Here is a 230,686-nt window from a genome sequence, read left to right as displayed (position 1 = left end):
TGTTTATACAACAGCTCCGGTTGGAACGGTTGTAAGCATGAATTTTGAAAACAGCGCAGCTTCGCTTCCTGCAAATTATCCAACAGGAAGAAATAGTAATTATGTAGCTATTACAACGAAACAGAATCAATGGGAAACCTTGACTTTTTATTACAATTCTAGTCCGGATGCAGGAACTTCAAATTTAGCAGTTAACCAAATGGTTTTATTGTTTAATTCAGGTTCTTATACAAACGATACATATTATTTTGATAATATCAGAATTGCATCAACAAAACTGCCGGATACTTTTACGCCGGGCGTTGTTTACGAAGATTACCAAAACACACACAACATTACTTTTAGAGATGCTATTGGAACATACACTGCAAATGTGGCTAATCCAAGTGCAGGCGGTATTAACACGTCATCAAACGTTGGAAGATATGTTCGTAAGTCAACAGAATTGTATGATAATTTCTCATTCAATACGACTTTAAACAACATTGGTGATTTCAAAGCCGGAACTAAAAAGTTTGCTATGGATGTCTATACATCAGCTCCGGTTGGATCAATTATTTCATGGCAGGCAGAAAGCAGTGCTTCAATCCCGTCTAATTATCCAGTAGGGAGACATAGTATTTATCAGGGAGTTGTAAAACAAACTAATACTTGGCACACGATTACGTTTACGTATGTAAGCACGCCGGATGCTTCGACAGCAGATAATGATGTAAACCGTTTTGTTTTCTTGTTTGAGCCGGGAACCAATTCTGGAAACACTTATTATTTTGATAATTTAAGAGCTTTAAATTTAGTTTCTACAGAAACTCCGGCAGGATTGCCTTCTCCTTGGATCAGTACAGATTTAGGAGCGGTAACACCAGCCGGAGAAGCGACGCATTCTAATGGAACTTTTACAATTAAAGGTTCAGGAACAGATATTTGGGAAACCAGCGATCAGTTTCAATATGTAAATCAGCCAATTACTGGTGATGCTGAAATTATTGCCAAAGTAAATTCGCTTACCAATACAAATACGTATGCAAAAGCGGGAGTAATGTTTCGTGAAACACTTACACCAACTTCTAAGCACGTAATGACCGATGCAAGCGCAGCTGCAGGAATTGAGTTTTTATCTCGTAACACAACTTCGGGAGTAACTACAGCTGAGGTAGTAACCGGAGCAGCTCCAAAATGGGTTCGTTTGGTAAGATCTGGCAATACATTTACATCTTATTCATCTGATAACGGAACTACCTGGACACAGGTTGGCACGCCAAAAACAATTACAATGGCAAATACCATTTATGCAGGAATGGCGGTTACGTCTCATGCAAATGGAACTTTAGCAACTGGAGTTTTCAGTGATGTAATTGTTCGAAATATTACTTCAAACCCAAATGTTAATTTAGCTTTAGGAAAAACAGCAACGGCTTCTACAGAAGAAAATCCAACATTGTCTGCCGGTAAAGCTACAGACGGTGACGGAACAGTATCAAGATGGGCAAGCTCATTTGCCAATGCTACAGAATGGATTTATGTAGATTTAGGAAGTAATTACAACCTTAATCGTGTAGTATTAAAATGGGAAGCGGCTTATGCAGCGCAATATAAAGTACAGCTTTCTACAGATAATGTTTTCACAGAAAATGAAACTATAAACACGCAGACAGCCAGCGATGGAGGAACAGATGATTTAACAGTAAGCGGAACAGGAAGATACCTTCGTATTTTATGTACAACAAAAGCTCTGGCTCCTTACGGTTATTCATTATATGAAATCGAAGCATACGGATCGGCTTCAACGGCTAAAAAAGCAAATATTGTCGAAGAAACTCAGGCAGAAAATACCGCTTTTGCTGTGTATCCAAATCCTGCGGGTAATTATATTCAGGTTTCACTTCCTGAAAATTTAAACAATAAAATTATAACAATTTACGACAATTCAGGAACGCTGATGCTTCAAAATAAACCTGAAGCCAATGCCAGTGAAAGTGTAATTGATTTAAGCAGACTGACAAAAGGAATTTACATTTTGAATTTCAAATCAGATCAAAAAAGCTGGACCAAAAAACTGATCAAGCAATAATTTAAAAATCCGCTGGGTGTAATTCATTTTAAAGTAACCCCCAATTCAAAAAGCTGGAATAAAATTTAAAAGGATAGCACCACGAATTGCACCTGACGGATTGTTTAAAGTCATTTTTTAAAAGATGACTTAGGTTTAGAATCTATTTATGTAACCCCAAAATTATTTAGATATGAAGAAAAATAAACTTCAAGGATTATCCATTTTGACAGCACTGTTTCTGGTGTTTTCAAGTTTAATGTATGGTCAGGGACCAGTTCCCTTTACTATTGCCAATAATTCAACTTTTGCCGACAGCGATTTATATGTAGCCATTGTCGGGATCGATTATACAACCGGAAATCATGTTTGGGTAAATGCCAAAACAAGTCAGGTTTTGCCAATGAATGCTTCTTATAATACGGTAACCGGACCAACTTACGGCGGTAATACAGGACCGGGACAAAATTCAAAATACGCAGCTTGTTTTACCAAGTTGAGTGAAATTCCAAATAAAACCTTCACTTTACCTTTAATCGCAGGATGCCGTGTTTTTATTTCTAAAGGTTCACAATTGTATTTCTACTTTTTTGGCGCAAGCGGAGCACCTTCCGGCTATGCATCGCCAAATCCACAGAATGCTACAGATCCAAATCAGGGAATTTTATATGAAATGATTGAATTAACAAACAATCAGCATGGATTCTTCGGAAACCCAACACGAGTTGATTCGTATAAATATCCAATGGGATTGGAATTATTTGGAGCAAATGGTTACCAAAAGAAAGTGGGAGATTTAAAAAAGCATGCTGAAATTGTTGCGGCTTTTAAAGCTAATGTTTCTGCAGAATTTCAAGGCTGCGTTAACGATGCAACAGGAGAAATTACAGCACCGTCTAAAACTCCTGCTTATGCTGAAGGATCAGGACAATATGCAAATTATTTAAAATCGTATATCGACGCAATCTGGAATAAATACAAAAATGAAGATTTAATTTTTTATGCCGGAGATGCCGGAGTTTTTAAAGGAAGAGTTATTGGCGAACAGCTGGAAATGGTTGGGCAGTCAGGTGCTTTTGTTGGAAGAACCGGACGTGTGCAAAACAGGCCGACTACTCAGGAAGCTCTTGAAGGAAAAGGTGTTCTGGACAGAAGACTGGTTGACGGAGATTTAGATCTTGTAATTCAATCACAGTTAACAGCTGCAATTAACCGTCACGTTGTAAACACTACAACAGCAAATCCGGGACAGCAAAACTGGTACGATGCATCGAAATATTATCAGGTAAACCCAACAAACCATTATTCTAAATTCTGGCATTTACCGGGAATCAATATTGACAATCTTGCTTATGGATTTGCTTATGATGATGTTGCAGATCAGTCACCATCGCTTCATTCGCCACAGCCAACAAAGGTTATTGCTACTTTTGGAGGTTATGCAGGATTAACACCTTCAGTTCCGGCTTCTACAGACGTTATTACGGTTTATAAAGACTGTAACTACACTGGATTCTCAGGCGGATTAACAATAGGAGATTACAATCTGGCTCGTTTAAATTCTTTAGGAGTTTTAAACGATGATATTTCTTCGCTTAAAATCACTCAGGGTTATCAGGCGATTTTGTATATGGATGATAATTTTACAGGAACTTCAACTGTAATCAATTCTGATAATTCTTGTTTAAACACAACGTGGAATGATAAAGTAAGTTCGATAAGAGTTATTGCAAACGGAACTACAACTTTAGGAAACCAGACTTTCTTCCTTCAAAACAGAAACAGCGGTTTATACATGGACGTTTGGAATTCAAGCATGTCAAACGGTGCAGGAATCAACCAGGGCGCTTTGAATTCAGGAAACAATCAGAAATTTACTTTCACGCATTTAGGCGACGGAATGTATAAAATCATTGCCAACCACAGCGGTATGTCAATGGATATTAACAATTTCAACAAAGCCAATGGTGCAAGAGTAGAGCAGTATCCATACAATGCGACAACAAACCAACAGTTTATTTTGGTTTCTACAGGCGATGGGTATTACAAAATTGTAGCCCGTCATAGCGGCAGAATCGTTGAGGTAGCAGGAGCAAGCACAGCTTCTGGAGCTATTGTACAGCAATGGGATAACAATAATCAAACTTGCGGACAATGGAAATTAGTTCCGGCAGCAAGTTCACAGACATCGGTTTTAATTCAGGCAGAAGACTATTCAGCGATGAGTGGTATTCAGGTTGAACCAACTACAGATACTGGCGGAGGATCAAATGTAGGTTACACAGAAACAGGCGACTGGTTAGCGTATAACAACATCAATTTCCCAACAACAGGATCCTATTTAATAGAATACCGAGTGGCAAGTGCTGTTACAGGCGGCAGATTATCATCTGATTTAAACGGAGGAACAATTGTTTTAGGAAATGTTGATATCCCTAATACTGGAGGATGGCAAAACTGGCAGACTGTTTCACAAACCGTGAACGTTAATGCAGGAACGTACAATTTCGGAATTTATATTCAAAATACCGGAATGAACATCAACTGGATTAAAATTACAAAAGTAGGTGCAGGATTGGCTGCTAAAACGGCTTCGGTTCAAACAGAAGAAGCGCCGGAAGAAACCGTTTTAAATGTTTATCCAAGTCCGGTTGAAAACACATTGTTTACCACAACAGACCTTTCAGGAGGAGATGTAAAAATCGTTAATGCACAATCAGGAAATACTGTTTTATCGAAAAAAAGCAATGGCAACAGTATCGATGTTTCGCATTTAGCAAAAGGAATCTATTTGATTGTTTTTGAGAAAGACGGCAAACAGACGATCAAACGTTTTATCAAAAAATAGTTTTAAAAAGTGATCTCAGGCTTTAGATCTTAGGTAATAATTTAGGTAGTGTTAGTTCTGCAAAATTAGACTGCACAGCAGTCAAATCTAAAATCTAAAGTCTGAAATCTTAAATAAAAATATACAACTCAATAACCGTCCCCTTATTTACGAGTTTATTAATCTATTAAAACAATTATTATGAAAAACAATTACAGAAGAATGCTGCAGAAATGCATGATTATTTTAGTGTTGGGTCTTTTTAATTTAGCGTCAGCCCAAAAAAAAGTAATAGCTTATATCCCGAACTGGATAGATTTAAATGCTTTTTCAAGTACAATTCAGTACAGTAAATTAACGCACATTAATATTGCGTTCGAAAATCCCGATGCAAATGGTTATTTGAGTTTTAATTCAGGAAGCAATGCGATTATTAATGCGGCTCATGCCCAGAATATTAAAGTTTTTGTATCGCTTGGAGGAGGTTCTGTTTCTGAAGGCGGTGCAATTCGCGACAATTATTTTAATTTGATTACGCCGGCAAACAGAACCGCTTTTATTCAAAAAATCTACGATTACGTAGTAGCGCATAATTTTGACGGTGTCGATGTAGACTTAGAAGGTCCGGCAATTAATGGCGACTACGGAGGATTTGTAATTGCACTTGCTAATAAACTGCATGCTAATGGTAAATTAATCTCAGCAGCGCTTTCAGAAGGATATGGTGGTGCAAATGTACCTTCATCTACTTTTGCAGCTTATGACTGGATCAATATCATGGCGTATGATGCAACAGGACCTTGGGCACCTGGAAATCCGGGACAGCATTCTCCATACAGCATGGCCGTAAACCAATTCAATTATTGGACTGGCAGAGGATTACCGGCAAGTAAAGCCATTATTGGACTTCCTTTTTACGGATATGGTTTTGGAGCTTCGGCCAATCAGGGAATTTCTTATGCCAATATCGTGGCGCAGTATCCGGGAGCTGAAAATCTGGATCAGGTTGGAAATACAATTTATTATAACGGAATCCCAACAATTAAACAAAAAACAACTTTTGCTGTTCAAAACGCAGGCGGTGTTATGATCTGGGAATTATCTCAGGATGCAACGGGTGCAAAATCATTACTTACAGCTGTTGATCAAGTTGTAAAAGGAAGCAACCCTCCAACAGGAACAGGAACTTTAATTCAGGCTGAAAATTACAACACCATGAGCGGTGTTCAAACAGAAGCAACAACTGATACGGGAGGCGGATTAAACGTTGGATATTGTGATACTGGCGACTGGATGGCATATTACAACATTAATTTTCCAACTTCAGGAAATTACATAATTGAATACCGAGTGGCAAGCGCCGTTACCGGCGGCAGATTATCATCTGATTTAAATGCAGGGACGATTCAGCTTGGTGCTGTAAATGTACCCAATACTGGAGGATGGCAAAACTGGCAGACGATTACTCAGACTGTAAATGTAAATGCCGGAACGTATAACTTCGGAATATATGTTCAAAATACAGGTTTTAATATCAACTGGTTTAGAATCACAAAAGCAGCTTCAGGTTTAGCGGCTAAATCGGCTTCGGCAGATAAAATTGAAAGTTTAACAGTATATCCAAATCCATCAGAAGATACACTTTTCTTCTCGGCAGAAGTTTCGGGAGCAAATGTAAGCATTATCAATTCTGAGGGCGGAGCAACAGTTTCTACACAAAAAGCAAACGACAACAGTATTAATGTTTCAGGTTTAAAAAGCGGTATCTATTTGATTTTAGTTGAAAAAGACGGAATCAAAACGGTGAGACGTTTTATTAAAAAGTAACTTTTTAACCGCAAAGTCCGCAAAGAAATAAAACGCAAGGCACGCAAAGGATTAAAAAATTTTGCTCCCGATAGCTATCGGGATTGCGTAAACTTGGCGCTCTTTGCGGTTACTATTTATCTAATTGTATTGTAACCCTTTTTACCCCAAATAAATATGAAAAACAATTACAGACTCAGTTTGACATTTCTTGTCTTTCTGGCTTTCAGCGGTTTTGTTGCTGCGCAGACTTCACTAGGTTCGAGTAAGTCTTTTATGAATACTTTAAAGAAAGAATTAACCAATTCTGCAGCTTCAAAAAGTACTGACAAAACAATTTTGCTTCAGGCAGAAAAAACAAGTTTCAACGGAAAAATAAACTTTAAAGAGTCGAACGCTTCGAGTGAATTTTTAATTGGAGAAATTAAAAACATTGCCGAATCATCTTTTTACATCAAAGTAAAAGACAAATCATTAGAAGGACACATTCTTCTAAAAAAAACAAAAGAAGCCTACAAGTATTTTTCTGATGCACAAGGAAATGCGTTTGTAGAAAAAGTCGATATCAATACTTTGGTTTGTATTGATTATAAAAACCTGCCAACAAAAGAGAATACAACAAGTAAAACAGCAGCTGCAGCAGAAATTGCTCCGGCTCTGCTGGATTTACAAAGTTTACCGGGTGCAGCAGGTTGTGTCATGCTGGATTTTGACGGTTATTATATGCCGGCAGGAAATCTTTGGAACAACGGAAATGCCATTAATGCAGCACCTTCTGGAATGAACGATGCAGCAGTACAGCAGCATTGGGAAGTAGTTTCAGAAGATTACCGTCCGTTTAATGTAAACGTTACTACAAACGAAGCCGTTTTTAATTCTTATCCTAAAAACAGAAGAATGCGCGTTGTTGTTACGCCAACTAATACTGCAGCTCCGGGCGCAGGAGGAGTAGCGTATATTGGATCTTTCAATTGGGATAATGATGTGCCTTGCTGGGTATTTATCACGTCTGGAAAATCAGGTGGAGATGCTTCTTCTCATGAAGTAGGACATACTTTTGATCTGGGTCATGACGGACGCACAAGTCCGGCAGAAGATTATTTCGTAGGTTTAGACGGAACTTCATGGGCGCCTATTATGGGTGCAGGTTATTACAGACCTGTTGTACAATGGAGTAAAGGCGAATACAATAACGCGAACAACAAACAAGATGATGTGGCGATTATTGCCAGCGCTAAATTTGGAGTAGGATACCGCGGAGATGATTACGGAAACAATATCGCTTCTGCAGCTACTTTAGATTACAATTCAAGCGGACAGATCAATCAGAAAAACGGAATTATTTCAAGTGAAGCCGATTATGATTTCTTCTCTTTTACAACAGGAGGAGGAAATGTTTCTATAAATGCAAATACCGTTTCAAGAGACGGAAATCTGCATCTTTTAATCCGATTATTTAATTCGGCAGGAACAGAAATGGGAACGTATTGGAATTCAGATCCATTTGCTTTAAATGCTTCTATGAATGTTAATCTTCCGGCTGGTAAATACTACATTGGAGTTGATGGAACAGGAGCAGGAAATGCCGGAAGCGGCGGTTATTCGGCTTATGGTTCTATAGGAAGTTATTCTATTACCGGAACTATTCCGCCGGGAGGAAATATAAGTCCGTCAACTGATGTGATTACGGTTTATAAAGACTGTAATTATACAGGTTTCTCAGGCGGATTGACAATTGGCGATTATAATCTGGCACGTTTAAATTCTTTAGGAGTTTTAAATGATGATATTTCTTCACTTAGGATTACTCAGGGTTATCAGGCGATTTTATATCAGGATGATAATTTTGGCGGCGCTTCAACAGTAATTAATTCTGATAATTCTTGTTTAAATACAACTTGGAATGATAAAGTAAGTTCGATTAGAGTTATTGCAAACGGAACAACAACTTTAGGAAATCAGACTTTCTTTTTACAAAACAGAAACAGCGGTTTATACATGGACGTTTGGAATTCAAGCATGTCAAACGGATCTGGAATAAATCAAGGCGGACTTAATTCTGGAAATAATCAAAAGTTTACGTTTACTCATTTAGGAGACGGAATGTATAAAATTATTGCCAATCACAGCGGTCAGTCAATGGATGTCAATAATTTCAATAAAGCCAATGGTGCGCGTGTAGAACAATATCCGTATAACGGAACTACAAATCAGCAGTTTATTTTAGTTTCAACAGGAGACGGTTTTTATAAAATTGTAGCACGTCACAGCGGCAGAATTGTTGAGGTTGCCGGAGCGAGTACAGCTTCTGGAGCTATTGTACAGCAGTGGGATAACAACAACCAGACTTGCGGACAATGGAAATTAATAGCTACAACAACTTCTCAAACTTCTACTTTAATTCAGGCTGAAGATTATTCTGCCATGAGCGGTATTCAAGTTGAGCCAACTACAGATACAGGAGGAGGTTCAAACGTTGGTTATACTGAAACAGGAGACTGGATGGCATACAACAATATTAATTTCCCAACTACAGGTTCGTATTTAATTGAATATCGTGTTGCAAGCGGTGTTATCGGCGGCAGATTATCATCTGATTTAAATGGAGGAACTATTATTTTAGGAAATGTTGATATTCCAAACACAGGCGGATGGCAGAACTGGCAGACAGTTACGCAGACTGTAAACGTAAATGCAGGAACATATAATTTTGGTATCTACATTCAAAATACCGGAATGAACATTAACTGGATTAGAATTACTAAAATTGGAAATGCTGCCGCAACAGCAGCGGTTGCAGCAATTTCTGCCGAAGAAAAAACAGGAGAAAATATCCTAAATATATATCCAAATCCGGTTTCAGATGTATTATCGTTTACAACAGATGTAACAGGAGGAAAAATCAATATTATAGATTCTCAGGGAGCAGTTATCGGTTCTCAAAATGCTGCAGAAAATAGTTTGAACGTTTCGAATTTAAAACAAGGAATTTATTTTATTGTTTTAGAAAAAGACGGGCAGAAAACAATTAAACGTTTTATTAAAAAATAATCTTAACCCATTTGCCATAATGGTTTAGATACATTAAATTTTTGGTTTTAATTTAATGGAAGGCTGTCAGAAATGACAGCCTTTTTTATTTTTTAAAAGGTGTAGTCCTTACAGGACAATGATTTTGCTCACAATTTATTTTTTTTTCTACAAATATTTAACCTCTAACGAGGTAATTCCGTTAGGAATTAAATATCGGTAGAAAAAAGATGTAAATTATTCACGATTACCAATATTTAACCTCTAACGAGGTAATTCCGTTAGGAATTAAATATCGATATAAAAAAGATGCAAATTATTCACGATTACCAATATTTAACCTCTAACGAGGTAATTCCGTTAGGAATTAAATATCGGTAGAAAAAAAATATAATTATTCACCACCGGAAATTGTCCCTTAGGGACAACAGATTTTCAACGCATTAAAATCCCGTAAACATTATCATTCGATAACAATAACATAAACTCATTTCATCTTTAAATCTATAAAATTGCCTGATGAATTCCCCATTTTGAAAAAGTTTAAAACCTATGAATTTAAAGCTTACTTCGCGATTAATTTTACTCTTTATAATTTTCTCCAATTATACAATTTCAGCCCAAAACCAAAAGAATTTAGAAGGAGTTCAGGTTGCTTTTTTATCAGATGTACACCTTCAGGATTTGTTTGGTACGTTTTCTGATAATGATTTTAAAGGTGTTTTAAATACCAAAACCGGAAAATATGCGTTAATAAGAACGATGGCCTCGCAGTTACATTCGACGAGAATTTTCAATGAAAATTATTTTGCCTTCATCGCCGCTCTTGAAGATATTGCAAAACGAAAGATAAAATACGTTGCACTTCCGGGCGATTATACAGATGACGGACAGCCGATACACGTGCGCGGATTGAAGAAAATTTTAGATCAGTACCAAAAAAAATATGGTATTGAATTTTTTATAACCACCGGAAATCATGATCCGGTTGGACCATTTGCTCAGGAATCGGGTAAAGAAGATTTTTTAGGTAAGGAAGGTAAAAGCCAACCCATTTTTAGCAAAGACGGCATGTATAAGCCAAACATGAATATCGAACAGCCAGTTGTCATAACAGCCGATATTGCTAAAATGGGTTATTTTGGCATAACAGCCGATCTGCAGAATTTTGGTTTTTATCCAAATAAAAAATCCAAATTCTGGTCGACTCCCTTTGCCGGTTACAATTCCCAAAACTACAATTACAAAAAAGCTGTTGAAGCTTCACAACTAAATAAAAGGGTTTATAATGTTGCACCCGGATTTGAAGTTCCGGATGTGAGTTACGTTGTAGAACCAATTGACGGATTGTGGCTTATGGCAATTGACGGAAACGTTTATATTCCAAAGAAAACAGACAGCGACCCAAAAGATTCTAAAAGTTATTCAGAAGCCAGTACGGGTTACAACAATGTACTTTCAAACAAAAAACATCTTATAAAATGGGTTCAGGATATTTCGGCGGAAGCCAGACTTCGCGGTAAAACGCTGGTTGCTTTCAGCCATTTTCCAATGATTGATTTTAATGATGACGCTTCTGCGGAAATAAAAGAATTGTTAGGTCCGAATAAATGGCAGTTAAACCGGGTTCCAGTTGAAGAAGTAGCACAGGTTTTTGCCGATGCAGGTTTGAAGATTCACTTTGGCGGCCACATGCACATTAATGATACAGGAACACGCACGACAGAAAAAGGAAATACGTTGGTTAATATTCAAACACCTTCGCTGGCCGCTTATATTCCGGCTTATAAATTGTTAACGATTAAAAAAGATAATCTGGTAGATATTCAAACTATTACAATTGATGAGGTTAAAGGATTTGACGAACTTTTTGATTTGTATAAAATGGAATATCAGTTTTTACAAAGTCAGAACACAAAAGACATTTGGAATATCGATATTCTGAAAACCAAAAATTACCACGATTTCACCGATTTTCATTTAAAGGAATTAGTCCGATTAAGGTTTTTATCAGATGACTGGCCTTCAGCTTTCAAAGATTTTATTCTGAATGTTTCGGCAAATGATTTATTGGTTTTAGCTAATATTCAATCAGATAAAGATTTTGATTTTATTCTGAAAAATAAATCGCAGTTTCAAAAAGAATGGAACGAAGCCGAAATAAAATCGGAACAAATTTTAGTTCAAAACAATCTCAAAAAAGAAAATTTTAACTGGACAGGAAACGATCTTTTAATCGATTTTTACCGTTTTAGAAGTGCCGATGAACTGGCTCTTGCTGATGTTGGAGAAAAGCGTGTTGCAGCTTATAAAGTTGTATCGAAGTTGTATTTAGAGAATTCTAAAGAGGAAGTTTCTAAACCTTTACAAAAGCAGATGAAGTTATTTCTTATCATCTTTAACAAATTCATGCAAGAAGTTCCCGCAGATCATTTTACTGTTGATTTGAAGAGTGGAGAGATTAAAAGTTTGAAGTAATTTTAACCGCAAAGAACGCTAAGGTTTACGCAAAGCACGCAAAGTTTTCTTTTAATCTCGCAAAGACGCTGAGTCGCAAAGTTTTTATAATCTTTGCGACTCAGCGTCTTTGCGAGCAAATTTAAGCAGCAAAATCCGCAAAGCTTTATACATTTAGCATTGCGAACTTTGCGTTTATTAGCACAAACTAAGATAAAAAACCTTTGCGTGCTTTGCGGTTAAATTAATTATTCACAGGATTAGCCCTCACATAAGTCCCATCATCATATTTAATTTGATAAGGAGAATTAAAGAAAGTACTTGGCAGATAATAATCAGTAGTGATGATTTGTGCGCCAGAAGCTTTTGCGGCATTAAAATGCGTGTAATCATTAGCTCTTGCTTCTTTAGTATCAGCATCGGCTCTGGTTCTTATGATATAGCCTTTTTTAACTAAATCAGCTATTGTTGAATCTTCCGGATTATTTCTGAAAATAGTCGCTGCTTCCGGTTTTCCAGGTTCTGCGTTGATGAAAACCGCGCGTCCTTTTAATGACGGATGATTTAAAGCATATAAATCTCTTTTTGCTCCGTTATTATCCAAAATAAACAAAAATTTGCCTTTTGCTTTTTTCAGTGTTGGCCAGTTATTGTTTAAAACGGCTTCTTCCAGTGTTTTGTATTTACCGCGAACCATATCAGGAGTAATCAGTTTATTTCCTAACCCTTTGCGAAGTTCTTTGTCTAAAGCATCAAAAAGCTCAGGTGTAAATTTCTCGGCTTTTGTTCCTAAATAGCTGTTATCGTCTTTTGGTTCTAAAGTGATAAAAACCGGAACGTGATCAGGATTTGCATCAGACCATTTTTTTAGTTCTGCAAGACAGCCCTGCAGCGTGTAGCAGGAAGTTCTAAAATCGATATCAATCATATGGAAAACTTTAAAACCCGGTTTTTTCATTTCACCGTTTGGATCATAAGCTTCTTGTGGTTTTACAAGGTCAAGACCTTTTGGGTGTGCAAATTTTCCGCCTTGAGTATCGCCCTGAACATCAATTTCCAACTGACGCAGTCCTTTGTTTAACTGATCTGTAATGCTAATATGAGTGTATTGCAGGCCTTTTAGAGAACGTGCAGTATCTTTTGCCTGAATTAGATTGTACAAATCAGGTTCAATATTATGGCGGTAACTATTGTGTGAACCAATAACTTGTATTTGGTTGATTTTTAAATTATCATTTTGTGCGTGGCCTAATTGTATCCCTGCAAAAAATAATGCAAACAGAATTTGTTTCATGATTTTAATGAAATTAGAATGTGTGAATTAAGAAGACGCAGCAAAAGAAAATTGCTTTTTTAGAGTGTTACTAAAGTAAAGTTGTGGTTTATCTTTTGTGTTAGCTTAATAAAAAGAAATCGAAAAACTATCATCATCTCCAGACAAAAATAGTAGTATTTATACATCAAAAACATTTATTATTTAATTTAAAGATAACTTTCAGGCAAAAAATATTGGTGTTGTATTTTATTATTTTACAATACTTAATGTTACCCAAATTACCAATGAAGAATCCTGAAATTTTTGAACAAACGTATACAGACTACTGGCAGAAACTCAATGCCTTTTCTTATACGATGACTCAGGATAAAGATTTGGCACAGAACATTGTTCAGGATGTATTTATTGATTTATGGGAACGAAAAGACGATTTAAACATCAATGCAATCGAACCATATTTATTCAGGGCTGTAAAAAATCAGATTTTTAAACATTACCAGAATAATCGTTTTGATAAGACGATTATGGAAGACAAATTTGAAGATTACATTATCGACAATTTTTCGACTATTGATCCAGAGGTAACAGATTTGCTTTATTCCTTATTAGACAAACTTCCCGAAAAAAGAAAAGAGGTTTTATTAATGTACAAATTCCAGGATATGTCAATTGACCAGATTGCAGATGAACTTGGAATTTCAAAACAAACGGTGAAAAACCAAATTTCATCGGCACTAAAACAATTGCGTGAAGGCTTGAAAGATCTGGTCTGGCTGGCTCCAATTGTATTTTTTAAACAAAATTTTTAAGATAACTTTCTGTTGATGTTTTCATAATATTTGGCGATAGTACGATTTCAAGATTCTGGTACTTACTTGTAATAACAAACCTTTTTAATTGAATTGGTTTTTTTAAACACATAGAGACATAGTTTTTCTATGTGTTGAAAAAATTACACAAAGTAGTATGATAAAAAGAATCAAACATAGTTTAGAATATTTAATTGATAAAAGTTCAAGAAATAAAACTTCACAAGCAGAAGAAAACCTGCTTACCAATTTTGCTTTAAGCGAATACCAAAATGTAAAATGGAATGAAGCTTTAATGGGAAATTCTGATGAAGTTTCTAAAAATATATACGATGGAATTCAGCTTCGAATTACAAAGAAGAAAACCATCAGTCCTTATATAAAATATATGGCAGCTGCCAGTATTCTTTTTCTAGCAGGTTTAGGATTTTTCTACAAACCCACAATTGCAGCCGAAAAGCAATTAGCATTTAAAACGTCAGATACCCCCAAATCTATCAAATTAAGTGACGGCTCGAAAATTTATCTGGCAGCAAACTCATCATTCCTGTATCCTGAAAATTTTAAAGGAGACGAAAGAAAAGTTACTCTTTTAAAAGGAAATGCCTTTTTTGAAGTAACTAAAGACAAAAAACACCCTTTTATCATTACTTCCGGTGAAATAAAAACGAGAGTTGTAGGAACTTCATTTCACATTCAAATGTCAAAATCAAAATGCGAAGTAATTGTCGTTACCGGAAAAGTAAATGTTAGTTCAAAAGGTCACAGCGTTGATTTAGTGCCAAATGAAGAAGCTTTATTCGAAGCTCAAAAACTAACCAAACAACTGGCAGATAAATCATTTTTGGTCAATTGGTACAATACCGATGTAACACTGAACCAGACTACGCTAAAACAAGTTATTACCATTTTACAATATAAATACGGAGTTTCATTTCAATATAGTAATGAGCAGGTATTAGCAACGCCGTTAACGGTATTCATTAAAAAAGACGCAGCATTAGAGAATGTTTTAGAACAAATAAATTATATCACCAACCTAAAATTCAAAGTTTATGGCGAAACAGTAAAAGTGGATTAAAAACAAAAAAAGCAGCTGCTGAGAACAACTGCCATTAATAATTAAGTATCGTAAAAAACCAATAACTTAAATCATGTATTTTAAACCTTCTTATTTAAATCTAAAGAGTTTTATCTTTTTAGTATTAGCGTTACTAACCATTGAGAGTGGTTTTAGTAAAACTATTTCTTTAAAAAAATCAAAAATAGAAAATAAAATAGAAAAAGCAACTCTTGTTTCTATTTTTTCAAAACTAAGCCAGCAGACAGATTATAAATTCAGCTACGGACAAGCTGTAATTGCTGATAATACAACATATACTGTAAATTTTACAGGAGAATCGGTTACCTCAATTTTGAGTGATCTTTCTAAAAAAGCTAATTTCAATTACAACATTAACGGGAAATTAGTTTTAATTCAAAAAACGGCTGCTCAAAAAACGGTAAATACCAAAGCAGCAGACAAAATTAGAGTAAAAGGAAAAATTGTTGACGAAAATAAAGTGCCAATTCCTGGAGCAACGGTAATTGAAACTGGTACTTCAAACTCAACAGTTACTGATTTTGACGGAGTTTTTGAACTTTCTGTAGGAGATGGAAAAACTATTGAAGTTTCGTATGTAGGATATAAAACAAAATCACTTCCTGCACAGGCATCTTTTATGACTATTCAGTTAGAGCCAAGCACTGCAGAATTAAATGAAGTTTTAGTTGTAGGTTACGGAAAACAATCTAAAAAAGATGTTACCGGAGCAGTTACACAATTAGAAGCAGCAAATTTTAAACAAGGTGTAAACGTTTCTGTAGATAATTTAATACAAGGAAAAGTTGCCGGCGTGCGTGTAGTAAATACAAGCGGTGAGCCGGGAGCAGGAGTAAACGTAACTATTAGAGGTGTTGGATCGATTAGAAGCGGAAGTACGCCTTTATTTGTTGTAGACGGAATGCCTCTGACTAATGATGATGTGAGCCCGTCAGGAACAAATGTAGGATTTGGAAGTTCAACTGCAAAAAATCCATTAAACTTTTTAAATACAAGCGATATCGAATCGATTACAGTTCTTAAAGATGCTTCTGCAACAGCTATTTATGGTGCGAGAGGATCTAATGGAGTTGTTTTGGTTACCACTAAAAAAGGATCTAAAGGAGAAGGAACGCTTACTGTTGACTCTTATATGGGAGTTTCTACTGTAGCCCACAAATTAGATGTTTTAAACGCTGGTGAATATAGAAATGCAATTAAAGATCCTGCTTTTGACCACGGAGGCAACACAGACTGGCAGGATGTAATTTTTAGATCGGCAATTACAACAAATAATTCATTGTCATTTGCTAAACAAACTGAAAGCGGAAACTATTATGCTTCTATGGCACAAATGGATCAGGAAGGAATTATCCGTAATAGTAATTTCAAACGTATTTCAGGTAGAATTAACGCAGCTGAATCATTTTTGGATAACAAACGTTTGAAACTAAAAATGAATCTTACTGCCAGCCAGACTACAGACGACGGAGTTCCTACAAGTGATGACGGAGGTTCTAACGGACAATTAATCGTTCATACTTTAATGGCAAATCCAACTCGTTCTGTATTTGATGCCAATGGAAACTACACGAACTTTAACATGAACGCGCATTACAATCCTGCTTATTTATTAAGCATTTATGAAGATCAAACGCGTACTTTAAGAGTTCTTGGAAACTTAGAGACTTCTTTTAGAATTGTCGACGGATTAGAATATAAATTAAATCTTGGTATTGACCGCTCTACATCAGAAAGAAATACTACAATTTATCCAAACCTTACCGATTTAAATCCAAAAGGTAAATATGTTCAAAACAATCTTGATTCAAAAAATTCATTGATTGAACATTATCTAACTTATAGTAAAGCATTAGACAAGCATAAATTTGAAGTTCTTGGCGGATTCTCTTATCAAAAATTTGAAAGATCAGGAACAAGTTTCAGTATCGACGGAATTTCTACGCAGGGAGTTGGTGTAAAACCATCTATTAACCCAGGTTTTGCAGGAACTCAGTCTGGTACAACAGGTTATGCTCAGGAAAACGAATTGCAATCTTATTTTGGAAGATTAAATTACAGTTTTGACAATAAATACTTATTGACAGCTTCTATGAGAGCTGATGGTTCTACACGTTTTGGAGATAATAACAAATACGGTTATTTCCCTTCATTTGCTTTGGGATGGAATATTTCTAATGAAAATTTCCTAAAAGATTCTCAAACAATCAATAACCTAAAACTTAGAGCAAGCTGGGGACAAACAGGAAATCAAGAAGTACCAAATAAACAAACTAAGGCAAGTTACTCTTTGGCTGGCCCGGACGGATATTATTTGTATAATGATTTAAATCTTGTAAATGGTGTTTCTGTTTCGAGAACAGCAAATCCAGATTTAAAATGGGAAGTTGTTACACAATACAATTTAGGTCTTGATTTTAATTTATGGAATGATAAATTTTATGGAACTGTAGACTATTTTAATAAAACAACTACAGATGCTATTTTGTATATACCTTCGACTCCTTTGAGCCAGACAAAATTTATCTGGACAAATATTGACGGTAAAATCGTTAATAAAGGTATTGAGATTATGCTGGGTTCTAAAATCATCGATAAAAAAGATTTCAGCTGGAATGTTGATGTGAATGGATCAACATTAAACAATAAAATCGAAAACTTACCGCTTTCAGAAATCTTAACAGGTGCTATTTCTGGTCCTGGACAATCAGGTGTTAATGCTAACATTTATAAAAGCGGTTACGCAGCAGGTTCATTCTATTTGTTAGAGCACACTGGTTTTGATCAAAATGGTGCAAACGTATTTAAAGACCAAAATGGAGACGGTAAAATTGATAACAGCGACAGGATTATTATTGAAGGAGCTTTACCAACTTTTTATTACGGTTTCAACAGTGATATGAGATACAAAAACTTTACGTTCTCATTTTCTATAATTGGACAAACAGGCGGTTATTTGTTGAACAACACAGGATTGAATGCTTTAAATATTAACAACTTAGCATCAGATCGTAACGTGGCAACAGGATATTATGAGTCAGGGGCAAATCCGGCAAACTCACCAATTTTGTCTACGCTTTTCTTAGAAAAGTCTGATTTTATAAGATTAAATGCGGCACGTATAGGTTACAATTTTGATTTAAAAGGATTGAACTGGATAAATGGCTTAACACTTTATGTAACAGGAAATAACCTAATTACAATTACAAATTATACAGGATTTGATCCGTTAGTAAATACTCCTAAAGCAACCGATGGTAACCAATCTATTGGAATTGATTACGCAGCTTATCCAACTTCGAGAACGTTCAGTTTTGGAGCAACTTTAAAATTATAAATTATGAAGACAAAGACATTTTTAAGCATAAAAGTTTTAACATTATTCTCTTTTATTTTTCTTCTAAACAGCTGTACTGATCTGGATGAAGTCTTTTTAGATGAAATTCCTGGAAATACAGTTTCAGATCCTGCAGGTTCACTTGCTGCCGCTTATGACAGATTAGGTGACGGAACTTTCGTTGATCACGGAGCCATTTTTGCCATGCAGGAATATACTACAGATGAAGCTATTTTACCAACTCGCGGAAGTGACTGGGGAGACGGAGGAAAATGGAGAGACATGCACGAATTTACATGGAGTTCTAGTAATGCAATTATTGTAGGGAACTGGGATTTATTAACAAATGGTATTACACGTTGTATAACAGCTATAGAATCGGCTGAAAAAAGTTCAATTACTGAAAAGAAATTATTTTCTGCAGAAGCAAAAGCACTTTTGGCTTTTTACACATATACCACTTTGGATTTATACGGACAAGCTCCATACAAAGATCCAATGGATCCTAAAGCTGATTTGCAAATTTTAAAAGCAGATACTCAAATCGATAAATTAATTACCGATGTTGAGGCTTTAATTCCAGATTTAGCTGATATTGGAACGCAGAGAACTTACCACGGAAGATTTACAAAACAGGCAGCTTATGGTTTCTTAGCTACAATGTACTTAAACCGTGCGGTGTTTAAAGACCGTTACAATGCATCATCAAATTTTAATTTTAATGAACCGGCATTATCAGGCGGAGGAACAGATATGGATCGTGTTATTTACTACACATCATTGTTGATCGATTCAGGAAAATTTAGTTTAGAAAGTGACTATTTTAAAAACTTTGCCAGAGATAATGACAATGGTAAAGAACTTATTTTTGCGATTTCTCAAAAGATAGATTACATCCGTAATGGTTCTAACAGCTTTGCTTATGTATGTATGGAACGTAACCAAAGAACATCTGCAGCAAACAGAGGAACAAATGCAGCTTGTACAACTCCTGAGTTTTATGCAACATGGGATGGCAATCATGACGATCCAAGATTTGAACAGCATTATCAATATGCTGATGGTACATGGTTTATGAATGATGGTACAGATGTAAGTGTTCCGGCAACAGACATTGTTCCAAAAAGTGCTAATTTACCTTGGTTCCACTTCAACAGAGGAATCCAGGCTGGACTTCAATACGGACCGATATTATTAGCTTCTGGTTCTCTTGAAATGGTAGGAAACCGTATTAAAGTTTCTCCATTGTATATGGAAAAAAGCACAGGTACAAGAATGAATTTTACACCATCATTAACGTTCTCAGATCCAACTAAATCTGTTTTTGCTCAAAATGAAATTAATCAGGGAGCTCGTGTTTTTAAATATGAATTTGACCCTGAAGGAGGAAACGGAAACAGTAATGTTGATATTCCATTATTCCGTTTAGGAGGAATTTACGCAATGAGAGCCGAAGCTTATTTCAGAAAAGGAAATACAGGTTCTGCAATGGATGATTTAAACAAACTGCGTACAAGCAGAAAAAGAGAATCTTTATTTGGTAACGCTGCAGGAAAAGCCCTTACATCTTTAGATTCACAGCAATTATACAAAGAATTAGGTTTCGAATTATACTGGGAATTGCAAAGAAGACCACAGAGCATTCGTTTTGGAAAATACGATTTAGCAGGAACTGCAAAAGCTGCTTCACAGCCATTTAGAAGAATATTTCCAATCCCCCAAACTGTTATCGACCAAAAAGTGTTTCAACAGAACCAAGGGTACAATTAAGATTTTGTGTTAGTTTATTTTTTATTTTTTTGTAAAAAGCTTGTTTTCGGAAGAAACAGGCTTTTTCTTTTAGTTTCGGTTTGAGTTAATAAATTTATAAAATGCCTTAATGACAACATATCGCACTTTTTATTTTAGTAAATTTACTAGTATAATTTATAAATAAATTCTCATGAAAGCAGTACGATTTTTTGGAACAAACGACGTTAGAATTGTAAATGATCTTGAAAAACCATCGCCAAAAGGAGATGAGGTACTTTTAAAAATAGGAGGAGCAGGAGTATGCCATTCAGACCTTCATATTATTGATGAAGGAATAGTCTCGGGAGTAACATTTACTTTAGGACACGAAAATGCAGGATGGATTGAAGAAATAGGAGATGATGTAAAAGGTTTTAAAAAAGGCGACGCCGTTTTAGTATACGGTCCCTGGGGATGCGGACATTGTAAACCGTGTCAGCATTCTAATGAAAATTATTGTGACCACCAATCAGAAATGGCTTACGGAGGCGGATTAGGTTTAAACGGAGGTATGGCAGAGTATATGCTTGTGCCGTCTTCACGATTATTAGTACCAATTCATGATTTAGATCCCGTAGTTGCAGCACCTTTAACAGATGCCGCTTTAACACCATATTCTGCCATAAAACGTTCACTTCCAAAATTAATGCCTGATGAATATGTTGTAGTAATAGGAGTAGGTGGTTTAGGACATGTTGCACTTCAAATTTTATCAGAAATGTGCTCTTCTGCAATTATTGCCTGCGACATTACTCAGGAAAGATTAGATTTTGCCAAAAAATTAGGAGCTGCTCATGTCGTTAACTCTATGGATAAAGATGCAGCAGAACAAATACGAAACATTACCGGAATCAAAAAAGCAAAAGTGGTAATAGATTTTGTTGGAGCTTCATCAACAATAGATTTAGGAACTAAAATTGTTGGTTTAGACGGAGATTTAACCATTGTAGGTCTTGGAGGAGGAAAATACGAATACAACATGAATGTACTGCCTTTTGGAGTAAGCATGACCAATCCGTATTGGGGTTCCAGAACCGAATTAATGGAAGTGATAGGACTTGCACTTCAGAAAAAAATAAAAATTGAAATTCAAAAATTCAAATTAGACGAAGCTGTTGAAGTGTATGATAAATTAAGAAAAGGGCAAATAAAAGGAAGAGCAGTATTAGTTCCATAACTAAAAAATAGGGTTTAAAATTGTTTTTGTTTCTTCTGCTAAAAATTAAAAAAAACATAGTTATTGTGTAATAAACAGATAATAAAAATGTAAGATATATCTGTTGATCTATATTTAAATTTGATCTGTCAGACAGACTAATTATTGTTGGCGATGTCTCGGCAGAAATTGTATAAAAATAACTCAAAATGAATAAAAATCATGATACATCAAATTGACACTACCGATAATATTGTTGCTTTTAGAGCATTGGCAGAAGTAACAAAAGACGATTTTTTAACAGCAGTTGTACCAGCAGTAGAACATTTGGTAAAACAAACCAATGAAATTAACTTTTTATTAGTTTTAGATACCGATATTAAAAATTTTACAGCAGGAGCATGGCTACAGGACGCTCTTTTAGGATTAAAACATTTAGGAAAATGGAACAGAGCTGCAATTGTAACAGATTCTGAAGATATTATCTCTTTTACTAACGGATTTAGTTATGTAGTTCCAGGAGAGTTTCACGGCTTTAAAAAAGAAGCATTTAACAAAGCTTTAAACTGGGTAGAAGGAAATATTAATCTTCCTGCAAATTAAAATCAGATATTATTTTTGGTTTCAAATCATTTCTGGTTTTTAAATAACCAGAGTGCGTAAAAATTACCCAGCAAGATATAAACATGACATTAATAGAAAATGCCCGTTAGGTTTTAAACCTTAACGGGCATTTTCGCAATCAGCAAACGTTTTTCCCTTTTATTTATTTGCTATTTTTTTATAAACTGCTGCAGACAATAATGGCAGAGCAAGACTTCCAACAATGGCAGCAGCTTTATTATGTCCTGTCTTCTTTAAAGCGGCTCCTACTAAAAGAGAACCAATACCCGCGCAGGCAAGCTGTTTAACAGAAAGGTTTTTTGTATTGTTTTCAATAGGTTTGATTCCGTGCAATAATGGGTCGATAAACTGTAAATTTTCCATGATTTTTCTTTATTTAATTAAACGTATTTTTATTTTGTGTGACATTTTTTTCATTATCGGTTTCAGTTTCAATTTTTTCAATTTCAACTTTTTCTTTTTTTATGGCCTGACGCAGCAATGCAAAAAAACTCATATAAACATTTGCTATAAACACCAGCGAAAATCCCGCCAAAATATATCCTTTCCAGTCGTTTAACAAAAGTTTATAATTGCAGAGAATTAAAAATGCAATTGTAACATAATGGCTGAAGCAGTATTCGCAAGTAAGCAGATAGAAAAACTTTCTTGACAAAATATATCGGTCATTTTTAGAACGTTTGACACACCATTCATGAGGTTCTCTAAAAATTTCTTCATGTGTTACCGTCCAGCTTATACAGGCTATAGGAACAGCCAGAACAAATAACCAGACAATTTGAGCTGCTAAAGTCATAAAACCATATTTTTAAACTAATTTTTATTCTACTCTCTAGGATGATTTTCCGGATAATGCTCAGCATCAAAATCATCAAGTTCCTCATCATCGTCAAGATCACTGTCTTTTTCCAGATCATTATCATAATCTGGTTCCGAATCATCATCAAAATCATCACGATTACCGTCGTTAGTAATCAGATCATCTTCATTTACAATTCGTTCCTGATTCGGGATATTTTCTGCTCTTATATTGGTATTCTTTTCAAAATCCTGTTCAGGATGATTCAGATCTTCAATAAATTCCTCCTGATATTGATATTGGTCCTCATCTCTTGCATAATTATCATTATCAACAAGAGTGTTTTGTTCAATTATATCTGGATCGCTTTCTCCAAATTCCTGTGGACTTTCCTTTGTTAACTCCTTACTATATTGATCATCATTATAGTAAGTACCATCAATTAGTGTATTTTGATCGATATAGTCAGGATCTGTCTGACCATATTCAAAGTTGTTTTGCTTTTCCATAACATGATTATTTTAGTTATTATTTTCTGCCTTTTGCCGAAAAGTTCAGCAACTAATACTGTGTTTTTTACAAAATTAACAAGAGAACCAGCTGAACATCTTACAGGAAAATACATTATAGCTGCATAATTAACAGTTACTTATAATATAATAACTGTAAGAAATTATGTAAGTTTCATTTCTGCAATCCATTTTAAATTTGATTAGTAAAATTGTTTAACTAAAACAAAATAGAAAATGGCTTCTGATAAAGTAACCGCCTGCTGCCAAGCTCTGATTAAAAAAAATCTTACCATAACATTTGTAGAAAGCGCATCGGCAGGAAAAATGAGTTATGAATTCTCGACAGTTTTTAATTCCGGACGAATATTAATAGGAGGAATGGTGTGTTATCATTCTTCAATGAAAGAAGATCTGCTTCATATTCCGTGGGGAACAATCGAAAAATACAGTGCAGAATCTGAAGAAGTGACCAAACTTATGGCACAGAATTTTTATCGTTACATGAATTCAGATATCTGCGTTGCCTTAACCGGACTTACAACTCCAGGCGGAAGTGAAAACGAAGAAAAGCCCGTTGGAACCATTTTTGTTCATATCATTTTTTCGGATAAAGAAACAGCGCGTCGTTTTGAATTTACTGGAAATCCCGAAAGTATAATTAATCAGGCAATTGATGCAGCAGCTGAATTGATTTTGGAAGGAATTTAAAAGTATATTTTTAATGTAGGATTATTATTTCAAAAATAATACTTTTGTAAAAGTTTTAAAATTAAAAAATATGGGAATGATAGCTGAATATTTGATGGTTGATGAAGAAACATTAGATTATTTAATAGATTTAGATGATGAAGATTTGACAGATAGAATATTTGAAATTGAAGAAAGTAAAAAGTTTCTTTCTATAGATATAGATAAAATTTGGGATGCCTTACATTGCTTTTTAACTAATGTTTCGGCAACAGAACCTATTGAAGACAATAAACTTAGTGAAGCTATTGTAGGGATTAATACTTTTAGTGAAGATGAAGATGCTGATTTTATTAGTTTTACAGAGAATGATGAAATAAAAGGAATAATAGACGAAATGGAAAAAATTGATTTTGATATTTTAGTAGCCAATTTTGATCCGTTAATATTAAAAAAAAATAAAGTTTATCCAAAAGGAATTTGGGATGAAAATAAAGAACAATTAATTAAAGAGTTTAAAGCTGCTTTTGATGAGCTTCTTAAATTTTACAAGAAAGCCTTAGAAACACAGCATCATGTTATTGTGAGTATACTTTAAAGTAGTAATATGACCAACCTTTACATTATTGGTGAACCAAAACCATTATCGAAACCAGAAATTGAAGAAATTGATAATCAAATATCTTTTTCTCTACCTCCAGATTATAAAGCGTTTTTGATACTTTACGGTTTAGGTTCTATAAATGAATTAGTAATGATGCAGCAGCCAGACAAAGATTTCATTAAATCGAATTTTAGCGATTATATGGATTTTTGGACTTTAACCGAAAAAGAAGAACAGCTTATACTCAATTCACTTACCATTGCAGCAACTATAGACGGAGATATAATTACAGTAATTAACAATAATGAAAATCCTATTGTTTTGCTTCCCCGGCATTCTGACGAAGTAATTTATTTTGAAAACTTAGAAAATGTAATAAACTATTATGCCGAAAAGTATAAGCTGGGAAATGATTTGTATTTTGACCCATCTTATAATTTTGCACAGGAATATATTAGTTTTATAAAAAACGGTTCCTTAAATAAAACACTATTCGATACTGTTCATCAAATCTTTCTGGATCAAATCCCAGTTGATAAATCATATAATTTACAAACACAACCCAAATATATCATCCAGAAAATTGGTGGCTGGGTCTATTTTGACAACATTGGTAAAAGCGCTGTAAGAGTAAAATATCAAAAACAATTTAAAACAGAAACAGATAAAATTGTCAAATTGATTAATGATCAAATCAAATAAAAACAAAAGCCGTAAAGATCTTTTTACGGCTTTTGTTTTTAAAACTATTTTATACTGTACAGCGAACCATTTTTAATGGTTTTTTTATCCAGTTTTCCTTTTCGTAACAATTCTTCGAGAATGATTTCGGCATCTTTAAGAGATATATCTTGAATAACTGCATATTCTTTTGGAGCCAGTGTTGGGTAAACTTCAAAAAGAGACAAAGTATTTTTATTTTCAAACTTTTTCTTTTTGGCATCAGGAACCAGGACAAGCAGGGCATTTTCGTAAGAAGCATAAGGTTTAGAGCCATAAACTGTTAATTGATTGTTATTTCCGTCAGAAAAATAAAAAGTCGGAAAACCTCTTACATTCAGATTTTTTGCCATGTTTAGATCATTTCTAAAAAGCTTTACAGCATCAATTTCAAAATCCTTTTTCAGCTTTTCGGTATCCAGATCTGCCAGTTTAGCAGCTTCGGCAATATTTTCCCATTTCGCAATATTTTTCTTTTCGAGATACAATTTCTCACGCAGAATCCGCATAAAATGTATAGCCTTTTGTTTATCCTGCATCTGCGCCGCTTTCATGGCAATACAAGACGGATAAGAAGAATCCAGCGGATCTTCAAGCCAGACATCGCCATCAATAGGCATTTCATAATGCAAACTGGCTTCGTCCCAATGATGTGCTACGTCAGATGGTTTACTGATTCCGCCACTATTGTAACTCCAATCCGGCAGTAAACCGCCCATTCTGTAATCAATTTCAAAATAATCACCATATTCCAGTTTTAATTTTCGAAGCTGAGGCTCAATTCCCCAGCATGAAGAACAAATAGGATCTGTATAATAAATTATTTTTACAGGTTTATTTTCTGTTTTAATAACCGTTTTTTCATTTGATATTTCACCCGCCGGCATTTCGCACATACCATTTACAGGATCACACAATAACGGATTTGTTTTGTTTTCGTTCATTTTCGAATTAGTTTGCGACTGGCAGCTGGTACTGCAAATCAAGATTAACAACAGCGGTAGTATTTTCATAACAACTGTTTTATTTACACTTAGTTTTTTACTTTTACGCAAAGTTCGTCCGTATTTAATCACCAGTCAATTAGTCTAAAAAAGATGACTACAGAAAACAGCTCCCCAAAAAAGAACGAATGTCCGGCTCAGGGACTTCTAAAATTATTATCAGGTAAATGGAAACCACAGATTTTTCTTTTGGCTGAAGCCGGCCCATTACGTTTTAACGGACTTTTGAGAGACATTAAAGGCGCAAACAAACAATCTATTTCTACCGCACTGCGCGAGCTGGAAGAATTTGGACTTTTAGATAAAAACATTATCAAATTAAAACCGCTCCACATCGAATATACATTATCTGAAAAAGGAAAATCGCTTATTCCGGTATTTAAACAGCTTGAATTTTTTTCTGAGAATAATTAAGATTGTATTATCAATCATAAAGTAATTGCAATCTTACAAGGAATTATGTATTTTCACAGTTCGTAAAATATATAAGCCTGCACCATGATTGAGATACATAAAAAAGACGATATTCTGATTCCGTTTAACAAAATTGGAGATCCGGACTGGAAAATAAATACAAAAAAAATTATCGAAGCCATTGCTGATAATTTTGGAGATGATTTAAAGAAACCTGTTTCAAAAGAAGAAATTCTGGCACTCGAAACAAAATTAGGAACTGCATTACCAGAAAATTTAAAATTATTTTACGAAACATTCGGAATCGCTGATATTGGCGAACAGCTTCAGGACTTTGAAGAAGTAGACTGGATAAAAGATATTTGGTCAGATGCACCGCAATATGGTCCTGATTTTACAGAAGAAGATAAATTACTTTTACCATATTTAATTTCTTTCAGCGATTATTTAGGCAACGGAAATATGTTTTGCTTTCACAGCGAAACAAAAGAAATCTATTACTACGACCACGACGACAAACCTTACCTGACTAAATTTTTTGATACCGTTGATGACTATTTAAAAGGTTGTTTAATTTTTGCCCAAAATGATTTTTCTGATGATAAAGAAATTGATAATTGGACAGAAGAAATTGTTATAGACCTGCTGGACGAAAAAACGGTTAAAAAATGGAGATATTAATCTCTAAAAAAAGAAGACTTTACAATGAACTACATACAAAAAATAAAACGCCTTTACGGACTTTCTGAAAAGGAAAACTACGGATTTTCTGAAGATGAAATCCTCGCAGTCGAAAAAGATTTAGAAATTACATTTCCGAAAAAACTCAAAGAATATTATCTGGAATTAGGAAAAGAAGAAAACCTTAATTACGCACATAACCGACTAATGAAACCCAATGGAGAAATTGAATTCTCTGAAGATGATGTTCTGGTTATTTATGAAGAAAATCAGGTTGTGGCGATGTGGGGAATTAAAAAAGACGATTTAAAACTGGATAATCCCCCGGTTTACGGAAGTTACGATACCATCGAACAATCAGATTGGGAAATTGAAACCCAGACTACAGATAATTTCTTTCTGTTTATGGGCGTATATAACGGAACATTAGGAGGGTTGAAATACAATGGAAATTATTTAGGTCCAGTAGATTCAGAAATTGTAAAATTTGTGGAAGAAAACTGGAAATCTGCACCCGAAATAAGCAGAGACAATCAAAAAGTATATACAAACAATTTTTATGATGTAATTAGTTTGTCATTCGATCAAAATAAAAATTGTACTGCTGCTTTTATCGGAACCAGCGATCAAAATCGTTTTGACGAAATTCTGGATTGTATAGACATCGATTGGTCTTACCTTTCGTATGATGACGACGAAGCTTATGACGACGATGATGAAGATGAAGAAAATGAATAGTTATGTGGTTCAGTAAATTTAGCTTTTTCGATAAACAGTCCGGTTTAACAGAATTGGTTTCAGACGATTTCTTTACAAAACCATTTTCAAAAGAAGAATTTGAAAACTTTCCAGATATCGAAAGTTTGTATCCAAACGGCAGAGATTCAAAATATTTTCCTATTCCGCATCAGCTTAAACTTCCCAAAGAATATATTGAGCTTTTACAATATTCAAACGGCGGAGGCATTATAAACGGCGAACGTGAATTTGGTTTTTTCTCCTTAGAAGAAATTCGGCAGATGTATATAAATTACGGATTCCCTATTTGGGCGCCGGCATTTCTGCCAATAGCATTTAACGGCGGCGGAAAGTTTTATGCTTATGATCTTAGAGAAAATAATGGTTTTCCGATAATTTTGGTTCCGGCTGGAAATCTGGGATATGATGACGACTGCTGGGTATTTTTAGGAAATACACTCGAAGAAGTTTTGAGCAAAACAACCAATGTCGAAGATGAACTCGATATACTTTATCCTGAAAAAGAGCTTTCAGAAAAAGAACTTCAATACAAACAACTGCGTATTGAATTGAAAGAACTGGAAGAAAATAAAACGAAAAATCAAGTTGATTTAAAAACGTATCTGCTTTCAAAAAAACGAATAGAAGCAGATTTAAAGAAATTACAAGAAAACGAATAAAACTATAATGAGAGAATTAAATTATTTAGTAAAAATTGAAGGAAACGAATCGCTTTTGGAGAGATTCATTGAAGCTATAGAAAACGGAACGGTTAAAGTAGATAAAGCTTATCCAAATCCCTATCTTCTGGACACGGGAGAAAAATTCCTTCTTGGTAAAATTATTGAATATTTTTTCACAACCAGAGCTTTCTCAAAAGACCAGTATATTGCTTTTTTTGAAAAATTAAGAAAGTTAAATGGATTTGATAGTTACTATTATTCGCTTGGAAAACAAACAGAAGAACTGGTTTTTAATACTTTTGAAAGAGTTAAAAAAGGCAAATACAAGATTTTTATTCCTAAAACAGAAGAAAATCATTCTCAGCCAGACTTGTCAGAAGATCAAAAAGAACTCTTAAGCTTTTTATGTTATTTAGCGGTTTCTCATATTAAATACGGACCAAGTTATGCCTCGGTTACAGCAAATGAATATTTTGATATCGTAACTGAATTAGGTTCTGATGAAGTAGAAAAACTTAAGAAATTTGGAACAGGAAAACTCCCAAAAGAACTGACAAATTATAAAGACAGTGATTTTACAGCTAAAGCTAATGATGTTTTTGCTACAATAAATATCAAACTCAATGATGAAACAGAAGAAAGTTATGGTAAAGCATTGAATTTTGTGAATGCTCTTCTAGAATCAGATTTTCCAAAAAGTTATGAAATAGCATTTTCATCAAAAAACAAAGAACTGCTTCCTGTAAAAGGACTTCCAAAATGCGGACAGAACTATCTGTTTGCCGGAGCGGTTAAATATCCAAACCTTCATAAAAGCATTTTAGAATACATTAATCTTTCGAAAAAAGAATACGAATGGTACAATAACCTCGAAGATGAAAATTGTGCCATGCCTTCGACCTTTGCCGTTTTTGCTTTAGGATTGCAAGACGAAAAATATTTTGAAACACTCATCGATTATTATAAAACTGTAGATGAAGAACACCAATCGATTCAGGCAAAATTTACTTCGGTTTTTTTAGAAAAATTCGGCGTAACCAAAAAGTCAATCCGTGTATATATTAATGCACTGTTGTCAATGCAGGAGCATCCGCATAATAAAGCCTTTATTGCGTATTTTTCTGCTGAAAACAGTTTGAAATTATTATTAGACAGCAAAGAAAATTTTGCAGCTTATTATTTTACAGATCAAGATATAAAAGAGTATTCAGACAGTGGAAACGATACGCAGGAAATGGCAGATTACTGCTGGGGAAGTATTATGTATACCACTTTTGGACAAAGTAAAGGTTTTACCAAAATTGTAAAAGAATTAAATGAAGAGCAAAGATTGATATTTGAAAAATTGCAGATTGCAGATAAATAAAATAAAATGTGGAGCGATATATACAATTACTATAATATTCAAAGTGACTTATCATTTTCTCAAAAAGAAAGCACAAAAACAGTTGTTGATATTATATTACAGACTAAATATTTTAAGCAGAATGGAAATCAGAACTTTTCTAATGCTGATGGTTTTCCTTCGGTAGATTTAGTTTTAGTGGAAACTAAAGATGGAAATTTCGCTGTAAAAGAAAAAGAAATTCCATTTATTAATTTGATAGCAATTGTTTGTTCTAAAAGAGAAGGAGTTGACCAAACGCTTTACATTAAAACTTTTTTGGAAATTGCAAAAGCCTTAAATTGGAAGTTGTATTTGGAAGAAGATGATGAAGGAAATGAAAATGTTGAAATATTTTGATTTTAGAGTATTTAAATAAAATTAATGATTTAATGAACAAAAATAGATAATGAGTGGAATGTATCATCCAATAGCACAAGGAGAAATCGATGGTCATAAAGAAGGATTAAATTGTGGTTTGTCTTTAATTGAATTTGTTGGGAATTTTGAATTCAAAACAACTAATAAAGAATATTTTATTGGCTTTGGTGCAGGATTTAAAAAGGGGCAAATGTTGAGAGCTCATTTAGAAAAACTAGAAATTACATTACCATTTGAAGAAAGAATTGCTTGTTGTCAATATATGTTTTGGGAGAAAAATCGTTGTGACATCAATAGGGATGATTATTTAGATCACATTCAAAATTGGGATAATTTCAGTCTCGATTTAAATATTTGCAATAAGGTTTTAGATTTTCTAGAAGAGAATAAAATACAAAAATGCTTTGATGAAATATTAACATTTTACAAACAAAATTTTAGATTGCAAGCCTTCAAAGAGTTTGATTTGATTTATAATTATTTAAAAAAAATGCGTCAGAAAAAAAAAATTACAAAAGACTATGATACCAGAGAGGATAGAGCAAAAATAGATTTGAAATTAAAAAACTGGATAAAGAATAATCAGGAATAAAAAGAATATCATATAGCAATTCATCAAACGTTTCTACTGATGTTACCAACGAAATGTCCCCCAGAACGTTTACAATATCGAAAAAAAATGTTCCGTTAGTAACATCATATATAGAAAAAGCGTATCGGAAAAATGTTCCGCTAGGAACATCTCGTCGGTAGAAAAAAAAATAATTCGCAATAATTTTACGTTCCGTAGGAACGTTTGATTAGTATCAATAGAATGTTTATTATGGCAAATACATATACACAGCTGCATGTTCAATTTGTTTTTGCAGTGAAATATAGAAAAGCATTAATCACAAAAGATTGGAAGGAAAGATTACATCAATATATAACTGGAATAATTCAGAGCAATCAACACAAAATGTTGTGTATAAACAGTATGCCCGATCATATCCATATATTTATAGGCATGAGGCCCACACAATCTATTTCGTCTCTTATTCAGAATATCAAAACAGAAACAAGCAAATGGATTAAAGAGCAAAAATTAGCATCATATTTTGCGTGGCAGGAAGGTTATGGTGCTTTTTCTTATTCCAGAAGTCATGTTCCCAGTGTGATTCGATACATACAAAATCAAGAAGAACACCATAAAAAAGAAACGTTTTTAGAAGAATATCAAAAGTTTTTAAAGGTATTTGAAGTAGAATATGATGAGCAGTATATTTTTAAAGAACCTATAGATTAGTGATTTCAAACGTTCCTACGGAACGATATGAACCTAAGCAGTTATTGGTGTTACCAACGATATGTTCCTAACGGAACATAAGGTTATATATCTGTTTTAAAAAATGTTCCGTTAAGAACATCATATATAGAAAAAGCATATCGAAAAAATGTTCCTCTAGGAACATCATATAGGAAAAAAAGCATATCGAAAAAATGTTCCGCTAGGAACATATCGTCGGTAGTACATCATATATAGAAAAAGCATATCGAAAAAATGTTCCGTTAGGAACGATCTCGTAGGTAGATTAAATGTTCCTCTAGGAACATCATATAGGAAAAAAAGCATATCGAAAAAATGTTCCGTTAGGAACGATCTCGTAGGTAGATTAAATGTTCCGTTAAGAACATCATATATAGAAAAAGCATATCGAAAAAATGTTCCGTTAGGAACATCTCGTTGGTAGTAAAATCATTAAATAGAAAAAATGTCAAACGCAGAAAGCATTATAAACGTAATAGACACGTTTTTAGATAAATTTTCATTAAAAACAAACAAACTGACCAAACAAGATTTGATTAGTTTTATTGAAGAAAAATGGGCAGAAGCCGATGATGAAAAATACAATATTTATCAGGCCTATATCATTACCGGCAGAATGACCAATGAATATATCTGGGCAAAAGATTTCCCGAATATGAAACGCTGGCTTGATATGAATGACCGTCATTCAGCTTCGGGCAGAAACGAACCTTACATTCGAAATTATTACAAAGGACAATGCTGTTTAGAATGTGGTAACGAAGAAAAAGCGTTAGAATATTTCAATTTGTGTTATAACGAAAATCCCGATTATATATTTACAAGAGCACCTTTTTGTTATGAATTTTTCAATAAACATTTAGAAAATCCACGTGAACTTCCAAAACAGGAAGAAGGTCAGGATGATTATTTCGAATGGGTTGAATTAGAAGAATGGCAGTCATTTTTTAATGAAGAAGAATCGGAAATACAATGTGAAATATTATTTGATGATGACGAGGAAGAAGAATTCAGGGAAGAACACGAAAATGGAATCGAATATCTTGAAAACAATCAAACTGAAATACTGGAAAGTATTCTAACAGAATTACTAAAAGTATATCCCGACTGGCAGAAAGACTATGGTTACAGTGAAGAAGACAAACCCGATTTTATGCCGGATGTAACAACCATAAAAGATTTTGCAAATTTGATATCGCCAACATCGATTTATGTCACATCTGTTTTTAAAGACGATCTGCCGTACATTGGTTTTCTTTTCTCCTGTTCATGGGACAGCGAACACGGCTTGGGCGTGATGACACATAAAAACAGAATTGTTGAAATAGGAGGTGCCGATACCGCATTTTTAACTTGGATTGCCGAAAAGGATAATAATAAAAGCAAATAAATTGACCATAAAACTAAACCAAATGAAAAAAGAAACATTTGATATAATAGAATTACGTCCGGCTACCAAACATTATTATGGAGACAGTTTAAAAATGCCTGAAATCCTGTTAGAAGATGGATTGCTGGTAAAAGCAAGCACGTTAGATATTCCGCTTGGGCATTCCCGCTATGGCGGTCCAATTGCCGATCTTCCAAAAGATTTCGAATACCCAGATGAGCTGCGCTTTGCCGGTCAGTTAGATTTAAAACAAATTGCACCGCACGATACATCAGGACTTTTGCCTAAAACCGGACATTTATTCTTTTTTGCTGATATCATGGAAGATAAAGGTTTGGCAGTATATGCAGATGTTGACAACAGTGAATTGGTTAGAGTGGTTAAAGATCATGAAGACAACTTTTTTGAAGGCGTATTGATAAAAGAGGTTTTTGCCAATACTGAAAATCTTTCAAATCGTTACCGTGAACCAGAATACGAAGATGAAGAAGAATATACAAACGAAGATGGTTTGTTATGGGATTATTTTGAAGGAAGTGAAACCTCTAAAATCTTCGGAATTTTTACACACTGCCAGTATCAGGAAAAGCAGATATTAGAAATAGTAAATTCAGATAAAATAGTGCTTTTGCAGATTGGGGAAAACGGATTTAATGACGAAGGTGTTTTTAGTGTTTTAATTGATAAAAATGATCTTAAAGCCCTTAAATTTGATAACTGTGAATTCCACTGGGGACAATCATGAAATGGCTGTAAGTTCCATTATCTGTATACGTCCAAAAAAGCTCTAATCAATTCGAAATAATTAGATAAAAAATAAAAATAAAGCGATCATGATTAAAGATCTAGGACATGGTTATAAAATTATAGACAACAAATTTATTCTTTGTTATGAAAGCGAAGTGTTTAAAAAGTTTTACAAAACGATTGATTTTGAAACTTTTAAAATAACAGTCACAAACGCAGAATATGACAATGATGGTTTTGCATCAACGATTTATTTTACAGATAAAAACCATGTTTATATTCAAAGCGCTTTTACCGCTTTTGCGATTCTTGAAGATGCAAAATCTAATGATTTTAAAGTAATAGATATTAAAAAAGGATATACATTTTCAAATGGAAATTATTTTCGGCATGATGATAAGATGCCTTTCGATCTGAGTAAAGCCAAACACCTCAATAATTATCACATTCAGGTTGGCGATAAATTATATTTTGGAGACGTAAAACTGATTGAAAATGTCGATTTAGAGTCATTTACAATTCCGCATCCGGATTTAATTGGAAATCTGGCTTTAGATAAAAACCATGTTTTCTTTAAAGGAAATATAGTTCCAGAAGCCAATCCAAATACATTTAAAGTTCTGGAAGGTTGTTTAGACGGAACTTATTATTTAGAATGCGATAATGTTTTTTATGCTAAAGATGATAAATATGCTTATTACATCAGAACAATCAATGATGAAGTAAAAGTGATAAAAACCAAAAGCCTGACCGATTTTCATTTTAAAGTTATGGATGAAAGAGGATATGCTTTTGATAAGGAATACAGTTATTATATGGGAAAAAGAACTAAAATCTAAAAACAATGGCGGTATATAAATTCGACGAAGTACTAAATGACCTAATGGATTATTTTATTCTGGGCGATCCAGATTATCTGCTTCAATACAAAATAGAAAATGACCTGCCGGATGATCTGCTGACGGAATTCACAACAGAAGAAACCGGAGATCAGGTTGTAGAACAAGGCGTAATTGTGCCAATGATAGGAATAGAAAATTATCCTTATACCATTTATTTCAATTTATCAGACGAAACGCCAGAGTTGTTAAAAGCAGAAAATGAAGTACAGCACCAGCGTGACGGATATTGTTTAAAAGTTGTAAATGGCAGAATATACCTGTATACGATTCCGTATTTGAGAGATTTTACAGAAACCAAAGTCGGATTATTAAAGAAATACAAACACGCATCAATAGAACTGCCAAACGGCTGGTATACAGTTACTATTCTGGCCGGATTAACCAAACAGCTTTTGGAAGCAGAAATGGTTTCGGGAAAAATAGAAGAATTTGAAAGCATGGAACCTACTTTTGAATTTGTGCTAAAACCTTCTGCTGAAAAACCAGAGTATGCAGCTGATTTTACATATCCATTTAAAGTTGAAATAGATGAATAGACAGATACCAATTGAAGAACTGAATCAGAATACTTTTTTCTGGAATTTTTATTTCTGCTGGTCAAGAGGCTATGATGAAAAACAAGAAATAAATATTGATGAAGTTTTGGAAGTTGTAGAAACAGATGAAACCAAAGCTTATGAGTGGGAACACGTATTTTTTAATCAGGATGATATAGAAGAAAGCCCAAGATACATTGCAGAAAAACTGACAGACGATTTAAATTATGCTGTTGAATTTCAGGAATATGAAATCAACTTTTTTATAAATGATATTTACATCGGCAATTTAGGCGGACATTTTGAAGCCTGGTTTTTTACATTAGATGAATTATTAGCCTTTGAAAATTATCCTTCATTACTTTTGCTTTTTCTTCCTATGACAGGAATACAAGAAAATCAGAAACCTATTTTGAAACCCATAGTCACAAAACATTTGAGAGAAATTCCAAAATTTGAAACACATTCGGATTATATTGCAGATTGTATTTTAAATGGTTTAATTATGGAATCTCCATTTCAACAAACAGAAGGAATTGGGTTAACCAATAATCAAAATCATAGCGTGAGAAACATAACTGCATATCCGCGTTATAAAGAAAATGTAATAGAGTTGAATAAAAAATTGGTTTCTTTTAAAAGATAAAAAATTAAAATGTGCCGAGCCTACGGCTCTCTTTTTCTTTGCGGTTTTATGACGCTGGATTAAAATCCAGCGCTGCAATATAGTTCGAACCGTTGGTTCTTTTGTTTTAAATTTTTAAAATTCCGAAGCAACGATTTATAAATCTTAGTTACTTAGAATCTTAGCTCCTTAGAACCTCAAAAAAACTCCATTAAACTTTTATTAACAAAAAGTAAGATTCCATTAGTTTATATTTGTAAGGCACAAATTAATCCTAAAGCGTTGTACCTCATGAAAATCAAGTCTTTTTTGTATCTATTTCTGTTTGGTGTTTTTTCGATTTCAGCTTACAGTCAGAATGTGAAGCTGTTAAACATCGATCAGCTGAACGAACGAATTAAAAATGGAAAAGACAGCACGTATGTTGTGAATTTTTGGGCAACCTGGTGCGCGCCATGCATTAAAGAACTGCCGCATTTTGAAAAACTAAGCGCCGAACACAAATCAGAAAAACTGGCTGTTTTATTAGTAAGTCTGGATTTCAAATCAAAGCTGGCATCGAATGTTGTTCCGTTTGTAAAAAGAAAAAACCTGAAAAACGAAGTATTTCTTTTAAACGAAAGCAGTCCGCAGGAATTTATAGATAGAATTGACCCAAACTGGTCTGGAAGTATTCCGGCAACACTTTTTATCAAAAACGATAAACGAAAATTTGTAGAAAGCGAATTTACCTACGAACAATTATTAACTGAATATAAAAAACTGTAAACCATGAAAAAAATAATCTTATTACTAACATTGGCATTTTCTGCCTTTTTAGCTCAGGCTCAAACAGGAACAACACTTAAAGCCGGAGATACTGCACCAGATTTTAAACTGAAAAATGTTGACAACAAAGAAGTTTCTTTTGGGACTTTTAAAGATGCAAAAGGTTATATCGTAGTTTTTACCTGCAATACCTGTCCTTATGCAGTAGGTTACGAGCAAAGAATTATCGATTTAGATAAAAAAATCAAACCACAGGGATATCCTGTAATTGCAATTAATCCAAATGATCCGGAAGCTTCTACAGCAGATACTTTCAGCAAAATGCAGGATTTGGCAAAAGAAAAAAAATACCCTTTCCCATATTTATTTGATCCGGGACAAAAAATTACTGACGAATACGGAGCAAAACGCACACAGCACGTTTTCATTGTTTCTAAAACGGCAAAAGGAAACGTAGTAGAATATGTAGGCGCTATCGACAACGATCCGGAAGGAACAAAAGCCGATAAAGTAAAATATGCAGAAGATGTAATTGCATCTTTAAAAACCGGTCAAAAACCGGCTGTAACACAAACCAAAGAAATTGGCTGTACAGTAAAAAGAAAAGCGAAAGCTTAATTACCAGAATTTAATTTGTTAAAACGCCTCAGGATATGAGGCGTTTTTTTATATAATCGTTTCGTTGATTCTCTGCTCTTTAAGTTCCAGTTCGGCAATAATCTGCCTTTTCATTGTAGTGTGAATATAATCTTTTGCCTCTGCATAAGAAATATCATATTTTCGCAGAATGTCCTGCAGATGTTCTGGAAAATCAGCCAGCAGTTTGTCATAATAAACATTCAATTGGTGCTGGTCTGGCATTTCAAATTTCAGCTTAATTTGAAATCTTCGCAGTAATGCCGTATCAATACTATTGTAAAAATTCGTCGCACAAATCAATAAACTGTCTGTTGGAAAATAATCTATAAGCTGAATAATAGTATTTACCAAACGTCTCATTTCGGCAACATCTTTGTCATCGCTTTCACGGCTTTTTCCAATCTGGTCAAATTCATCCAGAAATAAAACTGCTTTTTCACGAATTGCTTTATCGAAAATCGTTTTTACGTTTTTAGAAGTTTCCCCAATTTTAGCATTAATTAAAGTGCTGAGGTTGATAATAACAATGTTTTTATTTAAAGCCGTTGCAATTGCCTTTGCCGTTGTTGTTTTACCGCAGCCCGAATGCCCGTGAAGCAGTATTTTATTATCAACTTTTAAATTGTACTTTTTTAATTCCTCAAGATATTTATGCTCCTTTATGGTTTGAAGAAGGGCTGTTTTATTTTCTTGGCTGAAAAACAGATCATCGAGTGCAACTTTTTCAGTATCGTTTACAACAAGTTCGTACAGATTCATTTGATATTTTATTTGGTGCAAAATTAGGTTTTATTCTGCAATATTTTCGTTCCAGATTTCTTTGCCTAAAAAGCGGTTTCCAAAAATAGAAGTTCCCACTCTTACCAGATTAGAACCTTCGGCAATAGCCAATTCTAAATCCTGAGACATTCCCATTGAAAGTTTTAAATTGCTTAAACCTTCAATTTCAGCCTCATAAATTTGATCTCTTATTTCTTTAAGCAGATGAAGCGACGGACGCATTTTTTCTTTCTCGACATCTAATAAACCAATTGTCATTAATCCTTTGATTTTTAGAGTATCATATTTCCTGATTTCTTTAATAAACGGAATTACTTCTGTTGGAGAAAGACCGAATTTACTTTCTTCAAAAGAGGTATTAACTTGAACAAAAACAGCAATAGCCCGGTTTTCTTTCTGGAGCTGTTTGTGTAATTCTTCTGCCAGACTTAATCGGTCAAGAGATTGAATACAGCTTACATATTTCAAAACATCTTTTACTTTATTTGTCTGCAGATGACCAATGAAATGACGTTCGATATTCAAATCTTTTAATTCTGAATCCTTATCCCGAAATTCCTGCATTTTATTTTCGCCAATTAAATTTTCTCCGGCTTCAATGGCAATTCGTATTCTTTCGGCAGGAACTGTTTTGGTTGCCAGCAATAACTGAACATCTGCTGTATCTCTTCCCGAAGCTTTACAGGCTTTTTCGATACGATCGTGAACCTGCTTTAAATTATAAATAATATTCTCTTTCATAATGAGCAAAGTTAGAGGTAAAGTGGATTATAAAAAAGATCCAGTTTTTTCTATATAAAGTAGTCCAGATAAATAAAGAACCAGACCAGAAAACGCCCGAAAATGAAAAAACTGGATTATTTAATGGTTAGGTATCCTGCCTAATTTTGTCTCGGCAATGAAGTCAAATTAAAATCAAATCAAATGAGCAAATCAATTTTTTATCACGCAGGTTGTCCAGTTTGCGTAAGCGCAGAACACGACATTTTAAATTTAGTTAAAGATGTTGAAGTAGTAAACATTGGTGAAGACAGATCCCGAATTGCTGAAGCTCAAAAAGCGGGTATAAAATCAGTTCCGGCTTTGGTAACGCCAAACGGAAATGTACTGCATATTAATTTTGGTGCTTCGATAGAAGAAGTAATTGGGTAAATATAAACGCCTCTTTGGAGTTTCTTCAAAGAGGTTTTTATAAGCATTGAATTGAAACAAAGGTTTTTTTTAAACACATAGAGACATAGTTTTTGAAAACGCAGTAAAGGCATTTCACTTGTTTAAAAAAACATAGTTGTTTCTGTTTAGTATTCAAACTTTGACAAAGTTCTCAGAAACGTCTATGTGTGAGAAACGAGTTTCTTTTTGAATCTAAAAAAGAAAAAAACTATGTCTCTATGTGTTTAAAAAAACACAACAACAAACAACAAACAACAAATAAAAATGAAAGTAGCAGTATGGGATACTTATGTAACCCGAAAAGACGGTAAAATAATGCATTTTGATATTTTGGTAGATGAAAATACAGACGATGCAAATCAGGTTTTTGAATACGGAAAAGAATACCTAAAAACAGTTTTACAGGAAGGTCAGCCTTTGACCTCAAAAGAATGCCGATTTTGTCATATCGATAAAGCTCCTGCAGATATTGAAAATCAAATTCTTAAAAACGGATTTTCGATTATTGAAATGGAAAACTGTTATTAATTTTTCGTTTAGAATTATTAATTCGATAGGCTGAAAGTGTGGGGACTTTCAGTCTATTTTATTTATTGCAATTATGAAAAACATCTTCAATTTAGAAACACAAAACAATAATCTGGACGGAAAAATTACAGCCGGATTTGAACGATTGTCACAGGTTTTTAGAGTTTTGCTTTGGGAAAAAGCCAAAAAATACGATTTAAGCCCAATACAAATTCAGCTTTTAATATTTATAAAACACCATGCTCAAAACAGAGCAACGGTAAGTTATATAGCAAAAGAATTTAATTTGACAAAAGCCACCATCAGCGATACGATTAAAATTTTGGAACAAAAAAAGTATATTACCAAAACGGTAAATACCAGCGATTCCAGAAGTTCTACAATCGAGCTTACAACAAACGGTTTAGAAATGGTGCTTTTAACCGAAGATTTTACAGATCCGTTATTTGATTTAGTTTCGGCAGGTTCTCAAAAAGAGAAACTGGTTTTATGGAAAACTATAAGTTCTTTGATTCAGCAATTGCAAGATTTACAACTTATAAATGTACAAAGCACTTGTTATAACTGCGGTTACTTTGTAGAGAAAAACGAAAATAACTATTGTAAATTATTGGATGCAAAACTAGAAACAAGCGATATAAGACTGGATTGTTTCGATCATAAACCGGTTCGGTTATAAATATTTTGAAAGTGACAAAATGCCTTCTTCCATTTGTTCTTCGGTTAATGAAGCATATCCCAGACGCAAACCGGAAGCCGGATTTCCAAAACTGAATTTTTCAGGACTCATTATTTTTATTCCTTTTTTTAATAATTCATTGCAGACTTTTTGAAGATCGATTTCTGACTTTGGAACAATCCAAAAGGCCATACCGCCTTCGGGTTTAGTAAAAGTAATTTTGTCTTTTAAATGAAGTTTACAGAGTTTTTCAAAATGATCTCTTTTGGCTTTGTAAATTAAATTCGTTTTTTTGAGATGCCTTTTAATTTTTCCTTCGTTTATAAGATTTAAAACAGCTTCTTCCATAATATTATCGCCCTGAACGTCTATTATTTTTCTATGCTGGGCAATTTTTTGTATGTTTTCAATAGAAGCGGCCAAATACCCAATACGCAGAGCAGGAGCTACAATTTTGCTTAAAGTGCCAATATAAATAAAGTTTTTAGCATTGCTGTAACTCGAAATTGGCAGAATTGGTCTCTGCCCAAAATGAAATTCATTATCATAATCATCTTCAATAATCGTAAATCCGTATTGATTAGAGAGTTCGATAAGTTTTAATCTCTTTTTGAGACTCATTGTAACGGTAGTTGGAAATTGATGATGAGGCGTAACGTAAATCGCTTTTATGGCTTTATTGTTTTTGAGATGATTTTCAACTTCTTCTAAATCTAAACCATCTTTTAAAATATTCACAGGAAGCAGAGTCGCGCCGGCATTTTCAAAAGCTTCCCACGCAGGTTTGTATCCCGGATTTTCAATAATAACAGAATCTCCTTTTGAAAGTAAACAATGCGCTGCGAGATACATCGCCATTTGACTTCCTCGAGTTATGCAGATTTCATCAAGAGAAACATTCATTCCTCTTTTAAAATTCAGCATTTGCACAATCGCTTTTCTAAATTCAACATTTCCCAATTCATTGCTGTAACCCATAATCTGCCAGCGTGATTTTCTGTTGAATATTTCGCGGTATGCACGTGCGAGATCGTTCATAGGAGCGAGACGGCTGTCCGGAAGTCCATCATCAAAAACAAGATGGGGTTTCGGGTTTTCGATTGTACTGCTGGCTTTGGTTTCTGTTTTCTTATTGAAATTGGTTTCAGGAAGAATATCAGCAATAAAAGTACCTTTTCGATCTACAGTAATCAGCCAGCCTTCGGCAATTAAAACATCTAAGGCTTCGATTACCGTGTTTCGGTTTACATTTAATAATCCTGCCAGCTGACGGCTTCCGGGTAAAGCATTTCCGCTGGTTAATTTACCGGATTTTACCGCATTGATTATAGCATCGGCAATTTGCAGATAAAGTGCTTTGTCTGATTTTTTATCTAAATGAATTTCAAATTGCCAAGGTCGTAACATCTGGTCTGTCTTTTTGTGTTGAAATTGAATTAATGAGACAGACCAAATTTACAAAAGCTTTTATAGAATTGAGGTTATTTCTTTTTTAATTTGGCTTTAAAAAAGTCAATAGTTCTGGTCCAGGATAATGTGGCGGCCGCTTCATCATATCTTGGTGTAGTATTGTTATGAAAACCATGATTTACGTTTGGATAAAAGTAAGCGGTGTTTTCTACCTTATTTTTGTTTAAAACTTCCTGATAGGCAGTCCAGCCTTCGTTTACGCGTGTATCTAAACCTGCATAATGCAAAAGAAGCGGTGTTTTAACTTTTTCAGCTTCCTCTTTAGCCGGCTGTCCGCCGTAATACGGAACTGCAGCTTTTAAATCCAGAATTTTTACAGCCATCATATTCGAAATCCATCCTCCAAAGCAAAAACCTACAACGCCCACATAGCCGTTACAATCTTTGTGTGATTTAAGATATTCGTAAGCGGCGATAAAATCTTCGAGCATTTCTTCTCTTGTTCGCTTTTTTTGCAGTTCTCGTCCTTCATCATCATTGCCTGGATAACCGCCCAGCGGAGACAAAGCATCGGGAGCGAGTGTTATAAAACCTTCGAGAGCAGCTCTTCGGCCTACATCTTCAATATACGGATTAAGTCCGCGGTTTTCATGGACTACAATTATTCCGGGAAGTTTCTTTTTGCTTTCAGCAGGCTGTGATAAAAGACCTTTTATAGATCCGCCTCCTTTTGGAGAATCATAATTAATATAACCTGTTTTAAGTCTTGGATCTGTTGACTGAACCAAAATAGTGTCGGCATAATTTGGCGTCATAAAACTTAAAAGCGAAGGGAGTGTAAGCGATCCTACGGCAAATATGGAGAGTTTTTCAACGAATTGTCTTCGGTTAATTTTATTGTGCGCATAGTCATCATACAAATCAAATACTTCCTGACTAATGTCTTCTTTGGTTATTTTGTTATCCATGAGGTTATTTTTTGGAATAACTAATTTAGGGAATAAAAGTGAATTGTGATTAGTTGTTGGTTGTTGGTTGTTAGTTGTTGGTTGTTAGTTGTTGGTTGTTAGTTGTTGGTTGTTAGTTGTTGGTTGTTAGTTGTTAGTTGTTAGTTGTTAGTTGTTAGTTGTTAGTTGTTAGTTTTTAGTGATTAGTCATTAGTTAATAGTTTCATTACAAAGACTGAAAACTGCGACTGAGACTGCGACTAAAAATTACGACTGCGGCTAAAAACTAAACTTTATTAGCTAGAAGTTCTGTCAGCAGGATATTTAGGTTAACTGATGCACAGGCAATACCTTCATCGGCGGCGCCGTAATAAATATAAAGTTCTTCATCGTCGAGAATAGTTCCTGTTGGAAAGCAGACATAATTGACATAACCTTTGAGCTCCCAAGGCTGATCTGGAACAAACAGCGGATAGGGCAGACGTGCAATTTCTTTTGTTGGGTCGTCAATATCCAAAAGTGCGGCACAGGCCACATACATATATCCGTTGATAGTATCATGAACGCCATGATAAATTAAAAGCCAGCCGTGTTCTGTTTCTATTGGCGGCGCGCCATTTCCTAAATAACTTAGTTCGTGTGTGAATTTTGGGTCAAGTACAATGTGGTTTTTAAAATCCAGCATGTAATTTTTCCAATAGTCCTGATTTAATTCGTCAAGATTGTTGACCGAAGCAATTTGAATTCCGGGACGAATTCGATGCAGAAAATGAAGTTTTCCGTTTATTTTTCTTGGAAAGAAAACTACATTTTTATCCCATACATAACTGCTTCCTGTACTTGGCTGAAAATATTTGATATTTAAATCCTGCTGGTGTTTTATAAGCGAACGCAATTCATCGCCTGATAATTGAGGAACGACAATGCCGTGTTTGGTAAAGTTTTTTAAATCTGAAGAAGTTGCTACACATCCAAATGCATTTTCGCCGTCGTAACCACAATAAGAAAGGTAATAAAGATCATCGATTTTGACAATTCGGGGATCTTCTACACCGTATTTTTCATTGGGAGTTTCGGGAACGATGACCGGATGCTGGTATCGTTCTTCGATAGTTAAAGGATCAGAAAGACGACAGTATCCAATTGTGGAATGATTTCCTAAAGCAACAGCTCTGTAAAAAATATGTATTTTTCCATCTGCAGCAATTACCGCTGGGTTTAAAACGCCTTCGATTTCAAAATCTAATTCGGTTTTAGTGATAATTAATCCATGTTTATGTATCATAAAGCTGTTTTTTTTAGATCATTCGAATAAAATTAATGAAATAGACAATAACTTGATTTACATAACATTCTGAAATTCTTTCATAATTCCGAATAAAAAAAGCCTGTAGTAAACTACAAGCTTTTTAATTTTTTCATGAATACTGGAAAAACTTCGTTTAATTCATCAAATAATGGATTGTTTCGGTGTTTCAGTTTTATTTCGCTGAACAATTTTAACCCAAGAGCAAATTGTGTTGCTTCATACGGATTTTCGAATATGTTTTTGTCTTTTATTCTTTGGATGATTCCAAAAATTTCATCGTGATTATCAAATTCAATTCCGAGTTCTTTTGCGGGCTCGGTATCACCATTTGCATATTCCTTTAGGCTTAATGTCAAATAATATTTGTTTGATCTTTTTTGCATGATACTAAAATTTTCAATTTTACTTTAACCATTTATCTACAATGGTTTTAAACGTTTCTTTGTATTGTTCTCCTACTGTAATTTCTGTTTTATCTATAAAAATAGAATTCTTGCTGATGGCGTTTATTTTATCAAGTGAAACAATGAATGATCGATGAACACGCATAAATTTCGCTGACGGTAATTTTTCTTCTAAAGCTTTTAAGGAAATCAAAGAAAGTATTGCTTTTTGATTGTCATCCAGATGAACTTTTACATAATCTTTTAAACTTTCGATATATAAAATTTCTTTTAGAGAGATTCTAACCCATTGATATTCTACTTTTAAGAAAATAAATTCATCATCGGCTGTAATGGGCTGGAAGTTGTTTGATGCTTCTTCGGTTATTTGAAGCACTTTATTTGCAGCACGTAAAAACTCTTCGTAACTGAAGGGTTTTAAAAGATAATCGACTGCATTTACCTTATAACCTTCAATTGCATAATGATTGTAAGCGGTAGTAAAAACGATTTTTGGCACTTGTCCCGGCTGTTCCTGCAAAAGTCTTGCGAGTTCCATTCCCGTTAAATTGGGCATATTGATGTCCAGAAAAACCAAATCCGGCTGTTTTTCTCTGATTAAACTCATGGCTTCAACCGCATTATCGCAGCTGGCGCTCAATTGCAAAAAAGGAGTCTGGTCAATAAAAGTTTCGACCAGTTTTAATGCCAGAGGTTCATCATCTACTGCTATACATTTTAATGTTGTCATTATTCTAAATTTATTTGCAGCTGTACATTATACATACCGTTTTTAGCGATACCTGCTATCAGAGTATGTTTATGCGGATAAATTAAATGCAGTCTGCGTTTTGTATTTGTTAACCCAATGCCGCCTTCATCTGTAGTAGACGTTTTTTCGAAATAGGTATTTTCTACTTCAAATTCCAGATTGCTTCCGTTTTGTCTCAGTTTAATATGAATTTCACTTTTATCGGTAGCATGAATGCCGTGTTTAAAAGCATTTTCTACTAAAGGTAATAATAACATTGGAACAATTGGGTAATCGTGTATTTTTTCTGGAATGTCGGTTGTAATCGTCAGCTTTTTATTGGCACGAAGTTTCATAAGGGCGATAAAATCTCTCATAAACTCGGCTTCTTTTAATAATGTTGTTCTTTCTTCGGTACTGTACAATAAATAACGCATCATTCGGCTTAAAGTATGAAGCGCATTTCTGGAATCTTCAATATCTGTATAAGTAAGGGAATAAATACTATTTAAGGAATTAAAGAAAAAGTGCGGATTAATTTGTGCTTTCAGCATAGCCAGTTCGGCAACTGTTTTGTCCTGCTCCAGTTTTTGTTTGTGCTGTGCGGCTTTCTGCCAGTATTGTAACATTGCCCAGCTCGTGCTGATTCCTAAAACCAATAAAGTGAGCATTAAAACATAATTGTCGAAATAGGGATTTCTATATTTTTTGAATCCTAAAACCAAGCTTATTTTATTATGAAGATCAGTCTGCGAGGTATAAAAATAAGCGATAAGCTGCATTACAAAAACAATGATAAATGCCCAGATTAAAAACGGAGAAGTATTGTCTTTTATAATGGTTTTGGGAACTATGATTTTAGCATTAGTGTAAAAAATAATGATTAACAAAATCAATATAATAATCTGCCAAAGCCAGAAAATACCAGGAAGAATTACATTCCAGGTTAAAGGCATGTAAAACAACATGATAAATCCCAGTAATAACCAGCTTAGAATATGCAGTCCGGTAAAAAAATAAGGTCTGTAAACGTTTGATGCCATTACAAGTTTAGTGTTTTATTGACAATATTACATTTTATTTAAATGCAATTTTGAAGCAATCGGCAAATAGAGAATTACAGTCTGTAAAAACCATTTTAGAGCCGACGAGTTCAAAATTAAACGCTTGTTTAATTTTTAAATAGAAACCATCGTGTGTAAAATCATCTTTATCGATTGTCTTTTGCTTTTCGTCTATTTGAAATTTTTTGTATGTTATATTTTATTTCTTTTGTTGTCATATAATCGATAATTACATATTATTTCTAATGAATAAGCAATCATTTTTAAGCATTCTCGCAGCATCAGTTATTATCGCATCATGCGGTAAAAATGATAAATCGGCTCAGGCCGGAGGAGCACCGCAGGTTAAAGAGTATAAAACGCTGACTTTACAGCCGGAATCTGCTACATTAAACAGCGATTATCCAGCCAGTATTCAAGGACAGCAGAATATAGAAATCCGACCAAGAGTGGAAGGTTACATCGATAAAATTTTTGTAGATGAAGGTGCTGTTGTAAAAGCAGGACAGCCGTTATTCAAAATCAGCGCGCCAGAATATGAGCAGCAAGTTCGTACAGCAACAGCAAGTATTAAAAGTGCTCAGGCTGACTTGAGTTCTGCAAAACTGGCTGTAAACAAAGTAAAACCTTTGGTTGAAAAAGGAATTATAAGTAAATACGATTTAGAATCGGCACAATATACTTATGAGTCTGCTTTAGCCTCTTTAGCTCAGGCAAACGCAGCTTTGGTAAATGCTAAAACTAATTTAGGATATACTACGGTTACAAGTCCGGTTAATGGAGTTGTAGGTTCAATTCCGTTTCGTTTAGGAAGTTTAGTAAGCTCAAATACAGCAGAACCTTTAACAACGGTTTCAAGTATTGGAAACGTATATGCTTATTTTGCTTTAAATGAAAAAGCGCTTTTAAATTTTACTAAAGATTCTGGAGCTTCATTAAACCAAAAATTAAAAAGCATGCCGGCAGTTTCTTTATTGCTTTCAGATGGTTCTGCTTATGATCAAAAAGGAAACATAGAAACCGTAAACGGATTAATCAATACTGAAACAGGTACTGTAAACGTAAGAGCTCGTTTCCCAAATCCAAAAGGAATTATCAGAAGCGGAAGCAGTACTACAGTAAGAATTCCAAAAGAAGTAAAAGACGGAATCATTGTTCCTCAAAGTGCAACATTTGAACTTCAGGATAAAATGTTTGCAGTAGTTTTAGGAAAAGACGGAAAAACAAGAAATGCTAATATCACAGTACTTGAAAATACAGCAGGAAACTATTACGTAGTAACAAGCGGTTTAAAACCTGGAGACGAAATAGTTTTAGAAGGAGTAGCTTCTCTAAAAGAGGGATCTGAAATTAAAGCTAAAAAACAAAGCCCGGAAACAGTTTACGCCGATTTAAAATAAAAGAAATGTTTAAAAGATTTATACAAAGACCCGTACTCTCGACGGTAATATCTGTTATTATCGTTATTTTAGGTGTTTTAGGCCTAATAGAGTTACCGATTTCACAATATCCGGATATTGCACCGCCAACGGTAAACGTGGCAGCAAGTTATACAGGAGCCAATGCTGATGTGGTACTGAAAAGTATTGTAATTCCGCTTGAAGAGCAGATTAATGGTGTAGAAAACATGACTTACATGACTTCTACAGCAACAAATGATGGAAATGCTTCGATCAAAGTTTTCTTTAAAGTAGGAACCAATCCTGATTTAGCAGCGGTAAACGTTCAGAACAGGGTTTCAAGAGCAACAAGTTTACTGCCTGTAGAGGTAACTCAGGCCGGGGTTACAGTAACCAAAAGCCAGAGTAGTAACTTATTGATTTTCTCTTTATACAGTGATGATAAAGCATACGATCAGACGTTTCTTCAAAATTATGCCAAAATCAATCTTGTGCCGCAAATCCAGCGTGTAGTTGGGGTAGGAGATGTAACGGTTTTTGGTGCAAAAGATTACTCTATGAGAATCTGGCTGAAACCAGATGTAATGCAGCAATATAAGCTGATTCCAAGTGATATTTCGGCTGCTTTGGCAGAACAGAATATTGAAGCAGCACCAGGTAAATTTGGTGAAAACGGAAATCAGGCGTTTCAATATGTAATTAAATACAAAGGACGTTTAACATCGGCTAAGGAATTTGAGGAAATTGTAATCAAATCAGTTGGAAACGGGCAGATGCTTCGACTTAAAGATGTTGCTAAGGTAGAATTAGGATCCTTAAGTTATGCTTCAACGATTAAAACAAACGGTGTAGAATCGGCAGCGATGGCTATCAGTCAGACTCCGGGATCGAATGCACGTGATGTAATTATCAATTCTAAAAAACTGATTGAAGAAGCGGCAAAGAGTTTTCCAAAAGGGATGAAATACACCATTATGGTTGACGTTAACGAAAACCTTGATGCATCTATTGAAAAAGTAATTCATACTTTGATTGAAGCCTTTATACTGGTTTTTATTGTAGTATTTATTTTCCTTCAGGATTTTAGATCAACCTTAATTCCGGCAATTGCGGTTCCGGTTGCGATTGTAGGAACGTTCTTCTTCCTTAATTTATTTGGATTTACGATTAACTTATTGACCCTTTTTGCGATGGTACTCGCAATTGGTATTGTGGTCGATGATGCGATTGTGGTCGTCGAGGCGGTGCACGCCAAACTGGATCACGGTTATAAATCGGCCAAAAAAGCTACAATACATGCGATGAACGAAATATCGGGGGCGATTATATCAATCACGCTTGTAATGGCTGCGGTTTTTATTCCGGTAACTTTCATTACCGGATCAACCGGAGTTTTCTATAAACAGTTTGGTATTACACTGGCTGTTGCGATTATTCTTTCGGCAGTAAACGCCTTGACTTTAAGTCCGGCTTTATGTGCCTTGCTTTTAAAACCGCACGGCGACGATCACGAACATAAGACTACTTATTTACAAAGATTTTATACGGCTTTTAACGTTGCGTTTGATAATGTAACAGGAAAGTACAAAAGATCGGTTCAGTTTCTTTCGGTTAAAAAATGGATTGCTTTAGCATCTATTGTAATTGCAGGTGTTGCATTGGTTTATATGATGAAAACGACACCGTCTGCATTCGTTCCTTCAGAAGATCAGGGAACTGTTTTTGCCAATATCAGCTTACCGCCGTCTGCTTCTATGGAACGTTCAGATATCATGGCAAAAAAGGTAGACAGTATTGCGAAAACTATTCCGGGAGTTAAAAATACACTTCGTATCGTAGGGCAGAACTTTACCGCCGGAGCGGGTAGTGCTTACAGTATGGTAATTGTAAAATTATATCCGTGGGACAAACGTGATTTAAGTGTTGATGATGTAATCGGACAGCTTTTTGCAAAAACAAGCGGTATTCGTGAGGCTAATATATTCTTTATTTCGCCGCCAACTATTCAAGGTTTTGGACAAAGCGGCGGGTTTGAATTCCAGCTGCAGGATAAAGGAGGACATACAACTGCTGAATTCTATAAAGTAAACAATGAATTCCTTGCTAAATTAGCAGAACGTCCGGAAATACAATATGCAACAACACCATTTAACCCTGGTTTCCCGCAATATATGATGGATGTTAATTTGGCGAAAGCTAAAGATGCAGGAGTTTCGGTAAATACTATTTTATCGACTATGCAGGGGTATTATGGTGGATTGTATGCTTCGAATTTCAATAAATTCGGTAAACAATACCGTGTAATGGTTCAGGCAGCTCCAGAATTTAGAGCTAATACAGAAGGATTAAATAAGATTTTCGTTCGTAACAGTGCCGGAAACATGGCTCCAATTACTGAGTTTGTAAAAATGACAAGGGTTTTTGGTCCTGAATCGATTTCAAGATTTAACTTGTTTACGTCTATTTCGATTACCGGAGCGCCAAAACCTGGTTACAGTTCTGGAGATGCAATTAAAGCAATTCAGGAAGTAGCTGCAGAAAACCTTCCTGCAGGTTATGGATATGAATTTTCAGGTTTAACACGTGAGGAATTAGCTTCTGGAGGAGAAACGATTTTCATCTTTATTTTATGTTTGGTTTTCGTTTATTTCTTATTAAGTGCGCAGTACGAAAGTTATATTTTACCATTTGCGGTATTATTCTCGATTCCGTTTGGATTAGCAGGAGCATATTTATTCTCGATTATTTTCAAACTAAACAGTAATATTTACCTTCAGATTTCCTTAATCATGCTTATCGGGCTTCTTGCCAAGAACGGTATTTTGATTGTCGAATTTGCTTTAGACAGAAGGCGTAAAGGTCTGCCAATTGTACAAGCGGCAATTGAAGGAGCCGTAGCGCGTTTAAGACCAATTTTGATGACTTCGTTTGCCTTTATTCTTGGACTTGTGCCTTTAATGTTTGCTACTGGAGCAGGTGCCGTGGGTAACAAATCGATTGGTACTGGAGCAGTTGGAGGTATGTTAATTGGAACCATTTTAGGAGTATTTGTTATTCCGGTTTTATTTATCATTTTCCAGACTTTACAAGAAAAAGTAAGCGGTCCGGCAAAAGATGGTTATGATGATGACGACGATGATGAGGATGAAATTCAGTTAATAGAAGCTCACAAAGAGTAAAATTTAATTAAAAAGAGATGACGAATAGTTCAAATAAATATATTCTTATGGTAATTGCAGCCGCGCTTTTAAGTGCGTGCTCAATTACCAAAAAGTACGAACGTCCAGCTGCACTCTCGACAGACAAGCTGTATCGTGATGAGGCTTCTGCCGATACGACTACAATTGCTGATATGCCGTGGCAGAGTGTTTTTAATGACGAAAAGCTGAATGCTTTAATCCAGAAAGGATTAGATCAAAACCTGAACCTGAAAAATGCTATTGAAAATATAGTACAGGCAAGAGCTTCATTGCGCCAGAGTAAACTGGCTTATTACCCAACATTACAGCTGGATGCAAGTGCAACGCACACGAAACAGTCAGAAGCGGGGCTTAACTTTCCTGCCGGAATTAATATCAATACCCTGACTACAACTTATAAATTAGGTGTAAGTACGTCTTGGGAAGCTGATATCTGGGGAAAACTAAGCAGTTCTAAAAGAGCGGCCTTAGCTAGTTATTTAGCCACAGATGCTGCCAAACAAGCCATTCAGACACAATTAATTTCTGATATTGCCAATAATTATTTTATGCTTTTGGCTTACGATAAATCGTTAAAAATCACTCAGGAAACATTAGAAAGCCGTATTAAAAATGTTGAAACAATTAAAGCTTTAAAAGAAGGAGCAATTGTAACAGGAGCGGCAGTTGTACAGAGTGAAGCCAATCAGCATGCAGCAGAAGTTTTAATTCCGGATTTAAAACAAAGTATACGCGAAACCGAAAACGCTTTGAATATCTTATTAGGGCAAGCTCCGGGACCAATTGACAGAGGAGAATTAGAAACTCAGGTTATTCCGGAAAACATTGCAATTGGAGTTTCTTCTCAGTTATTAGAAAACCGTCCTGATGTTCGTCAGGCTGAATTTAATTTCAGAGTAGCTTTTGAATCTACAAATCTGGCTAAAACCTATTTTTATCCAAGTTTAACGCTTACGGCAAGCGGCGGTTTTTCGAATTTAGAATTAAAAGATTTCTTTACTAATTCTATTTTTTATTCTATTATTGGAGGATTAACACAGCCAATTTTTAATCAGGGTAAAAACAAGCTCAGATTAACAACAGCACAGTCACAACAATTACAGGCTTATAATAATTTCCAGCAAAGTCTTTTAACAGCGGGTCAGGAAGTTTCTAATGCTTTGTATTCATACCAAATGGCAGTCGAAAAAGAAGATTCAAGAAAAAAACAAATTGAAGCTTTAGAAAAAGCAGTCGATTTTACACAGCAGCTTCTTGAATACAGTTCAGCAACAAATTATACAGACGTATTAACTTCTGAACAAAATTTACTGGCAGCACAGTTAAGCGGTATTAATGATAATTTACAAAAATTACAAGCCGTTGTAAACTTATACAGAGCTTTAGGCGGAGGATGGAAATAAATATTTTCCTATAAATAATTAACGTTGGTCGTTAAAAATATAACCTTGGTCTAAATAATAATTTAATACTAAAAATTGTATTTAACTTTGAATTGTTAAGATTACGATTATCCGCCATTCAGTTAAGTTTAAACATGACTAAAAACGCCTCAGCAATGAGGCGTTTTTAATTTTAAATCTATATCGGTTAAAAAACACTGTTCGTCGATTGGTTTGGCGGTTCTGTATAATGCATTCTGTAAACGCGAATATTGGCACTACTTTAGATTAGTTTCTAAATGAAATTAATCCCTAAATTCTAAAAACATGAAAAAGTTAGTATTCGCCTCAGTATTATTTATGAGTGTATTTTTTGCTCATGCACAAGTATCAATTAATGTAAATATTGGAACACCTCCAAGCTGGGGACCACAAGGTTATGACGACGACAGATATTATTATTTACCAGACATCGATGTGTATTATGATGTAAACCAAAGTGTGTTTATTTACGATAACGGAGGAAAATGGATGCGTGAAAAAAGACTTCCTTCAAGATACAGACAATATGATTTGTATTCAGGTTATAAGGTGGTGTTAACAGATTATAGAGGAGATGCTCCTTATACTTATCACAGTAAACACAGAGCTAATTATCCAAAAGGTTACAAAGGACAGCCTCAGAAAAACAGAGGAGAAAAACCGGTAAAAAACAAATCTCAAGGAAAGCAAAAATCTGATAACAAAGAAAAAGGAAACAGCAGCGGAAAAAACAACAGCCACAAATCAGATAAAGACCACGATCATTCACAAGGGAATCGCCGCTAATTAATAAAAAAATAAAACGCCTCAATACGAGGCGTTTTTTATTTTTTTAAATTGTCAATTCACAATTCACAATTCAATTATTTTTTACTTTATGACCATATAAACCAAACGATAAAATAATCACAAAACACAAAAGCGGAATAATGTATCCAGCCTGAATATCGTCGTGTTTCATATCAATTAAAGTTCCCATTCCGTATGGAAGGATTGCTCCGCCCACAATTGACATTACCAGCCATGATGAACCCGTTTCAGTATTTGATTTTAAACCAACCAATCCTAAAGAGAAAATAGTTGGAAACATAATCGACATAAAAAATCCGATACCGCCTAAAGCATAAATAACTACAATTCCGGTTCCGTAAATCGCTAACAAACAAAGTATGATACTTGCAGCACAATAAATAGAAAGCAATGTGTAATCTTTTACAAACTTCAAGAAGAAAGTACCAATAAAACGTCCTGCCATAAACAAGAAGCCATAAATACCAAGATAATATCCAGCTGTTTTTTCGTCTAAATGAGCACCCTGCTGTGCAATTCTAATAAAAAAACTCGTAATGCAAACCTGTGCACCTACATAAAAGAACTGTGCTACAACTGCCCAGCTTAAATGGCGAAACTTTAAAACAGAGAAAAATCCCGGTTTTACTTCGGCTTCAGTATGTTGTGGTTTCATCGAAGGTAAATGCATAAAGTAGAATATAATCGCCACTATAACCAATACACTTCCTAAAATGATATAAGGCATTTTTACAGCAGCAGCTTCGCCTAATAAATACGATGCTTTTTCAGCTTCCGGCATTGCTGCCATTTGCTCCGGAGTATGATTTTTTCCGGAAAGTATAAATAGAGAACCCACAATTGGAGCTACCATAGCTGCTAATCCGTTGAAAGAAGCCGCTAAATTCAGTCTTTTAGAAGAAGATTCAGCAGGGCCTAAAATTGCTGCATACGGATTGGCACTTGTTTCTAAAATTGTTAAGCCGCATCCAATTACAAATAAAGCGAATAAAAACAATTCATAGGTTCTGGTATTGGCTGCTGGAACGAATAAAAATGCTCCCGCTGCAAAAACTAATAATCCGGTAATAATACTGTTTTTATAACCAAATCGTTTAATGAGCATTCCCGCAGGAATCGCCATTATAAAATAAGCAAAAAACACCGAAGTATCAATCAATGTCGACTGACGGTTGTTTAATTCACACGCCTTTTTTAAATGCGGAATTAAAATAGAATCCAGATTATGCGCCATTCCCCAAAGGAAAAATAAACTGGTAATTAAAATAAATGGCAGAAGATAGTTGGTTTTTCCGCCTTCGTTTGGCACTTCGTGAAGATCGCCTGTTTGGTTTGTTACTTGCATTTGTTAGATAGTTTTTTTTAAAGGTTCTAAGGTTCTGAGGTACAAAGGTTCAAAGGTTTTTTCTGTAGAGACGTACTGTAGTGCGTCTTTTCTAAAGGTATTGAGAGGAAAACCTCTGTCCCTTTGCAACTTTGAACCTTTGTACCTCAAAAAGAATTATTTCTTTTTGACCAAAAGAAGATGATCACATACCAAAACCACTTCACCTCTTTGGTTAATGATTTCGACATGTTCTGTTACGGTTCCCATTTCTGGATTTTTGGCTTCGCCTTTTTCAGAAATTGTAATTTCAGAATGGATTGTATCGCCAATATGAACCGGTTTTACAAAACGCATTTTGTCGTATCCTCTTGAAAAAGCTTCAGGATTTATTTCTGATGCTGTCAAGCCGATACCAATGGCAAAAACCATAGTTCCGTGCGCAATACGCTGTCCGAATGGCTGTGTTTTACACCATTCTTCATCCATGTGATGCGGGAAAAAATCTCCCGTATGTCCGGCATGAACCACAAAATCTGTTTCTGTAATGGTTCTGCCTAATGTAACTCTTTTATCTTCAAGTTGATAATCTTCAAAAAATGTTGATTTGAAATACATATATTTTTTAGTTTGAAAGTTGTAAAGTCGAAAGTCGAAAGTCGAAAGTCCAAAGTCGAAAGTCGAAAGTTGTAAAGTTTAATAAACGAAACTTTAAGACTTTCGACTTTTGACTTTAAGACTTAAATTAAAATTCCTCCGTTTGTGTTACTGATATAGCAGGCTTCAACGACCTTCATGGTATCTAAAACGTCCTGAACGCTTGCCAATAATTTAGAATCCGAGCCTTCTTTAAAGCGCATTAAATTAGACATCGTTCCTATAAAGGCTTCTGGAAACCATGAACCCTCAAGGTTTACTTTTTTCCATTCGTACTGGCCTTTTTCATCCTCAATCGCATATTCAAAAATGTCAGGAAGTCCGTCAGGATAATTCATTAATAGTCCCATTTTGGCTTTAATAGCGCCTTTTGTGCCTTCCCATTTTATATAGCTTTCTTCATGATTTGGTCCAAAATGATGATCGTGATTTGTATTGATCACCACATGTTTGTCTTCGCCATAATCTAAAATAATCGTAGAACGGCTCGATGACAATTTTTTAAGCGGATGTTTGGCTGTTTTTGCCATCACACTTTTAGGATTTCCCATAAACGAACGTATGCAATCGATATAGTGAACACTATGAAAAAGAATTTCCAATCTAGGATGTTCCTTAATCAGCGGAAACAATTCCCACGGCGTATTTACCGTTACTTTAAATTCAAAATCGTATAAATCGCCAATCAATCCTTCGTTAATTAAATATCTCGCAGCGCTGACAAAAGGCGAAAAACGAAGCTGAAAATTGATCGCTGCAACAAGGTTTTTTCTTTCGCATACTTCTACAATTTCTCTGGCCTGAGCCAAATCATTTCCCATTGGTTTCTGGATCAAAACCGCAGCACCATCTGGCAATTGCTCCAATATTTCGATATATTGATCCGGTAAAACAGTAATGTCGTAAACCGCATTTGAAGGCGCATTTTTTACGGCTTCTGCTACATTTTCAAAAACATATTCAATTTCAAAATCTTTGGCTAAATCATGTGCTTTTGCAATCGTTCTGTTTGTAATGCCAAAAACTGTAAAACCAGCCATTTTGTAAGCAGGCAGGTGCGCATCTTTTACAATACCGCTTGCGCCGATAATGATAATGGGCTGTTTGGTTTCGGGCAGTAAAGGTTTATATGGAATATTCATTTTTGTGCTATTTTAAGTTTATTGATCAGTTCTAATCAATTCGTTAGTTTTTCAATATTTTCCTGTGTTTGTTCTAAAAGTTTTTCCGACGGAATATCTGTTTCAATCGCTTTTAAAACCATTTGATCTATCAATTCTGCCACTTTTGGCCAAATTGGCGTTTGCGGCAAAGTCAAAGCGTTTTCATGCAGCATTTCCAGTTTATGATAATAGGGAATCGTTTTATTGATTTCGGCATCATTCCAGGTTGATTTTCTGCATCCAATCCCGCCTTCGGTTGTCAATAATTTATCGCTTTCGGCAGTTGTAGCAAATCGCAAAAAGTCAAACGCGAGTGCTTTATTTTTACTTCCAATGCCAATAGTATAAAGCCAATACACATTTAATGAAGCCGTTTTGTGGTTTTCATCGTGCGGTAATTCAGTAATGTCAACTTTGCCTTTTACTTTCGATTCCTCAATTACTTCACACATAGAAGCAAATCCAAACCAGTTAATTGCCATTGCAGCCTGTCCTTCGGCGAAAGCCATTCCAGCTTCAACAGAACCAAAATTCTTTGAACCCGGATGAACTGCATTTGTATTGTTAACGATTTTTCTATAATAATCTAAAGCTTTAACTGCTTGATTATGATTGATGTTTATTTTGTTTTGATGATCTAAAAGAGAACCGCCGCGAGTCCATAACTGCAGGCAGAAATCAAAAACCATATTATGACCGTCAGGATAATTGGCGAAAACACAGCCGGATAAATTACTTTCGGGCCTATTAAAAAACGAAGCAATTTGGGTGAATTGCTCCCAGTTTTTTGGAGGGAACAATTCGTAACCAAATTGTTTCTTGAAGTTTTCTTTTTCAGTTACATCTTCAAATAAATCTTTTCTGTAAATAAGGCATTCCGGGCCGTCGTGAAACGGAAGTCCGTAAATACTGCCATTAATATGCTGCAGGTTTAACAGCGATTGATGCCAGCCTTCGGGATAATCCTGAGGCGGGTTTTGGTTAATAAAAGAAGTTAAATCCAGAACCGCTTTTTCATTTGCAGCATCAAAAATCCAATCGGTATTTAGGTGTGCGATATCCCATTTTCCGGTTTTTAAACCTTTATTGGTAATGGTTTCTTCATAAAGATCGTGCAATTCAAGCGGAATCATTTCAACCTCAATCTGAATATTATTTTTCAGACAGAAGTTATCCCACAGCTTTTGCAGCGTACTTTCAAAAGGAGAAAATTTTCTAACAGCGATTCTAAATTTTTCCATATCTATGCTATAAATTCTTTTATAATTCGCTCGTTATCCTGTCCTAATTTTGGAGAACCTTTAGTCGATGTAAAGTATTCGCCGTCGATTTTTATAGGACATCTTGTTGTTTTATACGAATAGCCGTCGAGCATTTCGACTTGCTGCGTAAATTCTAAAACTTTAAAACCGTCTTCTTTGAAAAGCTGTTCATAGTTTAAAACTCCCGCACACCAAATGTCAGCAGGTTCTAAAATATCCAGCCAAAACTGGGTTTCCTGTGTCAATAGGTGAGAAGCCAGAATATTTTTAATTTCGTCTCTAAGCGTAAATTTATTTTCCGGGAATTGTAACAATTCATCACATTTAAGCAATGAAGCCAAAACGGGAATTGATCCCATTGCCAGAGCCAGATAACCGTTTTTAGTTTCGTAAATTCCGTAAGGAGCGCCCAAATAAGCATGTGCATTATTGGTTTTGGTACGAACAGGAAGTTCACCGCCGTCATTAAAGAAAGTGGTAATCGTTTCAAACTGAAAATCAAAAGCAGATTCGAGCATACTTACCTGAACCGTTCCGCCAATATTTTGTGATGCTTTTCGATATAAAGCGGCTAAAATTCCTTGTGCTAAATGCGCGCCCGCAAGCATATCAACAATTGACAATCCCATTGGCACAGGACCGTCTTCCTGATTGCCGCTCAGCCAGGTTAAAGCCGTTAAAGATTGTAATAACAAATCTTGTCCCGGTAAATCTTTAAGTTCAGGATGATTCCCGAAACCAGAAATCGAAGCGTAAACCACCGTAGGATTTATCGCTTTTACATCATCATAACTTAAACCAATGCGTTCCATAACGCCTGGTCTGAAATTGTGCATGACAACATCGGCTTTTGCCAATAATTTTTTTAATTTTTGAAGTTCTTCCGGCTGTTTAAAATCTATGGCAAACGATTCTTTATTTCTGTTTATGGTATGAAAAACAGACGATTCGCCGTTCATGATTAAGTCAGAAGTATATAAGGTTCTGCAGATATCGCCAGTTCCCGGTTTTTCAATTTTTATAACGCGTGCGCCTAAATCGGCCAAGCGGAGACTCGCCGAAGGACCCGAAAGAAACTGACTAAAATCTACTATTAAATAATCTTCTAAGGGTTTCATTTTTTTGTTTAACCGTTTTTGTTGTTTATTCGTTTAATCGTTGTATTTGTTTAATCGTTGTATTTGTTTAATCGTTAATTCGTTAATTCGTCGTTTTGTTCAACACGATTAAACGAATCAACTATTCAAAGATTCAACAGTTTACTGAATAAACTCTTTGTGTATTACTGCATTATCTTCGCCCACTTTTGGAGCTGCTTTTGTGCTGCTTAAAATTTTACCGTCAAGCTGAATTGGACTTCGGGTTGTAATCAAAGTTTCGCCGTCAGAATTTTTTACGGTTTGTTTTAAGTGTAATTCATTAACAAATTGCTGTTGGTCTAAAGTTTCATAATTGAGAACTTTTCCTGCCCAAATACCTTGTTTTTGAAGCAATTCTAACCAATAATCTGCTTTTTGTTCTGCTAATTTATCGGCTAAAAGAATTCTGATTTCATCTCTTTTTTCAAACCAGAGATGTTTAGCTGCATATTGATTTAAATCGACTCCAAGTGTATTTCCTATAAAAAGTAAATCGCCCATTGCCAGCGAAATATAATCGTCTTGTGTTTTATAAACTCCGTAAGGCGCGCTTAAAAAAGCGTGTGCGCTTCCTTTAATATCGCCTCGTTCCGGTTGTTGCCCGCCATCATTTAAGAAAGAAGTAATTGCTTCAAACTGAACATCCAAAATAGATTCCAGTAAACTCACTTCAACCAAAACGCCTTTTCCGGTTTTGGCTCTTTTTAATAATGCGGCTAAAATTCCCTGTACGAAATGATTCCCGCACATTAAATCGGCGACAGCCAAACCAAATGGAACTGGGCCCTGACTTTTTCGTCCGCTCAGCCAGCTTAAGCCAGAGAGTGACTGTAAAAGCAAATCTTGTCCCGGTTTTTTTGCCCAAGGACCTTTATCGCCGTAACCTGTTATGGTTCCGTATATTATTTTTGGATTAATCGCAAGTGATGCAGTAAAATCTAAACCGATTTTTTCCATTACACCTGGCCTGAAATTATGCGTCATAATATCAGCTTTTTCGATTAGTTTTTTAATTAAAACTAAATCATCAGGATTTTTTAAATCGGCTGCAAAAGATTCTTTGTTTCTGTTAATTGTGTGAAACAAAAGACTGCTGTCATCCACAAAAAGATCTTTGATGCTTAATTGTCGGCAGGCTTCGCCTTTTACGGGACGTTCAATTTTAATAATTCTCGCGCCTAAATCGGCTAACTTTAATCCGGCAGAAGGACCCGCCAAAAACTGGCAGAACTCTAATACAATTAATCCTTCTAATGGTTTCATGAATTTTGCAGTTTTAAAGATTTAGCATAAAGCGCATTTAATGCATCTAAAACAAGTTCTTCGTCACCGCCGTTCATTAAATAATCACGAACTACATCGCCCGCATGATCCTGAAAATACATGTGTCCGGAATATCTTGGTCTTAAAAAAGCCCTTTCTAAAGCCGGTAAAGTATTTTTAAAATAATTGTTAGTTATAGAATTGATTCGGTCGTTTTTCCAGGCTTGTAAATGTCCCGGCTGACCTCCGTTATCGGCAAAAATATTCTGCTGTACTTGTGACGATCCTGTAAATTCAGCATAACGAATCGCTTCAGGAATATGTTTACTGAAAGATGAAACAGCCAATCCTGTTCCGCCCAGAGAACTTATCATAGGTGCATTATTCAGCTTAACCAAATCATAAAAATGAAGCAGGTTTTTGCTGTATCCGGCTCTTGAATAATTAGAATATCCGTAAGCAAAAGGGCAGTAGGCAATTTCATCTGTATTAACCATTGCTTCGTAAACCTGAATTGGGTTTCGGTTAAAATTCTTCGGATCGATTAATTGAGCCAGTTCGCGAAACATCTGCAAAGCTTTTTTTCCTGTTTCTACAGAAATAACTTTTTCTTCAGACTGAAACGGAGCTTCGCTTAAACTACAGCAAAACATATAAAAACTCATCAAAACATCAACAGGAATTCCTGCAAAGGCAACCAGTCCTTTTTTGGCTAAAGCCAATAAATCATCATATGTTTGAGGAACTTCAAGCCCCTTTTTTTCTAAAATATCCAAACGTGCCGCAGCAACCGGAGTAGCAGCATCGATTGGCAGAGCCCATAATTTATTACTGAAAACATAACTTCCGTATGATTTGCCTACAGTATTTATTTCCTGATCTTTAATATAGTCAGCCGGAAGATAATCAGATAAAGGAAGAATCGCTTTTGTGTGTGCGCCAAAACCTGTCCACGGGTGATCGATTACCAATAAATCGAATCTTTTTGCTAAGTCTTCGATAGAAGCATCTGCAAATTCTTGTAAACTTCTTTTCTCCCAGGTAATTTCGATATCAGGATTTAATTCGGTAAAGCGTTGTGCCGTTGCAACCATTGGTAATAAACCTCTTGTATGATTCCACGTTATGCCTTTTAATACTGCCATTGGTATTGATTTATGTGTATGGAAAATAATAAATGTAAAAATTACAATTACAAAATTAGAAATAAGATTGAATTAGGCAAGAAAATGTAACTTTTTACATTGATTTTTTTGATAAAACTTTTAAACTAGGCTAGTTTTTTTACAAAGCGAATAAAAAATGTTATAATTTATTAAAGAATGATCATTTTATTATATTAGTATAAAAATAAAATGCAAATATTGTTTTAATCGATTACATTTGTAATTGTGCTTTTTACATTTATTATTCATGAGAAGATGTTCGAAGCCTTAATTTGAATTCTATAATACTAAATACCATTTAAAATGTTTTCATTACAAAATAAAAAAGCAGTTATAACAGGAGGCGGAAGCGGGATTGGAAGAGCAATTGCGGCCTTGTTTGCCAAACAGGGAGCAGAAGTTCATATTATTGATTTATCTATTGAAAGTGCACAGGATGCTGTTGAAGAAATTAAAAATGCAGGAGGAAACGTTTTTTCGTATGCCTGTAATGTTTCCAGCCAAGCTGATGTTAAGGCAACTTTCGAAAAGATCGGAAATATAAATATCTTAATCAATAACGCCGGAATCGCAAATGTTGGTAAAGTTGACACGACTTCTGAAGCTGATTTTGACCGTGTAATGGATGTAAATGTAAAAGGAGTTTACAACTGTTTGTTTGCAGCGATCCCACAATTCCGACTTTCAAATGGCGGTGTAATCTTAAACATGGCGTCAATTGCGGCGTGGGTTGGAATCTCAGATCGTTTTGCGTATTCAACTGCAAAAGGCGCTGTTATGGCGATGACTTTGTCAGTAGCGAGAGATTATTTAAGTGAAAATATAAGATGTAATTCTATTTCTCCGGCAAGAGTTCACACGCCTTTTGTGGACGGATTTATTTCTAAAAATTACGCTGGAAAAGAAGAAGAAATGTTCGATAAACTTTCTAAATCACAGCCAATAGGACGTATGGGAAAACCAGACGAAATTGCCGCTCTTGCTTTATACTTATGCAGTGAAGAAGCTGGATTTATCACCGGATGCGATTACCCAATCGACGGAGGATTTATTAAGTTAAATAATTAAAGGTGCTAAGGTTCTAAGATACTAAGGTGCTAAGAAAAAGCTCAGCGACTTAGAATCTTAGCCGCTTAGTACCTCTAAAAAAAAACTTAGAACCTTAGCCTCTCAGCACCTTAGAACCTAAAAAATAATAATTAAAATATATAAGAAAATGAAATTAATACGTTTTGGAGAAATCGGAAAAGAAAAACCAGGAGTTTTAATTAATGAAAAAAGATATGATGTTTCTTCTATCGTTTCAGACTTTAACGAAAGCTTTTTTGAAGATAATGGTTTAGAAAAATTACAAAAAGCATTAGAAAGCAATCCTTCTTTGCCAGAAGTTGATGCGAGTATACGTTTGGGATCTCCGGTTGCGAGACCTTCAAAAATAATCTGTATCGGATTAAATTATGTGGATCACTGTAAAGAAACCAATGCTCCAATCCCTACAGAACCAATTATTTTCTTTAAATCAACAACTTCTTTATGCGGACCGGATGATGATGTAATTATCCCTAAAAACAGTGTAAAAACCGACTGGGAAGTGGAGCTGGCATTTGTAGTAGGCAAAAAAGCAAGTTATGTTGAAGAAGCAGAAGCTTTAGACTATGTTGCAGGTTATGCATTATTGAATGATTACAGCGAAAGAGAATTTCAAATCGAGCGCGGCGGACAATGGGCAAAAGGAAAAGGATGCGATACATTTGCACCTCTTGGGCCATTTTTGGCTACGAAAGATGAAGTAAAAGATGTTGATAATTTATCGATGTGGTTAAGCGTAAACGGTAAAAAATACCAAGACAGTAATACTTTAAACCTTGTATTCAAAATTCCTTATTTAGTACACTACTTAAGTCAGTTTATGACTTTGCTTCCTGGCGATATCATTAGTACAGGAACGCCTCCGGGAGTTGGTTTGGGTATTAAACCAGATCCAATTTATTTGAAAGCAGGCGATGTTGTAGAACTTGGAATTGAAGGTTTGGGAACAAGCAAACAGACTGCAGTTGCATATAAAAAGTAATTATTAAGTCGTTGGGCATAATTTTTTAAACACATAGGAACATAGATTTTGTTTATCTAAAAAGACGTTTCACTTGCATTAACAAACATAGCTATGTGTAAATGATGTATCATTTATTTTAGTTTTCTTGTTTAAAAAGGAAAAAATCTATGTTTCTATGTGTTTAAAAAAAAAACGAATTGTACCCTACGAGTTAGTTTTAAAAAAATCAAAGATGAAATTTATTGTATGCGAAAAACCGCAGGAATTTAAATTAAAAGAAAAAGAAATTCCCGAACCAAAAGAAGGTGAGGTTCTTTTAAAAATAAAAAGAATTGGTATCTGTGGAACTGATATTCATGCTTTTGGCGGAACCCAGCCGTATTTTGAATATCCTCGAATTCTGGGTCACGAATTGGCAGCAGAATATGTAAAAGGAAATGCTGCAGGTTTTAAACCGGGCGATAAAGTAACTTTTATTCCATATTTCAACTGCGGAACTTGTGTTGCCTGCCGAAACGGATTAACAAACTGCTGTGTAAATATCAAAGTTTTTGGAGTTCATATTGATGGCGGAATGGCCGAATATGTTTCGATTCCGGAACAATATTTACTTCACGGTCAGGGATTAGATTATGATGAACTGGCTTTGGTTGAACCATTGGCAATTGCTGCGCACGGAGTACGAAGAGCGGCTGTTAAGTCAACTGATACGGTTTTGGTAATGGGAGCAGGGCCAATTGGAATTGGACTGATTCAGTTTGCTAAAATTGCCGGAGCAAAAGTGATCGTAATGGATATCAACGATTACAGATTAAATTTCTGTAAAACCGAATTGAATGCCGATGAAACCATCAATCCGTTAAACGATGATGTAGCCGCAAAATTGGCTGAATTGACAAACGGTGATATGGCAAATGTGGTAATTGATGCTACAGGAAACCAAAAAGTAATGAACAGTGCTTTCAATTATATTTCGCATGGCGGAAGATTTGTTTTAGTGGGGCTTCAAAAAGGTGAATTGAGTTTCAGTCATCCTGATTTTCATAAAAGAGAATCTACTTTAATGAGCAGCCGAAATGCCACTATTGAAGATTTTGAATATGTAATGAAATGCTTGAAAGAAGGTAAAATAGATCCTAAAAAATACATTACGCACAGAACAAGTTTCTCAGAAATGATTACTGATTTTGGACAATTAATTGATCCTAAAAACAATGTAATCAAAGCGTTAATTGAGATAGATTAAGAGTATATTGTAAAGTACTGTTTGTCATTTCGACGAAGGAGAAATCTTCGCAAGAAACTCTACAAAGATTGTCGAATTTCTAGATGGAGCTTCTCGCGGAGATCCTTCCTTCGTCAGGATGGCAAAAATGCTGTAAAAATTTTAAACACATAGAAACATAGATTTTTATTGTTTTTAAAAGAGAATAAAAAGAAACTAGTTTCTTAACACATAGCTATGTGTATTTATGCAAGTGAAACGCCTTTGAGCGGTTTTAAAATCTATGTTTCTATGTGTTTAAAAAATCTAACTATTATTAAACTTTAATAACCACGAAAATGGATTTAAATTTAAAAAATAAAATTGTCGTTGTTTCCGGTTCAGCTGGAAAGGAAGGCAGTATTGGAGAAACAATTATTAACCGAATTGCAGACGAAGGTGCGATTCCGGTTTTGGTTGATAGAAATGCAAGAGGTTTCGCTTACGCGGAAGCTTTCCAAAAAAGAGGAATTGATTCTTTATTTGTGCAGACAGATGTAACTGATCCTGTAGAAATCGAAAATGCGGTTAAAACAATTGTGGCAAAATACGGAAGAATCGACGCTGTCATCAACAATGTTGGTGTAAACGACGGCGCAGGTTTGGATGCTTCTTACGAGGAATTTATGGATTCTTTAAAACTGAATGTAGTAAGTTACTTTTTACTGGTTAAATACGCGCTCCCGTACTTAAAAGAATCAAAAGGAAATATCTTAAATATTGGTTCAAAAGTAGCTTTAACAGGGCAGGGCGGAACTTCTGGTTATGCTGCAGCAAAAGGCGGCGTTTTAGGACTTACAAGAGAATGGGCGGTAGATTTAATCCAATTCGGAATTCGTTCTAATGCTATTATTATTGCTGAAAGTTATACTCCTGCATACGAAGACTGGATTAAAACTTTGGCAGATGGAGAAACCGTTCTAAAGAAAATCAACAAAAGTATTCCGTTTGAAGGCAGAATGACCAAAACAGAAGAAATTGCAGATACGGCTCTTTTTATTATTTCTGATCGTTCATCTCATACTACAGGACAATTTGTTTTTGTAGATGGCGGTTACGTGCATTTAGATCGTGCTTTAATCAACGATGTAAACTAATTCAGGATGAATAACCGAATTGATTCTCATCAGCATTTTTGGAAATTTGATCCCGTTAGAGACAGCTGGATTGATGAAAGTATGTCGAAAATTCAAAGAGATTTCCTTCCGGAAGATTTATTGCCTCTGCTTAAAGAAAACAAGTTTTCGGGTTGTGTAGCAGTTCAGGCAAGTCAGTCTGAACATGAAACCCATTTTCTTGCAGATCTGGCTTCAAAAAATGATTTTATAAAAGGAATCGTAGGCTGGGTTGATCTTCGTGCAGATAATATTTCAGATCGGTTGCGTCATTTTTCTTCGAATAAAACCATTAAAGGATTCCGACATGTTGTACAAGGTGAAGCCGATGATTTTATGTTTAGAGAAGATTTCCGCAACGGAATTTCGGCTTTAAAAGAGTTTGATTTTACGTATGATATTTTGATTTTTCATCGTCAGTTACCAGCAGCGATAAGTTTGGTAAAAGATTTTCCAAACCAAAAGTTTGTAATAGATCATATTGCAAAACCAGATATTAAATCAGGCATTATAGATTCATGGAAAAGCGGTATAGAAGAAATTGCAAAATACAATAATGTATGGTGTAAAGTTTCTGGAATGGTCACAGAAGCCGACTGGAAAAACTGGAAACCAGAAGATTTAAAACCGTACTTGGATGTAATTTTTGAAAATTTCCCAACAGATAAAATACTATACGGTTCAGATTGGCCGGTTCTAAATGTAGCTTCTGATTATAATGAGGTTGTGAAAACTTTAGAAGATTATATTTCGAAATTTTCTATCGAAGACCAGAATAAAATTTGGTTTGAAAATGCAGTTTCGTTTTATAATTTGAATCAATAATTTTTTAGCCGCAGATTAAAGGATTTTCACAGATTTTTTTAATCATTTTAAGCCTTTAATCTGTGGCTAAATATATTTTACACGCAAACTTGTTAAACATAGCCCATAGTTTCAACCACGGGGACGTAATATTATCACGCTTCGTATTGTGTTCCCGTGGTTGAAACCACGGGCTATATTTGAATATAGGATAGAATTAAATTAGATGTCGTATGTCATTGCGAGGAACGAAGCAATCACATTTGCTATATCAAGCTTTGTCGAATATTTAGTGAGATTGCTTCGTTCCTTTCCTCGCAATGACAAAGCTAGTTCTTCAAAACATCATTTCCAGAATCCCATTTCTTCTGCCAGGCCGGATATTTTTTCAATGCTTTTTCCGGTTTATCCGTATACCATGCATAACCGCTTCTGCGCTCTCGGCTTACTTCTGCAAGCGAATACAAAAGTTCACTGTTTCTATCTGAGAATAAAGGTTTATGAGTTCCTAATTCGTAATATCTCGTCCAGATTGGCGGTGCAGCAGTATCAGTTACTACACGAACATCATTAGTGATTTTTTTGTATTTAGATTCCATTTCCGGAGCCTGAAAACTTTCAACCCTTGTATTGTAAATTTTAGAATCCTGAAACCATTTTACAGCACCTTGCACCGAAGCAATTATTTTTTCATTCGGATTATCGATTGCCATTAAAAACAGTACAATATCAACACTTTCTGCATTACAGATACTTGGCGGTTCAAATTTTCGTGCCCACGCTGGTAAAAGCGTAATTTCATCATGCTGCTGACACCAGGCGGTTAATTTTTCATCTTCTTTAATCTGCATTTTTAAAATACAATCAATGCCTTTTTCGTAAGACGCCGTTACTTTTTTTCGGGTTTTAATATCAATAAATTCAAAATCAGGATCATTGTTTACAATCTTTTTCAAAAGATTCATGATGCCCATATAAGCGCCGTCATTAAATGTAATATGTCGGCTGTACCCTTTTTCCAGTGGATAATATTGAGGCCAGCCTCCGTTGCCGTATTGAGCTTCCATGATAAAATCAATTCCTTTTAACGCGCCGTCTTTATATTTAGCGTCTTTGGTCAAAGTATAAACCTGAGCCAGATAATTGACATGTGTGTAAGTTGTTTCATTGTCAAAAGTTGTATGCAGAATTGGTTTTGTTTTAATAACCGTATCGATTTGCTTTGGAGTCAGAATTGCTTTCATATCGTAATTCTTTGGCCATCCGCCATTATTACGCTGAAAAAGCAAAATATTATCAGCGATTTTCGCATAATCCGTTTCAGCATATTGAGGCTGATTTGGAATCGGATTTACGATATTCGTTTTATCTTTAATGTGGTACCAATGGTTGGTGCCGTCAGTAAAAACTTTGGTGCTGATTAGTGATTTTTCCTCTTTGTTAGTCTGCGCATTTGAATGTAGAAACGAAAAAGCACAAAGACTTACAACAACTGCTTTTGAACTATTGATAAATTTCATATTGAAATTGTGATTAAAATTTTACAGCTCCTTTTGGAACATCATTTCCAAGAGTAGTCGTTTTTGAAAAATCTAATTTTTTAGAAGAAACCAGTTCTATATTTGCGTTTCCTTCACCATTTATATTTACAGCTTTAGCAGATGTAGAATTAAACTCAACATCTTTTAAAGACATATTTTTTACATTGTAAACTTCAAATACATTGCTGTTTTCGATATCCAGTTTCGCATTGGTAATTTTAATTCCTTTTGCGTCAATAATAGAAAATCCTTTTTCAGCCGTAACTGTCAAGTTTGAAATTTCGATATTTTCAAGATTCATTTCAGGAAGACCTTGTAAAAATACTGCCTGCTGTGCACCTTTGATCGTAATGTTTTTGATTGAAATGTTTTTAAACTGAGGCGTTTCAATCGTTACAGGCATTGCTTTGTTAACGATTTTGTCTCCGCCTTCTTCTAAAGTTTCAGCAATAGATTTTCCTCCATAATACAAGTTAAAAGAAATAGCCTGCGATGGAATATCAGTCATAAAAACATCTGAAATAAAGATATTTTCTACAACACCGCCTCTGCCGCGTGCACTTTTAAAACGCAGACCAACATCAGTTCCCATAAAAGTACAATTTGAAACATGCAGGTTTTTTACACCTCCTGACATTTCACTTCCAACCGTTACGCCGCCGTGTCCGTGATATACGATATTGTTTCTCACAATAATATTTTCGCACGGAATACCTCTTTCAAGTCCATCCTTATCTTTTCCGGATTTAATACAGATGGCATCGTCACCCACATCAAAACTTGAATTTTCAACCAAAACATTTTTACAGCATTCTACATCAAGACCGTCACCATTTTGAGAATACCACGGATTACGAACCGTTACATTTCTCACAATTAAATCTTCTACCATAAAAGGGTGAATATTCCAAGCTGGTGAATTTTGAAAAACTGGACCGTCAAATAAAACTCTTTTGCTGTTTTGAATACTTACCATTACCGGACGCAGAAAATCGTGAATAGTTTCAAATTCTTCTTTCGTTTTTAAATCCGGACGTACGTTTTGATCAGCACCTTTAGAAGCGTTCATAAAAGTTTCAGATGGATACCAGCTTGTTTTGTCTTTATTTAAAACCCCGCCTGAACTGACAAATTTTTTCCACTGGCTTTCTGTCAACTTACTTTTTTTAACCTGTCTCCAAACTTCTCCAGAACCATCCCAAACACCATTTCCGGTAAAAGCAATGTTCTCAAGATTTTTACCATAAATAGGAGAGATGCATCGCCAGGTATTTAGTCCTTCAAAATTAGTTCCGATAATAGGATATAATGATTTGTCTGTAGAAAATTTTATTAAAGCGCCTCTTTCAGCGTGTAATTCGATATTGCTTTTTAGAATAATTGGACCTGTAAGCCAGATTCCCGGAGGAATAATAACTTTTCCGCCGCCCTTTTTAGAAACAGCATCAATAGCATCAGCAAAAGCCTTCGTGTTTAAGACATAACCACCGTTAACCGCACCAAAATCTTTTATGTTTACACTGTTTTTAGGAATAACCGGCTCTTTGATTTTGGCCATTTTAAATTCAATGTCTTTGTAAGTATCAGACGCTTTTTGTGCCAAAACCGGTACAGAAAAGCTTACTGCCAGAATGGTCAGTGCTGTGCAGAAAAGGTTAGTTAGGTTAGTTTTCATTCGTATTGTATTATGGTTAAAATTTACTTTTTGAGTATTTTTTGATGCTGAGTCGATTTTTTATTAGTTAATTTTTTGATTCATGAATAAAAATATTCTCATAAAAAGGATAATCTAATAATGTAATCGATTACACAAATCTATTAAAAAAATATTACGAAACGACATTTTTGATTTAATTATAACACATTTTTTGTGAATTTGATTTTTTTAATGAGGAATGGTTTAACATCATTATCTCATTTTTTAACTCAAAAAATAATGCAATGCTTACTGTTACAGGAGGGTACAGGATGCTTGTCATTTTATATTCTTTTAAATTGTCCCAGTTATTTGGTAAAAGTGTTAAAAATACATTTATTTGTAAAAATTATAGCGCTTTTAATTAATGCCTCGTAATTTTATCTCAAGAAAAAAATCAATACTATAAATAATGCGTTTAATTCCTTTCAACAAATTACTGATTGTTTTTTTAATGGTATTCACACTTTCGGCAAGTGGCGCTGAAATTTGGGTTTCGCCATCAGGAAAAGATTCAAACCTCGGAACAAAATCAAATCCGCTGGCAACAGTTCACATGGCAATGCGAAAAGCCAGAGAGCTTCGTCGCTTAAAAGATCCGTCGATAAAAGGTGGTATCAGAATCATAGTAATGAACGGAACATATTATTTAAACGAACCATTATTTGTAAGACCTGAAGATTCTGGAACTGCCGATAGTCCGACAACAATCGAAGCCGATGTAAATGCAAGACCCATTATAAGCGGTGGAATTGAAATTAAAAACTGGACAAAATCGACAACGGTTATCAACGGACTTAAAAAAGGTGCTGTTTGGGTGGCTGATGCTCCTAAAAAAGCTGGAAGTTTGATTGATTACAGACAATTGTGGGTAAATGGCAAAAAAGCTGTAAGAGCTAAAAATACCGCCGGAACTACAATGGAACGTATTTTATCGTGGAATCATGAAGAACAAACCTGCTGGATTCCGTTTAAAGATAAATCGGTTAAGTTTGAGCCGGGAATGGAAATGTTTATTGTGCAATGGTGGTCGAATGCTAATCTTCGAATCAAAAATATCGAAGTTCAAAAAGACAGTGCCAAACTTTCGTTTGAAGAACCAGAAAGCCGTATTCAAAGCGAACACCCATGGCCTGCACCTTGGATTTCTAAAAATAATGGGAATTCGGCTTATTTCTTAAACAATGCTTTTTCGCTTTTAAACGAGCCTGGAGAATGGTATTTGGACAAGAAAAATGCTAAAATTTATTATGTTCCGAGAGCTGGAGAAGAGATTAATTCGGCAGTTGTAACCGCGCCCGTTTTAGAAAATCTAGTTGAAATAAAAGGGACAATTGATTCGCCTGTACATCATTTTCAATTTAAAGGAATTTCGTTTCAATATAGCAACTGGCTTCGACCTTCACAGCAAGGTCATGTGCCGTTGCAGTCCGGATTGTATTTGTTAGATGCTTATAAATTGAAAGTTCCAGGAACGCCAAATCAGGCGAGTTTAGAAAATCAGGCTTGGGTGGGAAGACCTCGCGCAGCAGTTGAAGTAAATTATGCTAATAATATTCAGTTTGAATCTTGTCGTTTTGAGCATTTGGCTTCGACTGGTTTAGATTTAAATAAAGGAACAAATCACAATACTGTAAAAGGAAATTTATTTAAAGATATTGGCGGAAGTGCCATCAACGTTGGAATTTTCTCTGAAGAAGCTTTTGAAGCGCATTTGCCTTTAATCATAAAAGATGAAAGAGAAATGTGTTCAGATGAAGTGATTTCAGATAATTTGATCACCAACGTAACCAATGAAGATTGGGGAACTCTAGGAATCAGCGCTGGTTTTGTTAGAGGCATCACAATTGAACACAACGAAATTTCAGATGTTTCATATTCCGGAATGGCAATGGGCTGGGGTTGGACGCATACGCCAAACGTGATGCAGAACAATAAAATTCTAGGAAATAAAATTCATCATTATGCGAAACATTTACATGATGTTGCTGGAATTTACACGCTTTCGGCTCAGCCAGGAAGCCGAATCGAAGAAAATTATATTGACAAAGTTTACAATAGTCCATACGCGCACGATCCGTTTTTATGGCTGTATTTGTATACTGATGAAGGAAGTGAAGGTTTTACGATTAAAAACAATTGGATTGCGGAAAAGAAAATCCTTAAAAACCATAACGGTCCAAAAGGAAATATCTGGGAACACAATGATCCTTATGTAAGCACTAAAATAAAAGATGCAGCCGGAATCAGAGCGCCATATAAAGATTTAGAAAAAGAAGTTGTAATCGATGAAAAATGGGGATTGCAGGAAATGCCAAAACCGTATGCAATCGAATTGATAGGTTCTGATTTTGATATCGAAAAAATCAAATCGACATTGACAGGATTTAGAATCGTTGGTCAGGAATTGTACCAATGGAAAAATCATTTAGTTATTTACGGAAAGATGAATCAGCCCGAAAGAACAAAGCGAAAACTGGCAGGTGCTTTTCCTTCTTTAGAAATTAAAATCTATGATGATTTGGTTTACGATTTCCAAAATTTCGAAAGATGTAAAGATTCAAAACCTGCATCGGATTGGGAAAATGTGGTTTTAACTGCCAACCTTCCTGCTGATGAAAAACTACAAAAGGAATACGTAGAGTATCATAAAACACAATTCGAAAAATGGCCGGAAGTTGCAAAAGGCTTCTGTAACGCCGATTTTCAGCAATTGCAGGTTTTCAAAAAAGACAGACAATTGATCTTGGTAATCAGTATTCCGAAAGGAGAAAATCTGGATAAATTAAATCCGAAAACAACACAAAATAATCCTCGTGTAGACGATTGGAACGCCTTAATGAAAAAATACCAATCTGGAATTGAAGGCGCAAAACCAGACGAAACTTGGATTTTCTTGAATAAAGTATAGATTTAAGAATTAAGATTAACGATTGTTGATTTTAGATTTTTCTACATCAACAATCAAAAAAATATAGATTTTTAAGTACAATAAATTAACGAGTGTTATTCAAATCAGCAATCAAAAATCGTTAATCAACAATCAAAAATAATAAAATGCCATGTTAAAAATAGCCATTCTGGGACTTGGAGAAGGACGAAGCACAATGTCGGCTGCAATAGAAAGTTCAAAACTAGAACTCGTCAAAATATGCGACCGAAACGAAGAATTGTGCAAACAAAGAGCAAAAGAATTCGATTTTCATTTGTACACCACCAATTACGACGATTTATTGAATGATGAATCAATTGATATTATTGCGATTTATACGCCAGATCATCTTCATGCACAACATGTGAAACAAGCTTTGTTACACGGAAAACATGTTGTTTGTACAAAACCTTTTATTGATGATCTTTCGGATGCAGCAGCACTATTAGAATTAAGCAAATCAACTGGTAAAAAAGTTTTTATTGGGCAAAGTTCTCGTTTCTTTGAACCAGCCAAAAGACAAAGAGCCGATTATGAAGCAGGTTTAATAGGAGATTTAATTACTATTGAAGCACAATATCACGCTGATCACAGATGGTTTTTAAAGAAAGAATGGTCGCTTTTGCAATCGTTTAAATGGTTGTACGGAGGTTTGAGTCATCCTGTAGATTTCATCAGATGGTATTTGCCAAATATTCAGGAAGTGATGGGTTACGGAATGATCAGCAGTAACGGACAAAATGCAGGATTGAAGAATGAAGATACAATGCATTTTATCTTCAAAGCTACCGATGGAAGAATTGCCCGTGTAAGCGGTGTCTATACTTCGCCGACTCAGCCTGCACAACGCGACAGCGGAATGAGCACGATTTTAAGAGCAACAGAAGGAGCAAGCCAAGCCGATTATCATGAATTGCGTTATGCCGTTACTGATAAAACGGGCGAAGAAAAAGTAGTGACATGGGGCGATAGCACTTTAAAATATTACTTCCGTTTTGAAGGACAAAGTCATCATGGCGGAGAATATCAGAATTACTTAGAATATTTTACAGATAGTATCGAGCAAGGTTTTGAAGCCTATCCAAATATGGAAGAAGGAATTGGAACCGTGGCTTTGTTACAAGCAATGGATAAATCTTTGCAAACTGGAATGCCGGTTAAAATTGCCGATATTCTTAACGAATACGGGCTATGAACAGCATCTACGATAAATTAACCACGCTCGATTTTGTAATTGTAGCGGGTTATTTGGTGGCTTTATTGGTCATTGGATATGTGGTAAGTATGAAGCAGAGAAATAAAAACGAAACGCTTTTTCTGGCCGGAAATTCATTAAACTGGTACAGCATCGGGTTTAATATGTGGGGAACCAACGTTGGGCCTTCGTCATTATTGGCTTTTGCGAGTATTGGTTACGCTACGGGAATTGTAGCGGGAAATTTCGAATGGTACGCATTTGTGTTTTTACTGCTTTTGGCAATGGTTTTTGCACCAAGATATATTGCGAGTAAAGTCAGCACAATGCCTGAATATATGGGAAAACGCTACGGCGATAGTACGCAGAATATTTTGGCTTGGTATGCTTTGGTAAAAATATTAGTAAGCTGGTTGTCTTTAGGATTATTCAGCGGAGGCGTTTTAGTACGTCAGATTTTGGGAATTCCAATGTGGCAGAGCGTTACGGTTTTAGTAATTTTCTCTGGAATATTTACGTTTGCTGGAGGATTAAAAGCGATTGCAAAAGTGAATGTTTTTCAAATGATTCTGCTGATTGTCGTTTCGCTTACACTTTCCTTTCTAGGCTTGCAGAAACTAGGCGGAATCGATGTTTTAATCGCCAAAACACCTTCTAATTTTTGGAATTTAGTCCGTCCTTCAGATGATGCGCATTATCCGTGGCCTGCTATTTTGTTGGGATATCCTGTTGCTGCAGTTGCTTTTTTCTGTACCGATCAATCGATGGTGCAGAGTGTTTTAGGTGCGAAAAACCTAGAGCAGGGACAATTAGGAGTAAACTTTATAGGATGGTTAAAAGTGATGGCGTTGCCGTTGTTTATTCTTCCCGGAATTTTGTGTTATGCCTTATATCCAGAATTAGGAAGCAATTCTGATTTGGCTTATATGACAATGGTTACGAATCTTTTCCCAAGCGGAATGAACGGTTTGGTAATCTGTGTTATGATTGCGGTTTTGGTGGGAACAATTGGTTCTTCGTTAAACGCTTTGAGCACCGTTTTTACGAATGATATTTATGTAAAGAAAATAAACCCGACGGCGACGATTCAGGATCAGATTAAAATTGGACGCTTAACAATTGCTGCTGGATGCGTTTTTGCGATTTTAATCGCCGTTGCGATAGACAATATCAAAGGGCAGAATTTATTCAACATTTTTCAGGCAGTTTTAGGTTTCCTGGCGCCTTCGTTATCTGTTGTTTTCCTTTTGAGTGTTTTCTGGAAACGCACCACTAAAAAAGCCGTAAATGCAACGCTTTCTTGGGGTTCTGCATTTAGTTTGTTTGTTGGAGTTTTATATTTATGGATTTTCCCTGCCGATAAATATCCAGTTTGGCCTCACTTTTTATTGATTTCGTTTTACATTTTTGCGGTGCTTTTAATTACAGCCGTTATTATTTCTTTAACCGATAAAAACCCTGAAGTTAATGTTTCAGATGAAACGGATATTCCTAAAACTAGCAAAAAGGTGAAGCTTTTGTTTGGTTTGCTGGGATTGACAATTTTGGTTTTGTATTTGGTTTTTAATGGAAATTAAATTTTCTTCAAACTCTTATAATTTTAGAAACGCTTCTTTGATAAAAGGAAGCGTTTTTTTTTTGCTTTTTAAAAATTTTTCACACATTATAATAATTTAAAAGAAAGTAAATACGTGTTAAAAATTGAAATAAAATTGTAAGTTTGCTTTAAGAGATAACTTTTTTTGAATTTAATGAAATAGAAATCTTGCAGTAAAATTTAAATGGATTTAAAATGAACTATTAATTAAAAGTTCGGTTTATATAAGAACTTTTAATTATCTTTGCTAAGTTGATATTATGAGGATTATTGGGAAAAAGACGATTTTAAAAATTAAAAAGAAAAATATAGGTAATAAAAAACTATGCGATGAAATTGATAAGTTAATTGCTGATTTAGAAAGGTTTAATTCTAATGAAAATAGTATTGACGAAATTAGAAATGATGCAGATTGTGTGCACAACGACGGTTTTTATTTCTTCAATATTAATATCCATAGAACACTTATATTGATTGAGCTTGATGAGGATGGTGAGGCTACAATTGTATGGGCAGGAACGCATCAGGAATATGAATCAACATTTAAAAATAACAAAGCAACTATTGAAAAATGGTTACGAAAAAATAACTATATAGAATAATGAAAACACATTTTGATATAGAAAAAATAGTAGAAAGAGGCGTAATCACAAACGAACTAGATTATGAAAGAGCTCTTATTGCTGACCGAAAATTAAGGCTTTTGGCGAAAGATAATATACATTTTAAAAACTTAAGATCTAATTTACGTGACATAATTCAGAAGTATGAAAATTCAGAATGGAATGATGTTGATAAAATTGATGATCAAAAAATTTTAGAAAGTGATAAATCTGAACGCATAGCAGAACTGGAGAGATTGTTTCTTGAAAATAGGAAACAAATAATAAGAAAGAAACTCAAAGAACTTGAATTAACTCAGGAAAATCTGGCTTTAATTTTAGGTCATAAAAGCAAAACGTATATGTCTGAACTTATGAATGGTATTAAACCATTTACTTTGAGAGATTTAATAGTGATAAATCGACTATTAAAAATAGAAATAGCGGTTTTGATTCCAGTATTCCTTTCAAAAGAAGATCAAACTAAAGTACAAGAAGCTGTAATAAAATTGGGCAAACCAAAGGTAAAGCTAACCAGCGCTGATTTAGTTTTGTCATAAAGTTTTAGAATTTTCAACTTACAAAAAAACGCTTTCCTTACAAGAAAGCGTTTTTTTATGATTTGTTCCCAGTCGAAAGCAACAACTCCCGAATATCAACCTTCAAATATTTAGCAACCTCATAAAGCGTTTCAATAGAAGGCTGAGCTTCATTTGTACACCAACGCGAAACAGTTGATACGGTTTTGCCTAAATGATTGGCTAATTCCTTACTAGTTCGATTGTTTTCAACTAAAACAACTTTTATTCTATTTAATTTAAGTTTCGACACAATGTTGATTTATTGACATTTCATGCAAATATCTTATAATTTAAATATAATAAAAAGAATACTTTAAATACTCAAAATTGCCCTAAAACAATAATTTAGTGTCTAAAAAATATTATTTGTAGTATAATTTTTACTATTTTTGTTTCAATGAAATAAAAATAAAATGAAACAATCAGTGAAAAGACGATTAAAAATACAGCCAAAAACAATTTCAAGACGTGATCATCGATACGTTATATTTCCAGAAATACGTCTTTACGGAAAATGGCTTCAGAAAATCGGTTTTAATTACGGGAATTTCGTAACGATTGCACAGCAGCAAAATAAAATCATTATTACAACCAATAATGAAATTGAAATAAAATAAAAAAACACCTAGCTTTTCAATTTAGAAAACAGAGTGTTTTTTTTATGAAAGTAAAATGCCTTTTAAAGCACTTTTGCAATTTGTGTGTTTACACGAATGTTATTAGGAGCGTCTAAGCCTGGTGTTTCATAAGTAGTGAAATCTAAATTTACACCCGGTCTAAAAAGCAAACAATGTGTTGAGCCTCCAAAATGAAACATACCCAGTTCGTCGCCTTTTTTTACAACGTCGCCGGCTTTTACTGTTATTTGACAGCTCGAAACCTCTGCCATACCCACAGGTATTACACACATAAGTCCAATGGCTGGATTATCTGCTTCAATAAATATAACAGCTCTGGTGGCAACTGCTGTTAAAAAGGGCTGTGAATTGTTAGGTGCACTCGAATCGGCTCCTGCTGGATTGTAGAAACCCTGATATAAATTTTCTAAATAATAAGAACCATTTATTACAGCCGTTTTTACAATTTTACCGTTTACAGGACTGTGCCAGCGATGGTAACTCAAGGCACTCAAAAAAGCCTGATAAACTGTTCCTCCATCAAATTGAGGTGCAAGTTCATCAAAATTCATCATGTTTTCTAAAGAATATGGCTGTCCTTTTAACCAAAATTGATCTGACAATGCCACATTTTTAGCCACTTGCAATGGCGCCGACTCGCAGGCATTTACAATAATTGAATCATCATTGGGTGCAGTAACTGGACGTACATTTGGACAAAATAATCTCGTAAAAAAATCATCCCAGCTTTTAAAACCGTAATATGGATCTGAAGGATCTGAAATAAAAACATCAGAAAATGTAGCATTAGGCGGAATAGGATTCGATTCTAAACCTAATGCTCCTTGGGCAACCTGCATCATTTCTGATTGTGCCACTTCGCTCAACCAAGCAATTACATTCTCAGAAGGATCATTTTCTATTAAAACATAGCGAGAATCTTCTGTAACCAAAAATTTAGACCAGTAGTTTAATATTTTTTTTAGCTGTTGATTGACTAAAGCATTTGAAAAAACATCATAACCGAAATTGGTAGCCATTGGCCAAGCCAAAAGAGCATTAATAGGAAAACCAATCATACCTGCAGGCGTTTGATTTCCAGGAGCGCCAGTTTGGTAGGCTTCGGGAGCGGTTTGCATGATTCCGTTTAGTAAAACAAGAAAATCCTCAAAAGTCATTGGTTCTGGTTCCCAAAGTAGAGGGGTTCTTTGTTTTAAGAAATAAGCTTCGGCAAACATTCCCTGCACATTCGCATACAAAACAGGATCTGAATACACTAGATTTTGAAATTCGGCAATTTCAGGAATAAGTGGTGTTGGATTTTTTTTAGTCAGTTTTTTGATTTTTACAATCCAATCTTCTACAATTTGTGGGTTTTGTGGCAACCAGCCTCCCAATAATTGTTTTGCTGTTATAAATTGTGTTGTTTCCATGGTCTTTTGGGTTAAATTTATAACGAAGGTATTTTGGAAAATAATTCAAAAACATTAATTAGTTATAGAAGGACTTTTTTGTGTTATGAAGCTCTCATATCATTGACAGGAAACTAAAGATTTCATAAAAAAAACACATAGCTTTCAATCGAGAAAACTATGTGTTTTATTATGAAATGAAATGCCTTTTAAAGACAATTCAAATACTATGTTTTTATGTGTTTAAAATTATTCCTGAGCTTTCTTTTTCTTCTCCAAATTAGGTAAGAATCCAGTAATAACCCCAATTAAAGGCAGAAATGCACAAATCTTAAATACATATTCAATACTTGTAGCATCGGCAATTTTTCCTAAAATAGCAGAACCTAAACCGCCCATTCCGAAAGCAAAACCGAAGAAAAGACCCGCTACAAGTCCGACTTTTCCGGGCATTAATTCAGTTGCATAAACTAGAATTGCTGAGAATGCAGATGAAAGAATCAATCCGATAATTACAGATAAAGCTCCAACCCAGAATAAAGAAACGTAAGGTAACATTAAAGTAAACGGTGCAACACCTAAAATAGAAACCCAGATTACATATTTTCTGCCATATCGATCTCCAATTGGTCCGCCAATTAAAGTTCCAGCTGCAACAGCGCCAGAAAACAAGAATAAATACACTTGTGACTGCTGAATCGTAATGTGGAATTTATCTATCAAGAAGAAAGTATAATAACTCGTAATACTGCTCATATAGAAATATTTAGAAAAAATCAGAACCAATAAAATAATCAACGAAGCAATTACTCGGTTTTTAGACAAATGATGTGTTTCAATTTGATGAGAAGCTTTATTGGCATTTCTTTCCGATAAATGTGCCGTGTACCAAATCGCAATTTTATACAAAGCAAAAACACCGACTAACGCAATAATACAAAACCAAGCGATATAAGATTGTCCGTGCGGAATAACGATAAAAGCAGCTAATAATGGTCCGATCGCACTTCCTGCATTTCCTCCCAATTGAAAAATAGACTGCGCCAAACCTCTTTTTCCGCCAGAAGCCAAATGCGCCACACGTGAAGATTCTGGATGGAAAATTGAAGATCCGATTCCGATTAAACTTACTGATAATAATAAGTTGATAAAACTCGAAGCGATCGAAACAAAGAAAAGTCCAACCATTGTAAAACACATTCCAATAATCAGCGAGTATGGTTTTGAGTTTTTATCGGTATACATTCCCACAAATGGCTGTAAAATAGACGCTACCATTTGGTAAGTCAAAGTAATAATACCAATTTGAGTAAAACTTAAACTAAAATTATCTTTTAAAAGCGGATAAATTGAAGGAACAACAGCCTGTAAAAGATCATTAATTAGATGAGAAAAACTAATGATAAATAAGATCGAATAAGTGGTTTTTTTAACTATGTCAGGATTTGCTTTAATAGTGTCCATGAGATATTTTTTGATTTTTAAATTAGGTTAAAAAACAACAGCTGTATTATTTTTTGCAAAGATTAAAAGAATAGTAATGTCAGAATTGCTATATTTGGACAATGAATAGTCAATATCGGACATATAGAGTAGCAACGGATTTTGGATATCAAGTAGATTCCTCAATCCCGGTTATAGGTTATACTGAAACAGTTAACAACGAAATGTGTATCTCCCATTCGCATCCAAGAGCTCAATTGATCTATGCAACTCGTGGCGTAATGAATGTTGTGGTCGGCAATAACATTTGGGTTGTAAATCCGTTGCAAGGCCTTTGGATTCCAAGCGGAGTAGAGCATCAGGTTACTTTTCAGAAAGACGTTAACTATTACAGTGTTTTTATTGATCCTTCTGCAATTGGAGGATTGCCAGAAAAGAGTTTTTCGTTTGATATTCCGATGTTTTTAAAGCAGTTGGTTTTCAAAATTATTTCTTTTGGAACAAGTGGTAACTTAACAGAATCACAATTAAGGATCATTTATGTCTTTTTAGATGAACTGGCTTTAATAGTGCCAAGCGCCACTTTTTTGCCTACTACAAATGATGAAAGGCTGCAGAAAGTGGTAGAACTTTTAATGAGTGATGTTTCGAGTAAACAAACAATTGATTATTATGCCGAACTTTCTTTTATGAGTAGCCGAACTTTATCACGATTATTCATAAAAGAATTGGGAATGAATTTCAGCGATTGGCGCACCAGAATGAAATTACTGGAAGCCATTAAAAGATTGGGCGAAAAACAATCCATAAAAGAAATTGCTTTAGATTTAGGTTACGAAACAGCTAGTGCTTTTATTTATATGTTCAAAAAGCATTTGGGCAAAACGCCTTCTAACTATATTTTAGAAGATGAAAATGAATCTGAAAAGATGATTGCTTAGATTGTTAGCCTAAATTAGAACGCGGATAAAACGGATTTACTTCGTAAAGACGTGGATTGACACGGATTTTTTAAACACATAGAAACATAGATTTTTATTTTCTTTGCTAAATAAGAATAATGAAAATGACTAGTCATTAACACATATGTGTATGTAAGCAAGTGAAACGCCTTTTTATGTGCAAAGGAAGTCTATGTTTCTATGTGTTTAAAAAATCCGTTTTCATCCGCGTCTTCGCAATAGCGAATCCGTCTCATCCGTGTCCCATAAAATTCTAACATCATTTTTTTTAGTACTAAAAAAGTGATAAGTCATAATTTTTCCCTTAAAAATTTATCAAGAATCATAGTTTTTTATGAAATAACAGGATACTACAGGTTGTGAAATGTAAAAATAACACTTATCTTTAGTCCCAAAATAAACTTACTATGCTAAACCGCTTTTCCATTTTTAAGACTTTACTTCTTTTTGTTTCCCTTTTTTGTTGTTCGTTATCATCAGCACAAGAAAAACCAAAAGAAGCGACATGGATCTGGTATCCAGGAGATTTCGAAGTTTGGTTAAGCAATAAAATGCAAGTAAGACGCACAGAACGTGAAGCTGTGTTTCCGCCACTTTGGCAATATTATAGTCCGTATGCTTTGGTCACTTTTCAGACAGAAGTAGATATTCCAAAACCAGACGAAGTGAAAATCTTTTCAGAAGGCCCTTTTCAATTACTTTTAGATGGCGTTCAGATTTACGGACAGCCAAAATCAATCGCAGTTCCTGCCGGAAAACACAAAATTTCTTTTAAAGTTTACAATCAGGAAGTATTACCGGCTATTTATATTAATGGAAAATACATTAAATCTGATGCTTCATGGAAAGTTACCAACGAAGATAAACTTTGGATTGATGAAACCGGAAAAGCACAACAATCTGGTACGCCTTGGGTTCCAGTTGGTTCTTGGAATTTTAATTCGCCAGAAAACAAACCTTCAGGATTTAAATTAACAACCAAACCTTTAAGTGCTAAAAAAACAGAAAAAGCAGGAATTGGTCAACTAGTAGATTTTGGTAAAGAAACTTTCGGTTACATTAAAATTCACGGCTTAAAAGGAAAAGGAAAACTTGCTCTTTATTATGGAGAATCTCGCGAAGAAGCGTTGGATTCTGCCAAATGCGAAACTTTAGATCATTTATCTTTCGACGGAAAACAATCTGAAACTTATACGCATGATGGATCGAAAGCATTCCGCTATGTTCAGGTGCAAGCAGATGCAGGAATAAAATACGATTCGATTTCGATGCTTTATGAATATTTGCCATTAGATTATCGTGGGGCATTCAAATCTTCGGATGAACAATTGAATAAAATTTGGGATGTGTCGGCTTATACGATGCATTTAACTTCTCGAGAATTTTTTATTGACGGAATTAAACGTGACCGCTGGGTTTGGTCTGGCGACGCTTATCAAAGTTATTTAATGAATTATTATTTATTCTTTGATTCGGCTTCGGTAGAAAGAACTTTGTTAGCGCTTCGCGGAAAAGATCCTGTAACGGCTCACGTAAACATTATAATGGATTATTCGTTGTATTGGTTTGTTGGTGTTTACGATTACTACTTGCATACAGGCGATACGAAATTTATCAAAACTTTTTATCCAAGAATGAAATCACTTATGGATTTCTGTTTAGAAAGAAGAAATAAAAACGGATTTTTGGAACCTTTAGAAGGCGACTGGGTTTTTATTGATTGGGCAGATGGACTTCCAAAAACAGGCGAAGTGAGTTTTGAACAGATGCTTTTAGCGAGAAGTCTTGAAGCGATGGCGGTGAGTGCTGAAATTGCTGGTAAAAGTGAAGATCAAAAACAATATCAAAAATTAGGAACTGATTTAAAAACGAAGTTATTTGATGTGTTTTGGGATAAAAAAGAAAACGTAATGAAACACCAACGTATCGATGGAAAAATCCAAAACATCGTAACGAGATACGCTAATATGTTCGGTATTTTCTTCAATTATTTTACTGAAGAACAAAAACAAAGCGTAAAAAATAAGGTGTTGCTGAATAAAGATGTTCTTCAAATTACAACCCCATACATGCGTTTTTACGAGTTGGAAGCTTTGTGTGCGATGGGCGAACAGGATTATGTTTTAAAAGAAATGAAAAACTATTGGGGCGGAATGCTGAATGAGGGAGCAACATCTTTCTGGGAAGAATACAATCCGAACAAAAAAGGAACAGAGCATTTAACGATGTACGGTCGCCCTTACGGAAAAAGCCTTTGCCACGCTTGGGGCGCAAGTCCGATTTATTTATTAGGAAAATATTATTTAGGTGTAAAACCAACCGCTCCAGGTTATTCAGAATATGAAATTAAACCAAATTTAGGAGGATTAAAGTGGATGGAAGGAAAAGTGCCAACACCAAATGGAGAAGTTGCCGTGTATTGCAGTACCAAAGAAATCAAAGTAAAAGCAGGCGAAGGAGAAGGAAAATTAATTTTTGAAAGTGCCAGCAAACCTAAAACAAACTCTGGAACAATTACAGAATTAGCCAAAAATAAATATCAGTTGATTGTAAAACCAAATGTGGAGTATAAAGTGAGTTACAAAGCTCTATAGTTCTTAGTAATTAGTGCCTAGTCCTTAGTGATTAGTCGTTAAGTTTTAAACGTCTAGTTTGTCATTGCGAGGAACGAAGCAACCTCACTATGATTGCACAAAGCTTGATATAGTAAATGTGATTGCTCGTTCCTCGCAATGACGCAAAATCAGAACCAAAAAATAAAAAACCAATGTTTTCAAAAGACACAAAATACAACTTCAAATTAAAAACCGCTTTCATAATGCTGGTAACTGTCTGCGTCCAAGCCACAGCACAAACCACAGCATGGAAACCAGCTTCATTTGAAATTGTAAAATCAAAATACAAGACATTCAAAACCGCACAATACGCTCATGTATTTTCAGGAAGCAAACACAATATTGCCCGTTTAGCTCCAGAATTGCAAGGCTTAACAGGAATTGAACTTCCTTTAGATAAATATAAAAATGAAAATAATGCTCCATTACAATTAAAATTTAAAGAACAAGTTCAGGTTTTGATTGGAGTTTTTCAAGAAAATAATTCAGATTATCTTCAAGCTGATAAGTTTCAAAATGTCAAATTAATTTTAGAAAACGGATTGACCATTACAGGTTTACCTCCAGTAAATGTATATGCGATTTCTTTCTCAAAAGGAACACAAACATTAAATTTTGGAAAAGGATTATTTGCAGTTTTAGGAGTTGTAAAAGCTTCTGAAAAACTAGAACCAAGAAACGCCAATTTTCCAGATGGAAAACTTTGGAATCCAACTTTTATCGTAGAAGGATTTTCAGATGAAAAACCGCTTTTCGAAGTTATTGGCGGAGAAAATAAACCCGTTATTGATGAAGGAATGTCTGGAACTGAAGGAATTCAGGGTGGTTTTGAAGGCGGACGCGTTGTAAAAGTTGGCGATATGTATCACATGTTTCCAACTGAAAGAGCAGGTGAAAAAGGCGTTGATTACTATTACGATCGTGTAAAAACCAAAATCGGACATTGGACAAGTAAAGATGCAATCCATTGGAAAAGAGAATCAACTATTTATCAAGCAAGCGGAACTTATGCCGTTACAGAAGATGATAATCCAATGAATGATCGTCGTGCAGCTATTTGGTCTTATATGCCAATTTTCAACGAAAAAGCAAACAAATGGTATGGCTATTATTTGGCGTATACGGTAAGTAAAGAAATAGAACCAAATCATTCATTCGGAAGAATTTGGCGTTGTGAATCGACTGTAGATGGAATCGACGGAATTGGTGGTCCTTATAAAAATATTGGAATCATTATGGAACCAGGATTAGATTCTCTACCATGGGAAGGTCGTCAGGGTGTTGCTTCCTTTTTTCCTTATCAGGTAGGCGATAAATACTTCGGATTTTACAGCGGTGCGTATCCGTTCAATTCATGGGCAGATTATCCGAAAAAATCAGGAAAGGGATGGTTTGTTGCATTAGCTGAATCAAAAAGTTTAGAAGGTCCTTGGTTGAGAATGAATAAAGGTTTGGAACCAATTAAGACCATGCATCCGTTATTCGTAGAAAATCCAATTGTAAGTCAGTTGCCAAACGGAATGTACATCGCGATTTTCGACGGAGGGCCAGACGGCTGGGGGCATCATTTACCAAATATGATTGCGTATTCATTATCTGCAGACGGAATCAATTGGGCAGAAGCACATTATTTACCAATAGAAACTAAAGTCGATAAATGGTGGGATATTATGCGAACGCCTTTGTGTTTAATCCCAGAAGGAAATGACGTTTACACTATAGTCTATAACGCCATCGACCTAAAAAGAAGATTTCATCCAACAGGAATGGTAAAGGTAAAATTGAATAAAGATGTGATGGAGTCTAAATTAAAGGAATTGAAAAAATAAATTAAAGTTTCCCGCAGATTTTGCAGATCAGGCAGATAAAAAAATCAGCTAAATCAGCAAAATCTGCGAGAGAAACAAAATAAAATCCGCGTCATTCGCGTACCAAAATATAACCAAAAAATGAAAATTAAATATCTAATCCTAGCCATTTCAGCACTAGCCATAACTAGCTGTGCAACCAAATACAAGAAAAGAGAAATTACCGACAACGTAATGCAGGAGATTTACGAAGAAATCAAAACTCCTTATAAATACGGTTTGGTGATGGTTCCTACCGATAACTCATACAAAATGGATTGTCCAAGTGTTTTTAGAAAAGACGGAAAATGGTATATGACCTATTTAATTTATGATGGAAGAGGTTACGAAACTTGGCTTGCGGAAAGCGACAATCTTTTAGATTGGAAACATCTGGGAAAAGTAATGTCCTTCTCAGAAAATGAAAAACACTGGGATGTGAACCAAAAAGCAGGGTATATTTCGTTACAAGATTTGACTTGGGGCGGAAGCTACGAATGGGAAAAATACGATGACAAATACTGGATGAGTTATTTTGGCGGAGACAGCAAAGGTTATGAAGCAGGAGTATTATCAATCGGAATGGCATATACCAAAGAAGCACCGACAAAACCACATGAATTCCAAAGATTAGAAAGTCCGGTTTTGACTCCAAAAGACAAAGAGGCCAGATGGTGGGATAATAGTACGATGTACAAAAACAGTGTAATTCGTGATAAAGATAAATTGACAGGACACAATTTTATCATGTATTATAATGCCCGCGGTGATAGTATAAATCCTGCGAAAGGAGCAGAACGTATTGCGATGGCAGTATCAAACGACATGAAAACATGGAAGCGTTATGGCGATAAACCATTAATCAATCATCATAAAGGAATTTCGGGTGATGCTTATATTCAGCGAATTAATGATACTTGGGTAATGTTCTATTTTGGAGCTTTCTGGACGGGTTGGAATCAAGGTGCATTTAACCGTTTTGCCGTTTCGAATGATTTGGTAAACTGGACGGACTGGAAAGGCGACAATTTAGTTAAATCATCTGAACCATACGATGATATGTTCGCGCATAAATCATTTGTAGTTAAACATGATGGGATTGTGTATCATTTTTACTGCGCCGTTAACAAAGCAGAACAAAGAGGAATCGCAATTGCAACGTCCAAAGATTTAGGAAAAAGCAAATTGAATTTTGTAGCACCACCGGAGAAAAAGAAGAAGAATTAGGAGGAAAGTACAAAGTACAAAGAATTAAGATACAGTACATTTTAAACCTGACAGGTTTTTAAAACCTGTCAGGTTTAATTACACAAAAGTAAATAAAGACTCAGTTTTGTCATTTCGACGAAGGAGAAATCTCCACAAGTAGCTCCACACAGAAAGGCTACCAATCTTTGTAGAATATCGCACGGGGATTCCTCCTTCGTCGGAATGACAAAAAAACTAAAAATAAAATAATGTTTCAGTCAATTCAAAATAATAACTTTTCAAGGTTTCGATTTTCGATACCAACATCGGTATTCACATTTTTCATCTTACTTCTAACAACTTACACTCACGCCCAATCCGTAACAGGAGAACCAGCAGGAGTCCCAGAATTGCATAAAAAATACGAATTTGCTCCTTGGGAAGACCCAACAATTACGAGCATCAATAGACAACCTTCAAGAGCAACTGCTTATTCTTATTCTTCTGTTGAAGATGCTTTAAAAGGCGACAGAACCAAAAGTCGAATCCAAATGCTAAACGGCGATTGGGATTTTAAATATGCTGTAAATCTAAAAGAAGCTTCAAAAGATTTCTATAAAAATACCGTTTCAGGGTGGGATAAAATCGAAGTGCCTTCAAACTGGGAAATGAAAGGATACGATAACCCAATTTATAAAAGTGCCGTTTATCCGTTTAGACCTATAAATCCGCCTTACATTCCTAAAGATTATAACGGAGTTGGTTCTTACCAGAGAAGTTTTACTGTTCCTGAAAACTGGAAAGACATGACTATTACGCTTCATTTCGGAGCCGTAAGTTCAGGTTTTGAGGTTTGGTTAAATGGAGAATTTTTAGGTTATGGCGAAGATAGTTTTCTGCCGTCAGAATTTGATATTACACCCTATTTAAAAGCGGGAGAAAATGTAGTTTCTGTTCGTGTAATCCGTTGGACAGATGGTTCTTATTTAGAAGATCAGGATCACTGGCGAATGAGCGGAATCCAGCGTGAAGTTTTCATTATGGCAGAGCCGAAACTACGTATTCAGGATTTCTTTGTTCAAACCAAATTAGACAAACAATATACAGATGCTATTTTTAAACTGCGTCCGAAAGTGGAGAATTTGACTGGAGCAAAAATTAAAGATTATACGATGAATGTTCAATTGTACGATGCTAATAATACAGCAATGTTCAAAGAACCGCTTCAACGACCTGTGATAGATTTGATTAATGAAAGTTATCCTCGTTTGGACAATGTTCGTTTCGGATTCTTTCAGGAAACCATCAAAAATCCAAAAAAATGGAGTTCAGAAGAACCGAATTTATATACAATGGTTATTTCGATAAAAGATAAAAACGGAAATGTTACTGAAGCAAAAAGCTGTAAAGTTGGTTTCCGTTCGATTGAATTTTCGAGAGAGAACGGGAAAATGCTCATTAACGGAAAAGAAACCTATGTGTATGGTGTAAACCGTCACGATCATCATCCAACAAGAGGAAAAGCCGTGACGAGAGAAGATATCAAGCAAGATATCACCACGATTAAAAAGTTCAATTTCAACTTTATACGTACTAGCCATTATCCAAACGATCCTTATTTCTACGAATTATGCGATCAATACGGAATCATGGTAATGGATGAAGCCAATCAGGAAACTCACGGAATTGGCGGAAAATTAAGCAACGACCCGCTTTGGACAAATGCTTATATGGAAAGAATGATTCGAATGGTTGAAAGAGATAAAAATCATCCGTCGGTTGTAATGTGGAGTTTAGGTAACGAAGGCGGAAAAGGGCCAAATCATGCAGCAATGTCGGGCTGGGTTCACGATTTTGATATTACACGTCCCGTACATTACGAACCAGCACAAGGAAATGCAAAATTAGACGGTTATATTGATCCGCTTGATCCAGGATATCCAAAAACGATCGATCACGCTTATCGATTCGAAAATCCGCAGGATGATTCATATGTCGATATGGTAAGCCGTTTTTATCCGGGCGTTTTCACACCAAAATTTTTAGTAGATCAAAAGAAAGATACACGTCCGATTATTTTCGTCGAATACTCTCATGCGATGGGAAATTCAGTTGGAAATTTAAAAGAATTATGGGATGAATTCCGTTCGCTTCCAAGAGTTATCGGTGGCTGTATTTGGGAATTTAAAGATCAGGGAATCTTGAAATTTGATTCGAGATCAGGGCAGAATTATTTTGCTCACGGAGGAGATTTTGGCGAAAAATATCATGACGGAAACTTCAATACAAAAGGAATTGTAGATTCTAACGGAAAACCAAAAGGTTCTATTTTTGAGAATAAATGGGTGTATCAGCCAGCGATTTCAACTTTAAACGGAAATCAATTAGAAATTAAAAATCGTCAAGCTGTTAAATCTTTAGAACAATATATTCCAGTTTTAAAAGTGTTGGAAAACGGAAACGTAATCAAAACTCAGATTTTAAAACCATTCAAAGTAGAAGCAGGACAATCAACAACTTTAGATATCAGTTCTTATCTTCCAAAAATGAAAGTCGATGCCGAATATATTTTAAATATAGAATTCCAGCTTTCAAAAGATGAATTATGGGCTTCAAAAGGTTATGCTGTCGCGGAAGATCAGTTTATATTGAAAAAGAAAGAAACCGTTTCTCTAGAATCTAAAAAAGAAACTTTAAACGTTTCTGAATCCGATTCAGATTTCAAAATCAAAGGAAAAACTTTTGATATTACAATTGGGAAAACAAATGGAGCTTTAAGTTCTTATATTTTTAACGGAGAAGAACAAGTTTTTGCACCTCTATTGCCAAACTTCGTGAGGCCACTTACAGACAACGATAAACGTGGATGGAAATCGCAAAAACTATTGAAACAATGGTATAAAGCAAAAACAAAATTGGTCAACATTTCAATTGATAAATCAGCTTCAGAAATCAAAATTACAAGCGATTATGAATTTATAAAAGACAGTGCGAACGTAAAAGTAGTTTACAACATTTTACCAAACGGATTGATCAAAGTAGATTACAGCTTAAAAGCTTCAAACAAATTGCCAAACATTCCAAAAATCGGAATGCAGATGGGAGTTCAAAGAAAATTTGATCAGATTTCATGGTACGGTAAAGGAGAGCTGGAAAATTACAGCGACAGAAGTTTTGGTTCGTTTGTTGGGAAATATTCGCTTCCAATAAATGATTTTATCGAACATTATCCAAAACCGCAAGAAAACGGAAACCGATGTGATGTAAGATGGATGGCATTAAGCACTCCGCAGAAAAACAATGGGTTTTTAGTAGTAAACGATAATAAAGTTTTAAGTATGAGCGCGTGGCCGTATACGCAGGAAAACTTAAGTTCATCTGGTCATACATACGATTTAAAAGATCCAGGATTTTTAACGGTAAATATCGATTTAATCCAGATGGGAGTAGGAGGAAACGACAGCTGGACATTGGTTGCACAGCCTTTAGAACAATATCAGATTAAATCTGGAAATTATGAGTATAGTTTTTATTTGACGCCTTTCAGCGGTTCAAAAAATGAATTGGAAAATAGTTTGAAGAAGTTTAAGTATTGATAATTGATAATTGATAATTGATAATTGATAATTTTAAAATTAAGAACTATAAATTAAAGATACAGTTTGTCATTTCGACGAAGGAGAAATCTTCGTAAGAAACTCCACAAAGATTGGACTTTCGTTACGGAGCTACTTGTGGAGATTTGCTTCGCCTATTCGCTATCGCTCGGGTCTCCTTCGTCGAAATGACAAAAAAATGCGATATATAAAACCCTGTCGGGTTTACAAACGAAATAAAACAAAGAATAATGTTTCAAAAAAAACACCTCTTTTTTATACTACTTTTAGCAAGCATTGTCTCTGCACAGGAAGTTCATAAAAAAGAAACCAACTTTCAGCCAACATTAGAATCCTCGAAACCTTGGGTGTATTGGTATTGGATGAAATCGGCGTATTCTAAACCCGGAATTACGGCCGATTTAGAAGCGATGAAACAAGCTGGGATTGCAGGAGCTTATTTAATGACTATTAAAGGGCCAGCAAATCCGCCATTGATAGATCCGCCGGTTTTACAATTGACGCCTGAATTTTGGGATATGATTCATTGGGCTTTTAAAGAAGCAGATCGTTTGGGGTTAAAACTAGCTTTTCATGGAGCAGACGGATTTGCCGTTGCAGGTGGTCCGTGGATTACACCAGAAATGTCAATGCAGAAAATAGTTTGGTCAACTACTGAAATTTTAGGAGGGAAAAAAGTTACTTCAAAATTGCCAGTTCCAGCGCATTACAAAGACTATTATAAAAACATTGCCACTTTTGCGATTCCAATTAAAGAATACGAAATCACTTCGCAGATGCAACTGCCAAAAGTAACCACATCAAACAATACTGACGCATCGTTTTTGGCTGATCCTAAAAAAGACGAAAACTTCAAGTTTGCCGATGCAGGATGGATTCAGTATGAATTTGCACAGCCTTTTACTTGCAAATCAATTGTAATTGAAACTAAAGGAAGAGATTTTCAGGCGCAACGTCTTATTGTAGAAGTGAGCGATGATGGAGTCAATTTTAGATTCCACGAAAGAATGATCGCACCGCGTCACGGCTGGCAGGATATGGATTTCCCGAATACACATACTATTACGCCTGTTACGGCAAAGTATTTCAGATTTGTTTGCGATCCAAAAGGAACAGAACCCGGAGCAGAAGATTTGGATTTTGCGAAGTGGAAACAGAATCTGAAAGTCAGTAAAATAACCCTTTCGAATCAATCACTGATTAATAATTACGAAGGGAAATCAGGCGCAATCTGGCGTTTGACTCCACAAACTACTGAAAAAGAAATTCCGAATTCTGATGCTTTCAAAAAGTCAGAAATCATTAATATCTCCAATTTTGTTGATGCCGATGGAAACCTAAACTGGAAAGCACCAAAAGGGAAATGGAAAATTCTCCGAATGGGGCATACTTCTACAGGACATGAAAATGCAACTGGCGGAGCAGGAAAAGGATTGGAAGTCGACAAATTTAATCCCGAATTAATTCGTTTTCAGTTGGATCATTGGTTTGGAGAAGCCGTTCGTTCTGCTGGTCCAGAATTGACTTCAAAAGTTCTGGAAATTCTGCATTTTGACAGCTGGGAATGTGGAAGCCAAAATTGGTCTTCGGTTTTTCAGACAGAATTTAAAAAGAGACGTGGTTATGATCTTGTAGAATATCTGCCAGTTATGGCTGGAATTCCAGTAGAAAGTGCCGATTTCTCAGAGAAAGTTTTATACGATATTAGAAAAACAATTGCCGACTTAGTGGCCGATAATTTCTACGGAACAATCGCTCAGATTGCTAAAGAATATAATGTTAAGCTGAGTGCGGAAAATGTAGCGCCAGTTGTAACAAGCGATGCATTGCTTCATTATAAATATGTCGATTATCCAAGTGGAGAATTTTGGCTGAAAAGCCCAACCCACGATAAACCTTTTGACATGGTTGATGCCATTTCGGGCGGACATATTTACGGAAAAGATATTATTCAGGCTGAATCTTTTACGGCTCTGAGAATGGATTGGGATGAACATCCCGGAAATCTAAAAACAACGGCTGACAGAAATTATGCTTTAGGAATTAACCGTTTATTCTATCACGTTTTTGTACATAATCCATGGACGGACAGAAAACCCGGAATGACTTTAGATGATATTGGAACTTTTTTCCAAAGAGATCAAACATGGTGGAAACCCGGAAAAGCGTGGTTTGATTATTGTCAAAGAGTGCAGTTTCAATTGCAAAAAGGAAAACCTATAATTGACTTGGCGGTTTTTAGTGGTGAAGATTTTCCTTCCCGTTCTTTTGTTCCAGATCGATTAGTGCCTTTTATTCCGAATGTGTTTGGAAAAGAAAGATTGGAAAGCGAGAAAATCCGTTTAGAAAATGAAGGTCAGCCAACGGCAAAAATGCCAAAAGAAGTAACCTATTCTAAAAATATTACCGATTTATCGCAATGGATTAATCCACTAAATGGTTATCAATATGATTCTTTCAATGCTGATGTTTTGATTAATAGAGCGAAAGTGATAAACGGAAAAATTTCATTTGAAGGCGGAATTGAATATGGAGCTTTATTCTTCCCAGGAAGTCACAAAATGGCACCAAATAAGATGCTTTCTTTGGCGTCCGCCGAAAAAATCCTGCAATTGCTAAAAGACGGCGCAACTATTTTTGTAGATGAAAAACCAAACCTTCAGCCAGGAGTTCAATCAGAAGCCGATCAAAAGAAATGGCAGAATGTAATTGACGAAATCTGGAATAATACCAATTCAGCAACATGGAAAATTGGCAAAGGAACTGTTATCAAATTACCGTATTTAGGAAATGATTTTGCTTCAATTGGAATTTCTCAAGACGTTTATTTCACAAATTTAAATAGAGTCGATTCTGAAACATTAGCTTGGGCGCATCGTAAATCGGATACTGAAGATATTTATTTCATTTCCAATCAAAAAGCAGAAAAAAGAACATTTGACGCTTCGTTTAGAATTTTAGGAAAAGTACCGCAATGGTACAATCCTGTTACCGACAAAACGTCAGCTTTAGACAATTGGAAAATAGAAAACGGAAGAACAATTGTTTCGATAACTTTAGATGCAAACGAATCTGGTTTTGTGATGTTTAAAGAAGAGACGAAAGAAATTTTAGCAAAAGGAAGATCTTCTGAATTTGAGAAAGTGCAGACTTTAGACGAAAACTGGAAATTGCAATTTGATACAGAATTTAAAGGGCCAAAAGAAGTGGTAAAAATAAACAAGCTTTTTGACTGGAGCACTTCTGAAAATGATCAGATTAAGTATTATTCTGGAACGGTAGTTTATAAAAAAGAGTTTATCTGGAAAGGAAAAGATAGCAGTAAAACTTGGTTGGATTTAGGTGAAATCTCAAATATTGCCGAAATCAAAATCAACGGAAAAGATTGCGGAGCGCTTTGGACTTTCCCTTTCAAAACTGATATTTCAAAAGCTTTACAAAAAGGAAAAAATACGATAGAAATTAAAGTCACAAATACGTGGGCAAATAGATTAATTGGTGACCAAAAATTGCCAAAAGAAGAAAGGTTAACGTGGACAACAGCGCCGTTTCGATTAGAAGGAGAACCTTTGTTGAAAGCGGGATTGTTAGGGCCAGTAATTATTGTAAAAGAAAAATAAAAGTTAGCCACAGATTAAAGGATTAAAAGGATTATTTTTTTGACAAAGAAAGAAGTTAGTTGCCTCCAGCTTTAGCTGGAGGTTAAGAAAAATACACAACAGGGCTTTAGCCAAAAAGTTAGTTTGGCTAAAGCCCATTGAAAATAAACATTTAATATCCCTCCAGCTAAAGCTGGAGGCAATTGAAAAATAAATATTCGCCACAGATTAAAGGATTCCCACAGATTAATAATCCTTTTAATCTGTGGCAAAAAAAAATAAAAAAATGAAAAAAACAATTATTGCATTATTAACGATTTTAGCGAGTCTTCAAATCAATGCTAAAATCAAATTGCCAGCATTGTTCTCTGACAACATGATGTTGCAGCAAAAATCGAATGCACTCATTTGGGGCTGGGCAGAAAAGAACGCCAACATTGTAATCAAAACTTCTTGGGATTCTAAAACCTACAAGGTAAAAGCAGACGCTTCAGGTAAATGGAAAACAGAATTAAAAACGGTTTCATTTGGTGGCCCATACACAATTGAAGTATCGGAAGGAAACGAAAAAGTAACTATCAAAAATGTCTTGTTGGGTGAAGTTTGGCTTTGTTCGGGACAATCTAATATGGAAATGCCGTTGAAAGGATTTCAAGGGCAACCAGTGAAAAACGGAAACGAAATCATCGTAAGATCAGCCAATAAAAACATTCGTTTAATTACGATTCCAAGAGCAACAGTTTTAGAACCTTTGCAAGATTTTGAAGGAAAATGGGAAGAAGCTTCCCCAAAATCAACCTCCAATTTTAGTGCGACGGCTTGGTATTTTGGTTCGCTTTTGCAGGAAGTTTTAAATGTTCCGGTTGGTTTGATTCACGTTTCATACGGAGGTTCAAGCATGGAAGCTTGGATGAATCAGGAAATGCTGAAGGATTTTGCAAGCGCTAAAATTCCGACCACAAAAGAAGAATTGGCAAAAGACCCAAATCGTGTACCAACGACTTTGTTTAACGGAATGCTTTCGCCTGTAATTGGTTACGGAATAAAAGGTTGTATCTGGTATCAGGGTGAATCAAATTACGAAAGAGCTAGTGAATATACTGCTTTAATGAAGAAAATGGTAAGCAGTTGGAGAGCGTTGTGGAATCAAGGAGATTTTCCTTTTTATTTTGCTCAGATTGCACCGTTTAATTACGCTTCATTTCATCCAAAAGATTATTTAGAAAAATACAATTCAGCTTATTTGAGAGAGGCGCAATTAAAAGCTTCAAAGGAAATTCCGAATTCAGCAATGGCAGTTTTAATGGATGTTGGAGAAGAAAACAATATTCATCCAATGGATAAAGAAAAAGGCGGAGACAGATTGGCTTTTCAGGCTTTGGCCAGAACGTACGGAATTGAAGGTTTCGAATTCGAAAGTCCGAAATACAAATCAATGGAAATAAAAGACGGCGCTGTAACGGTTTCTTTTGATGATGTTAATAACGGAATTACATCTTATGACAAAGAAGTTTTAGGTTTTGAAATAGCGGGAGCAGACAAAGTTTTTTATCCAGCAAAAACTGTGGTAAGAAGAAAATCGGTGGTTCTGACTTCGGATAAAGTGAAAAATCCTGTTGCAGTTCGTTATTTATGGAAAGATTTCGCTAAAGCGGAATTGTTTAGCGCAGGCGGTTTGCCGGTTTCTTCGTTTAGAACAGACGAATGGTGATTTATAATTGTTAATTGTAAATGATTAATGATGAGTTTAACGACTAGTTTGTCATTTCGACGAAGGAGGAATCTTCGCAAGTAGCTCCGCAATCTTTGTCGATCATGCAACGAAGATTTCTCCTTCGTCGAAATGACAAAAAAACTTTAAAAAGAGTAAAATTGAAATACATTAAATACATACTTCTCTTCACAACGCTTTGCCTCAAAGCGCAAATTCCTACGCTCGATAATTACAATCAGGTTTGGACAACGCAAAGCAACAATTCATCAGAATCTATGCCTTTGGGTGGCGGTGATATTGGTATGAATGTTTGGGTCGAGAAAGGTGATTTGTATTTCTATTTTTCGCGAAGCGGCACTTTTGATGAACATAATACTTTATTGAAACTAGGAAGAGTAAAAGTGACTTTAAGTCCGAATCCGTTTGAAGGAAAAGATGGTTTTCATCAGGAATTAAAGCTCAAAGATGGTTATGTTTTAGTTGGGCAAAACAACACAAAAATAAAACTTTGGGTTGATGTTTTTAAACCGATTATTCATGTTGATTTAGAAAGTAAAAATCCGTTGAAAATGACTGCTTCTTACGAAAGCTGGCGTTATCAAAATCGTTATCCAAAAGGAAAAGAAAACAACGCTAATTCATATAAATGGGCGCCTCAAGGAGAACTTATTACATATAAAGATTCTATTTCGTTTGAAAATAATGGTGTCAAATTTTATCACAGAAATCGAGAAAATACTGTTTTTGATGTAGCGGTAAAACAGCAGAAAATGGAATCGGTTAAAGACCAAATGCTGAACCCGATTGCGAATCTGACTTTTGGTGGATTCATGAAAGGCGATAACTTAAAACCAGACGGAACATATCTTGGGAAATATCAGGATACGGATTTTAAAGGCTTTACTTTATCAAGCATAAAACCATCCAAAAAACAGGCATTAGAAATTTATTTAAACACCAGTCAATCTGATTTTGTTGCTTGGAATAATGGATTGAAAAGTTTCATTTCGGCAAATAAAAACACAGCAAAACAATCCGAAAAAAACACTCAAAAATGGTGGAATAATTTCTGGAACCGTAGTTTTATTTTTACTCAAAAAAATCAGTCAACTGCAAAAGATTCGGTGTATCAAATTGGACAGAATTATCAGTTGTTCAGATATATGCTTGGATGCAATGCGTACGGAAAATATCCAACCAAATTTAACGGCGGACTTTTTACCGTTGATCCTGTCCATACTAATAAAGACCTGAATTTCACACCCGATTTTAGAAATTGGGGAGGAGGAACTATGACAGCTCAAAATCAGCGATTAGTTTATTTTCCGATGGTGAAAAGCGGTGATTTTGATATGATGAAATCACAATTGGATTATTACGTAAGTCTTCAAAAAAATGCCGAATTACGTTCTAAAGTATATTGGAAACATAACGGATCTTCATTCACAGAACAATTAGAAAACTTTGGACTTCCAAATCCAGCTGAATACGAATGGACACGTCCCGCAGATTACGATCCGGGAATGGAATATAATGCGTGGCTAGAATATGAATGGGATACGGTTTTAGAATTCTGCCAAATGATGTTACAGCAAAAAGAATATGCTGGAGAAGACATTCAAAAATACAACCAATTCATTATAAGCTGTCTTAGATTTTTCGATGAACATTATCAATATTTAGCAAAGCAGAGAGGCAGAAAAGCTTTGGATGGAAATGGAAAATTAATTCTTTTTCCGGGTTCGGGAGCTGAAACTTATAAAATGGCGAATAATGCCAATAGCACGATTTCGGCTTTGCAAGTTATTACAGAAAACCTTTTAAACCTTTCGGGTAACCACTTGTCAAAAGAAGAGTCAGAATATTTAAAAGCATTTCAAACGAGAATTCCGCCTTTGAATTTTGGGCAGATTGAAAATCATAAAGTTTTACTTCCTGCTAAAACTTGGGAAAGAGTGAATAATTCAGAAGTTCCGCAATTATATCCCGTTTATCCGTGGGGAATTTACGGCGTAGGAAAACCTGATTTAAAAACGGCTTTAAATACTTGGAAATACGATTCTGATGCATTGAAATTTAGAAGTCATGTAGGTTGGAAACAGGATAATATTTTCTCCGCTCGTTTGGGTTTAACCGAAGAAGCGATGAAATACAATACACTAAAAATGGCCAGTTCAGAAAGACGTTTTCCAGCATTTTGGGGTCCTGGATTTGACTGGGTTCCAGATCATAATTGGGGCGGATCGGGGATGATTGGCATGCAGGAAATGCTTTTGCAGGAAGCAGACGGGAAAATCTATCTTTTTCCAGCATGGCCAAAAGATTGGAACGTTCATTTTAAATTACATGCCAAACAAAATACAACAATTGAAGCCGAACTCATGAATGGAGAATTTAAGGTTTTAAAAGTAATTCCAGAAGAAAGAAAAAAAGACATTATAAATCTGCTAGGAAAATCTGAAGCAGAGAAAACAAAATTAAACTAACTATTGCTAATTAAAATGATAAAGAAATTAATAAGCGGTGCTGTTTTGTCCTTGCTTTTGACCACAAACGGACAAGCACAATCAGTTGCAAATACTGATAAACAAATTGTAAAAGTTGACTTTGATTTTTTTCAAAGAAGACTAGAAGAAGTTCACGATCCAAGTTACGATTCGTGGGTGATTAATGAAGGAAAAGAAGCTGAAAAATCATTTAATAATGTATCTTTTAAGTTAAAAGGAAACTTTACTTCAAAATGGTACAAAGTCGGAATGAGTGCTCCGTTTTACAATAAATTAGGAAGTGACGGTTTGGTTACGGCCGAAAATTTGGAATTGAAAATCAGTGGACTGAAAGCAGGAAAACATACACTTTTGACATTTCATAACGCTTTTGATGTCATTACAGGAAAAACTTTTTCTCCGATAAAAATCTACGTAAACGGAAAACTTCAGGAAACCGTAAATGCAAGTCAAAGAGCCAATGCTAAAATTGATGCTTCGATGGCGTATATTACTTTTAATGCTGAAAAAGGAAAAGATGTAATTGTTCGTTTTGAAATTGATCCTACTTCAAACCCAGATATTATAAAACAGATTGTAATCAACGGCTTTGAAATTGATACGCCAAACCTTATGTATCAGGCTCGTACTCCTGAACCCAAAAATAGAGACGAGCATGTTGAAGTGGGTAAAACTTTGACTCTAAAATGGGATGCTGTAAAAAACGTAGCATCGCATAAAATATATTTCGGTGAAGATAAAAATGCGGTAGAAAACGCAACTGAATCTTCAAAAGAATTTAAAGGAAAATTAACAGAGAAATCTTTTACAGTTTCTGATTTATATTCGGGAACAACTTATTATTGGAGAGTCGATGAAGTGGATAATAATGGCGAAGTTACATTAGGAAATGTTTGGTCATTTAAACCTGCACAATTGGCGTTTCCAGGTGCAGAAGGTTACGGACGTTATGCCGTAGGAGGTCGTGGCGGAAAAGTGATTGAAGTAACCAATTTAAATGACGATGGTCCGGGAAGTTTACGCGATGCCATCAATCAGGAAATTGGTCCAAGAACAATCGTTTTCAATGTTTCGGGAAATATAAAACTAGCTTCGAGATTAGTAGCAAATCAGCCCTATATTACTATTGCAGGACAAACGGCTCCGGGTGAAGGAATCACAATCAGCAGAGCGCCAATTGGGTTGACAGGAAATGATGGTGTAATTCGATTTTTGAAAGTGAGAATTGGTGGTGGAACTACTTTTGACGGAATGGGATTAACAGGCGCAGATTATAGTATTATAGATCATTGCTCGATCAGCTGGACTATTGATGAATCGTTTAGTTCGCGTGGCGCACATCATATTACTTTACAACGAACTTTAATTTCTGAAGCTTTAAACATTGCGGGACATGATAAATATCCTGCTGGAAAAATGCACGGTTTTGCAGCAACAATTGGTGGAGATATTGGTAGTTTTCATCACAATTTATTGGCACATAACCAAGGTCGTAACTGGAGTATTGGTGGTGGCTTAAATGGTGACGGTTATTACACAGGAAGATTGGATATTACGAACAATGTGGTTTACAACTGGGGAGGAAGAACAACTGACGGAGGAGCAAACGAAGTGAATTTTGTAAACAATTTTTACAAGCCAGGCGCTTCAACTACCATATTTGTAGCCTTAAATGCACAACACGAAGGTGTCGGAAAAGGTATGCAGCGTTATTATTTTAACGGAAATATTATGCCAGGTTACTTTGATGAGAAATCTCAGGATAAAGGCAGAAAATCTACTATAAGCCATAATGAGAAAGTAGATTATGAAACTTTTGTAGACAAACCATTTTTTCCTTCTTATGTAGAAACGCAATCAGCTAAAGCGGCTTATAAAAATGTGCTTTCAGATGTTGGTGCTAATCAGCCGTTTTTTGATAAACACGATAACAGAATTGTAGAGGAAACTTTAAAAGGAACTTTTACTTATAAAGGAAGTAAAAGCGGTTTAGGCGGTATGATTGATAATGAACAGGATGCAGGCGGATGGCCAAATTTTGTATCAGAAACTCGTCCGGCAGATTGGGATACAGATCATGACGGTTTGCCAAACTGGTGGGAAAAAGCTTTTGGGTTAAATGAAAATTCGCCTGCTGGAGATTTTTCAAATGCTAATCAGGATAATGATAAAGACGGATTTACGCAGTTGGATAATTATTTAGATTGGCTGGCGCAACCTCATTATTTTTTGAATTTAAAAGGTAAAAAAGTTTTAAATGTAGCAGATTATTTCAAAGGCTATGAAAACAAACCAGTTTATACTTTCTCTGATCTTAAAAATGGAAAAGTGGTTTTAAAAGGAAAAGAAATTCAGTTTACAACTGTTGAAAAAGGATTTGCTTCTTTCGTTCTAACCGTAAAAGATGCAGACGGAGATTCAATGAGCAGAACGATTAATTTCTTTATTAAATAAAAAAATGGGTTTGCCACGAATTACACGAATTGCACTAATTTTTTCTTTTTCTTGCCACAGATTAAAAGGATTAAATTGATTTTATACTAAATAATCTGTGCTAATTCTTTTAATCTGTGGCAAAAAACTAATTCGTGGAAATTAGTCTAATTCGTGGCAAACAAAAAATAAATTCAAAATGAAAAAGAACATCATCATATCCTCTTTATTTCTTTCAACCGTAATCTTTGCGCAGAACAAAGGTTTGGTTGCCAATTCAGAAAGTCCGTATTCGAAATTACAAAGTGTTGGTTTGCAAGATGTAAAATGGACAAACGGTTTTTGGAAAGAACAATTTGATGTAGAAACCAAAAATACTTTGCCATATATGTGGGATTTGTATCATAACGATGAGATTTCGCATGCTTACAAAAACTTCGAAATTGCTGCAGGTTTAAGTAAAGGAACTTTTAAAGGGCCTTCGTTTCATGATGGTGATTTCTATAAGATTTTTGAAGGAATGGCAGCAACTTATGCCGTTACAAAAGACAAAAAACTCGATGCTGAAATGGATAAAGCGATTGCGCTTTTTGCGAAAGTACAGCGCAAAGACGGTTATATTCATACGCCGGTTTTAATTGATGAACGCTGGGGGACTTTAGGGCCAGAAGAAGTTAAAAAACAATTGGGTTTCGAAAAATACAATATGGGACATTTGATGACTGCAGCTTGTATTCATTATCGTGCCACAGGAAAAACAAACTTTCTGAACATCGCAAAAGGTGTTGCCGATTTCTTGTATGATTTCTATAAAAAAGCTTCACCAGAATTGGCTCGAAATGCCATTTGTCCGTCTCATTATATGGGAATTGTCGAAATGTACAGAACGACCAAAAATCCGAAATACTTAGAGTTGGCTAATAATTTAATTGATATTCGCGGAACCACAAATGACGGAACCGATGATAATCAAGATAGAGTGCCGTTTAGACAGCAAACAACTGCAATGGGGCACGCTGTAAGAGCAAATTACCTTTATGCCGGAGTAGCCGATTTGTATGCAGAAACAGGAGAAAAGAAATTATTAGACAATTTAGAATCTATTTGGGATGATGTAACGTATCGTAAAATGTACATTACAGGGGGTTGTGGATCTTTATATGACGGCGTTTCGCCAGACGGAACTTCTTATGATCCAACTGTAGTTCAGAAAATTCATCAGGCTTACGGAAGACCTTTTCAATTGCCAAATGCAACGGCTCATACCGAAACCTGTGCTAATATTGGAAATGTTTTATGGAATTGGAGAATGCTTCAAATTACCGGAGATGCCAAATATGCTGATATTATAGAATTAGCTCTTTATAACAGTGTACTTTCTGGAATGGATTTAGAAGGAGAAAAATTCTTGTATAACAATCCGCTGAATGTTTCTAATGATTTGCCATTTCATCAACGTTGGGGGAATGAGCGTGAAGGATATATTGCCTTATCCAACTGTTGTGCACCAAACGTAACGAGAACAATTGCTGAAGTTGGAAATTATGCTTACAATATTTCGAAAGAAGGTTTGTATGTGAATTTATATGGAAGTAATCAATTGAAAACAAAATCTTTAAACGGAGAAGAAATCGAAATTGAACAGCAAACCAATTATCCGTGGGACGGAAAAATAACTTTGAAAATTGTGAAAGCTCCAAAAGATTTACAAAATTTCTTTTTAAGAATTCCGGGTTGGAGTCAGAATGCTGAAATTTTGATAAACAATTCAAAAATTAATGATAAAATTGTTTCAGGAACTTATTTGAAATTAAATCAGAAATGGAAAAAAGGAGATGTAATCGAATTGAATTTTCCAATGCCGGTTGAGTTAATGGAAGCGAATCCGTTGGTTGAAGAAGTTAAAAATCAGGTCGCTGTAAAAAGAGGACCTTTGGTATATTGCTTAGAATCTGATCAGCTTCCTGCGAAAGTAAGTGTAAATGATGTGGCTTTAAATTTGAAATCGAATTTCGCAACAAACAATTTCATATTGAATAATAGAAATTTAGTAAGCATTGATGCTGAAGCCGTTATAAATTCAAATAATTCATGGAATAAAACGTTGTACAAACCGCTTTCTTCTAAAAATGCAGATGCTGTACAAGTAAAATTGATTCCGTATTTTGCATGGGGAAATAAAGGAAAAGGGGAGATGACGGTTTGGATGTCGCACTAAATTTTGGACGCGGATGAAACGGATTGCCCTTGGCAAAACGCGGATTTAAACGGATTTTTAATTTTTGTCAAAGATATTAATCGCTCAGTTTGTCATTTCGACGAAGGAGAAATCTTCGCAAGTAGCTCGACAAAGATTTGCGATTAAGATTGCGGAGTTTCTAGTGTGATTCCTCGTTCCTCGGAATGACAAAAAACGAAATAAATAAAAAACATATGAAATACATTCTAACCTTATTTTTAATAACAACACTTTCAATATCAGCCCAAACGCTTGATAACAAATTGACATTAACCGTTGCTCAAGACGGTTCTGGAGATTTTAAAACGATTCAGGAAGCGGTGAATAATGTGAAAGATAATTCGGAGAAACGTGTTGTAATCACTATAAAACCAGGAAAGTATGTTGAGAAATTGGAAATTCCAGTTTCAAAACCCTTTATTACTTTAAAAGGTCTTGACAGAAATAAAACGATTATTTCATTTGATGATTATTCAGGAAAGCCGCTTCGTGAACCAGATCCGTCGGGTAAAAAAGAATTTGGAACAGGAACTTCGTATTCTTTCATAATTAAAGGAAATGATTGTACGCTTGAAAATCTTACTGTCGAAAATACGGCGGGAAGAGTAGGACAGGCGGTTGCACTTCACATTAAAGGCGATAGAGTAATTGTGAAGAATTGCAATCTTTTAGCAAATCAGGATACCCTTTATTTATCAGAAGGAAACACCCGAACTTATTTTGAAAACTGTTTCATTAACGGTACAACCGATTTTATCTTTGGCGCTGCAACGGCTTATTTTTATAAATGTACTATTGAAAGTTTAGTCAATTCCTATATTACCGCGGCTTCAACTCCGCAAGGGCAAGCTTATGGTTTTGTTTTTGTTGATTGCAAGCTTACTGCAAAAGACAAATCGGTAGACAAAGTATTTTTGGGAAGACCATGGAGACCTTATGCACAAACTGTTTTCATTAATACGGATATTGGTTCGCACATTATTCCAGAAGGATGGAATGCCTGGATAGATACTCGTTTTCCGGATAAAGATAAAACAGCTTATTACGCGGAATACGGAAGTAAAGGTGCAAGTACAAAAAATATCTCACAGCGAGTGTCATGGTCGTATCAATTAACTAAAGATGATATAAAAAAATACAATAAAGATTTAGTTTTGAATGGATGGAATCCGGCCAAATAAATTTAAAATTGAACTATCCTGCCTGAATTTATGTGTATAAACCACACTAAAAATTAAAATTTCTCTTCAAAAATCTCGTGAAGGCCTATCATAAAAGGCATTCAAAAAAAATATTGGTCAGAATTTACGTTTAAAAAAAATATTTTTTTATGAAATATTTAAGAATTGATTTTGATATCAAATCTTTAATTTTCTTGTAAGTTTTTTACTTTTAATTGCATTTTCAGATATAAATGTGTAAGCTTTTTTTGTAGAAATTGAGTAAAGTTAATCTGCTCAAAAACAGTAACTAATTAGCATTATTTGCATTAAAAATAGATAAATTTTGTTTTTGATGCGTTTTCTTCGATTTTTAATTGAAAAGGCATTCTTCTATTTGATTATACTCAAACATTTTCTCTGTTTTTTCTATTTAGCTCACTTATTCTTTCAATTTTTTATTAATATTGTTTTTTTGAGTTGTTTTTTTTTAGATAATGCCATTAAAACAGGATAGAGCAGGACGGTTGTAATATATGATCGTTATATTTTTGGATTATTAAAAATAAATGTGTTTTTAACATTTAATTACAACGATTTCGTTTCTTTGAAATCTTAATAATTATTTAAGATGCATTTAAAACATGACTAACTAACAATAATAAACTAACCAAACAAAAAAGCATTTATGAAACAAGCACTTTTAAAGAGATGTAGTTTTCTTTTGTTTGCACTGATGAGTGTAATTACTTATGCTCAAACCGCAGGCACTCCAATTAAGATTACAGGTACAGTGACTGACAATTCAGGATTTCTTTTACCTGGTGTAAACGTAACTGAAAAATCGTCTAAAAACACTGTTACTACAGATTACAATGGTAAGTACCAAATTACAGTGAAGCCAGGAGCAACATTGGTTTTTTCTTTTATTGGTATGAAGAAAGTAGAAATTCCACTAGCAGGACGTACTACTCTTAATGCTAAATTACAAGAAGATTCTAATGAGTTAAATGATATTGTGGTTGTGGCATATGGTACTCAAAAGAAACAAAAATTAACAGGAGCGATTGCTACAATAAAACCAGATGAAATTCAGGATTTACCTGTTTCAAATTTAGGTGAATCTTTAAGAGGTTTAACTCCGGGATTAAATGTATCTGGTGGTTCTGGTCGTCCAGGGGTTGGAGCTGATGTCTCGATACGTCAATCTTTTGGTTTTTCTAAAGATGGAAACACTACTATTCCATTGATTGTAATTGATGATATGGTGCAGATTGATCCAACAACAGGATTAGCTACACTTGAAACATTTAATAGATTAGATCCTTCAGAAATTGAAAGTATTACAGTTTTAAAAGACGGTTCTGCTGCTATTTATGGTTCTCGTGCTTCTCAAGGAGCTATCATTGTAAAAACTAAAAGAGGTCAAGATGGTAAATTAAAGTTTAACTATTACAGCCAGTCAGCATTTAATGATGCTGTAAGTCATAGTAAAGTAATGAGTGCTTATGACCACGGAATTTGGAAAAACAGATTTTTGAATTCTAATCTTGATCCTGATAAATCTAAATATTTTTCTGCAGAAGAATTAGAGCAGATGAAAGGATTAGATTATAATTGGTTGAAAAAAGCATGGAAACCTGCTTTTCAACAAAGACACTCATTGAGTGCAAGCGGAGGAAATGATAAAGCGACATACTTTGCAGGTATAACTTATTTCGATCAGGGAGCAAATCTTGGTGAACAAGATTATAAAAAATGGAATTTCCGTACAGGTTTAACTGCTAAACTGGCTAAGGATTTTGAACTTTCTGCTGCAATTTCTGCAAATACAGTTGATACTAGAAAATCATTTTCTAAAGCTTCTGCAAACATCAGCGATTCAAGTTTTGGTGGAGCAGGAGGTGGAGAGCAGGCAGATTATGGATATTTACTGCATATGCCAAGATATATTCCATGGTCTACTACTGTAGAAGGTAAAGATTATTGGCTGTCTCCTATTGCTCGTACAGATCGAAACTTACAAAGTGCAAACGCAAATAATACTATTGCAGGATGGAATTATTTTGCAGGATTAGACAACGGTTATCAAATTGACGAAGAATTTTCATATAATGTGAATTTATCTTTGAATTATAAAGTTTCTTTTATTAAAGGTTTGTCACTTAAGGGAAGTTATGCCAGAAGCCAGTCAAGCGCTAATTCTGAGCAAGTACAATTACCATATGATTTAGCCAGAATTAGAAATTATGAAACAATAGGAAATCACCTGGCTGGCGCTGCAGATCCAACTATTTACAATTCAGTAACTAATCCAGCGGGAGATTATCTTATAGAAACTAATGTTAGAAACTCTAGAGTTTATTATAATACAGATGTTGATAAGGTAATTCAGGCAAACTTTTTTGCAAACTATGCAAGAACTTTTGGAGATCACAGTGTTGATGCAATGTTTGGTATTGAACGTTCAGAAGCTAACTATAAAAACACCAGATTGGCTTACGAAGGTACTTCAAAAGATTATTTAGGAAGTAATACAACTGCTGGTACAATTACAACAAACTCAATAGCAAATAAAGGAGAATCTGGAACATTTTCTTACTTAGGACGTGTAAACTACAGCTACAAAGACAAATATCTTTTGCAGTTACTTTTTAGAAGTGATGCTTCTACAAAATTTGCACCAGAAAATTATTGGGGATTTTTCCCATCAGCTCAGTTAGGATGGGTTGTTTCAAACGAAAAATGGTTTAAAGAAGCAGTTCCGGTTATTGATAATTTAAAACTACGTTATTCTATTGGTAAAACCGGAAAAGATAACATTAAACCATGGCGCTGGCTTGTTCTTTATGATGTTATTGCTGATAAGGGTAATCAATTTGGTTCAGCAGGAGGTACACTTGGAGGTGCAATTACGCCAAGAGCGACACCTAATCCAGATATTAAATGGGATGCAACAATCAAACAAAACTTTGGTATTGATGTGAGCTTATTAAAAAATAGACTTCAGCTTACTACAGATTTTTACTATGATAAATCTACAGATATGCTGATTAGTTTAGCTGGTGAAGCAGGAACTCCAATTTCTATTGGTGGTGCTTTTGCAGAACAAAATTATGCAGATGTAAATGCATGGGGAACAGAGATTAGCTTAACTTGGAAAGATAAAATTAAAAGAGATTTAAGCTATAACGTAGGAATCAACTTTGGTTTCTCAGATAATGAATATAAAAAATATCCAACAGCACCATCTCAACATCCATCGTTTAATACTATCGAAACAGGTTATTCAAGCTTTATGCCAGTATGGGGATTCAGAACTTGGAAAGGAACTTCGACAGGAGACGGTATTTTACGTACAGATGAAGATGTTACGAACTACTGGAATTATTTAGCGGCAAATGCAGCTGCAGTTGGCGGAGCTCCAAATTATTTGGGTATTAATAATGTTTCACAAATGAGAAAAGGTATGCTGGCTTATGAAGATGTTGGAGGAGCATATGATGGTACAACAAAAACTCAGGCACCTGCAGACGGACAGATTGCAAGACAATTAGATTATGTTAAATTAGCTAACAGTAACAGAACTTACGGATTCACTTCGAATTTAGGATTAAATTATAAATCTTTTTATTTTAGAACTCAGATAGCTACTACATGGGGAGGGTATAACTCAATCGACTTAGTACAACAAGGGACTGGATCTACTCAAAATGACTGGGGACATGAAGTTTTTTGGAAAGATATGTATGATGCTACTGATAATCCAAACGGAAAATATCCTAATATGGGACAACAAGGAACTGCTTTTGCTCCATCAGATTTTTGGGAACTTAGCAACTTTAGATGTGTAGTTAGAAATTTAACTGTAGGATTTGAATTGCCTCAAGAGCCTCTTAAAACAATTGGTGTACAAAGAGTTACTTTAGGAGTTACAGGAAATAACCTTTGGGATTTATATAATCCATATCCAAACCATTATCGTAATATGTACGATACATCTTCAGCAAGATATCCTACACTTAGAACATGGTCAGTTAATTTGAATGTAACATTCTAAAATTTAATCTTAAGAATTATGAAAACAAAATTTAATAAATATATATCACTGGCACTTTTACTTATTGTAGGTGCTTCGTGCAGCGATAATTTTTTAGAAGAGAAAAAGCAGTACAATTATTTTGATGATGAATTTTATCAAAGTGAAGAAAGAGTAAACTGGTATGTAAATAACGTATACTATGACTTTTTTGATGCTTACAAATCTCCAATGGGTACAGTAGTAGGTTCATTTGCTACAACTCAGGCTTCTTATACTGAAGAAGTGGGTGGAATATCAAATAATGCAAACGATAAAAGTTTTATCAACCCTAATTTTACCTGGGAAAATGCTGCTGATGCTTCTGCATACTATGGAACACCTTTAGCAGATGCTGTTAAAAACGAGCCTTACAATAGAATTAGAGATTGTAATTCTATGTTGGAAAATATAGATATTAAAGGAGCTAATTTGTCGCAGGTTTTCCGTAATCGTATAAAAGGACAGATGTATTATTTAAGAGCTATTCAGTATTTTGATTTAATGCGTACTTATGGCGGAGTTCCAATTGTAACTACAGTTGAAAATGCAACTAATAACAATCCTGCAACACAATTGCCTAGAGCTAAAGTTTCTGAAGTAGTAGCACAAATTGTAAGCGATTTAGATATGGCTGCAAGTTTATTACCTACTGCAGCAGAATGGGGAGCAGCAGAATACGGACGTTACACAAAAGGAGCTGCTTTGGCTCAAAAGTCAAGAGTTTTACTAACATATGCAAGCCCTTTATTTAATAAAAACTGGGAATCTCCAGAACGTTGGGATGCTGCGTTAAAAGCAGGATTAGAAGCGGAGACACAATTAATTGCTGCAGGACATAATTTATATGGAGCATCAGCAAGTGACTGGGCAAAGATGTTCTATATTTCTGATAATAGCTTCAATCCAGAAGCAATTACAGTTCGTTTATTAGCAAGCGGTACTACAAATCTTAATTCAAATAATTCATGGGAAAAATCTATTAGACTTGCGAGTCAGGGAGGTGCAGCTGGAAGTGGTGTGAAAGCTCCAAAAAGAATGATTGATTTATTTCCTATGGCTAACGGAAAAAGACCTACTGCAGCGAATCTATATGATCCATTCTTATTTTTTAAAGATCGTGATCCTCGTTTTTACAGAACTTTTGCATTCTCTGGAAGTTACTGGCCATATACAAACAGTGTTGCTAATACAACCACTCAACCTACTGTATGGGCATATCGCTGGTCTACTCCAGCTGCAAATACATTTGGATTTAGTATGGGTAATGATGTTCCAAGTCCTGCTTTTGTTCGTAAAATGTCAAGTCCTACAGTTGGTAATGCGAGTAACTTTCAATATTCAGGTACTGATATCATAGATTATCGTTTCGCTGAGTTATTGTTAAACATTGCAGAATGTTATGCAGCATTAGGGCAAACAAATAACACATTAGCCTATTTAGGCAGAATTAGAAATCGTGTTGGTATTCCTGCAGCAAACAATTATGGTATTGGAACTTTAGGAAATAAATACGAAGCAATCGAAGCATGTTTATATGAGCGTAGAGTAGAATTAGCATATGAAGGAAAACGTTTCTGGGATATTCAAAGATGGATGTTGTACAGTAATGATGCAGGAACTTGTTCAAAATTAGGACTAGAGCCAATTAATGGTACACAGCGCGTTGGTAATTACCTGCATTACAAAATTGGTAATAGTGCAGTTAATACTGATCCTTTAACATCTGCTCGTGCTTCTATATCGGTAGATCCGGATGCAGCTAACTTCCAGGCGCAAATTACAGCTTTAGCAGCTTTTTATACTACTAATTTTGAATTACGTTCACCTCCAACACCTATGGATAACATTGGTGGTACAGCAACTAATATCAACTTTAGACAGAACTATTATATTCAGGGATTAAGCCAGGCTGTATTAGCACAAAATCCATGGTTAAAGCAAACTGTTGGATGGAAAGATGCAAATGGTGCTTCTGGAACTTACGATTACCAAGAATAAACTTTATTTTATATCAAAAAAGAATTATATAGAACTTTTCACCTGTATTCGTCAAAAGATACAGGTGATTTGTTTAAAAAGAATTACCACAACTAGAAATTAACATGAAAAATTCCGCATTATTTATCGCATCATCTCTGCTTTTTTTAGGAAGTGCAAAATGTTTTGCTCAATATCCGAAGATAAGTCCAGAAGTTCAGGCTCAGGAAAAAGCTATCAAAGAAGAAGCTCAAAGACTTTCTGATGAAGCATGGACAAAAGCTTTAGTAGTTATTGAAGAAGAAGCAAAACATGGAAAACCTTATATTCCGTGGGCTGCAAGACCTACTGATTTACCTCAGGCAGAAATTCCTGCTTTCCCAGGTGCTGAAGGTGGTGGAATGTACACTTTTGGAGGACGTGGTGGAAAAGTTTACACAGTAACAAGTCTAGAAGACCGTGGACCAGGAACTTTACGTGAAGCTTGCGAACAAGGAGGAGCGAGAATAATAGTGTTTAATGTTGCCGGAATTATCAGATTAAAAAGTCCGTTGATTATTCGTGCGCCTTACATTACAATTGCAGGACAAACTGCTCCTGGCGATGGTATTTGCATTGCTGGAGAATCAACTTGGATTGATACGCATGACGTAATTATCAGACACGTGCGTTTCCGTCGTGGAGAAACTTTCGTAGGACGTCGTGATGATGCAATCGGAGGAAATCCTGTTGGAAATATCATGATTGATCACGTTTCTGCAACTTGGGGATTAGACGAAAACATGTCAATTTATAGACATATGTATAATCCAGGACCAGGTTATCCAGACATTAAAGTAGGAACGGTAAATATTACCATCCAAAACAGTTTATTTGGAGAAGCTTTGGATACTTACAATCACGCTTTCGGAAGTACTTTAGGTGGAGAAAACTGTTCTTTCATGAGAAATATGTGGGCAAACAATGCAGGAAGAAACCCTTCTATTGGTTGGAACGGAATTTTCAACTTTGTAAATAATGTAGTTTTCAACTGGTACAACAGATCTACAGATGGTGGAGATTATACGGCAAACTACAATATCATCAACAACTTCTACAAACCAGGTCCAGTAACCGATTTGACTCAGCCAATCAGTTATAGAATTTTAAAACCAGAATCGGGAAGAAGTAAATTGCCATATGTGGTTTTCGGAAGAGCTTACGTAAACGGAAATATTATTGATGGAAACGAAAAAGTGACTAAAGACAACTGGGATGGTGGAATTCAGCTAGAGAATAAAAAAGGGGAATTGATGACGTATGATGAAGCAAAAGAGTATTTTGCTAAAATGAAAACTGACAAACCTTTCCCAATGCCATGGTTCCGTCCATTCATGAAAGCAGACGAAGCATATGAGTTTGTATTGAAAAATGTTGGAGCAACGCTTCCAATTAGAGATAAAGTAGACGAAAGAATCGTTAGAACTGTAAAAACTGGAGTTCCGGAATACGCAAAAGGATTAGAGAAAAAAGAATTCTACCAATTCGAACACAGACGTTTACCGATGGATTCGTATAAAAAAGGTATCATTACCGATATTTCGCAAGTTGGAGGATATCCACAATACAAAGGAAAACCTTATGTAGATACAGATAAAGACGGAATGCCAGATGCATGGGAGAAAAAATATGGTTTAAATCCGAACGATCCATCTGATGCGCAAGGAGATTTAAATGGAGATGGATATACAAATATTGAAGATTACATCAACGGTGTAAATCCTGCAATAAAAGTTGACTGGAAAGATTTGGCTAATAACAAAGAAACATTAGTTAGACCTTTATTAGATTTAAAATAAGAAAAATAGAAATAATTATTTAACATATAGAAACATAGGTTTTTGTATGTGCAAAAGAATATAAAAAAGAAACATGTTTCTAACACATAGCTATGTTTGTTAATACAAGTGAAACGCCTTTAAACGTTACGAAAAACTATGTTTCTATGTGTTTAAAATAATTATACTAAAAAGGAAAAAATCATGGCACTAAATAAAATAAATGCTGGTTTATTATCGCTTGTTTTTGCATTTTCAACTTTAAATGCGCAGCAGCATTTAGATCCTGAATATGTAAAGATTACCAACGAAAGAGCTGGGAAAATCGTTACCAAATTAGATTTGAAAAACGAAGCAAAAGAAAAAGCAGTTTCAAATATAATAGCGCAGCAATTCAGAGATTTAACTGAAATCCAAGATGGAAGAGATGCTGAAATCAAAAAAGTAAAAGAAGATACTTCTTTAGCTAAAGAAAAGCAAAACGAAAAAATTGATAAACTGAAAGCAAAGGCAGACGAATCAATTGCAAAACTGCATAAATCTTATATCAAAAAATTAAGCAAAGAATTGTCTGAAGATAAAATCACTGAAGTGAAAGACGGAATGACTTATGGAGTTCTTCCTATCACAGTGGCAGGTTACAACGATATGCTTCCAAACTTAACGGCAGAACAAAAAGATTATATCTACAAAGCTTTAGTTGAAGCGAGAGAACATGCAATGGACGCAGGTTCTTCTAAAGAAAAACACGGCTGGTTTGGTAAATACAAAGGAAGAATCAATAACTATTTATCAAAACAAGGTTACGATTTAAATAAAGAAAGTAAAGACTGGCACGAACGTATTGAAGAGAGAGAAAAAGCTAAGAATTAGTACTTAGTGCCTAGTAATTAGTAATTAGTGATTAGTCCTTAGTAGCTAGTGCCTAGAGATTTAGTTATTTAAGAATTAAAATAATATGAGAACGCTAATTGCTAAGAACTAATGGATTAACAATCAATACAAAAGCTAATCACTAATTACTAAGAGCTAATCTCTAAAGAAAACTAAGGACTAGTCACTAATCACTAAGAACTAAAAAATGCAAAAGATTTTTCCAAACCATACTTTAAAAAGAACATTTATGGCGTTGTCATTTTGTTCTCTTGTTTCATCGGCATATGCCCAATATCCTGTAATTCCAAAACCTGTTCAGGAAAAAGCAGATGCTATTTTGGCTGATGAAGAAAAAAGGCTGAGCGAAATTTGGAATGCTAATGTTCAGATTATCAAAGAAGAAGCAAAACAAGGAAAACCTTATTTACCTTGGGCTTCGTATCCAAAAGATTTTGTTCAAGCAGATATTCCTGCTTTTCCAGGTGCTGAAGGAGGCGGAGCCTACACGCAAGGTGGACGTGGAGGGAAAATATTCGTAGTGACGAGTTTAGAAGATAGTGGAAAAGGAACTTTTCGCGAAGCTTGTGAAGCTGTTGGAGCAAGAACAATCGTTTTTAATGTTTCGGGAATTATCCATTTAAAAAGCAGAATCAGCATGCGTGCACCTTACGTGACAATTGCTGGACAAACTGCTCCAGGCGACGGAATTTGTATTGCAGGAGAAACTTTAGAAATTGATACACACGATGTTATAATCAGACACATGCGTTTTAGACGTGGTGCAACAGAAGTTACAAGAAGAGATGATGCGCTGGGAGGAAATGTAATCGGAAATACTATAATTGACCACTGTTCTGTAAGTTGGGGATTAGATGAAAATATTTCTTTATACAGACATCAATTTGCACCAAACGCTAAGTCGAAATTAGAGAAATTGCCTGCTTGTAATATCACGATTCAGAACACTATTTCAGCAGAAGGTTTAGATACGTATAATCACGCTTTCGGAAGTACAATCGGCGGATTAAATAGTACTTTTATGCGCAACTTATGGGCAGACAACATTTCTAGAAATGCTTCTATCGGAATGTATGGCGACTTTAATTTTGTGAATAACGTAGTATTCAATTGGTGGAATCGTACACTTGACGGAGGTGATTATCGTTCGATGTTAAATATCATCAACAATTATTTCAAACCAGGACCAATAACGCCTCAAAACGAGCCTATTTCGTATCGAATTGTAAAACCAGAATCTGGTTATATTGAACCAAAGCAATACGGAAGAGCTTACGTTTCAGGAAACTTTATTGTAGGTTCTCCTGAAGTAACGGCAGACAACTGGAATGGAGGAGTACAATTGGAAAACCTTCCAGAAGCGGAAACAAAAGAATTTTTAGCAGCAATTAAACAGCCAAAACCTTTTTCAATGCCAAAATTCAATATCATGTCGGCAGAAGAAGCTTATGATTTTGTTTTGACGAATGTTGGAGCAACAATTCCGAAAAGAGATGCTGTTGACGAAAGAATTATCAAGCAGGTTAAAACTGGAAAAATTGAAGTTAAAGACGGTTTAGAAAATTCAATTGGAAAAGAATATATCAAAAGAAGATTACCAGCCGATTCATATAAAAAAGGAATTATAACGCATCCAGACCAAGTTGGCGGATATCCAACTTACAAAGGAAAAGCATATAAAGACTCAGATAATGACGGAATTCCAGATGCTTGGGAGAAAAAATATGGCTTAAATCCAAATGATGCTTCAGATGCTAATAAAGATGCAAACGGAGACGGTTATACCAACATCGAGAAATATTTTAACGGAATCGATCCAAACAGTAAAGTTGATTGGACGAAAACGGAAAATAATACGGATACTTTAGCGAAATTAAAGTCTTTATTACAATAATTCAACATAAAGCATATACCCAAAGTTTGTCATTCCGACGAAGGAGGAATCACACTAGAAACTCCACAACAGTACGTAAATCCCGCGTGAGATTTGCTTCGCCTGTTCGCTATCGCTCGAGTTTCCTTCGTCGAAATGACAAAATTGTGGAAATGCTTAACTTTAGAAAATTGAAAAATATACTTAAAGTGAATTTCATTAAACAAAATATAATCCCTTCCTTCAAAAACACATTAGTGATAATGTGTTTTGCTATGTTTACATCTGGAAACATCACAGCCCAAAACAATTTCCCAGATATCATAAAAACCAAAGAAGGAAAACTTTCTTTCACAACCGATAGTCAAGGAAATCAAATCCCTGATTTTTCTTTTGTAGGATACAAAAACTCAGAAGTTGCCCTTCCAAATCTAGACAACAAAATTTTTGTTTCGAAACAAGAAGAAGACGCAACGCAGAAAATCCAAAATGCAATTGATTATGTAAGTTCTCTTAAACCAGATAAATCAGGGTTTCGTGGAGCAGTTTTGTTAGACAAAGGAACTTTCAAAATTAGTGGAACATTATACATTAGAAAATCGGGAGTTGTTTTAAGAGGAAGTGGCAATTCGGAAAACGGAACCGTACTTTTAGGAACAGGTTTAGAAAGAGAAGCTTTAATTAGAATTTTAGGCGTAAACGATAAAGTGTATAAAGATTCATTTGAATTCGCAAACGCTTATACGCCACTTGGAACGCAGAAAATCCAATTAAAAAATACATCAAAATTAAAAGTTGGCGACGAAATCGAAATCAGCAAACCTTTAACGGATAATTTCATTAAAGAAGTAAACATGCAGGATTTCGGCGGAGAAACCTCTTGGATTGGCTGGAAAAAGGGTGATTGGACGACAACTTGGAATCGTGTCGTAACCAAAATCAACGGAAACGAAGTAACGGTAAACGCTCCAATCACAATGTCTTTGGATGACGTTTTCGGAACTTCAAAAGTAACCGTTTATTCTTGGCAGGGAAGAATTGAAAATTCCGGAATTGAAAACATATTAATAAAATCAACTTACAATCCTTCAAACTTAAAAGACGAAGAACATAGATGGCAGGCTATCAGCATTGAAAACACCAGAAATGCTTGGGTTAAACAAGTTAATTTTAAACACTTTGCAGGCGGAGCTGTTACGATTTTAAAAACAAGTCAGCAAATTACAGTTGAAGATTGTATTGCTACAGAACCAATTTCAGAAATCGCATCATTCAGAAGACACACTTTTTATACTGAAGGTCAGCAGACTTTATTTCAGCGTTGTTATTCAGAATTTGGATATCATGATTTTGCCGTTGGCGGATTTGGAACAACTGGACCAAATGTGTTCGTGCAATGTGAATCACATTTGCCATTCGAAAACAGCGGTGCAATTGGAAGCTGGGCAACTGGAGTTTTATTTGACATTGCCAATATCGACGGAAAAGCATTAAGCTATAATAACAGAGAACAAGGTGGAAGAGGCGCTGGATGGACAGCAGCCAATTCTGTAATCTGGGAATCATCGGCATCAAAAGTAGAATGTTACAGTCCGCCAACAGCACAAAACTGGGCTTTTGGAGTTTGGGGACAATTTGGAGGAAACGGACATTGGAAAAACGTAAACGAACATATCAGTCCAAGAAGTTTATTCTACACACAACTAGAAGCTAGATTAGGAAAACTTCCAGTTCAGCCTTTTATCTACGATTTAGGTTCAGAAGCTTCTTCAAGCCCGAGTATAGAAGTTGCTGCAGAATTGACTAAAAACGCTGCTACAACGGCAAAAAGTTTACAAGAATTGATTGCAGAAGCTTCAAAAGGAAATCCGATTAATACAGACAGTAAAGGTTTAAAAAATGCAAACGATTTAAAAGTTGCATCAAATAAAACAGAAAAATCAACTTCTAAAGTAACTACAGAAAATGGCTGGTTAACTTTTGAAGGAAAAGTAATTGCAGGAAAACAAACCAATGTTGCTTGGTGGAGGGGTGATTTAACCGATGATTTCGTAAACAAATCAACACCGCATATCACTCGTTTTGTTCCAGGAAGAACAGGAAACGGATTGACAGACAAAGTTCAGGAAACTGTAGATAATCTAACTAAAAATAATATCGTTGCCTTAGAACACAATTACGGTTTGTGGTACGACAGAAGAATGGACGATCATGAACGTGTACGCCGAATTGATGATGATGTTTGGCCTCCGTTTTACGAACAGCCTTTCGCAAGAAGCGGGCAAGATCTAGCTTGGGATCATTTAAGTAAATACGATTTAACAAAATTCAACGATTGGTACTGGAGCCGTTTAGCGCAGTTTGCAACGCTGGCAGAACCAAACGGACAAATGTTAATCAATCAGCAATATTTTCAGCACAATATTTTAGAGGCTGGAGCGCATTGGGCAAGTTCGCCTTGGCGTTCAGCAAATAATATCAACAGTACAGGATTTCCTGAGCCACCGCCCTACGCAGGAGACAAACGTATTTTTATGGCGGAGCAGTTTTACGATATTACGAATGCTCAAAGAAGAAAATTACACGAAGGTTTCATCAGAAAATCATTTGAAAATTTTCAGGAAAACAGCAACGTAATTCAATTGACAAGTGCCGAGTATACAGGTCCGTTACATTTTATGGAATTCTGGTTAGACCAAGCCCAAAAATGGAAAGACGAAACAGGTAAAAAAGGATTAATTGGTTTAAGTGCTACAAAAGACGTTCAGGATGCTATTTTAAATGATGCTAAAAGAGTAAAAACAGTTGATTTAATTGACATTCGTTATTGGTATTACAAAGAAGATGGTTCAGCATACGCTCCGCAAGGAGGCGTAAATTTAGCACCGAGACAGCACGCCAGAAAACTAAAAACCGGAAAAGAAACAGATAATCAAGTATATCGCGCCGTTCGTGAATACCGAGAAAAATATCCAGAGAAAGTCATTTTATATTCAACAGATGGTTCTTCAAGATTTGGATGGCCGGCTTTAATGGCGGGAGCTTCATTGCCAAATATTCCGAAAATCGAATTGCCTCAGTTTTATACCGCTTTAAGCGAAATGAAATTAGTTGACGGAAATACGTTTTCAGACAATCTTTGGAAACTGGAAAATAAGGGAAAAAGCTATCTTATTTATGTAAAAAATGACCAAGATATTACAATCGATTTAGAAAACGAAAAAGGAACATTTGAAGTATTTGCAATTAATGCAACAACAGGAAATATAACGAAAAAAGCAAATATCAGCGGAGGAAAACAAGTGACAATTCCACAAGCTGAAATAAAAGAAAAGGTGCTTTTTTTAATTAAGAAATAGTTAGCCACAGATTTCACAGATTAAAAGGATTAAAAATAAAATCTGCCTAATCTGTGAAATCTGCGGGAAAAAATATAAAGACAAAGCTTGGGAAATCCATTAAATCAGTGAAATCTGTGGCAAAAAAATAAGAACACAATTCAAAAACAAACCAAAATGAATCTGAAAATTAAATCTTTATACGCTCTTTGTATAAGCTTTATGTTTACAGCACAAAGCGGATTTTCGCAATCTGCCAAAACAAAAGCATCTCTGCCTGAAATCAAAGTATCTAAAAATCAGCATTATTTTGTTACCGAAAACGAAAAACCATTCTTCTGGCTTGGCGACACGGGCTGGCTGGCATTCGGAAAACTGGACAGAGCAGGAATTGAGAAATATTTTAAAGACAGAAAAGAGAAAGGATTTAATGTCGTTCAGGTAATGGTTTTGCACAATATAAATGCGGTTAACGTGTATGGCGATGCAGCTTTAATCAACGAAGACGTTTCAAAGCCTTTAATCACAGCAGGAAATGATTTCAAAGATGCAAAGCAATACGATTACTGGGATCATGTAGATTACACTTTAGATGTGGCTCAGAAAAACGGAGTTTATCTTGCTATGGTTCCGGTTTGGGGAACAAATGTTTCAAAAGGAAATAAAGTAAGCAAAGAACAGGCAGCTGAATATGCGAAGTTCTTAGCTAACCGATATAAAAACAGAACCAACGTAATTTGGTTAAACGGAGGAGACACACATGGAAATGAATTTCAGGATATCTGGAATGCCATTGGAAATACTTTAAAAACCAACAATCCAAATCAGTTAGTGACGTTTCACCCGTTTGGAAGAACCGACTCTTCAGAGAACTTCCACAACGAAAAATGGCTGGATTTCAATATGTTCCAATCAGGACACAGAAGATACGATCAGGATTCTATAAAAACAAATTTCAAAGAAGACAATTACAAATTCGTTCTAAGAGATTTCGAATTAAAACCAACAAAACCAACTCTTGACGGAGAACCATCATACGAAGGAATTCCACACGGTTTGCACGACACTTTACAGCCAAAATGGACCGCAAACGATGTTCGCCGTTACGGATATTGGTCAGTACTTTCAGGTGGTGCAGGTTATACGTACGGACATAACGCTGTAATGCAAATGTTCAGAAAAGGCGATAAACCAGCTTACGGAAACAAAGAATTATGGACATCAGCCATCAGTGCGCCAGGAGCAAAACAAATGGTTTATATTAAGAAATTAATGGAAGAAGTGCCATTTTTAGAAGGAGTTCCAGATGTTTCTTTAGTGGTGAATCAAGGGGAGAAATACGATTATATTCCGGCTATAAGAGGCGAAAAATACGCTTTATTATACACTTACAATGGAAGAATAATAGAAGTAAAACTAGGAAAAATTGCTGGAGATAAATTCGAAGCGACTTGGTATAATCCAAGAAATGGAAAGAAAACTAAAATCGGAACATTTGATAATAAAGGAACTCAAAATTTTCAGCCAGAAGGAAAAAAGGAAGATGGTAATGACTGGGTTTTGATTTTGAAATCTACTAAGTGATTAGTGAAAAGTAAAAAGTAATTAGTGAAATGCAATTTGTGAATATAGAATCACGAATTATCCACAATCTTGTCATTTCGACGAAGGAGAAATCTTCGTTAGTAGCTCCGTATAGTTGAGCAACTTTGTAGAGTTTCTTGTGAAGATTTCTCCTTCGTCGAAATGACAAAAAATGAGAGTAAAAATCTGTGCTAATCATTTTAATCTGTGGCAAAAGAAAAAAACAAACTATGAAAAACATACTAATAATACTCTGCTTCATAACTGGATTGAACACCACTTTCGCAAACGACGGCTGGTTAAACATCTTAAAAGAAGGAGGAAATAACAAAGGAATAAAATGCACTCAAGCCATTCAAAATGCCATCGAAAAAGCATCTAAAAACGGCGGAGGAACCATCTTTTTTCCAGCAGGAGAATATTTAACAGGAGCTTTAACACTAAGAAGCAACATTACGATTCATTTAGATTCTGGAGCACTTTTAAAGTTTTCAGAGAACTTCGATGATTTCCTTCCTTACGTAGAAATGCGTTACGAAGGAATTGTAATGAAGAGTTTCCAACCTTTATTTTATGCTAAAGATGTACAAAATATCACTATTACAGGAAGAGGCGTAATCGACGGACAAGGAAAAGCGTGGTGGAATGAAGTGTACCGAATCGAAACGGCTAAGGAACCACTTCCTCCAACTAAATATCAAACTATGTGGGAAGAGCAAAATAAAGGCCTTTACACAGAACCATATTACAAAAGAACGGTTGATAAAAAGTTTTTCAGACCTTCTTTCTTTCAGGCTTATAATTGCAAAAATATTTTAATAGAAGGTGTAACCTTTCAAAATTCACCTTTTTGGACAATCAACCCGGAATTCTGTGATAATGTAACTGTTACGGGAATTTCGATTTTCAATCCACATTCACCAAATACAGATGGAATCAATCCTTCTTCTTGTACCAATGTTCACATTTCAAACTGCCATATCAGCGTTGGCGATGATTGTATCACGATTAAATCAGGAAGAGACGGTGACGGACGTAAATATGGGAAAGCGACAGAAAATGTAACCATTACAAACTGTACGATGTTAAGTGGTCACGGCGGTGTTGTTATTGGTAGTGAAATGTCGGGTGGAATCAAAAAAATCACAATATCGAACTGTGTTTTTGATGGAACAGATCGCGGAATCCGTATCAAATCGGCTCGCGGAAGAGGAGGAGTTGTAGAAGATATTCGCGTCGATAATATCGTCATGAAAAACATCAAAGAAGAAGCTATCGTTTTGAGCCTTTTCTACGATAAAGGAACTCAGGTTGAACCTGTAACCGAGAAAACGCCGATTTTCAGAAACATTCATATGAGCAACATTACAGCTTCAAACGTAAATAAAGCAGGACAGATTTTGGGAATCACCGAAATGCCAATTCAAAACATCACTTTTTCTAACATCAATATGGATGGAAAAGAAGGTTTTACAGTAAGTACGGCGACAGATGTTGAATTCCATGATGTAAAAGTGAATGCAACTGTAGGTTCGTCTTTCAAAATATCAGATTCAAAAAATATTATTTTAGACAATGTTGGATCTTCAACACCAATAAAAGGAGTTCCCGTTATCAAATTAGATAATGTTTCAAATGCGTTGATCAACAATAATTTTCCATTCAATCCAACCGATATTTTTATCGAGGCGGATGGGAAAGACACTAAAAACATTTTCTTGAAAAACAATGTTTTAAACAACGTAACAACGAAAATCAAAAAAGGAGCTTCTTTAGATAAAAAAGCAATTGCAGAATAATGCGTTCCTGCAAGGTTTTCAAAACCTTGTAGGTTTAGTTTGTGCACATAGAAATACCTACGAGGTTTTGGAAACCTCGCAGGAAAAGAAAACAAGAAATGAAAAAAATATTCATCATAATAACCCTTTCACTTTTCGCGATTAGTTATTCGCAGAAAAAGAAAGATTTATATCTTTTTACGTCGTTTAGAGAACCTGCAACAGAAGGTTTATATTTGGCCTATAGCGAAGACGGTTACAATTGGAAAGGATTAGTAGGATCATTTTTAAAACCCGAAATCGGAGCCAGCAAAATTATGCGTGATCCGTCCATCACAAAAGGAGCAGACGGAACCTATCACATGGTTTGGACAACAGATTGGAAAGGTGGGAACGGTTTTGGATATGCAAGTTCAAAAGACCTGATTCATTGGTCGCAACAGGAATATATTCCAGTAATGAAAAACGAACCAGAAGTGGTAAACGTTTGGGCGCCGGAGATTTTTTATGATGATGTCAAAAAAGAATACATTATTATTTGGGCATCAACAATTCCGTTCCGATTTGAAAAAGGAGTTGAAGAAGAGAAAAATAACCACAGAATGTATTATGTAACGACAAAAGATTTTAAAACTTTTTCAGATACAAAACTATACTACGATCCAGGTTTCAGTGTAATTGATTGTGTGATTGTCAAAAAAGGAAAGAAAGATTATGTTTTGGTTTTGAAAGACAATACAAGACCCATGCGAAACATAAAAGTAGCTTTCGGGAAATCGCCTTTAGGTCCGTTTGAAAAGAGTTCTGAACCGTTAACAGAATATTTATCAGAAGGCCCGACAGTAGTGAAAGTCGATAAAAACTGGTTATTGTATTATGATAATTACGGTTCAAAAAATTATAAAGCGTTAAGCACAACAGATTTTGTTCATTTTGAAGATGTATCATCCAAAATAAGCCTTCCCGAAGGACACAAACACGGAACGATTACAACAATCTCTGAAGACGTTTTAAAAGGATTAATTGAAAGAAAATAAAAGAATTTATTCTCAAAAAGGCTCTTTTGCCTGAACAGAATATTTTAAAATTATTTTTATCAGCAAAAGCCCCAGAGGGGTAAAATATTTATAGAAATTCAATAAGGGATATGAAAAAAGCTCCAGCGGAGCGATATATATATTATAGATTATGAAAAAAATATGTCACTCCTCCGGAGCTTTATATTGTAGACATTCATTCTTTGCTATAAATATTTCGCTTCTCCGAAGCTTACAAAATGAAGCTTCCTTTTTAGACAGCTTTTTTATTCAGGATTAAAAAAATAAAATATCAATGATTACTTTCCAAAACATAAAAACCAACATTATCACAGCCACAATTATATTGGCTTGCACCGCTGTAAATGCACAAAACGACACTGTGCGTTATGTTGGAAAAACACTTTCAAACATTGATTACCATCACGGACAATTAAGCCCCGCGGTTGGAGTTCACGCCACGCAAATCATGCGTGCAAGCCGCGAACATCCTGAAAAAGCGGATGGTTTTGGATGGACATACAATCACCAGCCGATGATGGCTTATTGGAATAATACATTTTATTTACATTATTTAAGCGATCCTTCGGGCGAACATATTCCGCCAAGCCAAACTTTATTAATGACTTCTAAAGATGGTGTAACGTGGACAAAACCAGAAGTTATTTTTCCAATTTATAGAATTCCTGACGGATGGAAGAAAGAAGGCGTTGAAGGCGTTGCTAAAAATCTTGATGCAATTATGCACCAAAGAATGGGCTTTTATACCTCAAAAGACAACCGACTTTTTGCGTTAGCGTATTACGGAATTGCAATGGATGAAAAAGATGATCCAAACGATGGAAAAGGAATTGGACGCGTCATTCGTGAAATCAAGAAAGACGGTAGTTTCGGCGAAATCTATTTCATTAGATACAACAAAACTTGGGACAAATCGAAATCGAAATTCCCATTTTATACCGCATCAAAAGATAAAGGTTTGAAAAAGGCTTGTGAAGAAATTTTATCAGAACCATTGGTTTTACAGCAATGGGTGGAAGAAGCCGATCGTGACGATGAATTGATTCCGTTACAAAAACCATATAAAGCGTTTAGTTATTATCATTTACCAAACGGAAATGTAGTGGGTTTATGGAAACATGCTTTAACTTCTATTAGTAAGGATGGAGGAAAATCATGGGATTATATGCCGTTGCGTGCTCTTGGATTTGTAAACAGCAATGCTAAAATCTGGGGACAAAAAACGTCAGACAATCGTTATGCAACGCTTTATAACCCGTCAGAATATCGTTGGCCTTTGGCAATTTCAACAAGTGATGATGGATTAAATTATAAAGATTTATTATTAGTTCATGGAGAAGTTAGTCCGATGCGTTACGGCGGAAACTACAAATCGGCAGGTCCTCAATACGTTCGTGGAATTACAGAGAAAAATGGAACTCCGCCAGACGGAAAAATCTGGGTAGGATACAGTATGAATAAAGAGGATATTTGGGTGGCATCGATTCCCGTTCCTGTAACTTCTGTGGTTACCGAAAATGTAAATGATGTTTTCAATAATCTTCCAGACGGACAAGAATTAAAATTGTGGAATACGTATGACCTTTCTTGGGCATCAACCAAAATCGAAAAGAAAGTCGATGGTAAAAAATGGCTGACGTTAAGAGATCAGGATTATTTTGATTATTCTCGTGCTGAAAGAGTGATTCCTTTCGCATCAAAAATGGAAGCGGTTTTCACCGTAAAACCAGAGCAAAACAATCACGGTTTATTGCAGGTTGAATTCCAAAATAAACAAGGCTTGCCTTCTGTAAGATTGATTTTTGATTCGGATGGAGAATTAAAGGTAAAAAATGGTGCGCGTTTGAGTTCGGTTACAAAATACGAAGCAAACAAAGCATATACAATCACAGTTAAATTAGATGCTAAAAACCGTCAGTACACTATAAAAGTAAACGATGGAAAAGAATCAACAAAGATATTTTATGCGCCAACAGACGGTTTTGAGCGAATTATGTTCCGCACAGGAGAACAGAGACATTCGCCAGATCCGGACACAGCACCGGACACAGACGATTATGACGACCTGCCTCAAACAGGAAAATTAATTCCAGAAGCAGTATTCAATATCGAATCTTTGATAACTAGAAAGTTGTAAAAATTATGGAACACAGATGAGACGGATTCGCTACCGCGAAGACGCAGATTAACACAGATTTTATATTTTAGAGTAAATAAAAAAATCCGTTTTATCCACGTCTTTACGAAGTAAATCCGTTTTATCCGCGTTCAATTTTAAAAGTTAGAATGAAGAATTTCAAAAACATATTATTAGGACTTAGCTTTTTAATCACGTTCATTTCAAATGGGCAAATTCTACCTGTACGTTTAACAACAGAAATGGCCGAAAATCCATTAGCAGTTATCGAGAATCAGCCGAAATTTAGCTGGCAATTGATTTCAAAAGAATCCGATGTATCGCAAGTTGCTTATTTGATTTTAGTAGCTTCATCAGAAGAAAAATTGAACAATGACGATGGAGATATTTGGAACAGCGGAAGAGTTAATACCGACAAAAACCTGCATATTGTTTATAGCGGAAAACCATTAAAAAGCGAAACCAAATATTTCTGGAAAGTTAAGGTTTGGAATCAATTAGGGAAGATTTCAAAATGGAGCAAAACAGCTTCGTTCAGAACCGCTTCGTTAGAATCAGATTTAAATCCGATTTGGATTGGAGCGATTACCAAAGCCGATAGCCATTTGCCAGAAGGAAGAAATTATCACACAGCCACTTTCAACAGAGAAAAAAAGATGTCCTTTATCAATGCTTCCGATTCTTTGGCAAGAAGAAGTATTATGTTGCGTAAACCTTTCGAAGTTGAAAAAGCAGTCAAAGAAGCTGTCGTTTATATTTCAGGTTTAGGACATTACGAATTAACTATCAACGGGAAAAAAGTGGGTAACAGCCAATTTGCTCCTTTGTGGACCGATTACGATAAAACGGTTAATTACAATGTTTACGAATTAAGTGCAAAAGAATTTCAAAAAGGTGATAACGTAATTGGTGTTTTGTTAGGAAACGGAATGTACAATACGCTTGCCGAAAGATATACTAAATTCTTCGTGAGTTTTGGTCCGCCAACTTTATTCTTTAAAATGAAAATCAAATATAATGATGGTTCAGAAGAAATTATAAAATCAGATAGAACTTGGAAATACAGCAAAAGTCCGATTACTTATAACAGTATTTTTGGCGGAGAGGATTACAATGCTAATTTAGAACAAAAAGACTGGAATCGTAAAGGATTCAAAGATAGAGATTGGAAAAAAGTAGTCATTCAAGAAGCGCCAAAAGGTATTTTAAGACCACAGACTGCTCCGCCGGTTACCATTCAGAAACAATACGAAGTTAAAACCGTAAAAGAACTGAAACCAAATTTCTATGTTTTTGATATGGGACAGAATCTTTCAGGATTTCCAACCATCAAAGTAAAAGGAAAAAGAGGACAGACGATTCGTGTTTGGGTGGCCGAAGGTTTAAATGAAGAGGGAACAATAGCGCAGGGGAGATCAGGAAAACCATATTATTACGATTATACTTTAAAAGGGAAAGACGTAGAAGAATGGACGCCAAAATTCAGTTTCTACGGTTATCAATATGTTCAAATTGAAAACATTAATTATAAAGAAGATAAGAATAAAGAATTTCCAACTTTAGTAGATTTAAAATCGAATTTTATTTACAATTCCGCAGGAGAAGCGGGAAGTTTTGCCTGTTCAAATGAGATTTTCAATAAAACGCATGAACTGATTAATAACTCGATCAAAAGCAATTTCCAAAGCGTTTTTACCGACTGTCCGCAACGTGAAAAGTTAGGCTGGCTGGAAGAAATTCAGTTGAATGGTCCGAGTTTAATGTTCAATTATAACTTGCAGACTTTCCTTCCGGCAACGATGCAGAATATTTCTGATTCACAAAGAGAGAACGGTTTAATTCCGACAATTGTTCCTGAATATGTCATTTTTGGAGGCGATTTTACCGATTCTCCAGAATGGGGTGTAACAGGCGTAATTCTGCCTTGGATGTATTATGAATATTACGGAGATGCTTCATTATTAGAGAAATATTTTCCTGTAATGAAAAACTACGTGGATTATTTAGGAACGAAAGCAACAAACCATATCGTTTCGCACGGATTGGGCGATTGGTACGATTACGGAACACATCCTGCGGGATATTCTAAAAATAGTCCGATTGCGCTTTCTGCGACTTCTCATTACTACTATGGCGCTTTTTTAGTTGCAAAAGCATCAAAATTATTAGGTAAAACTGAAGATTTTGAGAAATATAATACGTTGGCTTCTGAGATTAAAACGGCTTTCAATGCGGCATTTTTTAACGAAGAAACCAAACAATACGGAACAAGTAGTCAGTTTAGCAATGCCGTTCCGATATTTATGGATATCGTAGAACCGCAATATAAAGAGGCAGTAATGCAGAATTTACTAGCTGATATCAAAGAAAAAGGCGATCGTTTGACAACGGGAGATGTTGGAAATCGTTACTTATTTCAAACATTGGCAAGAAACGGCGAAAATGAAACCATGTACAGAATGCACAATCATTACGATGCGCCGGGTTATGGTTTTCAGATTAAATTTGGATTGACCACTTTAACGGAACAATGGGATCCGAGAAAAGGAAATTCGTGGAATCATTTTATGTTAGGACAAATTGAAGAATGGTTTTATCAAAGTTTAGCCGGAATTATGTCTGATCCTGAAAAGCCAGGATTCAAACATTTCTTTATTCAGCCAGAAGTGGTTGGCGATATGACTTTCGCGAAAGCGGACTATCAATCGGTTTACGGAAAAATTGCTTCTTCATGGGAAAAGAAAGACGGCAAGTTTATTTTGACCGTTCAAATTCCAGTAAATACGACAGCAACAATAAAATTGCCAGTTGCTAAAAATTCAGAAATAAAAATGGATGGTAAAAGGGTTAGAGCAGGTTTTGATGAAAAAGCTCAAAAGCCTGTTTTAGAATTAGGATCTGGAATTTATACAATAGAATGCACAATATAATGGAACGCGGATGACGCAGATTCGCTATCGCGAAAACGCTGATAGACACGGATTTTTTTATTTGTTTTAGGGAAAAGAAAATCCGTTTTAATCCGCGTCTTTACGAAGTAAATCCGTTTCATCAGCGTACCAACACACAACAATATTAAAATGAAAAAAATAAAATACATCTTCTTAGTTTCCATTTTTGCTTTGACATTTGCCAATGCGCAAAGCACTTCTGATACTAATTTTAGAAAGCCAGTATCAGAAACATTGAAAAAAATAGAAACTCTTTTTAGTGTAACGATCAACGACGACAGAGGTTTATTAAAAGGAAAAGAACTGGATTATTCCGATTGGAGAATTGAACCTGGAAATCTGCCACTTTCGCTGACTAATATTCTAGCGCCGTTTGAATTGATGTATTTTAAACAACCCGATGGAACCTACATCATACGCAAGTATGAAAACCATAAAGTTTCGGTAGATAAAGGAAAGGAACGCTTGTTTTACTTAGAAAGCCTTTACTCAACCAAGGAAGAATGGGAAAAACGTAAAACGGAGTTAAAAGCTTGTATGATTGAATCATTTGGTTTGGATAAGGCGCCCCCTACACCAAAGTCTAAACCACTTTTAACTCCAAAAAGAATTTATAAAGATTACAGTGTCGAAAATATTGCATTGGAAATTTTGCCTGGTGTTTATGCGACAGGATCGATTTACAAACCATATCCGTTAAATAAAAAAGCAGCTGTTATTTTAACTCCTGACGGACATTTTGGCGACGGAAGATATAGAAAAGACGAACAATATCGTTGTGCAATGATGGCAAAAATGGGCGCAATTGTGGTAGGTTACGATTTATTTGCTTGGGGAGAATCGTTACTACAATTTCCAGAAGAAACACATAGAAACAGCATTGCATCTACGGTTCAGGTTTTAACTGGAATTCGTTTATTGGATTATTTGGCAACAGTTAAGGATGCTGATATGACAAGAGTTGGCGTTACTGGAGGTTCTGGTGGAGGATCGCACACGATGTTTTTAGCCGCAATTGATGACAGAGTAAAAGTTTCAGCTCCAGTTGTAATGGTTTCTTCTCATTTCTCAGGCGGTTGTCCATGCGAAAGTGGTCGTGGAATTCACCTTTGTGGAAACGGAACAAACAACGCCGAAATCTCTGCAATGATGGCGCCAAAACCACAATTGATTGTTTCTGATGGAAAAGACTGGACTTTGGCAGTTCCGGAATTGGAATTTCCTTTTATCCAAAGAACGTATGAATTATACGGAAAGAAAGATTTAGTCGAAAATGCACATTTTGGAAAAGAAGGCCATGATTTCGGAATCTCGAAACGTATGGCTTTGTATCCGTTTATGGCGAAATATTTAAATCTAGATTTGGATAAAGTGAAGAACGACAAAGGCGAAATCGACGAATCGACTTGTGTAATTGAACCAAAAGAAAAGTTGTTTGTTTTTGGAGATAAAGGTGAAAAACTGCCGAAAAACGCTTTGAAAGACATCAACAAATTATATGAAATGTTTGGAGAAAAAAATCTGAAAGTTTACGAGGTTAAGAAGTAATAGAGTTTGCCACGAATTACACGAATTGGCACGAATTATTTTTTTACCACAGATTACACAGCTTAGAAGGATTTTTTTATCTCCTTAATCTGCAAAATCTGCGGGAGTAAAATTTTTTCACGCTCCCGATAGCTATCGGGATAGCAGATCTAGCAGATTTTTAATCAGTGGAAATCCTTTTAATCTGTGGCAAAATAAATTAGAGAAATTGAAATAAAAATTAAAAAGGAATTAGTGCCAATTCGTGAAATTCGTGGCGAGAAAAAAATATAAGTATGGGATTGAAAATTAAAATAACTGCGATTTGTTTTGGAATTTTTTCCTTGACAGCAACAGCACAAAGTGACCTAAAATTATGGTACGATAAACCCGCATCCATCTGGAACGAAGCTCTACCTTTAGGTAACGGACGTTTGGGCGCAATGGTTTTTGGAGATCCAGCGGTAGAACGTTTGCAATTGAACGAAGAAACGATTTGGGCAGGTTCTCCAAACGGCAATGCACATAATAAATCTATTAAAGCACTTCCAATTGTTCGTCAGTTAATTTTTGACGGAAAATTTGATGAAGCGCAGGATTTGGCAACGCAGGATATTATGTCGCAAACCAATGACGGTATGCCGTATCAGACTTTCGGAAGCGTTTATATTTCATTCGCAGGACATCAAAAATATGCGGATTATTATCGTGATTTAGATATCAGCAATGCTACGGCAAAAGTAAAATACAAAGTAAATGGCGTTGAATTTACAAGAGAAATTCTAACTGCATTTTCAGATCAGGTTATTGTGGTGAAACTTTCTGCTAGTCAGCCGGGACAGATTACTTGTAATGTTTTCATGAACAGTCCAATTGATAAAACGGTGGCTTCGACAGAAGGAAACCAGATTATACTTTCAGGAGTTGGAACTAATTTTGAAGGCGTAAAAGGAAAAGTAAAATTTCAAGGCCGATTAACGGCTAAAAACAAAGGCGGTGAAATCGATGCCAGCAACGGTGTTTTAAGTATCAACAAAGCCGATGAAGTGACTTTGTACATTTCGATTGCAACCAATTTCAAAAATTATCAGGATATTTCAGGAGATGAAATTGCAAAAAGCAAAGATTATTTGGCTAAAGCCGAAGTAAAAGATTTTGAAACGATTAAGAAAGCCCACGTTGATTATTACCAGAAATTCTTCAACAGAGTTTCTTTAAATTTAGGTTCAAATGATTTGGTTAAGAAACCCACAAACGAAAGAATCCGAGATTTCTCTAAACAATTTGATCCGCAATTGGCGAGTTTGTATTTCCAGTTTGGACGTTATCTTTTAATTTCAAGTTCGCAACCAGGTGGTCAGCCAGCCAATTTGCAAGGAATCTGGAACGATATGGTCACACCGCCTTGGGATAGTAAATACACAACAAACATCAATGCCGAAATGAATTATTGGCCGGCACAAGTAACCAATTTGCAGGAAATGCATGAGCCTTTTGTGCAAATGGCAAAAGAGTTAGCGGTAACTGGTGCAGAAACTGCCAAAACAATGTACAATGCCAGCGGTTGGGTTTTACATCACAACACTGATATTTGGCGTGTTACAGCTCCGGTAGATTCAGCTGCGTCGGGAATGTGGCCGACAGGTGGCGCTTGGGTTTGTCAGGATTTATGGGAAAGATATTTATATACAGGAGACAAAAAGTATTTAGTAGAAATTTATCCAATCATGAAAGGTGCGGCCGATTTCTTTTTGGATTTTATGGTTATTGATCCTAATACAAAATATTTAGTTGTTGTTCCTTCGAGTTCTCCTGAAAACACACACGCAGGCGGAACAGGAAAAGCAACAATTGCATCAGGAACAACAATGGATAATCAGCTGGTTTTTGATTTGTTTACACATGTTATCGAAGCTTCGGCTTTGGTTTCGCCAGATGTGGCTTATGCCAAAAAAGTGAGCGATGCTTTAGCTAAAATGCCTCCAATGAAAATTGGGAAATACAATCAGTTGCAGGAATGGCAGGACGATTGGGATAACCCAAAAGACAATCACAGACACGTTTCGCATTTGTACGGATTGTATCCAAGTAATCAGATTTCAGCAATTAAAACACCTGAATTATTTGAAGCTGCTAAACAATCCTTGATTTACAGAACAGACGAATCTACTGGCTGGTCAATGGGGTGGAAAGTGAATTTGTGGGCGAGATTATTAGACGGAAATCACGCTTATAAATTGATTCAGGATCAATTGCATTTGGTAACAGCGGATCAGAGAAAAGGTGGCGGAACGTATCCGAATATGTTAGACGCGCATCAGCCTTTTCAAATCGATGGAAATTTTGGATGTACAGCCGGTTTTGCTGAAATGCTGATGCAGAGTCAGGAAGAGGCGATTCATTTATTGCCAGCTTTGCCAACTGTATGGAAAGACGGAAGTATTAAAGGTTTGGTGGCCAGAGGCGGATTTGTAATTGATATGACTTGGAAAAACAATAAAGTTTCGGAGTTAAAAATCTATTCGAAAATTGGAGGAAACTGTAGATTAAAAGTAGAAAATACTTTAAAAGGTTCTTCGCTTAAAAAAGCAAAAGGAAAGAATCCGAATCCCTTGTTTTACGATGTAGAAGTAAAGAAACCAATTATTTCTAAAGAAGCAAAATTGCCTAAAGTACAATTGCCAACTTACAATATTTACGATGTGAATATGAAAGCAGGGCAGACTTATACTTTTTCGGGGAATTAATTTTTTGAACCATATAAGTTATATAAGAAAATATAATAACACGTCATATTTGTCATTTCGACGAAGGAGAAATCTCCACAAGTAACTCCGCAAAATGAGTCGCCAATCTTTGTCAAATTTCTAACGAAGATTTCTCCTTCGTCGAAATGGCAAGATTGAGTAAAAAGAATAAAATAAAAACAGAATATGTTACAACATTTTAAACATAAAATAATTACGCTTTCAGTTGTCGTTGCTTGTATAAACAGTGGTTGCAAATCGACTGTGGAACATTCACAAAAAGGAAAATGGGTTATTTTAAAAGAAAAAAACTTCAAACATTATGTGGATTATTTCAACACAATGGAAGATGAAAATTTGAAGTTTGCAATTCCGAATGACAGCGCTTGGGCTTGGATGGAAAAGAATATTCCGTTGTTTGAATGTCCACAGCAGAATTTTGAGGAAATCTATTATTTCAGATGGTGGAGCGTTCGTAAACATATCAAAAATACACCACAGGGATTTGCGATCACAGAGTTTTTAGTCGATCGTTCGTATGCCGATAAATACAATATGATTAGTTGTGCTTTGGGGCATCATATCAACGAATTCAGATGGGTTCATGATCCGAAATATATCGAGCAGGATGTGAAACTTTGGTACCGAGGAAATGATGGAAAACCAATGAACAAATTGTATAAATTCAGCAGTTGGACAGCCGATGCTTTATATAATCGTTATTTGGTGAATAAAGATGAAAAATTCTTATTGGATTTATATCCAGACATGGTTACAGATTATGCCGTTTGGGAAAAAGACCGTCAGCGTAAAGATGGTTTGTTTTGGCAACATGATGTGAAAGATGGAATGGAAGAATCCTTAAGTGGTGGGCGTAAAGTACAAAATGCAAGACCAACGATAAACAGTTATATGTACGGGAATGCTATGGCAATTTCTAAAATGGCTGAATTGAAAGGTGATAAGGAAGCAGAAAACAAATTCAAAGCGAAAGCTGATGTTCTGCAAAAATTAGTAGAAACCAAATTATGGAATCAGAAAAGCGAATTTTTTGAAACTTTAACAGAAAAAGATACTTTAGCACAAGTTCGAGAAGCAATAGGATTTATTCCTTGGTATTTTAATCTTCCTGAAAAAGGTAAAGGTTTTGAAAAAGCCTGGGAACAGATTAAGGATGAAAAAGGATTTTCGGCTCCGTTTGGTTTGACAACGGCTGAAAGAAGAAGTCCAAGATTTAGAACACACGGAACAGGAACCTGCGAATGGGACGGCGCGATTTGGCCATTTGCAAGTTCGCAGACGTTAACGGCTTTAGGTAATGTTTTGAATAATTACAATCAGAACTTTGTAGCCAAACCCGATTATTTCAAACAGATGGAATTGTATGTTCAATCACAATATTATAGAGGAAAACCTTATCTTGGCGAGTATTTGGATGAAACAACGGGTTATTGGTTAATGGGAGACAAAGAAAGAAGCCGTTATTATAATCATTCGACTTTTAATGATTTGGTGATTACAGGATTGATTGGTTTACGTCCGAGAGCAGATGAAAAGATAGAAGTAAATCCGTTGATTCCACAAGAAAAATGGGATTGGTTTTGTCTTGACAATGTTCTGTATCACGGCAATATTATTACCATTCTTTGGGATAAAACAGGAGAAAAATATAAAAAAGGAAAAGGTTTTAGAATCTTTAAAAACGGAAAGGAAATTGCAGTTTCTGAGAAATTGGAGCGTGTGATTTCAAATTAGTTATAAACCCAACAGGTTTTTAAAACCTGTCGGGTTTGATACGCTAATAAGTTGATTTAGTTAAGAATAAAATTTGGAGAAAACAGTATTAAGTTATTCAATCAAAGGTGGTGTATTTCATATTATATGGAATATGGTATTTGTGGTTTTAGGGATTTACTTTTTATCACTTATAAATGTTGAAAAATTTACATTTAAATTTAGCAATTTAATATTACCAATTGTTGCTGTTTTGTTTATCATCGTTTATGGGAAAAAAGCGGTAATGACGCTCTTTAATTTTCATAAAAAAATAATATTCTCAAAAGAAGGATTAGAACTTAATGAGATTTTTTATGAATGGAAAGATATTATATTTCCAAGAGTTATCGTGAAAACAGAACACACGGCAAAGTACAATTTGTCATACAAGGAGTTTTATCTCACTTTTGTTTATAAACAGAAAACGATCGAAATAAAAATAGATGATTACGATGTATCTGAAAATGAAATTAAAGAACTTCTTAAAAAATATACTCCAAAGTTTATACCAAGCACTATGAGCGAAAATAAAGTAGTTTACCAACCTATACATGATTTTGACCAGATCATCACTCTAGATGAATATTACGATCTTGAATATGAGGAATCTGAAGAAGCGATTAAAGACATTCAGAAATTGGCGGTAAAAGATCTAGAGGAGGTAAAGCGTTTTTGTGAAAATAATATTTATGCACAGCCTGATAAAGTTAGATTTGTCTACTATGCATTGAGTGAGGATGAAGATCTTGATAAATGGGCAGATTTTCTTTCAAATGAATTCAGAAGGGTTTACCAAATAGGATTAGAGCAAAATAAAGTTAAGGAACTTTCTTCTGTTATTAATGAGATTATAGTCGAGACAATAGATTCTTATCCTGCAGAAAGGGTTAGAGAAATACTGTTAAAGGGTTTAGATCATAAAGAATTTGAAACTCGTTTAAATGCTTTGGAATTTCTTCCTGATTGGATTGATGAACAGGTTTTAAAGAGTAATCCAACTATAGTATCGAAGCTGAGACAAAAGCTGAAAGATCCAGAGTGGAAAATACGCTGGGAAACAAGTAAGTTATTGGAGCAAAATAAAGTTGCTTTTGAGAGTTTAAGCACATTGGATAAATTAAGACGATTTATAAATCATTAACAATCTAATTTTGAGCTTCGGAGAAGCTTAATATTTATAGCAAAATAAAGATCCAATTGATAAAAAGCTCCAGCGGAGCGATACCTATAGAAAATTATGTCACCCCGCTGGGGCTTATCGAACTAACTATTATAAAATCTATAAATATATCGTCCCTCTGGGACTTGACATTATTTAAACAATACCATGAAAAAGTTTTTTTTACATCTTACCTTAATCATTTCACTTTTCACAATTTCGGCGAAAGCCCAAACCAAAATAATTGTGAGTGATTTAAAATGCGAAATGCTAACGAATCCAGAAGGAATTGACGTTTTACAGCCAAGATTGAGCTGGAAAATTAAAGCAGATATTAATGATGTAAAACAAACTCATTATCAAATTTTAGCTTCTTCGTCTTTAGAAAAACTAAATGCAGGAAACGCAGATTTATGGGATAGCGGAAAGGTACAAAGCGACGAATCTGTAAATGTAATTTATAACGGAAAAAAGCTAAAAGATAGACAAGATGTTTATTGGAAAGTAATGATTTTTACCAATAAAGGAGAAATTCAATCAAAAGAAACAGCACATTTTAGCATCGGAATTTTGACTTATGCTGATTGGAAATCAACACGATGGATTGGTTATGAAAAAACTTCTCCAGGAGATAGTATTTCGCAGTATTCACGATTATCAGCGAGATATTTAAGAAAAGAAATTGACTTGAAAAAGAAAGTCAAAAGTGCCAAGGTTTATATCATGGGAATGGGCTTGTACGAGTTATACATTAACGGAAATAAAATTGGAGATCAGGTTTTAGCACCAGTTCCTACGGATTATACTAAGAACGTGAAATACAATGTTTTTGATGTGACTTCGCAATTGCAGGAAGGTAAAAATGCGTTGGGAACGATTTTAGGAAACGGACGTTTTTTTACGATGCGTCAAGATTATAAACCTTATAAAATCAAAACTTTTGGGTATCCGAAAATGGCTTTGCAGTTGTTTGTGGAATATACAGACGGAAGTAAAGACGTAATCAGAACAGATGATACTTGGAAAATCACAACTGACGGTCCGATTTTATCGAACAACGAATACGATGGTGAAGAATATGATGCCCGTAAAGAAATGAAAGGCTGGAATACCATTAATTTCAATGATAAAAAATGGCTTTCGGCAGAATATGTTCAGGAACCGGGCGGATTCTACGAAGGACAGATGTCGGCGAATATGAAGATAAAACGTGAAGTAAAACCTATTTCGATCAAACAAACATCAAAAGGAACTTATATCTTAGATATGGGGCAAAATATGGTGGGCTGGTTACAATTGAAAGTGAAAGGAAATGCTGGAGATAAAATCACAATGAAATTTGCCGAATCCTTACAGCCAGATGGTTCGTTGTATATTGCCAATCTTCGTGATGCCAAAACAACTGATATTTATACGTTAAAAGGTGAAGGCGAAGAAGTTTGGGAACCTCGTTTTATTTTTCACGGATTTCGATTTGTGGAGATTTCAGGTTTCAAAACAAAACCTACTTTAGAAAATTTCGTTGGAAAAGTCGTTTATGATGACATTGCCACAACAGGAACTTTTGATTCGTCAAACCCAATTATGAATCAGATTTTTAAGAATGCTTGGTGGGGAATCAGCGGGAATTATAAAGGAATGCCAATTGATTGTCCGCAACGAAATGAGCGTCAGCCTTGGTTGGGAGACAGAACAACGGGAGCTTACGGAGAAAGTTTTTTATTTGATAATCAGACTTTATATGCAAAATGGTTAGATGATATTAAAAACTCACAAACTATTGATGGCGGACTTCCAGATGTGGCACCAGCTTTCTGGCGTTATTACGGAGATAATGTGACTTGGCCGGGAACGTATATTACAGTTGCTGATATGCTGTATCAGCAATTTGGAGACAAAAAAGTAGTAGAAAAACAGTATCCGTCTATGAAAAAATGGATGGACTATATGGAAGAAAACTATTTAGTTGATGATATCATGACCAAAGACAAATACGGCGATTGGTGTGTTCCGCCTGAATCTTTGGAATTAATCCGTTCGAAAGATCCTTCTCGTTTAACGGACGGCGAATTGATTTCGAGTGCGTTTTATTATCAGCTTCTAAATATCATGAAAAAGTTTGCTGTTATTGCCAATGCACAAAATGACATTAAACATTATGACGAATTAGCTTCGAGAATCAAAAAAGCATTCAACGCTAAATACTTTAATCCATCAAAAAATAATTATGCCAATAATACCGTAACAGCCAATTTACTGCCTTTGACTTTCGGAATGGTTCCAGAAGAATTACAGCAAAAAGTTTTCGAAAATCTGGTACACGAAGTGGAAGTGACAAAAAACGGTCACGTAAGCACGGGAGTTATTGGAACACAGTTTTTAATGCGAACATTAACCAATTTTGGTCGTGGCGATTTGGCTTTCAAATTAGCCTCAAATAAAACATACCCAAGCTGGGGTTATATGGTTGAAAACGGCGCCACAACCATTTGGGAACTTTGGAACGGAAATACTGCCGATCCGGCAATGAATTCGCAAAATCACGTCATGCTTTTAGGCGATTTACTGATTTGGTATTACGAAAATATGGCAGGAATCAAAAGCAATCCTGAAACACCGGGTTTCAAACAAATTATCATGAAACCTGATTTTAATGCCGGATTAACTTATGTAAATGCTTCATACGAATCAATTTACGGAACAATCAAAAGTGACTGGAAAAAAGATAAAAAAGCTTTAGTTTGGAATATTACTATTCCTGCAAATACTTCTGCGGTTGTTTATTTACCAACTCATAATGCTTCATCAGTTACTGTAAACAAACAAAAGTTAGCTCAATTTTCAGGAACTTATAAAATAGAAGATAATAGCACAGTTTTAACTTTACCTTCTGGTACTTACGTTTTGAATATGAAATGAAGTAATGTAACGAATTGATGTTAAAATTAATTCGTTACAGGTGTACAGTCAAAATTTATTCCTCCTCTTTCTGTTTGGGTTAATACTTGTCTATTCATATAAGAAGGTGTACGTTTTATGATTTGTTTATATCCAGTGCTGTCAAAGCTTATAAAATTATCTCCAACAAGTTCTATTTGCCAGTGCCAGCTTTTATACCCATTTTCATAGATTTTTTCTTTGCGTGAAATATTACTTATTTCAAGTTCGGGTAAAAAACTAGTTCCAGAAGCATATTGAAATTTTAAATCGGTAACTTCTGTAAAAATCAGGGTACTTGGTGCGACCCAAAAGCAGTAACGAGACTTGTCTTCAGTTAAGACCCATTTAAAAATATAGTCGATATCAAATAGTAAATCACATTTTACAAAGTCATCATATGCATCTGAATCAATAGCAAATGCATGTATTGAGCAATCATGCCAGCCCATTTGTTCAAAGTCATTCTCTGTCCAGATATTTTTTTCTAATTCAAATGTTTCCATTTTTATTTGACTAATTATAAAATATATAATGTTTGTTTTTAATACAAATTTAAAAGAATATAATACTCAAGACTATAATTAATTGTAAGAAATTACATTGACATAATGTATTGGTTATTTCAGTTAACAACAAAGAGGCATAAGACTTCTTATACTCATTCAACAGAGAAAAATCAAATAGTTGTTACACTTTCGTCAGGAAATTTTGCTATTAGCGTTAAATAATCTGCATTTTTAATAATTCGGGACAGTACAGGATACATTGTTAATTTTTTGGTGTTATTTTTACACTTATTAAATATTTTTACCTAAAAAAATGTTAGGTATGTATTTATAGTCAAAAAAATAATTCATAATTTAATTAAGAATGAAGATAACAAAATTAGCATTTGTCTTGTTTGGACTTTTCCTTTTAGGAAGTTGTAAATCGGCTTTAGAGAAAAAGACTTGGAAAGAAGGAATTTTAGTAGATGAATTTATTTATGATAAAGCACCTTATCCGTCTTGCCACGCCGTTACAATTGTCGAAGCTACAAATGGTGATTTAGTTGCCTCATGGTTTGGTGGAACTCACGAGAGACATCCAGATGTTTGCATTTATGTGGCCATTAAACCAAAAGGAAGTGATAAATGGGGAGAAGGTGTAAAAGTTGCCGATGGTGTGATGAAAGAAGGGCCGAGATTACCAACTTGGAACCCAGTTTTATATCAAATTCCGGGAGGCGATTTAATGTTATTCTACAAAATAGGTCCAAAACCATCGGAATGGTGGGGTGTTATCAGAACTTCATCTGATGGCGGAAAAACTTGGTCCGAGGCTCAGAAAATGCCAGACGGTTTCTTAGGCCCAATCAAAAACAAACCAGTTTTATTAAGCAACGGAACTTTATTATGTCCGTCAAGCATTGAAGGCGACGGCTGGAGACTTCGTATGGAATCTACTCCAGATTTCGGAAAGACTTGGGTAATGGGCGATACGCTTCCAAGAGGAAAACAAAAAATCAATGCGATTCAACCAAGTATTTTATTCCATAAAGACGGAAGTATTCAGGCTATTGGAAGAACTAGAAACAGAGCTATTTTCAGCACATTCTCAAAAGATAACGGAAAAACTTGGTCGGATGTAGAGTTAATCGGACTTCCAAATAACAATTCAGGAACTGATGCTGTAACGTTAAGAGATGGTAGACATTTATTAGTTTACAATCACGTTCTTCCTCCAGGAAAAGAAGCAAAAGGGCCAAGAACGCCTTTGAATGTTTCGGTTTCTAAAGACGGAATTCATTGGAACGCTGCTTTAGTTTTAGAAGATTCAAAAATCAGCCAATATTCTTATCCTTCAATGATTCAAAGTTCAGACGGAATGGTGCATATTGTATATACTTGGAGAAGAGAAAAACTGAAATATGTAAAAGTTGATCCAAGTAAATTAGTGGCGCTTCCAATTAAAAACGGAATCTGGCCAGGCGAAGAAGGAAAAGTAGTTACAGCGGTAAAAGCCGAAGAAGAGTAAAATAAATTGAACCATTAAGAGATTAAGAAAGTTAAGTTGTTGTATCTATTTATTCTTTTAAAAAGAACATTAAGCTTAATTTTCTTCATCTTCTAATGATAATAATAAAAAGTATTGAAGCTTAATTTCCTTAATGCCTTAATGGTAAAACCAATTAACATGAAGCTAAATAAAAATTTAATTGTTGTATTGTTTGTTACTTTATCAACGACATTTAATAGCTGTGCAACGGCGCAGTCTTCCAATAAAAAGCAAAAATACAAAGTTGCTGTTTGTGACTGGATGATTTTAAAAAGACAAAAATTAGGTGCTTTTGGTTTAGCAGCTGAAATAAAAGCTGACGGAATCGAACTCGATATGGGAGGTTTAGGAAACAGACCAACTTTTGATAGCAAACTAGGCGACCCAGTTGAAAGACAAAAATTCCTAGATAAATCAAAAGGAACAGGAGTTGGAATAAGCTCAATTGCGATGTCTGGATTTTATGCACAGTCTTTTGCCACAAGAGAAATCACACCAATGATTGCAGATTGTATCAAAGCTATGAAAGACATGAAGGTAAAAGTGGCTTATCTTCCGTTAGGAACACAAACCGATTTAGTTAAAAATCCGGAGTTACGTCCAGAAGTAATTAAAAGACTACAATGGGCAGGAAAAGAAGTGGGGAAAATAGGTGGTGTAATTGCGATTGAAACCTCTTTGGACGCGACAGAAGAGAAAAAACTTTTAGATGAAGTCGGTTCAAAATATATTAAAAGCTCTTTCAATTTTGCGAATGCTTTAGATAATAAAAGAGATATTTCATCAGAATTGAAAATATTAGGAAAGAAATACGTAGCACAAATTCACGCTTCCAACACCGATCAGTTTTGGTTAGAAAATGACAAAGCGATCGACATGCCAAAAATCAAACAAACTTTGGATGAAATGAAATGGAGCGGATGGCTAATTGTTGAGCGTTCTCGCGACGTGACACAAGTACATAATGTTAAAGCCAATTATGGAGCAAACGTGGCTTATTTGAAGAAAATTTTCCAGAATTAAACAATAAACAGTGATCAATATGTAATCGTTAAACAACACAATTTTTCACTATAAATCTGCCGAATTTGCTAAATCTGCGAGAGATATTTTTCACGCAGATCAGGCAGATTTAGCAGATTATTTTTAGAATGAATACCCAAAAACAGCATACTATGAAATATTTACAATTACTTTTTTTATGTCTTTACGTCTCTTTCGCGACAGCGCAGAACATCACAGTTGTGAGTGATCCGAGTTCGCCGAGAGCAAAATTTGGAGCAGAGAAATTATCAGAAACCCTTTCAGCAAAAGGATTCAGCGTAACTTCTTCTGATAAATTCAAAAAATCAAAAGATAAAGTAATTGTAATTGGAGAAAAAGGAACCGATTTCTGGAAGAAAAATGCTAAAAGCGCTAAAATCGATGATAGCAAATTAACCAAGAAAGAAGGTTTCCAGATTCGCACTCAAAATAATATAATTTATATTGAAGGAACAGATGCAAGCGGAGCTTTGTATGGCGCTTTAGAATTAACAGATAAAATTAAAGCTTCAGGAAAACTTCCTTCAGAAATCAATATTGATGATAGCCCAGAAATGGTTTTGAGAGGAGCTTGCATCGGAATGCAGAAACCGGTTTATCTCCCAGGTCGTGATGTTTACGAATATCCATATACGCCAGAAACTTTCCCGTGGTTTTACGATAAAGCTTTATGGGTAAAATATTTAGATATGCTGGTAGAAAACCGCATGAACTCTTTGTATTTATGGAACGGACATCCATTTGCTTCTTTGGTGAAACTAAAAGAATATCCGTTTGCAGTTGAAGTGAGTGATGAAGATTTCAAAAAGAACGAAGAAATCTATAAATTCTTAACAGTTGAAGCCAACAAACGTGGAATCTGGGTAATTCAGATGTTTTATAACATTATTGTTTCTAAGCCTTTTGCAGAGCATTACAACATTAAAACACAAGATCGTTCAAGACCAATCACGCCATTATTGTCTGATTATACTAGAAAATCTATTGCAGCTTTTATCGAAAAATATCCAAATGTTGGATTAATGGTTTGTTTGGGAGAAGCAATCAATACCGTTGATGATGATGTAGAATGGTTCACCAAAACTATTATTCCGGGTGTTCGTGACGGTTTACAAGCATTAGGAAAAACAGAAGAACCACCAATTATTCTTCGTTCTCATGATACAGATGGGCCTTTAGTAATGGAAAAATCACTTCCGTTATACAAAAACTTATATACAGAAAGTAAATATACAGGAGAATCTTTAACGACTTATACGCCGGGAGGTCCTTGGGGAGAAACGCACAAACAATTAAGCGCTTTAAAATCAATTCACATTGAGAACGTTCATATTTTGGCTAATTTAGAACCTTTCAGATACGGTTCACCAGACTTTATTCAGAAAACGGTAAAAGCAATGCATAGCGTTCACGGAGCAAATGCACTGCATTTATATCCGCAAGCTTCGTATTGGGATTGGCCATATTCGGCAGATAAAACGAAATCAGGAGAACGTTTATTAGAAATGGATCGTGACTGGATTTGGTACAAAGCTTGGGCAAGATATGCTTGGGACAGCAAAAGAGATAGAAATGAAGAAGTTAAATTTTGGGATAATGATTTAGCTGCAAAATTCGGAACGAGTCAGGAAGCTGCAAATAACATTTTAAAAGCTTACGAAGAAACAGGAGAAATTGCTCCAAAAACATTAAGACGTTTCGGAATTACAGAAGGTAACCGTCAGACTTTATTGTTGGGAATGTTTGAAAGTCAGTTGGTCAATCCGTCAAAATGGAGAGTTTATCCAGGATTCCACGAATCATGCGGACCAGCGGGCGAATTGCTTTTAGAATATGCTAAAAAAGAGTGGAACAAAGAACCGCATTCGGGCGAACTTCCAACGCAGATTATTGCTGAAATTACAGAACACGGAAGATTAGCTGTTGAAGCAATCGACAAAGCTGAAGCAAGTGTAACCAAAGACAAAGAAGAATTTGAACGTCTTAAAAATGATATGCATGCGTATAAGGCTTTCGCCGATTTTTTCTCAGAAAAAGTAAAAGCAGCTTTATTGGTTTTAAGATACAGTTATTCAAATGATATTACAGATTTAGATAAAGCTTTGCCTCATTTAGAAAAGAGCATTGAGTACTATGAGTTATTGGTAAAACTAACAAAAGATACGTACTATTATGCTAACAGTATGCAGACTGCTCAACGCCGAATCCCGATTGGAGGAGACGACGGAAACAACAAAACTTGGGCAGAATTGTTACCGCATTACGAGCGTGAATTGGCTAATTTCAAAAGAAATCTAGAGAAACTAAAATCTTCAAAAGATGGTAAAATAGAAACTAAAGAAGGAAAACCTTGGAAACCAGCCGAAGTAACTTTTATAGATGAAAAACCGGGAACGTATCTAGTTAAAACAGGGACAAAAGTGTACGGAACAGATATTTCTGAATTGACTAAAGTTGCTCCAGAACTTCAGAATTTAAGAGGTTATTCTTTTGTTGAAAACGATCAAAACGAAAAAGGAACACATTTGAAGTTTAGAAATACAAAAGCGGTTAAATTAGTGGTAGGATATTTTAATTCTGATCAGAAGCGATTTTTATTGCCGCCAAGTTTGGAGACAGATGCAGCAGGAAATGCGCACGGTCAAGCTGAAGTAATTCTGGCAAGTGCAATGAATTTAAAAGATTTACCTCGTGTAAACATTCATACCTATACGTTCCAGCCGGGAGAGAATAAATTAGATTTAGGAAAAGGAAAAGTATTGATTTTAGGTTTCATCGACGCAGATCAAACTATAACACCACGTGATGTTGGATATATCGATGCAGGAGAAAAAGCAGCAATTGACTGGTTGTTTTATTAGTTTGCATTCCTGCAAGGTTTTGAAAACCTTGTGGGTATTCTAAATGAACGTTAAAAATAAACCTACAAGGTTTTCAAAACCTTGCAGGAAATAGAAAATATGAATAGAATAGTTTTTTTTATTTTTTGTTTTTTTTCAAGTCTTTGCTTTGTTTGGAGTCAGAGCAAAGATTCGGGGAAGTTTCGTAAAGAAATCTCGCTGAATTCATCTTGGGAAACCGTAATACTGGATAATCTTCCGCTGAAAGAAGAAGATTTTGTAGAAAATCCAAAAACTGATTCCAATTGGCAAAAGGTTAGTGTGCCTCACAATTGGGATCAGTATTATGGTTTCAGAAGAACAAAACATGGGAATTTACATGGTACCGCCTGGTACAAAAAAACACTAAAACTCGATAAGAAAGACAGTTCAAAACAGCACTTTCTTTATTTTGAAGGGGTAAGTTCGTATGCAACCGTTTGGATAAATGGTAAAAAAGTGGGCGAACACAAAGGCGGAAGAACTACTTTCACCTTAGACATTACAAAAGCGGTTTCTTTCGACAAAGAAAATATCATTGTAGTTAAAGCAGCACATCCCTCTTTTATTGCAGATCTTCCTTGGGTTTGCGGAGGTTGTTCAGGAGAATGGGGATTTTCTGAAGGTTCTCAGCCAATGGGAATTTTTAGGCCAGTTTCTTTGGTAATTACAAACAATGTTAGAATTCAGCCGTTTGGTGTTCATATCTGGAACGATAAATCGGTTTCTAAACAAAAAGCGATTCTTCATACCACTACAGAAATCAAGAATTACGGCACTTCACAACGCAACTTAACTATCGAAAATATCTTTTTGGATGCTTCAGGAAAGAAAGTTGCTATCAATAAAAGCGATAACAAAATCAATTCGGGAGAAACAAAGGAAATAGCACAAACGCTTCCTGAGATTCAGAATCCGAAATTATGGTCGCCATCCAATCCGTATTTGTATAAATTGGTGACTTCAATTTATGAAAACGGAAAAATAATCGATCAGTTAGCAACGCCTTACGGAATTCGCTGGGTAAGTTGGCCAGTTAGCCGTGACGGAAAAGACAATCGTTTTTTCATAAATGATGAACCTGTTTTTATAAACGGCGTTTGCGAATACGAACATTTGATTGGAAAAAGTCATTCGTTTTCAGATGAAATGATTCATTCCAGAATTGAACAAATCAAAGCAGGCGGATTTAATGCTTTTAGAGAAGCGCATCAGCCTCATAATTTATTATATCAAAAAGAATTAGACGAAAACGGTATTCTGTTTTGGAGTCAGTTTTCAGCACATATTTGGTACGATACGCCAGAATTTAAAGAAAACTTCAAAACCTTATTACGAGAATGGATTAAAGAACGCAGAAACAGTCCATCTGTAGTAATGTGGGGATTGCAGAATGAAAGCACCATTCCGAAGGAATTTGCCGAAGAATGTACACAGATTATCCGTGAAATGGATCCGTTATCAGCGTCACAGCGCATTGTAACAACTTGTAATGGTGGAGAAGGAACAGATTGGAATGTTGTTCAAAATTGGTCAGGAACGTATGGCGGAGATCCGTTAAAATACCATCTGGAAATGACGACTCAGCTTCTAAACGGAGAATATGGCGCATGGCGTTCAGCCGATTTGCATACAGAAGGGGAATTTGACCAAAAAGGAACTTTGAGCGAAAACCGTTTTTCTCAATTAATGGAAATTAAAGTTAGAGAAGCCGAATCGGTAAAAGATAAAATTGCGGGACAGTTTAACTGGCTTTTTGCTTCCCACGAAAATCCGGGACGAGTGCAAAACGGAGAAGGTTTTAGAGATATTGACAAAGTCGGACCAGTAAATTACAAAGGACTTTTTACCATTTGGGGCGAGCCTTTGGATGCATTTTACATGTATCGCGCCAATTATGTTTCAAACAAAACCAATCCGATGGTTTATATTGTTTCGCATACTTGGCCAAGCCGTTGGGAAAAACCGGGAATCAAAAACGGAATCGATATTTATTCGAATTGTGATGAAGTAGAATTGTTTAATGATGTTAATAAAACTTCACTTGGAAAACTAAAAAATCCAGGAATCGGACAGCATTTTCAGTTCAATAATGTCAATATTCAATACAATGTTTTATATGCCGTTGGTTACGTAAATGGGAAAGCGGTTGCTAAAGATTATATCGTTTTAAATAATTTTCCAAAAGCACCAAGTTTTGATGCTTTAACGTCTGAGAAAACAGATATAACAAAAGCCCAAAAAAGTTATAATTACATTTATAGAGTAAATTGCGGAGGTTCTGAATTAACAGATTCTGCTGGAAATACTTGGTTAACCGATACACACAAAAACGGTCAAAATACTTGGGGTTCGTTATCGTGGACAGATAATTTTGAAAAATTGCCAGACTTTTTTGCCAGTCAAAGAACAACTTTCGATCCAATAAACGGTACGAAAGATCCTGAGTTATTTCAAAGTTTTAGATATGGAGTTGATAAACTACGTTACGAATTTCCAGCTCCAGATGGCGAATATTTAGTCGAATTATATTTTACAGAACCTTGGTACGGAACTGGCGGAGGCTTAGACTGCAAAGGCTGGCGATTGTTTGACGTTGCCATCAACGATAATGTTGTTTTAAAAGATTTCGATATTTGGGCAGAAGCTGGACATGATAACGCTTTGAAAAAGACCTTTAAAGTAAAAAGTACAAACGGAAAAATTGTTATTTCCTTCCCAAATGTAAAAGCTTCACAAGCGATTATTTCTGCCATTGCGATTGCAACAAAAGACATTCATGCAAGACCTGCGTTAGAATCTTCAAAAAACATTCAGAATCTGGTTTTAGATTCTTATGATAAAACGAATAGAGTAGCTTCATGGCTAGATATTAATTCAAAACAATATTCAGATTCTGATGTTATTTTTACCGAATTGCCTTCTGAGGTTTTTGGAGCAGATTATTTACAGTTTTCAGTTAATCCAAAAAACAAAGGATCATTTATAGCTAAAGAAGAATCGACAATTTATGTTTTAGTTGATAGTAAAATCAAAACATTAAACGGACTTTCAGATTATAAGAAAATAGAAGAGAAAGCGAAGAATAGCAACGGAATTTCATTTGATGTTTTCACTAAAAAAGTAAAGAAAGGCGAGAAAGTTCTTTTTGATAATTCTGAAACAATATCTTCGATTGCAGTCGTTCCAACGTACGATATGGGCGAAAAAGACGATTCAAGACCAGTTGTAGTCATAGAAGCCGAAAAAACAAAAACAACAGGAACAGGAATCGAAAAAGGAAATTTCAAAAAAGCCGATTATATTGAGTTCACAAAAAAGACAAACAATAGCATCGAGTTTGAAGTAAAACCTGGTGTTGCCGGAATTTATTTAATGCGTTTCCGTTTTATGAATAGAAATGAAACGCCATTAAAAGTCAAATTCAAAATGGAGGATGCCTACGGGATTTTAATGCGAAACGATACAATTGAATTTTTCCCTTCGCCTGAAAAATGGAAGATTTTAAATACGACTTCTGGTGGTTATATTAATGCAGGAACGTATAAAATAACGATTGAAGGTGATGATTTGAAGGGGTTGATGTTGGATAATTTTGAGTTTCAATAGGTTTTTTTGAGGTTCAAAGGTTCAAAGGAACAAAGGAACAAAGGTGCAAAGGTTTATGTCATTTGTCAGGCTGAGCGAAGTCGAAGCCTACGCAAAGTATTTACCCAACGCTTATCACATTCAGTTTGTCATCCTGAGGAACGAAGGATCACACTAGTTGCTCGACAAAGATTGATGACTTAGTTTGCGTGGGCTTCGACTCCGCTCAGCCTGACAAAACCGAAGTAGAATTTAAGAGTAGAATAAAAAACATATTTATGATTAAACATAAAAACATATTTCAAAAAATTACAATTGCCTTATTGTTTTCAGTATCCATTTTTGCACAAAAACAAGCCAGAATTGTCGAAGATTTCAACAAAAATTGGAACTTCAAATTAGGAGATTATCCAGAAGCAATAAATGCCAATTTCACTGCATCAGATTGGAGAACGCTTCAATTACCACACGATTGGAGTATTGAAGGCGCTTTTGATAAGGATGCTAAAACCAAGCAAGCACAAGGATTTTTACCTGCTGGAAAAGGCTGGTATCGCAAAGTATTTACAGTTCCGGCGAACTGGAAAAACAAAACTATTTCAATTGAATTTGACGGTGTTTTTAAGAACAGTGAAGTTTTCATAAATGGAAAATCATTAGGAGTTCGCCCAAATGGTTATATTTCTTTTGGATATGACTTGACGCAATATTTAAACTTTGGAAAATCAAATACAATTGCCGTAAAAGTCGATAACGATGCACAACCGAATTCTAGATGGTACACAGGTTCTGGGATTTACAGAAATGTACGTTTAGTTGCCAGTGAAAAACTGCACGTTGGAAAATGGGGAACTTTTGTAACAACGCCAGAAGTTTCAGCAGAAAAATCAAAGATACATCTAGAAGTTACGATTGATAATGATAATGCTTCTGCGAAAGAATTTAAACTGGTTACTTCGATTATAAATGCAGAAAATAAAGAAGTTGTCAATTTTACATCAACAGAAAAAATTGGTGCTAAAACCTCAGAAAAAAAGATTCATGATTTGGTTTTAAATCAGCCGAAATTATGGAGTACAGAAAATCCGTATTTGTATAAAGTCATTACAAAGGTTTACGAGAAATCGAAATTGGTTGATAATTATGAAACTCCACTTGGGTTTAGATATTTTAATTTTGATTCAGAAAAAGGATTTTCTTTAAATGGTGTTCCAACCAAAATTTACGGCGTTTGTTTGCATCACGATAATGGTGCTTTGGGTGCGGTAGAAAATATTCATGCCGTAAGAAGAAAGCTGGCTTTAATGAAAGAAATGGGAGCAAACGCTATCAGAATGTCTCATAATCCACATTCGTTGGAAATGATGCAATTGTGCGACGAAATGGGGTTTATCGTTCAAGATGAAGCTTTTGATGTTTGGAAAAAGAAAAAAGTAACCAACGATTATCATAAAGATTGGGATGCTTGGCACAAACAAGATTTAGAAGATTTTATTAAAAGAGATCGTAATCATCCATCGGTTATGATGTGGAGTATTGGTAACGAAATTAGAGAACAGTTTGATTCGACAGGAATTGCGATTACCAGAGAATTGGCTAAAATTGTAAAATCTTTAGATAAAACTCGTCCTGTAACTTCGGCTTTGACAGAAAATGTAATTGAGAAAAACTTCATTTATCAGTCAGGAGCTTTGGATCTCTTAGGATTCAATTACAAACATGAAGATTATAAAGATTTTCCAACGAAATTTAAAGGACAAAAAATATTGGCTTCAGAAAGTGTTTCGGCTTTAGAAACACGTGGGCATTATGATTTTCCTGACGGAATTAAAGCCTGGCCAACAAAACACGGAGCTCCGTTTGACGGAAATGCCGATTGGACGGTTTCGGCTTATGATCAGGTAAAATCGTATTGGGGCGCAACGCACGAAGAAAACTGGAAAACGATTAAAAGTCAGGATTTCATGGCGGGAACTTTTATCTGGACAGGTTTTGATTATATCGGAGAACCAGATCCGTATCCGTTTCCTGCAAGAAGTTCGTATTTCGGAATCGTTGATTTAGCCGGACTTCCAAAAGATGTGTATTATATGTATCAAAGTGAATGGTCGAACAAAACGGTTCTGCATATTTTACCGCATTGGAACTGGAAAAAAGATCAAGAAGTCGAAGTTTGGGCGTATTACAATAATGCTGATGAAGTAGAATTATTCTTAAACGGAAAGTCGTTAGGAAAGAAAGCAAAACAAAATGATGATTTGCATATTTCTTGGAGAGTAAAATTTGAGCCAGGAACATTAAAAGCGGTTTCGAGAAAGTACGGAAAGGTGGTTTTAGAAAAAGAAATAAAGACGGCTGGAGAAGCTTCTAAAATCGATTTAAAAGCAGATAAAACTTCAATCAAAAACGATACTTACGATTTGGTTTATGTAACTGTTTCTATGACTGATAAAGATGGAAATTTAGTCCCAAACGCAATGGATTTAGTCAATTTTGAAGTTTCTGGCGGAGGAAAATTAGTTGGAGTTGATAATGGTTATCAGGCTAATTTGGATTCTTTTAAAGCCAATTCCTGTAAATTGTTTAATGGAAAATGTGTTGCGATTATTCAGTCGAATGGGAAGAAAGAAAATATTCAGCTGAAAGCGATGGCAGGAAATGGAATTCCGTTTTCAGCAATTCAGATAAACGTTAATTAATTTTATATGTCGCCCCGCTGGGGCTTTGATTCTCTAATCTATTATTTTCTTCTATAAATATTTAAGCTCCGCTGGAGCTTTTAAATTACAATTTAGAAAATCTTTCTAGCTCTGGAAGAGCGAAATATTTATAGAAAAATGAATCTCCCATAAGAATAAAGCTCCAGAGGAGCGAGATAATACAAATAATCAAAATCCGTTTCAAACTAGATGCGGATTTTTTGTTTTTAGCTCATTCAGAATATTTATTTTTTTGTAGAATTAAACTTATATTTGTCTCGTAATATAAAAGCCGAAAAATGATTTGTACAATTTATTCGCATCATTTAGGACTGGAAAAAATCAAACAAATATTTCTTTCTCATGTTCCTAATGGTGTTTTTTCTACTAATGGTGAAAACCTCGAATTTGAAGTGAAAGGTGGAATCTTAAGTCCATCAAAAAAAGTAACTATCTTTTACAGAGAAAGAGCTATTCCTTCCTACCAAATTCCGCAAATAGACGATTCTGAGTTAACTGCCAATTTGAAGGGCTTGTATGGTTTTGTAGATTCGTTACCAACTGAAAATGAAAAGGTAAAAGGGGTATTTCTTCGTAAAATACAAACATTGAATTCTGAATTTTCGATTCGTGAAGACAAGGGAGAATTAAAAGAATTAGACATCATTATAGCCGATCTTGCAAAAGAATTTGATGCAGTTTTATTTGTTCAGCCAAATACTATAATAAGTAAATCTGAAACGCAGCATTTTTTAGATAAAGATTTAAATCTAATTATTGATTCAGAAGGGAGAAGTGAAATTGAAGAATTAAAAGTTAATATCAATTCGGAATATTTTGACAATGATCAGACAGAATTAGAAGAAGATCAAATAGAAAGAAAAGCTAAAAACGAAGAAATTCTTGAAAGAGAAAATATAAAAATCAACAATAATTTACCTTATATTGAATCGGAAAGAGAAACTACAATTCGATCAGCAAAAGAAGTTGCACAAAGAGTTAGCGTTTTGGCAGTAACTAATTATGTAGCATTTAATAATATCTCTCCTGAAGAAGCTGTTGATTATTTACAAAATTATAATCTATGGGATTTTACAACCGATGTTGAAAAGGAATTTCTTGCCAATCCTACTGAAAGTAGAAAAATACATGAAACATGGAAATGCGAAGGAATTTGGACTTTAATGTGGGCTTTGAAAAAAGTCGCTAGACTTGATTTTCCAAATGAGTTTTGTGATCTTGGAAATATCAATGCAGAAGATTATCCTGTTGCAAAAGACAAAGATCCTTTTGAATTTATAAATGCAGTTCATGAGGTTCGCTCTAAAAAAGAAATTTTAGATGCTGCAGATTTGTATTATCGTTATAATTGGGCTTGTGTTGATGCAAGAATTAACGGAAAACAAATTGAGGCAATAAATCCAGGAATTGTTTACGAAAGGCAATACGCCCTAAACTGGCTTATAAATTATATGGATCAGGATTGGGATGATGTTACCTGTGATACCTAATAAAATAAAAAAAACATTCCGCTCCAAAAACTGAAGCGGAATGTCACCATTAAAAAAAAATCAAGAATTATCGCTATAACTCAAGTTATCGTTTTTAGAAAACACCAATGTAGTGGTTTCCTGGTTTGTTAACCAATTTTGCACCTTTTGTAACAGCACCTGTTACTGCATCAATAATATAGATATTTCCATCTTTACCAACTGGAGTTACTGCAATGTAAATTTCGTTTCCATCAACTACAAAACCTTGGTATTGACCAAAATCTAAATCTGCATCGTAAGGAATTCCATCTACTAATTTTGCTGTTTTTGCGTTTAGGTCAAGTCTTGCAACATATCCCTGATCATTTGCATTATGGTGGTAAACTGCATATGCAATTCCGTTTCCTACATATCTCCAGGCATCGATATAAGAACCTGTAACTCCAAGAGCAGCATCTAAACTAAAGGAATACGAGTTATCATATTCATTACTTTGGTTAATTTTCAGGATATAAGAACCTTTTTTAGTATCTCTTTGAGTTGCCTGATAGATATTTCCATCATTTGCTACAAAGCTGTTAAAACTTCTGTATCCGCTTGTATCACCAAAACCAACTGTAGAAGTAATTACTTTAGGATTTTTTAATGAAGGATAATCTACTACAACTGATTTAGATCCTAAACGATCAAATGTGCTTTCGTTTGTTCCTGTAGCCGGATTTGTTTTACGCATCCAGGTTCCAATAATCAGTTTGTCTCCTGCTTTGTTTAAGGTTGGAGCATCTAAACGGAAAATATGGTGTCCTAAAGCTTCTTCTGCAGCAGATAAAGCAATTTCATACTGCTCGTAAGTAGAAATATTAATTTTTTGGAAGTCTAAACTTAATACCGTTGCAGAACCTCTTGTGTATTTATATGTTGTCCCGTCCTCTTCTGTTTTTACAACAGGAGCGGTTACGTTTACAGCTACACCAGTTTTATCGCCGTCAAAAAGTTTTACCCATCTTGGTGATGCTCCTGCATATTGTGCAATGCTTACCGTTTGTCCTGACTGTACGAAGTTTTTACCTCCATTTACATTATAAGTCATAAACTGGCCTCCGTTAGCACCTGTGTAAGTAATATTAAAAAGAGTTTTTCCGTCTACAGATGATTGTAAACGTGCTGTTCTGCTTGACTGAACAGGTTCTCCGTTTTCGTAAACATCAATAGAAACATTTGGATTTTTAGCATCTGTTTTGCTTACAGAAAATACTTTAGTTCCGCCGTCTCCGTCTCCGGGATTAGTCTGCATTAAAGCACCTGCAACAGTTATCCATCTTTCTTCGGTTGGAGTAGGATTTACAGGAGTTTCTTCATTTTTATTATCGTCACTGCTGCAGCTTGTCAGCGCAAATGTGGTAAAAACCAATCCACATGCCAGTAGTTTAAATGTACTTTTTTTCATATTTATTACATTAAAAGTTATTAATTAGTTACTAAAATTTATTGAGTATGTAGTTTACTTTTAAATAGAAAGCTCTTCCGGGTTTTTGAACCGCAAAATTGTCATAAACCTCTTCGTTGGTTATGTTTTTAGCATCAAAGCTTACAATATATCTTTTGCCTGGAAATATGTAACTTAAACCCAGATCATGAGGAAACTGCGATGGAGTTTTGTCCATTTCTGTTTGAAGCCATGTTGTATAAAATTCACCTACATAACTAAAATTGTAATATAGATTCAATTCTGATTTTTCCTGTAATACATTTTTAAAGTTGTATTGTGCATTAGTATTTATAATGAAGTAAGGTTCATTTGGATACTGTTTATTATAATTGTCATAAATTTTGCCGTTTGGATCGTATTTAAGTTTGAACAATGAATTAAATCGTGACATATTCATTGATACAAACAATTTGTTTTTATTTGAATATTCTAATGAAGCTTCATAGCCAAGAGATTGTGCAGTTCCCATATTTACAGATGGCGTTGCCTGCAGAGCCTCATTAACTCTGGTGCTGAACTGGCGCACAATTTTATCTTTAGAATTTCTCCAGAATCCTGAACCCGAAAAACTGAATTTGTGTTCATTAATTTTAAAAGGACCAAATCGAAGACCAACATTTAGGTTATTACTCTGCTCTGGTTTTAATGAACTATTTGATGTTTGATTTTCACCCGGATTACCAAAAATTTCATTTTCAGACGGAAGTCTTATTGCCTTTTCTGCAGATGTAGATAACATTAATTTAGGCAGAACAAAATAAGATGCTGCAAATCCGTATCCGTAGAAAGTCGTATTGTTATTTTCCAGATTTTCGGTAATTTTAGTCTGTCCGTTTGTTGTAGTCAAAACAGGAGTTTTCTGTTCCGTTTTTTGGTTGTATCTTTTACCAAATACATTTGTTCTTAAGCGGGAACCAAGACCTTCAAATTCGTAGGCAAATGATAAAATGTTTTTTTGCAGGTCGCGTTTCTGCTGAAAATTTCTTTCCAGTTCAGATTTCATTTCATCGTAATCATCTCTCATAAATGAGTAAAGCATTGTACTGAATACAAATCTGTGATTTTCATTTACAGAATAATTTAAACCGCCCCTTGTACTGAAAATTTTATTATTAAGATGAAGAATTGTCGGTGCTCCCTGCTGTGCTCCGTTTGGTGTTAGAATAGGAAGACCTTTAAGACCAATTGCTTTTTCGTTAAACCAGTTGTAATTCCATTTTACTGTATCGTTTAAAACCTCATTTCTCTGGCTGAAAACCGAATTAATATTAAATTCAAGACCTTTTATTATAAAATCTTTTTTAGCGTAATTAATGCTTATTACTTTGGCATCTGCTTCTGTAAACCTTCCTTTATATGGAGTAGACATTGCCTGACCATGCTGGATTTCATTATAATCATCAGACATGTTTATGCCCACTAAAAAAGTATCAGCCCACTCAACATCTGTAAAACCAAGTTCAAAACGGCCTCCATAAGAACGATAAGCATCATTAAAACGTTTAGCGCGAATTTGTTTCATTACACCATCTGCCTGTACGTCACGGGCAAATTTCCCCCATATTTCATAATTATTGTCAGAGTAATTATAAAATCCTGATCCTTTTAAAGTAAAACCAGATTTGTCGCGGTATGTCGTATTAAAATTTGATTGAATGGTATTAAATGAACCATAAGATACAGAAGCGTTCAACGAATTTTTAGCTCCTTTTTTCAGGATTACATTAATAGCACCGCCCAAAGCATCATCGGCTAAATGTGCTGGAATTACGCCTTTATAAACTTCAATTCTTTCAATTAAAGCAGGAGGAATACTGTTTAAGTTAAAAGACGAACCGTAAGTAGAAATAGGAATTCCGTCGATAAATATTCGGATGGCATTGCCAGACATTCCGTTTAGGTTGTAATTTACGCTGGAACCTAAACCTCCGTTTTGTCTGATTCTGACTCCCGCAGACTGTCCTAATAAATCATTAGTTTGGATATTTCTTTTGGCTGCTTCCTGAGTTTCGATAACATTTACAGAAAAGCCTTTTTCGATGATTTCTTTTTTGGCAGTTTTTTTCTGAATCAATACTTCGTTCAAAGCTTTTGGATCCGTTATTTTTTCCAGAGAAATCGTAATTTGTTGCGAAGGACGATTTAAAACAATATTTACACTTTTGTTTTGGGCTTCCATTGAAGAAATATCCAATGTATAATTTCCGTAAGAAAGGTTTCTAAATTCAAATTGACCATTGTTATCAACAACGGCATTTTTTTTTGTACCGCTGATTTGTACAGAAGCTCCTGTGGCAATTTCGTTATTGGTAAAGGTTACTTTTCCTGTAATTTTTCCAGTTTGAGACCAGCCAGAAAGAGTTATCATGAAAAGGAGAAAGTAAAAAAATCTCATATTTTAAGTTGTACTGATTTTATATGGCAGCAAACTTATAGTATTATTTAAATTTGATCTAAATAAACCTGTTAGAAGATTATTAGATTTACATTAGAGATTTTAATGTTGGAAATAAGCAGTAATTGTTATAATGAAAAACCGTGCTGAAAACTTAGAGCCTCAGCACCTTAGAATCTTAGTACCTTAAATTTACAATTTTGCTTTGAACTTTTTAATGGAGAAATTTTTTGACTTAATAACTTTTCCGTTATCAGTAATCATTACACAGCTGTAATCTGGAAATTTTTGAAGTAAAAGCAAGCCTTCTGTCTGTCCCAAAACCATCATTGAAGTGCTTAATCCGTTTGCGGTTTCGGCATTTGGACCAAAGACAGTCACGCTGCACAAGCCCGTTGCAGGATATCCGGTTGCAGGATTTATAATGTGAGAATATCGTTTTCCGTTAAAAATAACGAACTTTTCATAACTCCCGGATGTAGTGACCGCACCTTGATTTAAGGGAACGACTGCCAGAAGTTTTTCAGGTTTAAAAGGGTTTGTGATTCCAATTTTCCAAGGCTGTCCGTTGGGCTGTTTCCCCCAGGTGCTCATATCTCCCGAACCGTTTACAATTCCGGCTTCAATGCCTTTTGCAATCATCATTGTACGGCATTTATCAGTTGCGTAACCTTCACCTAAAGCGCCAAAGCCAATCTTCATTCCTTTTAGTTTTAAGAAAATTGTTGATTGAACAGAATCTAAAATAATGTTTTTATAACCCACTTTCTCAACCGACTTTTTTATGGCTTCCGCCGAAGGCATTTCGGTCATTGATCCGTCAAATTTCCAGATTCGGTCCATTGCGGCAAAACTAACATCAAATCCGCCGTTGGTTATTTCTGATAATTTTAAAGCTCTTTGTGCAAGTTCAAATACTTCGCGATCAACTTTTATGGGTTTAATTCCGGCATTTTGATTTACCTGAGAAACCTGCGAATCCGGTTTCCAGTCAGAAATTAGGTTTTCAATTCGCGTAATTTCGGCAATTACTTCGTTTATATTTTGTTCTGCAGTTAGAGAATCCTTTGCCACAATACTAATGTCAAAACGTCCGCCCATAAGCAGAGTAGTTCTTTTTCGTAAAACCTGCGAATGTGCTGAAAAACAACAGGAAATTACAAACAGGATTAATAATTTATGTGACAATAATTTGTGCATATTTTTAAAGAATTTGAAGAGTCATATGTGCCGCCCCGCTGGGGCTTTGGTTTGGTATGAATTAAATTAATCTATAAATATATCGCCCCGCTGGGGCTATTTTTTTTAGATGTGTCAATTTAATCTATAAATATATCATCCCTCCGGGATTTGTATTTCTAAAATCAACACAGCTCCTGAGGAGCAAAATATTTATAGATAATTATTGATTTATCGTTAATAAAGCTCCAGCGGAGCGATATATATTACCCAGTGGGATTTTGTTTTTTAGATGTGTCAATTTAATCTATAAATATATCATCCCTCCGGGATTTGTATTTCTAAAATCAACACAGCTCCTGAGGAGCAAAATATTTATAGATAATTATTGATTTATCGTTAATAAAGCTCCAACGGAGCGATATATTAACTCGCTGGTGTTATTTTTTTAGATCTGCCAATTAATCTATATGTCATCCCTCTGTGATTGGTAGTATCTATTTGTAATATCAATAATCAACAATCTAAAATCAACAATCTAAAATTGCACTCCTAATAACAATCGGTTAAAATTTGTCCTTTTTCCTTGTAATCAGCGAGATTTTGCATTCCGTTATCACGACACAATTCATCCAGAATCACTTCGACATCTTTCTGCATTGCAAGTGAACCGCAAATCATGATTACACCGCCGTCTTTCAATAAATTAACAAAAAAGACTGTGTCCCTTTTTATCAAATCCATTACATAAATTTGTTCGGCTTCTCGTGATAAAGCGACATGAAAATTATCCAGATATTCTTTTTGGATCATTATATTGGCAAACTTTTTATAAGCCAGCAGTGTCGGCGTTTCCATTCTAAATCCGCTGTAAAGCTGTATTTCTTTCTTAGCTTTATTTTGTTCGATCATTCCAAGAAAAGGAGCAATTCCCGTTCCGTTAGAAATAAAAGCCACTTTTGACGCTTTCTTTGGAAAATGGAAAGCGTGATTATTAATAATTCTGGCTTTAATAGTATCGCCCGGTTCCAGATTATTTAAATATCCAGAACCTAATCCATTTTGATGCAGTTTTACAACCAATTGTACATTTCCGGAATGATTTCCAATAGAGTAGAGGCGTTCTCTCGAATCATTGGCAGGATAAACAGCCAGTAAATCGCCCGAAGCAAATTTCGTTCGGCTATTGGCGTGCAGTGTTAAAATAAATGTATGTTCAGTATCTGAAATTGGCGTTTTATCTAAAACCATTAATTTTTGTAAACCTTTTGGAACATGGTTGTACAGAGATGGAGTACAGGCAAGTGGAATTTCGGTTTTCCCGCTCCATAATTTCAACCATTCTGTAAACTCAACTGCCGATTTATCATTAACGGTTTGTAAATCTAAAAAGCGTTCTGCCCAATTTTGATTTTCCAGAAGCTGATCGATTTCAATAGCAAATTGACAGAAATCAGGATAAGATTTTGATCCAAAACCAACAACCGAAAATTTAATTTTTTGTTCCTGATTTTGTTTTTGTAAAAGGGTTTTGAATTTTCTGGCGTTTGAAGGCGGATCACCTAAACCATGAGTAGACGAAAAAACAATAATATGCTCAGCTTTTGGGTAAACCGAAAAACTATTTAATTCGGCCGTAAAAACTTTTTTTCCATGGCTGATTAACTGCTTCGCAATAGCATTGGCAAATCGAAAAGAGCTTCCGTTTTCAGAACCAACCAGCAAAATATAATTGCTTTCATTGGCTTTGAATTTATTTTTAATTCGGCTTGATCTTCGTTTTAGAGTAATAGCAAAACCAGAATAAATAAAGAAAAGAATATTGAGACACGCAATGGCTAAAATTACAGCCCAGACAGTATTAATTCTTCCTGTATGCAGGTCAAGGCTTAAAGCTGATAACTGAACAGTAAACGGCGAACGTTTTTCTGAAAGTAAAGTGCCGTCAACCTGATTGACTTCAATTTCGCGGTCTTTTAGTTCAATGATATAATATTCTTCAGGATCATCTGTAAAAGGAAATTCGATTTTCTTTACTTCAGACAGGAGTGTGGTTTTAAATACCGAAGTTTTTTTGGCTTCCGCCGAAAGTTCTGTTTTTACCGGTTTTGCTTTTTCTTCACCCATAAAAAAGTTAAATCTTTCCAGCGATAAATAAGTTCCGGTAAGCGCGATAATCAAAATTGGGATCAAAGCCAGACGGCCTAAAACAACATGATAATATTGTGCAAAATATTCTTTAATTACTTTCGAAAAGAAATTACGGATGCCTCTTTGTCTTTTTAAAACCAGCACAAATCCCGAAATTGAAATTAACAGTAAACAAAAAGAAATTACGCCAACAAAGAATCGGCCGGTTTCATGAAGAAACAGCGAACGATGAAAACTTGTAACCCATTTAATAAATTCACTCTTTTTTGCAGGCGTTCCTAATGCTTTTCCGGTTTTAGGATCAATATAAGCATTCACATCATTTCCATCTTTATCAATGGCCTGAAGTGTTACAAACTGATTGTAATCGACACTCAATTCGGTGATTTCTGAGTATTCTTTTTTTAATACCGGCAGTGTTTCTCCTAAAGTAATTTTATCAAAATCAGCAGCTTTGTACGGAAGTGTTTTTTCCTGTACTGCATCGACTGCGAGAATGATTCCGGTAACAGAAGCTAAAAGCAGAAATATCGAAGAAAATAAGGCCAGAGCCAAATGTGCGTAGCGCCAGAAAGAAAGAGTCATTTAGTGTATTCTAGAAATGTAATAAATATTTAAAGCTTTGTCAAGGTTTTGCAACTTTGACAAAGCTCGGATTTTAAGTTTAAGCAGAAAAATATTTCATGCTTATCTAAGTTAAAATAAGATTATATTTTGTTCAGTCTTACATATTTAATGTAACCTTTACCGTCTGTTTTGTCAGCAAGACCTTCTGTTGTAAGCGGAATTTCAAGATCGCTTACATAATATTTCTGATCTTCAACTGCTGACTCAAAACGCAGTTTGTAACCTTTATTGATTTTAGAATCTTCAATTTCGATTGTTGTAACACTGCGGTCTCCTCCGGTAACAGATGCACCGGTTTTTGCGCTGATGTCTTCACTTTTCTGAGCGTGGAATTTATTCCATTCTTTTAATGATTTGTACCATTTTTTGTCGTCGCCCATTACATAAAGTGTTTTTTCGTATGCACCGCTTGGGTTAATAAGCGAAACAACAATATAAGCACCTTCTCCCATATAATTTGTCATTTGCAACATGCATTTGTATTTGCTTGATTGTGCATTTGCCTGTAAAGCAACAAAGAATATAAGAACGATTTTAAGTATAGATTTCATTTTAATTAATTGTGAATTATGAGTTGTGAATTATGTTATGAGTTATGAATTATGAGTTTTTTTTGAGTTATAATGTATAAGTAGTCTACAACTCATAACTTATAACTCAAAACTCATAACTTTTAAAGATTATTTTAAAAAGTCAATTGATACATTGTTTTTTGTAAGTAACTCATTTTCTTTAGCCAGAGCATAAGGAGTTTCGTCAAACTCAGTATTGATGTCTTTTTTAGCTCCTGCAGAAATAAGATACTTTAATATAGAATCATCTTTAGATGTCATAGCAGCTCTGTGCAAAGCGGTTAAACCATCTTTGTTTTTTGCATTTACGTCTACTTTTAAATCTGTAATTTTTTTAAGAAGCGAAACGTCATTTTTTGTAATAGCTAAATGATACAATGTATTTCCGTCTTTTTGAGCCACTGCTAAGTTTAAACCTTTATCCTGCAGTAATTTCGCTTTAGCATCAAATGGATCTGCCGCATTGTCTTTTCCTGCCGGACGGTAAGATTGTACTAAATACACACCTAGATTGTTTCCGTCTTTGTCTTTTACATTTACATCAGCACCTTTGCTTAAAAGTACATTTACAGCTTCTGGCGTTCCATATCTAACCGCATTTGTCAAAGCTGATTCTCCTTTTAAGTTCTGAGCATTGATATTTTTAGCCACAGGAAGTAAAATCTCTAAAACAGCAGTTTCTCTTGCAGATGCTGCAGCCATTAAAGGTGTGTTTCCTTCTTTATCTCCTTTGTTAGCATCAGTACCTTTACTCAAAAAGTATTTTACAATTTCTGCCTGATTTGGTTTTCCGGCTAAAATATGCAATACATTTTGTCCTGCTTTGTTTTGTGCAGTTGGTTTCAGTTTTACTTCTTCAACTAAATATTTATAAGTTTCGATTGTATTGGTTTCTCTTCGGCTTCCCTGAGCAGCTGTAAACAATGCATTATCATTTGGTTTTACACCTTTTGCTAAAAGTTTTTTCAAAAGATCAATATTACCAGATCTTGCTGCATAAACAAAAGCAGTATTTCCGTCATTATCTACATCTTTAAGAGACATTCCTTTTGTTGCAAAATAATCTGCCGCTTTTAAATCTTTATCAGAAGAAATGGCTAAAAGCAATAAGTTGGCACCATTATTATATTTTTTCTTAGGATCGATTCCGGCTTTAAAAAAAGCATCATATAAAGCAGGATTTGATTGTCCGTTTGAAGCAGCAAAATCTATTGGAGTAGTTCCGTGGCTGTCTTCAAATTTAACATCAGAACCTTTTGCTATTAAATATTCAACTAATTCTGTATTTCCTCTGTATGCCGCCCAGTGTAAATAAATACGGTTATCATGCGTTAATTTTGTTATTGAGTTTCCAGGCTGCTCAATTAAGTATTTAATCACAGCAATTGGTGCATCATTGTTAATTGCCAGTGTAGTAACATCAAAAGCATTTATGTTTGCTTCGGCTGGATTGTTTCCTTTTGCAATTTCAGCTTTAACCGTTTCAACAGTTGGAGAAGTTTTCCAGAAAGACTGCTCTAATAAGGTGTTTTTTTGCTGTGCATTAACAAAGAACACTGTCGTTAATGCTAAAGAAATAAAAAGATTCTTTTTCATATTTTGTTATGTTGTTTATTGGAGTATGACGTCCAAAAATTATAGATGAAACAAATGTCTATTTAGAATAAATCAAAATAATCGCAAATGTAAAGATTAATATTTTTAAATCAAGTTTTATTGCCTTCAAAAGTTTAATTCTAATAATTTTTTAATTTATTTCTGGACTTCTGGTTTTTTGTTTTCAACTATATCGATTTTTTAAAATTGTAAGACAAGAATTTTATGTTTTAGTTTAAAAGTGTTTAATATTTTTTTTATTCTTATTGATTTAAAATATTGGTAATTAATATTTTAACTTTTTAATAAGTAGAACATTTTAACTATTGGCAGTTTTTATTTCTTACTTAAAAAAATACCTTTTCATGACGAAATCTGCTCCTCAAAGTTTATCAGATTTTACCTAAAAATGACCAAAATTTAAATTTATCTGTTGATAACTGTTTTTTTGTTTGAAGTAATATTTCTGTTTTTTTTGTTGACAACTCTATTTAGATTTAGTATAAATAACTGATAATTCGGTAACTACGGAAAATTATGCAGCTGTTAATAAATAGTTTTTTTAGTGGTTTTTAACATTGTTCTTTCCTGTTGATAATTGCTCGGATTTTTAACATCAAAACTTAGACAATAGAAAATTGAGGGGTTAATTTTGTATGTATAGAAAACACAGTTACCCACCCCAAAATCCTGTTCGTTTTCTAATCTGAATTAGTCACCGATAAATACTATATATATGTCTATATTTGATAAAAGAGTCAATTATAAACCTTTTGAATACCCGGAGGTTTTACAATTTACAGAAGCGATAAATAAAGCGTATTGGGTTCATACAGAAGTTGATTTTACTGCTGATACTCAGGATTTTCACGCTCACTTATCTCTGGCAGAGAAAACAGCGGTAAAAAACAGTCTGCTGGCAATTGCACAGATTGAGGTAGCCGTAAAAAGTTTTTGGGGAAACATTTACGAGCATTTTCCAAAACCAGAATTTAATGGTTTAGGAAGTACTTTTGCTGAGTGTGAATTCAGACATTCTGAAGCGTATTCTCGTCTTTTGGAAGTGTTAGGTTATAATGATGAATTTGAAAAACTTCTGGATGTACCAGTTATTCGTCGTCGTGTAGATTACCTTTCAAATGTACTTAAAGATACCAAATCTCAGGACAACAGAAAATATATGGTTTCGCTGATCTTATTCAGTATTCTGATCGAAAATGTTTCGCTTTTCAGCCAGTTTGCCATCTTGCTTTCTTTTACAAGATTTAAGGGGTACATGAAAAATGTGAGCAACATTATCGCCTGGACTTCTATTGATGAGCAGATTCATGCAAATGGAGGAATCTATATTATCAATAAAATCAGAGAAGAATTCCCAGATTATTTTGATGAAGAAACTTTGGCTTTGGTGAGAGAAACAGTTAAAGATTCTATTGCAGTCGAATCAGACATATTAGACTGGATATTTGAAGAAGGTGAAATTGAAAGTATTAAAAAAGGTGATTTAGTGAATTTTATGAAATTTAGAATTGACGAAAGCCTGAAACAAATTAATATTCCGGTAATTTTTGATGTAAAGGTTGAAGATTACAAAGCTCTGGCTTGGTTTGAAGAAGAAGTTTTTGCCAACAGTCTGGACGATTTCTTTGCAAAACGCCCTGTAGAATACACTAAACACGATAAAAGCATCACGGCAAACGACCTTTTCTAAAAGCAGCACAATATGAATACAATAGATCCAAATGAAGTAAATAGTCTTCCGCATAATGAAGCAGGAACCAAAATGTGGTGGAAGAACTCTGAAAGTGAACAAATTTTAAATCGTGGTTATCTTTTAAAAGGAGAAACAGTAGAAGGTGCAATTGACAGAATTTGTACGGCTGCTGCCAGAAGATTATACAAACCAGAATTAAAAGAGTCTTTTGTAGAAATGATCGAACGCGGCTGGATGAGTATCAGTTCGCCGGTCTGGGCTAATATGGGAACCGAAAGAGGTCTGCCTATTTCTTGTTTTAACGTTCACGTTCCGGATAAAATTGAAGGAATTACACATAAATTAGGCGAAGTAATCATGCAGACTAAAATAGGTGGTGGAACATCTGGTTATTTTGGAGAATTGCGTGAGCGCGGAAGTGCCGTAACCGATAACGGAAAAAGCAGCGGTGCCGTAAGTTTTATGAAACTTTTTGATACGGCTATGGATACGATTTCGCAAGGCGGAGTACGCCGCGGTGCATTTGCAGCGTATTTGGATATTGACCATCCGGATATCGAGGAGTTTTTGAAAATTAAAAGTATTGGAAATCCAATTCAGAATTTATTTACCGGAATCTGTGTGCCGGATTACTGGATGCAGGAAATGATTGATGGTGATGCTGATAAAAGACAAATTTGGGCAAAAGTATTAGAAAGCCGTCAGCAGAAAGGACTGCCGTATATCTTTTTCAGCGATAACGTAAATAAAAACAAACCACAGGTTTATAAAGATCAAAACCTAAGAATCAATGCAAGTAATTTATGCAGTGAGATTATGCTTCCGTCAACTCATGACGAATCATTTATCTGCTGTCTTTCTTCTATGAACTTAGAATTGTATGAAGAATGGAAAGATACTGAAGCGGTAAAACTGGCGATCTTTTTCTTAGATGCAGTTTTACAGGAATTCATCGAAAAAACAGAAGGCAACTATTATCTTTCTGCAGCAAATAAATTTGCTAAAAGACACCGTGCGCTTGGATTAGGTGTTTTAGGATGGCATTCTTATCTGCAAAAAAATATGATTCCGTTTGAAGGAATGGAAGCTAAAATGAAAACAACAGAGATTTTCAAACATATAAGTGATAAAGCGGATAAAGCAAGTCAGGAACTGGCTAGAATTTACGGTGAACCAGAATTGTTAAAAGGTTACGGAAGACGTAATACCACTACAATGGCAATTGCTCCAACGACTTCATCTTCTGCTATTTTAGGACAGACTTCACCAGGAATTGAACCTTTCAGCAGTAATTATTATAAAGCTGGATTAAGCAAAGGTAATTTCATGCGTAAGAATAAATATCTTAAAAAGTTATTAGAAGAAAAAGGTTTAGACAATGAAGAAGTCTGGAGAGGAATTATGCTAAACGGAGGAAGCGTTCAGCACATGTCACAACTAACACAGCAGGAAAAAGATGTTTTTAAAACATTTAAAGAAATCAGCCAGTTAGAAATTGTTCAACAGGCAGGAATTCGTCAGAAATTTGTAGATCAGGGACAAAGTTTAAATCTTAATATTCCGGCTGAATTAGCGATTAAAGATGTAAACCGTTTAATGATCGAAGCCTGGCAGCAAGGAGTTAAAAGTTTGTACTACCAAAGAAGCCAGAGTGTTTCTAAAGAATTAGTAACGAGTCTTGTTTCTTGCAGCAGCTGTGAATCATGAATATTAAAAAAGCCGAATCTAAATTAAGATTCGGCTTTTTTATTCATATCGTCATGTCGACGAAGGAGATATCTCCGCAAGTAACTCTGTAATGATTGTCTTTTTAAACACATAGAAACATAGATTTACTATTGCTAAAAAGAATTCAAAAGAAAACATGCTTTCCACACATAGTTTACTATGATTGTTAATGCAAGTGAAACGCCTTTTTTCAAGTTAAAAAAGCTATGTTTCTATGTGTTTTAATTTGATTTCAATCGACTCAAGGTTTCCTGCGAAATATTGATATACGAAGCCACTATTTTATTTGGGAGTCTTTTTACGATAGTGGGATTAATTTTGAGTAATTGATTGTAACGTTCCAAAGCGTCCATAGTTGTAAACGACATTAATCGATTGGCATTATTTACATAAGCTTTCTCTAAGTAATTGCTGTAAAACTCTCTCCATTGCGGAATAATCTTCATTAAATGATTAAAATCTTCGTGTGTGATGGCGAGTAATTCAGATTTCTCGATTACCTGAATGTTTTCCTGAGCAGGCATTTTGGTTATAAAACTAACTAAAGCTGTGGCAAACTGATTTTCAAAAGCAATATATCGGGTAACGTCTTTTCCTTCTTCATTAATAAAAAAGATTCTTATACAGCCTTTTCCAATAAAAAAAGTCTGCTGGCTGGTTTGTCCCTGTTCCAGCAGTAACTCATTTTTACTTTTTTTTAAAGGTTTGAAATAGGAGAGAATGGTATTTAAATCTTCATCCGAAACTTCAATGCTTTTTTTAATATAATTACCAAGCTGTTCGTATATCATTTTTAGTTATAATCACGCACAAATTTACGGTAGTGTAGAATATCTTCGATAGATAAAACTACTAAGTCGTGCTGTTGTGCAAAGCTAATGATTTTGTCCAGTTTAGCCATGCTGCCGTCTTCATTCATTAATTCGCAAAGAACGGCTTCGGGCTGTAAACCCGCCAGTTTCATTAAATCGACACTTCCTTCTGTATGGCCGTTTCGTTCTAAAACGCCATTATCTCTCGCGCGAAGCGGAAAAATATGTCCGGGCCTTGCCAGATCTTCCGGTTTTGCATTTTGTGCAATAGCAGCTTTAATGGTTGTAATTCTGTCAGCTGCAGAAACTCCGGTTGTAACGCCTTTTTTGGCTTCGATCGTAACGGTAAAAGGAGTCTGGAAACTGCTTGTATTTTCTTTTACCATATAAGGAAGATCAAGCTGGTCTGCTTTTTCATTTGGAAGGCAGAGACAGACAATACCGCTGCATTCACGAATCATTAAAGCCATATCTGCAGTATTCATGTGGTGGGCAGAAAAAATCAGATCGCCCTCATTTTCGCGGTCTTCATCATCGGTTACGATAATACCTTTTCCGTTTTTTAGCTGTTCTAGGGCGTTTTCAACCCGTTCTTTACTGGTTATTCCAAATTGTACTAACGGACTTATTTCTGTACTTATCATGGTATTGTGTTTTGAAACTTTTTAAAATAATTGAATTTCAAATGTACAGTTGTCTGGAATCTAAAAGTTTGATATAAGTCAATAAATTGGATATACTTTTTTAGTGTTATTCTAATTTAATTATCATAAAATCTTAATTTAGTACCCAGAAATTATAATCCTAAACAATAAAATACCCGCAGTAAAAAATGGAAAATATCACAGTAATTATAATGTTACTCTTTGGCGTAGCTTTTCTTAGTTTAATAAGTAAAAGATATAATTTTCCAATTCCTATTGTTTTGGTAATGTGCGGTGTAATTATCAGCGTTATTCCGGGACTTCCAGTAATAGCACTGAGCCCGGAAATTGTTTTTATTATCTTTTTGCCGCCTCTTTTATATCATGCAGCATGGCATACAAGCTGGTCCGATTTTAAACAAACCATACGTCCCATAACTTTAGCAGCTGTTGGTTTGGTTTTTTTTACTACAGGTTTGGTCGCTGTTGTGGCGCACTGGCTTATAGATGATATTTCCTGGCCGTTAGCTTTTTTACTTGGTGCTATTGTATCGCCTCCAGATGCGGTTTCGGCAACAGCCATTACTAAAGGTTTAGGGCTGCATCCCAGATTAATTGCCATTCTAGAAGGAGAAAGTCTTGTAAATGACGCCAGTGGTCTTGTTGCTTACAAATATGCACTTACGGCTATTACAGCAGGAAATTTCGTTTTATGGCAGGCAGGATTAAACTTTGTTTTAATGTCGGTTCTAGGTATTGCAGTAGGTTTGGCAGTAGGTTTTATCATGTATTACATTCATAAAAAATTTGTCTGCGATGACATTATCGAAGTAACGCTTACATTACTGACACCCTTTGCATCGTATTTAATTGCAGAACATTTTCATGGTTCAGGAGTTTTAGCGGTAGTTGCAACAGGTCTTTTTTTAGCGGCAAGAACAGGAGCTATTTTTTCTCATGAAAGCCGAATCATGACCAATACTATATGGGATGTTTTAAATAACATTCTCAACGGATTAATTTTTATTTTAATTGGTCTTCAGCTGCGCCAGATTATGGATGGAATCAGCAATTACTCAGGGAATGCTTTATTTATCTGGGGATCAGTAATTAGTATTGTAGTTATTGTTGTTCGTTTTTTATGGGTGATTCCTGCTACTGTGATTCCTAGAATGTTAAGTAAAAGAATCCGGGAAAAAGAAGAATTTGATTATCGAAACATGATTGTTTTTGGCTGGTCTGGTATGCGCGGTGTGGTTTCGATGGCAGCTGCTCTGGCACTTCCGTTAATGTTGAATAAAACAGAAGAATTTCCGCTTCGTAATTTAATTATATATTTGGTTTTCTGTGTAATATTGTCAACATTGGTTATTCAGGGACTTACACTTCCGTGGCTTATTAAAAAACTCAAAATAGAACGCTATTCTATTTTAGCAGAAGAATATAATGTCCGCAACGTAATCGTTTCTGAAACCATTTCGCATATTGAAGATAATTTCTCTTTATTAGATGATGAATTACTGCATAACATTAAGAGCAAATACGAAGTAAAATTTAACCGTTTGCAAAAAACAGAACTTCCGGCTAACTTTTTTGGAAACGGAAAAGTATTAGACGGCCAGATTTTTAATGAGTTTACGAGAGTTCAAATCGATCTTTTGAATGTTGAGCGCAGTAAACTTGAGAGCATGCACAAAAAAGGTTCTGTAAACGAAGAAATTTTCCGTAAAATAGAAAAAGAACTCGATCTGGAAGAAACGCGTCTTTGGATGGAAATGTACGAGGAGTAGCATTTCTTGGATTCTTATAAATGATAGTAATAATTATGTAATTGTATTGACTGCCAGTTTTTTAAATTTGGAATATTAAGTTGAATACAAACAGTAAAAAAATATAATTATGAAAACGATATTAAAAACTAAAATTGCATTATTGATCCTGCTGACAGGATTGGCATTTTCATGTAAGAAGAACGAAACAACGGTTGAACCTGTAACAACAGATTCTACAGAAACTATAATAGACACTGTAGGGCCTGAAGTAGATACAACTTCTACAGATACTGTTAGAACAATGCCGGCAGATTCTATTAAGAAATAGAAAATTTTAAATTAAAAACTAAAACCTGCAATGATAAATCATTTGCAGGTTTTTTTATTTCCTGTCTTTTTCTTGTTTTTAAACCTCTATTTTTGACTAAAAAATAACTAAATGAAAAAAGCTGATTTAATTAAAATTCTATCTTTTGTGTTAATAGCATTATTTATTGCAGGATGCAGTACACATAGTTCATCTTCATCTCCTAATTCGGGAAAAATTCCTCCGGGACAGGCGAAGAAAATGTCTGGCAGTAAAAGTGCTAAGCCTTATGCACCGGGACAGCAGAAAAAGAGAAATTAACAAACAGAGATAAACCGTAAAATTATTTGCGGTTTTTTTTGTGAATTTATATGCCGCCGTATCTCAAAGTCGATCCTAAAATAAGCATTGTAACTCCAATTAAAGTAACGGAAATAATTAACACCGCCATTTTCTTTATATTGAATTCGTTTAGGTTTGGAATGATCTTAAACTGGGCAATAAGAGCGCAGATTATAGTAAGAAAGAGAAGTAACAGCTTAGCAGAAACTACTTTTTCAAAACTGCCGGAAAATGTAAACCAGGTATCGATTGTAACGCCAAAATCGTATGCCATCCAGATTCCGGTAATGACAAGTGTAATAAGCGATGACATACCGAGAGTTTCGAACTTTCGTTCAAAATTTAAAATAATATTGGGGTCTTTTTTTCTTAAAGCCGAAGGCAGAAAAACAATACTAAGCGTAAGATGTCCGCCAACCCAGATTGTGGCTGCCAGAAGGTGAATTATTAAAATAAAATGGTGAAGTGTCATAATACAATATTTTAGAAGAAAGCGTTAAAAAACAGTAGTGTATTATTCCCTAAAAATGACGTTTATTTTTGAGGTTGAGAAATTTTCAGATTTCAACAGTCTTTCTGAATGTCCTAAATCGCCAATAGTGGGAACATTATTTATAAAATACTGGACGTAATAATTTCCATTATAATTCAGGTTTTCGAGATATTCGGTCATTTTTAAAAACTGTGTTGGGGTTATAAGTGCTGAATGAAGCGTAGTCCGGACTTCAAACGGAATGGAGGAATTCATTAAAAGTTTCAGACTTTCTTCAAATTCAGCAAATAGGTTAGATTGAGTTATGGTTTTAAAAGTTAAAGACAGGGATTTAAAATCTAAAGCGGCGTAATCGATTAGTTTTTGATCGATCAGTTTTTTTAAAACAGCTGGTTTTGAGCCGTTAGTATCAATTTTTACAATAAATCCTAAGGCTTTTATTTCTTCAATAAACGGAATAATATTTTTATGAATGGTGCATTCGCCGCCGCTTAAAACGACTCCGTCTAATAATCCAATTCGGGATTTTAGAAAATTAAGAATGTTTTCAAAGTCCAGTTTTCCTTTCCCAAAAACAATATCCGGATTGTAACAATAGGAACACCGCATATTACAGCCCGTAAACCACACAATGCAGGCTGCTCTATCCGGGTAGTCTAATAAGGTAAAAGGGGTTATGCTGTAAACAGCTTTATTAGACCAAAATTTCTTTGAAATGCGTTCGCTGCTGATGTTCGCCTTTTTTTCCAATGTTAAAACTTTCTACTGGCCTGTGATAGCCCATTACTCTTGTGTATACTAAACATTTGCTTCTTTTAGCATTTAGTTTTTCAGGAATTTTATGATACAGTGTTTTCATATAGTATAGCTTTTTGGTTATTTTCATTTAACAATATTTCATCGCATTTTGGGCAGTATTCATGCTCACCGTCCAGGTATCCATGAATTGGGCAGATACTGAAAACTGGCGTTACTGTTATATAAGGCAGTTTAAAATTGGTCAGCACTTTTTTTACGAAGTTTTTACACGCAGCAGGACTGCTTATTTTTTCTCTCATATACAAATGCAGAACGGTACCGCCGGTATATTTACATTGTAAAGCGTCCTGAAGCAGTAAAGCTTCAAACGGATCATCTGTATGATCTACCGGAATCTGCGAACTGTTTGTGTAATAAATATTTTCTCCATGTCCGGCCTGCAGGATTTCTGGAAAACGTTTTTTATCTTCTTTGGCAAAACGATAGGTAGTTCCTTCTGCGGGAGTAGCTTCCAGATTGTATAAATTTCCGGTTTCTGCCTGAAATTCTTTCATTCTCGAACGGATGTAATCTAAAATTTCTTCAGCAAAATGAATTCCTGAACTTGTTGTAATATCTTGTTTTCCATCAGTAAAATTGAGTACCATTTCATTCATTCCGTTTACGCCAATGGTGGAAAAGTGGTTTCTAAAATGTGACAAATAGCGCTGTGTATAAGGATACAAACCACGGTCGTACATTTTTTGAATAAAGATTCTCTTTTTCTCCAAAGTCGATTTGGCAATCTGAAGCAGATCATTTAAATGATCAAATAAGTTTATAATATTTCCTTTATACAGATATCCCAAACGGGCCATATTAATGGTTACAACACCAATACTGCCTGTCATTTCTGCACTTCCAAAAAGACCATTTCCTCGTTTTAATAATTCGCGCAGATCGAGCTGTAAACGACAGCACATACTTCTGACAGCGTTGGGTTTGTAAGCTTCTGGATTTTCGATTTTATTTCCATTTTCATTTAAAATATACTGGCTTCCAATAAAATTCTGAAAATAAGAAGACCCTATCTTGGCTGTGTTTTCAAATAATAAATCGACATTTTCGCCTTCCCAGTCAAAATCCTCCGTAATATTTACAGTTGGAATAGGGAAGGTAAAAGGCTGTCCATTTGTGTCGCCTTCTGTCATGATGGTATAATATGCCTTATTGATTAGGTTCATTTCGTTTTGGAAATCGGCATATTTTAAATCAGTCAGTTTATTAACCCCTCTTTTTTTAGCTTTATAAACCAGTTCGGGATCATCTGAATACAGAAACAAATGTTCGTCATTTCTTGTCGGAATCTGTTCTTTAAGATCGTTTGGCACATTCCAGTCTAAGGTTATATTCGTAAAAGGAGATTGTCCCCATCTTGCCGGAACATTGAGGTTGTAAACAAAACTTCTAATGCCTTTTAAAACCTGATCGTAAGAAAGCTGGTCTTTGAAAACATAAGGAGCTAGATATGTATCAAAAGAACTGAAAGCCTGAGCGCCTGCCCATTCGCTTTGCAGAATTCCCAGAAAATTAGCCATCTGCCCCAAAGCTTCCCTAAAATGCGAAGGAGGTCTGCTTTCTACACGGCCGCGAACGCCGTTGAAACCTTCGTTTAAAAGAACACGTAAGCTCCATCCGGCACAATATCCCGTAAGGCAGTCCAGATCATGAATGTGAATATCTCCGTTTCGGTGTGAGGCGCCTTCTTCTTTAGTATAAATTTTATCGAGCCAGTAATTGGCAATAATTTTACCGGCAGTATTGCTTACTAAACCGGCATTTGAGTACGATGTATTAGCATTGGCATTAATACGCCAGTCAGATTGATTGATGTATTCTTCAACCGTTTGTGTGCTGTCTACATACGTTGTATCGTCGTTTAGGCCGTTAATATGTTCTCTCTGGAGTTTTCGGGTATGTCGATAGATAATAAAGGAACGCATGGTTTTAAAATAACCGTTTTCAAAAAGCACACGTTCTATACTATCCTGAATCTCCTCAACAGGCCACGAATATTTTGGTTCGAGTCCGTTTAGAACGATTTTCAGAATTTTTTTATCCATCGGCAGATTGACGCTTTTAAAAGCTTTCTGGATGGCATCCTGAATTTTATAAGCTTCAAAAGGTTTATAATCTCCGTTTCGTTTGATCACATATTTTTCCATGATATTTATAATTTAAGGCACTTGCTCAAAGTTTTTTTCAAGCATAATTGCTTTAGGAAACAGTATATTGTTTTCCATGTGAATATGCTTGTGCAGATTCATTTCAAAATCTTCCAGCATCGAAAATGCTGCTTTGTAAGTATTGCAGGCTTCTGCCGGCGGAACATAATTATTGGTCAATGCTGCAATTTTTCTAAAACGCTGTCCTTCTGCGGCATGTTCTTCTTTCATCATGATGACCTGATTTTCAATGCTTCCAAAGGGAGTAGTTTCAACAGAAAATCCTTTGCTCTGCGCTCTTTTCATTTGAATGATGAAAGGGAACATCACGCGTTCTTCTTTTTCCATGTGTTCTTCAAGGTCTAAAGATGATGCTTTGAAAATTTTATATATTTCGAACAATTCAGGAAACGTTTCGCCATATACATTGCATAATTTATGTAAATATTGAAGCAGTACAGGCGTTTTCTCTTTTATGTATCGATGATGGGTTTTTATAATATAATCCGTTAAAAGGTCTAACGGCCAGGATTTATAGTCGAAAGATTGATTAGCGGCCTGAGTTTTGGCTTCTTCAAGTTTTTCAATTAAAACCGCTTCGGGAATGTCTCTTTTTTTGCAGACTTCTTCTATAGTGCGGTGGCCTTTGCAGCAAAAATCGATATTGTATTTTGTAAAAATTGCTGCTGTTCTAAAATCATTTGCTGCGATCTCGCCAATTGTAGTTTTACTGGTTATTTTCATAATATTGGTTTTTAGTTTAAAGACAAAATATATGGGGCTTTTCTTTTTTTGCAGTGTTTAATAATAATTAAGGCCACGGTAAGCATATTAGAAAATTCTATAAACGGAATTGTAATTTCCTGGCCGTGTATAAGGGTTTCGGCTGCATTTTTAATCAATTTTATTTTTTGAATTGCATAATCGGTATTGCGTTCTTCGCTGGAATAAAAATTGGTTATAAGTGCCTGTATTTCTTTTTTTAAAATTAAAAAGGCAACATAATCAGTTTTGATTTCCGAATCGGGAAATTTTGGAATAAGCAGTTTTGATGAAAACTGAAACGAATCTATTGTTTTGTCTATATTCTCTGATGCCTGATGTGCAAATACCAAAGCTTCGAGCAGGGAATTAGAAGCCAGACGGTTTTTTCCATGAAGTCCCGTTCTGGCGCATTCGCCAACCGCATATAAATTAGGAATTATTGTTGCTCCATTACGGTCTACCTTTATGCCGCCGCATTGATAATGTGCTGCAGGAACTATAGGAATCAAATCTTTTTCAGGAAACAATCCCAGTTCATTGCAATGTGCTGTTATAGCGGGAAACTTTTTGTAGAAAGCTTTTTTATCTAAATGCCTGCAATCGAGATAAACATGTTTTTTTTGTGTTTCATGCATTTCTTTATGAATGGCGTGTGAAACAATATCACGTGTGGCAAGTTCGCCTCTTGAATCGTATTTAAATAAAAACCTTTTTTGGTCTTCATTTACTACATAAGCACCAAAACCTCTAACGGCTTCTGAAATTAAAAAGAGCTGGCTTTTTTTGCCAGTGTACAAAGCCGTAGGATGAAACTGAATGTACTGCATATCTTCAATTTCTACACCTGCACGCGCTGCAATGGCAATTCCGTCTCCGGTTGCAATTTCAGGATTTGTTGTGTTTTCAAAAAGAGTCCCGCATCCTCCTGTGCTTAATATTATCGATCTGGCGCGGATATATTTTATTTTGTTTTCGTTTTTATCATAAAAAAAAGCACCTGTACAATGTGTTTCATTTTCTTTTGTTTCGGTATTTAAATCGACAACCTGATAATTTTCGAATAATTTTATGTTAGGCAATTCTGTTATAATATGGAGCAGCTTTTTTTCTATTTCTAAACCAGATCTGTCTTTATGGTGCAGAATTCTATGCTGAGAATGTCCGCCTTCTAGACCTAAATCCCATTGACCGTTTTGATTTTTATCAAAAGAAGTCCCAATCTCAATTAATTCTTTTAACCTTTCCGGTGCCTGCTGCACTACCATTTTTACAATTTCCTCATCACAATGTCCGCCTCCTGATTTCAGTGTATCTTTTATATGCTGCTCAAAACTATCCTGTAAATGATTGGTTACAACGGCAATTCCGCCTTGTGCAAGCTGTGTATTAGTGTTTCCTGCCGTTTTCTTTGTCATAATCACAATCGATAAATCAGGACGTTTTTTTGCTGTTTTCATGGCAAGAAATAATCCCGAAATACCAGAACCTACTATAAGTATATCTGTTTTAAGCATTTTCTTTGTTTTTAAGTTTAAGACAATTCAAGCATTCTTTGTATAGGTTTCAGTGCTTCGATCCTTAACGGTTCGTTTACCAGGATTTCCGGGCTTTCGTTTTTCAGACACCAATACAATTTTTCAAGAGTATTGACTTTCATGAAAGCACATTCGCTGCAGGCGCAAGTGTTATCTTCTGTGGAAGGAGCCGGAATCAGCGTTTTTTCGGGTACCGCTTTTGAAAGCTCATGCAGGATACCGGCTTCTGTAGCCACAATGAAAACGGCAGCAGGATCCGTTTTAATAAAATTAATAATGCCGGAAGTAGAGCCAATGTAATGTGCTGCTTTTAAGATATGACTTTCAGATTCCGGATGTGCCGCAATTTTTGCGTTTGGATTTTTATTGTAAATTTCGACTAGTTTATCCAGCGAAAAGGCTTCGTGAACTACACAAGATCCATCCCAGAGGATTAGTTCGCGTTGTGTTTCTTTTTTTAAATAACTGCCTAAATTTTTATCGGGTGCAAAAATGATTTCTTTATCAGAAGGAATAGAACCAATAATTTTTGCTGCGTTTGATGAAGTGCAGACCAAATCGCTCATTGCTTTTATTTCGGCAGAACAGTTGATGTAAGTTACAACAACATGATCAGGATATTTTTCTTTAAATAATTTAAAATCTTTAGGATTGCAGCCGTCAGCGAGAGAACATCCTGCGTTGAAATCCGGAAGTACAACTTTTTTGTCAGGATTTAATATTTTGGCAGTTTCTGCCATAAAGTGAACTCCGGCAAAAACAATAACATCGGCATTTGTATTTTGTGCTTTTTTTGATAATTCAAGACTGTCTCCAATAAAATCTGCTATTTCCTGAATTTCCTCATTTTGATAATAATGAGCCAGAATTACAGCATTTTTTTCTTGTTTTAAGCGGATGATTTCCTGTATCAAAAATTTTTTGTCCATTATTAAAGTCTTGTTTTTTCAACAGCAAAGCCCATTTTTTAATGAAATACTGCTGTTGAGAAAGTTTGTGGTTTTTATTGAAATTTGTTTTTCGAAATGCTGTTAAGCTAATTTTGATATGGTAAATGTAGTATCATCAAATTTTTCAAATTATGATTCCAGTCATACTGTTTTACATTTATTTTTTTATTGTAGAAGTAAATCTCTTGAAATCAATGTTTTTTAGCAGGATATGATTACAATCATACTTTATGAACTATTAGTTTTGGATTTTTGATCTAAAGTTTTCTATAGTTTGGAAATAGAAAGAAATTAAAAACAAGGACATGAAAACCGATATTAGAAATAAGGAAGATATCAAAGTATTGGTAGATGCTTTTTATCACAAAATTCAAACTGACGAAACAATTGGTTATTTGTTTACCAAAATAGCTGTTGTGAATTGGGAAAAACACCTCCCGATTATGTATGATTTTTGGGATAATATTCTTTTTCATACCGGAAATTTTGACGGAAACCCAATGATGAAACACCGCCTGCTGAATGATAAAAGCACTTTAAGCGAAACTCATTTTTTGCACTGGACTCAATTATGGAGAAAAACGGTCGATGATTTGTTTGAAGGAGAAAAGGCTGATGAGGTAAAAATAAGAGCCAAAAATATTGCAAAAGCAATGATGAATAAAGTGGTTAATTAAAGAAAACGGGAATCTAAGGAATCCCGTTTTTAATTTGAATTTTATTAAGCTGAATTAATAATTTTCTTTAACCTTTACAAAGAAAGACAAACCATTTTTTCAGAAATATGATTTGAATCATACTTTATTATTTTTAAACTTAATCGTAAAGTGACGTTAGTAAAACAATTTATGATCGATGATTTCGATTTTTTTGTTTTTATTCATTAATGAAATTGTTCTAATGACTGTTTCTACACGAAGACCGGTGAAATCTGCAATCTCCTGTCTTGTATAAGGAATTTTCATTTTCTGAGAAGGTTTGCTGTTATGCTGTCTTTTTAAATTATCCAGAAAATATTGAATGCGGTATTCTGGTTTGTGATTTATTATATTTTTGGAGAAAACAATTTTATTGTAAATTTTCCACGCAAAGAGTTTTAAAACCCTTGATTGTATTTCAGGATTTTCTTCAAGCAGCGAAAAGAAATTGGTTTTTGATAGTTTTAAAATTACACAATCAGTTTGAGCTTCTGCAGAAGCAGGGTAGGGCTGCTCAATAAATAAGGGCGGTTCTCCAAAACTATTTCCTTCATTAAAAATACCAATTGTAAGATCTTTGCCGTCTTCATTGGTATAACTCATTTTAACGGTTCCCTCTAAAATTTGATAATAGGAAAGGGGCGGGTCATTCTCGAAAAAGATGACGGCATGTTTTGGGACTTTTTTTGCAACGGCTCCCCAGGTATAAAGTAAATCAGTATCAATATGCATTTGTCGACAATTACTGCAATTAAAATGATTAAGGATCATTCTTTTTTAAACTCCAATATATTTTGTAGTGTTACAGCAAAGGAAAGCATTGACTTAAAATTAAAATATGATAAATGTTAGGTTTTGAGAACTTTAAAATTTTGAAACAGGCTTATACAAAAAAAGCTGCTCAAAATTAACTGAGCAGCTTTTTATTAATTAGTATGTAATTAACGAATTGCGAATCTTAACTTTAAACCGTAAGAAACCAATCTCATGTTTCTTGCAATACCAGAATCAAATACGCTGTTGTATTGTAAATCTACAGGTAATTCTGCATTGTATTGAACAAGATTTTTGCTGTCTTTTTTGTCGTAAATATCATTTAAACCATAGTCCAGATAAGCTCCAATATAGATTGAATTTCTGTTTCCTAATTCTTGTTTTAAACCTGTCTCAAAAGTTGCTGAATACGAAACTTTTGTGTCAAGGTCTCTTTCAGAAGTTTTTAGGTCATTTACGCTGGCAAATCCGGCAAATGCAGGACTAAATAGTTCTACATTATACTGTGGATAATAACCGCTTGTAGTACTGTTGCCTATGGTTGACTGATAAGTACCGCTTGAAGCAAATCCTATTTTAGCTCCGGCAGAAACATACAGCTTAGAGGTTCCAGGAGTTTCAAACTGAATGTTGATAGGAACATTAATATAAGTCAGTTTTTGTTCTTCTCTATAATTACTAAGCCTGTATCTAAACTGAAAAGCTTCATTTTCTGCATCGACAGTGTTGTACTGCCCGTAAATAAAGTTAGATTTTGAGTCAGATGTATAGGTTTGGTATTCAACTCCAACACCTAAACTCAAACCTTCATTTAAATAGTAAGAATAACGAAGACCTGCATTGATACCGTTTCCGGGAACGTATTCTACTCCAGCAGATTTTATAAATGAAAACGGACCGCCCAATGAAATCGAAAACTCCTGTTTTTTATCCTGACCATAACTTTGAGATGCTGCAAAAAATGCGGTTATAATGGCGAGTGATTTGATATATTTTTTCATCTTAAATTTTATTATGCCGGCACTGCTTTTAGAGTGCCGGCAGGTTTATCTATTTTACAATTACTTTGAAAGATTTTTTTACATTAGGAGTTTCAAGAACTACCATAAGTATATTACTCTCGATTGTTTGAGGTAATTGTATCTCAGTTAATGCTGATGAAGATTGAACAGTTTTAATCAATTGGCCAGAAACTGAGTAAAGGCTGATCTGCATGTTATTTAATTCTTCCTGAGGGAAATCAGCTTCAACAGTGATTGCTTTTCCAGTTTGAATTGGGTTTGGATACAGCTTAGCCTGAAGTGAGTTGGTAAGTGTAATTCTGCCAGAACAAGTCTGTAATACTTTACCATCTTTTGTTGTCATTTTTACGCTGTAATCAGCTGTTGGGTCTAAAGTTGTACTCAAACTTTCGCTTACAGAGTAATATTGACCAGTTCCTATCAATTGTCCGTTTTTAAACCATTGGTAAGCTACAAATTCGTAACCTCCGTTTGTTGCCGGATTATTGTTTACAAGAAGTACATTGTTAAATTTCTGACGAACGATATCGAAGAATCCGAATGGTTTTTCAACAGTAATTGCATACGTTGCAGACAAACTTCCATCTTCTGATGTAATGGTCACGTTTTGAGTATAAATTCCAGGTTTTGGAGTTTGAATCGTGAAATTAGCAGAAGGAGAAATTACAGCATTTGATTCGTTTACAATTGAAACAGCCGGATTGTTTTCAGCACATGACATTATGTGTGTAATGGCTTTTCCAGGGTTTTCGAATACTTTTGTTCCTATTGTAATTCTCTTAACATCAATATTGTTGTTAAGGATTACCAATAATTGTGAAACATCTGCAGCAGGAAGATAATTAGCATCTCCAGCCTGATGTGCTGTGATGGTTACTTCTCCAGATTGCAGCATATTTACAACACCAGTCGTAGAAACATTTGCAGGAGGCAGAGCAGAAGTATAATTAAAAGTATAATCTACTGGTAAATTTGAACTTGCTGCTGCAGTCAAATTAAAAGTATTATTTGCTCCTAGTGTTTTAACCGGAATAGCACTAAACGTAATTGTTTGTGGTGCTTTATTAATAGTCAGGTTCGCAGTTAATGTTATTTGAGAACAGTTAGGCGAACTGGCAGCAGGAGTTATTACAGCTGTTACTGTGTAAGTTCCCGCATTTACAGATGTGTTATTTGCAGAGTAAGCTACAGCCGCTCCAGTTGGAAGATTTGCAACCTGTAGAGGATGAGCATTTCCATCGTAAGTCACTGATGCATTACTGAAAGTAACTAAATCTAGAGGTGAAGCTAATACTTTTACAGTTTGAGTCTGAGTAGTAACGTTTCCGTTTCCATCATTGTATGCCCATGTAATAGTATAAGTTCCTGTTGCATTATAAGTTAAAGGATCAGTTGTAGTTGCGTTTATTGTTCCTGCACAATTATCTGTTGCAGTTGGAATAGCAATTTCTGATGCTAAAACTGAGCAGTAATTTGTAATCTCCGGTAAAACAGCCACATTAGGTACCGGTGCTGTTACGTCTGGAGTTGTACCAATAGTAACTGATTGAGTTGTAAAACATCCGTTTGCATCTGTCACGGTAACTGTATACGTATTTGGACTTAATCCTGATGCTGCTGCTGCAGTTCCTCCTGATGGAGACCATGAATAAGTATAAGGCGAAGTTCCTCCAGAAGCTGTTACAGCAGCGGTTCCGTCGCTTGCACCGTTACAAGAAACATCAGTTTTAGATATTGATGCTGTTAATAGAGCAGGTTGTGCAATAGTTACAGATGCTGTTGTTTGACATGCATTAGCATCAGTAATTGTTACAGTATAAGTTCCTGCAGCAAGACCAGTTGCAGTTGCAGCAGTTCCTCCAGAAGGAGCCCATGAATAAGTGTATGTTCCTGTTCCTCCAGTTACATTTACTGTTGCTGATCCGTTTGAACCACCATTACAAGAAACATCAGTTTTAGATGTTGTTGGACTAAGTGCTGTAGGTTGTGTTATAGTAAAGTTTTGTGTTGTTGTACATAAATTACTATCTGTAATTGTTACAGTATAGGTTCCGGCAGCAAGACCATTAGCTGTTGCTCCAGTACCGCCAGAAGGTGACCAAGCATAAGTATATACTCCTGTTCCTCCTGTAACCGTAACACTTGCAGATCCGTTTGAACCTCCATTACAAGAAACATTGGTCTGTGAATTTGAAGCTACAGCAAGAGCAGTCGGCTGTGTTATGGTAAAGTTTTTAACAATAGAACAACCATTTGAAGCAGTAATCGTTACTGAATAATTACCGGCAGTTAGATTAGTTGCTGTATCAGCAGAACCTCCAGAAGGAGCCCAAACATAAGTAAATGGTCCAGGTGCACCGCTAGGAATTACGCCGGCAGATCCAGTATTTGTTCCATTACATAAAACATTAGTTTGAAATGATGAAGCAACAAGTGTATTAGTTGTAGTAATAGTAAAGTTTTTTGTTAAAGTACATCCGTTAGCGTCTGTAATTACTACGCTATGGTTTCCTGCTGATAACCCTGTTACAACTGATGTAGTCGCTCCTGATGGTGACCATAAATAACTATAAGAAGGAGTACCTCCAGATGCATTTACTGCTGCCTGACCACCAGTTGAACAAGTTGCATTGATCTGGCTTTGTGTTGCAATTAATGCAGAAGGCTGCATAATTGTGAAGCTTTTTGTAACTGAACATCCATTTGCATCTGTTATTGTGCAGGTGTAAACCCCTACAGTTAATCCTGTGGCAGTTGCAACAGTTCCTCCAGAAGGAGCCCATGAGTAAGTATAGTTTGGTGTTCCGCCTATTGGAATAACTGTTGCTGTACCTGTAGCACCGCCGTTGCAAAGTACGTCAGTTTGTGATTGAGTTGCCGTAAGAGCCGCAGGCTGTGTAATAGTAAAACTTTGTGTAGCTTGACAATTGTTTGCGTCTGTAACTGTTACTGTGTAAGTTCCTACTGCTAAACCTGATGCTGTAGCTGCAGTTCCTCCCGTAGGAGACCAAGAATAAGTGCGTGCACCTGTTCCTCCTGTAACGGCTACAGTTGCTGAACCGTTTGTACCGCCATTACAAGAAACATTGTTTTGAGAACCAACACTTGCAACTAGAGCTGCAGGTTGTGTAATTGTAAAGCTTTGTGTAGTCTGACATGCATTAGCATCAGTAACTGTTACTGTATATGTTCCAGCAGAAAGACCAGTTGCTGTAGCGTTTGTACCTCCAGATGGAGCCCAAGAATAGGTGTATCCAGGAGTTCCTCCAGTTACTGTTACAGTTGCAGTTCCGTTAGCGCCTCCATTACAAGAAACATTATTTTGTGAACCAAAAGCGGCTGAAAGTACTGCAGCTGGCTGTGTAATTGTAAAGCTTTGCGTTACCTGACAATTGTTAGCATCCGTAACCGTTACGGTATAAGTTCCTGCAGAAAGACCTGTAGCTGTAGCCGCAGTTCCTCCAGAAGGAGCCCATGAATAAGTATATCCACCAGTACCTCCTGCAGCCGTTACAGTTGCAGATCCTGTAGCTCCACCACGACAAGCTATGTTAGTTTGTGCTAATGGAGTCGCTGTTAAAGATGCAGCTGGTTCTGTAATTGTAAAAGATTGTGTAGTCTGACATGCATTAGCATCTGTAACTGTTACTGTATAAGTTCCGGCAGTAAGTCCTGTAGCTGTAGCCGCAGTTCCTCCAGAAGGAGACCAAGAGTAAGTGTAACCTGGGGTCCCGCCTGCAGCTGTTACAGTTGCAGATCCAGTTGCAGTTCCACGACATAAGATATTATTTTGTAACCCTGCAGTTGCACTTAAAGCGACCGCAGGCTCAGTTATGGTAACTGTTGCCGTAGTCTGACAATTGTTAGCATCCGTAACTGTTACTGTATAAGTTCCGGCTGCAAGTCCTGAAGCTGTAGCTGCAGTACCTCCAGAAGGAGCCCATGAATAGGTATAACCCGGAGTTCCTCCTGATACAGTTACTGTACCACTACCGTTTGAACCTCCATGACAGCTAACATTGTTAACTGTGCCTTGAGCAGCAACTAAAACTGGTGGTTGAGTTACTGTAAAGTTTAATTCTTTTTCGCATAAAACAGCATCTTTAATACTCACACTGTAGTTACCAGCTGTTAAATTGCTGATTGAAGAACTAGTTGCTCCATTTGACCATAGATAAGTATAAGTTCCTATGCCGCCAGTTGGAGTAACAGATATAGAACCAGTATTACCTCCATTACAAGCAACACTAGTTAAAACTGAAGTAGCCTGAATATTAGATACTTTTAATGTACCAGAGTTTGAAGTGGCAGCTGGAGTACAACCTCCTGAAGCAACTAAACGGTATTGGTAATTATTAAGTGCTGCAGTTGCTCCTGTTATTGTAAGCGTTGCTGTAGTTGCTCCAGAATATGGGGCACCATTCGTAATGTTATTAAAACCAGAACCTGTATTTACCTGCCATTGATAACCAGTGGCATTCGAAGCAGTCACGCTGAAAGTCGTGTTTGAGCCAACACAAATAGAACTATCTGCCGGCTGTGCTGTTATAGCTGGTGCTACATTAATTGTTAAAGCTGCATCGTTTGAAGTAGCATCTGGTGTACATGAACCTGTTGCAATTACTCTGTAAAGATAACCGCTCATTCCTGCAGTTGCTCCTGTAATAGTAAGAGTTGCAGTGGCTGCTCCAGTGTAAACACCTCCATTTGTAATATTTGTAAAACCAGAACCTGTATTTACCTGCCACTGATATCCTACAGCATTTGAAGCTGCAACAGCGAAAGAGGTATTAGCTCCTGCACAAATTGTACTTGAAGAAGGCTGTGCTGTAATAGACGCAGCTACATTAATATTTAGTGCAACGCTGTTTGAATTAACGGTAGGACAAGTTCCTGATGCCGCTAATCTATAAAGGAATCCGTTCATTCCCGCTGTAGCTCCTGTAATAGTAAGTGTTGAGGTAGCTGCACCAGAATAAACACCTCCATCTGTAATGTTAACAAAACCAGAACCGGTATTTTCCTGCCATTGATATCCTGTTGCGTTTGAGACTGCAGCAGTAAAAGTCGCATTACCTCCTGCACAGGTTCCTGCTGCTACAGGCTGTGTTCCAAAACTTATAGTATTCATGCTTCCTGTTACGGCAACATTTTTAGTTACTATTCCAGTAGAAGAAATAGTAATATTACCAGAAGGTGTTCCTGTGGCTGAAGCCGCTAAACGAACGTAAATTGTTTTAGTAGTGACAACTCCTGATGAAGGAACATACGATATATTATTAGTATAAATTCCTCCTGCCGATGTTGATATTTCAAAACCGGTTGGGGCTGCAAGATCAAGATTAGCTGTTAAGCCTCCGGCTTGTACAGTAAAACTCTGTTCTGTAGATGCACCGCCGCAGCTTGAAAAAGCACTTAAAGAGGTAACAGATACAACAGAGCCTCCTGGCTGTACTATATTTACGGTTTGAGTTGTACTACAACCGCCTAATCCATTTGGAGTGCTGTCTGTAATAGTTACTGTATAAGTTCCTGCACTAAGCCCTGATGCAGTTGCAGCAGTTCCCCCAGAAGGAGACCATGAATAGAAATAAGGAGCAGTACCTCCTGAAACACTAAGAGTAGCTGAACCATTATTACCTCCATAAACACTTACATTACTTTGTGATTGTATAGAAGGTGCTATGGCAGTTGGCACAGTTAAAGTTGCTTCATTCGAAGTTGCTGTTCCAGTTCCTGTAGCAACACATCGATATTTGTAGTTGTTCATTCCTGCAGCTGCTCCTGTAATAGTAAGAGTTGCAGTAGTTGCTCCAGAATAAACACCCCCATTTGTAATATTTGCAAAACCAGCACCTGTATTTACCTGCCATTGATAACCAGTGGCATTCGTAGCAGCAACAGTAAAACTTGTATTAGCTCCCGGACATATAAGTTTGTCAAGAGGATTAAGTGTAATAGTCGTAGGTGTGCTTAAAAATGGTTTACCAGAAGGCAGTGTTAGAGTAGTTGCTGAAAGATTCCAGTTTGCCTGATTCATTACAGCAGTTCTAATTTCTGCTATTGTACTTAGCGGAGAACTTAGTGTATTGTCAAATCTTCCAACACCAGCTACTACATTACCAGGGAGAGTTCCGGTATAGAAAGCACTTGTACCTCCAATAAGACCACCAGTGCCTGTTTTTAAAGTAGAGCTATTTGAACCGTTTGCACATCCGGTATCCCATGCTGCTGTTGTAGTTCCTGATGGACAATAGTAAAAATGTATTCCGGCAACAAGTACAACACCAGCGTCAGAAGGATTTCCAGAACCTCCCTGAAAAGCATAAATCTGATCTCCGGCAGCAGTCAAAACAAGTCCATTTGGCATGGTTCCGTTATTTAGTGCTAAAAAACCGTTTGCGGTTAAAGTACCATTAGACTGATTGTAGGTAGAGGCACTTAATCCTTTTATATGCACCTCTGTTCCTGCTGGAATTGTACTGCCCACTGTCCATGTAACAGTACCTTCTAAACTACTGGCTGGCCACCAGGTTGTGTCTGAAAAGTATCCTCTGTCCGTAAAACGAATTACCGTATTAGCATCGAGAGTTTTAAGGCAGACAAAACTAAATTCATCGCCTAATGTATTGGCATAAGTACCATCATATCCGGTAAAAAGGATATCACCGGCAGCCAGTGTGGTCTGTGAGTTACTTAAATAACTCTGCAAAAATATCCCTAAAAATAGGGCAATATTTAAGCATTTTTTAATTTGAGAGTAAAAATGTTTCATAATAAAGTTAGTTAAATTATAAAGAGGCAAATTGTTCGCCATTTTTTATACCAAAAGCGAGCAATTTGTGCCCACTCATAAAGCCTTCTTCTGTATAAACAGTATTTATACGAAGTTGTGTATTATTATAACATTGTATTATTAAGCCTTTGTTTTCATCTATTTCTAAAATAGTTCCCGGAGGTTTTGTGCTGCTTAAAGGTGAATTGGTTTGTGAAACCTCCAGTAATCGTATATTGAGACCATTCCATTGTGTATAAGCACCTTTATTCCACGGATTGCAGGCGTTAACTAATGCCTGGATTGATTTTGAGTCCTGTTTTTCCCATTGAATGCTCACATCAGAGATAGTTGGTTTTTTATAATATGCAGCTAAGTTTTCATCCTGAAGAACACCTTTATCATTCATAGATAATAAGGTTAATAATTCAGGCAGAATATAAGAAGCCAGATATGATAAACTAGTGCAAAGCATTCCATGTGTCAAATCAGTATGCAGGGGCATTGTTTTTTTTAGGATTATTTTTCCTTTATCTATTTCCTTCTCTATAGCATGTACAGATATTCCGGTTTCTTGTTTTTGTTTTCTAATCGATTCAAAAACAGGATCTGCACCACGCATTTCAGGTAAAAGTCCATAATGAAAATTATAGAACATATTAGGATGTTTTTCAATAATTTCTCCTGGAATTTTCCAAGGGAAAGTCATGGTAAAAACATATTTTAAAGAGCTGATTCGCAAAATTTCCTGAAGCTGGATGTTGAGTTTTGCTTTCTCCATCCATATTAAATTTACGCCGGCTTTTGTTGCAAAAACAGAGCAAAAGGCTTTAACGTCTTCATTTTCGGCGGGTACAGCTATTGTATGCAGTCTTCCAAGACTATGTAAAGTTTGTATAGCTGGAAAAGCCATACGGTTATTACATAAAATTACTATGTCGCGTATCGGATTCATGAGTCTAAACAGGCATAAGAGTTTAACCAGGAATTAGAAGGCGTATTTTGAACTGCCAGAATATGTTGATATAAACGGATGCGTTCTTCTTCTAAATCAGTAATTTCAGTTATGTTTTCTAAAATGCAGTTTCCGTTTTCTTCATTTTTTGCAACAGTTGCATAATATAAAGGTGCTTCAGAAAAACCAGTATTGGGATTAATATGTACTTTTCCTCTAGGAGAATCAATTGTGATGTTGTCTAATGACTGACCATTTGAACTACTGATAAACAAACCAGCTTCCCATCCTAAAAGAGAAAAAACATTCGCTTTTTGTTCGCGAATATTTCGCATCACAGCTGCAAATTCTTCGTTTTCTTTATTTTTTAAATTGGCAGACCATGGAACAGCGCAGCTCCAATTATACCCAGGATATGAAATTTTATTCAGCCAGGATTCTTCAGCAGTAAAGCCGCTTCCGTAAGTTTTGCGTGAAGCTATATTTTTTATTTTTGCTGATTCACGAAAAAAATCTTCGGCCATATCGCCGCAAAAAGAAGTTAATACAGAAATATTATCATTTTGTTCCAGAAATTCCTCTAAAGGGCCTAAATTAAAATCGGCCTTTTTTAAAGGTGTAACATGATTATAATGTATTGATCCTCCTTTATCTTCAAGAGCAGTAGCAAAAGTATAAGGCGGGCGATAACCGGCATCATAAAATGAGCAGGTAAAGGCAAAATTCTGCTGGCCTTCTTCGATGGCTTTGCGTACAATTAAACGTGAACAAAGGCTGTTTTCTAAGGAAATAAAATAAACATTGGATATTTTTTTCTCAAAATTTTGAAAATGATAACCACTATCCAGCACGATAAGCAATTTACCCGAACTTTCAAAAAGAGGCTGAATAAATTCTGCAGCTTCAGGGTTAATATACGCAACAACAATATCCGTATTACTAAACAGTAATTGCTCACAGCAGGAATATATTTCTTTATGGTCAGCTCCAAGTCCTATACTTGCTGTTACAATTTCATGTTTTTCATCAATTCCCATTTTTTTTAGGGAAGATTTTAAACCATCCATTATATCAAAAGAAATAGAAGGGTAAATGACAGATCGGGGCAAGAGTAAAGCTATTTTCATAAATAATTTTATAGATAATTTTTAAAAACAAACTACCCATTAGAAACTCTAATGGGTATAGATTGTTAATTCCTTGAAGGAAAAATTCCCTGAAGGCATATTATATAATTAATACCTAAATAAGGCTGCTGAATTGAAATTGGCTGGCTGCTTCCAGTTGTTCCTACAGTTACTGTTGGTGTAATTGGTTTTAAAGCACCATCTGCGTTTTGGCTGGTGTAAAGATTTGAAACCGAAGCCAGATAAGCATTTTGCGGTGCGGCAGTATCTCCTGTATCAGCATATGCTTTTAGTGCAAATGTTCCTGTGGCTGCATGAGTGTGTGCCGGAAGATTTCCAAGCAGTGCAGTTACTGTATTAGTTCCGCTTACCTGTCCCAATACAAATTGAGCTACTCCTTGAGGAGTACCAGTTCCAACGGCAGTTCTTCCCCTAAAATCAGGTAATGCAAAATTAGTAGTACCATTACCGCCGTATGTAGTGCCTAAAAGACTAAATAAGGCTTGGTTTGTATTTATACTTAGTAGTTGACCCGCACAGTAAGCCCAATATTTTGGAGCAAAGTTAGGTGCATATAATCGAATTTCGGATATTGTTCCTTCCATGGTTAGTTTTGGTTTAGTTTCTAGTTGGGAAAATTCCTTCTACACAAATAATATAATTAGTAGATAGTGAAGGCTGAATGATATCGAAAGGCTGACTTGCCCCCGCAACACCAACAGTGATTGATGTAATTTCAGGTTTTAAATTACCATCTGGAGCTTCAGCTGTGTAAGCTTTATCTGAACCAGCTAAAATATTGTTTGTTGGTGATGCTGTGTTACCTGTTGTGCTGCAAGTTGGAATTGTAAGTGTTCCTACACCTGCCACATGAGTATGGCCAGGCATTTGTGCAGTACTCATGGTAACTGATTCTGTTCCGCCTATCTGTCCAAGTACGACGTTTGGTAATCCTGGACCCTGACCTGTACCTACAGGAATACGTCCCTGAAGATCTGGCAGCTTAAAAGTAGTCTGGCCGTCACCGCCGTATATTGTACCAAGTAATACATAAACAGCCTCATAATTGGCAATACTTAATGTTGCTCCATTGCAAAACATCCACCCTCTTGGTGCAAAATTCCCGCCAAATAAACGGATTTCTCCTAAATATCCTTCCATAAATTAGTTTCTTTAAATTGTTAGTTAAACTGTTTTTTCTGAATAAATATTAATTACGGGCAGGGAATATTCCTGTCAAACAAATAATAAAATTCATTCCAGTTGCAGGCTGCATAATACTAAGAGGCTGATTTGAACCTGCTGGCGCAAGTGTAACACTAAGAGTCGATGGTTTCATAGCGTCTGTTCCTGCTTCTGTACTGTACATATTAGTTTTAGAAGCCAAAGTATTACCATTAGGCGTGTTAAGATCTCCAAAATCCGGATAAACTGGAATTGAAATTGATGCTGTAGCCGCATGCGTGTGAATAGGAAGGTTTAAAGATGTTAATGTTACAGTATTTGTTCCAAGTATTTCTCCTGCCACATAAGGTGACAAACCAGGACCATTACCAGCTCCTATTGCCGTTCTTCCGGCAAAGTTGGGTAAGCCAAAAGTAGTGGTGCCATTACCACCATAAGTAGTCCCTAGAATAGAAAATAATGCTGTATTACTGCGTATTGCAACGAGCTGGCCCATACAAAATGCCCAGGTCATTGGAGCAAAAGTGGCGGCAAAGAGGCGAATTTCTCCAATTGTTCCTTCCATAAATTTTTAGATTTTATAGGTTAATGTTAGTTAATAGTTTGTCAGATTTGGTTACTGATAAAATTATTCTGACAGTTTTTTGTTTTAATACTAAGTTACTGTATATAAGTGTTTTAAAAAACAAGTATTTATACGTGTTTTTCATTAAGTAAGAAATGCCTCTTTTTTTTATTATTTAGCAGCTATTATTACTTACGATTTATAAAACAGTATTAAAATAATTTATGACCTAAAATTAGACGGCTAATACATTAAGGAGGAAAAATATGTCACGAAAAAGGGATTTCATGTCATGAAATCCCTTTTTTGATGTAGATAAAAATTACGTGCCGCTTTGCGATGTAGAAAATAGCTTATGTTTGATATTCAAAAACTTTTTGTTTGATAAAATTTAAACTGCCTACGGCTAGTTCTTCGGCATTATGTGGTGAAGTCTGCCATAAAGAAACCGCTTGCTGCATTCCGGGAATTGATGAAGAAAAGTTTTCTAATACCAGATTTCCTTCAAAGTTTATGGCTTTTAAAGCTTTAAAAAGTTCATCCCAATTTACGGTTCCTTCGCCGGGCATGCCGCGGTTACTTTCGGTAATATGAAAATGTTTTAGTTTTTTCCCCGCTTTAATTATAGGATCATAAAAGTTGTTTTCTTCTACATTCATATGAAAAGTGTCCAAATGAACAGCAAGATTATCAGCATTAATTCTATTGATAATTTCCAATACATTTGATGCTGTATTGCACACATAGCTTTCATAACGGTTTATTGGTTCAATTCCAATCGTAATGCCAAGTTTAGCAGCATAAAGAGCGGCTTCACCCAAAACATTTATAATAATTTCCTTTTCCTGATTTGTAACAGGATTTCCGGTAAAAACACCAATTCCGCTGTGCAGAACGCCTCCTAAAAAAGTGGTTTCTAATTGAGCAGTTTTATCCAAAGCTTTGAAGATAAGTGTCAAAGCTTCCTTAGGATAAAATGGAATATGCGCTTCTTTAGGAAGATTTAACGAGCATACAGCATCAAGATTATTTTCCTGAAGTTGTTTTTTTACCGTTGTCGCATCAAATTCCATATTAGAAGGCAGAAGAATTTCAATCAGATCAAAGCCATTTTTTGCAGTTTCCTTTATGGCATAATGTCCTGATTCCGGAGTCCAGTTTGGAGTTGTCCAGGATAGGAGTGAAGCGCCTATTTTTATTTTCATTGTGTATTTTTTGAAGAAGAATGTTTTATTTTGAAAGTTTAACGCACAATGTCTCTTTTAGAAAGTACATAAGGCTGTCCAAGTGTATGTGGTTTGTAATATTTAATGGCAAATACAAGAATTACCAAATAACATATTATAGGTAAAAGATAGGCGTAAGCCACATTTGTATTTGCCACAAAACCCATAATTGGAGGAAAAACTGCACCGCCAAACATTGCCATTACTAAAAAAGAGGAAGCTTGTTCTGTTTTGTTTCCAAGTTTTTTTAATCCGAGGCTGAAAATAGTTGGGTACATTACACTTAAGAAAAAATTGAGCATAATTAAGGCAATAAACGAAACCCAGCCAAAACTTTGAGAAATAACCAGACAAAGCCCAATATTACACATACAATAAATTGCTAATAGTTTATTTGGAGCAATATAGCGCAATAAAAACGTTCCAATAAAACGGCCAATCATCATCATAGCCATGCTGAAAGAGAAATAATAAGCAACCTGATTATCAGCCAAACCTGTTTTTTCGACACCATAATTTATAAAATAAGCCCACGTACCGCCCTGCGCTCCAATATTAAAAAACTGAGCAATTACAGCCCATATAAAATGTCTTTGCATGTACAAAGGCGAATCAGGAACTACGTTTGTATTTTCATCGTCGGTACTTTGTTCTTCGTGACTATGAGAGCCCTTAAGCGATGGTACTTTTACAAACCAAAACAAAATGGCAATTAAAAGTATAAAACTGCCAATAATCATATATAAGGTTTTAACAGATTCTAGACCTTCGGCGCCTTTTGAATCGAGAATAAAGAAACCGCCAAGAAGCGGACCTATTATAGCGCCCAAACCATTAAAAGATTGTGCAAAATTTATTCTCTGGTCGCTTGTGCGTTCATCGCCCAGTAAAGCAACAAAAGGATGTGCAACAGTTTCCAGCGTTGCAAGACCTGCAGCCAAAATAAATAATGCAATCCTGAAATAAGAGAAAGATTCATTTTGAGCTGCCGGAATAAAAAGGAAAGCACCAAATGCATAAAGAATCAACCCTAGAATTACTCCGTTTTTATAACCGTATTTTTTCATGAATAAACCAGCCGGAATACCCATTACGGCATAAGCACCAAAAATGGATAGCTGCACCAAACCCGATTCTGATTTACTGATATGCAGTACGTTTTGAAAATGTTTATTAAGAACATCGCCCATCGTGATTGCAATTGCCCAAAAAAGAAAAAGCGAGATTACAAAAGTAAGCGTTAGAATATATTTTTTTTCTGTGAATTTAGCCTGAGACATTTTTACAAATCATTATTACTATTATACATTTTATTTAGCCTCATTTTCTTTTCTAAAAAGTTCAAAGTCATTTAAATCATAACTTGGACAGGCACCTTTTTGTGAGGTAATAAAAGCACCCAAAGCTGTTGCCTGTTTCATAACCTCGACAGGATTTTCATTCATAATTCTTTTCGATAAAAATCCGGCTAAAAAAGCATCACCGCTTCCTACCGTGTCCTGAATAGTAACAGGGACAGCAGGAGCATCATATTTAGAATCTCCGTCATAATACAAAGCACCTTTGCTTCCTTTACTTACCAGTACTTCCTTTATATCAAATTTGTCCTGAATAAAATGCACAGCATCATCTTCGCTGACATAATTTTTTTCAAAAAAATCAAGAACCAATCGCAATTCGGCTTTGTTCATTTTTACCAGATCGGCTTTATGAAGAAGTTCGTTTATAACCGGAACAGAATAGTGGGGAGGACGAATGTTGATATCAAAAACTTTAAATTTTGCGATTTCCAAAAGTTCAAAAAGAGTCGTTTTGGAAGTTTCGCTTCTGGTAATTAAACTTCCAAAAACAAAAGCCGAAGCATTTGATGTTTTTTCGATATAATCTTTTCTAAATTCAATAAAATCCCAGGCAACAGGTTTTATAATATCATAATGAGCTTCGTTATGCTCATCGATGTGCGCAATTACAGTTCCGGTTGGGTGCTGGTTGTCAATCTGGCTGTCTTCGGTCGAAATGTTCCAGTCTTTTAACTGAGCCATAAGATCGGTTCCCAGTTTATCATTTCCAACACGGCTTATCATGTGCGAATCGATTCCCATTCGCATTAAATTATAAGCTACATTAAACGGCGCACCGCCCGCACGCGCACCTTCAGGAAAAATATCCCAAAGTACTTCTCCATAACAATAGATTGATTTTGTATTTATTTCTTCTCTCATGATTTTCTTTTTTTTTGATTAAACGTTTAAGCAAAGTGGTAAATAAAAAAGTTTAGATGTGTTTAGATTTTGTAGACTGACCTATATGAAGTTCAGCATGTAAAGTTACATTCTGCAAAGGCAGATTTTTGATATTGATTTTTTCGTTAAGCATTTTTACAGCGGTTGTCCCAATGGCAGAAAGCGGCTGTTTTACATACGTTAGCGGAACCGGAAAAAGCTCATAAGCTTCAGTTTCATCAAAAGCAGCAACTGCAATATCCTGCGGAATATTTATGCCAAGTTGTGTAAGTTTTTTGAGTCCGGAAACTGCCAGTTTATTACTAGTAAAAAAGATGGCATCTGGTTTTACTGCATTTTGCAGCATATTTTCTAAGCCGGTATTAATGTCTCTGTCAATATAGTCTTTGTCTGCTAAAAGCACTTGACTGTTTTGTATTTGATGTTTTTCGAGCGTATTTAAAAATGCCTGAGTTCGCTGTAATAAGTGCTGCAACTGTGTTTTATAAGCAACAAGAAGAGTGTTTTTATAACCGCCGTTTATAAGGTGTTCTGTAACTTTTTGGCTTATATCGTAGTTATTAATTTGTATGCTGTCTGCTTCAACACCAGATAAATAACGGTCAATTAATACAAAAGGAATCTTTTGCTTTTGCAGTTTCAACAAACATTTTTCACTGTTTTCAACAGGAGCAATAATTAATCCATCGGCCTGACGGTCGGCAAACATATTGATAAGCGCTTCAAATTTTTCGGCATTTTCATCAGAGCTTCCAATTAAAAGGGTATAACCCAGTTTGTTGGCTTCATCTTCAATAATTCGGGCTAACTGAGAAAAGTAAGGATTTGCAATATCAGCGACAACAAGACCAATTATATGGGTTCGCTGTGTTTTTAAGCTTTTTGCAATATTGTTAGGACGGTAATTTAATTCTTCGGCAGCGTGTTTTACCTTGTCAATTGTTTCCTGCGGAATACGGCTGTCAATCTTATTGTTAAGTACATAAGATACTGAGGCGATAGATACGCCTGCTTTTAATGCCACATCTTTAATTGAAATTCTTTTCACGATAACGATTTCAGAAAGGCAAATATAATCAACTTAAACGTTTAAGCAAGTATTTATTTTGAAATTTGTAAATTAAGTGAGTTAAAAAAATCATTTTAGCAGAGAATTTCTATTCAGAATGATCGTCTATAATGTTTTTCACACTGCGAATAAAGGTTTCAGTGTTTTTGATTTCATTCTTAATATAAATATCATAATCAGCTAAACTAAACTGCTCAAGCATATCTTTTTTTAGATATTTAATCATCGATTCAATGCTGCGAGTGTCGGTTTCGTATTGTCTTTTTAATTCACGTTGTTTACTTTCTAAATAGGCTAAGGTTTTTTTTAATCTTTGAACACTTACTTTATCCACGCTGAATCTTTTAAATTTATATAACTTTTCTGCTACATACGTTTAAAGTGACAATTCAGTTTGCCATCTTTTCAAAAAAAATTAAATACTATAGTCAAATATAATTAACTATTTGTATAACTAACTGAATTGTCATTAGTTATACAAATAGAGAAATACCGTTTATTTTTTGCTTTTTTTTCTTCCAAGCCAGATTAAAAGGCCGGTAACAGGCAGTGTTACGGCAAAAAGGCAGACTAAAAAAGCCAGGATTTTTGTTGGATATCCGTAAATGCTTCCAGTATGAATAGGATAAATCAAACGTCGGATTTTATCGCCTCTGCTTAATTTTTCATAAGGTCTGGCTTCTAAAATTTTACCTGTGTATTTATCAAAATAGGCAGTACTCGAAATATTTGGAATCGATTCTTCTAAGTTCAGTTTAATAACCGTAATGCTGTTTATGGTATCAGATGGAATTCTAATTTGTGTATCGCCTTTGTATGGAAAAACGCTGTCCGTTTTAGAAAAAATGTTCTGATAGAAATAGGTTTTATCTACTTTAGGATCAACTTTGGTTGGATTTTCAACTTTAGCCGACGGTTTTTTTGTTGTTCCATCTGCCAGTAAATAAATACCGCTTTCAAACCATTTAAAAGACCAGGTTAAACCCGTTAAGGAAATTATCAGAAGAATAAGAAAACTATAAAAACCAAAAACAGAATGAAAATCCCAGTTTACTCTTTTAAATGAAGCATTCCATTTTACAGTTAATCGCTGTTTTAAGTTTTTGACTTTTTTCGGCCACCATAAAATCATCCCAGAAATGAGCATGAATACAAATATCAGACAGCTGCATCCTGTAATAAAAGCTCCAATATCACCTAAAACCAAATGACGGTGTATATCTAAAACAACCGAAAAGAATCGGCTTCTTTCAGGAATTTGTCCTAATGTTTTACCAGTATAAGGATCAACAGAAAAGATTTGATTTTTTTTATCGCTGTCTTTTCCTGTAACAATCATAGTCCTTTCAGGATCGTTATAAGCATAAACACGATTAATTTTTTTAAGAGCATATTTCAGTTCAATATCTCTTATCAAAATGTCTGTAGGTATTTTTTTTGCTCCAATTTCAGAAACTTTATAAAACTCAGGATTTACAAATTCGTCGATTTCGTCCTCAAAAACAAGAATGCTTCCGGTAAGTGCTACAATAAAAACAATGAGCCCGGACGCAAGTCCGAGCCAAAGATGTAATAAGCCAATATTTTTCTTAAACGTTTTATTCATAATAGATAGTCCAAAAATGTTTTCAAATATAAATAAAGCATTTATTAAAATGAGTATCCAAGTGTTAACAGCCAGTTCGAAGGAGCACCAGGGAATAAACGAATATAATCGTAACCTCCAACCCAATACGTTTTATTGGTTATGTTGTTAGCATTCAGCTGAATTTTAAATTTATTAATGTTGTAATACAAAGCAGCATTAAATAAAGTATAACCCGGAATGGTCTGTGTTACTGTCTGGCTTAAGTTACGGGTTGTTACAAAATTACTTCCAAAAGCAACGCCAAAATCTTTTAAAGCACCGTCTGTAAAGTTATAACGTGTCCAGACATTTCCCTGCTGTTTTGGTGTATTTGGTTTTTGTCTTCCAATTTCAGAATCTACAGGGCTTTCTGTAATGGCAGCTTCATTGTATGAATACGCTGCCGAAATACTCCAGTTGCGCGTTATGCTTCCGTTTACATCAATTTCAATACCTTTTGATTCTTCCTGACCAATTGATCTCATTAAATCTGGATTTGTTGGATCGTTGGCAGGATATAAAGTGTTTTTCTGCTGGATTTTAAACAAAGCTACTGTCACAAAAAGTTTTTCTTTAAACCACGAAGATTTTCCTCCAAACTCGACCATATTACTTTCTAACGGATCAAACGGTCCTCCTGCATTTGGGTTTGATAATGAAGAAGCGGTCTGCGGGTTGTATCCTTTTACATAAGTTCCGTATAAGTTGATATTTGGGTTAAGTGTATAAGTTAATCCAAAACGAGGAAGGAATGAATGCTGTTTTACTTTCTTTTCAGTTGCCTTTTTATAATTTTCTTTATCGCTGTATTCATCATAACGAACACCAATTAAAGCCTGAAAAGCACCAAATTTAATATGATCCTGAAGATAAACTCCATACAACGAATAATAGGTTGGATCAAACGGACGGGCAACATAGAAATATTTGCTCATGTCTTTTAACTGCTGTGAAGCCATTGGATTTGTTAAATCGAAATGCGCCACGTTTGGTACAGGATTTCCTTTAGAATCTAACAAATACAGATTCTTTTTTGCCGGATCATACGTTGCAATAGAACCATTGTTTGCAGCATTTCTATATCCCGTTGCTTGTAACTGCGAACCTCCAGACGGAACTTGTTCCTGAGCATAATCGTAACCTGCAATTAAATTGTGGTCTAAAGCTCCTGTTTTTGCCTGATAGTTAAAGAAAGCAGAAAGATTGTCAATATAACGCTTACGTTTACGCTGAAAAACCTGCATTTCGATTGCTGTTGGAATTGTAGATCCGTCTCCGGCAGAAGCATATTTATTAGCACCGCGGTGTTCCAAAAGATCTTCTGTGTAACCTGTACGAATGTACGAAGCCGAAAATGACAAACGATCTGTAAACTGATGATTTAATGACGTTGTAACGATATACGTTTCTTCATTTAAATAATCATTTGTAGAGTTTAAAGAATTTGAAATTTTAGTCGAATACAAATTATTTTCATAAGTCGACTGTCCGCGGTCTAAGTTACTTTTTGAACCCGTGTAAATTAAGTCAAAGTTAACGCTTGTTTTATCATTTGGAAGGAACGAAAGAGAAGGAGCAATTACAATATTTTTATCGAATTGTAAATCTCTAAAAGAATTGGCATTTTCGTAACCCAAGTTCAAACGGTACAAAAGTGATTTATCTTCGGTTAACGGACCTGTAAAATCAGCTAAAGCTCTTAAAGTATTAAAACTTCCTGTAGAAAAGCTTACGCTGTTTGCAGCCTGATCTAATGGTTTTTTTGTAACACGGTTTAAAACTCCTCCAGGAGATGCATTTCCAAATAGAGCAGAAGAAGGACCTTTTAAAACCTCTACACGCTCAAGATAGTTGGCAAGAGGCTGTTTCCAGAAACCAGTCGAAGTTCTCATTCCGTTAAGCAATTGCGTGTTGCTTCCTCCGTTAATTCTAAAACCTCTTATCGAAATATCATCATAAAAAGTAAACTGGCTTACACCGCTGAAATTTTTGACAACTTCGCCTACGCGAATGGATCCCTGATCTGCAATTAATTCTTTTGTAGCATACGAAACTGCCTGTGGAAGATCTTTTAGAGCGATTTCTGTTTTAGCTCCAATAAACGATTTTGTGTTTTTATATGATTTTTCTTTTCGTCCTGTAATTTCTACAGTCTGCAGTGTATTAATGTTTTCCTGTAAAGAGATAGAAAGTTCAAGGTTTTCATTTTCATGCAGTTCTACGGTTTTTTCCTGAACAGAAAAACCCATTGCCGAAAAATAAATAGTATAATTTCCTGGTGTTAGATTGCTGATTTCAAAATTTCCTTTATCATCAGAGGTTGTGTTCTTTTTTGGACTTTTGATTGAGACAGAAGCATAAGAAACGGCTTCATTGTTTTCGGAAGTTATCCTTCCGGTAATTTTAGCATTTTGAGCCTGGCCTATGGTAAAAAAGGCAAGCATCAAAAATAAATAAGTAAACTTCATGGCGGGCGATTATTTTAATTTTAGACCGCAAATCTATGTTTATTTAGAATAAATACAAATAAATAACTATCACAATTCATATTAATTTTAAGAAATCGATATAGTGAAGTTTGAATTGAAATAAGCCTCTTACAAAAATGCAAGAGGCCTATGTTTTTTTTTATTTTCGAATAGAAATTATTGTTTGCGATATTACCGAAGCGATAACAAAAAGTAGTCCTATGTAAAAGAAGATATTGACTTCTTTACTTTCATTAAAAAACAAAAAAGCCATTATAATTGCATAAACCGGTTCTAGGTTGAAAGTAAGGTTTACAGTAAATGCTGCAATCTTTTTTAATGATTCTGCAAACAAAACATATAAACCAACGGTGCAGAATACTGCCAAAATAATCAGATAGAAAATATCTTTTACACTTGGCAGAATACTTTCAACAGGAAAGAAATAAAGATATAAAGGCATAAGCAGACCAAGCCCGATCGTGCCGCCATTCATTTGATAATAGTTGATAAGCCTGCTGTCGTAAATAGTTACCAATCGTTCGTTAAAAATGGTATAAAGCGCCGCAAAAGCAGATGAAATTATACCCAGAATAATGCCTAATTGATAAGAAGAATCAAAGTGGAATATAAGAGCAATTCCGGCCAGAGTCAGCATGCTAAGCAGTAATTCTGTAATATTAAATTTCTTTCTGTTAATCAGCGGAGCGAACAAGGCAGTAAATAAACTCGTTAAACAATAACATACAACACCCACAGAAATATTTGAATATTTAATACTGGCATAAAAGAAAATCCAGTGTATCGTGATCAAAAGACCAATTTTGGCAATATTGAATTTTTCTCTTAAAGAAATATCCTTTGAAACCTTAAATAATTTCAGGATAACCAATAAAACCAAGGAAGAAAATAAAACCCGGTACCAGACTAAAAGTCCTTCGTTTAACGAAATAAGTTTACCAAAAACACCAGTAAAACCGGCAAGTATTACAGCGATGTGCAATAAAATATATGATTTTTTCATAAGATTGTCTAAAAGTCTAAAAAAGACTGAATTATAAATTAATTTAAAATTTGACTTGTAAGCATAGCAGAATCTGCCGATAAAAATATCGGTATGAAACGCTGCATAAAGTCGAACGATTAATTTATAATCAAGGAGGAGGAAGACAACCTTTTTGGCTCATAATTTTTTGGAATTTGACCAAAAATATTTAAAAAGCTTAAACCTCACAAATATGTTAACAGTATTTTGGAAAGATAAATCTTCCGGATAAACTCTCTACATCAATTTCCTGCATCAATTATTTTGTTTTATAAACTTCATTTTCCTAAAAATCGATATTTTTTTTAAGTGTGTTTTGTACGTTTTACAAGGGTTAAAGTGTATTTCATCGATTAAATTTGCTTTTTGTCGATATTTTTAAGTTTGTTTGTTAAAATTAATACATATATTCGCAAAAAAAAATAAAGTTCATATTGTTTTTAAAATACGGTGAGAAGGGTTTCAGTTTTAAATGAAATTCTCTAATGAAGAGGTTTGTTAAAATTTAGGCAAGAATTAGGTTTAAGAATAAAATAAGATCAAATCCCAAATCACTTATACATGAAAACACTTTTACTACAAGCCGTTCTTTTTCTTTGCAGTTGTTTTGCAATGGGGCAGAAAACACTTTTTATACCTACAGAATGGAGCAATCCAAACAATGAATTTTACAATAAAATATCGGATTCAAGAAAGTATGAATCAACAAACTTCGTTCTTTATTGGGGCGATAAAGTAGGAACTAATCCTGCAGCTTACTCTGATGCCACATTGCGATTTACACCAAAATCTGTTGCTGATACATTAGAACACAGTTTTAAACGTTTTGTAACCGATTTAAAATTTGTGAGCAATGCGCCTACTACAAACGTGGGGAAATACAAAATCATCATTATGGTGATGAATACCTGGAACTCAACCGACACGAGATTAGAAGCTTTTGCACACGCAAGTTCTTTTAGTAACGTTATTGGGGCTATGTTTGTGCATCCTCAGGCAACACGAGATGGCGGAGCTTTATCACACGAATTCGCTCATACGCTTCAAATGATGATGCGTATTCAGGAAAATCCCGGAAATGGAACTGCATTTGCGGGTTACGATTGGGCTGGTCCGTTTTTTGAAGGCCACGCTAATTTTATGCGGGCACAAGCTTATCCGCAATGGGCAGAAATTGACGGTACTTTAACAAGATGGATACAAACAAGACATTTTATGTGGTCATCAAACCGTCATCATTACACCAATTTTCATTTGATGTACTACGTTCAGGAAAAAGATGGTTTTGATTTTACCCGAAGAATGTGGGCTGAATCTAAAAATCAGGAACATCCGCTTGAAACAATCAAAAGATTAAAAGGTTTTACGCAGGAACAGCTTAATGATCATTTATGGGGATATGCCCAAAGACAGCCTGCATTTGATTATCCTATTCAATGGACCTCTCAGATTAACAACACCAGCAATTTTGGAAAAAAAATTCGCGAAGTATACAAACTTATCGAAACCAGAATGCCGCGTTATACAAGCAGACAATACACACTTTTAACAAAAGTAAATGGTACGACAGATCAATATTATACAAATAATGACTGGGCGCCTCAGGATTACGGAATGAATATTATTCCTTTATATCCAACTTGTTCTGAAACGCAAAAAAAGTTACTATTAAATTTAAAGGACATTCTGAAGTAAATCCGGCTCAGGCAGGATGGCGATACGGATTTGTAACAACAAAAACCGACGGATCAATTTCACGTTACAGCCCTATGTACAATTCAGATGGAGAAGCTTCTTTTACACTTGATTCTTCAACAGAAGCGAATATGTTTCTGGTCGTATTTGCCGCTCCAAAAAGCCATGTAAATTACAATATGGATGTAGGTTATCCTAAACAAAGAAGATATCCGTATGAATTAAAAATCGCCAATGCAAACCCTGAAGGATTTCAGCCGGCGGCTAATTTTAGAAAATTTCTTAAAACTAATGGACGCATTCATGCCAATGGAGGCGGATGGGTTTCAAACAGTGCTAATGTTGCCTCAACGGTATATGTTGGACCTTATGCTATTGTTAGAAGCGGCACAATTTCCGGTAATGCCAGAATTGATGGATATGCAATGGTCGAAGGCGGTAATATAAGCGGTAATGCAATAGTTAGAGACAATGCATGTGTGTATAATGCGACTTTATCAGGAAATGCAATTGTTGAAGGAAACGGATGGATGGAAGGCGGTTCTGTTACCAATTCTGCCAATATAAAAGGAAATGCCATGCTGTTTGCAGGCAATTTTGGAAATTCAGTTGTAGTAGGAGGAGATGCCGAAATAGGAAGCTGTTCGACAAACGGAGTGTATCTGCAGTTTCCGTATTGGAGAAATGGAAGAACAGAATGTGACGGAAAAGGAGAAAGCGATGCTTCGAATATTGATATAAATACTGCCTTTACCAATTTTTCTGCAGCATCAATGGCTTTTAGTGTAACGCCAGTTTGTGCAAATCCAACTCTTGGAATCAGTAACCCAATTTTGGATCCTGCAAATTATGGTTTGAGCATTTTCCCAAATCCAACGGCAGGAAATCTTACGATTTCATTTAACCAAAAAGAACAGGAAAAAGTTACGATTTCTGTATTTGATGCCAACGGAAGAAAATTAGATGTTGTAACCAGTCAAAATTATGAAGCAGGACAATATGAAATACAATACAACTGCAGCAAATTGAATCAGGGAGTTTATATACTTCGTATTCAAACAGGAAAAAACATTGTAAACAAATCGTTTATCAAACAATAAATTAGTTTTTTAGTTCCATTTTTTTTTGCCCTGTCGATTGGTTAGGTTCGGCAGGGTTTTTTGTTTTATTTTTTGTTTCATGTTTCAAGTTTCAAGTTGCGAACTTTGCGAAAAAACCTTGCGAACTTTGCGGTTAAAATATGTTCAAAGTAAAATAACCTGAAACCTGAAACTTGAAAAAAACTTTAAAAAGAAAGCACCATATCATGCCAGACTTCTCCGCCATGAACAGAAGCTGAAATGCCCAAATCTTCAAATCCAAATTTTTGATAAAATGAAATGAGATAATCTTTGCACGTAAGCGTGATTCCGGCTCGGTTATGTTCTTTAGATTTTGAAATTAAATGATGAATTAATTTTCCCGCATATCCATTTTTTTGATATTCAGGAGAAACAGCTAAACCAAATACAGCCTGCCATTTTTCATTTTCATCGTGCAGTCCTGTATTGTTAAACATTTCATCAATCAGCTTTTTGTTTGGAGTTACCATTCCGTTTATAAAGCCAAGGATTTTTCCGTTCTCTTCCAAAAGCCAAAAATGCTGTGGAAAAACCTCCAGTCTATTTGATAGACGTTCTAAACCTGCTGCCTCGTTTGGCGGAAAACAAGCATTTTCTATTTCGTTTATTACTGCTAAGTCAGCAATAACGGCGTTTCTAAAATTCATACACTATATTTTAAATTTTTTCCTGCTGTTTTTTAATATGATTTCGATGTGAAATTCCCCATTTAATCATTTCAGAAATGATAGGTCCAAAAGATTGACAATATGATGTTGACTCATAAAGAATGGGTACTTTGGCATCTCGGTCTTCTGTTCTTTTTACCAGATTATTAAGCTCCATATCTTTTAATTCCTTCGATAACATTCGAGCCGTAATGCCCGGAATGCTGTCTTTTATTTCCTTAAAACGACTATTTCCGTTACAAATAGAATTAATGATAGGCAGTTTCCATTTACCGCCCAAAACATATAAAGTATCCTGAAGCGCCTGAAATTCTTCTTTTTGATTTCGTTCCATATTTTCTAAACCCTAAAAGTTATATAAGAAATTTTAATTTTTTTGACTGCCCATAAATCTTATAGAATCATTTGAAATGCAGTATTAAAAAACTTCGCTTTTCATGATTATCGATATACGCTTTAATGGCACAATCCAAACAAAAGTATTAAAAGAAATCATAAAATTAAATAAATGTTTTATTTATGTATTTAACTACGTAGTTTTGTGAAGTAAATTTTTTAAATATTATGAAACCTATAATTAAACCTGTCGATAACCAGTATTCAAATGCAATTGTTGATCTTGTATTAACTATTCAGCAAAAAGAATTTAATGTACCTATTACTATTGAAGACCAGCCGGATTTGTTTAACATTCCTAACTTTTATTATGCAGACGGAGGCGGATTTTGGGGAGCTTTTATTGATGACCAATTAGTGGGAACTATTGCACTGGTAAAATTTGCAGACAATGCGGCAGCAATTAGAAAAATGTTTGTAAAAAAAGAATTTCGAGGAAAAGAATATGCAATTGCTCAAAAATTATTAGAGACTTTAATTGCTTACAGCAAAGAAAACGGAATTGATGATTTATATTTGGGAACCATTACCATACTCGAAGCAGCATTGCGTTTTTATGAAAAGAATAATTTTGTGCGAATCCAGAAAGAAAAACTTCCGGAAGGATTTCCTTTAATGGCGCCAGACAATGTTTTCTGCCATTTAAATTTAAAAAAATAAAGATGAATATAATAGACGAATCAGGAATATTAGCCATCTCGACACGATTGCAACGATTAAGCGAACAATTGAGAAAAGACGGTGCTTTGTTTTATAAATCATACGGAATTGATTTTGAGCCTAAATGGTTTCCGGTTATTTATACTTTATATCATAAAGAAACTTTGAGTGTTGTTGAAATTGCTAACGAAATTGGCTATACACATCCATCGACCATAAGTCTGCTCAAAGAACTCGAAAAACAAAAACTGATTCGTTCTAAAAAAGATAAAATTGACGAACGCAAAAGACTCATTCAGCTTACAGCAAAAGGACAAGAACTAATCGAACAAATGAAACCCGTTTGGGATGTTATGAAACAAGCCTTAAGTGATATAGCCGATAATCAAAACAATCTGCTTCAGGCAATTAATGAAGCCGAAAATAAAATTGTACACCAAAGTTTTTTACAGCGTGCTTTGCAGTTGAAAAGCGAAGGGGAGAAGTAATATTTAAAATGTAAAAATATTACTACTTTTTAATTGCTGTTTTACTTAAGCTTTAGTAATATTGCAGCAAAAAAATTGATCAATATTGATATTTATTATACTGCATTTTCAATAGAAAATTCAATCATCCAATATTTTTTTGAAACAAGAGGTAAAAGAAAAATTCTCAAAGCTGTGCAGTATTCAAAAATGAAAACCAAAAACAATGAAACGTTTTACAATTTAGGTTTTGGAGATTACAATTTAGAAAATAAAAGTATTTCTGATAAAGAGAATAGTAATAATGGAGATGTAAGAATAGTATTTAATACGGTATTAAGTACAATACCAAAATTTTTTCAAGATAATCCAGATTTTCCCATCTATTTTCAAGGAAGCGATAGCAAAGCTTCATTTGAAAAAGAGTGTAGAAATACATGTTCTAAAAATTGTAATCAAATCTGTAAGAATAAAAATAGACGTATTAGAATTTATACTTATTTTTTAGACAAGAACTTCAAACACTTTTTAAAAGATTATGTGTTTTATGGATTTGATGATGAATTGAAAATATTTGTTGAGTATGTGCCTAAAAATAACTACACTGCAATACTAATTTATAAGAAAAAATAGATAATTTTGTATGAAGCAAGATTGATTATCATGAAAAAAGAAGCGAAAAAAATAAATGTGATTCCTATATCTAAAGAATCAAAAAATAGGCTTATTCAAATTTTGGATCAAGTGAAAGGAAAAGATTTATTTCCTGAGAAAACGGCACTTGCACAGAAGACTTTGGAAAATGTTAAATTACCAATTTAATTTTAATTTAAAAAAAATATAAAAGCGATCTCAAAAGGATCGCTTTTTTGTTGAAATTTGAATATTATAAAAAACACCACAACCATTGAAAAAAATACCAATATATAATCAAAGTCCGGATGCTGTAGGCGGTATTTTTATCGCCTATCATTCTCCCGATGATCTGGCTGATTTTGAAACCAGATTAGAGGCGCATCGTGATGATTTCTTTATATTTTTTGTACTTACAAACGGTCATGCCGTGCTTAAATGTGATATGATCGATATAGAAATAAATGCTGGCAATATATTGATGATTAAACCGCTTCAAATTCATCACGGGCAGGATGGAACACCAGATGCGGCAGGATATTATATTGGCGTTGCACCTTTTCTTATTCCCAATAATTGTCTGGAAGTTTTTCAAAGTCTGACAGTTTCAGAACAGCTCAATGTAATTGATCCGGTAAAACAAGAAGAACTGTTAAATATCATTCAACTGCTGCACCGCTCTTTTACAAGCAGTAATTCAAATAAAACACAAATTATTAACGGACTTTTTAATGCCCTGATTTATCATTTTGCCAATTTATATGCAGAATCAAAAAGCCCTGTAAAAGAATTTAAAAACCAGTCGGCTGTTATTTATGCTAATTTTAAAAAGCTAATTACAGATCGTACTTTTCTCGAAAGTCCGTCTTATTTTGCAAAGAAATTAAATATTACTACCTCACATTTAAATGATTGTGTCAATGCTTCTTCTGGTAAATCTGTTACCTATTGGCTTCAAAATGCGATGATTATCGAAGCACAAAGATTATTGTATTATGCAGAAAGTGAAGTAAAAGAAATTGCTTTTGCACTCGGTTTTCAGGATCATACCTATTTTTCGCGTTTATTCAAAAAAATTACAAAAGAAACCCCGCTTGCTTTTCGTAAAAAATTCCGCGAATAGTCCAATCATTGCCTTTTATTATTCAATGTCTTTTCAGGCTTTTATCTTCAATTTTGAATTGAATTTTAAAACCTGAAAATTATGAGTTCAATGCCTAAAATTATTGGTGATTTTATAGAAATGACTTTTACGAACAAAATCTGTAAAGTAAATGTTACGACAATAGAAACACCAAGTCCAAATATCAAAATAATCAATTTTAAAGGAAATTTTCCGCATATTAAATTTAAACTCGGACAAGCAGTTGTTATACGAATTGACGACACCAATTACCGAAATTATACTCCCAGTAAATGGGACAGTGAAAACGGAACATTTGAAATCATTTTTCATATTCACCATAACGGACCAGGAAGTGCCTTTATCAATAATCTAAAGCCCAGCGACCAGATTACCGTTGGGATGCCAAGAGGATTTAAGATTTTTAATAATGAAGCCCAATACCATTTCTTTTTTGGAGATGAAACCTGTATCAGCGTTTTTAAGAGTATGAAAGACGAAATTAACCGAACCGAAAATAACTATTTAGGGATTCTGGAATTAGACGAAGTTTCAGCAGATATTCCTAAAAAGCTTGGGCTTATTGTAGATATTGTTCCAAAATCAGTCAATAAAGCAGAATGGGCAATAAAATCACTTCATAATCTGGATACCGAAATCTGGGAATTATGGAAAAAAGGCTGTTTCTATTTAATGGGAAATGCAAAATCAATTCAGGCCTTTCGAAAAGCACTGCGGGAAAAAGGTGTTTCAAATAAAAATATTCACACCCAGCCCTATTGGGCAGAAGGCAAAGTCGGACTTTGATTTATAAAAAATAAAAGCGATCTATTAGGATCGCTTTTTTGTTGAAGTTATTTGATTTGATAATGATAATTTAGGAATGATAAACCCAACATGCTCCAAAAACTACTCCATTTGAATTTACTCCATTCCCAAACTTCATTTCATATATGTACGATAAAAGCTATAACACAGATTTGAGAATAATGTTAAAGTTTTACAAATATTTACATTCGAACCAACTTTGTCAAATTTTTTGAACTTTGGCAAAGTTTATTCTCCAATAAAAAAGTAAAAAATCTTAGTACCTTAGCATCTCAGCATCTTAGAAACTTAGAAACAATGACCATTCAACAGTTAAAATATATTGTAGCTTTAGATGAAGAGCGCCATTTTGCAAGAGCAGCCGAAGTCTGTATGGTTACACAGCCAGGATTAACAATTCAGTTAAAAAATCTTGAAGAAGAAATAGGAATCAAGATTTTCGACCGAAACAAAGTGCCTTTAACGCCTACAATTCTTGGTACAGAAATTATCAATAAAGCACGAAAAATTCTTCGTGAAGCTGATGAAATCAGGGATTTTGTGGTCAACGAAAAAAATCTTCTCGAAGGAGAATTAAAACTGGGTATTATTTCGACTTTATCTCCGTACCTGATTCCGTTGTTTATTAAAGCAATGAAAGAAGCTGCGCCAAAAGTACATTTCATCATTAAGGAAGGATATACGGGACATTTAATGAGAGATTTAGAAATAGGTGCGATTGATGCAGCTATTATGGCGACACCAACAGGAAATCCCAATTTGATCGAACATGTTATTTTTAAAGAGCCTTTTGTAGCTTATTTGAATGAATCGCACCCAATGGCAAAAGAAGATTTTTATGAACTTCAGCCGGGAGACAAAACCGAACTGCTGCTGCTGCATCATGAATATTGTTACAATGCACAGCTTCTGGATATCTGCGGATTAAAATCATCAGATAAAATTAAAGAACAATTTACGTATGATATCAATTCAATAGAAACCCTAAAAAATCTCGTTCGCGCGCATTTAGGATTTGCAATTATACCGCAGCTTTCTATTTTAAACGAAGCAAAATCGGAGCTTTTTAAACCTTTTAAAGAACCTATTCCGGTAAGAGAAATAAGTTTAGTAGTTTCAGATTCTTTTTCGAAGAAACTCTTACTCGAAAAAATGAACGAAGCCATCTGGAACTGTCTTCCTGAATCACTCAAAAAAGATTTTGCCTACAGGAAAATCCGCTGGAACGATTCGCCGTATTTTGTAAAAGCGATTAGTAAAGTTTCTTAAATATCTATTACAATTATCAAGTTTTTTAAACACATAGGAACATAGCTTTTCTTTGTATGTAAAGGCGTTTCACTTGTTTTAGCACACATAGCTATGTGCATTTATACAAGTGAAACGCCTTTTTAAGTGTAAAAAGCTATGTTTTTATGTTTTTAAACATTCAGCTCAAAGTAATTACTGTTTTTTAGATGCAGTAATAATCACATCAGCAACTTTTGCCGGCTGAGAAATAAAAACCACGTGGCTTCCTTTTATTTCAGTGATTTTGGTATTAGAACGTTTGTACATTGCAAACTGAATACTCGGAACAATACTTTTATCTTCAGTAGCTACGATTCCGTAAGAAGGTTTAGTTCTCCATGCTGCTTTAGTAATTGGTGTTCCAAAACCGTTTGCATGAAAAGCACCCTGCGAAGCAAACATAAAATCAGCATCTTCTTTGCTTAAATCACCTGCAAAACCAGCGTGAAATTTAGCTTTGTCATAATAAGCAATTCCTTTATCATCTGGAGGCAGTACACCATTTTCAGGAGCTGGAGGCGCTGTTTGTAACCATTGAATTGAGTTTTCGCCATTATCAGGCTGTAAAGCCGCTACATAAACTAAAGCCGCCACTTTTGGGTGATTTCCTGCTTCAGTAATTACAGTACCGCCCCATGAATGACCAACTAAAATTGTTGGTCCGTCTTGTTTGTCAAGAGCTAAATTTGTTGCTTTAACATCATCTTCTAAAGAACTTAACGGATTTTGAACGATCGTTACATTATATCCTTTTTTAGTTAAAATCTGGTACAAACCTTTCCATCCTGAACCGTCTGCGAAAGCACCGTGTACCAATACTACGTTTTTAATTTGTGGAGCAGTCTGCGCGTTTACATTTGCTGTTGTAAATACCAGACTAAAAATTATTGCTGCGAATGCTAAATAGCTTTTAATTGTTTTCATTTTTAAAATTTTAGATTGTTGATTTTAGATTTTAGATTGTTGTGTTGTTTTATTTGAAATTAGTTCAACGTTACCGCCAAAGTAATTTCAGTGTTCAATAATTTCGAAATTGGACAAATTTCTTTTGCTTTTTGAGCTGTTTTTTGAAAATCTTCTTCAGAGATTCCGGGAACTTTTCCAGTTAATTCTAGTTGAATTAAAGTAATGGTTCCATCTTCAAAAGTTACTTTAGCCGTTGTGTCTAAATCTTCTGGTACAAATCCGGCTTCAGATAATAAAAAGCTTAACTGCATTGTAAAACATCCAGAATGTGCCGCTGCGATTAATTCTTCAGGGTTTGTTCCAACACCTTGTTCGAAACGGGTTTTAAAAGATAATTGTGCATTATCTAAAGTTGTGCTTTGAGTACTAATGGTTCCTTTTCCTTCCATTCCAGTACCTTTCCAGTTTGCGTTTGCTCTTCTTGTAAATTTCATGATTTCTATTTTTTAAAGTTATTTTTTAAGATGATCAAATCATTTCTTTGATTTTGATGAGACAAAGGTATAATGAAGGTTGTTATTAATCAAATTAATAATTTTTATTGTTTATAAAAATAAATTATAATGTTAGGTTTTAAAGGGCATAACAAAATTTTTACTGATAAAATTTTTGTTATGGTAAATTGTAAATATTTAAGAAAGAAGGATCATTTATATAATATTTGGTTTCAAGTTAGAATTTGAAACCAACTAAACGATTGATTTTTAGTTTTATATCTTCTGTAAATTTAATTTTATTCAAAACAATTTTAAAGGAATACCCCTGAGAATAAATTTTTAATGAATAATCTAACTTTTAAATTTATGAAAAAAGCTTTTCTAATACTTGTAGTTTGTTTAAGTTCAGTTTTGTTCTCCTGCAAAAAAGATAAAACTACAGATCAGCCCAATACAGACAATGTAAAGTCAGATACCGCTGATACTACATTAATTGCAGATAACGGCTGGCCTCGTGAAGCCGAAAATAACGGTACAAAACTCGTTTATTATCAGCCTCAGGTCGATGACTGGAAAGATTATAAAGAAATTACAGCCCGTGTTGCCTTTTCTTTAACCCCAAAAGACGGCAAACAGGTTTTGGGCGTAGCTTCTTTACAAGCCGAAACATTGGTAGATAAAGATAACCGAAGTGCTTTTATTAAAAACCTTCAGGTAACCGATGTCCGATTTCCCGCTCTGGACAAAAAGAAAGTTCCCGAAATGGAAAAACTCTTTAAAGAAACACTGCCCGTAAGCGGTGATCCTATTTCGGTAGATCGTATTCTGGCAGATTTAAGCGCAACCAAAAGTCCGGCGAAAGGAATTACAGCTAAAAATGATCCTCCGGCAATTTTTTACAGCACAAATCCGGCAGTTTTGTTGATCGTGCAGGGTGAACCCGTTTTAGTGCCTGTAGAAAAAACAGATATACAATATGTAGTAAATACAAACTGGGATTTATTTTTTGATAAAACAGCAAAAGAATATTCTCTGCTGGCTGAAAATGTCTGGCTGACTTCAAAAAAATTAGATGGTAAATGGGTTAAAACCGCCAAACTGCCTGCCGGTCTCATTAATCTGCCAGCCGGACAAAATTTTGATGATGTAAAAAAAATGATTCCGCCACCTTCAACCGGAACAGCACCAGAAGTTTTCTACAGCAATAAACCTGCTGAATTAATTGCCGTAAACGGAAATCCAAAATTCATTAAAATCGATGGAACCAAATTGATGTACATAGACAATACCGAAAATGATGTTTTTGCTGACGAAGCCAATGGACAGTATTATGTATTATTATCCGGAAGATGGTTTAGTTCTAAAGAATTAACAGGACCGTGGAAATATGCCGGAAACAGCCTTCCTGCTGATTTTGCCAAAATTCCTAAAAATTCACCGCGTGCTAATGTATTGTCGTCTGTTCCCGGAACACAGGAAGCCAAAGATGCCGTAATGCTATCGCAGGTTCCTACAACGGCCATTTTAAAAAAATCTGATGCCGAAGCCAAAGTAAAAGTAAACTACGACGGAGCGCCTCAGTTTAAACCTATTGAAGGTACAAAAATGCAGTATGCAAGCAACACCCAGGAAAAAATTATAAAAGTAGGCGATTTGTATTATTTATGTTTTCAGGCCGTTTGGTTTATGTCGACAAGTCCTAACGGACCTTGGAAAACCTGTGATTCTGTTCCGAAAGAAATTTATACCATTCCGCCGAGTTCACCTGTGTATAATGTGACATACGTTACACAAACGACAACCGATACTACTGTAGAAAGCAGTACAACAGCCGGTTATTTTGGGGCTTTTATTATTGGTGCAACGGTAGGCGCAATATTAACGTATGGTACAGGATGGTATTATCCGCCTTATGTGTATTATGGCGGAATGTATCCTATTTATCGTCCGTGGCCGTATGCCTATGGAGGAGGAGCAGTTTACAATCCGTGGACGGGTGGTTATGCTGTCGGAAGACGTGTGTACGGACCTTATGGTGCGGCTGGAACTTCGGCCTGGTACAATCCCGCAACAGGAAGATACGGACGCTCTGCAAGTGTTCAGGGATGGTATGGCGGTAGAACTGCTGCAAGTACCTACAATCCGTGGACGGGAAATTATGTCAGAACCAATCAGGGACATAATGCGTATGCACAATGGGGACATTCTGCTGCCACAAATGGCAATCAATGGGCGCAGACAGGACATATTACAACCAGACGCGGTACTGCAATTGGCTATGAAACTTCTGGCGGAAATAAAGGCGTAATTACACATCGTAGAGGCGGAGGAACCACAATTCATACCAACAATAATGTATATGCTGGTCATGACGGACATGTCTATAAAAGAGATGCTAACGGAAACTGGAGCCATTATAACAATGGAAACGGCGGCTGGACTCAAGCAGGAACTTTAGGTTCATCCAAAAAATCAGGTGAAGACATTCAGCGTAATAAACCGAATCAGGGATTGGGTGCAAATGAAGCAGGAGAGAGGATTCAGCGTGATAACTTGCCGAAACCGGAACAAAACCTAGGCGGTGAAACCCGATTAGGAGACAGAACCCAGCGCGATAATTTCCCTAAAGCAGATCAAACTCTCGGACAACCAAATAAGCCTCTTGGCGAAGCCGGACGTCCAGACATTACAAAAGATCTCGACCGCTCAGCTTTTTCAAGAGACCGTGGAGAGTCGCAAACCCGAAATTTCCAAAACTTCCAGCATCAAGGTGGTTTTGGCGGCGGAGGCTTTAGAGGTGGCGGCGGTTTTAGAGGCAGAAGATAGATAAAAGCAAAAGGTTAAATGAACAAGTTGTGAGATGTAAATGCTTTAACCGCAAAGCACGCAAAGTTTTTTACTCATAAGGCTTTGTAAAAGCGCAAAGATTGCAAAGCTATATGCTGAAAAACTTTGCGAACTTTTGCGTTCCCGATAGCTATCGGGATAGCGAACTTTGCGGTTAAACTATTCGCATTTCAACTTGAAACAAAACAATTTGGATTTTAAATATTGAAATTTAAATCTTTAGATTTTTCCTATATTTAACATTCAAAAAATCAGACAAATGAACTATAACAAACTTTTACTTTGTCTTTTATTTACAATGCAGACAGCATTAGGACAAACCAACCCCGACATTAGTTTAAAACAATTAAGCAAACAGCATCAGTATGCTAAAATGGATAGTTTGAACAATAAGGAAAAAGGCAAAGATTATTATTTCTATAAAGGACTATATGCCAATGTCTGCAATAAACCCAAATTGTCAAACCAGTATTTGGACAGTTTGAAAAACAACGAACTTACCAATAGTTACGAATTTGCGAAGCTGAAAAATGATAACTATATCAAACTCTTTAATTACAATTTAGCTTATACGGCTTCTAAAGTTTTGACGCTTAAATTTCAAAAACAGTATACCGAAGACGAACTTCAGGACGAATTAAACACACAGCGAATCTGGCAGACTTTACGCAATACACGCTCACAGACAATTGATAAATTTTCTACAATTTCAGTTGCTGCGGTAAAAGACAAAGCAGGTTTAATTACAACCGAAGTTAAAGCAAACGATACACTTTGCAGTTTTGTTTTTGATACCGGAGCAGGAATCAGCTGTATTACCGAAAGTGTGGCGAAGAAAATGGGAGTTAAAATTCTGCCGGATAATAATATTTCGGTGGCGAGTTTTACGGGACAAAAAAATAAAGTTCGTATAGGCGTAGCACCCGAAATTAATTTAGGTGAATTGAAAATTCATAATGCCGTGTTTTTAGTATATCCTGATAAGGCATTTACGTTTGCAGACGGCGCTTATGTCATTAACGGAATTATTGGTTTTCCTATAGTAAAAGAGTTAGGAACGATTACGATTGAAAAAGATAAACTTACCTTTTCTAAAGAATTAGAGACCAATACAACCGAAAAAAACTTATTTGTAGACGAACTCAGAGCGATTGTAATGCTTACGTATAAAGGCAAAACCCTGCCGTTTAATTTTGACAGCGGAGCAAAAGAAAGTCTTTTCAACAAAGCGTTTTACGAAACCTTCAAAACTGATCTTGACCGCATGGGTGCTTTAGAAACCTCTAAATCCTCCAGCGCTGGCGCAGAAGTGGTTTCTACAGAAGTTTTGGTTTTAAAAGACCAGCAACTCTATCTTGGAAAAAAACTAATTCAACTCCCAAAAATGGAAATCGACCAAAAGAACTATGGCGTTTATGGAGAAGTTAATTTTGGAAATATTGGGCAGGATGTATTGGGACAATTTGAAAAGGTTGTGATTAGTTTTGATGGTAATTATTTGAGGTTGGAGGATTAGGTTCTTTTGAATTTTTCTTTTGAATTTTTCTTTTGATGGTCTTATTTGGACTTTTAGGAAAATCACAGATTTTTTTCAGCCTAAAAAAAGTTTTGATATTTTTTAACTTCCATTGGTAATTTTGATTCCAATATTTTTTGGTTTACAGTTTTTCCTTTTGAATCTATTTTAAAGCAAAAATTGATATATCCATTTCCAATAGTTGAATATGAAAAGTTGTATGCTTCAAAAATCAAAACTTTAAAATTGCCTTTTTCAATAAGACTTATTTTGTTTGGGATTAAATTGCTAAAATTTGAATTTCTAAAATCTTTAATAATTTGATTATTTATCTTAAATACTGTATTCTGATTAGTGTTTATCGCATTTTTAATTTCATTTCCTATTTTTTGATCTACGCATTTTTGGGTAACTACATTTTCAGTCTTAATAAGAACATCGAAATCAACATTTTTTAGCTTTTCATGTACCTTAAAAATACTTACCGAATCATTGATCGAAATTCTGCAAGGCTCAATCTTCTTTTGAGTTAAAGTATAATTTTCAGCTTTATTTTGGGAATGTATTAAGTTCACAAAAAAGCTGAATAATAATATTAATGTTTTTTTCATAAATAACTTTAAATCTATTTTTAGGATAATATACTTAGAGATAAAAACTTTAATAATTTTTCCCAAAAAGACAGCCTTTCATTGTTAGGATTAATAATAATTTTTCCACATACAAAACATTCTACTTTTAATTTATTGTAATCTTTACCTGTAGCTCTTTGATACAGACTAGCAAATTCATTTTCAGCATTAAAATGTGTAATGGGAATATGCCATTTGACATCATAAGCAAACATTTTGTCTGAACCGCATCTCTTACATATTAAGAACTCTTTATTGGAAGTAATTTCATCTTTATCTATTAAGGAAAAAAGTTGAGACTTTGTTATTTTTCTCTTATACTCAATATATTTTAATATATCTGTTTGTGTCGTTTTGACATAAGTTGGAACCTTAAATTTTAAAAAATATGCAAGTTCTTTATCAGTTAATTGATTTAAAATATATTCTATTTTTTCATTCATAAGTTACCAATTGATTTTTTTGTTGAGTGATAAGAACTCTCCTTAAATCAAGGAGGCTTTAAAGAGTCATTAACGTAGTTTAATTTTCAAGTTTTTTTATTTTTCCTTTATTAATTGATTAAAGGGATCAACTTAATTGTATCTCCAAATTTTAAATTAAAAGTTTTTAAAATCCCCTTTTCCTAATCTATTTACCAGGAAATCCTATTCCAGCTTTATTCCATATTTCTTCATCTAACAAAACACCATTTTTATCATATTTTCTAATCTCAGTTTTAGCAGGAGTTTCAATTGTTATTTTTTTTTCACCATTTGCTGTAATCAATACTACTTCAATAGTGTTTCCACAATAATAAACATCACTATCGGTAATTAGATTACAGTTGAATCGTACATAGTAGCTTTATATATAAATCCATCTCTAACGAGGTATTTAGTTGTAAATATTTCACCACGCTTTATAAACTTTTCATCAAGTTTTCCGTCAATTTTGCCAGCCTTATTTACTGAAAATTTTGTAAAAAAATCATCGTATTTAATTATATAATTCCCTTCTTTTAATATTGTGTCTCGGGCAAGATCATAGCGGTTTTTATATTTAGTGGCTACAACAGAAAATTTAAAAGTTACTGAATTAGGTTTAACCTGAAAATTCTCTTTATTTAAAGGTAAATATTCAATATTTTTTTCTTGAGAGAAAACGAACTGTTGTGTTAAAAGCACAAAGGCAACTATAAATTTCATATTTTTTAGTCTAATTTATTTTGCTTAATTGTTGTTGTTAATTCTGTTTAGTAGGGCGGTAAATTTTACATAGCTTTTTACCAATTGATTTTAATTTTTGTTGGTTTATAAATTTCCTCGCCCTTTTTTCTCGTTGTAATAATTACAGTATCCCCCACTTTTCTCAAGTCGTTTAAAATGAAAGAGTTTTCTTTTCGAAATTGATTGTAAGAAACTAATTTTATTGTGTCACCTAATTTAAAATCTTCTAATGATTTATTTATATTATACCGTTTTAATAATTCTCGAGCATAATTCTTTGATATTAAATGATTCTTTTCTCTAAGAATAATTCTAAGTGGTTTTTCTACTGATAAATAAAACTTTAAATTATTTATTGGCTTATTATTACTAATAAACATTTCAAATTCTGAAATTTGCATTAAATTCTTTTGATTAATTACGTAATATAAATTAATGGATTCTAAAGAAGAGTCATATGTTTCAATTTCAAACTCTGCTGGAATATTAATTGAGACACTATCTTTTGCATCTATTTTTTTTAGATTTGGAGTAATAGTAACTATTTGATCTGAAACAATTTGTTTAATGGTAATGTATTCTTTTTTTTTGCAGGAATTTATAGTGCAAATTGTAAAGGCTAACAAAATTATTTTTTTCATTTTATTATTTATAAGTTAATAAATATGCATTCAATTATTGTTGCTTCTTCATCTCAATCTTTTTGTTTTTGTTTGTAATAAAAAATTATGTAAGAGGGAGAAGATGAAAAATTATTGTTTTCTCTTTGTAAGTTTTGTAGATCATCTATTTTTTTTATTTCTCCTTTAAGTAATTTATCAAGTATAATTTGATTTATTTCTAAAAAATTATATCCATATCTACTGTCTTTTCCAGCATTAGTTAATATAAAATCATTTCCATTCTTTTAAATAAATCCCTTGTAATGAATAATCGATATCAATGTATTCATTACAACTTATTAGTAATTGAAAAATTAATATTAAACTAAAATACCTCAATGTAATCATAATGTTTTGTATAAATAATTGATTAAAATAGTTCATTTTATTTTTCTTCCTAACGATGAAGGAATTTCCAAACTTCTAGAATCATTATTCACTTTATGGCCATTTACCATGATTGATTTTATTGTGTTAGAAATAAAATATTTACGAGCTAATGTAAAAGTTTTAACAATCGTATCTTTAATATTTTCAATGTTTGTTATCTTGTATTCAAGACTATCATCAATAATGAGTTTTACATCATAATTAATTTTATCATTATTCTTAAAATTGGGAATAAATTCTCTGAGTTTAGTAGAATTAGGAGTTGTGATTTTGTTATTAAATTTATCATATTGAGTATAACATTGAATTTCAAAATCTGTATTCGTTTCGATCAAAGTTTTAAAATTGGAATTTTTATTATATTTTTTAAAAATTATTTTTTTTGGACATATTGAAGAGTTCCATTCCAGAAGATAAATAGAATGAAAAGCATTATTATCATCGTAATATTCATTATTATTACATCTAATAAATAAAAAACTTATAAATAGAATACTAATAAACTTCAATGTATCCATAATAATTAGATTTAAATGATTCGACATCAATACTGTAAGGAGAGTATAGAAAATTATATTTTGAAGGAACTTCTTTTTTGTCCCTTGACTGTGGGAGATAATCATTTTTAAAATCCAATCCCCAAGTATAAATATTAAAATGTACAAATTTATTGTCGCCTACTTCTAGAAAGTTTAATCCTCCTTCATAAACAACCCAATGCGAATTTGTAGTTAGATTTTTAGGATTGTAACTTGAAACATCTTCAATCATATCAGAATCTATCATCATTAAAATAGTATGTCCTGCATTGTATTTTTTATTAATTGTTTGAAGTTCTAATAAATCAGAATTAGAAACATAATCATGAGCTTTTGCTCCAATTCCTTTTTTATCCTTAATAGATAATAAATTTAACCCAAATGATTCTGCATTTGCATAGCCTGCTACTTCTTTGCACATTCTAGTAAGCATATCAGGCCAGTTAACAGCTTTTATCATATCCATATCACTATTTTCAAAACCGTTATAAACAAACTGATCATTTAAGCTTTCTCCGCTTCGGGTGGTTGCCAATACTATCCAGTCAATTTCCTGCATTCCCATAGATTTGTAATTAGCATCTGTAGTTTTGGTTTCATACATGCTTAAAGCTTTTTCATGAGGCTTTATAATATAAGTATCTATTTTGTATTGTCCTGTTCTAAACAATTGCTTTGCCAACTTTTCATAAGCTTTTGGATCACGTTTTATCATGATATAGAACAAAGCTGCCATTCCACAAAGTGAACTATATTCTTGGCTTATTTTCCAAGGATCTTTAACGCGATCTTTTATTTGCTGATGTATTTTTAATCTATTAAACCATCTAAAGCGATTATGCATCCATTCTTTATATTCAGCTTCAGTTTCTGGATTACTTACATAGGCACGAACATAAATATAGCGTCCACACATATCTTCGTCATTCAGTGTGATTTTTACAGAATCTCCTTTTGCAGAAAGAGGTATTTCGAGCCACTTGTTTTGAGAAAGGCTGTGATATTTTAGCATCCATTTAATCTCTGACAGATTTACGGGAGGATTTTTTATATAACTTTTCACTTTGAAATGATAGGTATTGCCAAAAATCATTCCGGGCTGAGATTTATCTGATTTAGCATTATCAGATCCCTGATCTAAAGCTGTTAAAAGCTCAATTTCTTTAACAGCTCCTTCTATTATTTTTATTGGCGGATCTTCTGGTTCGCCATAACTGTATTCTGGAGCATAATAATTAATGCTTCCTTTTGAATTTATTTCAACTCCTTCTTTGGCATACATTCTTGTCGTACCGCCTACTTTGGTTGTAATATTTCCTTTTACTCTTAAATTAAATGACATAGTATTTATTTTTCTTCGGTTATGATAAAAGTTAAAAAGTCGATAACATGAAACTGATCATCTGCATAAAAAGTTTTATTGGCGATTTCCTGAATATCTTTTTTAGGCATCATTAACATTCTTGTTCCGTCTGATCTTCTTATTTCGTCTCCATAGTTTTTTAATACAAAATGTTCAAAATTAATTCTAATCTGCTGAGGTGAACTTGTCATGTAATTACCAAAAGGATCGTCATAACTAACTTCTCCATTATCGTTTACCATAAAAGACGCTTTATTTTTTGTATTACGATAAATCCAAACACTTCCGTCAGGTTTAAGTGTTAAGTCTACTCCGCCAACTGTTTTTATCATAACAAATTAATTTTGGGTAGTATTTTCACTGCTGTTATTTTTAATATTCTTTTTTGAATGTATTTCGTAAGATTCTTCACTACTGGAAGTTATTGTTCCATTACTGGCAGTATTATAATCTTTTTTAATATCAGAGTTATGATCTCCTTCAACATTAGCATTGTAATCTCCTATAACATTTAAGATTTTATTACCTCCAACACTCGTATCTAAAATCCCTCCAACCTGTAAAGTTTTGTTTATGCCCGCAGTTTCGAGAATATTAGTTCCCGCTTTTACCGTAATACTTTCCGTTGCCTCAAAAACAATATTTTTAGCTCTAATGGTAAAAGTTTCCGGCGTTGTGGCATTTATGTTTTTGTTCTCTTCGTCTAGATGAATTTCATTTCCGCTAGGGTCAGAAAGCCAGATTCCTGCTTTTTCGACGAATTTGAGCATTTGCCCAAATCTCATTTTTAAACCTTTAATTAAATTTTTGGGATCAAAAAAATCTGGTTTTTCCATTCCGTTATAGAAACAGGCAGATACGTACGGACAGTCGGTATTACTGCCTTCAAAACTTACCTGAACTTCTTCGCCAATTTCGGGTTTGAAATAATTTCCTTTTCCTGAACCTCCGTACGATTGTGCAACACGCATCCATTCGCTTTTAGAAGCATAAGTATACCAATTGTACTGTACTTTTACACGTCCGAGTTTTTCGGGGTCATTGTTATCAATTACTTTAGCCGACTGACTTTCGGCAGCAGCAAATGCATTTACATTAGTATAATGCGGCGCGGCAACATCGGCAGGAATGGCTTTGAATTCGCAGGTGTAATTTCCGTTTACTTCAGAGCGGTGTACAATTTCAATTGCCAGTAAATGATGTTCTACGGTTTTGTTTTCTATGGTAAAAGTCTGGCCTAAACCTATAGGCAGGTAGGAGGTACCGCTGTAAAATATGCTGTTGGCATCGTGCCCGGCTGTCTGCATTTTTACCATTTCTTCAATATCTTGTTTGTTTTGGGCATTGTTGGTATAAGCACCGTTTTCTAATCCCGGACGAACAATATAAGGTTGTTTAAAATTGGCAATAGAAGCAAACCTGTCCCTGCTTCCTTGTGAAGTTTTTTCGGCACCGTTTTTTAAATTAGACGCAGTAGTATAATCGTAACCGCTGAATGAAGTTTTTTGCGAAACCAAATTGGCTTCGATACTAAAGTTATGAAGCGAGGATTCGTTTATAAGCCTGATGTTGGTATTTTTAATTTTTCCGAACTGCATGCGCATTCCGTCAAAATAAAACCATTGCGCATAACGTTGAGAAAGACGCTTAAGGAAATCAAAATTGGTTTCGTTATACTGGGTTTTAAATTTAAATTCTTTTGTATAAGTAGGAACAATAGATTCGCGCTGATAGAATTCTCCAGAACTTTCTTCGGCAAAAATTTCGAGTCCAATTTGCTGTAGATTTTTTTCAAGGAATATTCGGGATTTTGGCATGTCGTCAAGCGTAATGGTATGACTGATTCCCGAAACCTGAAGTCCGGCCGGGCTTCCGTCTTCGTCTAGAGAACCTAATTTTGTAATTCTTCCTTTAGACATGAGCCTGATGCCATTTACTTTGAAGGTAAAAATTACTTCACTGCCTATATAATTACTAAATGCTTTTTCTTGATCCTGAGGTTCTATAATAGGTTTTCCGGTATACTGCCAAAAGAAAGAAAAATGGTGATGATCGGCCATTTTTTGAGACAGTTGAAGATTGTAATAAATAACATTTTGAGAAAAACCTTCTATCGTAATTTGTACTTGTTCTGAAAAATGTGACATGGTTTGGTGTATAAAAATAAGTTTGATTTAGTTAAGTGAAATCCATTTTTTAGAAAAGTCGGCATCTCCAAAAACCAGTTGCTTAGCCGTTAATTCCATTGAAATAAGCATTGGGGTTTGGGTTGTACTTTTAAATTCTTCGTTATAAGAAATGCAGTAGGCTTTATCAAAAGTTAATTCCCTCATTTTGCTCATGGCATCTCTTCTAAAAAAAATAATTTTGCCGTTTTTGGTTAAATCACCGCTTAACATCCAGGATAAAAAACTGGTGCTTTGGCTGGCCTCGATACTTATTTTTATTGTGCCTCCTTTGGCGTTTCCAACGGGTTTATTTAATCCGTCAATTTTCTGCCAGAATTTTATATTAAAATCAAGCACATTAAATTCTTCTCCGTCAATTTGTAGTTTTGCTAAAAAGCTCATTATTTATTTTTTGATTTGATACAATAGATTGTTATTCCAGATTCTTTTGAAGAAAAGAATTAGAATATTTCGTAATATTTGTAGTTGGATTTTCTACGAAATAGGTATTCGAAGAATTTGTTATGCAGTATTGGCTATAAAATTATAGGGAAGTGAATTACAAAATATACCCCTAAACGGCATAAAAGTATCAGAATAAGCTTTTTTTTAGTTTTCAGCTTTGGGAAGATTTAATCAAAAAGACGGTTTTTGACAAAAAAACAAAACCCTCAATCTTTTTAAGATCAAGGGTTTTAATTTGAAATGCAGTATAATTTTATTCTACATCCAGATAAGGATTTAAAATTTCGGCTAGTTCATTGAGCCAGTAAAAGCTGTTTTCGAGTTTGGGTATTTCTTGATGCAGGGTTTCGTTTTCTCTTATTAAACTTAACGAAAGAACAAAATTTACCTGCCTTAAAGCTTTTGCCATTTGTTCTGGCGTTACGGTTTGATTAAAGAAATTGGTAAGCCTGATTTCGGTTTCTTTAGAAAGGGTTTTGGTACTCATAATCTTAACTTTATGGAAATGAAACCCGCGTGACTTAGGTGTCCTACGCTGTTAAGAGAGCGTTGCAGTTGTTTCCAATACCGCCACCATACCACACGGGCAAACTTTTTTTCTGATATCATATCTTAACTATTAGGACTGTAAAGATATCAAAAATGTTTTTAATTGTAAGAAAAATATTTCTTTTAAGTTTTTGTCTTTAAATCAAATTTCCAGAAAATTCTCTTATGAAAATGAGTGCTAGCCCTGATTGTAACGACATCCTTTTGTGGTGGGGTTCACCACAAAAGATATAGTGAAAAGCAGGAATCAGCTCCTTAAAAATCAAATACGAAGATATGAAATGGAAATGAAAACCTAGGCTTGTATAATACTCAAAATGGTTTTTGGAATTTCGGCAAAAGCCTCAAAAGAATAAGGTTTTATAAGATAGGCTTTTACGCCCAGATCGTCGCATTTTTCTTTGTATGAGGGATTTATACTTGTAGAATATACAAAACAGGGAATGTTTTTTAAGTCTGAGTTGTTTAAAATTTGTTGTAAGGCTTCTATGCCATCGACAATAGGCATGTTAATGTCGGTCAGGATTACGTCTGGGCTTTCGTTTGATGCGTTTTTTAGGTAATTGAGCAGTTCTTCACCATTGGCTACAAGGCTTACTTTGCCAAAATTGGGGTTTTGGTTGAAGGTTTCGCAGATAACGTCAGCGTCATCAAAGTCATCTTCTGCGATTATGATATGCAGGTTGTTTTTTTGTGGCATTTTATACAATTGGAAAGTAAAGATTAAATGTTGTGCCTTCGTTGAGCGTGCTTTCGACGGTTATGTTTCCGGAGTGGTTTTCCATAATTTTTTTACAAATTGCAAGGCCAATTCCGTTTCCTGAATATTCGTTTCGGGCGTGAAGGCGCTGAAAAATGGTAAAGATTTTAAGAAGATGGCTCGACTCCATGCCAATTCCGTTGTCTTTTATTTGAATCTTTACAAATTTAGCATTTTGATTTGGCATTTCAACATTTAAATTTTCGGCCTGGTAAATTTCTATAAACGGCGCAACGGCTTCTTTGCTGTATTTTATGGCGTTGGTAATGAGGTTGCCAAAAAGCTGGCGGATTTGAACTTTAGAGGCTTTTATGGCGGGAAGTTTTCCTATTTGAATTTCGGCTTTTTTATCGGTAATTATAATTTCGAGATCTTCGATGACTTCGGCAATTATCGAAGCGAGATTAATTTCGGTTCGTTCTTCCTGCGCGGTGTGCGACGAATACTGCACCAAATCATCAACCAGTGAATTCAATCGCAAGGCCGATGATTTTAGAACGTTCATTGATTTGGCATCGGTTTCAGAAAGATAACTTCCGTCGATTCTGTCATTGTGCATTACAATTTTTCGGAGCGGTTCTTTTAAATCGTGCGAGATTACGTGAATAAACTCTTCGAGATTGGTGTTGATTCGGTTTAACTCTTTGATTTTTTCTTCTAATTCTTCTTGATGACGAATTAAAGCTTCTTCGTGTTTTTTCTTTTCGGTTAAATCTGTAATTACGATTCCAATGGCTTCTACGGAGGGTTCGAGATCGGTTAAGGCGATATAAGCCGGAAAAGTTTTTTTTTCGTTATTGGATTTAAAAAAGATTTCGTGTGTGGCGATTCCGTATCGAAGCGCCTGAATAATCTGTACAAACTGCGTGGGATTATCAAAATATTCGTTTAAATACGTCCCTATAATCTGCTCTGAAGGAATGCCGACCAGTTCTGAAAAATAGTCGTTGCAATACAATATGAGTCCGTTGCGCGAAATACTAAGCGCACCCTGCCGGAACTTTTCTATAAGAAGACGGTACGTATAATCTGCCGTTTCCAGAGAATAAAGTTCAGGAACTCCATTGTTATTCACTACCAAAGCATCTACATCTCCTTGTTTTATGGCATTGACGATGCTGTTAGATTCATAAAGTTCTTCCTTTAATGATTCTATTTCTGCGAGTAATGATTCTATATTTATTTCTTTGCTCTTCAAACTATGCGCCTATATTTAGTATATATAAAACCTTTTCTTTATCTGACAGATCTCCCAGTATGATTCTTTTGGGTTCTGGATAAACTTTGATTAATGTTGGGATTGCCACAATTTGATGAATTACGGCTTGTTCCTTATCACGGCTTATATCTATTATTTCTAATTCATAATTATTGTTTAGATAAGTGTCGCATATTTTGCGTAAATTCTCGATTGCATGTCCTGATTTAACAGACATACCTGAAACAAAAAGCATGAATTTGTGTTTGGTTGTACTTGTGCCATCAGATGAATCTTCCATAATTAGGTGTTTATAGGTTTAATATTAAGACCTACAAGAACTCTTTCTTCATTAGAAAGGTCACCAATGATTTTACGTATTGGCTCAGGAAATTTTCTCACCAAAGTTGGTACAGCCAAAATTTGATCGCCTTCTGCCAATTGCGGATTCTTCAGCAAATCGATAATCTCGATGCTGTATTTTCCTTTTAAATGTTCTTCGGCGTACTTTTTTATGTTTTCAAGCGCCTTGATCGATTTTGGCGTTTGGCCTGCTATATAGAGCAATAATTGCCATTCGGCTACTTCTTTTTTCATTTTAATTTTCTTTTTTCTTAGAAGACAGTTTTTCCTGCAATTCTTCTGTTGCTTTAAGGATACTCAGTTCTTCTTCTGCCGATTCAAATTCGGTTCTCAACGCTTCAATATTGGCTTCAAGAACTTTGCGTTTGCGTTCAATCTCTCTGTCTTTTCGGCTGATTTCATTTTGCAGCTTAATATCAGAAATGGTTTTCTTAAACTGATGTGATTTTCTGGCTGCTCCGGTTAGGATTCCCTGTGGACCTAATTCTACATCCAATAATTCAATTCCTTTATTAGTGATCACAAATTCTCTGACCTGGTTAGAATGTCCCATTCCTCTGGCTTTGATAATAAAAATGCCGCGGTTTCTTTCGCCAACGCCTTCCATATCACGAACGGTAATCCAGGTATCGACTAGTGACGATACAGATTCTTCGGCCAAATCTGGTCTGAAATTGTCCGTTTGTTTGTTTAAAGACGTAAACATCGCCGTAATATTATTGGCTTTTAGCATATCAATCAACCTTACGAGCATAGAACGAACTTCGTGTTCGCTTCCTACCGAAATAAGGTTACTAATAGGATCAATAATAATAGTGGTTGGTGCAAATTCTTTTATCATTTTGCGAAGGGTAAGCAAATGCAGTTCAAGACCGTTTAACGACGGACGTGAAGAGTGTATTTGCAAAATGCCTTTTTTGATGTGTTTATCGAGATCAATACCAATTGATTTCATGTTGCGAACCAATTGATGCGGTGATTCTTCGAAAGCGAAATAAATCGTTTTTTCGTTCTTTTCGCATTGTTCGTTGGCAAAATAGCAGGCAACGGTAGTTTTTGCTGTTCCGGCAGTTCCAGATATTAAAATGTTGCTTCCGCGATAGAATCCGCCGCTGTTAAACATTTCGTTTAATCCGGGAACTCCTGTAGAAATAATATCAGATGAAACTTCGTTATCGAGTTTTAATGATGTAATAGGAAGTACCGAAATACCTTCTTCATCAATTAAAAACGGATATTCGTTTGTTCCGTGTGTAGAACCTCTGTATTTTACAATGCGGAGTCTTCTGGTCGAAACCTGCTCTATAACACGATGATCGAGAACAATAACACAGTCAGAAACGTATTCTTCTAATCCCTGACGGGTTAAGGTTGCTTCGCCGCGTTCGCCTGTAATAACCGCTGTAACGCCTTTTGTTTTAAGCCAATGAAATAATCTTCGTAATTCGGCTCTCAGTATTGCCTGATTGTCAAGACCTGCAAATAAAGATTCGATGGTATCCAGAACAACACGGGTTGCTTTTATAGAATCGATCGCATGACCTAATCGTATAAATAAGCCGTCAAGATCGTATTCTCCCGCTTCTTCAATTTCTGATCTTTCTACGCGAACATGATCTACTACAAGCTTTTTATCTTTTTTAAGCTGCTCAAGGTCAAAACCAAGAGATTTTACATTTAAAGTAAGATCATCTGAAGGTTCTTCAAAGGACATGAAAACTCCGTTTTCATTATGATCTGTAATTCCTTTAATAAGGAACTGCATTGACATTAGTGTTTTTCCACAGCCGGCACCACCGCAGATTAAAGTAGGGCGCCCTTTTGGGAAACCACCTTCTGTAATCTCGTCTAGTCCGTCAACGCCCGTAGGAGTCTTTGGGAATATAAAATGATGTGATTTTGTTTTTTCCTGCACGATAATAAAATTCAGTATTATCTCAAATATACGTTTTCTTACAGTATTTACAATGAATTCTGACTAAGATTTAACAGCTGTTTAATGAAGTTTTAAAAGTAAATTAAGAAAAAACGACTAAAAATATCAATATATCGGAGAATTTTAACCAAATAATTGCAAAATTGTTCTAAATATTTAACACTAATTTTTCTGTTTTGCCTGAAATTGATTTTTGACAATATTTAAATGTTAAAATCGACTTTCCAGTATACTCAATGATACCGTTAAAAAAGCAATAGCTTTTGCAATTTAACTTTGTCCCGTTAATTTAAAACATATAAAAATGGACAATTTAAAAGATAAAACAGCCGTAATAACAGGTGGAAACAGCGGTATAGGATATTCTACAGCAAAACTGTTAAAAGAAGAGGGAGCGCAAGTTATTATTACCGGAAGAAGAAAAGAAGCAATCGAAAAAGCAGCACTGGAATTAGGCGTTACGGCAATAACAGCAGATCAATCGAGTATTTCTGATATTGAAAGTCTGGCTTTAAAAGTTAAACAGGATTTTGGTAAAGTAGATATTCTTTTCATCAATGCTGGAATTGCCGGATTAGGTAATATCGAACAAGCATCAGAAGAACAATTCGATAGTATTATGAATGTGAATTTTAAAGGTGCTTATTTCACATTAAGCCGATTTATTCCGATTTTAAATGATGGTGCTTCGGTTGTTTTTCTTTCTTCAAATACTGCCAGTATGCCAGGACCGGAATCTTCGGTTTATTCTGCAAGTAAGACTGCTTTGAATTCAGTTATGAAATCAGCTGCTTTAGAATTAGCGCCTAGAAAAATCAGAGTGAATTCTGTTAGTCCGGGACCAACTCAAACGGAGGTTATGAAGAAAGTAGGTTTAGACGAAGCCACTGTAAATGGTATTATGGATATGGTGGTAGAAAAAGTGCCGTTAAAACAAATGGGTAAAGCCGAAGACGTTGCCAAAATGGTTTCTTATGTAAGCAGTGATGCAGCAAAATTCATTACCGGAGCAGATTTTATTATGGACGGCGGAATGGTGTTAGCTTAATGGTGAATTGTGAATTATTAATTGTGAATTATTAATTGTGAATTGAGATTTAACCGCAAAGCGCGCTAAGGTTTACGCAAAGGTCGCAAAGTTATTACACAGATAGCTTTGCGATCTTTGCGCTTTTATAAAGCCTTACAAGCCAAAAAAAAACTTTGCTCCCGATAGCTATCGGGATTGCGGTTAAGTTATTCTCATTTCAAACTCATAACTCATAATTCATAATTCATAATTCAAAACTCCTAACTTCAAGACTGTCCATTTCAGCCTAAAGTTCGTCCGTTTGGACTGTTTTCTCATTTCGTAAGAAGGGTTACCGTTCTACTTTTGAAACAGAAATTAACAACAACAAAATAATTTAAATCAAAAGTTATGGAAACTAAAAAACAAAAAACATGGGTAATAATCGCCATTATCATTTTAGGAATAATCGCTTTTTTAATCCCGAATCAAATCGCAGCACAAACCGGAATAAAACGCACTGATTTACAAAAACACAATTTAAGCATTCCGGGAAGAGAAACCGTTCAGGCCAAAATTGATTTTGACGTACATACCGCTTTCGGAAAACATTCACATCCGGGAGAAGAAATCATTTACGTATTAGAAGGTTCACTTGAATATGAAGTGGAAGGCCAGGCGCCCATAACCTTAAAAGCAGGAGAAGTACTTTTTATTCCGGCTGGAGTAATTCACTCAGCTAAAAATAATACGAACTTAAAAGCATCAGAACTGGCAACATATATAGTAGAAAAAGGAAAACCGGTTTTGGTTATGAAAAAGTAGTTTTAGGTTTCAGGTTTCAAGTTGAAATGCGAATAGGTTTAACCGCAATCCCGATAGCTATCGGGAGCAAAGTTTTTTTTCTCTCGCAGATTCTGCAGATTTAGCAGATTATTTTTGCTGAATTCATTGCAAATAATTTTAATCCGATCTGCCCAATCTGCAGAATCTGCGTGAAAAAATCATTTTAATCCTCATAATCTGTGGCTAAAAAAACATTGCAGTTAGAGTATTACGGTTAAAATATGAGGATTTGAAAACTCATAATTCAAAACTCATAACCAAACAACTGTCCATTTCACCTTTTACTTTGTCCACTTCGACTTTTTTCTCCTTTTAAAACGAGGATTGCCAAGATACCTTTGATGAAGAAATTAGCTGATAATCAACTAATAAAAAAAATAATTATGAAAACGATAGCAAAAATCAAAAACAGTATTACAAACGCAGTTCTTTTAATCGCCTTTCTTTTAGTAAACGCATCTGCAATTGCACAAACAGAAAAACAAGATGGTTCACTAGGAACTTTAAAACAAATCAATGCCGGATTATTAAATGTAGGATATACCGAAGCCGGCCCATCTAACGGAACTCCGGTAATCTTACTTCACGGCTGGCCTTATGACATTCACAGCTACAATGAAGTAGTGCCAATTTTAGTTTCAAAAGGTTATCATGTATTTACACCTTATTTAAGAGGTTCAGGAACAACAACCTTCCTTTCTAAAGATACTTTCAGAAACGGACAGCAGGCAGCATTAGCAACGGATATTATTGCTTTTATGGATGCTTTAAAAATCGACAAAGCCGTAGTTGGAGGATTCGATTGGGGAGCTAGAACAGCAGTTGTTATGGCAGCACTTTGGCCGGAACGCATAAAAGGTTTGGTTTCGGTAAGTGGATATTTAGTAGTGAATTTAGAAGCTAATTTAAAACCATTGCCTCCAAAAGCAGAACTTGGATGGTGGTACCAATATTATTTTGCAACCGAAAGAGGTAAACTAGGCTACAGCCAAAATACTTACGAATTCAACAAACAAATCTGGCAGATTGCTTCTCCATTATGGAATTTTGACAAAGCGACTTACGACCAAACAGCACAGTCATTTAACAATTCGGATCACGTAGCAATCGTAATTCACAATTACAGATGGAGACAATCTCTGGAAGCAGGAGAATCTAAATATGATGCTTTAGAAAAACGTCTTGCAGCAAGACCAGAAATTAAAGTACCAACCATTACAATAGGAAGTGATTTTGACGGTGCTTTCGCAGATGGAAAAGCCTATGCTAATAAATTCACAGGAAAATATGCTCACAGAATCCTAAAAGGAATAGGACACAATGTGCCACAAGAAGATCCAAAATCTTTTGCACAAGCAATTATTGAAGTAGATGGGATGAAATAAATATCAATTCAATGTCAATGACAATTTCAAAAATCAATTAAAATAATCTAAAATCAACAATCTAAAATCTAAAATCTAAAATTATTATGAGCACAAAAGTATTATACACAGGAAAAACACATACAACAGGTGGTAGAGAAGGGGCTTCTCAAAGTTCAGACGAACAATTGAATATCAAATTAAGTGCACCGGGATTGTCACGTCCGGGAACAAATCCGGAACAGTTATTTGCAGCAGGATGGTCGGCTTGTTTTATTGGAGCCTTAGGAATTGCGGCTTCTAAATTAGGCGTAAGACTTCCAGCAGAAACTGCAGTAGATGCAGAAGTAGATTTATGTGTAACAGATGGAGAATATTCGCTGCAGGCTCGTTTAAACATCAGCCTTCCGGGAATTGACCTTGAAACTGCCGAAACTTTAGCTTCTCAGGCACATCATACTTGTCCGTACTCAAAAGCGACAAGAGGAAATATAAACGTTGAGATTAATATTCTTTAAAGAGTTATAAGTTATGAATTATGAGTTATGATTTTTTTGAAACTTAAATTTTACTCATAATTCATAGCTTATAATTCATAATTTCAAAAATCATGAAAAAGATAAAAATAATAAGTGCTTTTGCAATGCTGTTTTTCTTAACAGGAAATACGATTTTCAGCCAAAGCAATCAGGATAAAAAGGGTTTTGCCCTTTTAGAATTATACACTTCTGAAGGCTGTTCGAGCTGTCCTCCGGCAGACGAATTATTAGGGAAAATTCAAAATGAATTAAAAGATAAAAATGTTTACGTACTTTCTTATCACGTTGACTATTGGGATAAACAAGGCTGGAAAGACATTTTCAGCAATGCAGATTTCACTAAAAGACAATACGATTATGCAAAATACATGGAGAAAGATCCAATCTATACACCGCAGGTAATTATTAATGGAAAAATAGATTATGTTGGTTCTCAGGAAACCAGTCTGCGAAACGGAATTAAATCGGCACTTTCTAAACCAGTTTCTACAAATTTAAGTTTAGAAGCCAGTCAAAATGCGAATTCACTTTCTGTAAACTATAATGTCGAAAGCACTTCAAAAAACAGTCGTTTATTAATTGCGATTGTTCAAAAAGAAGCCAAAAGCAATGTAAAAAGAGGAGAGAACGCACACAGGGTTTTATCACATTATCAAATTGTTCGCAATCTGCAGTTTGTAGATTTAAACAAAGCCAAAAAAGGAACAGCATTGGTTCATCTTCCTAAAAATTATAATACACAGGATTTTGAGATTATCGGATTTGTTCAGGATATGAATTCAGGGGCAATTTTAGAAGTAAAACGAGCTTAAATTTTTTAAACACATAGAGACATAGCTTTTCTTTGTCTATAAAAGGCATTTCATTTGTTTAAATACACATAGCCTATGCATGGAAATCTAGATTTTCTTTTAGTTCTTTATTATTAAGAAATTAATCTATGTTTCTATGTGTTTTCACCCAAATTTTGCAGATTTTTTTGATTCTATTTCCCATAAAGTTTGCGAATAAAACTTTGCGCCTCTGCGGCTTTGCGAGATTAAAAAAAATACTTCGTAGAAATGGCAATACTCTGGGCTGACTTTTTAAATCTGCGTGAAAAGTTTTTTCAAAATAAACCTATCTTTGATTAACAGAATAACAAAACCACTATCATTATGGAAAAAGCAAAACGTTTTCAGGTTTCGCTCAAAGTTATTTGGGGAAGTTCTATTGCGCTGGCAGTTATGGCTTCGATACCTAAATTATTTGATGCCGATTCTACACCTGGAGACCTTATTATAAATTCTTCGATTACACTGCTGTTTTCTCTTTTTATATGGTATTACAACATTTACAGCTTACCTAAATTCTCATCACAGCGCACGAACAAAAGTCTGTTTAACTGGAAACTTTTGCTTAGTGTTGTACTGGGAATTTTGCTGATGGTGATTCTCGTAATCGCACATCAGGAACTTTTTCAGGTTTCAAAAATGGATGCGCCTATTATGTTTGAACTCCGCGGGGTT

Annotated in this window: 180 protein-coding genes (2 of these 180 running past the window's edge); 103 read left to right on the top strand and 77 right to left on the bottom strand. The window is 35.0% G+C overall.

The features are described from left to right. The 5 genes from FJOH_RS21585 to FJOH_RS21565 form a co-directional block, all read left to right on the top strand. A protein-coding gene (locus tag FJOH_RS21585; protein ID WP_012026151.1) for a family 16 glycosylhydrolase crosses the window boundary here: on the top strand, window positions 1-2,071 show its 3' portion. 1,880 nt of this gene lie to the left of the window's left edge; the window shows 2,071 of its 3,951 coding nt (coding positions 1,881-3,951); the start codon falls outside the window, past its left edge; it ends in the stop codon at window positions 2,069-2,071. Between the two features lie 172 nt (window positions 2,072-2,243). Next, the gene (locus FJOH_RS21580) at window positions 2,244-4,898 is read left to right on the top strand and encodes a beta-1,3-glucanase family protein (RefSeq protein WP_012026150.1); all 2,655 of its coding nucleotides are present in this window, start codon (window positions 2,244-2,246) and stop codon (window positions 4,896-4,898) included. A gap of 180 nt (window positions 4,899-5,078) precedes the next feature. Continuing rightward, window positions 5,079-6,704 (top strand): glycosyl hydrolase family 18 protein, encoded by a 1,626-nt coding sequence (locus FJOH_RS26370; protein ID WP_012026149.1) that lies wholly within the window; start codon window positions 5,079-5,081, stop codon window positions 6,702-6,704. Between the two features lie 156 nt (window positions 6,705-6,860). Continuing rightward, on the top strand, window positions 6,861-9,734 hold the full coding sequence (locus FJOH_RS27275; protein WP_012026148.1) for an RICIN domain-containing protein: 2,874 nt from the start codon (window positions 6,861-6,863) through the stop codon (window positions 9,732-9,734). 531 nt (window positions 9,735-10,265) lie between these two features. Beyond that, the gene (locus FJOH_RS21565) at window positions 10,266-12,191 is read left to right on the top strand and encodes a metallophosphoesterase family protein (RefSeq protein ID WP_012026147.1); all 1,926 of its coding nucleotides are present in this window, start codon (window positions 10,266-10,268) and stop codon (window positions 12,189-12,191) included. Between the two features lie 223 nt (window positions 12,192-12,414). Here the strand turns inward: FJOH_RS21565 and FJOH_RS21560 are convergent, their stop codons facing one another. Beyond that, the gene (locus FJOH_RS21560) at window positions 12,415-13,464 is read right to left on the bottom strand and encodes a phosphatidylinositol-specific phospholipase C1-like protein (protein ID WP_012026146.1); all 1,050 of its coding nucleotides are present in this window, start codon (window positions 13,462-13,464) and stop codon (window positions 12,415-12,417) included. A gap of 266 nt (window positions 13,465-13,730) precedes the next feature. Here FJOH_RS21560 and FJOH_RS21555 point away from each other — a divergent pair, with 266 nt between their 5' ends. From FJOH_RS21555 to FJOH_RS21530, 6 genes are all read left to right on the top strand, one after another. After that, a complete protein-coding gene (locus tag FJOH_RS21555) occupies window positions 13,731-14,255 on the top strand; it encodes an RNA polymerase sigma-70 factor (RefSeq protein WP_044047986.1) in 525 nt (174 codons plus the stop codon). 157 nt (window positions 14,256-14,412) lie between these two features. Beyond that, a complete protein-coding gene (locus FJOH_RS21550; protein WP_012026144.1) occupies window positions 14,413-15,336 on the top strand; it encodes a FecR family protein in 924 nt (307 codons plus the stop codon). A 73-nt stretch (window positions 15,337-15,409) separates the two neighbouring features. Then, window positions 15,410-18,694, top strand: a complete 3,285-nt coding sequence (locus FJOH_RS21545) for a SusC/RagA family TonB-linked outer membrane protein (protein WP_012026143.1) — start codon at window positions 15,410-15,412, stop codon at window positions 18,692-18,694. A gap of 3 nt (window positions 18,695-18,697) precedes the next feature. Continuing rightward, window positions 18,698-20,464 (top strand): RagB/SusD family nutrient uptake outer membrane protein, encoded by a 1,767-nt coding sequence (locus FJOH_RS21540; RefSeq protein WP_012026142.1) that lies wholly within the window; start codon window positions 18,698-18,700, stop codon window positions 20,462-20,464. 172 nt (window positions 20,465-20,636) lie between these two features. Next, a complete protein-coding gene (locus tag FJOH_RS21535) occupies window positions 20,637-21,662 on the top strand; it encodes an NAD(P)-dependent alcohol dehydrogenase (RefSeq protein ID WP_012026141.1) in 1,026 nt (341 codons plus the stop codon). 201 nt (window positions 21,663-21,863) lie between these two features. Further along, the gene (locus tag FJOH_RS21530; RefSeq protein ID WP_012026140.1) at window positions 21,864-22,244 is read left to right on the top strand and encodes a SpoIIAA family protein; all 381 of its coding nucleotides are present in this window, start codon (window positions 21,864-21,866) and stop codon (window positions 22,242-22,244) included. A gap of 159 nt (window positions 22,245-22,403) precedes the next feature. On the opposite strand, the gene FJOH_RS21525 is transcribed toward FJOH_RS21530, so the two are convergent. From FJOH_RS21525 to FJOH_RS21515, 3 genes are read right to left on the bottom strand one after another with little or no spacing between them, the layout of a single operon-like run. Then, window positions 22,404-22,628 (bottom strand): metallophosphoesterase family protein, encoded by a 225-nt coding sequence (locus FJOH_RS21525; protein ID WP_012026139.1) that lies wholly within the window; start codon window positions 22,626-22,628, stop codon window positions 22,404-22,406. Window positions 22,629-22,641: 13 nt separating this feature from the next. After that, entirely contained in the window at window positions 22,642-23,061 is a 420-nt protein-coding gene (locus FJOH_RS21520; RefSeq protein WP_012026138.1) for a hypothetical protein, read from the bottom strand. Between the two features lie 29 nt (window positions 23,062-23,090). Beyond that, the gene (locus FJOH_RS21515; protein ID WP_012026137.1) at window positions 23,091-23,573 is read right to left on the bottom strand and encodes a hypothetical protein; all 483 of its coding nucleotides are present in this window, start codon (window positions 23,571-23,573) and stop codon (window positions 23,091-23,093) included. Window positions 23,574-23,810: 237 nt separating this feature from the next. Between FJOH_RS21515 and FJOH_RS21510 the strand changes: the two genes are divergently transcribed. The 3 genes from FJOH_RS21510 to FJOH_RS21500 all read left to right on the top strand — a co-directional run bounded on the left by FJOH_RS21510 (window position 23,811) and on the right by FJOH_RS21500 (window position 25,569). Next, a complete protein-coding gene (locus tag FJOH_RS21510; RefSeq protein WP_012026136.1) occupies window positions 23,811-24,284 on the top strand; it encodes a CinA family protein in 474 nt (157 codons plus the stop codon). A 70-nt stretch (window positions 24,285-24,354) separates the two neighbouring features. Continuing rightward, a complete protein-coding gene (locus FJOH_RS21505; RefSeq protein ID WP_012026135.1) occupies window positions 24,355-24,861 on the top strand; it encodes a YfbM family protein in 507 nt (168 codons plus the stop codon). 9 nt (window positions 24,862-24,870) lie between these two features. Continuing rightward, window positions 24,871-25,569 (top strand): SMI1/KNR4 family protein, encoded by a 699-nt coding sequence (locus FJOH_RS21500; RefSeq protein ID WP_012026134.1) that lies wholly within the window; start codon window positions 24,871-24,873, stop codon window positions 25,567-25,569. A gap of 44 nt (window positions 25,570-25,613) precedes the next feature. Here the strand turns inward: FJOH_RS21500 and FJOH_RS21495 are convergent, their stop codons facing one another. Next, a complete protein-coding gene (locus FJOH_RS21495) occupies window positions 25,614-26,531 on the bottom strand; it encodes a DsbA family protein (protein WP_044047984.1) in 918 nt (305 codons plus the stop codon). A gap of 153 nt (window positions 26,532-26,684) precedes the next feature. On the opposite strand from FJOH_RS21495, the gene FJOH_RS21490 reads away from it, so the two are divergent. The 15 genes from FJOH_RS21490 to FJOH_RS21420 all read left to right on the top strand — a co-directional run bounded on the left by FJOH_RS21490 (window position 26,685) and on the right by FJOH_RS21420 (window position 37,764). After that, window positions 26,685-27,005, top strand: a complete 321-nt coding sequence (locus FJOH_RS21490; protein WP_012026132.1) for a winged helix-turn-helix transcriptional regulator — start codon at window positions 26,685-26,687, stop codon at window positions 27,003-27,005. An 84-nt stretch (window positions 27,006-27,089) separates the two neighbouring features. Continuing rightward, complete coding sequence (locus FJOH_RS21485) at window positions 27,090-27,686, top strand: SMI1/KNR4 family protein (protein ID WP_012026131.1); 597 nt, start codon at window positions 27,090-27,092, stop codon at window positions 27,684-27,686. 24 nt (window positions 27,687-27,710) lie between these two features. Further along, window positions 27,711-28,424 (top strand): SMI1/KNR4 family protein, encoded by a 714-nt coding sequence (locus FJOH_RS21480; RefSeq protein ID WP_012026130.1) that lies wholly within the window; start codon window positions 27,711-27,713, stop codon window positions 28,422-28,424. A gap of 2 nt (window positions 28,425-28,426) precedes the next feature. After that, window positions 28,427-29,104 (top strand): SMI1/KNR4 family protein, encoded by a 678-nt coding sequence (locus FJOH_RS21475; protein WP_012026129.1) that lies wholly within the window; start codon window positions 28,427-28,429, stop codon window positions 29,102-29,104. Between the two features lie 7 nt (window positions 29,105-29,111). Beyond that, window positions 29,112-30,473 (top strand): DUF6138 family protein, encoded by a 1,362-nt coding sequence (locus FJOH_RS21470; protein WP_012026128.1) that lies wholly within the window; start codon window positions 29,112-29,114, stop codon window positions 30,471-30,473. A gap of 6 nt (window positions 30,474-30,479) precedes the next feature. Next, on the top strand, window positions 30,480-30,851 hold the full coding sequence (locus tag FJOH_RS21465; protein ID WP_012026127.1) for a hypothetical protein: 372 nt from the start codon (window positions 30,480-30,482) through the stop codon (window positions 30,849-30,851). Window positions 30,852-30,900: 49 nt separating this feature from the next. Beyond that, window positions 30,901-31,464, top strand: coding sequence for a hypothetical protein (locus FJOH_RS21460; RefSeq protein ID WP_012026126.1), 564 nt, complete (start codon window positions 30,901-30,903; stop codon window positions 31,462-31,464). A gap of 231 nt (window positions 31,465-31,695) precedes the next feature. Further along, on the top strand, window positions 31,696-32,157 hold the full coding sequence (tnpA, locus tag FJOH_RS21455) for an IS200/IS605 family transposase (protein ID WP_044047982.1): 462 nt from the start codon (window positions 31,696-31,698) through the stop codon (window positions 32,155-32,157). Window positions 32,158-32,623: 466 nt separating this feature from the next. Beyond that, window positions 32,624-33,568: a DUF6985 domain-containing protein gene (locus tag FJOH_RS21450; protein ID WP_012026124.1), complete on the top strand. Its 945-nt coding sequence runs from the start codon at window positions 32,624-32,626 to the stop codon at window positions 33,566-33,568. 22 nt (window positions 33,569-33,590) lie between these two features. Then, window positions 33,591-34,313, top strand: a complete 723-nt coding sequence (locus FJOH_RS21445; RefSeq protein WP_012026123.1) for a DUF1963 domain-containing protein — start codon at window positions 33,591-33,593, stop codon at window positions 34,311-34,313. 88 nt (window positions 34,314-34,401) lie between these two features. Then, window positions 34,402-35,154 (top strand): DKNYY domain-containing protein, encoded by a 753-nt coding sequence (locus FJOH_RS21440; protein ID WP_012026122.1) that lies wholly within the window; start codon window positions 34,402-34,404, stop codon window positions 35,152-35,154. Window positions 35,155-35,159: 5 nt separating this feature from the next. Continuing rightward, window positions 35,160-35,753, top strand: coding sequence for a hypothetical protein (locus FJOH_RS21435; protein WP_012026121.1), 594 nt, complete (start codon window positions 35,160-35,162; stop codon window positions 35,751-35,753). Continuing rightward, complete coding sequence (locus FJOH_RS21430) at window positions 35,746-36,399, top strand: Imm19 family immunity protein (RefSeq protein ID WP_012026120.1); 654 nt, start codon at window positions 35,746-35,748, stop codon at window positions 36,397-36,399. The genes FJOH_RS21435 and FJOH_RS21430 overlap by 8 nt, the downstream gene beginning before the upstream one ends. 270 nt (window positions 36,400-36,669) lie before the next feature. Continuing rightward, window positions 36,670-37,146 (top strand): TlpA family protein disulfide reductase, encoded by a 477-nt coding sequence (locus FJOH_RS21425; RefSeq protein ID WP_012026119.1) that lies wholly within the window; start codon window positions 36,670-36,672, stop codon window positions 37,144-37,146. Window positions 37,147-37,149: 3 nt separating this feature from the next. Continuing rightward, window positions 37,150-37,764 carry a thioredoxin family protein gene (locus tag FJOH_RS21420; protein WP_012026118.1) on the top strand — a complete coding sequence of 205 codons (615 nt, stop codon included), beginning with the start codon at window positions 37,150-37,152 and terminating at the stop codon, window positions 37,762-37,764. A 48-nt stretch (window positions 37,765-37,812) separates the two neighbouring features. On the opposite strand, the gene FJOH_RS21415 is transcribed toward FJOH_RS21420, so the two are convergent. Together FJOH_RS21415 and FJOH_RS21410 are read right to left on the bottom strand one after the other, a co-directional pair. After that, window positions 37,813-38,544: an AAA family ATPase gene (locus FJOH_RS21415; protein ID WP_012026117.1), complete on the bottom strand. Its 732-nt coding sequence runs from the start codon at window positions 38,542-38,544 to the stop codon at window positions 37,813-37,815. 30 nt (window positions 38,545-38,574) lie between these two features. Further along, window positions 38,575-39,306, bottom strand: a complete 732-nt coding sequence (locus FJOH_RS21410) for a YggS family pyridoxal phosphate-dependent enzyme (protein ID WP_012026116.1) — start codon at window positions 39,304-39,306, stop codon at window positions 38,575-38,577. A gap of 183 nt (window positions 39,307-39,489) precedes the next feature. On the opposite strand from FJOH_RS21410, the gene FJOH_RS21405 reads away from it, so the two are divergent. The 3 genes from FJOH_RS21405 (at window position 39,490) to FJOH_RS21395 (ending at window position 40,945) form a co-directional block, all read left to right on the top strand. After that, a complete protein-coding gene (locus FJOH_RS21405; protein WP_012026115.1) occupies window positions 39,490-39,717 on the top strand; it encodes a thioredoxin in 228 nt (75 codons plus the stop codon). 285 nt (window positions 39,718-40,002) lie between these two features. After that, on the top strand, window positions 40,003-40,266 hold the full coding sequence (locus FJOH_RS21400) for a DUF2024 family protein (protein WP_012026114.1): 264 nt from the start codon (window positions 40,003-40,005) through the stop codon (window positions 40,264-40,266). A gap of 73 nt (window positions 40,267-40,339) precedes the next feature. Then, on the top strand, window positions 40,340-40,945 hold the full coding sequence (locus tag FJOH_RS21395) for a MarR family winged helix-turn-helix transcriptional regulator (RefSeq protein ID WP_012026113.1): 606 nt from the start codon (window positions 40,340-40,342) through the stop codon (window positions 40,943-40,945). Here FJOH_RS21395 and pdxR read toward each other — a convergent pair. From pdxR to FJOH_RS21365, 6 genes are all read right to left on the bottom strand, one after another. Beyond that, complete coding sequence (gene pdxR / locus FJOH_RS21390) at window positions 40,940-42,352, bottom strand: MocR-like pyridoxine biosynthesis transcription factor PdxR (protein ID WP_012026112.1); 1,413 nt, start codon at window positions 42,350-42,352, stop codon at window positions 40,940-40,942. The two genes, FJOH_RS21395 and pdxR, sit on opposite strands and share 6 nt — an antisense overlap. Window positions 42,353-42,426: 74 nt before the next feature. After that, window positions 42,427-43,323, bottom strand: a complete 897-nt coding sequence (locus tag FJOH_RS21385) for a dienelactone hydrolase family protein (protein ID WP_012026111.1) — start codon at window positions 43,321-43,323, stop codon at window positions 42,427-42,429. A 265-nt stretch (window positions 43,324-43,588) separates the two neighbouring features. Next, window positions 43,589-44,587, bottom strand: a complete 999-nt coding sequence (locus FJOH_RS21380; RefSeq protein WP_012026110.1) for a glycoside hydrolase family 130 protein — start codon at window positions 44,585-44,587, stop codon at window positions 43,589-43,591. Between the two features lie 113 nt (window positions 44,588-44,700). Next, window positions 44,701-44,994 carry a DUF3861 domain-containing protein gene (locus FJOH_RS21375; protein WP_012026109.1) on the bottom strand — a complete coding sequence of 98 codons (294 nt, stop codon included), beginning with the start codon at window positions 44,992-44,994 and terminating at the stop codon, window positions 44,701-44,703. Between the two features lie 19 nt (window positions 44,995-45,013). Next, the gene (locus FJOH_RS21370) at window positions 45,014-45,745 is read right to left on the bottom strand and encodes a LytR/AlgR family response regulator transcription factor (RefSeq protein WP_012026108.1); all 732 of its coding nucleotides are present in this window, start codon (window positions 45,743-45,745) and stop codon (window positions 45,014-45,016) included. Next, window positions 45,745-46,788 carry a sensor histidine kinase gene (locus FJOH_RS21365; protein ID WP_012026107.1) on the bottom strand — a complete coding sequence of 348 codons (1,044 nt, stop codon included), beginning with the start codon at window positions 46,786-46,788 and terminating at the stop codon, window positions 45,745-45,747. The genes FJOH_RS21370 and FJOH_RS21365 overlap by 1 nt, the downstream gene beginning before the upstream one ends. A gap of 266 nt (window positions 46,789-47,054) precedes the next feature. Here FJOH_RS21365 and FJOH_RS21360 point away from each other — a divergent pair, with 266 nt between their 5' ends. The 4 genes from FJOH_RS21360 (at window position 47,055) to FJOH_RS21345 (ending at window position 53,619) form a co-directional block, all read left to right on the top strand. Beyond that, window positions 47,055-48,209, top strand: a complete 1,155-nt coding sequence (locus FJOH_RS21360; protein ID WP_012026106.1) for an efflux RND transporter periplasmic adaptor subunit — start codon at window positions 47,055-47,057, stop codon at window positions 48,207-48,209. 5 nt (window positions 48,210-48,214) lie between these two features. Further along, complete coding sequence (locus FJOH_RS21355) at window positions 48,215-51,388, top strand: efflux RND transporter permease subunit (RefSeq protein ID WP_012026105.1); 3,174 nt, start codon at window positions 48,215-48,217, stop codon at window positions 51,386-51,388. A gap of 17 nt (window positions 51,389-51,405) precedes the next feature. Further along, window positions 51,406-52,812, top strand: coding sequence for an efflux transporter outer membrane subunit (locus FJOH_RS21350; RefSeq protein ID WP_012026104.1), 1,407 nt, complete (start codon window positions 51,406-51,408; stop codon window positions 52,810-52,812). 306 nt (window positions 52,813-53,118) lie between these two features. Then, on the top strand, window positions 53,119-53,619 hold the full coding sequence (locus FJOH_RS21345; RefSeq protein ID WP_012026103.1) for a hypothetical protein: 501 nt from the start codon (window positions 53,119-53,121) through the stop codon (window positions 53,617-53,619). Between the two features lie 73 nt (window positions 53,620-53,692). On the opposite strand, the gene fucP is transcribed toward FJOH_RS21345, so the two are convergent. The 7 genes from fucP to FJOH_RS21310 all read right to left on the bottom strand — a co-directional run bounded on the left by fucP (window position 53,693) and on the right by FJOH_RS21310 (window position 61,596). Further along, on the bottom strand, window positions 53,693-54,988 hold the full coding sequence (fucP, locus tag FJOH_RS21340) for an L-fucose:H+ symporter permease (protein WP_012026102.1): 1,296 nt from the start codon (window positions 54,986-54,988) through the stop codon (window positions 53,693-53,695). Between the two features lie 156 nt (window positions 54,989-55,144). Beyond that, on the bottom strand, window positions 55,145-55,585 hold the full coding sequence (locus FJOH_RS21335) for a MaoC/PaaZ C-terminal domain-containing protein (protein ID WP_012026101.1): 441 nt from the start codon (window positions 55,583-55,585) through the stop codon (window positions 55,145-55,147). Between the two features lie 122 nt (window positions 55,586-55,707). Further along, window positions 55,708-56,766 carry a Gfo/Idh/MocA family protein gene (locus tag FJOH_RS21330; protein ID WP_012026100.1) on the bottom strand — a complete coding sequence of 353 codons (1,059 nt, stop codon included), beginning with the start codon at window positions 56,764-56,766 and terminating at the stop codon, window positions 55,708-55,710. A 35-nt stretch (window positions 56,767-56,801) separates the two neighbouring features. Continuing rightward, window positions 56,802-58,028, bottom strand: a complete 1,227-nt coding sequence (locus FJOH_RS21325) for an extracellular solute-binding protein (protein WP_012026099.1) — start codon at window positions 58,026-58,028, stop codon at window positions 56,802-56,804. Between the two features lie 2 nt (window positions 58,029-58,030). Further along, window positions 58,031-59,167 carry a CaiB/BaiF CoA transferase family protein gene (locus tag FJOH_RS21320; protein ID WP_012026098.1) on the bottom strand — a complete coding sequence of 379 codons (1,137 nt, stop codon included), beginning with the start codon at window positions 59,165-59,167 and terminating at the stop codon, window positions 58,031-58,033. Window positions 59,168-59,308: 141 nt separating this feature from the next. Beyond that, window positions 59,309-60,451, bottom strand: coding sequence for a CaiB/BaiF CoA transferase family protein (locus FJOH_RS21315; RefSeq protein ID WP_012026097.1), 1,143 nt, complete (start codon window positions 60,449-60,451; stop codon window positions 59,309-59,311). Continuing rightward, on the bottom strand, window positions 60,448-61,596 hold the full coding sequence (locus FJOH_RS21310; protein ID WP_012026096.1) for an ABC transporter substrate-binding protein: 1,149 nt from the start codon (window positions 61,594-61,596) through the stop codon (window positions 60,448-60,450). Before FJOH_RS21310 ends, FJOH_RS21315 begins: the two co-directional genes overlap by 4 nt. A gap of 324 nt (window positions 61,597-61,920) precedes the next feature. Here FJOH_RS21310 and FJOH_RS21305 point away from each other — a divergent pair, with 324 nt between their 5' ends. The 5 genes from FJOH_RS21305 to FJOH_RS21285 all read left to right on the top strand — a co-directional run bounded on the left by FJOH_RS21305 (window position 61,921) and on the right by FJOH_RS21285 (window position 66,874). Next, window positions 61,921-62,685: an SDR family NAD(P)-dependent oxidoreductase gene (locus tag FJOH_RS21305; protein WP_012026095.1), complete on the top strand. Its 765-nt coding sequence runs from the start codon at window positions 61,921-61,923 to the stop codon at window positions 62,683-62,685. Between the two features lie 148 nt (window positions 62,686-62,833). Beyond that, window positions 62,834-63,688: a fumarylacetoacetate hydrolase family protein gene (locus FJOH_RS21300; protein ID WP_012026094.1), complete on the top strand. Its 855-nt coding sequence runs from the start codon at window positions 62,834-62,836 to the stop codon at window positions 63,686-63,688. Window positions 63,689-63,902: 214 nt separating this feature from the next. Beyond that, the gene (locus FJOH_RS21295) at window positions 63,903-64,916 is read left to right on the top strand and encodes a zinc-binding alcohol dehydrogenase family protein (protein ID WP_044048491.1); all 1,014 of its coding nucleotides are present in this window, start codon (window positions 63,903-63,905) and stop codon (window positions 64,914-64,916) included. A 317-nt stretch (window positions 64,917-65,233) separates the two neighbouring features. Further along, window positions 65,234-66,031, top strand: a complete 798-nt coding sequence (locus tag FJOH_RS21290) for an SDR family oxidoreductase (RefSeq protein WP_012026092.1) — start codon at window positions 65,234-65,236, stop codon at window positions 66,029-66,031. 6 nt (window positions 66,032-66,037) lie between these two features. Continuing rightward, window positions 66,038-66,874 carry an amidohydrolase family protein gene (locus FJOH_RS21285; protein WP_012026091.1) on the top strand — a complete coding sequence of 279 codons (837 nt, stop codon included), beginning with the start codon at window positions 66,038-66,040 and terminating at the stop codon, window positions 66,872-66,874. Between the two features lie 308 nt (window positions 66,875-67,182). Here the strand turns inward: FJOH_RS21285 and pelA are convergent, their stop codons facing one another. Further along, window positions 67,183-68,373, bottom strand: a complete 1,191-nt coding sequence (gene pelA, locus FJOH_RS21280) for a pectate lyase (protein ID WP_012026090.1) — start codon at window positions 68,371-68,373, stop codon at window positions 67,183-67,185. A gap of 13 nt (window positions 68,374-68,386) precedes the next feature. Continuing rightward, window positions 68,387-70,069 (bottom strand): glycoside hydrolase family 28 protein, encoded by a 1,683-nt coding sequence (locus FJOH_RS21275; RefSeq protein WP_012026089.1) that lies wholly within the window; start codon window positions 70,067-70,069, stop codon window positions 68,387-68,389. 433 nt (window positions 70,070-70,502) lie between these two features. Here FJOH_RS21275 and FJOH_RS21270 point away from each other — a divergent pair, with 433 nt between their 5' ends. The 5 genes from FJOH_RS21270 to FJOH_RS21250 all read left to right on the top strand — a co-directional run bounded on the left by FJOH_RS21270 (window position 70,503) and on the right by FJOH_RS21250 (window position 76,976). Next, window positions 70,503-73,001 carry an L-rhamnose mutarotase gene (locus tag FJOH_RS21270; protein WP_012026088.1) on the top strand — a complete coding sequence of 833 codons (2,499 nt, stop codon included), beginning with the start codon at window positions 70,503-70,505 and terminating at the stop codon, window positions 72,999-73,001. Between the two features lie 151 nt (window positions 73,002-73,152). Next, complete coding sequence (locus tag FJOH_RS21265) at window positions 73,153-74,217, top strand: Gfo/Idh/MocA family protein (RefSeq protein ID WP_012026087.1); 1,065 nt, start codon at window positions 73,153-73,155, stop codon at window positions 74,215-74,217. Then, entirely contained in the window at window positions 74,214-75,794 is a 1,581-nt protein-coding gene (locus FJOH_RS21260; protein WP_012026086.1) for a sodium:solute symporter, read from the top strand. The genes FJOH_RS21265 and FJOH_RS21260 overlap by 4 nt, the downstream gene beginning before the upstream one ends. A gap of 280 nt (window positions 75,795-76,074) precedes the next feature. Then, window positions 76,075-76,416, top strand: coding sequence for a type II toxin-antitoxin system HigB family toxin (locus FJOH_RS21255; RefSeq protein ID WP_012026085.1), 342 nt, complete (start codon window positions 76,075-76,077; stop codon window positions 76,414-76,416). Then, a complete protein-coding gene (locus FJOH_RS21250) occupies window positions 76,416-76,976 on the top strand; it encodes a helix-turn-helix domain-containing protein (protein WP_012026084.1) in 561 nt (186 codons plus the stop codon). Before FJOH_RS21255 ends, FJOH_RS21250 begins: the two co-directional genes overlap by 1 nt. A 55-nt stretch (window positions 76,977-77,031) precedes the next feature. Here FJOH_RS21250 and FJOH_RS21245 read toward each other — a convergent pair whose 3' ends face one another. Beyond that, window positions 77,032-77,247, bottom strand: a complete 216-nt coding sequence (locus FJOH_RS21245; RefSeq protein WP_012026083.1) for a helix-turn-helix transcriptional regulator — start codon at window positions 77,245-77,247, stop codon at window positions 77,032-77,034. A 163-nt stretch (window positions 77,248-77,410) separates the two neighbouring features. Here FJOH_RS21245 and FJOH_RS21240 point away from each other — a divergent pair, with 163 nt between their 5' ends. Continuing rightward, the gene (locus FJOH_RS21240) at window positions 77,411-77,614 is read left to right on the top strand and encodes a SymE family type I addiction module toxin (RefSeq protein WP_044047979.1); all 204 of its coding nucleotides are present in this window, start codon (window positions 77,411-77,413) and stop codon (window positions 77,612-77,614) included. A gap of 62 nt (window positions 77,615-77,676) precedes the next feature. Here the strand turns inward: FJOH_RS21240 and FJOH_RS21235 are convergent, their stop codons facing one another. Beyond that, a complete protein-coding gene (locus tag FJOH_RS21235) occupies window positions 77,677-79,047 on the bottom strand; it encodes a phosphatidylserine decarboxylase family protein (protein WP_012026082.1) in 1,371 nt (456 codons plus the stop codon). 228 nt (window positions 79,048-79,275) lie between these two features. After that, complete coding sequence (locus FJOH_RS21230; protein WP_012026081.1) at window positions 79,276-80,490, bottom strand: MFS transporter; 1,215 nt, start codon at window positions 80,488-80,490, stop codon at window positions 79,276-79,278. A gap of 101 nt (window positions 80,491-80,591) precedes the next feature. Between FJOH_RS21230 and FJOH_RS21225 the strand changes: the two genes are divergently transcribed. The 27 genes from FJOH_RS21225 (at window position 80,592) to FJOH_RS21090 (ending at window position 137,966) form a co-directional block, all read left to right on the top strand. Then, on the top strand, window positions 80,592-81,410 hold the full coding sequence (locus FJOH_RS21225) for an AraC family transcriptional regulator (RefSeq protein WP_012026080.1): 819 nt from the start codon (window positions 80,592-80,594) through the stop codon (window positions 81,408-81,410). Window positions 81,411-81,838: 428 nt separating this feature from the next. Further along, the gene (locus FJOH_RS21220; protein ID WP_012026079.1) at window positions 81,839-84,025 is read left to right on the top strand and encodes an alpha-L-rhamnosidase-related protein; all 2,187 of its coding nucleotides are present in this window, start codon (window positions 81,839-81,841) and stop codon (window positions 84,023-84,025) included. Window positions 84,026-84,198: 173 nt separating this feature from the next. Next, entirely contained in the window at window positions 84,199-85,875 is a 1,677-nt protein-coding gene (locus tag FJOH_RS21215) for a glycoside hydrolase family protein (RefSeq protein WP_012026078.1), read from the top strand. A gap of 120 nt (window positions 85,876-85,995) precedes the next feature. Continuing rightward, complete coding sequence (locus tag FJOH_RS21210) at window positions 85,996-87,120, top strand: glycoside hydrolase family protein (protein WP_012026077.1); 1,125 nt, start codon at window positions 85,996-85,998, stop codon at window positions 87,118-87,120. A 230-nt stretch (window positions 87,121-87,350) separates the two neighbouring features. Beyond that, window positions 87,351-90,677, top strand: a complete 3,327-nt coding sequence (locus FJOH_RS21205; protein ID WP_012026076.1) for a glycoside hydrolase family 2 TIM barrel-domain containing protein — start codon at window positions 87,351-87,353, stop codon at window positions 90,675-90,677. Window positions 90,678-90,928: 251 nt separating this feature from the next. After that, on the top strand, window positions 90,929-94,318 hold the full coding sequence (locus FJOH_RS21200; RefSeq protein ID WP_012026075.1) for a glycosyl hydrolase: 3,390 nt from the start codon (window positions 90,929-90,931) through the stop codon (window positions 94,316-94,318). A gap of 265 nt (window positions 94,319-94,583) precedes the next feature. After that, on the top strand, window positions 94,584-96,008 hold the full coding sequence (locus FJOH_RS21195) for a sialate O-acetylesterase (protein ID WP_012026074.1): 1,425 nt from the start codon (window positions 94,584-94,586) through the stop codon (window positions 96,006-96,008). Window positions 96,009-96,169: 161 nt separating this feature from the next. Continuing rightward, window positions 96,170-98,497, top strand: coding sequence for a DUF5703 domain-containing protein (locus FJOH_RS21190; RefSeq protein ID WP_044048487.1), 2,328 nt, complete (start codon window positions 96,170-96,172; stop codon window positions 98,495-98,497). A gap of 15 nt (window positions 98,498-98,512) precedes the next feature. Further along, window positions 98,513-100,972: a pectate lyase family protein gene (locus FJOH_RS21185; protein WP_012026072.1), complete on the top strand. Its 2,460-nt coding sequence runs from the start codon at window positions 98,513-98,515 to the stop codon at window positions 100,970-100,972. A 178-nt stretch (window positions 100,973-101,150) separates the two neighbouring features. Continuing rightward, on the top strand, window positions 101,151-103,169 hold the full coding sequence (locus FJOH_RS21180; RefSeq protein WP_012026071.1) for an aceric acid hydrolase: 2,019 nt from the start codon (window positions 101,151-101,153) through the stop codon (window positions 103,167-103,169). A gap of 215 nt (window positions 103,170-103,384) precedes the next feature. Beyond that, window positions 103,385-104,371, top strand: coding sequence for a pectinesterase family protein (locus FJOH_RS21175; RefSeq protein WP_012026070.1), 987 nt, complete (start codon window positions 103,385-103,387; stop codon window positions 104,369-104,371). A gap of 667 nt (window positions 104,372-105,038) precedes the next feature. Further along, window positions 105,039-108,410: a SusC/RagA family TonB-linked outer membrane protein gene (locus FJOH_RS21170; protein WP_012026069.1), complete on the top strand. Its 3,372-nt coding sequence runs from the start codon at window positions 105,039-105,041 to the stop codon at window positions 108,408-108,410. An 18-nt stretch (window positions 108,411-108,428) separates the two neighbouring features. After that, entirely contained in the window at window positions 108,429-110,429 is a 2,001-nt protein-coding gene (locus FJOH_RS21165; protein ID WP_012026068.1) for a RagB/SusD family nutrient uptake outer membrane protein, read from the top strand. 104 nt (window positions 110,430-110,533) lie between these two features. Continuing rightward, window positions 110,534-112,246, top strand: a complete 1,713-nt coding sequence (locus tag FJOH_RS21160) for a polysaccharide lyase (RefSeq protein ID WP_012026067.1) — start codon at window positions 110,534-110,536, stop codon at window positions 112,244-112,246. A 183-nt stretch (window positions 112,247-112,429) separates the two neighbouring features. Then, window positions 112,430-113,098 carry a DUF3826 domain-containing protein gene (locus FJOH_RS21155; protein ID WP_012026066.1) on the top strand — a complete coding sequence of 223 codons (669 nt, stop codon included), beginning with the start codon at window positions 112,430-112,432 and terminating at the stop codon, window positions 113,096-113,098. 208 nt (window positions 113,099-113,306) lie between these two features. Next, a complete protein-coding gene (locus FJOH_RS21150; protein WP_012026065.1) occupies window positions 113,307-115,013 on the top strand; it encodes a polysaccharide lyase in 1,707 nt (568 codons plus the stop codon). Window positions 115,014-115,183: 170 nt separating this feature from the next. Beyond that, window positions 115,184-118,351 carry a DUF6298 domain-containing protein gene (locus FJOH_RS21145; protein WP_235023061.1) on the top strand — a complete coding sequence of 1,056 codons (3,168 nt, stop codon included), beginning with the start codon at window positions 115,184-115,186 and terminating at the stop codon, window positions 118,349-118,351. Window positions 118,352-118,507: 156 nt separating this feature from the next. Beyond that, the gene (locus FJOH_RS21140; protein WP_012026063.1) at window positions 118,508-119,914 is read left to right on the top strand and encodes a glycoside hydrolase family 140 protein; all 1,407 of its coding nucleotides are present in this window, start codon (window positions 118,508-118,510) and stop codon (window positions 119,912-119,914) included. A gap of 230 nt (window positions 119,915-120,144) precedes the next feature. Next, window positions 120,145-121,713, top strand: coding sequence for a glycoside hydrolase family 28 protein (locus FJOH_RS21135; protein WP_012026062.1), 1,569 nt, complete (start codon window positions 120,145-120,147; stop codon window positions 121,711-121,713). 98 nt (window positions 121,714-121,811) lie between these two features. Continuing rightward, a complete protein-coding gene (locus FJOH_RS21130) occupies window positions 121,812-122,729 on the top strand; it encodes a glycoside hydrolase family 43 protein (RefSeq protein WP_012026061.1) in 918 nt (305 codons plus the stop codon). A gap of 295 nt (window positions 122,730-123,024) precedes the next feature. After that, entirely contained in the window at window positions 123,025-124,887 is a 1,863-nt protein-coding gene (locus FJOH_RS21125) for a sialidase/neuraminidase family protein (protein WP_012026060.1), read from the top strand. Between the two features lie 149 nt (window positions 124,888-125,036). Continuing rightward, the gene (locus FJOH_RS21120) at window positions 125,037-127,817 is read left to right on the top strand and encodes a glycoside hydrolase family 78 protein (protein ID WP_012026059.1); all 2,781 of its coding nucleotides are present in this window, start codon (window positions 125,037-125,039) and stop codon (window positions 127,815-127,817) included. A 150-nt stretch (window positions 127,818-127,967) separates the two neighbouring features. Then, complete coding sequence (locus FJOH_RS21110) at window positions 127,968-129,386, top strand: acetylxylan esterase (RefSeq protein ID WP_012026058.1); 1,419 nt, start codon at window positions 127,968-127,970, stop codon at window positions 129,384-129,386. 275 nt (window positions 129,387-129,661) lie between these two features. After that, window positions 129,662-132,112: a glycoside hydrolase family 95 protein gene (locus FJOH_RS21105; protein ID WP_012026057.1), complete on the top strand. Its 2,451-nt coding sequence runs from the start codon at window positions 129,662-129,664 to the stop codon at window positions 132,110-132,112. Between the two features lie 264 nt (window positions 132,113-132,376). Beyond that, a complete protein-coding gene (locus FJOH_RS21100; protein WP_235023062.1) occupies window positions 132,377-133,867 on the top strand; it encodes an MGH1-like glycoside hydrolase domain-containing protein in 1,491 nt (496 codons plus the stop codon). Between the two features lie 73 nt (window positions 133,868-133,940). Next, the gene (locus tag FJOH_RS21095; protein ID WP_044047975.1) at window positions 133,941-135,029 is read left to right on the top strand and encodes a hypothetical protein; all 1,089 of its coding nucleotides are present in this window, start codon (window positions 133,941-133,943) and stop codon (window positions 135,027-135,029) included. Window positions 135,030-135,215: 186 nt separating this feature from the next. Continuing rightward, on the top strand, window positions 135,216-137,966 hold the full coding sequence (locus FJOH_RS21090) for a glycoside hydrolase family 78 protein (protein ID WP_012026054.1): 2,751 nt from the start codon (window positions 135,216-135,218) through the stop codon (window positions 137,964-137,966). A gap of 26 nt (window positions 137,967-137,992) precedes the next feature. On the opposite strand, the gene FJOH_RS26745 is transcribed toward FJOH_RS21090, so the two are convergent. Continuing rightward, window positions 137,993-138,490, bottom strand: a complete 498-nt coding sequence (locus FJOH_RS26745) for a hypothetical protein (protein WP_012026053.1) — start codon at window positions 138,488-138,490, stop codon at window positions 137,993-137,995. 367 nt (window positions 138,491-138,857) lie between these two features. Here FJOH_RS26745 and FJOH_RS21080 point away from each other — a divergent pair, with 367 nt between their 5' ends. From FJOH_RS21080 to FJOH_RS21055, 6 genes are all read left to right on the top strand, one after another. Beyond that, complete coding sequence (locus FJOH_RS21080; protein ID WP_012026052.1) at window positions 138,858-140,003, top strand: sialidase family protein; 1,146 nt, start codon at window positions 138,858-138,860, stop codon at window positions 140,001-140,003. A gap of 159 nt (window positions 140,004-140,162) precedes the next feature. Next, a complete protein-coding gene (locus FJOH_RS21075) occupies window positions 140,163-141,047 on the top strand; it encodes a sugar phosphate isomerase/epimerase family protein (protein WP_052295235.1) in 885 nt (294 codons plus the stop codon). Window positions 141,048-141,199: 152 nt separating this feature from the next. Then, window positions 141,200-143,929, top strand: coding sequence for an alpha-d-galacturonidase (locus FJOH_RS21070; protein WP_044048480.1), 2,730 nt, complete (start codon window positions 141,200-141,202; stop codon window positions 143,927-143,929). Between the two features lie 99 nt (window positions 143,930-144,028). Then, window positions 144,029-147,556 carry a malectin domain-containing carbohydrate-binding protein gene (locus FJOH_RS21065; RefSeq protein WP_012026049.1) on the top strand — a complete coding sequence of 1,176 codons (3,528 nt, stop codon included), beginning with the start codon at window positions 144,029-144,031 and terminating at the stop codon, window positions 147,554-147,556. Window positions 147,557-147,813: 257 nt separating this feature from the next. Further along, on the top strand, window positions 147,814-150,234 hold the full coding sequence (locus tag FJOH_RS21060; protein ID WP_012026048.1) for a sugar-binding domain-containing protein: 2,421 nt from the start codon (window positions 147,814-147,816) through the stop codon (window positions 150,232-150,234). 299 nt (window positions 150,235-150,533) lie between these two features. After that, window positions 150,534-151,745 (top strand): DUF4272 domain-containing protein, encoded by a 1,212-nt coding sequence (locus FJOH_RS21055; protein WP_012026047.1) that lies wholly within the window; start codon window positions 150,534-150,536, stop codon window positions 151,743-151,745. 94 nt (window positions 151,746-151,839) lie between these two features. On the opposite strand, the gene FJOH_RS21050 is transcribed toward FJOH_RS21055, so the two are convergent. The 6 genes from FJOH_RS21050 to FJOH_RS21025 all read right to left on the bottom strand — a co-directional run bounded on the left by FJOH_RS21050 (window position 151,840) and on the right by FJOH_RS21025 (window position 161,736). Further along, window positions 151,840-153,174 carry a hypothetical protein gene (locus tag FJOH_RS21050; protein ID WP_012026046.1) on the bottom strand — a complete coding sequence of 445 codons (1,335 nt, stop codon included), beginning with the start codon at window positions 153,172-153,174 and terminating at the stop codon, window positions 151,840-151,842. Between the two features lie 31 nt (window positions 153,175-153,205). Further along, window positions 153,206-155,584, bottom strand: coding sequence for a TonB-dependent receptor (locus FJOH_RS21045; RefSeq protein ID WP_012026045.1), 2,379 nt, complete (start codon window positions 155,582-155,584; stop codon window positions 153,206-153,208). A 219-nt stretch (window positions 155,585-155,803) separates the two neighbouring features. Next, window positions 155,804-156,811, bottom strand: a complete 1,008-nt coding sequence (locus FJOH_RS21040) for an FAD:protein FMN transferase (RefSeq protein WP_012026044.1) — start codon at window positions 156,809-156,811, stop codon at window positions 155,804-155,806. A 531-nt stretch (window positions 156,812-157,342) separates the two neighbouring features. Next, complete coding sequence (locus tag FJOH_RS21035) at window positions 157,343-159,526, bottom strand: PepSY domain-containing protein (RefSeq protein ID WP_012026043.1); 2,184 nt, start codon at window positions 159,524-159,526, stop codon at window positions 157,343-157,345. A gap of 122 nt (window positions 159,527-159,648) precedes the next feature. Continuing rightward, a complete protein-coding gene (locus FJOH_RS21030; protein ID WP_012026042.1) occupies window positions 159,649-160,119 on the bottom strand; it encodes a DUF2271 domain-containing protein in 471 nt (156 codons plus the stop codon). Between the two features lie 129 nt (window positions 160,120-160,248). Then, entirely contained in the window at window positions 160,249-161,736 is a 1,488-nt protein-coding gene (locus FJOH_RS21025) for an ankyrin repeat domain-containing protein (protein ID WP_012026041.1), read from the bottom strand. 736 nt (window positions 161,737-162,472) lie between these two features. On the opposite strand from FJOH_RS21025, the gene FJOH_RS21020 reads away from it, so the two are divergent. Continuing rightward, window positions 162,473-163,447, top strand: coding sequence for a ribonucleotide-diphosphate reductase subunit beta (locus FJOH_RS21020; RefSeq protein ID WP_012026040.1), 975 nt, complete (start codon window positions 162,473-162,475; stop codon window positions 163,445-163,447). A gap of 12 nt (window positions 163,448-163,459) precedes the next feature. Continuing rightward, window positions 163,460-165,157 (top strand): ribonucleoside-diphosphate reductase subunit alpha, encoded by a 1,698-nt coding sequence (locus FJOH_RS21015; protein ID WP_012026039.1) that lies wholly within the window; start codon window positions 163,460-163,462, stop codon window positions 165,155-165,157. 242 nt (window positions 165,158-165,399) lie between these two features. Here the strand turns inward: FJOH_RS21015 and FJOH_RS21010 are convergent, their stop codons facing one another. Continuing rightward, a complete protein-coding gene (locus FJOH_RS21010) occupies window positions 165,400-165,969 on the bottom strand; it encodes a Crp/Fnr family transcriptional regulator (protein WP_012026038.1) in 570 nt (189 codons plus the stop codon). A gap of 2 nt (window positions 165,970-165,971) precedes the next feature. After that, window positions 165,972-166,634 (bottom strand): 3,4-dihydroxy-2-butanone-4-phosphate synthase, encoded by a 663-nt coding sequence (gene ribB / locus FJOH_RS21005; protein ID WP_012026037.1) that lies wholly within the window; start codon window positions 166,632-166,634, stop codon window positions 165,972-165,974. A 188-nt stretch (window positions 166,635-166,822) separates the two neighbouring features. On the opposite strand from ribB, the gene FJOH_RS21000 reads away from it, so the two are divergent. The 3 genes from FJOH_RS21000 (at window position 166,823) to FJOH_RS20990 (ending at window position 169,034) form a co-directional block, all read left to right on the top strand. After that, window positions 166,823-168,424, top strand: a complete 1,602-nt coding sequence (locus FJOH_RS21000; RefSeq protein WP_012026036.1) for a Na+/H+ antiporter — start codon at window positions 166,823-166,825, stop codon at window positions 168,422-168,424. 109 nt (window positions 168,425-168,533) lie between these two features. Continuing rightward, window positions 168,534-168,734 (top strand): hypothetical protein, encoded by a 201-nt coding sequence (locus tag FJOH_RS20995; protein WP_044047972.1) that lies wholly within the window; start codon window positions 168,534-168,536, stop codon window positions 168,732-168,734. Between the two features lie 111 nt (window positions 168,735-168,845). After that, window positions 168,846-169,034 carry a hypothetical protein gene (locus FJOH_RS20990; RefSeq protein ID WP_044047970.1) on the top strand — a complete coding sequence of 63 codons (189 nt, stop codon included), beginning with the start codon at window positions 168,846-168,848 and terminating at the stop codon, window positions 169,032-169,034. A gap of 46 nt (window positions 169,035-169,080) precedes the next feature. Here FJOH_RS20990 and FJOH_RS20985 read toward each other — a convergent pair whose 3' ends face one another. Genes FJOH_RS20985 through nadA form a run of 7 tightly spaced genes read right to left on the bottom strand, consistent with a single transcriptional unit; the run spans window position 169,081 to window position 175,740 of the window. Next, complete coding sequence (locus FJOH_RS20985; RefSeq protein WP_012026035.1) at window positions 169,081-169,527, bottom strand: CopD family protein; 447 nt, start codon at window positions 169,525-169,527, stop codon at window positions 169,081-169,083. A 42-nt stretch (window positions 169,528-169,569) separates the two neighbouring features. Continuing rightward, the gene (locus FJOH_RS20980; RefSeq protein WP_235023063.1) at window positions 169,570-170,298 is read right to left on the bottom strand and encodes an anaerobic ribonucleoside-triphosphate reductase activating protein; all 729 of its coding nucleotides are present in this window, start codon (window positions 170,296-170,298) and stop codon (window positions 169,570-169,572) included. Further along, complete coding sequence (nrdD, locus tag FJOH_RS27390) at window positions 170,243-170,407, bottom strand: anaerobic ribonucleoside-triphosphate reductase (protein WP_012026033.1); 165 nt, start codon at window positions 170,405-170,407, stop codon at window positions 170,243-170,245. Before nrdD ends, FJOH_RS20980 begins: the two co-directional genes overlap by 56 nt. Beyond that, the gene (locus tag FJOH_RS20975) at window positions 170,388-172,511 is read right to left on the bottom strand and encodes a ribonucleoside triphosphate reductase (RefSeq protein ID WP_012026032.1); all 2,124 of its coding nucleotides are present in this window, start codon (window positions 172,509-172,511) and stop codon (window positions 170,388-170,390) included. Before FJOH_RS20975 ends, nrdD begins: the two co-directional genes overlap by 20 nt. Before the next feature lie 12 nt (window positions 172,512-172,523). Beyond that, window positions 172,524-173,255, bottom strand: a complete 732-nt coding sequence (ric, locus tag FJOH_RS20970; protein ID WP_012026031.1) for an iron-sulfur cluster repair di-iron protein — start codon at window positions 173,253-173,255, stop codon at window positions 172,524-172,526. A gap of 11 nt (window positions 173,256-173,266) precedes the next feature. Further along, window positions 173,267-174,790 (bottom strand): L-aspartate oxidase, encoded by a 1,524-nt coding sequence (gene nadB / locus FJOH_RS20965; protein ID WP_012026030.1) that lies wholly within the window; start codon window positions 174,788-174,790, stop codon window positions 173,267-173,269. A 17-nt stretch (window positions 174,791-174,807) separates the two neighbouring features. Further along, complete coding sequence (gene nadA / locus FJOH_RS20960; protein ID WP_012026029.1) at window positions 174,808-175,740, bottom strand: quinolinate synthase NadA; 933 nt, start codon at window positions 175,738-175,740, stop codon at window positions 174,808-174,810. A gap of 326 nt (window positions 175,741-176,066) precedes the next feature. Here nadA and FJOH_RS20955 point away from each other — a divergent pair, with 326 nt between their 5' ends. Beyond that, entirely contained in the window at window positions 176,067-176,438 is a 372-nt protein-coding gene (locus FJOH_RS20955; protein WP_012026028.1) for a group III truncated hemoglobin, read from the top strand. A 156-nt stretch (window positions 176,439-176,594) separates the two neighbouring features. Here the strand turns inward: FJOH_RS20955 and FJOH_RS20950 are convergent, their stop codons facing one another. The 16 genes from FJOH_RS20950 to FJOH_RS20875 all read right to left on the bottom strand — a co-directional run bounded on the left by FJOH_RS20950 (window position 176,595) and on the right by FJOH_RS20875 (window position 198,519). After that, entirely contained in the window at window positions 176,595-177,191 is a 597-nt protein-coding gene (locus tag FJOH_RS20950; RefSeq protein ID WP_044047969.1) for a Crp/Fnr family transcriptional regulator, read from the bottom strand. A 209-nt stretch (window positions 177,192-177,400) separates the two neighbouring features. Next, the gene (locus FJOH_RS20945) at window positions 177,401-178,234 is read right to left on the bottom strand and encodes an outer membrane beta-barrel protein (RefSeq protein WP_012026026.1); all 834 of its coding nucleotides are present in this window, start codon (window positions 178,232-178,234) and stop codon (window positions 177,401-177,403) included. Window positions 178,235-178,283: 49 nt separating this feature from the next. Continuing rightward, a complete protein-coding gene (locus FJOH_RS26355; RefSeq protein WP_052295203.1) occupies window positions 178,284-185,030 on the bottom strand; it encodes a T9SS type A sorting domain-containing protein in 6,747 nt (2,248 codons plus the stop codon). A 16-nt stretch (window positions 185,031-185,046) separates the two neighbouring features. Then, window positions 185,047-185,985: a formyltransferase family protein gene (locus FJOH_RS20935; protein WP_012026024.1), complete on the bottom strand. Its 939-nt coding sequence runs from the start codon at window positions 185,983-185,985 to the stop codon at window positions 185,047-185,049. Further along, window positions 185,982-187,112, bottom strand: coding sequence for a type 1 periplasmic-binding domain-containing protein (locus tag FJOH_RS20930; protein ID WP_012026023.1), 1,131 nt, complete (start codon window positions 187,110-187,112; stop codon window positions 185,982-185,984). The genes FJOH_RS20935 and FJOH_RS20930 overlap by 4 nt, the downstream gene beginning before the upstream one ends. Window positions 187,113-187,177: 65 nt before the next feature. Then, window positions 187,178-187,717, bottom strand: coding sequence for a phage tail protein (locus tag FJOH_RS20925; RefSeq protein WP_012026022.1), 540 nt, complete (start codon window positions 187,715-187,717; stop codon window positions 187,178-187,180). A gap of 13 nt (window positions 187,718-187,730) precedes the next feature. After that, complete coding sequence (locus FJOH_RS20920) at window positions 187,731-188,273, bottom strand: phage tail protein (RefSeq protein ID WP_012026021.1); 543 nt, start codon at window positions 188,271-188,273, stop codon at window positions 187,731-187,733. Window positions 188,274-188,322: 49 nt separating this feature from the next. Beyond that, window positions 188,323-188,862, bottom strand: a complete 540-nt coding sequence (locus tag FJOH_RS20915) for a phage tail protein (protein WP_012026020.1) — start codon at window positions 188,860-188,862, stop codon at window positions 188,323-188,325. A 353-nt stretch (window positions 188,863-189,215) separates the two neighbouring features. Next, entirely contained in the window at window positions 189,216-190,067 is an 852-nt protein-coding gene (locus FJOH_RS20910; RefSeq protein ID WP_012026019.1) for a sugar phosphate isomerase/epimerase family protein, read from the bottom strand. A 38-nt stretch (window positions 190,068-190,105) separates the two neighbouring features. Further along, window positions 190,106-191,368 (bottom strand): sugar MFS transporter, encoded by a 1,263-nt coding sequence (locus FJOH_RS20905; protein WP_012026018.1) that lies wholly within the window; start codon window positions 191,366-191,368, stop codon window positions 190,106-190,108. Between the two features lie 30 nt (window positions 191,369-191,398). Beyond that, entirely contained in the window at window positions 191,399-192,310 is a 912-nt protein-coding gene (locus FJOH_RS20900; protein WP_012026017.1) for a carbohydrate kinase family protein, read from the bottom strand. A gap of 52 nt (window positions 192,311-192,362) precedes the next feature. Beyond that, window positions 192,363-193,379 (bottom strand): LacI family DNA-binding transcriptional regulator, encoded by a 1,017-nt coding sequence (locus tag FJOH_RS20895; protein WP_012026016.1) that lies wholly within the window; start codon window positions 193,377-193,379, stop codon window positions 192,363-192,365. A 109-nt stretch (window positions 193,380-193,488) separates the two neighbouring features. Next, a complete protein-coding gene (locus FJOH_RS20890; RefSeq protein WP_012026015.1) occupies window positions 193,489-193,734 on the bottom strand; it encodes a hypothetical protein in 246 nt (81 codons plus the stop codon). A gap of 162 nt (window positions 193,735-193,896) precedes the next feature. Beyond that, window positions 193,897-195,006 carry a PepSY-associated TM helix domain-containing protein gene (locus tag FJOH_RS20885; RefSeq protein WP_012026014.1) on the bottom strand — a complete coding sequence of 370 codons (1,110 nt, stop codon included), beginning with the start codon at window positions 195,004-195,006 and terminating at the stop codon, window positions 193,897-193,899. A 44-nt stretch (window positions 195,007-195,050) separates the two neighbouring features. Beyond that, a complete protein-coding gene (locus tag FJOH_RS20880; protein ID WP_012026013.1) occupies window positions 195,051-197,495 on the bottom strand; it encodes a TonB-dependent receptor in 2,445 nt (814 codons plus the stop codon). Between the two features lie 160 nt (window positions 197,496-197,655). Further along, window positions 197,656-198,519: a DMT family transporter gene (locus tag FJOH_RS20875; protein WP_012026012.1), complete on the bottom strand. Its 864-nt coding sequence runs from the start codon at window positions 198,517-198,519 to the stop codon at window positions 197,656-197,658. A gap of 582 nt (window positions 198,520-199,101) precedes the next feature. On the opposite strand from FJOH_RS20875, the gene FJOH_RS27170 reads away from it, so the two are divergent. After that, window positions 199,102-200,235: a DUF6055 domain-containing protein gene (locus tag FJOH_RS27170; protein WP_200799104.1), complete on the top strand. Its 1,134-nt coding sequence runs from the start codon at window positions 199,102-199,104 to the stop codon at window positions 200,233-200,235. Then, window positions 200,208-201,335: a DUF6055 domain-containing protein gene (locus FJOH_RS27165; protein ID WP_238381505.1), complete on the top strand. Its 1,128-nt coding sequence runs from the start codon at window positions 200,208-200,210 to the stop codon at window positions 201,333-201,335. Before FJOH_RS27170 ends, FJOH_RS27165 begins: the two co-directional genes overlap by 28 nt. A 185-nt stretch (window positions 201,336-201,520) precedes the next feature. Here the strand turns inward: FJOH_RS27165 and FJOH_RS20865 are convergent, their stop codons facing one another. Beyond that, a complete protein-coding gene (locus FJOH_RS20865; RefSeq protein ID WP_012026011.1) occupies window positions 201,521-202,003 on the bottom strand; it encodes a GNAT family N-acetyltransferase in 483 nt (160 codons plus the stop codon). A gap of 10 nt (window positions 202,004-202,013) precedes the next feature. Next, window positions 202,014-202,358, bottom strand: a complete 345-nt coding sequence (locus tag FJOH_RS20860; RefSeq protein WP_012026010.1) for a winged helix-turn-helix transcriptional regulator — start codon at window positions 202,356-202,358, stop codon at window positions 202,014-202,016. 230 nt (window positions 202,359-202,588) lie between these two features. On the opposite strand from FJOH_RS20860, the gene FJOH_RS20855 reads away from it, so the two are divergent. The 7 genes from FJOH_RS20855 (at window position 202,589) to FJOH_RS20830 (ending at window position 207,400) form a co-directional block, all read left to right on the top strand. Beyond that, entirely contained in the window at window positions 202,589-203,080 is a 492-nt protein-coding gene (locus tag FJOH_RS20855) for a GNAT family N-acetyltransferase (protein WP_012026009.1), read from the top strand. Between the two features lie 2 nt (window positions 203,081-203,082). After that, on the top strand, window positions 203,083-203,568 hold the full coding sequence (locus FJOH_RS20850) for a MarR family winged helix-turn-helix transcriptional regulator (protein WP_012026008.1): 486 nt from the start codon (window positions 203,083-203,085) through the stop codon (window positions 203,566-203,568). Window positions 203,569-203,643: 75 nt separating this feature from the next. Next, complete coding sequence (locus FJOH_RS20845; RefSeq protein ID WP_044048470.1) at window positions 203,644-204,180, top strand: DUF6934 family protein; 537 nt, start codon at window positions 203,644-203,646, stop codon at window positions 204,178-204,180. A 30-nt stretch (window positions 204,181-204,210) separates the two neighbouring features. Further along, window positions 204,211-204,369, top strand: a complete 159-nt coding sequence (locus FJOH_RS27070) for a hypothetical protein (RefSeq protein ID WP_159436645.1) — start codon at window positions 204,211-204,213, stop codon at window positions 204,367-204,369. A gap of 85 nt (window positions 204,370-204,454) precedes the next feature. Next, window positions 204,455-205,303: an AraC family transcriptional regulator gene (locus tag FJOH_RS20840; RefSeq protein WP_012026006.1), complete on the top strand. Its 849-nt coding sequence runs from the start codon at window positions 204,455-204,457 to the stop codon at window positions 205,301-205,303. An 81-nt stretch (window positions 205,304-205,384) separates the two neighbouring features. After that, on the top strand, window positions 205,385-206,110 hold the full coding sequence (locus FJOH_RS20835) for a siderophore-interacting protein (protein WP_012026005.1): 726 nt from the start codon (window positions 205,385-205,387) through the stop codon (window positions 206,108-206,110). Window positions 206,111-206,428: 318 nt separating this feature from the next. After that, entirely contained in the window at window positions 206,429-207,400 is a 972-nt protein-coding gene (locus tag FJOH_RS20830) for a hydrogen peroxide-inducible genes activator (protein ID WP_012026004.1), read from the top strand. A gap of 174 nt (window positions 207,401-207,574) precedes the next feature. Here the strand turns inward: FJOH_RS20830 and FJOH_RS20825 are convergent, their stop codons facing one another. After that, on the bottom strand, window positions 207,575-208,345 hold the full coding sequence (locus tag FJOH_RS20825) for an alpha/beta hydrolase (RefSeq protein ID WP_012026003.1): 771 nt from the start codon (window positions 208,343-208,345) through the stop codon (window positions 207,575-207,577). Between the two features lie 59 nt (window positions 208,346-208,404). Then, window positions 208,405-208,821, bottom strand: a complete 417-nt coding sequence (locus FJOH_RS20820; RefSeq protein WP_012026002.1) for an OsmC family protein — start codon at window positions 208,819-208,821, stop codon at window positions 208,405-208,407. 369 nt (window positions 208,822-209,190) lie between these two features. Here FJOH_RS20820 and FJOH_RS20815 point away from each other — a divergent pair, with 369 nt between their 5' ends. Together FJOH_RS20815 and FJOH_RS20810 are read left to right on the top strand one after the other, a co-directional pair. Next, on the top strand, window positions 209,191-211,650 hold the full coding sequence (locus tag FJOH_RS20815; RefSeq protein WP_235023064.1) for an LGFP repeat-containing protein: 2,460 nt from the start codon (window positions 209,191-209,193) through the stop codon (window positions 211,648-211,650). Between the two features lie 280 nt (window positions 211,651-211,930). Continuing rightward, window positions 211,931-213,187, top strand: a complete 1,257-nt coding sequence (locus FJOH_RS20810; protein ID WP_012026000.1) for a retropepsin-like aspartic protease family protein — start codon at window positions 211,931-211,933, stop codon at window positions 213,185-213,187. An 80-nt stretch (window positions 213,188-213,267) separates the two neighbouring features. Here the strand turns inward: FJOH_RS20810 and FJOH_RS20805 are convergent, their stop codons facing one another. From FJOH_RS20805 to kaiC, 16 genes are all read right to left on the bottom strand, one after another. Beyond that, window positions 213,268-213,798, bottom strand: a complete 531-nt coding sequence (locus FJOH_RS20805) for a hypothetical protein (protein WP_012025999.1) — start codon at window positions 213,796-213,798, stop codon at window positions 213,268-213,270. A 20-nt stretch (window positions 213,799-213,818) separates the two neighbouring features. Continuing rightward, a complete protein-coding gene (locus FJOH_RS20800; protein ID WP_012025998.1) occupies window positions 213,819-214,262 on the bottom strand; it encodes a hypothetical protein in 444 nt (147 codons plus the stop codon). A gap of 187 nt (window positions 214,263-214,449) precedes the next feature. Continuing rightward, a complete protein-coding gene (locus FJOH_RS27065) occupies window positions 214,450-214,587 on the bottom strand; it encodes a hypothetical protein (protein WP_012025997.1) in 138 nt (45 codons plus the stop codon). 47 nt (window positions 214,588-214,634) lie between these two features. Then, on the bottom strand, window positions 214,635-215,006 hold the full coding sequence (locus tag FJOH_RS20795) for a hypothetical protein (RefSeq protein WP_012025996.1): 372 nt from the start codon (window positions 215,004-215,006) through the stop codon (window positions 214,635-214,637). Window positions 215,007-215,083: 77 nt separating this feature from the next. Beyond that, window positions 215,084-215,668 carry a hypothetical protein gene (locus FJOH_RS20790; protein WP_012025995.1) on the bottom strand — a complete coding sequence of 195 codons (585 nt, stop codon included), beginning with the start codon at window positions 215,666-215,668 and terminating at the stop codon, window positions 215,084-215,086. A 401-nt stretch (window positions 215,669-216,069) separates the two neighbouring features. Continuing rightward, the gene (locus tag FJOH_RS20785; RefSeq protein ID WP_012025994.1) at window positions 216,070-216,597 is read right to left on the bottom strand and encodes a hypothetical protein; all 528 of its coding nucleotides are present in this window, start codon (window positions 216,595-216,597) and stop codon (window positions 216,070-216,072) included. Then, window positions 216,575-217,960 (bottom strand): hypothetical protein, encoded by a 1,386-nt coding sequence (locus FJOH_RS20780; protein ID WP_012025993.1) that lies wholly within the window; start codon window positions 217,958-217,960, stop codon window positions 216,575-216,577. The genes FJOH_RS20785 and FJOH_RS20780 overlap by 23 nt, the downstream gene beginning before the upstream one ends. A 5-nt stretch (window positions 217,961-217,965) precedes the next feature. After that, on the bottom strand, window positions 217,966-218,313 hold the full coding sequence (locus tag FJOH_RS20775; RefSeq protein ID WP_012025992.1) for a hypothetical protein: 348 nt from the start codon (window positions 218,311-218,313) through the stop codon (window positions 217,966-217,968). A 6-nt stretch (window positions 218,314-218,319) separates the two neighbouring features. Beyond that, window positions 218,320-220,128, bottom strand: a complete 1,809-nt coding sequence (locus FJOH_RS20770) for a type VI secretion system Vgr family protein (protein WP_012025991.1) — start codon at window positions 220,126-220,128, stop codon at window positions 218,320-218,322. Between the two features lie 27 nt (window positions 220,129-220,155). Beyond that, a complete protein-coding gene (tssD, locus tag FJOH_RS20765; RefSeq protein ID WP_012025990.1) occupies window positions 220,156-220,551 on the bottom strand; it encodes a type VI secretion system tube protein TssD in 396 nt (131 codons plus the stop codon). 316 nt (window positions 220,552-220,867) lie between these two features. Next, window positions 220,868-221,101 (bottom strand): hypothetical protein, encoded by a 234-nt coding sequence (locus FJOH_RS20760; RefSeq protein ID WP_012025989.1) that lies wholly within the window; start codon window positions 221,099-221,101, stop codon window positions 220,868-220,870. 357 nt (window positions 221,102-221,458) lie between these two features. Then, window positions 221,459-221,863 carry a response regulator gene (locus FJOH_RS20755; protein ID WP_012025988.1) on the bottom strand — a complete coding sequence of 135 codons (405 nt, stop codon included), beginning with the start codon at window positions 221,861-221,863 and terminating at the stop codon, window positions 221,459-221,461. Between the two features lies 1 nt (window position 221,864). Further along, window positions 221,865-223,121 (bottom strand): sensor histidine kinase, encoded by a 1,257-nt coding sequence (locus FJOH_RS20750; protein WP_012025987.1) that lies wholly within the window; start codon window positions 223,119-223,121, stop codon window positions 221,865-221,867. Between the two features lies 1 nt (window position 223,122). Next, window positions 223,123-223,422: a circadian clock KaiB family protein gene (locus FJOH_RS20745; RefSeq protein WP_012025986.1), complete on the bottom strand. Its 300-nt coding sequence runs from the start codon at window positions 223,420-223,422 to the stop codon at window positions 223,123-223,125. A gap of 2 nt (window positions 223,423-223,424) precedes the next feature. Then, window positions 223,425-223,718: a circadian clock KaiB family protein gene (locus FJOH_RS20740; RefSeq protein WP_012025985.1), complete on the bottom strand. Its 294-nt coding sequence runs from the start codon at window positions 223,716-223,718 to the stop codon at window positions 223,425-223,427. Between the two features lies 1 nt (window position 223,719). Then, window positions 223,720-225,399, bottom strand: coding sequence for a circadian clock protein KaiC (gene kaiC / locus FJOH_RS20735; protein WP_012025984.1), 1,680 nt, complete (start codon window positions 225,397-225,399; stop codon window positions 223,720-223,722). Window positions 225,400-225,724: 325 nt separating this feature from the next. On the opposite strand from kaiC, the gene FJOH_RS20730 reads away from it, so the two are divergent. The 6 genes from FJOH_RS20730 to FJOH_RS20705 all read left to right on the top strand — a co-directional run. Then, window positions 225,725-226,468 (top strand): SDR family oxidoreductase, encoded by a 744-nt coding sequence (locus FJOH_RS20730; RefSeq protein ID WP_012025983.1) that lies wholly within the window; start codon window positions 225,725-225,727, stop codon window positions 226,466-226,468. A 372-nt stretch (window positions 226,469-226,840) separates the two neighbouring features. Next, window positions 226,841-227,254 (top strand): cupin domain-containing protein, encoded by a 414-nt coding sequence (locus FJOH_RS20725; RefSeq protein WP_012025982.1) that lies wholly within the window; start codon window positions 226,841-226,843, stop codon window positions 227,252-227,254. Window positions 227,255-227,658: 404 nt separating this feature from the next. Continuing rightward, window positions 227,659-228,660: an alpha/beta fold hydrolase gene (locus FJOH_RS20720; RefSeq protein ID WP_044048469.1), complete on the top strand. Its 1,002-nt coding sequence runs from the start codon at window positions 227,659-227,661 to the stop codon at window positions 228,658-228,660. Window positions 228,661-228,746: 86 nt separating this feature from the next. Continuing rightward, the gene (locus FJOH_RS20715; RefSeq protein ID WP_012025980.1) at window positions 228,747-229,157 is read left to right on the top strand and encodes an organic hydroperoxide resistance protein; all 411 of its coding nucleotides are present in this window, start codon (window positions 228,747-228,749) and stop codon (window positions 229,155-229,157) included. 92 nt (window positions 229,158-229,249) lie between these two features. Beyond that, window positions 229,250-229,990 carry a DUF1223 domain-containing protein gene (locus FJOH_RS20710; RefSeq protein ID WP_012025979.1) on the top strand — a complete coding sequence of 247 codons (741 nt, stop codon included), beginning with the start codon at window positions 229,250-229,252 and terminating at the stop codon, window positions 229,988-229,990. A gap of 345 nt (window positions 229,991-230,335) precedes the next feature. Next, window positions 230,336-230,686, top strand: the start of a protein-coding gene (locus FJOH_RS20705; RefSeq protein WP_012025978.1) for a sensor histidine kinase. Its footprint extends 666 nt past the window's final position; only the first 351 of its 1,017 coding nucleotides appear in the window; its start codon is at window positions 230,336-230,338; its stop codon lies beyond the right edge, outside the window.

Origin of the sequence: Flavobacterium johnsoniae UW101 (assembly GCF_000016645.1) — a bacterium.
In the GTDB taxonomy this organism is placed as follows: Bacteria; Bacteroidota; Bacteroidia; order Flavobacteriales; family Flavobacteriaceae; genus Flavobacterium; species Flavobacterium johnsoniae.
This window is presented reverse-complemented; position numbering and strand designations above follow the sequence as displayed.

Excerpts from the sequence above, each read along its gene's own strand:
- FJOH_RS21580 (WP_012026150.1), top strand. The coding sequence starts at position 2,244 with ATGAAGAAAAATAAACTTCAAGGATTATCCATTTTGACAGCACTGTTT.
- FJOH_RS26370 (WP_012026149.1), top strand. The coding sequence starts at position 5,079 with ATGAAAAACAATTACAGAAGAATGCTGCAGAAATGCATGATTATTTTA.
- FJOH_RS27275 (WP_012026148.1), top strand. The coding sequence starts at position 6,861 with ATGAAAAACAATTACAGACTCAGTTTGACATTTCTTGTCTTTCTGGCT.
- FJOH_RS21565 (WP_012026147.1), top strand. The coding sequence starts at position 10,266 with ATGAATTTAAAGCTTACTTCGCGATTAATTTTACTCTTTATAATTTTC.
- FJOH_RS21560 (WP_012026146.1), bottom strand. The coding sequence starts at position 13,464 with ATGAAACAAATTCTGTTTGCATTATTTTTTGCAGGGATACAATTAGGC.
- FJOH_RS21555 (WP_044047986.1), top strand. The coding sequence starts at position 13,731 with ATGAAGAATCCTGAAATTTTTGAACAAACGTATACAGACTACTGGCAG.
- FJOH_RS21550 (WP_012026144.1), top strand. The coding sequence starts at position 14,413 with ATGATAAAAAGAATCAAACATAGTTTAGAATATTTAATTGATAAAAGT.
- FJOH_RS21545 (WP_012026143.1), top strand. The coding sequence starts at position 15,410 with ATGTATTTTAAACCTTCTTATTTAAATCTAAAGAGTTTTATCTTTTTA.
- FJOH_RS21540 (WP_012026142.1), top strand. The coding sequence starts at position 18,698 with ATGAAGACAAAGACATTTTTAAGCATAAAAGTTTTAACATTATTCTCT.
- FJOH_RS21535 (WP_012026141.1), top strand. The coding sequence starts at position 20,637 with ATGAAAGCAGTACGATTTTTTGGAACAAACGACGTTAGAATTGTAAAT.
- FJOH_RS21530 (WP_012026140.1), top strand. The coding sequence starts at position 21,864 with ATGATACATCAAATTGACACTACCGATAATATTGTTGCTTTTAGAGCA.
- FJOH_RS21525 (WP_012026139.1), bottom strand. The coding sequence starts at position 22,628 with ATGGAAAATTTACAGTTTATCGACCCATTATTGCACGGAATCAAACCT.
- FJOH_RS21520 (WP_012026138.1), bottom strand. The coding sequence starts at position 23,061 with ATGACTTTAGCAGCTCAAATTGTCTGGTTATTTGTTCTGGCTGTTCCT.
- FJOH_RS21515 (WP_012026137.1), bottom strand. The coding sequence starts at position 23,573 with ATGGAAAAGCAAAACAACTTTGAATATGGTCAGACAGATCCTGACTAT.
- FJOH_RS21510 (WP_012026136.1), top strand. The coding sequence starts at position 23,811 with ATGGCTTCTGATAAAGTAACCGCCTGCTGCCAAGCTCTGATTAAAAAA.
- FJOH_RS21505 (WP_012026135.1), top strand. The coding sequence starts at position 24,355 with ATGGGAATGATAGCTGAATATTTGATGGTTGATGAAGAAACATTAGAT.
- FJOH_RS21500 (WP_012026134.1), top strand. The coding sequence starts at position 24,871 with ATGACCAACCTTTACATTATTGGTGAACCAAAACCATTATCGAAACCA.
- FJOH_RS21495 (WP_044047984.1), bottom strand. The coding sequence starts at position 26,531 with ATGAACGAAAACAAAACAAATCCGTTATTGTGTGATCCTGTAAATGGT.
- FJOH_RS21490 (WP_012026132.1), top strand. The coding sequence starts at position 26,685 with ATGACTACAGAAAACAGCTCCCCAAAAAAGAACGAATGTCCGGCTCAG.
- FJOH_RS21485 (WP_012026131.1), top strand. The coding sequence starts at position 27,090 with ATGATTGAGATACATAAAAAAGACGATATTCTGATTCCGTTTAACAAA.
- FJOH_RS21480 (WP_012026130.1), top strand. The coding sequence starts at position 27,711 with ATGAACTACATACAAAAAATAAAACGCCTTTACGGACTTTCTGAAAAG.
- FJOH_RS21475 (WP_012026129.1), top strand. The coding sequence starts at position 28,427 with ATGTGGTTCAGTAAATTTAGCTTTTTCGATAAACAGTCCGGTTTAACA.
- FJOH_RS21470 (WP_012026128.1), top strand. The coding sequence starts at position 29,112 with ATGAGAGAATTAAATTATTTAGTAAAAATTGAAGGAAACGAATCGCTT.
- FJOH_RS21465 (WP_012026127.1), top strand. The coding sequence starts at position 30,480 with ATGTGGAGCGATATATACAATTACTATAATATTCAAAGTGACTTATCA.
- FJOH_RS21460 (WP_012026126.1), top strand. The coding sequence starts at position 30,901 with ATGAGTGGAATGTATCATCCAATAGCACAAGGAGAAATCGATGGTCAT.
- tnpA (WP_044047982.1), top strand. The coding sequence starts at position 31,696 with ATGGCAAATACATATACACAGCTGCATGTTCAATTTGTTTTTGCAGTG.
- FJOH_RS21450 (WP_012026124.1), top strand. The coding sequence starts at position 32,624 with ATGTCAAACGCAGAAAGCATTATAAACGTAATAGACACGTTTTTAGAT.
- FJOH_RS21445 (WP_012026123.1), top strand. The coding sequence starts at position 33,591 with ATGAAAAAAGAAACATTTGATATAATAGAATTACGTCCGGCTACCAAA.
- FJOH_RS21440 (WP_012026122.1), top strand. The coding sequence starts at position 34,402 with ATGATTAAAGATCTAGGACATGGTTATAAAATTATAGACAACAAATTT.
- FJOH_RS21435 (WP_012026121.1), top strand. The coding sequence starts at position 35,160 with ATGGCGGTATATAAATTCGACGAAGTACTAAATGACCTAATGGATTAT.
- FJOH_RS21430 (WP_012026120.1), top strand. The coding sequence starts at position 35,746 with ATGAATAGACAGATACCAATTGAAGAACTGAATCAGAATACTTTTTTC.
- FJOH_RS21425 (WP_012026119.1), top strand. The coding sequence starts at position 36,670 with ATGAAAATCAAGTCTTTTTTGTATCTATTTCTGTTTGGTGTTTTTTCG.
- FJOH_RS21420 (WP_012026118.1), top strand. The coding sequence starts at position 37,150 with ATGAAAAAAATAATCTTATTACTAACATTGGCATTTTCTGCCTTTTTA.
- FJOH_RS21415 (WP_012026117.1), bottom strand. The coding sequence starts at position 38,544 with ATGAATCTGTACGAACTTGTTGTAAACGATACTGAAAAAGTTGCACTC.
- FJOH_RS21410 (WP_012026116.1), bottom strand. The coding sequence starts at position 39,306 with ATGAAAGAGAATATTATTTATAATTTAAAGCAGGTTCACGATCGTATC.
- FJOH_RS21405 (WP_012026115.1), top strand. The coding sequence starts at position 39,490 with ATGAGCAAATCAATTTTTTATCACGCAGGTTGTCCAGTTTGCGTAAGC.
- FJOH_RS21400 (WP_012026114.1), top strand. The coding sequence starts at position 40,003 with ATGAAAGTAGCAGTATGGGATACTTATGTAACCCGAAAAGACGGTAAA.
- FJOH_RS21395 (WP_012026113.1), top strand. The coding sequence starts at position 40,340 with ATGAAAAACATCTTCAATTTAGAAACACAAAACAATAATCTGGACGGA.
- pdxR (WP_012026112.1), bottom strand. The coding sequence starts at position 42,352 with ATGTTACGACCTTGGCAATTTGAAATTCATTTAGATAAAAAATCAGAC.
- FJOH_RS21385 (WP_012026111.1), bottom strand. The coding sequence starts at position 43,323 with ATGGATAACAAAATAACCAAAGAAGACATTAGTCAGGAAGTATTTGAT.
- FJOH_RS21380 (WP_012026110.1), bottom strand. The coding sequence starts at position 44,587 with ATGATACATAAACATGGATTAATTATCACTAAAACCGAATTAGATTTT.
- FJOH_RS21375 (WP_012026109.1), bottom strand. The coding sequence starts at position 44,994 with ATGCAAAAAAGATCAAACAAATATTATTTGACATTAAGCCTAAAGGAA.
- FJOH_RS21370 (WP_012026108.1), bottom strand. The coding sequence starts at position 45,745 with ATGACAACATTAAAATGTATAGCAGTAGATGATGAACCTCTGGCATTA.
- FJOH_RS21365 (WP_012026107.1), bottom strand. The coding sequence starts at position 46,788 with ATGGCATCAAACGTTTACAGACCTTATTTTTTTACCGGACTGCATATT.
- FJOH_RS21360 (WP_012026106.1), top strand. The coding sequence starts at position 47,055 with ATGAATAAGCAATCATTTTTAAGCATTCTCGCAGCATCAGTTATTATC.
- FJOH_RS21355 (WP_012026105.1), top strand. The coding sequence starts at position 48,215 with ATGTTTAAAAGATTTATACAAAGACCCGTACTCTCGACGGTAATATCT.
- FJOH_RS21350 (WP_012026104.1), top strand. The coding sequence starts at position 51,406 with ATGACGAATAGTTCAAATAAATATATTCTTATGGTAATTGCAGCCGCG.
- FJOH_RS21345 (WP_012026103.1), top strand. The coding sequence starts at position 53,119 with ATGAAAAAGTTAGTATTCGCCTCAGTATTATTTATGAGTGTATTTTTT.
- fucP (WP_012026102.1), bottom strand. The coding sequence starts at position 54,988 with ATGCAAGTAACAAACCAAACAGGCGATCTTCACGAAGTGCCAAACGAA.
- FJOH_RS21335 (WP_012026101.1), bottom strand. The coding sequence starts at position 55,585 with ATGTATTTCAAATCAACATTTTTTGAAGATTATCAACTTGAAGATAAA.
- FJOH_RS21330 (WP_012026100.1), bottom strand. The coding sequence starts at position 56,766 with ATGAATATTCCATATAAACCTTTACTGCCCGAAACCAAACAGCCCATT.
- FJOH_RS21325 (WP_012026099.1), bottom strand. The coding sequence starts at position 58,028 with ATGGAAAAATTTAGAATCGCTGTTAGAAAATTTTCTCCTTTTGAAAGT.
- FJOH_RS21320 (WP_012026098.1), bottom strand. The coding sequence starts at position 59,167 with ATGAAACCCTTAGAAGATTATTTAATAGTAGATTTTAGTCAGTTTCTT.
- FJOH_RS21315 (WP_012026097.1), bottom strand. The coding sequence starts at position 60,451 with ATGAAACCATTAGAAGGATTAATTGTATTAGAGTTCTGCCAGTTTTTG.
- FJOH_RS21310 (WP_012026096.1), bottom strand. The coding sequence starts at position 61,596 with ATGGCAGTATTAAAAGGCATAACGTGGAATCATACAAGAGGTTTATTA.
- FJOH_RS21305 (WP_012026095.1), top strand. The coding sequence starts at position 61,921 with ATGTTTTCATTACAAAATAAAAAAGCAGTTATAACAGGAGGCGGAAGC.
- FJOH_RS21300 (WP_012026094.1), top strand. The coding sequence starts at position 62,834 with ATGAAATTAATACGTTTTGGAGAAATCGGAAAAGAAAAACCAGGAGTT.
- FJOH_RS21295 (WP_044048491.1), top strand. The coding sequence starts at position 63,903 with ATGAAATTTATTGTATGCGAAAAACCGCAGGAATTTAAATTAAAAGAA.
- FJOH_RS21290 (WP_012026092.1), top strand. The coding sequence starts at position 65,234 with ATGGATTTAAATTTAAAAAATAAAATTGTCGTTGTTTCCGGTTCAGCT.
- FJOH_RS21285 (WP_012026091.1), top strand. The coding sequence starts at position 66,038 with ATGAATAACCGAATTGATTCTCATCAGCATTTTTGGAAATTTGATCCC.
- pelA (WP_012026090.1), bottom strand. The coding sequence starts at position 68,373 with ATGAAATTTATCAATAGTTCAAAAGCAGTTGTTGTAAGTCTTTGTGCT.
- FJOH_RS21275 (WP_012026089.1), bottom strand. The coding sequence starts at position 70,069 with ATGAAAACTAACCTAACTAACCTTTTCTGCACAGCACTGACCATTCTG.
- FJOH_RS21270 (WP_012026088.1), top strand. The coding sequence starts at position 70,503 with ATGCGTTTAATTCCTTTCAACAAATTACTGATTGTTTTTTTAATGGTA.
- FJOH_RS21265 (WP_012026087.1), top strand. The coding sequence starts at position 73,153 with ATGTTAAAAATAGCCATTCTGGGACTTGGAGAAGGACGAAGCACAATG.
- FJOH_RS21260 (WP_012026086.1), top strand. The coding sequence starts at position 74,214 with ATGAACAGCATCTACGATAAATTAACCACGCTCGATTTTGTAATTGTA.
- FJOH_RS21255 (WP_012026085.1), top strand. The coding sequence starts at position 76,075 with ATGAGGATTATTGGGAAAAAGACGATTTTAAAAATTAAAAAGAAAAAT.
- FJOH_RS21250 (WP_012026084.1), top strand. The coding sequence starts at position 76,416 with ATGAAAACACATTTTGATATAGAAAAAATAGTAGAAAGAGGCGTAATC.
- FJOH_RS21240 (WP_044047979.1), top strand. The coding sequence starts at position 77,411 with ATGAAACAATCAGTGAAAAGACGATTAAAAATACAGCCAAAAACAATT.
- FJOH_RS21235 (WP_012026082.1), bottom strand. The coding sequence starts at position 79,047 with ATGGAAACAACACAATTTATAACAGCAAAACAATTATTGGGAGGCTGG.
- FJOH_RS21230 (WP_012026081.1), bottom strand. The coding sequence starts at position 80,490 with ATGGACACTATTAAAGCAAATCCTGACATAGTTAAAAAAACCACTTAT.
- FJOH_RS21225 (WP_012026080.1), top strand. The coding sequence starts at position 80,592 with ATGAATAGTCAATATCGGACATATAGAGTAGCAACGGATTTTGGATAT.
- FJOH_RS21220 (WP_012026079.1), top strand. The coding sequence starts at position 81,839 with ATGCTAAACCGCTTTTCCATTTTTAAGACTTTACTTCTTTTTGTTTCC.
- FJOH_RS21215 (WP_012026078.1), top strand. The coding sequence starts at position 84,199 with ATGTTTTCAAAAGACACAAAATACAACTTCAAATTAAAAACCGCTTTC.
- FJOH_RS21210 (WP_012026077.1), top strand. The coding sequence starts at position 85,996 with ATGAAAATTAAATATCTAATCCTAGCCATTTCAGCACTAGCCATAACT.
- FJOH_RS21205 (WP_012026076.1), top strand. The coding sequence starts at position 87,351 with ATGTTTCAGTCAATTCAAAATAATAACTTTTCAAGGTTTCGATTTTCG.
- FJOH_RS21200 (WP_012026075.1), top strand. The coding sequence starts at position 90,929 with ATGTTTCAAAAAAAACACCTCTTTTTTATACTACTTTTAGCAAGCATT.
- FJOH_RS21195 (WP_012026074.1), top strand. The coding sequence starts at position 94,584 with ATGAAAAAAACAATTATTGCATTATTAACGATTTTAGCGAGTCTTCAA.
- FJOH_RS21185 (WP_012026072.1), top strand. The coding sequence starts at position 98,513 with ATGATAAAGAAATTAATAAGCGGTGCTGTTTTGTCCTTGCTTTTGACC.
- FJOH_RS21180 (WP_012026071.1), top strand. The coding sequence starts at position 101,151 with ATGAAAAAGAACATCATCATATCCTCTTTATTTCTTTCAACCGTAATC.
- FJOH_RS21175 (WP_012026070.1), top strand. The coding sequence starts at position 103,385 with ATGAAATACATTCTAACCTTATTTTTAATAACAACACTTTCAATATCA.
- FJOH_RS21170 (WP_012026069.1), top strand. The coding sequence starts at position 105,039 with ATGAAACAAGCACTTTTAAAGAGATGTAGTTTTCTTTTGTTTGCACTG.
- FJOH_RS21165 (WP_012026068.1), top strand. The coding sequence starts at position 108,429 with ATGAAAACAAAATTTAATAAATATATATCACTGGCACTTTTACTTATT.
- FJOH_RS21160 (WP_012026067.1), top strand. The coding sequence starts at position 110,534 with ATGAAAAATTCCGCATTATTTATCGCATCATCTCTGCTTTTTTTAGGA.
- FJOH_RS21155 (WP_012026066.1), top strand. The coding sequence starts at position 112,430 with ATGGCACTAAATAAAATAAATGCTGGTTTATTATCGCTTGTTTTTGCA.
- FJOH_RS21150 (WP_012026065.1), top strand. The coding sequence starts at position 113,307 with ATGCAAAAGATTTTTCCAAACCATACTTTAAAAAGAACATTTATGGCG.
- FJOH_RS21140 (WP_012026063.1), top strand. The coding sequence starts at position 118,508 with ATGAATCTGAAAATTAAATCTTTATACGCTCTTTGTATAAGCTTTATG.
- FJOH_RS21135 (WP_012026062.1), top strand. The coding sequence starts at position 120,145 with ATGAAAAACATACTAATAATACTCTGCTTCATAACTGGATTGAACACC.
- FJOH_RS21130 (WP_012026061.1), top strand. The coding sequence starts at position 121,812 with ATGAAAAAAATATTCATCATAATAACCCTTTCACTTTTCGCGATTAGT.
- FJOH_RS21125 (WP_012026060.1), top strand. The coding sequence starts at position 123,025 with ATGATTACTTTCCAAAACATAAAAACCAACATTATCACAGCCACAATT.
- FJOH_RS21120 (WP_012026059.1), top strand. The coding sequence starts at position 125,037 with ATGAAGAATTTCAAAAACATATTATTAGGACTTAGCTTTTTAATCACG.
- FJOH_RS21110 (WP_012026058.1), top strand. The coding sequence starts at position 127,968 with ATGAAAAAAATAAAATACATCTTCTTAGTTTCCATTTTTGCTTTGACA.
- FJOH_RS21105 (WP_012026057.1), top strand. The coding sequence starts at position 129,662 with ATGGGATTGAAAATTAAAATAACTGCGATTTGTTTTGGAATTTTTTCC.
- FJOH_RS21090 (WP_012026054.1), top strand. The coding sequence starts at position 135,216 with ATGAAAAAGTTTTTTTTACATCTTACCTTAATCATTTCACTTTTCACA.
- FJOH_RS26745 (WP_012026053.1), bottom strand. The coding sequence starts at position 138,490 with ATGGAAACATTTGAATTAGAAAAAAATATCTGGACAGAGAATGACTTT.
- FJOH_RS21080 (WP_012026052.1), top strand. The coding sequence starts at position 138,858 with ATGAAGATAACAAAATTAGCATTTGTCTTGTTTGGACTTTTCCTTTTA.
- FJOH_RS21075 (WP_052295235.1), top strand. The coding sequence starts at position 140,163 with ATGAAGCTAAATAAAAATTTAATTGTTGTATTGTTTGTTACTTTATCA.
- FJOH_RS21070 (WP_044048480.1), top strand. The coding sequence starts at position 141,200 with ATGAAATATTTACAATTACTTTTTTTATGTCTTTACGTCTCTTTCGCG.
- FJOH_RS21065 (WP_012026049.1), top strand. The coding sequence starts at position 144,029 with ATGAATAGAATAGTTTTTTTTATTTTTTGTTTTTTTTCAAGTCTTTGC.
- FJOH_RS21060 (WP_012026048.1), top strand. The coding sequence starts at position 147,814 with ATGATTAAACATAAAAACATATTTCAAAAAATTACAATTGCCTTATTG.
- FJOH_RS21055 (WP_012026047.1), top strand. The coding sequence starts at position 150,534 with ATGATTTGTACAATTTATTCGCATCATTTAGGACTGGAAAAAATCAAA.
- FJOH_RS21050 (WP_012026046.1), bottom strand. The coding sequence starts at position 153,174 with ATGAAAAAAAGTACATTTAAACTACTGGCATGTGGATTGGTTTTTACC.
- FJOH_RS21045 (WP_012026045.1), bottom strand. The coding sequence starts at position 155,584 with ATGATAACTCTTTCTGGCTGGTCTCAAACTGGAAAAATTACAGGAAAA.
- FJOH_RS21040 (WP_012026044.1), bottom strand. The coding sequence starts at position 156,811 with ATGCACAAATTATTGTCACATAAATTATTAATCCTGTTTGTAATTTCC.
- FJOH_RS21035 (WP_012026043.1), bottom strand. The coding sequence starts at position 159,526 with ATGACTCTTTCTTTCTGGCGCTACGCACATTTGGCTCTGGCCTTATTT.
- FJOH_RS21030 (WP_012026042.1), bottom strand. The coding sequence starts at position 160,119 with ATGAAATCTATACTTAAAATCGTTCTTATATTCTTTGTTGCTTTACAG.
- FJOH_RS21025 (WP_012026041.1), bottom strand. The coding sequence starts at position 161,736 with ATGAAAAAGAATCTTTTTATTTCTTTAGCATTAACGACAGTGTTCTTT.
- FJOH_RS21020 (WP_012026040.1), top strand. The coding sequence starts at position 162,473 with ATGTCTATATTTGATAAAAGAGTCAATTATAAACCTTTTGAATACCCG.
- FJOH_RS21015 (WP_012026039.1), top strand. The coding sequence starts at position 163,460 with ATGAATACAATAGATCCAAATGAAGTAAATAGTCTTCCGCATAATGAA.
- FJOH_RS21010 (WP_012026038.1), bottom strand. The coding sequence starts at position 165,969 with ATGATATACGAACAGCTTGGTAATTATATTAAAAAAAGCATTGAAGTT.
- ribB (WP_012026037.1), bottom strand. The coding sequence starts at position 166,634 with ATGATAAGTACAGAAATAAGTCCGTTAGTACAATTTGGAATAACCAGT.
- FJOH_RS21000 (WP_012026036.1), top strand. The coding sequence starts at position 166,823 with ATGGAAAATATCACAGTAATTATAATGTTACTCTTTGGCGTAGCTTTT.
- FJOH_RS20995 (WP_044047972.1), top strand. The coding sequence starts at position 168,534 with ATGAAAACGATATTAAAAACTAAAATTGCATTATTGATCCTGCTGACA.
- FJOH_RS20990 (WP_044047970.1), top strand. The coding sequence starts at position 168,846 with ATGAAAAAAGCTGATTTAATTAAAATTCTATCTTTTGTGTTAATAGCA.
- FJOH_RS20985 (WP_012026035.1), bottom strand. The coding sequence starts at position 169,527 with ATGACACTTCACCATTTTATTTTAATAATTCACCTTCTGGCAGCCACA.
- nrdD (WP_012026033.1), bottom strand. The coding sequence starts at position 170,407 with ATGAAAACACTGTATCATAAAATTCCTGAAAAACTAAATGCTAAAAGA.
- FJOH_RS20975 (WP_012026032.1), bottom strand. The coding sequence starts at position 172,511 with ATGGAAAAATATGTGATCAAACGAAACGGAGATTATAAACCTTTTGAA.
- ric (WP_012026031.1), bottom strand. The coding sequence starts at position 173,255 with ATGAAAATAACCAGTAAAACTACAATTGGCGAGATCGCAGCAAATGAT.
- nadB (WP_012026030.1), bottom strand. The coding sequence starts at position 174,790 with ATGCTTAAAACAGATATACTTATAGTAGGTTCTGGTATTTCGGGATTA.
- nadA (WP_012026029.1), bottom strand. The coding sequence starts at position 175,740 with ATGGACAAAAAATTTTTGATACAGGAAATCATCCGCTTAAAACAAGAA.
- FJOH_RS20955 (WP_012026028.1), top strand. The coding sequence starts at position 176,067 with ATGAAAACCGATATTAGAAATAAGGAAGATATCAAAGTATTGGTAGAT.
- FJOH_RS20950 (WP_044047969.1), bottom strand. The coding sequence starts at position 177,191 with ATGCATATTGATACTGATTTACTTTATACCTGGGGAGCCGTTGCAAAA.
- FJOH_RS20945 (WP_012026026.1), bottom strand. The coding sequence starts at position 178,234 with ATGAAAAAATATATCAAATCACTCGCCATTATAACCGCATTTTTTGCA.
- FJOH_RS26355 (WP_052295203.1), bottom strand. The coding sequence starts at position 185,030 with ATGAAACATTTTTACTCTCAAATTAAAAAATGCTTAAATATTGCCCTA.
- FJOH_RS20935 (WP_012026024.1), bottom strand. The coding sequence starts at position 185,985 with ATGAATCCGATACGCGACATAGTAATTTTATGTAATAACCGTATGGCT.
- FJOH_RS20930 (WP_012026023.1), bottom strand. The coding sequence starts at position 187,112 with ATGAAAATAGCTTTACTCTTGCCCCGATCTGTCATTTACCCTTCTATT.
- FJOH_RS20925 (WP_012026022.1), bottom strand. The coding sequence starts at position 187,717 with ATGGAAGGAACAATATCCGAAATTCGATTATATGCACCTAACTTTGCT.
- FJOH_RS20920 (WP_012026021.1), bottom strand. The coding sequence starts at position 188,273 with ATGGAAGGATATTTAGGAGAAATCCGTTTATTTGGCGGGAATTTTGCA.
- FJOH_RS20915 (WP_012026020.1), bottom strand. The coding sequence starts at position 188,862 with ATGGAAGGAACAATTGGAGAAATTCGCCTCTTTGCCGCCACTTTTGCT.
- FJOH_RS20910 (WP_012026019.1), bottom strand. The coding sequence starts at position 190,067 with ATGAAAATAAAAATAGGCGCTTCACTCCTATCCTGGACAACTCCAAAC.
- FJOH_RS20905 (WP_012026018.1), bottom strand. The coding sequence starts at position 191,368 with ATGTCTCAGGCTAAATTCACAGAAAAAAAATATATTCTAACGCTTACT.
- FJOH_RS20900 (WP_012026017.1), bottom strand. The coding sequence starts at position 192,310 with ATGAGAGAAGAAATAAATACAAAATCAATCTATTGTTATGGAGAAGTA.
- FJOH_RS20885 (WP_012026014.1), bottom strand. The coding sequence starts at position 195,006 with ATGAATAAAACGTTTAAGAAAAATATTGGCTTATTACATCTTTGGCTC.
- FJOH_RS20880 (WP_012026013.1), bottom strand. The coding sequence starts at position 197,495 with ATGAAGTTTACTTATTTATTTTTGATGCTTGCCTTTTTTACCATAGGC.
- FJOH_RS20875 (WP_012026012.1), bottom strand. The coding sequence starts at position 198,519 with ATGAAAAAATCATATATTTTATTGCACATCGCTGTAATACTTGCCGGT.
- FJOH_RS27170 (WP_200799104.1), top strand. The coding sequence starts at position 199,102 with ATGAAAACACTTTTACTACAAGCCGTTCTTTTTCTTTGCAGTTGTTTT.
- FJOH_RS20865 (WP_012026011.1), bottom strand. The coding sequence starts at position 202,003 with ATGAATTTTAGAAACGCCGTTATTGCTGACTTAGCAGTAATAAACGAA.
- FJOH_RS20860 (WP_012026010.1), bottom strand. The coding sequence starts at position 202,358 with ATGGAACGAAATCAAAAAGAAGAATTTCAGGCGCTTCAGGATACTTTA.
- FJOH_RS20855 (WP_012026009.1), top strand. The coding sequence starts at position 202,589 with ATGAAACCTATAATTAAACCTGTCGATAACCAGTATTCAAATGCAATT.
- FJOH_RS20850 (WP_012026008.1), top strand. The coding sequence starts at position 203,083 with ATGAATATAATAGACGAATCAGGAATATTAGCCATCTCGACACGATTG.
- FJOH_RS27070 (WP_159436645.1), top strand. The coding sequence starts at position 204,211 with ATGAAAAAAGAAGCGAAAAAAATAAATGTGATTCCTATATCTAAAGAA.
- FJOH_RS20835 (WP_012026005.1), top strand. The coding sequence starts at position 205,385 with ATGAGTTCAATGCCTAAAATTATTGGTGATTTTATAGAAATGACTTTT.
- FJOH_RS20830 (WP_012026004.1), top strand. The coding sequence starts at position 206,429 with ATGACCATTCAACAGTTAAAATATATTGTAGCTTTAGATGAAGAGCGC.
- FJOH_RS20825 (WP_012026003.1), bottom strand. The coding sequence starts at position 208,345 with ATGAAAACAATTAAAAGCTATTTAGCATTCGCAGCAATAATTTTTAGT.
- FJOH_RS20820 (WP_012026002.1), bottom strand. The coding sequence starts at position 208,821 with ATGAAATTTACAAGAAGAGCAAACGCAAACTGGAAAGGTACTGGAATG.
- FJOH_RS20815 (WP_235023064.1), top strand. The coding sequence starts at position 209,191 with ATGAAAAAAGCTTTTCTAATACTTGTAGTTTGTTTAAGTTCAGTTTTG.
- FJOH_RS20810 (WP_012026000.1), top strand. The coding sequence starts at position 211,931 with ATGAACTATAACAAACTTTTACTTTGTCTTTTATTTACAATGCAGACA.
- FJOH_RS20805 (WP_012025999.1), bottom strand. The coding sequence starts at position 213,798 with ATGAAAAAAACATTAATATTATTATTCAGCTTTTTTGTGAACTTAATA.
- FJOH_RS20800 (WP_012025998.1), bottom strand. The coding sequence starts at position 214,262 with ATGAATGAAAAAATAGAATATATTTTAAATCAATTAACTGATAAAGAA.
- FJOH_RS20795 (WP_012025996.1), bottom strand. The coding sequence starts at position 215,006 with ATGAAATTTATAGTTGCCTTTGTGCTTTTAACACAACAGTTCGTTTTC.
- FJOH_RS20790 (WP_012025995.1), bottom strand. The coding sequence starts at position 215,668 with ATGAAAAAAATAATTTTGTTAGCCTTTACAATTTGCACTATAAATTCC.
- FJOH_RS20785 (WP_012025994.1), bottom strand. The coding sequence starts at position 216,597 with ATGGATACATTGAAGTTTATTAGTATTCTATTTATAAGTTTTTTATTT.
- FJOH_RS20780 (WP_012025993.1), bottom strand. The coding sequence starts at position 217,960 with ATGTCATTTAATTTAAGAGTAAAAGGAAATATTACAACCAAAGTAGGC.
- FJOH_RS20775 (WP_012025992.1), bottom strand. The coding sequence starts at position 218,313 with ATGATAAAAACAGTTGGCGGAGTAGACTTAACACTTAAACCTGACGGA.
- FJOH_RS20770 (WP_012025991.1), bottom strand. The coding sequence starts at position 220,128 with ATGTCACATTTTTCAGAACAAGTACAAATTACGATAGAAGGTTTTTCT.
- tssD (WP_012025990.1), bottom strand. The coding sequence starts at position 220,551 with ATGAGCTTTTTAGCAAAACTACAAATTGACGGAGAAGAATTTAATGTG.
- FJOH_RS20760 (WP_012025989.1), bottom strand. The coding sequence starts at position 221,101 with ATGAGTACCAAAACCCTTTCTAAAGAAACCGAAATCAGGCTTACCAAT.
- FJOH_RS20755 (WP_012025988.1), bottom strand. The coding sequence starts at position 221,863 with ATGCCACAAAAAAACAACCTGCATATCATAATCGCAGAAGATGACTTT.
- FJOH_RS20745 (WP_012025986.1), bottom strand. The coding sequence starts at position 223,422 with ATGGAAGATTCATCTGATGGCACAAGTACAACCAAACACAAATTCATG.
- FJOH_RS20740 (WP_012025985.1), bottom strand. The coding sequence starts at position 223,718 with ATGAAAAAAGAAGTAGCCGAATGGCAATTATTGCTCTATATAGCAGGC.
- FJOH_RS20730 (WP_012025983.1), top strand. The coding sequence starts at position 225,725 with ATGGACAATTTAAAAGATAAAACAGCCGTAATAACAGGTGGAAACAGC.
- FJOH_RS20725 (WP_012025982.1), top strand. The coding sequence starts at position 226,841 with ATGGAAACTAAAAAACAAAAAACATGGGTAATAATCGCCATTATCATT.
- FJOH_RS20720 (WP_044048469.1), top strand. The coding sequence starts at position 227,659 with ATGAAAACGATAGCAAAAATCAAAAACAGTATTACAAACGCAGTTCTT.
- FJOH_RS20715 (WP_012025980.1), top strand. The coding sequence starts at position 228,747 with ATGAGCACAAAAGTATTATACACAGGAAAAACACATACAACAGGTGGT.
- FJOH_RS20710 (WP_012025979.1), top strand. The coding sequence starts at position 229,250 with ATGAAAAAGATAAAAATAATAAGTGCTTTTGCAATGCTGTTTTTCTTA.